The sequence below is a fragment of the Aeromicrobium sp. Leaf350 genome (assembly GCF_916858655.1).
Taxonomy (GTDB): Bacteria; Actinomycetota; Actinomycetes; order Propionibacteriales; family Nocardioidaceae; genus Aeromicrobium.
Genome location: NZ_CAKASL010000003.1, coordinates 1 through 230,686, shown reverse-complemented (window position 1 = coordinate 230,686; position 230,686 = coordinate 1). Strand labels below are relative to the sequence as shown.

Annotated in this window: 211 protein-coding genes, 2 pseudogenes and 7 riboswitches (1 of these 220 cut by a window edge); of the genes and pseudogenes, 80 read left to right on the top strand and 133 right to left on the bottom strand. The window is 72.2% G+C overall.

Annotated features, from left to right (window positions below; all coding sequences use genetic code 11):
- A protein-coding gene (locus LO931_RS14715; protein ID WP_229054595.1) for an HNH endonuclease signature motif containing protein crosses the window boundary here: on the bottom strand, positions 1-281 show its 5' portion. It extends 994 nt beyond the left edge of the window; only the first 281 of its 1,275 coding nucleotides appear in the window; the start codon lies at positions 279-281; the stop codon falls past the left edge of the window.
- A gap of 262 nt (positions 282-543) precedes the next feature.
- Between LO931_RS14715 and arfB the strand changes: the two genes are divergently transcribed.
- On the top strand, positions 544-957 hold the full coding sequence (gene arfB / locus LO931_RS14710; protein ID WP_229054594.1) for an alternative ribosome rescue aminoacyl-tRNA hydrolase ArfB: 414 nt from the start codon (positions 544-546) through the stop codon (positions 955-957).
- Between the two features lie 6 nt (positions 958-963).
- On the opposite strand, the gene LO931_RS14705 is transcribed toward arfB, so the two are convergent.
- Entirely contained in the window at positions 964-2,004 is a 1,041-nt protein-coding gene (locus LO931_RS14705) for an enoyl-CoA hydratase/isomerase family protein (protein ID WP_229054593.1), read from the bottom strand.
- A 73-nt stretch (positions 2,005-2,077) separates the two neighbouring features.
- Between LO931_RS14705 and LO931_RS14700 the strand changes: the two genes are divergently transcribed.
- The gene (locus LO931_RS14700; protein WP_229054592.1) at positions 2,078-3,178 is read left to right on the top strand and encodes a sorbosone dehydrogenase family protein; all 1,101 of its coding nucleotides are present in this window, start codon (positions 2,078-2,080) and stop codon (positions 3,176-3,178) included.
- Between the two features lie 193 nt (positions 3,179-3,371).
- Here LO931_RS14700 and LO931_RS14695 read toward each other — a convergent pair whose 3' ends face one another.
- From LO931_RS14695 to LO931_RS14680, 4 genes are all read right to left on the bottom strand, one after another.
- On the bottom strand, positions 3,372-4,169 hold the full coding sequence (locus tag LO931_RS14695) for an alpha/beta hydrolase (protein WP_229054591.1): 798 nt from the start codon (positions 4,167-4,169) through the stop codon (positions 3,372-3,374).
- Between the two features lie 19 nt (positions 4,170-4,188).
- A complete protein-coding gene (locus LO931_RS14690) occupies positions 4,189-5,073 on the bottom strand; it encodes an aldo/keto reductase (protein ID WP_229054590.1) in 885 nt (294 codons plus the stop codon).
- Positions 5,074-5,105: 32 nt separating this feature from the next.
- Positions 5,106-5,699 carry an NAD(P)H:quinone oxidoreductase gene (gene wrbA / locus LO931_RS14685; protein WP_229054589.1) on the bottom strand — a complete coding sequence of 198 codons (594 nt, stop codon included), beginning with the start codon at positions 5,697-5,699 and terminating at the stop codon, positions 5,106-5,108.
- Positions 5,700-5,793: 94 nt separating this feature from the next.
- The gene (locus LO931_RS14680) at positions 5,794-6,486 is read right to left on the bottom strand and encodes an alpha/beta fold hydrolase (RefSeq protein WP_229054588.1); all 693 of its coding nucleotides are present in this window, start codon (positions 6,484-6,486) and stop codon (positions 5,794-5,796) included.
- 64 nt (positions 6,487-6,550) lie between these two features.
- Here LO931_RS14680 and LO931_RS14675 point away from each other — a divergent pair, with 64 nt between their 5' ends.
- The 4 genes from LO931_RS14675 (at position 6,551) to treY (ending at position 13,715) form a co-directional block, all read left to right on the top strand.
- The gene (locus LO931_RS14675; protein WP_229054587.1) at positions 6,551-7,240 is read left to right on the top strand and encodes a YafY family protein; all 690 of its coding nucleotides are present in this window, start codon (positions 6,551-6,553) and stop codon (positions 7,238-7,240) included.
- A 70-nt stretch (positions 7,241-7,310) separates the two neighbouring features.
- Complete coding sequence (malQ, locus tag LO931_RS14670; protein WP_229054586.1) at positions 7,311-9,293, top strand: 4-alpha-glucanotransferase; 1,983 nt, start codon at positions 7,311-7,313, stop codon at positions 9,291-9,293.
- A gap of 13 nt (positions 9,294-9,306) precedes the next feature.
- Positions 9,307-11,433 (top strand): glycogen debranching protein GlgX, encoded by a 2,127-nt coding sequence (gene glgX, locus LO931_RS14665; RefSeq protein WP_229054585.1) that lies wholly within the window; start codon positions 9,307-9,309, stop codon positions 11,431-11,433.
- 14 nt (positions 11,434-11,447) lie between these two features.
- Entirely contained in the window at positions 11,448-13,715 is a 2,268-nt protein-coding gene (gene treY, locus LO931_RS14660) for a malto-oligosyltrehalose synthase (protein ID WP_229054584.1), read from the top strand.
- 19 nt (positions 13,716-13,734) lie between these two features.
- Here treY and LO931_RS14655 read toward each other — a convergent pair whose 3' ends face one another.
- Complete coding sequence (locus LO931_RS14655) at positions 13,735-14,628, bottom strand: sterol desaturase family protein (protein WP_229054583.1); 894 nt, start codon at positions 14,626-14,628, stop codon at positions 13,735-13,737.
- Between the two features lie 75 nt (positions 14,629-14,703).
- Between LO931_RS14655 and LO931_RS14650 the strand changes: the two genes are divergently transcribed.
- The 5 genes from LO931_RS14650 (at position 14,704) to LO931_RS14630 (ending at position 19,218) form a co-directional block, all read left to right on the top strand.
- On the top strand, positions 14,704-15,327 hold the full coding sequence (locus LO931_RS14650) for a TetR/AcrR family transcriptional regulator (RefSeq protein WP_229054582.1): 624 nt from the start codon (positions 14,704-14,706) through the stop codon (positions 15,325-15,327).
- Positions 15,324-16,124, top strand: a complete 801-nt coding sequence (locus LO931_RS14645) for an SDR family NAD(P)-dependent oxidoreductase (RefSeq protein ID WP_229054580.1) — start codon at positions 15,324-15,326, stop codon at positions 16,122-16,124. Before LO931_RS14650 ends, LO931_RS14645 begins: the two co-directional genes overlap by 4 nt.
- 26 nt (positions 16,125-16,150) lie before the next feature.
- Complete coding sequence (locus LO931_RS14640) at positions 16,151-17,515, top strand: adenylate/guanylate cyclase domain-containing protein (RefSeq protein ID WP_229054578.1); 1,365 nt, start codon at positions 16,151-16,153, stop codon at positions 17,513-17,515.
- Positions 17,512-18,030 carry a PGPGW domain-containing protein gene (locus LO931_RS14635; protein WP_229054576.1) on the top strand — a complete coding sequence of 173 codons (519 nt, stop codon included), beginning with the start codon at positions 17,512-17,514 and terminating at the stop codon, positions 18,028-18,030. Before LO931_RS14640 ends, LO931_RS14635 begins: the two co-directional genes overlap by 4 nt.
- 108 nt (positions 18,031-18,138) lie before the next feature.
- Entirely contained in the window at positions 18,139-19,218 is a 1,080-nt protein-coding gene (locus LO931_RS14630; RefSeq protein ID WP_229054575.1) for a Glu/Leu/Phe/Val dehydrogenase dimerization domain-containing protein, read from the top strand.
- 146 nt (positions 19,219-19,364) lie between these two features.
- Here the strand turns inward: LO931_RS14630 and LO931_RS14625 are convergent, their stop codons facing one another.
- Positions 19,365-19,847, bottom strand: a complete 483-nt coding sequence (locus tag LO931_RS14625; protein ID WP_229054572.1) for a MarR family winged helix-turn-helix transcriptional regulator — start codon at positions 19,845-19,847, stop codon at positions 19,365-19,367.
- 23 nt (positions 19,848-19,870) lie between these two features.
- On the opposite strand from LO931_RS14625, the gene LO931_RS14620 reads away from it, so the two are divergent.
- A complete protein-coding gene (locus LO931_RS14620) occupies positions 19,871-21,925 on the top strand; it encodes an MMPL family transporter (RefSeq protein ID WP_229054570.1) in 2,055 nt (684 codons plus the stop codon).
- A gap of 142 nt (positions 21,926-22,067) precedes the next feature.
- Here the strand turns inward: LO931_RS14620 and LO931_RS14615 are convergent, their stop codons facing one another.
- The 3 genes from LO931_RS14615 to purF form a co-directional block, all read right to left on the bottom strand.
- Positions 22,068-22,262: a DUF3073 family protein gene (locus LO931_RS14615; RefSeq protein ID WP_229054568.1), complete on the bottom strand. Its 195-nt coding sequence runs from the start codon at positions 22,260-22,262 to the stop codon at positions 22,068-22,070.
- 81 nt (positions 22,263-22,343) lie between these two features.
- Positions 22,344-23,339 (bottom strand): phosphoribosylformylglycinamidine cyclo-ligase, encoded by a 996-nt coding sequence (gene purM / locus LO931_RS14610; RefSeq protein ID WP_229055150.1) that lies wholly within the window; start codon positions 23,337-23,339, stop codon positions 22,344-22,346.
- Positions 23,340-23,395: 56 nt separating this feature from the next.
- On the bottom strand, positions 23,396-24,883 hold the full coding sequence (purF, locus tag LO931_RS14605; protein WP_229054567.1) for an amidophosphoribosyltransferase: 1,488 nt from the start codon (positions 24,881-24,883) through the stop codon (positions 23,396-23,398).
- Between the two features lie 78 nt (positions 24,884-24,961).
- Here purF and LO931_RS14600 point away from each other — a divergent pair, with 78 nt between their 5' ends.
- From LO931_RS14600 to LO931_RS14585, 4 genes are all read left to right on the top strand, one after another.
- Positions 24,962-25,645 (top strand): ZIP family metal transporter, encoded by a 684-nt coding sequence (locus tag LO931_RS14600; RefSeq protein ID WP_229054565.1) that lies wholly within the window; start codon positions 24,962-24,964, stop codon positions 25,643-25,645.
- Between the two features lie 49 nt (positions 25,646-25,694).
- Positions 25,695-26,144 (top strand): SRPBCC family protein, encoded by a 450-nt coding sequence (locus LO931_RS14595; protein ID WP_229054563.1) that lies wholly within the window; start codon positions 25,695-25,697, stop codon positions 26,142-26,144.
- Between the two features lie 19 nt (positions 26,145-26,163).
- A complete protein-coding gene (locus LO931_RS14590; RefSeq protein ID WP_229054562.1) occupies positions 26,164-26,619 on the top strand; it encodes a DUF1772 domain-containing protein in 456 nt (151 codons plus the stop codon).
- Positions 26,620-26,731: 112 nt separating this feature from the next.
- A complete protein-coding gene (locus LO931_RS14585; RefSeq protein ID WP_229054560.1) occupies positions 26,732-28,291 on the top strand; it encodes a long-chain-fatty-acid--CoA ligase in 1,560 nt (519 codons plus the stop codon).
- Positions 28,292-28,298: 7 nt separating this feature from the next.
- Here the strand turns inward: LO931_RS14585 and LO931_RS14580 are convergent, their stop codons facing one another.
- Positions 28,299-28,658 (bottom strand): sterol carrier family protein, encoded by a 360-nt coding sequence (locus LO931_RS14580; protein WP_229054558.1) that lies wholly within the window; start codon positions 28,656-28,658, stop codon positions 28,299-28,301.
- Between the two features lie 67 nt (positions 28,659-28,725).
- On the opposite strand from LO931_RS14580, the gene LO931_RS14575 reads away from it, so the two are divergent.
- Positions 28,726-29,568 (top strand): oxygenase MpaB family protein, encoded by an 843-nt coding sequence (locus LO931_RS14575; protein WP_229054556.1) that lies wholly within the window; start codon positions 28,726-28,728, stop codon positions 29,566-29,568.
- A 77-nt stretch (positions 29,569-29,645) separates the two neighbouring features.
- Here LO931_RS14575 and LO931_RS14570 read toward each other — a convergent pair.
- Positions 29,646-30,539 (bottom strand): annotated as a pseudogene (locus LO931_RS14570) (alpha/beta hydrolase); the annotation flags it as partial.
- A 22-nt stretch (positions 30,540-30,561) separates the two neighbouring features.
- Complete coding sequence (gene cobU / locus LO931_RS14565) at positions 30,562-31,092, bottom strand: bifunctional adenosylcobinamide kinase/adenosylcobinamide-phosphate guanylyltransferase (protein WP_229054553.1); 531 nt, start codon at positions 31,090-31,092, stop codon at positions 30,562-30,564.
- Positions 31,093-31,220: 128 nt separating this feature from the next.
- Between cobU and LO931_RS14560 the strand changes: the two genes are divergently transcribed.
- The 4 genes from LO931_RS14560 to LO931_RS14545 are packed head-to-tail and all read left to right on the top strand — an operon-like array spanning position 31,221 to position 34,410.
- Entirely contained in the window at positions 31,221-32,618 is a 1,398-nt protein-coding gene (locus tag LO931_RS14560) for an APC family permease (RefSeq protein WP_229054551.1), read from the top strand.
- A 30-nt stretch (positions 32,619-32,648) separates the two neighbouring features.
- Positions 32,649-33,101, top strand: coding sequence for a universal stress protein (locus LO931_RS14555; protein ID WP_229054549.1), 453 nt, complete (start codon positions 32,649-32,651; stop codon positions 33,099-33,101).
- Positions 33,102-33,146: 45 nt separating this feature from the next.
- Entirely contained in the window at positions 33,147-33,896 is a 750-nt protein-coding gene (locus LO931_RS14550) for an MBL fold metallo-hydrolase (RefSeq protein ID WP_229054547.1), read from the top strand.
- Positions 33,897-33,939: 43 nt separating this feature from the next.
- A complete protein-coding gene (locus tag LO931_RS14545) occupies positions 33,940-34,410 on the top strand; it encodes a hypothetical protein (protein WP_229054546.1) in 471 nt (156 codons plus the stop codon).
- A gap of 2 nt (positions 34,411-34,412) precedes the next feature.
- Here LO931_RS14545 and LO931_RS14540 read toward each other — a convergent pair whose 3' ends face one another.
- On the bottom strand, positions 34,413-35,129 hold the full coding sequence (locus LO931_RS14540; RefSeq protein WP_229054544.1) for a TetR/AcrR family transcriptional regulator: 717 nt from the start codon (positions 35,127-35,129) through the stop codon (positions 34,413-34,415).
- A gap of 109 nt (positions 35,130-35,238) precedes the next feature.
- Here LO931_RS14540 and LO931_RS14535 point away from each other — a divergent pair, with 109 nt between their 5' ends.
- Positions 35,239-36,702: an MFS transporter gene (locus LO931_RS14535; protein WP_229054542.1), complete on the top strand. Its 1,464-nt coding sequence runs from the start codon at positions 35,239-35,241 to the stop codon at positions 36,700-36,702.
- Between the two features lie 15 nt (positions 36,703-36,717).
- On the opposite strand, the gene rraA is transcribed toward LO931_RS14535, so the two are convergent.
- Positions 36,718-37,191, bottom strand: a complete 474-nt coding sequence (gene rraA, locus LO931_RS14530) for a ribonuclease E activity regulator RraA (protein ID WP_229054540.1) — start codon at positions 37,189-37,191, stop codon at positions 36,718-36,720.
- Positions 37,192-37,254: 63 nt separating this feature from the next.
- On the opposite strand from rraA, the gene LO931_RS14525 reads away from it, so the two are divergent.
- A complete protein-coding gene (locus LO931_RS14525; protein WP_229054539.1) occupies positions 37,255-38,085 on the top strand; it encodes a hypothetical protein in 831 nt (276 codons plus the stop codon).
- Positions 38,086-38,121: 36 nt separating this feature from the next.
- Here LO931_RS14525 and LO931_RS14520 read toward each other — a convergent pair whose 3' ends face one another.
- The 10 genes from LO931_RS14520 to LO931_RS14480 form a co-directional block, all read right to left on the bottom strand.
- Positions 38,122-38,805: a metal-dependent transcriptional regulator gene (locus tag LO931_RS14520; protein ID WP_229054537.1), complete on the bottom strand. Its 684-nt coding sequence runs from the start codon at positions 38,803-38,805 to the stop codon at positions 38,122-38,124.
- Positions 38,806-38,861: 56 nt separating this feature from the next.
- Positions 38,862-38,993: a hypothetical protein gene (locus tag LO931_RS17560; protein ID WP_255657949.1), complete on the bottom strand. Its 132-nt coding sequence runs from the start codon at positions 38,991-38,993 to the stop codon at positions 38,862-38,864.
- 84 nt (positions 38,994-39,077) lie between these two features.
- Positions 39,078-42,488, bottom strand: a complete 3,411-nt coding sequence (locus tag LO931_RS14515; RefSeq protein ID WP_229054535.1) for a putative Ig domain-containing protein — start codon at positions 42,486-42,488, stop codon at positions 39,078-39,080.
- Between the two features lie 109 nt (positions 42,489-42,597).
- A complete protein-coding gene (locus LO931_RS14510) occupies positions 42,598-45,942 on the bottom strand; it encodes a putative Ig domain-containing protein (RefSeq protein WP_229054533.1) in 3,345 nt (1,114 codons plus the stop codon).
- An 88-nt stretch (positions 45,943-46,030) separates the two neighbouring features.
- Positions 46,031-46,558 carry a GNAT family N-acetyltransferase gene (locus LO931_RS14505; RefSeq protein WP_229054531.1) on the bottom strand — a complete coding sequence of 176 codons (528 nt, stop codon included), beginning with the start codon at positions 46,556-46,558 and terminating at the stop codon, positions 46,031-46,033.
- Positions 46,555-48,600: a penicillin acylase family protein gene (locus tag LO931_RS14500; RefSeq protein WP_229054529.1), complete on the bottom strand. Its 2,046-nt coding sequence runs from the start codon at positions 48,598-48,600 to the stop codon at positions 46,555-46,557. Before LO931_RS14500 ends, LO931_RS14505 begins: the two co-directional genes overlap by 4 nt.
- Positions 48,597-50,399: an IucA/IucC family siderophore biosynthesis protein gene (locus LO931_RS14495; RefSeq protein WP_229054527.1), complete on the bottom strand. Its 1,803-nt coding sequence runs from the start codon at positions 50,397-50,399 to the stop codon at positions 48,597-48,599. Before LO931_RS14495 ends, LO931_RS14500 begins: the two co-directional genes overlap by 4 nt.
- Entirely contained in the window at positions 50,386-50,961 is a 576-nt protein-coding gene (locus tag LO931_RS14490; RefSeq protein WP_229054525.1) for a GNAT family N-acetyltransferase, read from the bottom strand. Before LO931_RS14490 ends, LO931_RS14495 begins: the two co-directional genes overlap by 14 nt.
- Complete coding sequence (locus LO931_RS14485; protein ID WP_229054523.1) at positions 50,958-52,256, bottom strand: lysine N(6)-hydroxylase/L-ornithine N(5)-oxygenase family protein; 1,299 nt, start codon at positions 52,254-52,256, stop codon at positions 50,958-50,960. Before LO931_RS14485 ends, LO931_RS14490 begins: the two co-directional genes overlap by 4 nt.
- The gene (locus tag LO931_RS14480; RefSeq protein WP_229054521.1) at positions 52,253-53,725 is read right to left on the bottom strand and encodes an aspartate aminotransferase family protein; all 1,473 of its coding nucleotides are present in this window, start codon (positions 53,723-53,725) and stop codon (positions 52,253-52,255) included. The genes LO931_RS14485 and LO931_RS14480 overlap by 4 nt, the downstream gene beginning before the upstream one ends.
- A gap of 104 nt (positions 53,726-53,829) precedes the next feature.
- Between LO931_RS14480 and LO931_RS14475 the strand changes: the two genes are divergently transcribed.
- The gene (locus tag LO931_RS14475; RefSeq protein WP_229054519.1) at positions 53,830-54,465 is read left to right on the top strand and encodes a DUF2461 domain-containing protein; all 636 of its coding nucleotides are present in this window, start codon (positions 53,830-53,832) and stop codon (positions 54,463-54,465) included.
- Positions 54,466-54,487: 22 nt separating this feature from the next.
- Here LO931_RS14475 and LO931_RS14470 read toward each other — a convergent pair whose 3' ends face one another.
- The 8 genes from LO931_RS14470 to LO931_RS14435 all read right to left on the bottom strand — a co-directional run bounded on the left by LO931_RS14470 (position 54,488) and on the right by LO931_RS14435 (position 64,803).
- Positions 54,488-55,474, bottom strand: coding sequence for an aldo/keto reductase (locus LO931_RS14470; RefSeq protein WP_229054517.1), 987 nt, complete (start codon positions 55,472-55,474; stop codon positions 54,488-54,490).
- A gap of 32 nt (positions 55,475-55,506) precedes the next feature.
- Positions 55,507-56,316: a precorrin 6A synthase gene (locus LO931_RS14465; RefSeq protein WP_229054514.1), complete on the bottom strand. Its 810-nt coding sequence runs from the start codon at positions 56,314-56,316 to the stop codon at positions 55,507-55,509.
- A 76-nt stretch (positions 56,317-56,392) separates the two neighbouring features.
- A complete protein-coding gene (gene cobN, locus LO931_RS14460) occupies positions 56,393-60,010 on the bottom strand; it encodes a cobaltochelatase subunit CobN (RefSeq protein WP_229054512.1) in 3,618 nt (1,205 codons plus the stop codon).
- A 28-nt stretch (positions 60,011-60,038) separates the two neighbouring features.
- Positions 60,039-60,192, bottom strand: a riboswitch (cobalamin riboswitch).
- A complete protein-coding gene (locus tag LO931_RS14455; protein ID WP_229054511.1) occupies positions 60,192-60,950 on the bottom strand; it encodes an ABC transporter ATP-binding protein in 759 nt (252 codons plus the stop codon). It overlaps the preceding riboswitch by 1 nt.
- Positions 60,947-61,993 (bottom strand): iron ABC transporter permease, encoded by a 1,047-nt coding sequence (locus tag LO931_RS14450; RefSeq protein WP_229054509.1) that lies wholly within the window; start codon positions 61,991-61,993, stop codon positions 60,947-60,949. The genes LO931_RS14455 and LO931_RS14450 overlap by 4 nt, the downstream gene beginning before the upstream one ends.
- Positions 61,980-62,771 (bottom strand): hypothetical protein, encoded by a 792-nt coding sequence (locus LO931_RS14445; protein WP_229054507.1) that lies wholly within the window; start codon positions 62,769-62,771, stop codon positions 61,980-61,982. The genes LO931_RS14450 and LO931_RS14445 overlap by 14 nt, the downstream gene beginning before the upstream one ends.
- Positions 62,768-63,859, bottom strand: coding sequence for an ABC transporter substrate-binding protein (locus LO931_RS14440; RefSeq protein WP_229054506.1), 1,092 nt, complete (start codon positions 63,857-63,859; stop codon positions 62,768-62,770). Before LO931_RS14440 ends, LO931_RS14445 begins: the two co-directional genes overlap by 4 nt.
- Positions 63,860-63,913: 54 nt before the next feature.
- A riboswitch (cobalamin riboswitch) is annotated at positions 63,914-64,114 on the bottom strand.
- A 5-nt stretch (positions 64,115-64,119) separates the two neighbouring features.
- Entirely contained in the window at positions 64,120-64,803 is a 684-nt protein-coding gene (locus LO931_RS14435; protein ID WP_229054505.1) for a (2Fe-2S)-binding protein, read from the bottom strand.
- Between the two features lie 15 nt (positions 64,804-64,818).
- Positions 64,819-64,944: riboswitch (cobalamin riboswitch) on the top strand.
- A gap of 54 nt (positions 64,945-64,998) precedes the next feature.
- On the opposite strand from LO931_RS14435, the gene LO931_RS14430 reads away from it, so the two are divergent.
- From LO931_RS14430 to cobJ, 6 genes are read left to right on the top strand one after another with little or no spacing between them, the layout of a single operon-like run.
- Positions 64,999-66,018, top strand: a complete 1,020-nt coding sequence (locus tag LO931_RS14430) for an ABC transporter substrate-binding protein (protein ID WP_229054503.1) — start codon at positions 64,999-65,001, stop codon at positions 66,016-66,018.
- Positions 66,019-66,020: 2 nt separating this feature from the next.
- Positions 66,021-67,049 carry an iron ABC transporter permease gene (locus LO931_RS14425; RefSeq protein ID WP_229054501.1) on the top strand — a complete coding sequence of 343 codons (1,029 nt, stop codon included), beginning with the start codon at positions 66,021-66,023 and terminating at the stop codon, positions 67,047-67,049.
- 13 nt (positions 67,050-67,062) lie between these two features.
- Positions 67,063-67,863, top strand: a complete 801-nt coding sequence (locus LO931_RS14420; protein ID WP_229054500.1) for an ABC transporter ATP-binding protein — start codon at positions 67,063-67,065, stop codon at positions 67,861-67,863.
- Positions 67,860-68,744 carry a nitrite reductase gene (locus LO931_RS14415; RefSeq protein WP_229054498.1) on the top strand — a complete coding sequence of 295 codons (885 nt, stop codon included), beginning with the start codon at positions 67,860-67,862 and terminating at the stop codon, positions 68,742-68,744. Before LO931_RS14420 ends, LO931_RS14415 begins: the two co-directional genes overlap by 4 nt.
- Positions 68,741-69,415 (top strand): precorrin-8X methylmutase, encoded by a 675-nt coding sequence (locus tag LO931_RS14410; protein ID WP_229054496.1) that lies wholly within the window; start codon positions 68,741-68,743, stop codon positions 69,413-69,415. The genes LO931_RS14415 and LO931_RS14410 overlap by 4 nt, the downstream gene beginning before the upstream one ends.
- A complete protein-coding gene (gene cobJ, locus LO931_RS14405) occupies positions 69,412-70,917 on the top strand; it encodes a precorrin-3B C(17)-methyltransferase (protein ID WP_229054494.1) in 1,506 nt (501 codons plus the stop codon). Before LO931_RS14410 ends, cobJ begins: the two co-directional genes overlap by 4 nt.
- 159 nt (positions 70,918-71,076) lie before the next feature.
- Here the strand turns inward: cobJ and cobM are convergent, their stop codons facing one another.
- Positions 71,077-71,835 (bottom strand): precorrin-4 C(11)-methyltransferase, encoded by a 759-nt coding sequence (gene cobM, locus LO931_RS14400; RefSeq protein ID WP_229054490.1) that lies wholly within the window; start codon positions 71,833-71,835, stop codon positions 71,077-71,079.
- Positions 71,832-73,043, bottom strand: coding sequence for a precorrin-6Y C5,15-methyltransferase (decarboxylating) subunit CbiT (cbiT, locus tag LO931_RS14395; RefSeq protein WP_229054489.1), 1,212 nt, complete (start codon positions 73,041-73,043; stop codon positions 71,832-71,834). The genes cobM and cbiT overlap by 4 nt, the downstream gene beginning before the upstream one ends.
- Positions 73,044-73,086: 43 nt before the next feature.
- Positions 73,087-73,222, top strand: a riboswitch (cobalamin riboswitch).
- Positions 73,223-73,253: 31 nt separating this feature from the next.
- Between cbiT and LO931_RS14390 the strand changes: the two genes are divergently transcribed.
- The 10 genes from LO931_RS14390 to LO931_RS14345 all read left to right on the top strand — a co-directional run bounded on the left by LO931_RS14390 (position 73,254) and on the right by LO931_RS14345 (position 83,859).
- Positions 73,254-75,278, top strand: a complete 2,025-nt coding sequence (locus LO931_RS14390) for a magnesium chelatase subunit D family protein (protein WP_229054488.1) — start codon at positions 73,254-73,256, stop codon at positions 75,276-75,278.
- Positions 75,278-75,892: a cob(I)yrinic acid a,c-diamide adenosyltransferase gene (cobO, locus tag LO931_RS14385; RefSeq protein WP_229054487.1), complete on the top strand. Its 615-nt coding sequence runs from the start codon at positions 75,278-75,280 to the stop codon at positions 75,890-75,892. The genes LO931_RS14390 and cobO overlap by 1 nt, the downstream gene beginning before the upstream one ends.
- A complete protein-coding gene (locus LO931_RS14380) occupies positions 75,886-78,333 on the top strand; it encodes a cobyrinate a,c-diamide synthase (protein ID WP_229054486.1) in 2,448 nt (815 codons plus the stop codon). Before cobO ends, LO931_RS14380 begins: the two co-directional genes overlap by 7 nt.
- A complete protein-coding gene (gene cobA, locus LO931_RS14375; protein ID WP_229054485.1) occupies positions 78,330-79,340 on the top strand; it encodes a uroporphyrinogen-III C-methyltransferase in 1,011 nt (336 codons plus the stop codon). Before LO931_RS14380 ends, cobA begins: the two co-directional genes overlap by 4 nt.
- On the top strand, positions 79,337-79,762 hold the full coding sequence (locus LO931_RS14370; RefSeq protein ID WP_229054483.1) for a histidine phosphatase family protein: 426 nt from the start codon (positions 79,337-79,339) through the stop codon (positions 79,760-79,762). The genes cobA and LO931_RS14370 overlap by 4 nt, the downstream gene beginning before the upstream one ends.
- 66 nt (positions 79,763-79,828) lie before the next feature.
- Positions 79,829-79,894, top strand: a riboswitch (cobalamin riboswitch).
- A gap of 54 nt (positions 79,895-79,948) precedes the next feature.
- Entirely contained in the window at positions 79,949-80,164 is a 216-nt protein-coding gene (locus LO931_RS14365; RefSeq protein WP_229054482.1) for a CbtB-domain containing protein, read from the top strand.
- Between the two features lie 116 nt (positions 80,165-80,280).
- Positions 80,281-81,087: a CbtA family protein gene (locus tag LO931_RS14360; protein ID WP_229054480.1), complete on the top strand. Its 807-nt coding sequence runs from the start codon at positions 80,281-80,283 to the stop codon at positions 81,085-81,087.
- On the top strand, positions 81,084-82,157 hold the full coding sequence (gene cobT / locus LO931_RS14355) for a nicotinate-nucleotide--dimethylbenzimidazole phosphoribosyltransferase (protein WP_229054478.1): 1,074 nt from the start codon (positions 81,084-81,086) through the stop codon (positions 82,155-82,157). Before LO931_RS14360 ends, cobT begins: the two co-directional genes overlap by 4 nt.
- The gene (locus LO931_RS14350) at positions 82,157-82,930 is read left to right on the top strand and encodes an adenosylcobinamide-GDP ribazoletransferase (RefSeq protein WP_229054476.1); all 774 of its coding nucleotides are present in this window, start codon (positions 82,157-82,159) and stop codon (positions 82,928-82,930) included. The genes cobT and LO931_RS14350 overlap by 1 nt, the downstream gene beginning before the upstream one ends.
- Positions 82,927-83,859: a cobalamin biosynthesis protein gene (locus LO931_RS14345; protein WP_229054474.1), complete on the top strand. Its 933-nt coding sequence runs from the start codon at positions 82,927-82,929 to the stop codon at positions 83,857-83,859. Before LO931_RS14350 ends, LO931_RS14345 begins: the two co-directional genes overlap by 4 nt.
- 72 nt (positions 83,860-83,931) lie before the next feature.
- Here the strand turns inward: LO931_RS14345 and LO931_RS14340 are convergent, their stop codons facing one another.
- The 9 genes from LO931_RS14340 to LO931_RS14300 form a co-directional block, all read right to left on the bottom strand.
- Entirely contained in the window at positions 83,932-84,675 is a 744-nt protein-coding gene (locus tag LO931_RS14340; RefSeq protein WP_229054473.1) for a cobalt-precorrin-6A reductase, read from the bottom strand.
- 66 nt (positions 84,676-84,741) lie between these two features.
- A complete protein-coding gene (locus LO931_RS14335; protein ID WP_229054471.1) occupies positions 84,742-86,259 on the bottom strand; it encodes a cobyric acid synthase in 1,518 nt (505 codons plus the stop codon).
- Entirely contained in the window at positions 86,256-86,822 is a 567-nt protein-coding gene (locus LO931_RS14330; RefSeq protein WP_229054469.1) for an antibiotic biosynthesis monooxygenase, read from the bottom strand. The genes LO931_RS14335 and LO931_RS14330 overlap by 4 nt, the downstream gene beginning before the upstream one ends.
- Positions 86,823-86,856: 34 nt before the next feature.
- Positions 86,857-87,534: a hypothetical protein gene (locus LO931_RS14325; RefSeq protein ID WP_229054468.1), complete on the bottom strand. Its 678-nt coding sequence runs from the start codon at positions 87,532-87,534 to the stop codon at positions 86,857-86,859.
- A gap of 93 nt (positions 87,535-87,627) precedes the next feature.
- The gene (locus tag LO931_RS14320) at positions 87,628-88,479 is read right to left on the bottom strand and encodes an ECF transporter S component (RefSeq protein ID WP_229054466.1); all 852 of its coding nucleotides are present in this window, start codon (positions 88,477-88,479) and stop codon (positions 87,628-87,630) included.
- Positions 88,476-90,059 (bottom strand): ABC transporter ATP-binding protein, encoded by a 1,584-nt coding sequence (locus tag LO931_RS14315; RefSeq protein ID WP_229054465.1) that lies wholly within the window; start codon positions 90,057-90,059, stop codon positions 88,476-88,478. The genes LO931_RS14320 and LO931_RS14315 overlap by 4 nt, the downstream gene beginning before the upstream one ends.
- Entirely contained in the window at positions 90,052-91,158 is a 1,107-nt protein-coding gene (locus LO931_RS14310) for an energy-coupling factor transporter transmembrane component T (RefSeq protein ID WP_229054463.1), read from the bottom strand. Before LO931_RS14310 ends, LO931_RS14315 begins: the two co-directional genes overlap by 8 nt.
- Before the next feature lie 47 nt (positions 91,159-91,205).
- Entirely contained in the window at positions 91,206-92,045 is an 840-nt protein-coding gene (locus LO931_RS14305) for a hypothetical protein (protein WP_229054462.1), read from the bottom strand.
- Positions 92,042-93,628: a prenyltransferase/squalene oxidase repeat-containing protein gene (locus LO931_RS14300; RefSeq protein WP_229054460.1), complete on the bottom strand. Its 1,587-nt coding sequence runs from the start codon at positions 93,626-93,628 to the stop codon at positions 92,042-92,044. The genes LO931_RS14305 and LO931_RS14300 overlap by 4 nt, the downstream gene beginning before the upstream one ends.
- Positions 93,629-93,698: 70 nt before the next feature.
- Positions 93,699-93,834: riboswitch (cobalamin riboswitch) on the bottom strand.
- 50 nt (positions 93,835-93,884) lie between these two features.
- Between LO931_RS14300 and LO931_RS14295 the strand changes: the two genes are divergently transcribed.
- A complete protein-coding gene (locus tag LO931_RS14295; protein WP_229054459.1) occupies positions 93,885-95,801 on the top strand; it encodes an acyl-CoA dehydrogenase in 1,917 nt (638 codons plus the stop codon).
- Positions 95,794-96,258 (top strand): GNAT family N-acetyltransferase, encoded by a 465-nt coding sequence (locus tag LO931_RS14290; RefSeq protein ID WP_229054458.1) that lies wholly within the window; start codon positions 95,794-95,796, stop codon positions 96,256-96,258. Before LO931_RS14295 ends, LO931_RS14290 begins: the two co-directional genes overlap by 8 nt.
- A gap of 67 nt (positions 96,259-96,325) precedes the next feature.
- On the opposite strand, the gene LO931_RS14285 is transcribed toward LO931_RS14290, so the two are convergent.
- Complete coding sequence (locus tag LO931_RS14285; RefSeq protein WP_229054456.1) at positions 96,326-96,817, bottom strand: MarR family winged helix-turn-helix transcriptional regulator; 492 nt, start codon at positions 96,815-96,817, stop codon at positions 96,326-96,328.
- A 68-nt stretch (positions 96,818-96,885) separates the two neighbouring features.
- Here LO931_RS14285 and icmF point away from each other — a divergent pair, with 68 nt between their 5' ends.
- From icmF to rnhA, 6 genes are all read left to right on the top strand, one after another.
- Positions 96,886-100,104: a fused isobutyryl-CoA mutase/GTPase IcmF gene (icmF, locus tag LO931_RS14280; protein WP_229054455.1), complete on the top strand. Its 3,219-nt coding sequence runs from the start codon at positions 96,886-96,888 to the stop codon at positions 100,102-100,104.
- A 211-nt stretch (positions 100,105-100,315) separates the two neighbouring features.
- Complete coding sequence (locus LO931_RS14275) at positions 100,316-102,493, top strand: carbon starvation CstA family protein (RefSeq protein WP_229054453.1); 2,178 nt, start codon at positions 100,316-100,318, stop codon at positions 102,491-102,493.
- Complete coding sequence (locus LO931_RS14270) at positions 102,490-102,666, top strand: CstA-like transporter-associated (seleno)protein (RefSeq protein WP_229054451.1); 177 nt, start codon at positions 102,490-102,492, stop codon at positions 102,664-102,666. The genes LO931_RS14275 and LO931_RS14270 overlap by 4 nt, the downstream gene beginning before the upstream one ends.
- Before the next feature lie 122 nt (positions 102,667-102,788).
- On the top strand, positions 102,789-103,304 hold the full coding sequence (locus LO931_RS14265; protein ID WP_229055166.1) for a hypothetical protein: 516 nt from the start codon (positions 102,789-102,791) through the stop codon (positions 103,302-103,304).
- 43 nt (positions 103,305-103,347) lie between these two features.
- Positions 103,348-103,845, top strand: a complete 498-nt coding sequence (locus tag LO931_RS14260; protein WP_229054449.1) for a thioesterase family protein — start codon at positions 103,348-103,350, stop codon at positions 103,843-103,845.
- Positions 103,842-104,291 carry a ribonuclease HI gene (gene rnhA / locus LO931_RS14255; RefSeq protein ID WP_229054447.1) on the top strand — a complete coding sequence of 150 codons (450 nt, stop codon included), beginning with the start codon at positions 103,842-103,844 and terminating at the stop codon, positions 104,289-104,291. Before LO931_RS14260 ends, rnhA begins: the two co-directional genes overlap by 4 nt.
- A gap of 107 nt (positions 104,292-104,398) precedes the next feature.
- Here rnhA and LO931_RS14250 read toward each other — a convergent pair whose 3' ends face one another.
- Together LO931_RS14250 and LO931_RS14245 are read right to left on the bottom strand one after the other, a co-directional pair.
- The gene (locus LO931_RS14250; protein WP_229054445.1) at positions 104,399-105,121 is read right to left on the bottom strand and encodes a helix-turn-helix domain-containing protein; all 723 of its coding nucleotides are present in this window, start codon (positions 105,119-105,121) and stop codon (positions 104,399-104,401) included.
- 6 nt (positions 105,122-105,127) lie between these two features.
- Positions 105,128-105,565 (bottom strand): VOC family protein, encoded by a 438-nt coding sequence (locus LO931_RS14245; RefSeq protein WP_229054444.1) that lies wholly within the window; start codon positions 105,563-105,565, stop codon positions 105,128-105,130.
- 112 nt (positions 105,566-105,677) lie between these two features.
- Here LO931_RS14245 and LO931_RS14240 point away from each other — a divergent pair, with 112 nt between their 5' ends.
- Entirely contained in the window at positions 105,678-106,436 is a 759-nt protein-coding gene (locus LO931_RS14240) for a helical backbone metal receptor (RefSeq protein WP_229054443.1), read from the top strand.
- On the opposite strand, the gene LO931_RS14235 is transcribed toward LO931_RS14240, so the two are convergent.
- The 10 genes from LO931_RS14235 to LO931_RS14190 all read right to left on the bottom strand — a co-directional run bounded on the left by LO931_RS14235 (position 106,426) and on the right by LO931_RS14190 (position 119,265).
- Positions 106,426-107,190 (bottom strand): enoyl-CoA hydratase-related protein, encoded by a 765-nt coding sequence (locus LO931_RS14235; RefSeq protein ID WP_229054441.1) that lies wholly within the window; start codon positions 107,188-107,190, stop codon positions 106,426-106,428. The genes LO931_RS14240 and LO931_RS14235 overlap by 11 nt on opposite strands.
- A gap of 118 nt (positions 107,191-107,308) precedes the next feature.
- Positions 107,309-108,052, bottom strand: coding sequence for an ethanolamine ammonia-lyase subunit EutC (gene eutC, locus LO931_RS14230; protein WP_229054439.1), 744 nt, complete (start codon positions 108,050-108,052; stop codon positions 107,309-107,311).
- Positions 108,049-109,458 carry an ethanolamine ammonia-lyase subunit EutB gene (locus LO931_RS14225; protein WP_229054437.1) on the bottom strand — a complete coding sequence of 470 codons (1,410 nt, stop codon included), beginning with the start codon at positions 109,456-109,458 and terminating at the stop codon, positions 108,049-108,051. Before LO931_RS14225 ends, eutC begins: the two co-directional genes overlap by 4 nt.
- Positions 109,455-110,897: an ethanolamine permease gene (gene eat / locus LO931_RS14220; RefSeq protein ID WP_229054435.1), complete on the bottom strand. Its 1,443-nt coding sequence runs from the start codon at positions 110,895-110,897 to the stop codon at positions 109,455-109,457. The genes LO931_RS14225 and eat overlap by 4 nt, the downstream gene beginning before the upstream one ends.
- 89 nt (positions 110,898-110,986) lie before the next feature.
- Entirely contained in the window at positions 110,987-112,351 is a 1,365-nt protein-coding gene (locus tag LO931_RS14215) for an NAD(P)/FAD-dependent oxidoreductase (RefSeq protein WP_229054433.1), read from the bottom strand.
- Between the two features lie 61 nt (positions 112,352-112,412).
- Complete coding sequence (locus LO931_RS14210) at positions 112,413-113,576, bottom strand: hypothetical protein (protein ID WP_229054432.1); 1,164 nt, start codon at positions 113,574-113,576, stop codon at positions 112,413-112,415.
- Between the two features lie 49 nt (positions 113,577-113,625).
- Entirely contained in the window at positions 113,626-116,217 is a 2,592-nt protein-coding gene (clpB, locus tag LO931_RS14205; protein WP_229054431.1) for an ATP-dependent chaperone ClpB, read from the bottom strand.
- Between the two features lie 190 nt (positions 116,218-116,407).
- On the bottom strand, positions 116,408-116,851 hold the full coding sequence (locus LO931_RS14200; RefSeq protein ID WP_229054429.1) for a YdeI/OmpD-associated family protein: 444 nt from the start codon (positions 116,849-116,851) through the stop codon (positions 116,408-116,410).
- 53 nt (positions 116,852-116,904) lie between these two features.
- A complete protein-coding gene (locus LO931_RS14195) occupies positions 116,905-118,434 on the bottom strand; it encodes a PTS ascorbate transporter subunit IIC (RefSeq protein ID WP_370636134.1) in 1,530 nt (509 codons plus the stop codon).
- Positions 118,435-118,476: 42 nt separating this feature from the next.
- Positions 118,477-119,265, bottom strand: coding sequence for a PTS sugar transporter subunit IIA (locus tag LO931_RS14190; protein ID WP_229054427.1), 789 nt, complete (start codon positions 119,263-119,265; stop codon positions 118,477-118,479).
- Between the two features lie 75 nt (positions 119,266-119,340).
- On the opposite strand from LO931_RS14190, the gene LO931_RS14185 reads away from it, so the two are divergent.
- From LO931_RS14185 to LO931_RS14175, 3 genes are all read left to right on the top strand, one after another.
- On the top strand, positions 119,341-120,126 hold the full coding sequence (locus tag LO931_RS14185; protein WP_229054425.1) for a TetR/AcrR family transcriptional regulator C-terminal domain-containing protein: 786 nt from the start codon (positions 119,341-119,343) through the stop codon (positions 120,124-120,126).
- A gap of 70 nt (positions 120,127-120,196) precedes the next feature.
- A complete protein-coding gene (locus LO931_RS14180) occupies positions 120,197-120,433 on the top strand; it encodes a CsbD family protein (protein ID WP_370636132.1) in 237 nt (78 codons plus the stop codon).
- A gap of 65 nt (positions 120,434-120,498) precedes the next feature.
- Positions 120,499-120,921, top strand: coding sequence for a lipopolysaccharide assembly protein LapA domain-containing protein (locus LO931_RS14175; protein WP_229054423.1), 423 nt, complete (start codon positions 120,499-120,501; stop codon positions 120,919-120,921).
- A gap of 145 nt (positions 120,922-121,066) precedes the next feature.
- Here the strand turns inward: LO931_RS14175 and LO931_RS14170 are convergent, their stop codons facing one another.
- From LO931_RS14170 to LO931_RS14135, 8 genes are all read right to left on the bottom strand, one after another.
- Positions 121,067-121,705, bottom strand: coding sequence for a class I SAM-dependent methyltransferase (locus tag LO931_RS14170; protein WP_229054421.1), 639 nt, complete (start codon positions 121,703-121,705; stop codon positions 121,067-121,069).
- Entirely contained in the window at positions 121,705-122,670 is a 966-nt protein-coding gene (locus tag LO931_RS14165) for a prenyltransferase (protein ID WP_229054419.1), read from the bottom strand. The genes LO931_RS14170 and LO931_RS14165 overlap by 1 nt, the downstream gene beginning before the upstream one ends.
- Positions 122,667-123,380 carry a bifunctional 2-polyprenyl-6-hydroxyphenol methylase/3-demethylubiquinol 3-O-methyltransferase UbiG gene (locus LO931_RS14160; protein ID WP_229054417.1) on the bottom strand — a complete coding sequence of 238 codons (714 nt, stop codon included), beginning with the start codon at positions 123,378-123,380 and terminating at the stop codon, positions 122,667-122,669. The genes LO931_RS14165 and LO931_RS14160 overlap by 4 nt, the downstream gene beginning before the upstream one ends.
- Positions 123,367-124,605, bottom strand: coding sequence for a glycosyltransferase family 4 protein (locus LO931_RS14155; protein WP_229054416.1), 1,239 nt, complete (start codon positions 124,603-124,605; stop codon positions 123,367-123,369). Before LO931_RS14155 ends, LO931_RS14160 begins: the two co-directional genes overlap by 14 nt.
- A 107-nt stretch (positions 124,606-124,712) precedes the next feature.
- A complete protein-coding gene (locus LO931_RS14150) occupies positions 124,713-126,257 on the bottom strand; it encodes an FAD-dependent oxidoreductase (RefSeq protein ID WP_229054415.1) in 1,545 nt (514 codons plus the stop codon).
- Complete coding sequence (locus LO931_RS14145; protein WP_229054413.1) at positions 126,254-127,144, bottom strand: FAD:protein FMN transferase; 891 nt, start codon at positions 127,142-127,144, stop codon at positions 126,254-126,256. Before LO931_RS14145 ends, LO931_RS14150 begins: the two co-directional genes overlap by 4 nt.
- A complete protein-coding gene (locus LO931_RS14140; protein ID WP_229054411.1) occupies positions 127,095-127,526 on the bottom strand; it encodes an FMN-binding protein in 432 nt (143 codons plus the stop codon). The genes LO931_RS14145 and LO931_RS14140 overlap by 50 nt, the downstream gene beginning before the upstream one ends.
- Before the next feature lie 116 nt (positions 127,527-127,642).
- Positions 127,643-129,043, bottom strand: coding sequence for an NAD(P)/FAD-dependent oxidoreductase (locus LO931_RS14135; protein ID WP_229054409.1), 1,401 nt, complete (start codon positions 129,041-129,043; stop codon positions 127,643-127,645).
- A 45-nt stretch (positions 129,044-129,088) separates the two neighbouring features.
- Here LO931_RS14135 and LO931_RS14130 point away from each other — a divergent pair, with 45 nt between their 5' ends.
- Complete coding sequence (locus LO931_RS14130; protein ID WP_229054408.1) at positions 129,089-129,919, top strand: alpha/beta fold hydrolase; 831 nt, start codon at positions 129,089-129,091, stop codon at positions 129,917-129,919.
- Between the two features lie 92 nt (positions 129,920-130,011).
- Here the strand turns inward: LO931_RS14130 and LO931_RS14125 are convergent, their stop codons facing one another.
- Positions 130,012-131,094, bottom strand: a complete 1,083-nt coding sequence (locus tag LO931_RS14125; RefSeq protein WP_229054406.1) for an FAD-dependent monooxygenase — start codon at positions 131,092-131,094, stop codon at positions 130,012-130,014.
- Between the two features lie 51 nt (positions 131,095-131,145).
- On the opposite strand from LO931_RS14125, the gene LO931_RS14120 reads away from it, so the two are divergent.
- Positions 131,146-131,667 carry a metallophosphoesterase gene (locus LO931_RS14120; RefSeq protein ID WP_229054404.1) on the top strand — a complete coding sequence of 174 codons (522 nt, stop codon included), beginning with the start codon at positions 131,146-131,148 and terminating at the stop codon, positions 131,665-131,667.
- On the opposite strand, the gene LO931_RS14115 is transcribed toward LO931_RS14120, so the two are convergent.
- From LO931_RS14115 to LO931_RS14040, 16 genes and pseudogenes are all read right to left on the bottom strand, one after another.
- A complete protein-coding gene (locus tag LO931_RS14115) occupies positions 131,668-132,087 on the bottom strand; it encodes a hypothetical protein (RefSeq protein ID WP_229054403.1) in 420 nt (139 codons plus the stop codon).
- A gap of 189 nt (positions 132,088-132,276) precedes the next feature.
- The gene (locus LO931_RS14110; RefSeq protein ID WP_229054402.1) at positions 132,277-132,795 is read right to left on the bottom strand and encodes a hypothetical protein; all 519 of its coding nucleotides are present in this window, start codon (positions 132,793-132,795) and stop codon (positions 132,277-132,279) included.
- Entirely contained in the window at positions 132,792-133,481 is a 690-nt protein-coding gene (locus LO931_RS14105; protein WP_229054400.1) for a hypothetical protein, read from the bottom strand. The genes LO931_RS14110 and LO931_RS14105 overlap by 4 nt, the downstream gene beginning before the upstream one ends.
- Positions 133,478-134,671: an MlaD family protein gene (locus LO931_RS14100; RefSeq protein ID WP_229054395.1), complete on the bottom strand. Its 1,194-nt coding sequence runs from the start codon at positions 134,669-134,671 to the stop codon at positions 133,478-133,480. Before LO931_RS14100 ends, LO931_RS14105 begins: the two co-directional genes overlap by 4 nt.
- On the bottom strand, positions 134,668-135,984 hold the full coding sequence (locus tag LO931_RS14095; RefSeq protein ID WP_229054393.1) for an MCE family protein: 1,317 nt from the start codon (positions 135,982-135,984) through the stop codon (positions 134,668-134,670). The genes LO931_RS14100 and LO931_RS14095 overlap by 4 nt, the downstream gene beginning before the upstream one ends.
- Positions 135,981-137,015, bottom strand: a complete 1,035-nt coding sequence (locus LO931_RS14090; protein ID WP_229054391.1) for an MCE family protein — start codon at positions 137,013-137,015, stop codon at positions 135,981-135,983. The genes LO931_RS14095 and LO931_RS14090 overlap by 4 nt, the downstream gene beginning before the upstream one ends.
- Positions 137,012-138,031 (bottom strand): MCE family protein, encoded by a 1,020-nt coding sequence (locus tag LO931_RS14085; RefSeq protein ID WP_229054389.1) that lies wholly within the window; start codon positions 138,029-138,031, stop codon positions 137,012-137,014. The genes LO931_RS14090 and LO931_RS14085 overlap by 4 nt, the downstream gene beginning before the upstream one ends.
- Before the next feature lie 88 nt (positions 138,032-138,119).
- Positions 138,120-139,127: an MCE family protein gene (locus LO931_RS14080; RefSeq protein ID WP_229054387.1), complete on the bottom strand. Its 1,008-nt coding sequence runs from the start codon at positions 139,125-139,127 to the stop codon at positions 138,120-138,122.
- Positions 139,124-140,434: an MCE family protein gene (locus tag LO931_RS14075; RefSeq protein ID WP_229054385.1), complete on the bottom strand. Its 1,311-nt coding sequence runs from the start codon at positions 140,432-140,434 to the stop codon at positions 139,124-139,126. Before LO931_RS14075 ends, LO931_RS14080 begins: the two co-directional genes overlap by 4 nt.
- Entirely contained in the window at positions 140,431-141,315 is an 885-nt protein-coding gene (locus LO931_RS14070; protein WP_229054383.1) for an ABC transporter permease, read from the bottom strand. Before LO931_RS14070 ends, LO931_RS14075 begins: the two co-directional genes overlap by 4 nt.
- 1 nt (position 141,316) lies before the next feature.
- A complete protein-coding gene (locus LO931_RS14065) occupies positions 141,317-142,048 on the bottom strand; it encodes an ABC transporter permease (RefSeq protein ID WP_229055148.1) in 732 nt (243 codons plus the stop codon).
- 486 nt (positions 142,049-142,534) lie between these two features.
- Positions 142,535-143,083: pseudogene (locus tag LO931_RS14060) on the bottom strand (ABC transporter ATP-binding protein); the annotation flags it as partial.
- Positions 143,084-143,248: 165 nt separating this feature from the next.
- Positions 143,249-144,403: a hypothetical protein gene (locus LO931_RS14055; protein ID WP_229054381.1), complete on the bottom strand. Its 1,155-nt coding sequence runs from the start codon at positions 144,401-144,403 to the stop codon at positions 143,249-143,251.
- 1 nt (position 144,404) lies between these two features.
- Positions 144,405-145,040 (bottom strand): hypothetical protein, encoded by a 636-nt coding sequence (locus LO931_RS14050; protein WP_229054379.1) that lies wholly within the window; start codon positions 145,038-145,040, stop codon positions 144,405-144,407.
- Between the two features lie 106 nt (positions 145,041-145,146).
- Entirely contained in the window at positions 145,147-145,791 is a 645-nt protein-coding gene (locus LO931_RS14045) for a hypothetical protein (protein ID WP_229054377.1), read from the bottom strand.
- 93 nt (positions 145,792-145,884) lie between these two features.
- Positions 145,885-146,598: a hypothetical protein gene (locus tag LO931_RS14040; protein ID WP_229054376.1), complete on the bottom strand. Its 714-nt coding sequence runs from the start codon at positions 146,596-146,598 to the stop codon at positions 145,885-145,887.
- A 426-nt stretch (positions 146,599-147,024) separates the two neighbouring features.
- Here LO931_RS14040 and LO931_RS14035 point away from each other — a divergent pair, with 426 nt between their 5' ends.
- The 6 genes from LO931_RS14035 to LO931_RS14010 all read left to right on the top strand — a co-directional run bounded on the left by LO931_RS14035 (position 147,025) and on the right by LO931_RS14010 (position 153,850).
- A complete protein-coding gene (locus tag LO931_RS14035) occupies positions 147,025-147,330 on the top strand; it encodes a hypothetical protein (RefSeq protein WP_229054375.1) in 306 nt (101 codons plus the stop codon).
- A 49-nt stretch (positions 147,331-147,379) separates the two neighbouring features.
- Positions 147,380-147,592, top strand: coding sequence for a helix-turn-helix domain-containing protein (locus LO931_RS14030; protein ID WP_229054374.1), 213 nt, complete (start codon positions 147,380-147,382; stop codon positions 147,590-147,592).
- 473 nt (positions 147,593-148,065) lie between these two features.
- A complete protein-coding gene (locus LO931_RS14025; RefSeq protein ID WP_229054373.1) occupies positions 148,066-149,028 on the top strand; it encodes a helix-turn-helix domain-containing protein in 963 nt (320 codons plus the stop codon).
- Between the two features lie 148 nt (positions 149,029-149,176).
- Positions 149,177-150,385: a CdaR family transcriptional regulator gene (locus LO931_RS14020; RefSeq protein WP_229054372.1), complete on the top strand. Its 1,209-nt coding sequence runs from the start codon at positions 149,177-149,179 to the stop codon at positions 150,383-150,385.
- Positions 150,382-151,392, top strand: a complete 1,011-nt coding sequence (locus tag LO931_RS14015; RefSeq protein WP_229054371.1) for a hypothetical protein — start codon at positions 150,382-150,384, stop codon at positions 151,390-151,392. The genes LO931_RS14020 and LO931_RS14015 overlap by 4 nt, the downstream gene beginning before the upstream one ends.
- Positions 151,393-151,531: 139 nt before the next feature.
- Positions 151,532-153,850, top strand: a complete 2,319-nt coding sequence (locus LO931_RS14010; RefSeq protein ID WP_229054370.1) for an AAA family ATPase — start codon at positions 151,532-151,534, stop codon at positions 153,848-153,850.
- Positions 153,851-153,864: 14 nt separating this feature from the next.
- Here LO931_RS14010 and LO931_RS14005 read toward each other — a convergent pair whose 3' ends face one another.
- The 3 genes from LO931_RS14005 to LO931_RS13990 all read right to left on the bottom strand — a co-directional run bounded on the left by LO931_RS14005 (position 153,865) and on the right by LO931_RS13990 (position 156,872).
- Positions 153,865-154,128, bottom strand: coding sequence for a hypothetical protein (locus tag LO931_RS14005; RefSeq protein WP_229054369.1), 264 nt, complete (start codon positions 154,126-154,128; stop codon positions 153,865-153,867).
- 82 nt (positions 154,129-154,210) lie between these two features.
- Positions 154,211-156,595: an AAA family ATPase gene (locus LO931_RS17595; protein ID WP_304523517.1), complete on the bottom strand. Its 2,385-nt coding sequence runs from the start codon at positions 156,593-156,595 to the stop codon at positions 154,211-154,213.
- Positions 156,596-156,620: 25 nt separating this feature from the next.
- Positions 156,621-156,872 carry a hypothetical protein gene (locus tag LO931_RS13990; RefSeq protein ID WP_229054368.1) on the bottom strand — a complete coding sequence of 84 codons (252 nt, stop codon included), beginning with the start codon at positions 156,870-156,872 and terminating at the stop codon, positions 156,621-156,623.
- Positions 156,873-157,019: 147 nt separating this feature from the next.
- Here LO931_RS13990 and LO931_RS13985 point away from each other — a divergent pair, with 147 nt between their 5' ends.
- From LO931_RS13985 to LO931_RS13975, 3 genes are all read left to right on the top strand, one after another.
- Positions 157,020-157,964: a hypothetical protein gene (locus tag LO931_RS13985; protein ID WP_229054367.1), complete on the top strand. Its 945-nt coding sequence runs from the start codon at positions 157,020-157,022 to the stop codon at positions 157,962-157,964.
- A 162-nt stretch (positions 157,965-158,126) separates the two neighbouring features.
- Positions 158,127-160,880 (top strand): phosphoenolpyruvate carboxylase, encoded by a 2,754-nt coding sequence (gene ppc / locus LO931_RS13980; protein ID WP_229054366.1) that lies wholly within the window; start codon positions 158,127-158,129, stop codon positions 160,878-160,880.
- Between the two features lie 102 nt (positions 160,881-160,982).
- Positions 160,983-161,825: an adenylate/guanylate cyclase domain-containing protein gene (locus tag LO931_RS13975; protein WP_229054365.1), complete on the top strand. Its 843-nt coding sequence runs from the start codon at positions 160,983-160,985 to the stop codon at positions 161,823-161,825.
- Positions 161,826-161,904: 79 nt separating this feature from the next.
- Here the strand turns inward: LO931_RS13975 and LO931_RS13970 are convergent, their stop codons facing one another.
- Positions 161,905-163,449, bottom strand: a complete 1,545-nt coding sequence (locus LO931_RS13970) for an AMP-binding protein (RefSeq protein ID WP_229054364.1) — start codon at positions 163,447-163,449, stop codon at positions 161,905-161,907.
- 142 nt (positions 163,450-163,591) lie between these two features.
- Between LO931_RS13970 and LO931_RS13965 the strand changes: the two genes are divergently transcribed.
- Positions 163,592-164,215 carry a PaaI family thioesterase gene (locus LO931_RS13965; RefSeq protein WP_229054363.1) on the top strand — a complete coding sequence of 208 codons (624 nt, stop codon included), beginning with the start codon at positions 163,592-163,594 and terminating at the stop codon, positions 164,213-164,215.
- Positions 164,216-164,352: 137 nt separating this feature from the next.
- Here the strand turns inward: LO931_RS13965 and LO931_RS13960 are convergent, their stop codons facing one another.
- Positions 164,353-164,880, bottom strand: a complete 528-nt coding sequence (locus LO931_RS13960) for a flavin reductase family protein (RefSeq protein WP_229054362.1) — start codon at positions 164,878-164,880, stop codon at positions 164,353-164,355.
- Positions 164,877-165,509 (bottom strand): superoxide dismutase, encoded by a 633-nt coding sequence (locus tag LO931_RS13955; RefSeq protein ID WP_229054361.1) that lies wholly within the window; start codon positions 165,507-165,509, stop codon positions 164,877-164,879. The genes LO931_RS13960 and LO931_RS13955 overlap by 4 nt, the downstream gene beginning before the upstream one ends.
- 95 nt (positions 165,510-165,604) lie before the next feature.
- On the opposite strand from LO931_RS13955, the gene LO931_RS13950 reads away from it, so the two are divergent.
- The gene (locus LO931_RS13950; protein ID WP_229054360.1) at positions 165,605-166,201 is read left to right on the top strand and encodes a copper resistance CopC family protein; all 597 of its coding nucleotides are present in this window, start codon (positions 165,605-165,607) and stop codon (positions 166,199-166,201) included.
- A gap of 170 nt (positions 166,202-166,371) precedes the next feature.
- Here the strand turns inward: LO931_RS13950 and LO931_RS13945 are convergent, their stop codons facing one another.
- From LO931_RS13945 to LO931_RS13880, 14 genes are all read right to left on the bottom strand, one after another.
- Positions 166,372-166,854 (bottom strand): hypothetical protein, encoded by a 483-nt coding sequence (locus LO931_RS13945; RefSeq protein ID WP_229054359.1) that lies wholly within the window; start codon positions 166,852-166,854, stop codon positions 166,372-166,374.
- Positions 166,847-167,620, bottom strand: a complete 774-nt coding sequence (locus LO931_RS13940; protein WP_229054358.1) for a lytic transglycosylase domain-containing protein — start codon at positions 167,618-167,620, stop codon at positions 166,847-166,849. The genes LO931_RS13945 and LO931_RS13940 overlap by 8 nt, the downstream gene beginning before the upstream one ends.
- Positions 167,604-169,184 (bottom strand): protein kinase, encoded by a 1,581-nt coding sequence (locus LO931_RS13935; protein ID WP_229054357.1) that lies wholly within the window; start codon positions 169,182-169,184, stop codon positions 167,604-167,606. Before LO931_RS13935 ends, LO931_RS13940 begins: the two co-directional genes overlap by 17 nt.
- A gap of 3 nt (positions 169,185-169,187) precedes the next feature.
- A complete protein-coding gene (gene pstB, locus LO931_RS13930; protein WP_229055147.1) occupies positions 169,188-169,961 on the bottom strand; it encodes a phosphate ABC transporter ATP-binding protein PstB in 774 nt (257 codons plus the stop codon).
- A gap of 257 nt (positions 169,962-170,218) precedes the next feature.
- A complete protein-coding gene (locus LO931_RS13925) occupies positions 170,219-171,211 on the bottom strand; it encodes a sortase domain-bontaining protein (RefSeq protein ID WP_229054356.1) in 993 nt (330 codons plus the stop codon).
- A complete protein-coding gene (locus LO931_RS13920) occupies positions 171,208-171,945 on the bottom strand; it encodes a hypothetical protein (RefSeq protein WP_229054355.1) in 738 nt (245 codons plus the stop codon). Before LO931_RS13920 ends, LO931_RS13925 begins: the two co-directional genes overlap by 4 nt.
- A complete protein-coding gene (locus LO931_RS13915) occupies positions 171,942-173,072 on the bottom strand; it encodes a WxL protein peptidoglycan domain-containing protein (protein ID WP_229054354.1) in 1,131 nt (376 codons plus the stop codon). The genes LO931_RS13920 and LO931_RS13915 overlap by 4 nt, the downstream gene beginning before the upstream one ends.
- A gap of 103 nt (positions 173,073-173,175) precedes the next feature.
- Positions 173,176-174,543 (bottom strand): hypothetical protein, encoded by a 1,368-nt coding sequence (locus LO931_RS13910; RefSeq protein WP_229054353.1) that lies wholly within the window; start codon positions 174,541-174,543, stop codon positions 173,176-173,178.
- Positions 174,544-174,580: 37 nt separating this feature from the next.
- Positions 174,581-175,642 (bottom strand): substrate-binding domain-containing protein, encoded by a 1,062-nt coding sequence (locus tag LO931_RS13905; protein WP_229054352.1) that lies wholly within the window; start codon positions 175,640-175,642, stop codon positions 174,581-174,583.
- Between the two features lie 184 nt (positions 175,643-175,826).
- The gene (locus LO931_RS13900) at positions 175,827-178,499 is read right to left on the bottom strand and encodes a hypothetical protein (protein WP_229054351.1); all 2,673 of its coding nucleotides are present in this window, start codon (positions 178,497-178,499) and stop codon (positions 175,827-175,829) included.
- Complete coding sequence (gene pstS / locus LO931_RS13895; protein WP_229054350.1) at positions 178,493-180,100, bottom strand: phosphate ABC transporter substrate-binding protein PstS; 1,608 nt, start codon at positions 180,098-180,100, stop codon at positions 178,493-178,495. Before pstS ends, LO931_RS13900 begins: the two co-directional genes overlap by 7 nt.
- Positions 180,097-181,353: a phosphate ABC transporter permease PstA gene (pstA, locus tag LO931_RS13890; protein WP_229054349.1), complete on the bottom strand. Its 1,257-nt coding sequence runs from the start codon at positions 181,351-181,353 to the stop codon at positions 180,097-180,099. Before pstA ends, pstS begins: the two co-directional genes overlap by 4 nt.
- Entirely contained in the window at positions 181,353-182,366 is a 1,014-nt protein-coding gene (gene pstC / locus LO931_RS13885) for a phosphate ABC transporter permease subunit PstC (RefSeq protein WP_229054348.1), read from the bottom strand. The genes pstA and pstC overlap by 1 nt, the downstream gene beginning before the upstream one ends.
- Positions 182,367-182,932: 566 nt before the next feature.
- Positions 182,933-183,790 (bottom strand): 3-hydroxybutyryl-CoA dehydrogenase, encoded by an 858-nt coding sequence (locus tag LO931_RS13880; protein WP_304523524.1) that lies wholly within the window; start codon positions 183,788-183,790, stop codon positions 182,933-182,935.
- 99 nt (positions 183,791-183,889) lie between these two features.
- Here LO931_RS13880 and LO931_RS13875 point away from each other — a divergent pair, with 99 nt between their 5' ends.
- On the top strand, positions 183,890-184,300 hold the full coding sequence (locus tag LO931_RS13875; protein ID WP_229054346.1) for a hypothetical protein: 411 nt from the start codon (positions 183,890-183,892) through the stop codon (positions 184,298-184,300).
- A 101-nt stretch (positions 184,301-184,401) separates the two neighbouring features.
- On the opposite strand, the gene LO931_RS13870 is transcribed toward LO931_RS13875, so the two are convergent.
- Positions 184,402-184,860 carry a MarR family winged helix-turn-helix transcriptional regulator gene (locus LO931_RS13870; protein ID WP_229054345.1) on the bottom strand — a complete coding sequence of 153 codons (459 nt, stop codon included), beginning with the start codon at positions 184,858-184,860 and terminating at the stop codon, positions 184,402-184,404.
- A 62-nt stretch (positions 184,861-184,922) separates the two neighbouring features.
- Between LO931_RS13870 and LO931_RS13865 the strand changes: the two genes are divergently transcribed.
- Positions 184,923-185,291 carry a VOC family protein gene (locus LO931_RS13865; RefSeq protein ID WP_229054344.1) on the top strand — a complete coding sequence of 123 codons (369 nt, stop codon included), beginning with the start codon at positions 184,923-184,925 and terminating at the stop codon, positions 185,289-185,291.
- Positions 185,292-185,303: 12 nt separating this feature from the next.
- On the opposite strand, the gene LO931_RS13860 is transcribed toward LO931_RS13865, so the two are convergent.
- The 12 genes from LO931_RS13860 to dnaK form a co-directional block, all read right to left on the bottom strand.
- On the bottom strand, positions 185,304-186,749 hold the full coding sequence (locus LO931_RS13860; RefSeq protein WP_229054343.1) for a hypothetical protein: 1,446 nt from the start codon (positions 186,747-186,749) through the stop codon (positions 185,304-185,306).
- Positions 186,746-187,510 carry a hypothetical protein gene (locus LO931_RS13855; RefSeq protein ID WP_229054342.1) on the bottom strand — a complete coding sequence of 255 codons (765 nt, stop codon included), beginning with the start codon at positions 187,508-187,510 and terminating at the stop codon, positions 186,746-186,748. The genes LO931_RS13860 and LO931_RS13855 overlap by 4 nt, the downstream gene beginning before the upstream one ends.
- A complete protein-coding gene (locus tag LO931_RS13850) occupies positions 187,507-187,914 on the bottom strand; it encodes a hypothetical protein (protein ID WP_229054341.1) in 408 nt (135 codons plus the stop codon). The genes LO931_RS13855 and LO931_RS13850 overlap by 4 nt, the downstream gene beginning before the upstream one ends.
- An 83-nt stretch (positions 187,915-187,997) precedes the next feature.
- A complete protein-coding gene (locus LO931_RS13845; RefSeq protein ID WP_229054340.1) occupies positions 187,998-189,371 on the bottom strand; it encodes an FAD-dependent oxidoreductase in 1,374 nt (457 codons plus the stop codon).
- Positions 189,372-189,478: 107 nt separating this feature from the next.
- A complete protein-coding gene (locus tag LO931_RS13840) occupies positions 189,479-190,000 on the bottom strand; it encodes a 2'-5' RNA ligase family protein (RefSeq protein ID WP_229054339.1) in 522 nt (173 codons plus the stop codon).
- Positions 190,001-190,022: 22 nt separating this feature from the next.
- Positions 190,023-192,110 carry a VWA domain-containing protein gene (locus LO931_RS13835; protein WP_229054338.1) on the bottom strand — a complete coding sequence of 696 codons (2,088 nt, stop codon included), beginning with the start codon at positions 192,108-192,110 and terminating at the stop codon, positions 190,023-190,025.
- 16 nt (positions 192,111-192,126) lie between these two features.
- The gene (locus LO931_RS13830; protein WP_229054337.1) at positions 192,127-193,512 is read right to left on the bottom strand and encodes a sigma 54-interacting transcriptional regulator; all 1,386 of its coding nucleotides are present in this window, start codon (positions 193,510-193,512) and stop codon (positions 192,127-192,129) included.
- A gap of 159 nt (positions 193,513-193,671) precedes the next feature.
- Positions 193,672-198,135, bottom strand: coding sequence for a lamin tail domain-containing protein (locus tag LO931_RS13825; RefSeq protein WP_229054336.1), 4,464 nt, complete (start codon positions 198,133-198,135; stop codon positions 193,672-193,674).
- A 159-nt stretch (positions 198,136-198,294) separates the two neighbouring features.
- Entirely contained in the window at positions 198,295-198,684 is a 390-nt protein-coding gene (locus tag LO931_RS13820; RefSeq protein WP_229054335.1) for a heat shock protein transcriptional repressor HspR, read from the bottom strand.
- Positions 198,684-199,799, bottom strand: coding sequence for a molecular chaperone DnaJ (gene dnaJ / locus LO931_RS13815; RefSeq protein WP_229054334.1), 1,116 nt, complete (start codon positions 199,797-199,799; stop codon positions 198,684-198,686). Before dnaJ ends, LO931_RS13820 begins: the two co-directional genes overlap by 1 nt.
- Before the next feature lie 53 nt (positions 199,800-199,852).
- On the bottom strand, positions 199,853-200,467 hold the full coding sequence (grpE, locus tag LO931_RS13810) for a nucleotide exchange factor GrpE (protein WP_229054333.1): 615 nt from the start codon (positions 200,465-200,467) through the stop codon (positions 199,853-199,855).
- Positions 200,464-202,305: a molecular chaperone DnaK gene (dnaK, locus tag LO931_RS13805; RefSeq protein ID WP_229054332.1), complete on the bottom strand. Its 1,842-nt coding sequence runs from the start codon at positions 202,303-202,305 to the stop codon at positions 200,464-200,466. Before dnaK ends, grpE begins: the two co-directional genes overlap by 4 nt.
- A 237-nt stretch (positions 202,306-202,542) precedes the next feature.
- Between dnaK and LO931_RS13800 the strand changes: the two genes are divergently transcribed.
- Positions 202,543-203,616, top strand: coding sequence for a porin PorA family protein (locus LO931_RS13800; protein WP_229054331.1), 1,074 nt, complete (start codon positions 202,543-202,545; stop codon positions 203,614-203,616).
- A gap of 112 nt (positions 203,617-203,728) precedes the next feature.
- Here the strand turns inward: LO931_RS13800 and LO931_RS13795 are convergent, their stop codons facing one another.
- The 5 genes from LO931_RS13795 to LO931_RS13775 all read right to left on the bottom strand — a co-directional run bounded on the left by LO931_RS13795 (position 203,729) and on the right by LO931_RS13775 (position 209,058).
- Positions 203,729-204,127, bottom strand: a complete 399-nt coding sequence (locus tag LO931_RS13795) for a DUF6157 family protein (RefSeq protein WP_229054330.1) — start codon at positions 204,125-204,127, stop codon at positions 203,729-203,731.
- Positions 204,128-204,172: 45 nt separating this feature from the next.
- Positions 204,173-205,750 carry a hypothetical protein gene (locus LO931_RS13790; RefSeq protein WP_229054329.1) on the bottom strand — a complete coding sequence of 526 codons (1,578 nt, stop codon included), beginning with the start codon at positions 205,748-205,750 and terminating at the stop codon, positions 204,173-204,175.
- Entirely contained in the window at positions 205,747-206,652 is a 906-nt protein-coding gene (locus LO931_RS13785) for an ABC transporter ATP-binding protein (RefSeq protein WP_229054328.1), read from the bottom strand. Before LO931_RS13785 ends, LO931_RS13790 begins: the two co-directional genes overlap by 4 nt.
- Positions 206,653-206,690: 38 nt before the next feature.
- Positions 206,691-207,809 carry a glycosyltransferase family 4 protein gene (locus LO931_RS13780; protein WP_229054327.1) on the bottom strand — a complete coding sequence of 373 codons (1,119 nt, stop codon included), beginning with the start codon at positions 207,807-207,809 and terminating at the stop codon, positions 206,691-206,693.
- Positions 207,810-207,873: 64 nt separating this feature from the next.
- Positions 207,874-209,058 carry an MFS transporter gene (locus LO931_RS13775; protein WP_229054326.1) on the bottom strand — a complete coding sequence of 395 codons (1,185 nt, stop codon included), beginning with the start codon at positions 209,056-209,058 and terminating at the stop codon, positions 207,874-207,876.
- A gap of 169 nt (positions 209,059-209,227) precedes the next feature.
- Here LO931_RS13775 and LO931_RS13770 point away from each other — a divergent pair, with 169 nt between their 5' ends.
- Positions 209,228-209,824 (top strand): hypothetical protein, encoded by a 597-nt coding sequence (locus LO931_RS13770; RefSeq protein ID WP_229054325.1) that lies wholly within the window; start codon positions 209,228-209,230, stop codon positions 209,822-209,824.
- Between the two features lie 35 nt (positions 209,825-209,859).
- Positions 209,860-211,263, top strand: a complete 1,404-nt coding sequence (locus LO931_RS13765) for an amidase (protein WP_229054324.1) — start codon at positions 209,860-209,862, stop codon at positions 211,261-211,263.
- On the opposite strand, the gene map is transcribed toward LO931_RS13765, so the two are convergent.
- Positions 211,260-212,030: a type I methionyl aminopeptidase gene (gene map, locus LO931_RS13760; protein ID WP_229054323.1), complete on the bottom strand. Its 771-nt coding sequence runs from the start codon at positions 212,028-212,030 to the stop codon at positions 211,260-211,262. The two genes, LO931_RS13765 and map, sit on opposite strands and share 4 nt — an antisense overlap.
- A gap of 64 nt (positions 212,031-212,094) precedes the next feature.
- Between map and LO931_RS13755 the strand changes: the two genes are divergently transcribed.
- Complete coding sequence (locus LO931_RS13755; RefSeq protein WP_229054322.1) at positions 212,095-212,760, top strand: SGNH/GDSL hydrolase family protein; 666 nt, start codon at positions 212,095-212,097, stop codon at positions 212,758-212,760.
- Between the two features lie 39 nt (positions 212,761-212,799).
- Here the strand turns inward: LO931_RS13755 and LO931_RS13750 are convergent, their stop codons facing one another.
- Positions 212,800-213,177: a hypothetical protein gene (locus LO931_RS13750; RefSeq protein ID WP_229054321.1), complete on the bottom strand. Its 378-nt coding sequence runs from the start codon at positions 213,175-213,177 to the stop codon at positions 212,800-212,802.
- Between the two features lie 76 nt (positions 213,178-213,253).
- Between LO931_RS13750 and LO931_RS13745 the strand changes: the two genes are divergently transcribed.
- Positions 213,254-213,958, top strand: a complete 705-nt coding sequence (locus tag LO931_RS13745; RefSeq protein WP_229054320.1) for a hypothetical protein — start codon at positions 213,254-213,256, stop codon at positions 213,956-213,958.
- Positions 213,959-214,053: 95 nt separating this feature from the next.
- On the opposite strand, the gene LO931_RS13740 is transcribed toward LO931_RS13745, so the two are convergent.
- From LO931_RS13740 to LO931_RS13695, 10 genes are all read right to left on the bottom strand, one after another.
- Entirely contained in the window at positions 214,054-214,269 is a 216-nt protein-coding gene (locus LO931_RS13740) for a hypothetical protein (RefSeq protein ID WP_229054319.1), read from the bottom strand.
- A 15-nt stretch (positions 214,270-214,284) separates the two neighbouring features.
- The gene (locus tag LO931_RS13735) at positions 214,285-214,716 is read right to left on the bottom strand and encodes a hypothetical protein (protein WP_229054318.1); all 432 of its coding nucleotides are present in this window, start codon (positions 214,714-214,716) and stop codon (positions 214,285-214,287) included.
- A 71-nt stretch (positions 214,717-214,787) separates the two neighbouring features.
- Entirely contained in the window at positions 214,788-215,153 is a 366-nt protein-coding gene (locus LO931_RS13730; RefSeq protein WP_229054317.1) for a hypothetical protein, read from the bottom strand.
- Between the two features lie 219 nt (positions 215,154-215,372).
- A complete protein-coding gene (locus LO931_RS13725) occupies positions 215,373-216,209 on the bottom strand; it encodes an SDR family oxidoreductase (RefSeq protein ID WP_229054316.1) in 837 nt (278 codons plus the stop codon).
- A gap of 1 nt (position 216,210) precedes the next feature.
- Positions 216,211-217,434: an acyl-CoA dehydrogenase family protein gene (locus LO931_RS13720; protein ID WP_229054315.1), complete on the bottom strand. Its 1,224-nt coding sequence runs from the start codon at positions 217,432-217,434 to the stop codon at positions 216,211-216,213.
- A 1-nt stretch (position 217,435) separates the two neighbouring features.
- The gene (locus LO931_RS13715; protein WP_229054314.1) at positions 217,436-217,894 is read right to left on the bottom strand and encodes a MaoC family dehydratase; all 459 of its coding nucleotides are present in this window, start codon (positions 217,892-217,894) and stop codon (positions 217,436-217,438) included.
- 115 nt (positions 217,895-218,009) lie between these two features.
- Positions 218,010-218,702 (bottom strand): energy-coupling factor transporter transmembrane component T, encoded by a 693-nt coding sequence (locus LO931_RS13710; protein ID WP_229054313.1) that lies wholly within the window; start codon positions 218,700-218,702, stop codon positions 218,010-218,012.
- Entirely contained in the window at positions 218,699-220,120 is a 1,422-nt protein-coding gene (locus LO931_RS13705; RefSeq protein ID WP_229054312.1) for an ABC transporter ATP-binding protein, read from the bottom strand. The genes LO931_RS13710 and LO931_RS13705 overlap by 4 nt, the downstream gene beginning before the upstream one ends.
- A gap of 10 nt (positions 220,121-220,130) precedes the next feature.
- Positions 220,131-220,769, bottom strand: coding sequence for an ECF transporter S component (locus LO931_RS13700; RefSeq protein ID WP_229054311.1), 639 nt, complete (start codon positions 220,767-220,769; stop codon positions 220,131-220,133).
- Positions 220,760-220,890: riboswitch (TPP riboswitch) on the bottom strand. Its footprint overlaps the gene before it by 10 nt.
- 26 nt (positions 220,891-220,916) lie before the next feature.
- Complete coding sequence (locus LO931_RS13695; protein WP_229054310.1) at positions 220,917-221,351, bottom strand: hypothetical protein; 435 nt, start codon at positions 221,349-221,351, stop codon at positions 220,917-220,919.
- Between the two features lie 117 nt (positions 221,352-221,468).
- Between LO931_RS13695 and LO931_RS13690 the strand changes: the two genes are divergently transcribed.
- From LO931_RS13690 to LO931_RS13655, 8 genes are all read left to right on the top strand, one after another.
- A complete protein-coding gene (locus tag LO931_RS13690) occupies positions 221,469-222,134 on the top strand; it encodes a GPP34 family phosphoprotein (protein WP_229054309.1) in 666 nt (221 codons plus the stop codon).
- Positions 222,135-222,177: 43 nt separating this feature from the next.
- Positions 222,178-222,720: an NUDIX hydrolase family protein gene (locus LO931_RS13685; RefSeq protein ID WP_229054308.1), complete on the top strand. Its 543-nt coding sequence runs from the start codon at positions 222,178-222,180 to the stop codon at positions 222,718-222,720.
- A gap of 4 nt (positions 222,721-222,724) precedes the next feature.
- Positions 222,725-223,189: a GNAT family N-acetyltransferase gene (locus tag LO931_RS13680; protein WP_229054307.1), complete on the top strand. Its 465-nt coding sequence runs from the start codon at positions 222,725-222,727 to the stop codon at positions 223,187-223,189.
- A 44-nt stretch (positions 223,190-223,233) separates the two neighbouring features.
- Entirely contained in the window at positions 223,234-224,448 is a 1,215-nt protein-coding gene (locus LO931_RS13675) for an MFS transporter (protein ID WP_229054306.1), read from the top strand.
- 111 nt (positions 224,449-224,559) lie between these two features.
- On the top strand, positions 224,560-226,182 hold the full coding sequence (locus LO931_RS13670; RefSeq protein WP_229054305.1) for a sigma-70 family RNA polymerase sigma factor: 1,623 nt from the start codon (positions 224,560-224,562) through the stop codon (positions 226,180-226,182).
- Positions 226,183-226,260: 78 nt separating this feature from the next.
- The gene (locus LO931_RS13665; RefSeq protein WP_229054304.1) at positions 226,261-226,878 is read left to right on the top strand and encodes a sortase domain-bontaining protein; all 618 of its coding nucleotides are present in this window, start codon (positions 226,261-226,263) and stop codon (positions 226,876-226,878) included.
- Positions 226,879-227,004: 126 nt separating this feature from the next.
- On the top strand, positions 227,005-227,592 hold the full coding sequence (locus LO931_RS13660) for a hypothetical protein (protein ID WP_229054303.1): 588 nt from the start codon (positions 227,005-227,007) through the stop codon (positions 227,590-227,592).
- 185 nt (positions 227,593-227,777) lie between these two features.
- Positions 227,778-230,686 (top strand): heterodisulfide reductase-related iron-sulfur binding cluster (locus tag LO931_RS13655; RefSeq protein WP_229054302.1); only part of this gene is annotated, 2,909 nt, incomplete at its 3' end.

The following is a 230,686-nucleotide window of genomic DNA, read 5'->3' as shown; positions in this document are numbered from 1 at the left end:
TCGGCCACCAGCGGCAAGTCACGCATCGTGGCATCGGCAGCGATCAAGGACTTGGTCTGCTTCGCATCAAGGCGGAGGTGAAGTCGCGACCAAGCGGTGATCGTGGAGGATCCGTCGAGCTCGAACTCAGCGGTGCGGTCCATCTCGGCCAGGTGGTGCGCCTTCGCCGTATCCAACGCGTCCTGCGCGACCTGGATGGCTCGCAGTGCGGTGCGGTGGTCACCAGAGTTCAGGGCGTGCGCGGCTTCACGAAGCGCCTGCACCGTGACCGCTGAACTCATGATCTGATTCTACTCGAACAGGCGTTCGAAGACAAGAGTCGGATCGCGATAATTCGCTGCGGTTCCAGTCCGAACGGACGGTACAGGTTGACCCTTCGAGGCTCGCTCGTTCCTCGCTCGCAACTCAGGGCCCGGGATGGCCGGGTGGTCCGTGCCGCTTGTCCCGCAGGACCTCCCGAGCCGAACCTCCGAACCGCCCGGCCTCCCCGTCCGGGGTGGGAGAATGGGCACTGCCCCATCACCCACCCAGTCAGGCCCACCCATGTCGCGTGAGACTCGCGTCCGGATCCCGGACGCCGAGCTGTCGTGGCGCTTCAGCCGGTCCTCCGGCCCCGGCGGACAGCACGTCAACACGAGCGACACCCGGGTCGAGCTGATCTGGTCGCTCGCGACGACCCGGGCGCTCACGCCCGAGCAACGCGATCGCGCCATGGAGGCGCTGCGGAGCCGCCTCACCGACGGCAGCATCACGGTGGTCTCCTCGCAGTACCGCTCGCAGCTGCGCAACCGTGACGCCGCCCGCGTGCGCCTGGAGGAGCTGGTGGCACGGGCCATCGTGCCGCCGAGGACGAGGCGGGCGACGAAGCCGTCGCGGGCCTCACAGGCTCGGCGCCTCGACGAGAAGAAGCGGCGCAGCGAGGTCAAACGACGCCGCAGCGGCGCCGGGTGGGACTGAGGGGTCTCAGGTCCAGCGGATCTCGCCGTCGGCGGTCAGACCGCGGTACTGCGAACGGCCCCACGTCGGCGAGCGGTCCTTGTCGACCAGCACGGCACGCACGCCCTCGATGAAGTCGGGGCTCTGCACGACCTGCTCCGTCGCCCGCAGCTCGAGGTCCAGGCACTCCCGCAGCGACAGACCCGCACCACGCCGCAGCAGGTCGAGCGTGATCTCGAGGCTCTGGCGCGACACGCCCTCGAGCACACCGAGCGTCTCGCGGCCCCATGAGGACCGGTCGGACCGGAGCGCCTCGAGCAGCACGTCGACCGACGGGGCGGAGAACAGACGGTCGATCTCGTCGCGGTGGGTCGCGAGCTCGGACGGCCCCGGGTCGACGGCTGCCTCGGCGATCACCTCTGCGACCGGTCGCCCGTCGGCGACGATCCGGTCGGCGAGGGCACCGAGACCGTCGGAGGGCACGTGGTGCGTGGCCAGGCCGACCGCCACGGCGTCCGCGGCCGCGAGACGCGCGCCCGTCAGCCCCAGGTAGGTGCCGACCTCGCCCTCGAGGCGCGGGAGCACGTGCGTCGCGCCGACGTCGGGGAAGAAGCCGATCGTGGTCTCGGGCATCGCCATCGCGAGCCGGCTCCCCACGACGCAGAAGTCGCCGTGCACCGAGAGCCCCATCCCGCCACCCATGCACGCGCCGTCGACGAGAGCGACGACGGGGACCCGCGAGGTCCCGAGCAGGTGGTTCACCCGGTACTCCGTCGCGAAGAAGTGCCGGCTCGCGTCCAGGTCACCGGCCAGGGTGTTCTCCCGCACCTGGCGGATGTCGCCGCCCGCGGAGAACGCGCGATCGCTGCTGCTCTCGATCACGATGGCGCGCAGCGGCTCCTCGGCCCAGGTCGTCAGCACCTCCTCGAGGCGCTCGACCATCGCCGTGGTCAACGCGTTGAGCGCCTTCGGGCGGTCCAGGAGGATGCGGCCGACGTCGCCGTCGACGCGAGCCTCGACCCCGATCGAGGTCGTGGTCGGGGCGGGCGTGCTCGCGGGCTCGGTCACCTCCGCATCCTGTCAGCCGCACCATTGACGCCTGCGACCTGCACGTCTTGGCGCTTCGGCCTAGCGTCGAGTCATGACGCGCACCTCGCACGCCGCCATCGCTCTGGCGACGACGGCCGCCCTGCTCCTGTCGGCCTGCGGCGGCGACGGGGAGCCCAACGCGACGTCCAGCCCGCCGGCCACCGCGGCCGACGGCGGCGCCGAGGTGGTGCCCGCCGGCACCCCCGCCGCCGTCACGACCGACCTCGAGGCCCCGTGGTCGATCGCGTTCGTCGGCGAGACGGCGCTCATCAGCTCGCGCGACGACGGCGACGTGCTCGAGCTGACCGACGACGGCGAGACGCGGCTCGCCGGCACGGTCGAGGGCGTGGTGCACGAGAGCGAGTCCGGCCTGCTCGGCCTCGCGGTCGACTCCCAGAACCGCCTCTACGCGTACTCCACGGGGGCCGACGGCAACCGTGTGCAGCGCTTCACGCTGACCGGCGAGCCCGGCTCGTACGAGCTCGGTCCGGTCGAGACGATCCTCGACGGCATCCCCGCGGCGCCCACGCACGACGGCGGCCGCATCGCGTTCGGCCCGGACGACATGCTCTACGTGACCGTCGGCGACGCGAACGACCGACCGGCGGCGCAGGACCCCGAGAGCCTGTCGGGCAAGATCCTGCGGATGACGCCGGACGGTGGCGTGCCGGAGGACAACCCGATCCCCGGCTCGCTCACCTACAGCTACGGGCACCGCAACCCGCAGGGCATCGCCTGGGCGGAGGACGGCACGATGTTCGCCTCGGAGTTCGGCCAGGACACGTGGGACGAGCTCAACGTGATCACCCCGGGCGGCAACTACGGCTGGCCCGAGGCCGAGGGCATCGCGGGTGACAGCCAGTACATCGACCCGGTGCAGCAGTGGGACCCGGACAGGGCGAGTCCGAGCGGCATCGCGATCTCGGACGGCACCGTGTTCATCGCGAACCTGCGCGGCCGGACCCTGCGGGCCGTGCCGGTCGCCGACCCGACGAGCTCGACCGACTACTTCACCGGCGAGCACGGCCGCCTGCGCGACGTCGTCGTGGCGCCCGACGGGGACCTGTGGTTCCTCACCAACAACACCGACGGCCGCGGTCAGCCTGACGGCAACGACGACCAGGTCCTGCGCATCGCCCTCGACTCCGCCTGACCGCATGATAGGCAAGCAGTAACTTGCCTGTAGTCGGATCCATGGCCGACGTGTTCCGCGCGCTCGACCACGCGGCGCGCTGGTCGTCGACGAAAGTGCTGAAGCCGAGGACGTCGGTGCGAGCCCGAGATTCGCTCCCGAATCCACCGTTCGACCGATCCCGAACGGTGGATTCGGGAGCACATCTGGGGCGTCAGCGGGTGGCGGTGCGGCGGATCACGGCGGCGGTCTCGGCCGGGCGCTCCCACCAGAACAGGTGACCCACGCCGGGCCAGATCTCGCGCTCGGCGCCGGGCACCAGCTCGACCAGCCGCTCGCCCTCGGACACCAGGATCATCTGGTCCTCCTCGCCGTGGATCACCGCGGCCGGGATGCTCAGCTCGCCGAGCCGGGCGGCCGCGTCGTGGTGCAGTGCGGCGATCGACTGGGCGCGGACGACGGCCACGGGCACCCGGCGCGACAGCGAGGTCTCGCGGAAGCGCTCGAGCTCACCGGGCCGGCTCGCGAACTCGGCGGAGACGTTGACCTCGAAGCCGACGCGGGTGGCGACCTCCGGGTCGCGGGTCGAGATCGCCTCGACCATCCGGGTCGGACCGGGCGCGTCGAACGCCCCGGGTCCGCCGGCCGTCGTGCAGCCGAGGACCACCGAGCGCACGCGCTCGGGATGCCGCAGCGCGAGCTCCTGCGCCACCATGCCGCCCATCGAGATGCCCATGACGTGCACCGAGTCCCGGCCGAGAGCCGTGAGTAGTGCCGCCGCGTCGTCGGCCAGGTCGGCGATCGTGAACGGGTCGTCCGCGCGAGCGCTCTGCCCGATGCCGCGGTGGTCGTAGACCACCACGTCGAAGTCGCGGGCGAGGTCGTCGACGAGCTCGCTTCCCCACATCCCGCCGTGGCCGGACATGCCCTGCACCAGCAGCAGGGTCTCGCCTGCCCCGGTCACCTCGACCGCGAGCGACGTCCCGGCGCTGATCTCCACGATGTCCGACATGGTCGTCAGTGTGGCGCGCTCAGACCACGGCGTCGAGGCGGGCGACCTCGTCGTCGGTGAGGTCGAGCTCGGCAGCGGCCACCGAGTCGAGGATGCTCTCGGGTCGCGAGGACCCGGGGATCGGGAGCACGGTCGGCGAGAGCGACAGCTCCCACGCCAGCGCCACCTGCTGCGGGCTGACGCCCCGCTCCTCCGCGATCTCGGCGAACGCCGCGAAGCTGTCGCCGAGGCCGCCGGCCTTGCCGATGCCGCCCAGCGGGCTCCACGGCAGGAACGCGATGCCGAGCTCGGCGCACAGGTCGAGCTCGCGCCGGCTGGACGTGAAGGCGGGCGAGAACTGGTTCTGCACCGACGCCAGGCGACCGCCCAGGAGGTCGTTTGCGACGCGGATCTGGTCGGGGTCGGCGTTCGAGATGCCCGCCTGCCGGATCACGCCCTCGTCGAGCAGCTCGCGCAGCCCGCCGATCGTCTCCTCGTACGGGACGGTCGGGTCGGGCCGGTGGTGCTGGTAGAGGCCGATCGCCTCGACGCCGAGCCGGCGCGCCGACTCCTTCGCGGCCTGCTTGAGGTACTCAGGACGGCCGTCGAGGTCCCACGCTCCGTCGGGCGAGCGCGTGTGGCCGCCCTTCGTCGCCACGAGCACCGCATCGGCGTCACCGCTCCACGACTCGAGGGCCTTGGCGATCAGCAGCTCGTTGTGGCCGCTCTCGTCGTGACCGACGTCGGCTGTGCCGCGGTGGTACGCGTCAGCCGTGTCGATGAGGGTCACGCCCGCGTCGAGCGCGGCGTGGATCGTGCGGATCGACCGCTCCTCGTCAGGGCGGCCGTCGACCGACATCGGCATGCCGCCGAGGCCGATCGCGGAGACGGCGACGTCGCCGATGCTGCGCTGGGGAAGGGTCATGCAGGTACCGCCTTCGGAGTCAGGGTGGGGCGTCAGGCCGTGAGCTTCTCGGACACGCCGATGGCGCGCGTCACCAGGTGGTCGAGCGCGTCACGGTCGGTGTCGTCCAGCTCGGAGGTCTCACCGGTGACCTTGCTGGCGCCGTACGGGTTGCCGTCGGCGAACTTGACCGGATCGGTGTAGCCCGGGGCCACGACGATGCCGCCGAGGTGCGCGAACAGCGTGATGAGCGCGACCAGGGTCGTCTCCTGGCCGCCGTGCTTCGTCTGGGTCGACGTGAAGGCGGTGTAGACCTTGTCGGCCAGCTTGCCCTCGGACCAGTACGGGCCGAGCGTGTCGATGAACGACTGCAGCTGGCTCGTGACCTGGCCGAAGCGGGTCGGCGAACCCATCACCACGACGTCCGCCCAGGCGATGTCGTCCGGGCTGGCCACGGGGCGCTCGGAGATCTCGTCGACGTGCGCCTTCCAGGCCTCCTGACCCTCGTAGACCTCGGCGGGCGCGGTCTCGCGGACGTGTCGCAGGCGCACGTCGGCGCCCGCCTTCTCGGCCGTGGCGGCGAGGCGCTCGGCCATCGCGTGGGTCGCGCCGTAGGAGGAGTAGTAGATGATCGCAACGTTCGTCATGGGGTCGACCTCTCGGCTCGGGACAGGGCTTTTCCAGCGTTGCACGGGGCTGTGCACGCTGCAGTCCGAGCCGTCGCCGCGCGGCGGTGCGGAGTCAGGCCACCGCGACGAAGTCCTCGATCGCGGCCGCCAGCTCGGCCGGGGCCTCGAGCATGGGGAGGTGGCCCGTCGTCAGCTCGCGGCTCCAGCTCGCGCCGACCCGGTCGGCGAAGCGGGCCTGCAGGGCCGGCGACAGCTCGCGGTCCTGCGACGTCGTGACGTAGCCGGTGCGCGGCCGCTCGACCGCACCACCGGTCTGGTCGAGGAAGTAGGCCACCGACTCCGGGACGAGGTCGCGGACGAGACGGTCCTGAAGATCTTCGGCGAGCCCGGCCCCGATCCCGCGGCGCACCGCCGACTCGGGCGGACGGGTGCCGGCGAGGCGCAGGACGAGCGGCAGCAGGAACCGCTGCGGCGCCGGCATCGCTGACACGAACGACCCGCCGGCCTTCGGCACCACCCCGCTCACCACGAGCACGGACCGCACGCGCTTCGGTGCGAGCCGGACGACCTCGTGGGCCACCACCGCGCCCGCGGAGTGGGCCACGAGCACGAGGTCACCCGTGGCCGAGCCCAGCGCCGCACGGGCGTGCAGCTCCGGCGATGCCTCCCGCGCATCCGGCCGAGGCGCGACGACGGTGGCGTGGTGGGGTGCGAGCCGGGCTCGGGTCAGCTCCCAGATCCAGTCCGGCAGGCCGGCGCCGGAGATCATCAGGACGGTCGGGGCGGGGTTCGCGTCGTGGTTCATGACCTCAGCATGCTCGACGCGGATGTCACCCCTGTGTCACCCTTTCCGACATGAATCGGACGGCATGAATCGCACGGAGCGCCTCTACGCGATGCGGGAGGAGCTGCGGCGGGCCGACACGGCCGGGCGGACCGCCGACCAGCTCGCGCGGACCTTCGAGGTCAGCAGTCGCACCGTCAAGCGCGACATCTCCGCACTGCAGCTGGGCGGGTTCCCGGTCTATGCGGTGACCGGCCGCCACGGGCGGTACGTCGTCGACCGCTCCGCGACGCTGCCGCCCGTCAACTTCACCCACACCGAGGCCTCGGCCCTCGCGGCCGCCATCACGGCGCACGGCGGCCAGCCGTTCGACGCCCAGGCGCGGGCCGCCCTCACCAAGGTGCTCGAGGCGATGGAGCCCGGATCGCGGGCCCGCACCCGTGGGCTGACCGACCGCATCTGGATCGACCTCGCCGCGGACGCCGCTCCGACCGCGTCGCGGCGTGTGGTCGAGCAGGCACTGGTGCAGCAGCTCGTGGTGACCGTGCACGTGCGCCGCGTCGACGAGGTGGTCGAGCGATCGGTCGACCCCGTGATCCTGGCCCACACCCGTGGCCGCTGGTTCCTGGTCGCTCGCTGCCGCGACCGCGACCTGATCCGCTGGTACGGCCTCGACGACGTCGTCGAGGCGCACCTGACCACGCAGCCGGCGTCCGGGGTGGACGTCGCCCGCATCGGCACACCGCCGCCGACGGCTCGCCCGGTGGGCGGCTGAGAACCCGCGCGCGACGCTTCTCACGGCCTGCGGGAGTGCGGTGGGTTGGTCCGACCCCGATGCTGGAGGCATGCCCTCACCCGCCGGACCGACGCCTCTCGCCCGGCTCGCGGCGACGCATGGCGTGGCCACCGGCTACGAGGGCAACGACCGCACCTGGGTCGACGTCGACGAGTCGATCGTCGTCGCGGTGCTCGGACAGCTCGGGGTCGACGCGAGCAGCGACGCCGCCGTCACTCGCGAGCTCGAGCGGGTCGACGCCGCGCAGGACCTCACTGCGCTCCCCGCGACCGTCGCCGTGACTCACGGAACCCCGCGCCACCTGGGCGACGAGGTCCGCGGCACCCTCCACCTCGAGGACGGCACGACCCTCGACGTCGAGAGCGAGCTGCCGAGCGACCTCCCGCTGGGCTGGCACCGCCTGTCGACCGCCGAGCGCGACGTCACCGTCGTCGTGGCGCCGGCCCGCCTTCCCGAGGTCCCCCGCACCTGGGGCTGGATGCTGCAGCTCTACGCCCTGCACTCCGACGCCTCCTGGGGCATGGGCGACTACGGCGACCTCGCCGAGGTGGCCCGTCGGGCCGGGTCCGAGCAGGGCGCCGGGGTGCTTCTGGTGAACCCGGTGCAGGCCTTCGTGCCCTCCCGCCCTCTGCAGCGCTCGCCGTACTCCCCCGCGAGCCGGCGCTTCGCGAACCCGCTCTACCTGCGCGTGACCGACACCGAGGCGTTCCGCGCCGCCGACGACGACACCCGCGCCGCGGTGCTGGCGCTCGCTCCGACCGACCGACCCGAGCTGATCGACCACGACGAGGTCTGGGACGCGAAGCTCGCCGCGCTCGAGCTCCTCTGGGAGCAGCGGCCCGCCACGGCGAGGTCCGAGCCGGAGCCCGACGACGCCCTGCGCGCCCACGCGACGTGGGCCGCCCTGACCGAGGTCCACGGCGCCGACTGGCGGGCGTGGCCGGCCGACCTGCGCGACCCCGCCTCGGACGCCGTCGCCACCGCAGCACAGGAGCTCACCGACCGCGTCGCGTTCCACGCGTGGCTCCAGCACCTCTGCCGCGAGCAGCTCGACGCAGCCCGCGCGGCGGCCCACGAGGCGGGCATGCCCGTCGGCATCGTGCACGACCTGCCGGTCGGGGTCGACCCCGGCGGGTCCGACGCGTGGGCGCTCCAGGACGTGTTCGCCTCGGACGTGCGCGTGGGCTGCCCCGCCGACGCGTTCAACCCGCTGGGCCAGGACTGGGGGTTGCCGCCGTGGCGCCCCGACGCCCTCGCCGAGACCGGCTACGCGCCGTTCCGCGACGTCGTCCGGAGCGTGCTGCGCCACGGCGACGGCATCCGCGTCGACCACGTCGCGGGCCTGTGGCGCCTGTGGTGGATCCCGCCGGGAGAGCCCGCGCACCGCGGCACCTACGTGCACTACGACGCCGACGTCATGCTCGCCGTCCTGACCCTGGAGGCCACCCGCGCCGGAGCCGTGGTCGTGGGCGAGGACCTCGGCGTGGTCGAGGACGTCGTCACCGAGACGCTGCACGAGCGCGGCATGCTCAGCTCGGCCGTGCTCTGGTTCGAGCGTGACTGGGACGCGCCGGGCCAGCCGCACGTGCCGCCGCAGGAGTGGGTGCCCGAGACGATGGCCAGCATCAGCACGCACGACCTTCCCACCGTCGCGGGCTGGCTCGCGGACGAGCGCGTGCGCGTGCAGGACCGGCTCGGCCTCCTCGGCGAGCCGCTCGAGGAGGCACTGGCCACCACGGCGAAGGACCGGGCCGCGATGCTCGAGCTGCTCGCCACCCAGGGCGTGCCGGACGACGACCTCGTCGTGGCCCTGCACGCCGTCATCGCACCGGCCGCCTCCCGCCTCGTGCTGAGCTCGCCGGCCGACGCGGTCGGACAGCTCGAGCAGCCCAACCTGCCCGGCACCGTCGACGAGTACCCGAACTGGCGCATCCCGCTGCCCCTCGACCTCGACACCTTCTTCACCGACCCCCGGGTCGCCGACGCGGTCGCCGCCCTGCGCGACGCGCGCCCCATGCACGACCACTCCTGAGGAGACCCACCCCATGCAGACACCCCGCCTGCAGCCCTGGCCCGGATCGCCCTACCCGCTCGGCGCCACGTACGACGGCACCGGCACGAACTTCGCCCTGTTCTCGGAGGTCGCCGAGAAGGTCGAGCTCTGCCTGTTCGACGAGAGCGGCGCCGAGACCCGGGTGCGACTCGAGGAGGTCGACGGGTTCGTGCACCACGGGTTCCTCGACGGCGTCGGGCCCGGCCAGCGCTACGGCTACCGCGTGCACGGCCCGTGGGAGCCGGAGCAGGGCCTGCGCTGCAACCCGACCAAGCTGCTGATCGACCCGTACGCCAAGGCCCTCAGCGGCCAGGTCGACTGGGACCCCTCGCTGTTCGCGTACGACATGGAGGACCCGGAGCAGCGCAACGACGACGACTCCGCGGGCCACGTGCCGTTCTCGCTCGTGGTCGACCCCTACTTCGACTGGGGCAACGACCGCCTGCCGCGTCTGCCGTACCACCAGACGGTGCTCTACGAGGCGCACGTCAAGGGCCTCACGATGACCCACCCCGACGTGCCGGAGCGCCTGCGTGGCACCTACGCCGCCATCGCGCACCCCGCGATCGTCGAGCACCTGCGTGAGCTCGGGGTGACGGCGATCGAGCTGCTCCCCGTGCACCAGTTCCTCTCCGACCACTACCTCGTCGAGAAGGACCTGACGAACTACTGGGGCTACAACACGATCGGCTTCTTCGCCCCGCACGACGCCTACGCCTCGCGGCCCGGCCGCCAGGTGCAGGAGTTCAAGGGCATGGTGCGTGCGCTGCACGCCGCGGGCATCGAGGTCATCCTCGACGTCGTCTACAACCACACCGCCGAGGGCAATCACCTCGGCCCGACGCTCTCGATGCGCGGCATCGACAACGACGCGTACTACCGGCTGGTCGAGGACGACCTGCAGCACTACATGGACTACACGGGCACGGGCAACTCGCTCAACGTGCGCCACCCGCACACGCTGCAACTGATCATGGACTCGCTGCGGTACTGGGTCACCGAGATGCACGTCGACGGCTTCCGGTTCGACCTCGCCGCCACGCTGGCCCGCGAGTTCTACGACGTCGACAAGCTCGCGACGTTCTTCGAGCTCGTGCAGCAGGACCCGGTGGTCAGCCAGGTCAAGCTCATCGCGGAGCCGTGGGACGTCGGTCCGGGCGGCTACCAGGTCGGCAACTTCCCGCCGCTGTGGACCGAGTGGAACGGCCTGTACCGCGACACCGTGCGCGACTTCTGGCGCGGCGAACCGGCCACTCTCGGCGAGTTCGCCTCGCGCATCACCGGCTCGTCCGACCTGTACCAGGACGACGGCCGCCGCCCGTACGCGTCGATCAATTTCGTGACGGCGCACGACGGGTTCACCCTCAACGACCTCGTGTCGTACGACGAGAAGCACAACGAGGCCAACGGCGAGGAGGGTCGCGACGGCGCCGACGACAACCGCTCGTGGAACCACGGCGTCGAGGGCGAGACGGACGACCCCGCGATCCTCGCGCTCCGCGAGCGTCAACGGCGCAACTTCCTGGCGACGATGCTGCTCTCCCAGGGCGTCCCGATGCTGCTGCACGGCGACGAGCTCGGGCGCACGCAGGGCGGCAACAACAACGTGTACTGCCAGGACAACGAGGTGGCCTGGATCGACTGGAGCCTCGCCGGCGACGAGGCGGACCTGATCCGGTTCACCGGCGCGCTGACCCGTCTGCGGCGTCGGCACCCCGTGTTCCGCCGCCGCCGGTTCTTCTCCGGCCGCCCCGTGCAGCGCTCGGAGAAGCTCCCCGACATCGCGTGGTTCACGCCGTCCGGCGAGGAGATGACCGACCAGAGCTGGGGCGACGACTTCGGCCGCTCGGTCGCGGTGTTCCTCAACGGCGAGGCGATCGCCGACCGCGACCCCCGAGGCGAGCGCATCACCGACGACTCGTTCCTGCTGGCGTTCAACGCGCACCACGAGCCGATCCAGTTCACCCTGCCCGACGGGGACTACGGCGCGCAGTGGCGCGTCGTCGTCGAGACGGCCGAGGGCGTCGTCGACCCGACCGGCGGCCAGCAGCTGGACGCGGGAGCGACGCTCGACGTCGAGGGACGCTCGCTCGTCGTGCTGCAGCGGGTGGCCCGGTGACGGCTCCTGCGGGCGTGCCTTCGTCGACGTACCGGCTGCAGCTGCGGCCCGACTTCGGCTTCGCCGAGGCACGCGCGCTCGTGCCGTACCTGCGCGACCTCGGGGTGGGTGCGCTGTACCTCTCCCCCGTGCTCGACGCGACGCCCGGCTCGACGCACGGCTACGACGTCACCGATCCGTCGCTGGCGCGCCCCGCGCTCGGCGGCGAGCTCGAGCGGGCAGCGCTGGTGGACGCAGCGCGCGAGGCGGGGTTGGGCGTCGTGGTCGACATCGTGCCGAACCACATGTCGGTCGAGGTGCCCCGCGCGAACCCGTGGTGGTGGTCGGTCCTGGCCGAGGGCGAGGCCTCCGCCTACGCCCACCACTTCGACGTCGACTGGTCGCGCGAGCGCCTGCTGCTGCCGGTGCTCGGCGACGACGCCGACGTGGCGGCCCTGACGATCGACGGCGACCAGCTGGCGTACTTCGACCACCGCTTCCCGATCGCGGACGGCACCGCAGGGGGAACCGCGCAGGAGGTGCACGACCGCCAGCACTACGAGCTGGTCGGCTGGCGTCGCGGCAACGCCAAGCTGGGGTATCGCCGATTCTTCGACATCACCTCGCTCGCCGCGATCCGCGTGGAGGACCCCGCTGTGTTCGACGACGCCCACCGCGAGGTGCTGCGCTGGGTCGAGGCCGGCGAGGTGACCGGGCTCCGGGTCGACCACCCCGACGGGCTGGCCGACCCGGGAGGCTACGCGCGACGGCTGCGCGAGGCCGCGCCCGACGCCTGGATCGTCGTCGAGAAGATCCTGCACCCGGGCGAGGACCTGCCGGCGAGCTGGCCGGTCGAGGGCACCACGGGATACGACGCCCTCCGCGAGGTCGCCGGAGTGCTCCTCGACCCCGCCGGCGAGGCCCCGCTGACCGCTCTCGCCGAGCGACTCGGCGCACCGACCGACTACGCCGCCGTCGAGGAGGACGCGCGACGCATGGTCACCGACCGCATCCTCGTCGCCGAGGTGCGCCGCATCGCTGCACAGCTGAAGGGCATCGACGCCGACCAGGCGCGCGGCGCGGTGGCCGAGACGATGATCGCGTTCGGCGTGTACCGCTCCTACCTGCCCGAGGGCGAGGCCGACTGGGCTCGGGCGATCGAGCGCGCCGCGACCCGTCGACCCGACCTGGCCGACGCGCTCCGGGCGCTCGACGAGCAGGTGCGCGCCGATCCGCGGGGCGAGCTCGCGACCCGGCTGCAGCAGACCTCCGGCATGGTCGTGGCCAAGGGCACCGAGGACACGACGTTCTACCGGTTCACACGGTTCGCGGCGCTGACCGAGGTCGGCGGCTCCCCGGACGTGTGGGGCGTCGACGTCGCCGAGTTCCACCGCCTGGCCGCGGCGCGCGACCAGGACCACCCGCACACCATGACGGCCCTCACGACGCACGACACCAAGCGGTCCGAGGACACGCGGGCCCGCTCGCTGGTCCTCGCCGAGGTCGCCGACGAGGTCGCCGAGTCCGTCGAGCGCTGGTCGGCCGAGTGCGGCATCGACGAGCCGTCGCTCGACCTGCTGGCGTGGCAGACGCTGCTCGCCGCCTGGCCGATCACCGACTCTCGCCTCGCCGACTACCTCCTGAAGGCCGCGCGCGAGGCGAAGATCCGCACGACGTGGACCGAGACCGACGCCGAGTTCGAGGCGTCGGTGCGGGAGTGGCCGCTCCGGGCGCGCGCCGCGGTCGGCCAGCAGGTAGCCGCGCTGGTCGACCGGATCGAGGGACCGGGCTGGACCACGGCGCTCTCCCAGAAGCTGCTGCAGCTCGCCGGCCCCGGAGTGCCCGACGTCTACCAGGGCACGGAGCTCTGGGACCTGTCGCTCGTCGACCCCGACAACCGACGCGCGGTCGGGTACACGGCGCGGCGCGAGCTGCTGGCGCGCATCGCGGACGGCTGGACTCCCCCGCTCGACTCCTCGGGCGCGGCGAAGCTGCTGCTGACGCAGCGGGTCCTCACCCTGCGGCGAGACCGGCCCGAGCTCTTCCAGGGCTACCGTCCGCTGGCGGCGGACGGCCCGGCCGCAGGTCACGCCGTCGCCTTCGCGCGGCACGAGGACCTCGTGGCGCTCGCGACCCGACTGCCCGTGGGCCTCGACCGTCGGGGTGGCTGGGAGGGCACGGTGCTCGAGCTCGGCGACGGCACCTGGACCGACGTGCTCACCGGCGCGAGCCACGGCGGAGGTTCACGCGAGGTCGACGACCTTCTCTCGACCTACCCGGTCGCGCTCCTCGTGCGCTCCTGACGCGGCACGGGGCGCGAGGTCAGCGGCGCGGGAGGACCAGGTCGTCGGCGTCGGTGACCTCGCCCTTCGGCGTCCACCCGGGCGGGCCGAAGAGGTAGCCCATCTTGTCGCGCCAGCGCCGTGCGCCACGCACGTCGCGGGCGATGTCGACGTAGTCGCCGTACTGGAGCTTGAGGATGTTGTAGGTCTCGACCTTCTTGGTCAGCCCGTACGTCGGACGCTGGACCTCCTTCGTGAAGGTGCCGAACATCCGGTCCCAGATGATGAGGATGCCGCCGTAGTTCTTGTCGAGGTACTCCGGGTCGGAGCCGTGGTGCACGCGGTGGTGCGACGGGGTGTTGAACACGTACTCGACGGGTCGCGGCAGGCGGTCGACCATCTCGGTGTGCACGTAGAACTGGAAGATCAGGTTGAAGCCGAAGGCCACGTAGAGGGTCCACGGCGCGAAGCCCAGCAGCGGGAGCGGGAGCCAGAAGAAGAACTCGAACCAGGGGTTCCACTTCTGCCGCAGCGCGGTGCCGAAGTTCATGAACTCGCTGGAGTGGTGGGCCTGGTGGCCGGCCCAGGCGATGCGCACGCGGTGGCTGAAGCGGTGGTGGAAGTAGTAGCCCAGGTCGACGCCCAGGATCACGAGGACCCAGTACCACCACGTGTCGGTCGGCAGCTCCCACAGCGCGAGGTAGGCGAAGACCGCCGTGAAGCCGAAGAACGTGACGACCTTGAACAGCGTCAGGAACACCAGCGAGAGCACGCCCATCGAGATCGACGCCTGCGCGTCCTTCATGGCGTAGCCCGTGGTGTTGTCGTCGTGGTCGAGCCACTTGAGCGCGGCGAGCTCGATGACGATCGTCAGCAGGAAGAACGGGGCCGCGTAGGTGACGGGGTTCTTCAGCGGATCGAGCACGTCGTTCATCGGATCTCCTCCACGCGGCCTATATGACTCTCGGGTAAGTTACCACAGGGTCAGGGCCTCGACTAGAGTCTTCCCATGGCCCGAACCAACGCCGGCACCAAGGGCGTCCCGCGCGCCGAGCGCGAGCAGCAGATCCTGGCCGTCGCGTCCCTGGCCTTTGGCACCGACGGCTTCGCCGCCACGAACCTCGCCGACGTCGCCGCCGAGGCCGGCATCTCCAAGCCGCTGATCTACAACTACTTCGGGTCGAAGGAAGGCCTGTTCGCGGCCTGCCTGGACGAGGCCGGCGACCTCATGGCCGGCGAGATCGAGCGCATCGCCCGCGGCGACGCGGTCGGCATCGAGCGCGGCATCCGCACCCTCGACGGCATGTTCGCCGTGCTCGACGAGCAGCGGCACCTGTGGCGGCTCCTCCACGACCGCACGGCGCCCTCGACCGGGGCCATCGCCGACGTCGTGAGCCACCACACCGAGCGCATCGACAAGCTCGCGCACGAGGGCGTCACCGAGCTGCTGGCGCTGGCCGGCGACACCGACGAGCGCGACATCTCGGTCATGACTGCGGCCTGGCTCGGCATCGTCGACTCGCTGATGGACTGGTGGGTCGCGCATCCCGACGAGACCGCGACCCAGATGAACGAGCGCGTCACCCGGCTGTTCACCGCCCTGCTCGTCGACATCGTGCGGGGCGACGCATGAGCGAGCGCAAGGTCGTCGTCATCACGGGCTCGTCCAGCGGCATCGGCGCCGAGGCGGCGGTGCAGCTCGGAGCGAAGGGCTGGACGGTCTGCCTGCTGGCGCGTCGGGCCGGCGAGCTCGAGGAGGTGGCCGAGCGCGTGCGCGAGGCCGGCGGCGAGGCGAGCACCTACCCGGTCGACCTGACCGACGACGCCTCGACCACTGCGGCGGTCCAGTCCGTCCTGACCGACCACGGTCACGTCGACGTGCTGGTCAACAACGCCGGACGATCCATCCGCCGCTCGATCCGCGACTCGTTGGAGCGGCTGCACGACCACGAGCGCGTCATGGCGGTCAACTACTTCGGCGCGATCCGCCTGACCCAGGCCCTGCTGCCGTCGATGATCGACCGCGGACACGGTCACGTCGTCTTCAGCTCGACGCTGTCGACCCAGGTCCCGGTCCCGCTCTTCTCGGCCTACCTCGCGAGCAAGAGCGCGTTGGAGTCCTACGCCCGCTCGCTCCTGGCCGAGGAGGGACACCGCGGCATCACCACGACGATCGTCTACTTCCCGATGGTGCGCACCGAGATGTCCGGCGCCACCTCGATCTACGCCGCGATGCCGATGATGACCCCGGCCAAGGCCGGGGCCTGGCTGGTCAGGGGCGTCGTCGACCAGCCGTCACGCGTCACGAGCCTCGGCGGGGCGATCAGCCAGGCCGGCATGTCGGTGCTGCCGGGCGTGCTGACCAAGGTCGTCACCCCGCAGATCCGCCGCATGGACAAGCGCCTGGCTCGCCGGACACGCGACCGCTGACGACGGCGCGCCGCTAGTCTTCGGCCATGAGCACGGTGCAGCACCCTCGCTGGATCCTCACCTTGGAGGACGTGCTGACCCGCCCGCGCATGGAGCGCGCCGTGCTCGTCATGACGCTGTTCAGCGTCGCGCAGGTCGGCGCCTCCGTCCTGTGCCTCTGGCTCGTCGACCGCTCCGACCAGGTCCGCATGAGCTACTTCGCACCGGTCGTCCTCGCCGGGGTGATCGGCGTGATCGTGAGCGCGGTCGTGCTGGCGCTCCTCGCACCGCGCGACCCCGAGGGCCGGACCCTCGTGGCGCGACTGGCGCTCGCCGTGCCCGCGCTCGGGTACAGCCTCTTCGGCGTCGCCATCGCCTACATCTTCGGCTTCTGGGCCTCGCCGTTCCTGCTGTTCCCCGCCGTCACCGGGCTGTTGATCGGCATCCTCTTCGGGCGCACGTTCGGCATCATCTCGATCGTCGGGGCCGTCGTCGTCACCGCCGTGCTCGAGGCCCTCCGGTTCGGCGGGGCCATCGACTACGCGCCGGCCCTGGTCGACGACTCCGTGCAGGGCTCCGGCTCCGTCGAGCGCCTCCTCGGCACGGGCGGGCCGCTGCTGGTGTTCGTCGTCGCCGCGATGGTGCTGGCCTTCGGCATGCTGGCCGTCGTCGACCACCAGCGCGAGGACCTCGCTCGCAGCCACCAGCTCATCCGCACCTACGTGCCGGCGCAGGTCGCCGACGCGGTGCTCGAGCACGGCGAGACGTCGACCCGGCTCGAGCGGCGCAAGATCACGGTGTTCTTCTCCGACATCGTCGGCTTCACCGAGACGACCGAGCGGATGGAGCCGGAGGACCTGGCGCTCGTGCTCGGCGAGTACTTCTCCGAGATGGCGCGGATCGCCGCGCTCCACGACGGCACGATCGACGAGCTCGTCGGCGACGCCGTGCTGATCTTCTTCGGCGCCCCGACCGCCACGAACGACCGCGACCACGCCCTGCGGGCGATGCGGATGGCCATCGAGATGCAGGCGGCGGTCGAGGGCCTCAACGCCCGTTGGGAGCAGGCCGGGCTCGACGTCGTGTTCCGCATCCGCATGGGGGTCAACACCGGCGTCGTCGCCGTCGGCAACGTCGGCTCAGGGGCCCGCCAGAAGTACGCCGCCATCGGTCGCGCCGTGAACCTCGCCTCGCGCATCCAGACCGAGTGCCCCCCGGGCAGCGTCCTCATGACCCGCGCGACCTGGCTGCTCGTGCGCGACGAGTTCGAGGCCACGCAGCACGGCGAGGTCGAGCTCAAGGGCGTCGGGCGCACGACTCCGCTGTACGCGATCACCCCACCGGGTACCGGGACGCAGCCCGAGGCCGACGGGCCGCTGGCGAGCGAGATCGAGCCGCCGCAGCGAGGATGAGGCATGACCTCACCCCGGCCGGCACGACGATGAGCGACGGACCCCGCCGCTCCACCCACCTGGCTCGCGGCGTCGCGATCACGGTCCTCGGCTGGATCCTCGTGCTCGCCGGTGTCGCTGCGATCTTCCTGCCCGGCCCCGGCCTGCTCCTGCTCGTGGCCGGGCTGGCCGTGCTGGCCAACCGCTACGAGTGGGCCGAGCGACGACTCGAGCCGGTCAAGGTCATGGCCTTCAAGGCGGCCGCGGACGGCGTGCAGACCTGGCCCCGCATCCTGGGCAGCGTTCTCGGGGCGCTGCTGCTCGGCGCGGTCGGGGTGGTGTGGGGCCTGCGCCCTGACGCCCCCGACTGGTGGCCGATCGCGGACCGGTGGTGGCTGATCGGCGGCTGGGGCACGGGCGCCACGCTCATCGTCTCGGCCCTCATCGCCCTCGGATTCATGGTCTACAGCTTCCGGCGGTTCCGCGGAGTCCCCGACTACGAGACCGCCGCCGAGCGCGAGGCCCGCGAGGACTGATCGGCTCCCGCAAGGGCGGTGCGGCGGTACAGTCGAGTCGGAGCCGCACCACCCCGCGGCTCTCACCGACAGGCGCACACCCCCGCGCCCGTGACGACAGGAGAACCCATGTCCTTCGACGCCCGCGTCTTCGCCCACCCGCACGAGCAGGTCGTGTTCTGCCACGACCCGGCCAGCGGTCTCCGCGCCATCATCGGGCTGCACTCCACGGCCCTCGGGCCGGGCCTCGGCGGCACCCGGTTCCACCCGTACGCGAGCGAGGCGGACGCGCTCGCCGACGTGCTGGCCCTGAGCCAGGGCATGGCGTACAAGAACGCGCTCGCCGGCCTCGACCTCGGCGGCGGCAAGGCCGTCATCATCGGCGACCCGGCGACCGACAAGACCGAGGCGCTGCTGCGGGCCTACGGCCGCTTCGTCGAGACGCTCGGCGGCCGGTACTTCACCGCCTGCGACGTCGGCACGTTCAGCCCCGACATGGACGTCATCGCCCGCGAGACCTCGTACGTCACGGGCCGCACGGTCGAGCACGGCGGCGCCGGCGACTCCTCCGTCCTCACCGCCTTCGGCGTCTACCAGGGCATGCGGGCCAGCGCCCAGCACGTCTGGGGCGACACCTCGCTGGCCGGTCGCACGGTCGGCATCTCGGGCGTGGGCAAGGTCGGACGCCACCTCGTGCAGCACCTCGTCGACGAGGACGCCCACGTCGTGGTGACCGACGTGAGCCGAGCCGCGCTGGACGCCATCACCGCCGCGCACCCCGGCGTGAAGGTCGTCGGCTCCACCGAGGAGCTCGTCGCCGAGCCCCTCGACGTCTACGCACCGTGCGCGCTCGGACGCGCTCTGACCGACGACGTCGTGCGCACGCTGTCGGCGCGCGTCGTGTGCGGCGGCGCCAACAACCAGCTCGCCCACGAGGGCACGGCGAAGCTGCTCACGGAGAAGGGCATCACGTACGCGCCCGACTACTGCGTGAACTCCGGCGGCGTCATCCAGGTCGCCGACGAGCTGGACCCCAGCGGATTCAGCTTCGACCGGGCCAAGGCGCGCGCCACCGGCATCTTCGACACGACGCTCGCGGTGCTCGAGCGCGCGGCGGGTGAGGGCATCACCTCCGCCGAGGCCGCGGATCGCCAGGCCGAGCAGCGCATGCGCGACGTCGGCCGCCTCAAGAACATCCACCTCGCCTGACCCCGTCGCCCGGGCGGTGAGCCAAGGGCGTGTCGTCGGCCCGGACGGTGAGTTAGGGGCGTGTCGCGAGCCTCGACACGCCCCTAACTCACCGCCCACCCCGCGGACACGTACCTATCTCACCGCCCGGCGGCACGCGGGGTTCCTCAGCCCGGGTTCGCCTCGGTGACGACGGCGGTCGCGGTCTCGAGGAACGCGAGGATCGTGGCCACCTGGTCGTCGTCGAAGTCGGACAGGGCCTCGACCATCGCCATGGCCATGGGGCCGAACATGGCACGCGCCTCGGTGCCGGCGTGCTTGGTCATCGTGAGACCCACGCGACGACGGTCGTGCTGGTCGTGGTCGCGACGCACGTGGCCCGCGCGCTCGAGCCGGTCGATCAGGGTCGTGGTCGCGGACGGGCTCAGGGTCAGGGCCTGCGACAGCTCGCCCGGCGTCACCGCGTCGGCCCCCGACTCGCGAGCCGCGACCAGGGCCTGCAGCGCCTGCAGGTCGGAGCGATGCAGACCGCGCGACGCGGCAGCGCGATCAGTGAAGTGCAGGGTGGCCGTGGTCAGCGACTGAAGGCGTCGGACGACCTCGAGTCGCGCATCGGGAGCGCCGGGAGGACCCCCGGGGTGCGTCGTCATGACGCTGACCCTATCGTGTGACCGTGACATCTTTCGATCATCGAACCTTTTTTCTGGCTCGCCCCGTCGGCCGCGGCCGTTCCGTCGCCGTCCTGCTCGTCGGCCTGCTCCTCGGCGCGGCCGTGCTGGCGTTCGCGCCCGGACCGACCGAGGGCAGCGACGCCGGATCCAACCTCCCGGACGACGCCGAGTCGGCCCTCGCCCAGGAGCGTCTCGCCGCGCTGCCCGACGGGGACGAGGCTCCCGCGATCGTGGTCTTCTCGCGGGACGGTGGCCTCGAGGCTGCCGACCTGACGGCGGCCGGCGAGCGCGTCCAGGCCCTCAGCGACGACCTGGACCTCGAGGCCGTCGGCCCGATCCCCTCCGACGACGGCACGGTCGCCCTCGTCACCGTCCCGGTGCCCGGAGACCTGTCCAACGACGAGAACAGCGAGCTGGTCGCCGAGATCCGCGACGTCGCCGGCGACGCGCTCCCGGACGGACTGGTCACCGAGGTCACCGGCGGGCCGGCCGTGCAGGCCGACCTGGGCGAGGTGTTCTCCGGCGCCGACACCCGGCTGCTGCTCGTGACCGCCTCGGTCGTCGCACTTCTGCTGATCATCACCTACCGCAGCCCGTGGCTGTGGATCGTGCCGCTCGCCGTGATCGGCCTGGGCGACCGCGTCGCCGCGAAGGTCGTCGACGCCATCTCGGCGTGGTCGGGTCTCGCGGTCGACGGATCCATCACCGGCATCACCTCGGTGCTCGTCTTCGGCGCCGGCACCAACTACGCGCTGCTGCTGATCGCCCGGTACCGCGAGGAGCTGCGTCGGCACGAGAGCCGGCACGAGGCGATGCGCCAGGCGGTGGGCGCCGCCGCACCGGCGATCCTGTCGAGCTCGGGCACGGTCATCCTCGGCCTGCTCACGCTCCTGCTCGCCGACTCCCCCTTTGTCAGCCGCATCGGGCTCGCGGGGGCCGCCGGCCTCGCGGTCGCGGTGTTCTTCGCGCTCGTCGTGCTGCCCGCGGCGATGTCGCTGCCCGGTCGGTGGCTGTTCTGGCCGTTCGTGCCGCGCGTCGGCGACGACGACTCCGCCCACCGCGGCCTCTGGAGCCGCGTCGGGCCCGCCGTCACCCGGCGCCCCGCTCTGGTGACGATCGCCGGGCTGGTCGTGCTCGTGACGATGGCGCTCGGGGCGCTCGGACTTCGCACCGGGCTCGCCCAGGATGAGCAGTTCCTCGACACCCCCGAGTCGATCGCCGCCCAGTCGACCCTGTCGTCGGCCTTCCCCGGCGGCACGGCCTCCCCCACCACCGTGGTCGCGAGCCCGGCCGAGGCCGAGGCCGTCGCGGCCGCGGCGAGCGAGGTCGACGGCGTCCAGTCGGCGACGGTCTCACCGGGCGGGGACGACTCGACGGCCGAGGTGCGCGTCGTGCTCGAGTCGGACCCGGGCAGCGCGGACGCGCTGGCGACGATCGAAGACCTCCGCACGGCCGTGCACGACGTCGACCCCGACTCGCTCGTCGGCGGACCCGACGCGGAGGCGGTCGACGAGGCCGCCACGGCGGCGTCCGACCGGACGACCGTGATCCCGCTCGTGCTCGCGGTCGTGCTCGTGATGCTGCTGGCCCTGCTCCGCTCGGTCGTCGCCGCCGTGCTGCTGGGCGCCACGACGGTGCTGTCGTACCTGTCGGCGCTCGGCGTCGGCTGGCTGGTCTTCGACCACGTGCTGGGCTGGCCGGCGATGGACGTGAGCACCCCGCTGCTGGCCTTCATCTTCCTGGTGGCGCTCGGCGTCGACTACAACATCTTCCTGACGGCACGCGCGCGCGAGGAGATGGCCGCAACCGGGGACGCGACGGGCTCGATCGTCACGGCGCTGGCCGTCACGGGTGGCGTGATCACGAGCGCCGGCATCCTGCTCGCGGCGGTCTTCACGGTGCTCGGCGTGCTCCCGCTGGTGCTGCTGGCCCAGCTCGGCGTGCTCGTGGGCTTCGGCGTGCTGCTCGACACCGTGGTGGTACGCGGCGTCGTCACCCCGGCGATGGTCGCCTGGACCGGACGCCGCTTCTGGTGGCCCAGCCGCCTCGGGCGGTGAGCTACCGACCGCCACGCAGGTGTGGGCATGACGAAGTGCTGGACGTCACCACAGCCGAGCGCAGCGAGGCTCGAGCGCACGGGCGTAGCCCGTCAGCGGTGAGGCACGAACCGCTGGAGCGGCGACGAAGGAGCCGCGCGCATCAGCTGGCGTCGCGGTCCTTGAACTGATCGGCGAGGTCAGGCCTCTCGGCGAGCTCGGCGTACTGATCAGGGATCGGTTCACCGTCCTCACCGTGGAGCTCTCGTTGCAGATCGCTGAAGTCCGGATCGAAGGTCCGGTACTTGAGATCGCGTGCAACCTTGGTCTGCTTGGCTTTCGCACGGCCGCGCCCCATGGGTCGACCCCCTCGCACAGTGATGTCGGTATGTCGTGCTGACCAGCCTACCGAATCACCCGCGAGAATGTCTCACGGGGGCTATGCGTGTTCGCCCACAACCGTCACGGAGCCTCCGGGACCGTGGACCCCTGCCTCGGCGACCTCGCCGGCGACCCAGGCGTCGATGCCGTGCTCCTGCAGCAGCCGCACCGCCGCGTCGGCCGCGTCGGGCTCGACGAGGGCGACCATGCCGACCCCGACGTTGAGGGCCTGCTCGAGCGCGGGACGCTCGACCTCGCCCAGCTGGGCGACCAGGTCGAAGATCGGGTCGGGCGACCACGTGGCGCGGTCGACGCGCACCGAGACCGACTCGGGCACGACGCGCTCGAGGTTCGCCGCGAGACCGCCGCCCGTGATGTGCGACATCGCGTGGACGCCTCCGGCGCGGGCCAGCGCGAGCGACGGCAGCGTGTAGAGCCGCGTCGGCGTGAGCAGTGCCTCGCCGAGCGTCGAGCCGAGCTCGTCGACCTGCCGGTCGAGCGACCAGCCCGCGAGCCCGAAGAACACGTGGCGCACGAGCGAGTAGCCGTTGGAGTGCAGCCCCGAGGAGGCCATCGCGACGACCGCGTCGCCGGGGCGCACGAGGTCGCGACCCAGGAGCGCGTCGGCCTCGACGACACCCGTGGTGGAGCCCGCCATGTCGTACTCCTCGGGACCGAGGAGGCCGGGGTGCTCAGCGGTCTCGCCGCCGAGCAGCGCGGTGCCCGACTCGGCGCACGCCTCGGCGATGCCCTTGACGATCTGGGCGATGCGCTCGGGCACGACCTTGCCACAGGCGATGTAGTCGGTCATGAACAGCGGCTCGGCGCCGCAGACCACCAGGTCGTCGACGAGCATGCCGACGAGGTCGAAGCCGATCGTGTCGTGCTTGTCCATGCGCTGCGCGATCTGGACCTTGGTACCCACGCCGTCGGCGGAGGTGGCCAGCAGCGGACGGCGGTAGTCCTTCAGCGCCGTGGCGTCGAAGAGCCCGGCGAAGCCGCCGATGCCGCCGACGACCTCGGGACGGCGCGCCTTCTCGACCCAGGTCTTCATGAGCTCGACCGCGCGGTCGCCCTCGGCGACGGAGACGCCGGCTGCCGCGTAGTCGGTCACTGGATCACCTTCAGCGTCGTGGTGTCGGCGGGCAGCTCGAGCAGGTGCTTGCCGATCAGGTCGTCCTCGGGGAGCGCGACGGGGTAGATGCCGTCGAAGCAGGCCCGGCACAGGTTGTCCTTGGGCACGTTCGTGGCGTCGACCAGGTCGTCCAGGTCGACGTACGACAGGGAGTCGGCGCCGATCGACCGGCAGATCTCGTCGACGCTGATGCCGTTGGCGATGAGCTCGGCGCGCGAGGCGAAGTCGATGCCGTAGAAGCACGGCCACTTGACCGGCGGGCTCGAGATACGCACGTGCACCTCGGCGGCGCCGAACTCGCGCAGCATCCGCACCAAAGCACGCTGCGTGTTGCCGCGGACGATCGAGTCGTCGACGACCACGAGCCGCTTGCCGGCGACGACGTCGCGCAGCGGGTTCAGCTTGAGCCGGATGCCGAGCTGACGGATGGTCTGCGAGGGCTGGATGAACGTGCGGCCCACGTAGGAGTTCTTGACCAGGCCGTGGCCGAACGGGATGCCCGACTCCGCGGCGTAGCCGATCGCGGCGGGCGTGCCCGACTCCGGCACGGGGATGACCAGGTCGGCCTCGACCGGCGCGGTGCGAGCGAGCTTGCGGCCGATGCGCTCGCGGACGCTGAAGACCCGCTGGTCGTTGATCGTCGTGTCGGGGCGCGCCAGGTACACGTACTCGAAGATGCAGCCCTTCGGCGCCGGCTCGGCGAAACGCTCGGAGCGGAGACCGTTCTCGTCGATCGCGATGAACTCGCCCGGCTCGACCTCGCGGATGTAGGAGGCGCCGACGATGTCGAGGGCCGCGGTCTCGCTGGCGACGACCCAGCCACGTTCGAGGCGGCCGAGCACCAGCGGACGGATGCCCTGCGGATCGCGCGCCGCGTACAGCGTGTGCTCGTCCATGAACACCAGGGAGAACGCGCCGCGCACCTTCGGCAGCACCTCGAGGGCCGCCTCCTCGACCGAGCGGTCGCGGTAGGACGCGAGCAGGCTGGCCATCGCGGCCGTGTCGCTCGTGGCCGTCTCGTGCTGCCGGCTCTCACCGGCGGTGCGCTGGTCGAGCAGCTCGACGAGCTCGGCGGTGTTGGTCAGGTTGCCGTTGTGGCCGAGGGCCACCGAGCCGGAGGCCGTGGGGCGGAACGTCGGCTGCGCGTTCTGCCACACGCTCGAGCCGGTCGTGGAGTAGCGGGCGTGGCCGATCGCGATCTCGCCCTTGAGCGACTCCAGCGTCGACTCGTCGAAGACCTGGCTCACGAGGCCCATGTCCTTGTAGACGAGGATCTGGCGGCCGTTGCTGACGGCGATGCCGGCGGACTCCTGCCCGCGGTGCTGCAACGCGTACAGGCCGAAGTAGGTCAGCTTCGCGACCTCTTCACCCGGCGCCCAGACGCCGAAGACGCCACAGGCGTCCTGAGGACCGCGATCCGAGGGATCGATGTCGTGGGTCAGAAGACCGTCGCCGCGCGCCACGAGAACCAGTGTAGGGGCGTGGGCGAGCGCGATCGACCGCCACCGCGCGAGGCGGACAGGTGTGGTTAGCCTCGAGGCATGGCGATGGCCTTCTGGTTCGGGGTGGCGACGGCGGTGCCGCTGATCGTCGGAGCGGCGATCGGCCTGCGATGGCAGCTGCCGACGCCCGTCCTCGCGGTGCTCATGGCCTTCGGTGCCGGCACGCTGACGGCGGCCGCGTCGGAGGAGCTCTTCGGTCCGGCGTTCCGATCCGAGGGCGTGCTGCTGGCCGGTGTCGCACTGATGGCGGGAGCTGGGGTCTACGTCCTCGCGAGCCACCAGCTCGACTCGCGGATGGGTGCCGCGGCGGCCGGCTGGGCACTGCTCCTCGGGGCCGTGCTCGACGGCATCCCCGAGAACGTGGCGCTCGGCGTCGGACTCGTGGAGGGCGGCAGCATCGTGCTGCTCGTCGCGATCGTCGTCGGCAACGTGCCGGAAGCGGTCAGCAGCGGTGCGCTCCTCGGGCGCTCGAGCTTCGGCCCGGTCCGGGCGATCGGCCTGTGGGTCCTGACGGGCGTGGTGCTCGTCGCGTGCACGATGGGCGCCTACGCCGCGTCCGACGTGCTCGGCGGCACCTCGATCGCCCTCGTGCAGGCGTTCGCCGGTGGTGCGACGATCGCCGTGCTGGCCGACACGCTCTTCCCCGAGGCGTACCGCGAGGGCGGCTGGTGGGTCGGCGTGGCGACCGCGGCCGGCTTCCTCACGGCCTTCGCGCTGGGCTGACGTCAGAAGTTCATCCTGCGGAACGCCCCGCATCTGGTGGGATGGGTCCATGAACGGCAACACAGTCTCCGTCGAGCGCGTCATCCAGGCCCCCGCCTCGGCCATCTTCGCGATCGTCGCCGACGCCGGCCGGCACTCCGAGATCGACGGCTCGGGCAGCGTCCAGGGCCTCAAGGAGCCGGGCGAGCCACTGACGCTCGGCTCCGTCTTCGGCATGTCGATGAAGCAGGGAGTCCCGTACACGACCAGCAACCGCGTGGTCGAGTTCGAGCAGGACCGCCTGATCGCCTGGAAGACCGTCGGGCTCGGCGGGCTGATCGGCGGGCGCATCTGGCGCTACGAGCTCGAGCCCACCGGCGACGGCACCCGCGTGCGTGAGACGTGGGACGTCAGCGAGGACAAGCAGCGCTTCTTCCTCAAGCGCGGATCGATGCCGACCAACACCGGCAAGGCCATGTCGAAGACGCTCAAGCGCATCGCCGCCGTCGTCGAGGGCTGACCCGACCGCGGGCCGAGCGTTGACCACCGACCTCCTCCTCGGGGCGACCGCCCTGACCACCGGCCTCGTGGCCGGACTGTTCGCGGCCTTCGCGTACGCCGTCATGCCCGGGCTGCGACGGGTCGACGACGTCGCCTTCGTGCAGACGATGCGGGGCGTGAACGTCGCGATCATCAACCCCGTCTTCGGGCTGCTGTTCGGCGGCTCGCTGGTGCTCGGCATCGCCTCCACCGTGGTGGTGCGGGGTGAGGACGCGTTCGCCTGGGCCGTCGCCGGCCTCGTCGGCTACGTGCTGACGCTCGTCGTCACGATCGCTCGCAACGTGCCGCTCAACGAGGCGCTCGAGAACGGCACGGACGCCTCACCGCGGTTGCGAGAGGCATTCGAGAGGCCGTGGACCCGGTGGAACCTGGTGCGCACGGCGACCAACGTGGCCTCGACCGCGTGCTGGCTCGTCGCGCTCGCCCTCGCCTGATCGGCCCTCCCGAGCAGCCCTGTCCTGCGGGGCCCTGGCGCTTGGTCCGCGGGCACACCTAGGCTGCTGTGACCCACGTCACGGACACGAGTCCAGCCCAGCGAGGAGCGTCATGACCACCCTTCCCCCCGCCACCTTCCTTCCGGACTTCCTCGAGCACCAGGCGCGGGTACAGCCCGACGCGACCTGCTGGATCTACGGCGAGCGCACGTGGACCTTCGCCGAGGCGTGGGAGTCGGTCCGTCGCACTGCGGGCGCGCTGCAGGCGGCCGGCATCGGACGGGGCGACCGCGTCGCGGTGCTCGAGAAGAACAACCCCGCGATCCTGCAGCTCATCCTCGGCGGCAGCCTCGTCGGCGCCGCCACCACCGTCGTCAACTGGCGTCTCGCGGGCGACGAGCTCGACTACGTGGTCAACGACTGCGGGGCGCGGCTCGCCGTCGTCGGCGCCGACCTGCAGGAGGCCTACGACCTGGTGGCCGACCGGCTCGAGCACGTCGAGCGGTCGGTGACGCTGGGCGGCGAGCACGACCAGTTCGAGGCGTTCGTGGCGGCCGAGCCGATCGACCGCCAGCCCGACGTCACGCCCGACGACGTGTGCGTGGTCATGTACTCCTCGGGCACGACCGGCCGACCCAAGGGCGTGCAGCTGACCCAGCACGCCATGGTGCGGCACTGCTACGTCGGCGGCGGCGACGCGGAGTACGGCGAGGGCTCGATGATGATGGTCGCGATGCCGATGTTTCACGTCGGCGGCACCTCGTACGCCCTGCTCGGCCTGACGCACGGCATCCCCGCGTTCATCGTGAAGGAGGTCGACCCCGGCCTGATGGCCGCCGCGATGATGGCGGGCTGCACCCACGCCTTCCTGGTGCCGCCGGTCATCGCGGCCCTGCTCCAGGCGGGCGAGCAGGCGATGGGCCTGTTCGGACGCCTGCGCCAGGTGGGCTACGGCGCGGCGCCCATGCCGCCGCCGGTCGTCCGCGCGGTCATCGCCGCATGGCCGGAGACGACCTTCATGCAGGTGTACGGCATGACCGAGTTCGGCGGCGTCATCTCGGTGCTCGACGACGCGGCCCACCGCGACCTGGAGCGGCCCGAGCGGCTGCTCTCGGTCGGGCAGCCGGTCGAGGGCGCCGAGCTGCGGGTCGTCGATCCCGGCACGCTCGAGGACGTGCCCGTCGGCACGTCGGGCGAGCTGTGGTTCCGCACGGAGCAGGCCACGATCGGCTACCTCGGGCGCGCGGAGGCCACCGCCGAGCTCATCACCGACGACGGCTGGGTGCGCACCGGTGACGTCGGCCGGGTCGACGACGGCGGCTTCATCTTCATCGAGGACCGCATCAAGGACATGATCATCACGGGCGGCGAGAACGTGTACTCCCCCGAGGTCGAGCGCGTGCTGGCCGAGCACCCGGCGGTGCTGGAGGCGGCCGTGATCGGCGTCCCCGACGACCGCTGGGGCGAGACGGTCAAGGCGGTAGTGGCGCTGCGGCCGGGCACGTCGGCCGACGCGGACGAGCTCATCGCCTTCGCCCGCGAGAAGCTGGCCCACTACAAGGCCCCCACCACGATCGACGTGATCGAGGCGCTCCCGCGCAACCCGTCGGGCAAGATCCTCAAGCGCGACCTCCGCAAGCCCTACTGGGCCGACCAGGAGCGCCAGGTCTGACCGGGCCTCAGGTGAGCGGGAGGTGCGGGGTGAGGTCGGAGCGCTCGCCGCTGGCCGTCACCCGTCGCTGCGCCCGGGCCTCGCTCCACGCGAGGTCCCCGCGGGCGAGGGCGATCCACGTCTGCGCGTCGGTCTCGACGACGGCCGGCGGGGTGCCGCGGGTGTGTCGCGCTCCCTCGATGACCTGCACCGCGGCGAAGGGCGGCACGCGCACCTCCACGCTGTGACCGGGTGACCGCGCCTCGAGCACGGCCATGAAGTGCCGGGTGGCGGCCGCGAGGTCGGCCCGCTCGGCGCCACCGGCGTCGAGCCGGGCGAGCACCTCGGCGAGCTCGGCCGCAGGCAGCGGGGTCAGTCGTCGGGCCACCGCCCCAGGCTAGTCCGCCCGAGGCGGTGGGAGGGCGGGGTGGGGAGCCGCGGGGCAGACTGACGGCATGGACCCCCGCGCTCGGCTCGGCGAGCTGATCTTCGCCCGCGTGGCCGGCGACGACGGCCCGGCGCACCGCGACCGCATCCACGGCGCCGAGGGCCCCCGACGGTTCGGACCCGACTCGGCGATCACCCAGGTGCACGGCGACGCGTCGATGTTCGTCGGTGGCATCCGAGCCCTGCTCCTGCAGTCGCTGCACCCCCTGGCGATGGCCGCGGTCGACCAGCACTCCGGCTTCCGCGGCGACCCGTGGGGACGCCTGCAGCGCACGAGCCACTTCCTGGCCGTCACGACCTTCGGCACCGAGGCCGATGCCGATCGCATGGTGCGGGCCGTGCGGGCGGTGCACGAGAAGGTCACCGGCACGGCTCCCGACGGGCGCCCCTACGCCGCCTCCGACCCGCACCTGCTGCGGTGGGTGCACGTCGCCGAGGTCGACAGCTTCCTGCGCGCGCACGACCGCTACGGCGCCAAGCCCCTCGACGCGGACGGACGCGACCGTTACCTCGCGGAGGCCGCTGTCGTGGCGCGACAGCTCGGCGCCGTCGACGTTCCCGAGTCCGTCGCCGAGCTGGCCCAGGTGCTCGCCGACTACCGCCCCGAGCTGCAGAGCACCCCCGCCGCGCGACGCACGGCACGGTTCCTGCTGGTCAACCCGCCGGTGCCGCTGCCGCTGCGCGCGCCGTACGGACTGCTCGCGGCCTCGGCCGTCGGGCTGCTGCCGCTCTGGGCCCGCCTGCCGCTGCGACTGCCCTGGCTGCCGGTCGCCGAGTCGACCGCGGTGCGGCTGGGCGGCGAGACCGCCGTCCGCACGATCCGCTGGGCCATGACGCCACCGACCGGCTGAGGGCCACCGGCGGCTGAGGTACCCCCTTCGAGGCTCCTTCGTCGCACCTCAGGGACCGGGACGGACCCGGGGTGCGGTCAGCGGATCGGGGCGACGCGGTCGAGGAAGGCGAGGTAGTCGCTGACCGCGTCCTCGAACGGCTCTCCGAGGTAGATGTCGAAGTGCCCGACGTCGTGGTGCCGCACCTCGATCGCCGACGACCGCGCGAGCTGGCGGGTCGCCGTGCGCGCCGGCGCCACCGTGTCGCGGTCGCAGACCGCCGCCAGCACGGGGATCGTGATGTCCGAGGCCTTGCGACCGGGGCCGTAGAGCATGACCTCGACGGCGGCCCGTCCCGCCATCCGGTTCTCGAAGTCGGGGGCGTCGGCGGTGAGCACCCGCATCGCCGGCTGGGCGTCGGGAGCTGTCATCAGCGCGGTCTCGCCCGGCACGCCCGACCCCGCGACGTACACCGGGCCGCGGCCGAACAGCCGGGCCAGGAGGTCGCGCACCGCGGTCCAGGTGACCTTCAGCGACGTCACCGTGGGAACCACCCGCAGCGACGCGATGCCGTCGGTGAACGGGCACTGGGCGATCGCGGCGACCAGGTCGTCCCGCGTGGCCGCGAGCGTGAGCGCGTGCCCACCGCCGAAGCTCGTCCCCCACACCACGACGCGCGTCGGGTCGACGCCCGGGAGGGTGCGGGCGTGGGCGATGGCCGCGTCCCAGTCCTCCAGCTGTCGCTTCACGGACAGCACCTGCCGCGGTGCGCCGCCGCTGCCGCCGAAGGACCGGTAGTCGAAGGCGAGCGCCGCGTACCCCGCCTCGGCGAAGCGCTGCGCGAAGGCGTCGAGGCCCGCCGACTTCACGTAGCCGAGTCCGTGACCGAGGACCACGACCGGCACCGGATCCGGACCGGCGGGCGGATAGAACCAGCCCTCGACCGTGGTGCCGTCGACCTCGAAGGTGACCGTCGTCCTCATCGTGCTCCTTGTCGGCTGCCGAGCCCTCGCCCTACAGCGTCAGCACCCGGCCGGCGATGACGAGCAGGACCTGGTCGCACTCCGCGGCGACCGCCTGGTTGGCGCGTCCGAGCATGTCACGGAACAGGCGTCCGGACCGGTGTTCCGGCACGACGCCCATGCCGACCTCGTTGGTGACGACGACGACCGGGCGCTCGGTCTCGGCCACGGCCCGGGCCACGGCGGCGATGCGCTCGCGCAGCACGGGCTCCCACTCCTCGAGCACCGCGTCCCAGGCGTCGAGCTCGTCGAGCTGCGCCGTGATCCACGTGCCGAGGCAGTCGACCAGCACGGCACCCTCGGCCGCCGCCAGCGCCTCGGGCAGGTCGATCGACTCGACCGTGTGCCAGTGCTGGGGCCGCCGCGAGCGGTGCGTCGCGACGCGCGCGGCCCAGTCGGGGTCGTCCTCGACCTCCGGGGACGGGCCCGGCGCGATGTACGTGACGACCGGTTCACCGACCACGAGCGACTCGGCGTGGAAGGACTTCCCGGAGCGCACGCCTCCGGTCACGAGCACCTTCATCGGCCCATCTCCGTCCACCTCGGCTCCAGGGCCCTCACAGTAGCCATCCCAGCGCCCGAGTTGCAGTCCGCCAACCGGGTGCCAGAGTTACCGGATCGGCCGCACCACGTTCGACGAGGAGCACGCCCATGACTGACGCCTCCCAGGCATCCCAGGATTCACCGAAGCAGACCGAGGAGCTCGAGCGCGCCATCGGCGGCCCGCTCCTGTTCTTCTACGTGCTCGGCGACGTGCTCGGATCGGGCATCTACGCCCTGATCGGCGTCATGGCGTTCACGGTGGGCGGTGCGTTCTGGCTGTCGTTCGTCATCGGCGTCTCCGTCGCGCTGCTGACCGGGTTCGCCTACGCCGAGCTCATCACGAAGTACCCGCAGGCCGCGGGCGCGGCGCTCTACACGCACAAGGCGTTCAAGAGCCCGCCCGTCACCTTCCTCGTGACGTTCTGCCTGCTCGCTGCCACGATCGCCGCGGCCGGCACGCTCGCGCGGGTCTTCGGCGGCACGTACTTCGAGTCCATCACCGAGGGTACGATCCTCGAGGGCATGTCGACCACCGCGGTCGCGATCATCTTCATCGTCACCCTGTCGCTGCTGAACTTCCGCGGCATCAGCGAGTCGGTCTGGGCCAACGCGATCATGACGGCGGTCGAGACGATCGGTCTGGCGATCGTGCTGCTCGTCGGCGTGCTCGTCGTGGTCAACGGCGACGCCAACTTCAGCCAGCCGTTCGACCTCAACGACGGCAACCCCGCCGTCGTGGTGCTGAGCGGCGTGGCGCTCGCGTTCTTCGCGATGACCGGCTTCGAGAACGCCGCCAACATCGCCGAGGAGGTCCGCGAGCCGAGCAAGGTGTTCCCGAAGGCGCTGCTCGGCGGCATGGCGACGGCCGGCGTCCTCTACATGGTCATCGCGTTCATCGCCTCGATGGTGGCGCCGATCGAGGACCTCTCGAAGGACGGCGGCGAGGGCGGCAGCCTCCTGACCGTGGTGCAGGCCGGGCCGCTCGCGATCCCCGACGAGATCTTCGCCGTCATCGCGCTGATCGCCGTCACCAACACGGCGCTCGTCTCGCTGGTCGCGCAGTCGCGCATCATGTACGGCATGGCGAAGCAGGGCATCGTGCCCCGCATCTTCGCTCGCACCCACGCCACCCGGCGCACGCCGTGGGTCGCCATCATCTTCACCGCGAGCCTGGTCTGCCTGCTGCTGGCCACCGCCGACGTCGACCGGCTCGCGACCGTGACGGTGCTGTTCCTGATCGTCGTCTACGGCGTCGTCTGCCTCGCGGCGCTCGTGCTGCGTCGCGGGTCCGGCGTCGACCACGAGCACTACAAGGCTCCGACGTTCCTGCTGTACCTCGGCGTGGCCGCGAACGCCGCCATCCTCGTCTACACCGCGATCGACGACCCTGGCTCTCTGGTGTGGTGTGGGGGCATCCTGGCCATTGGTGTGGTCATGTACTTCATCAACAGGATCGTCATGAAGGGCGATCCGCAGTCGATCGATCCGGCCGAGCTCACCGGATGACCTGAGCTCACTCACCTTCTAGGGGTTGCCATGCACGTGCTCGTCGCCACCGACGGATCACGCCAGTCTCACGACGCGGCGAAGTTCCTGCGCAAGACCGTCGACCCGAAGTCCGTCACGAAGATCTCGGTCGTCGCCGTCGTGAGTCCGCTCGCTGCCGTGCCTTTCGCGACCGACGACGACTCCAGCATCGACGAGATGTCGTTCCGCGCCTCGGCCGAGAAGGCCGTGCTGGGCGTGGCCGCCGACTTCGCCGACTGGGGTCCGCCCGTCTCGACGCACGTGTACGGCGGCTCGCCGGCGGGCGAGATCCTCAAGGCTGCGACCCGATTCGGCTCGGGGCTGATCGTGCTCGCGAGCAGCAGCACCCGCACCCAGGCCGTGCTGATGGGCTCGGTCGCCAACAAGGTGCTCAACCAGGCCAGCGCGCCCGTGCTCGTGCACCGGCCCGCTGCCCGCAAGAAGGCCGCGAAGAAGAAGTAGGTCGATTCCGACCTGCCACGACGCCGTCGGGCCTAGTCTCGCGGCATGCGCGTCCACCATCTCGTCGCGGGGCGCATGTCGCCGCCGCTGGGTCCTGCAGTCATCTGTCACGTCCTCCTCGTGGAGCACCCGGAGGGGCTGACGCTCGTCGACAGCGGCCTGGGTCGCGCCGACCTGGCCGACCCGAAGCGGCTCGGCCCGGCCCGGCACCTGCTGCGGCCCCAGCAGGGCGTCACGGCGATCGACGCCGTCGAGGCGGCCGGGTTCGACGCGGCCGACGTGGCCCACGTCGTGCTGACGCACCTCGACTTCGACCACGTCGGCGGGGCGCTCGACTTCCCACAGGCCACGTGGCACACGACCGCTGCCGAGTGGTCGGCCGCGACGACTGACATCAAGGGCATCGAGAAGTCGCGCTATCGCCAGGCGCACCTGGGCGGTTCACCGGTCGTGCAAGCCCACCCCGGCGAGGGCGACCCGTGGCGGCACGGGCTGTCGGCGATCGAGGTGCTCGACGGCATCAGCCTGGTCCCGATGATCGGCCACACCCGGGGCCACGCGGCCGTGACGGTCGAGGGAGAGTCAGGCCTGGTCGTGCACGCGGGCGACGCCGTGTTCGACGCGAGCCACTACGACCCGACGCTGGCGAAGATCGGGATCCTGCGCGCGTTCGAGAAGACCGTGGTCCGCATCCCGAAGCGGCTCAAGGGCAATCACGCGGCCCTCGCCACCCTGCACGCCGACCCGGACGTCACGGTCGTCAACGCCCACGACGAGCGAGCGTACCCGGGCTGACGCCGCCGCTCGAGCGTCCACCTGGCCGTGAAAAAGTGGTCCCATGAGCGACGGACCGTCCCTGAGCGACCGGGCGACCGGGTGGGCGTTCCTCGTCTGCGGCGCGCTGCTGCCGATCGCGGTCGCCGGACGCTGGGCCACCACGGGCGAACCGCTGTGGGCCGAGTCGAGCCGGCTGGTCGTCAACCTGGCGGCGCCCACCCTGATGGTCGTCATGACCGCCCTGCTCCTCACGTTCGGCGCGGTGGTGCTCGAGTGGACCAGCTCGCTCAGAGCCGTGTCGGCCACCCTGGTGCTGACCCTGGTGTTCATCGCCCTCCTCGGCGCCATGTGTCTCGTGGCGCCGTCCGAGATGGTCGGCCAGGGCCGAGGCGCGCCGAGGACGGAGACGGCGGCCGTCGTCACCGGCGTCGTCCTGCTGACCGCGGTCGGAGCGATCTGTGCACTCTCGGCGGCGTTCGCCCTCAGACGTCGATCACGGGACCGCCAGGAACCCGTAGACCCCGAGGCCTGACGTCAGAGACCTGCTTGGAGGCGCAGGCCGGCGAGCAGCAGGTCGAGCCCGGCGCGGAACTGGACGGCGTCGTCGTGGCCGGAGAACTCCTCGACGATGTGCGTGACGAAGGGGTACTCGGCCGGATCGAGCGCGCGCCACTGGTCGGCGTAGCGCTCGAGGTACTCGTCGCGTCCGACCTTCCCCTCGACGACCTCGCGTGGCGGCTCCTGGCCCAGGTCGGCCGCGGTGCCCACGACGAAGCCGATCACCGCCGAGACGGCGTGGAACTGCTGGAGCGGCGTGAGGACGCCCAGCCGCAGCACCTCCTGTCCGAGCCGGTCGTACATCTTCAACGACCAGGGCTGGAGCCCCGTGCTGCGCATGAAGTACGTGCCGAGCCACGGGCGGTCGACGATCGCGTCGAACAGCGTGAGCGCGACGGCCCGGAGGTCGGCGATCGGGTCGTCGGTGCGGGCGAGCCGCTCGATGTCGGCCAGCACGCCCTCGAGCACGTGGTCGGTGGCCCGGTCGAGCAGCTCGTCCTTGCTCGCGACGTACCAGTAGATGCTGGCGACACCTCCCCCGAGCCGCTCGGCCAGGGCGCGGAAGGTGAGGGCCGGCTCGCCCGCCTCGTCGAGCAGGGCGACGGCCTCGGTCAGCACCGCGTCCATCGAGTGCGAGGCGCGCGGACGGCCACCTCGGCGGCGGGTCGCGGGGCGTCTTTCGGGCGGTGCCATGGCTCACATCCCATCACACCTTGCACATCATCGAACAACGTTCTATGTTATCGAACGGCGTTCGAGAGTCGAACGCCGTTCGATACAGTCCCGAGAGGAGGCGGTCGCGATGACCACCCCCCACGCCACCACGACGCCCACCCCCACCCGCACCTACCCGTCACTGCGCGCGGCGTGGATCCCGCTCGCCGCCCTCTGCCTGGCCTTCTTCGTCGAGATGGTCGACAACACGCTGCTGACGATCGCGCTGCCGACGATCGGCCGCGACCTCGGCTGCGAGACCACGACGCTGCAGTGGATCACCGGCGCCTACTCCCTGACGTTCGGCGGCCTGCTGCTCACCGCCGGCGCGACCGCCGACCGGCTGGGACGCCGGCGGGTCCTGCTGGTCGGCCTCGCCGCGTTCGGCGTGCTGAGCCTGCTCGTCGTGCTCGTCTCGACCGCCGGAGAGCTCATCGCCCTGCGCGCCGGACTGGGCATCTGCGCCGCGGCGATGGCCCCCATCACGAACTCGCTGGTCTTCCGGCTCTTCGAGGACCAGGCGCTGCGCATGCGCGCCATGACGCTGATGATCACCGTCGGCCTGTCGGGCTTCGTGCTCGGCCCACTGCTCGGCGGCACCGCCCTCGCGCACGTCAGCTGGGAGTGGCTGCTCGTGGTCAACGCGCCGATCGCGCTGATCGCCGGCATCGGCGTGTGGAAGGGCGTCGCCCCCGACCGCCGCGAGGACCTCACCGACGACCGGCTCGACCTGCCCGGCGCGCTCCTCAGCATCGCCGCGATCGGCCTGGCCTGCTACACCCTCACCAACGCCGTCGAGCACGGCTGGTTCGCCACCACGACGCTGCTGACCGTCGTCGGCGCGGGTGCCGCGCTGGTCGCGTTCGTGTGGCACGAGCGCCGCACGCCGTCGCCGATGCTCGACCTCACCCTGTTCCGCAGCGGCACCGTCCGCGGTGCCTCGATCGCCCAGATCGGCACGTCGATCGCCATGGCCGGCGTGATGTTCGGCCTGATCCTGCACTTCCAGTACGCCTACGGGTGGAGCCCCGTCCGCGCCGGCCTGGCCAACCTGCCGCTCATCGCGACGATGATCCTGGCGTCACCGCTCTCGGAGTCGCTGGCCAAGCGGTACGGCCACCGCATCGCCTGCCTGATCGGCGCCGGCCTCCTGTCGGCCTCCCTCGTGGGGATGGCGTGGGGCGTCGAGCACGGCTACCTCGCCATCGCCGCCTCGATGGTCGTGATGACGATCGGCCTGCGCACCGTCATGACGATCTGCGCCGTCGCGCTGGTCGACGCGATGCCCGCCAACCGGACGTCGATGGGCACCGCCCTCAACGACACCGCGCAGGAGGTCGGCACCAGCGTCGGCACGGCCGTCGTCGGCACCCTCATCGCGGTGCTGGTCACGACCCACCTGCCCGCCGGGGCGTGGAGCAGCGACCTGGTCGCGTCGTTCTTCCACGGCGAGCGCGTGCTCTTCGGCGCCCTGGCGGTGGTGGTGGGGGTCGTGGTCGGCTGGGGTGCCCTGACCCTCACCGACTCCCGCTCGGTCGAGGAGCACCCCTGAGCTGGGCCCCAGGTGTCAGGGGGTCGTGACCAGGATGCCCGTCGCGTCGGCGTAGAGGTGGTCGCCGGGCTCGATGCGGATGCCACCGATCGTCACCGGCACGTCGACCTCGCCGCGACCCTGACGGTCCGAGCGACGTGGGATCGATCCGAGCGCCCGGACCCCGATGTCGAGGGTGCGCAGGATCTCCACGTCGCGCACCGCGCCCGCGATCACGACACCCGCCCAGCCCTGCTCGACGGCGCCCTCGGCGATCATGTCGCCCAGCAGGGCGACGGTCAGTGACCCGGCGCCGTCGACCACGAGCACGGCTCCCTCACCGGGCGTCGCGAGCAGCTCCTTGACCCGGGAGTTGTCCTCGAGGCACCGCACCGTGCGGACCCGACCGTCGAACACCTCCCGTCCGCCGAAGTCGAGGAAGCCGGAGGCGACGACGCGCGCGGCGTCGCCCAGCTCGTCGGACAGGTCAGGAGTCGTGAACGAGGTCATGGCGACAGCCTCACAGAAGGAGACAAGACGGCACCCGCACGGCCCACCCCGTAGGTTCGGACCATGACCACGCGCGAGTTCTGGCGGAGCATCGAGGCCATCCACGACGTCGTGTACTTCGCGCCGTACGCGAAGCAGCGGTACGAGGCGATCGGGCTCAAGGGGTTCTGGATGGGGTACGCCGCATCGCGGTCGGCAGCGCTCGGCACGCCCGGGCCGGAGGTCGTCACGGCGCTGTTCCACGGCTTCGCGCCGGCGATGATCGCCCGCGCCCTCCCCGACGCGTGGGCCATGGCCGATCGCGAGGAGGTGCTGCGGGTGCGGCTCGGGATCGCCCGCGACCGCGTGGTCGAGGCGATCGGCGACCAGGACGTCACCCGCACGGCCGATGCGACCCAGCGGCTCGTCGAGCAGCTCGACCTCGCCGGGCGCCCGCTCGCTGCAGCACACGCGTCGCTGCCGATTCCCGAGGACCCGGTCGAGCGGCTCTGGAACGCGGTGACGGTGCTGCGCGAGTACCGCGGCGACTGCCACGTGGCGGTGCTGACCGCGGCCGGGCTCGGCGGCGCCTCGGCGAACGCGCTGGCCGTGGCCACGGGCATCGTGCCCGCCAACCAGCGGGAGTTCCGCGGGTGGACCGAGGACGAGTGGTCGGCGGCCTTCGACCGTCTCCAGCAGTTCGGCTGGGCCACCGGCACCGAGGCCACCGACACGGGCCGCATCGCCCGCGCCCGGCTCGAGGACGCGACCGACCGCTCCTGCGGCGCCGGCCTCGACCAGGAGGCGACGGCTCGCGCCTACGCCCTCACCAACGACCTGCTGCCGATCGCCCGCGCGGTCGAGGAGTCCGGCGCCGTCGCCTACCCCAACCCCACCGGCGTCCCCCGCCCGTAGGTCCCTGGGCTGAGGTGTCCGCCACCACCGGAGCGGTCAGTCCAGCACGGTCACGAACACCGCGTCCGTCGCGGCGGGGCCGAGGTTGACCGCGGCACCGTCGCCGACCCGCACCTCGATCGCGCCCGAGTACGGCTCGCCCTCACCGATCGCCAGACGCGCACCGGGCAGGACACCGGCCGACTCCAGGTGCTGCAGCAGACCGGGGTCGCGGTCCGAGATGCGCTCGACGAGCACCGTCGAACCCGCTTCGACCCCCGTGAGCCGCACCGCGTCAGGCATCGTGATGACGCCGTCGGCGCTGGGAATCGGGTCACCGTGCGGGTCACGCGTGGGCCGGCCGAGCACCTCGTCGATGCGGTCGACCATGAAGTCCGAGACCGCGTGCTCGAGGCTTTCCGCCTCGTCGTCGACCTGGTCCCACGTGTAGTGCAGCACCTGCACGAGGAACGTCTCGATGAGCCGGTGACGGCGCACCATCGCGAGGGCGAGCGTGCGGCCGGACGGCGTCAGCTCGACGGCACCGTACGGGTCGTGCGCGATGAGACCCTGCTCGGTCATCTTCACGAGCGCGCCCGAGACCGTGGAGGTGCGCAGGTCGACCCGCTCGGCGATGCGACTCGCGGTGAGGGGCTCGGTCGTCCACTCCTGCAGGCTCCACATCGCCTTCAGGTAGTTCTGCACGCTGGGCGTGAGGTCCTCGACCGACGTGACCGTCATGCCCCGGAGTCTAGGACAGCAGCGCCGTGGCCCTCAGTCGATGAGGGCGGCGACGCTCAGTCGATGAGGGCGGCGACGCCCGGCACCGCGCAGAACAGCGCGATGAACACGGCCGTGCGGGCGAGACCGCGCTGCAGCTGCTGGCGAGGCGTCGTCGCCGCGTCGAGCCTCCAGGACAGGTCTACCATGAGATCGACGGTACACCGATCTTCAAGCCTCCGCCACACCAACCCCTGAGAGTTCGGTGCACCGAACTCTCCGGGGTGGGGCGGTCAGATCTGCTCGCGGCGACGCAGGTGCGCGGCCATCGCCAGCGCCAGGGCGCCCAGCAGGATCAGGCGTAGACCGGTCCACGTCGAGGGCAGCTCCGGGGCTCCCGTGGCCGGCAGCGTGCCGTCCGGGAGGGCCACCGATCCGCCGGCCGGGGTCGCCGCCCCGGGGACCGTCGGCGTGACCGGAACCGCGTCCGCCGTGACCGAGATCGCCGAGACCGCGTGACCCGTCGCGCCCGCCGGCGTGAAGCCGGAGGCCACCAGCGAGTGCGCGCCCGGCAGCACGGCCGCGTTGCTCGGGAAGGTCACGGGCAGCACTGCGGTGCCGGCGGCGTTCGCCTGGGCGACACCCAGGGGCTCCGGCACGGAGTACACGTGGATCTCGACCAGCGAGCCAGGGTAGAAGCCGGTCGCCGTGGCGGTGACCTGCTGCCCGGCCACGACGTTCGTGACCGGGTTGCCCGCGGCGTCGGTGAGGCCGACGCCCAGACCGGCCGTCGCGGCCGGGACCGTCGGCGGGGCCACGGTGCCCACGACCGTGACGGCCGCGGAGGTGGCTGCCGACGACGAGCCGGCCGGCGTCGTCGCGACCACCGAGAACGTGGTGGAACCCGGGGCGATGCCCGTGATCAGGCAGGTCGTCCCCGTCGTCGTGCACGTCGGGCCACCCGCGCCGGCGGTCACCGTGTAGGTGATCGGGCCCGAGCCACCGTCGTCGGTCGGCGCGGTCCAGCTCACGATCGCCTGGTTCGCACCCGGCGTGGCCGCGGCCGCGGCCGGAGCACCCGGAGCGACGGCAGCGACCGAGATCGAGATCGTCGCCGAGGCGGTGCCGGCCGTGGCGCCGGACCCGGTGACCGTGTAGGTCGTCGCTGCCTGGGCCGCACCCGTCGGCGTGCCGCTGACGACGCCCGTCGACGCATCGAGGCTCAGACCCGCGGGCAGCGGGGCGTCCACGACGTACGTCACGGCGCCAGTGAAGCCAGTGGCCGTCAGGGCCGTGGTCGGGGTGATCGCCGTGCCGTGCGTCCCCGTGACGGTCTGGGTCGCGGGGGTGAGACCGGCGACCTGGATCGTGACGGTGCCGGTCTCGCTGAAGTCACCGTCGGTGGCGGTCAGCGTGAAGTCCGTGGCCGCGAGGGCCACGGTGGGCGTCCCGCTGATGACGCCCGTGTCCTCGTCGAGGCTCAGACCGTCCGGCAGCGCCGGGCTGACCGAGTAGGTGACCGTGCCCGGGAACCCGTCGGTCGACGGCGCCGTGGTCGGCGTGATCGGCTCGCCGACCGTGCCCTGCACGCTCGTCGTCGCGCCCGACAGCACCGGGGCCACCGAGATCGACACCGAGACCTTCGCCGAGCCGGACGTGGCGCCGGTACCGGTGATCGTGTAGCTCGTGGCCGCCTGGGCGCCACCCGTCGGCGTTCCGCTGATGACACCCGTGTCGGGGTCCAGCGCGAGCCCGGCGGGCAGCGGGTCGGACGTGTAGGTGATCGCGCCGACGAAGCCCGAGCCGGTCAGGGTCGAGGTCGGCGTGATGGCCTCACCCTGCGTCGCCGTGACCGTCTGGGTCGCGGGCGTCAGCGCCGACACCGCGATCGTCACGGACGAGGTGGCCGTGAATCCGCCACCCGTCCCGGTGATCGTGTAGGTCTGCGCCAGCTGCGACGCGGTCGGTGTGCCGCTCACGACACCCGTCGTCGTGTTGAGGCTCAGGCCCGTCGGCAGCGCCGGCGAGATCGCGTAGGTCGGGGTGCTCGGGAAGCCCACCGGCGTCAGCGCGGTGGTCGGCGTGATCGCCGCACCCGCCTGGCCCGAGACCGACTGCGTCGCCGGGGTGATCGCCGCAGCGACCGAGACCGCCACGGTGGCCGTCGCGGTGCCGAAGGTCGAGCCCGTGGCCGTGATCGTGTGGGTCGTGGAGGCCTGCGCCGTGGTCGGCGTGCCGCTGACGACACCCGTCGCGGTGTTCAGGCTCAGGCCGGCCGGGAGCGCCGGCGAGACGGAGTAGGTCGGAGTACCGGCGACGGTCGCGGTCAGCGCCTGCGTCGGCGTGACGGCCTGGCCTGCCGTGCCGGCGATCGACTGCGAGGCGGGGGTGACGGTCGCGGCGACGGCGATCGAGATCGTGGCGGTCGCCGTGCCGGCGAGCGAGCCCGTGCCGGTGACGGTGTAGGTCGCGGCGGCCTGCGCCGTGGTCGGGGTGCCGCTGACCACGCCGGTGGCGCTGTTCAGCGTCAGACCGGTCGGCAGCGCCGGCGCCACGGCGTACGACGTCGTTCCGGCGAGACCGTCGGGGGTGTACGCGGTGGTGGGAGTGATGGCCGTGCCCGCCGTGCCCGTGACGGTCTGGGTCGCGGGCGCCAGGGAGTCGATCACGACCTTCGAGACGAGGCCGTCGCCGAAGTGGACGACGAAGAACGTCGAGCTCGAGGCCGAGGCGATGGCGCCCCACGGGCCCTCGCCCGTGGCGACCGTCGTCTGCACGGTGTTGTTCGCCGTCGTGACGATCGAGGCGGTGCCCTCACTGTTGGCCACGGCCAGGCGAGTCCCGTCGCGCGAGAGCGCCACGTGCCGCGGACCCGCACCGACCGGGATCGTCGCGAGGACGGCTCCTGTCGTCGGGTTCACGGCATAGACACGGCTGGCGACCGCAAGGCCGGTGTTGTTGAAGTCCGCCACGTACAGCGTGGCGCCGTCCGCGGTCGGGGCCACGCCCCACGGCCGGGTGCCGGTGGGCAGCGCCAGGGTGGAGGTGATGGTGTTGGTCGCGGTCGAGAGGACCCGCACCACGGCGCCGGTCAGGCTCGGCACGTAGAGCTTCGTGCCGTCGGACGAGAGGGCCAGCTGGTAGGCGCCGCCCGGTGTCGGCACCGTGGCGACGACCGTGTTGGTGGCGGTGTCGATCACGGAGACCGAGGCCGGCGTCCCCGCGACGTTCGAGACGTAGAGACGCGATCCGTCGGCGGAGAGCTTGAGGGCCGTGGGCTGGGCGCCCACCGGGATCGTCGAGGTCACCGCACCGGTGGCGGCGTTCATCACCAGCACCCGGCCACCCTCGCGGGCCGCCACGTAGAGCTTGGTGCCGTCGGGCGAGACGACGACGTCCGCCGCGCGGCTCCCCTCGCCGAGGGGGTAGCGGGCGGCGAGGGTCATGGTGGCCGTGTTCACGACCGCGATGTCCGCGTTGGTCCAGGTCGCGACGTAGAGCTTGGAGCCGTCAGGCGACAGCGAGCCCGTCGTCGCGAAGGCGGCCACGTCGATCGACGTCACCGTCGGTGCGGCCTGGGCCGGCGCGGAGAGCACCGAGAGCGAGACCGCCGCGAGCAGCGTGGCGAGCAGGAGGTGGAGCCGGTGGCCCCGTCCCGTCCGGACCGGACGGGCAGATGAGGGGGTGTTCCCGAGATACGTCACGCGTGATCTTCACACGCCGCGGGGTGCACCGCTCGCTCGAGCGGTGCACCCCGACGACAAACCATCCTTCGTGACTACGCGCTCTGCCGAAGGTCCCGCGGCGAGGCGGTCAGAACTGCTCGCGGCGACGCAGGTGCGCGGCCATCGCCAGCGCCAGGGCGCCCAGCAGGATCAGGCGCAGGCCCGTCCACGTCGAGGGCAGCTCGGGAGCACCCGTGGCCGGCAGCGTGCCGTCCGGCAGCGCGACCGATCCGCCGGCCGGCGTCGTGACGCCCGGCGTGGGCGGCACGGCGTCGGCGACGACCGTCAGGTTCGACGTGGCGTGACCCGTGACCCCGGCCGGCGTGAAGCCGGAGGCGACCAGCGTGTGCACGCCAGGCACGACGGCCGCGTTGGACGGGAAGGAGACCGGCAGGACCGCCGTGCCCGTCGCGTCGGCCTGGGCGACGCCCAGCGGCTCCGGCACCGAGTACACGTGGATCTCGACCAGCGAGCCGGGGTAGAAGCCCGTCGCCGTCGCGGTGACCTGCTGGCCCGCCTTCACGGTCGTGACCGGGTCACCGGCCGCGTTCGTGAGCTCGACGTCCAGGCCGGCCGTGTCCGACGGCACCGTCTCGGGTGCCACCGTGCCGACGATCGTCACCGGGGCCGAGACCGCCGGCACCGACGAGCCGGACGGCGTCGTCGCGACGACCGAGAAGGTCGTCTCGCCCGGCGCCAGACCCGTGATCAGGCAGGAGGTGCCGGTCGTGGTGCACGTCAGGCCGCCTGGGGCGGAGGTGACGGTGTAGGTGATCGGGCCGTCGCCGCCGTCGTCGGTCGGGGCGTCCCAGCCGATGATCGCCTGGTTGGCACCCGGCGTCGCGACGACCGAGGTGGCGGCACCGGGCGCGACCGCGGCGACCGAGATCTCGACCGTGGCCGATGCCGTTCCGGCAGTCTCACCGGATCCGGTCACCGTGTAGGTCGTGGCGGCCTGCGCCGCACCGGTCGGGGTTCCGCTGATGACGCCCGTGGCCGCATCGAGCGTGAGCCCGTCCGGCAGCGGGGCGTCGACGACGTAGGACACGGCGCCGGTGAACCCGACCGCCGTGAAGGCGTCGGTCGCGGTGATCGCCGTGCCGTGCGTCGCCGTGACGGTCTGGGTCGCGGGGGTGAGCCCGGCGACCTGGATCGTGACGGTCGCGGTCTCGCTGAAGTCACCGTCGGTGGCGGTCAGCGTGAAGTCCGTCGAGGCGAGCGCCGCGGTCGGCGTGCCGCTGATGACACCCGTGTCGGGATCCAGGGACAGGCCGTCCGGCAGCGCCGGGTCGATCGAGTACGTGACCGTACCGGGGAAGCCGTCGGTCGACGGCGCCGTGGTCGGCGTGATCTCCTCACCGACGGTGCCCTGCACGCTCGTCGTCGCGCCGGACAGCACCGGGGCGACCGAGATCGTCACGGTCGCCCTCGCGGAGCCGGAGGTCGCACCCGTGGCGGTGACCACGTAGTCCGTCGCCGTCTGCGCGCCGCCGGTCGGCGTGCCGCTGATGACGCCCGTGTCGGAGTCCAGCGACAGGCCGGCCGGCAGCGGGTCGGACGTGTACGTGACCGCGCCGACGAAGTCGGACGCCGTGTACGCCTCGGTCGGGGTGATTGCCTCACCCTGCGTACCCGTGACGGTCTGCGTCGCGGGCGAGAGCGCCGAGACGGCGACGACGAGCTCGGTCGTGGCCGTGAAGCCGCCGCCCGTGCCGGTGATCGTGTAGGTCTGGGCGAGCTGCGAGGCCTCCGGGGTGCCGCTGACGACGCCCGTGTCGGGGTCGAGCGAGAGGCCAGCCGGCAGCGCCGGCGAGACGGTGTAGGTCGGGGCGGTCGGGAAGCCCACCGGCGTCAGGGCGGTGGTCGGCGTGATCGCCTCACCAGCCTGGCCCGAGACCGACTGCGTCGTGGGGGTGATCGCCGCGGCGACCTCGACAGCGACCGTGGCCGTGACCGATCCGGACGTGGAGCCGGCGGCGGTGATCGTGTAGGTCGCCGAGTCCTGCGCCGTCGTCGGGGCGCCGCTGACGACACCCGTCGTGGTGTCGAGGCTCAGACCCGCAGGGAGGGCCGGGGAGACCGCGTAGGAGACCGTGCCGACCAGGCCGGTCGGCGTCAGGGCGCTGGTGGCGGCGATGGGCTGGCCGGCCGTGCCGGAGACCGACTGGCTCGCCGGCGTCACGGTGGCGGCGACCGAGATCGAGACGCTGGCTGTGGCCGTGCCCGACGTGGAGCCGGTACCGGTGACCGCGTAGGTGGTCGCCGCCTGGGCGACGGTCGGCGTGCCGCTGATGACACCGGTGGTCGAGCTGAGGCTCAGACCGGACGGCAGCGCGGGCGAGACCGTGTACGACACAGTTCCGACCAGACCGGTCGGCGTGTAGGCGGTGGTCGGAGTGATGGCCTGACCCACCGTGGCGGTGACGGTCTGGGTGGCGGGAGCCAGCGCGGCGAGGTCGATGATCACCGCGGCGTCGCCGTCGTAGGCCGTCGCGTAGAGCTGGGAGCCCGACGGTGCCGCCTCGACGGTCCATGCGCCCGACACGCCGGTGATGGTCGACACCAACGACGACGTCGTCGTCGAGACCTCGGTGATCGAGCTGGACGACCCATTGGCGGTGTAGAGGCGGGAGCCGTCGGGCGACAGCGCGGCCACCCGAGGCCCTGCCCCGACCCCGACGGTCGCGGTGACGACTCCGGTTGCCGTCGCCACGACGTAGACGGAGCTCGACGCGTAACCGGTCACGTAGAGGCGTGTGCCGTCCGCCGACGGCACGACGTCCCACGGGCCCGACGACACCGGCAGGGAAATGGTCGACGTCACGGTGTTCGTGGTGGTCGAGATCCTCGCCACTCGGTCCACGTCGCTCACCGACGCGTACACGGTCGCTCCGTCGGGTGAGAAGGCGACCTCGCGGGGCCCGGAGCCCACGGTGACGTTCGAGACCACGGTGCTCGTCGCGGTGTCGATCACCGACACGGAGCCACTGCTGTAGTTCGCGACGTAGACCCGCGATCCGTCCGCCGAGACGTCGATGCCCAGCGGGTTGAACTGGACCGGGATCGTCACGAGCGCGTTGCCCGTCGCGGTGTCGATGACCCGGACCGAGTTCCCCTTGTAGTTGCTGACGTACAGACGGCTGCCGTCGGGCGACACGACGGCGGCGGCCGGCCCGCTACCCGTTGCGAAGGTGGCGCTCACGGTCTTCGTCGTCGTGTTGACCGCGGAGACAGTATTGCTGTCGTAGTTCGTCGTGTAGAACGTCGAACCGTCCGGCGAGAGCGCTCCGCCGTTGGGGCTGGCACCCACCTGGACCGACGTGAGCGTCGGAGCCGCCTGGGCCGGTGCCGCGAGCACCGACAGCGAGACGGCGGCGAGCAGCGTCGCGAGGAACAGGTGGAACGGGGACCGGGTCGACCCGAGAATACGCACGCGTGATCGTCGCACGCGACCGGGTGAACAGCGCGCCGAGCAGACGTGCGCGAGACGGAAACCATCCGTCGTGACTACGCCGGGGTGGTCACCGCAGGAGGTCGGCGTCGAGCGTCAGGACCTGTGCGGTCTTGTGGCCGAGGTCGACCACGGGGCCGCGCACCGCACCGACGCGCTCGGCGATCGCGATCGCGGGCGCGTTGCCGACGTCCGGGTCGAGCACGAGGCGCCGGACCGACCGGTCCGCGAGGACGGCCAGCGCACCGGCCGCGACGAGCTGCATCGTCCAACCGGGCCGGCGCTCGTCGCCGCCGGCGACGAAGAAGTGAATGCCCAGGTCGCCCGGCCGGTGGTCGAACAGCGCCGAGATCGGCTCGACCTCGGCGTCGACCCGATAGGTCTGCACGATCGCGGCCGGCTCGCCGTCGGCGCAGACGAACGACGCCGTGTGGGTGGGCTGCCGGTCGAGCCACGTGTAGACGTCGACGACCTCGTCGAGCGTGTACTCGCTCATCATCCAGAAGCTCCCGCGGTCCTCCGTGACCCAGGAGTGGATGAGCGGTGCGTCCGCGAGCGGCTCGATCGGCCGGACGCTCAGGGTGGGTGCTGGGGTCATCGGTCGGGCCCTTCGTCGGTCACGGGGAGGTCGATCAGGCGGCCCTGCGCCCAGGCGTCGAGCTGGTCGAGCGCGTGCTCGCTGTCGCTGCGGCCGCTGGCGCCGAGCGGGACGACCCACCCGCCGGCGGACCGGTCGGCGAGGTCCCAGACGTAGCGGGCCACGGGTCCGCGGAAGCAGAGGTCGCCGAGCGTCGGCGCCGCCGTGGTCGACAGGACGCAGTCGAAGTCGCCGGACAGCCCGACCGTTCGGGGCGGTGGATCGTCGGTCGCGGTGAGGGGCCAGAGCGTGTGCCGGCTCCCCCACGTCGGCGGCTCGGACTCCCCGACCACCTCGAGCGACGCCCGCGCGAGCTCGGCGAGGTCGACCCCGAGCGCACGCCCCTCGTCGGCGACGATCGCGTCGAGGCTCGTCATGACCCGCGTCGCGACGAGGAACCACGGCTCGAACAGCGGGCCGACGTGCGGCGTTCCGGAGAGCCCGCTCAGCACCTCCGCCTCGGCGATGCGGTGCACGAGCTCGGCCCGCCAGGCCGCGAACGCGCCGGCACCGGTGCTGTCGGCGTCCATGTGGCCGTCCCAGGCGGTGATGACGTCGCGCCACCGACCCGCGCCGGGGCTGAGCGAGGAGAGGTCGGCCACGAGCTTCTGCAGGCGACAGGCCGTCGGCAGGAAGGTGTCGGTCTGGATGCGGGCGCACGTGGCGGCGTCGATCGTCCCGGCCTCGTCGAGCAGCTCGGCGATGCGTCGGGCACGGTGCGGCGGGGCGAACTCGACCCCGAGCCAGGGGCCGGGACCGCGGCGCTCGTTGGCGGTCACGACGGTGGCCTCGGGTGCCACGTCGTGGCGCGGCATCGTCGCGACCCAGCCCGTCCACTCGTGACCTGCCTCCCACGCCGGGACGGGCCGCTGGCGGTTCGCCTCCGCCCGCACGGGCACGCGACCGATGGTGAGGTGGCGCACGGCACCGGTGGTGTCGGCGACCAGCACGTCGTTGACCGGCTCGACCCAGCCGGCGAACGCCGCCTCGACGTCGTCGACGGTGCGAGCCTGCAGCAGCGGGACCAGGGCCGAGAACCCGAGGTCGCGCAGGGCGAACGACGGGGTGCGCAACGAGTACGACCGCTCCCCCGGCCCGCCGTGCACGATCGGCCCGCTGCGCGTCACGACGATCTCGACGTCGACGGGCGCGCCGTCACGCACGAGCACCCGCGTGGTGGAGGTGTCGGCGTCGTACCAGCCGTCGGGGCCCTCGGCCATGACGCCCTCCCCCATGACACCGGCCTCGTCGCGACGCAGCCGCTCGACGTACAGGTCCTGGTAGTCGGCCATCGCGTTGGTGATGCCCCAGGCCACGTGTCCCGTGTGCGCGAAGTGCTGCACGCCGGGCACACCCGGGAACGTCAGTCCGACGACGTCGAAGCCGGGGCCCACGAGCCGCACCTGCTGGTAGACGCCCGGCGCCTCGATCAGACGATGGGGGTCACCGGCCACGAGCGGGAGGCCCGAGGCGGTACGAGCACCCCCGACGGCCCACGCGTTCGATCCGGACCAGACCGGACCCTCGAGGTCGAGCACGGCGACGGCCTCCTCGCCGGCCCGCGCTGCCAGGCTCTCGCGCCACCACTTCGTCGGGAAGGTCGCGAAGAGCACGTGCTGCACGAGGAAGACCGCCAGGGGCGTCCACGGCTGCCACTCCCCCGGGCGGGCGCCGAGGCGCTGCAGCTCCTCGGGCACGGGCGCGGTCGTGAGGCCGCCGTTGACTCCTGCGACGAACGCGTCGACGAAGGCTCGGCTCGGGGCGTCCAGCCCGCGGTAGGCGTGCTTCGCGACCTCCTCGAGCATCGACCTGCGCGCGAAGACGTCCCACGCGACGCCGGCCTCGCCGAGCAGCTCGGCCGTACGGCCCTCGCCGCGCAGGCGCTCGAGCTCGATCTGCCAGCCACGGTCACGCGCCACTGACCGGCCCTGCTCCCGCGCCACCTCCAGGAGCGAGGCGCCGCGGATGATCGGGACGCCATGAGCGTCGCGGTCGATCGTCACGTCCGACCCGGCGGCGCCAGCGGGTTCGCGAGCTCGCCGGCCATGATGAGCGAGGACGCCTGGTCGGCCAGGTCGACCATCTGCAGGGTGTTGCGCAGCTGCAGCCGGTTGAGGCAGGAGTGGGCGAACCGGGGCCGTTGCACGTCGAGGTCGGCCAGTCGCTCGGCGAGCTCCGGGTGGTCGGCCGCGTGGTCCTCGAGCACGGCGCGCGCCAGTCCCCAGAACTCGTCGTCGGACACCAGGCCGTCGTCCGCGCAGATCGCGGCGAGGAAGCGCAGGACGCCGTCGACGGCGTCGGTCAGGATCGAGAGCACCTGCAGGTCGGGCTCGACGTCGACCTGGATGCGGGCGATGTCCTCCGGCACGTCCACGCCGTCGAAGACGGCGACCTCCTCGCCGACGTCCTTCATCAGCACGCGCACGGGCACGTGGTCGCGGAGCACGAGGATGAGGTTCTCGCCGTGCGGCATGAACGCCAGCCGGTGCCGCGCAAGGCAGTGCACGAGCGGACGCAGGTAGGCCCGGAGGTACTGGGCGAGCCAGGCACGCGCCCCGATGCCCGACGCCTCGACCAGCGCGGCGACCATGCTGCGGCCGGCGGTGTCGCGGTGCAGGAGCGAGGCCATCGTGGCGGCCCGCTCCCCCTCGGCCAGGCGCGACGTCGCGCTCTCGCGCCAGAGCGCGGCGAACATCTTCTGGTGGGCGGAGGGCTGCGGCAGCCGCTGGTAGGCGCCGCCCGTGTAGCCGATGGCGGCGACCTCGCGGAGCACGTCGAACCCGCAGGCCTGCAGCTCCGGGTCGGTCCGCACGCGGTCGGCCACCCAGTCGTTGATGGCCGGCGTCGGACGCATGTACCGCGGCGAGAGCCCCCGCAGGAACCCCATGTTCTGGATCGAGAGCGCCGTCTTGACGTAGTGGCGGCCCGGGTCGGAGGCGTTGAGGAACGTGCGGATCGACTGCTGCGCGCGGTGGTCGTCGCGGCCCGGGCCGAGCGGCACGATGTCGCGGCGGGCGACGTCCGGGGCGAACGTGATGGCGAGCTTGTGCTGCCACTGCCACGGGTGCGCCGGCGCGAACAGGTAGTCGTCGGGGTCCTCGCCGAGGCCGCGGAGGAGCTCGCGCCACTCGGCCACCAGGTCGTCGTCGAGCTCGTGCGACCAGAGAAGCTCCTCGGTCCAACCCTCGCCGACCGAGAGGTGCGCGAGGCTGCGGCGCACCGCCGTCCACTGCAGGCGCACGGGAGCTCCCGCCTCCGGCGCGTAGGCGGCGAAGTCGTCCAGCGAGAAGCCGATGCGGCCGTTGTTGGCGATGAAGGCCGGGTGGCCCTCGGTCATCGCCGCCTCGATGGTCGGGAGGTCGGCGTGGACGAGGTCGTCGGCCGAGAGCCGGTGGTGGGCCCGCTTCCACGCCGCCGACTGCAGGGTCGAGGCGACCTCCTCGAGGTAGACGGGCAGCAGCGCGTCGGGGATGCCGAGGGCGTCGGCGAGGTCGACGACGGCCTCGAGGGCGTCGACCTCGGCCGGCTCGCCGTCGACCGTCCGGCGGATGCTGGCGGGGTCGACACTCCAGTGCTCGAGCTGGTGCACGCGGGCGACGAACGTGTAGCGGGCGCCTCCCTCGGCCTCCACGCTCCAGGTGTCGACGCGGTCGGGCACGGCGCTCGGGACGAGCACCCGCTCGTGCGTGAGCTCGGCCAGGATCTTCGCGACGAGGTGACGGTGGGCCGCCTCCATGTGCTCCGGCGTCAGGTGAGCCGCGGCCGGGTCGATCGTGGGCGCGAGGGTCTCAGACGGAGACATGGGCACCTCCCCGGACGGCACCGAGGCGGCTGTGGGCGAACGCCTCCCGGCTGCAGGTGCTGAGCATCGCGGTCTTGGTGGGCAGGTCGATCTCGCCCAGCTCGACGAAGCCCGCCGCCACGTTCTTGGCCCGGATCGCCTCGTTGCGGGCGTCGGGCTCGACCACGACGCGGGTCACGGGGGGATCGTCGAACAGCCGGTGCATCACGGCCGCGAACACGGCGTCGGTGAACCCCGGAACCGGTTCGGCGTCGTCCTCCCGGGGTGCGACGAGCACGTGCATGCCCACGTAGCCGTCGCTGTGCACCAGGTGGCCCGCGAGCTCGGAGTGGGCGGGGTCGTAGTGCTCCATCAGGAACGCCGGCCGGCCGTCGACCGTGCCCAGCAGCGCGTGGTGGTGGGGATCGGCGGCGATCCTCGCGTACTCCGCCCGCACGTCGTCCGGCGTCGCGTCCTGCATCTCCCAGTAGACCGAGCGCGGGTGCGTGACCCACGCGTGCAGCAGCTCGAGGTGCCGGTCGAGGTCGAGCGGCTCGAAGCCGATGTCGCCGACGCGGCTCATCGGGCGCTCTCCCTCAGACGCGCCCAGGACGGGGTCCCGAACTCCTGGACCGCGATGCGGGACTCGACCGGGTAGACCTCGCGGCCCAGCATCGAGGCGAGGATGACCGAGCTGCGGAAGGCGCCCATGCCGAGGTCGGGCGCGACGAAGCCGTGCGTGTGCTCCTCACCGTTCTGGACCCAGATCTCGCCCGGCTCGACGCCCACCTGGTAGTCGGCGGTGGCGTCGTAGCGGCCCCGCTCGTCCCAGCGGATGCGGTCGCGGACGCCGTCGAGGAACGCCGGCACGACGGAGCGGTAGCCCGTCGACAGCACGACCGCGCCGGCACCGGAGCCGAAGGCCTCGCCCGTCTCGGTGTGGCGCAGCCGCAGCGAGAACGCGTCGCTGTCCCAGGTGAGGTCGGTGAGCTCGGTGGCGGTCAGCAGCCGGGTGTCGGCCCGACCCTGGGCGCGCAGGCGGTAGAGCGTGTCGTAGATCGTGTCGACGAGGTCGCCGCTGATGCCCTTGTAGAGGCCGCGCTGCTCACGCAGCAGGGTCTCGCGGGTGACCTCCGGCAGGCCCTGGAAGTACGCCGTGTACTCCGGCGAGGTCATCTCGAGCGTGAGCTTGGTGTACTCCATCGGGAAGAAGCGGGGCGAGCGCGTGATCCAGGTGACCCGGGGGCCGCCGGACGTCAGCAGGTCGAGGTAGATCTCCGCGGCGCTCTGGCCGCTGCCGATGATCGTGACGTCCTCGTGCTCCAGCAGCGCAGCCTTGTGCTCGAGGTAGGCGGAGGAGTGCAGCGCCGGAGCCGCGCCGGCGACGTGCTCGGCGGCGACCTCGGGCACGTACGGAGTGGTGCCGGTGCCCAGCACGAGGCGGCGGGCGCGGTACGTCTGCGTCTCGCTGCCGACCCGGGCGCGCACGACGTACTCGTCGCCGTCGTGCGTGACCGACTCGACGTGACGACCGAAGTGCACCCCGTCGAGCTGGTCGGCGACCCACCGGCCGTACTCGACGAACTCCGAGCGCAGCGGGTAGAAGCTCTCGCGGATGTAGAAGGGGTAGAGGCGGCCGACCTGCTTGAGGAAGTTCAGGTACGAGAAGCGCGAGGTGGGGTCGGCCATCGTGACGAGGTCGGCCATGAACGGCACCTGCAGCGTGGCGTCCTCGAGCACCATTCCCGGGTGCCACTCGAACTGGTCGCGCGACTCCAGGAAGACCGCGTCGAGGTCGTCGAGCGGCTCGGCCAGCGCGGCGAGACCGAGGTTGAACGGCCCGACGCCGATGCCAAGGAGGTCGTGGGTGGCGTTCATCGGGCCACCTCGCTTCCGTCGAGGATGCGGTGTCCGGTCGTGCGCACCAGGTCCAGCAGGTCGCACAGGCCGCCGACCGTGGCGGTGGGGTTGAGGAGCGTGAGCTTGAGCCAGGTCTCGCCGTGGAACGTCGTGGAGGCGACGATGCCCTCGCCGCCCGCGAACAGCTCGCGCCGGATGCGGGTGTTCAGCGCGGAGGCCGCGTCGGGAGCCACCTCGACCGGCCGGAAGCGGAACACGACGGTCGAGAGGGTCGGCTGCATCGCGACCTCGAAGTCGGCCGCCCATTCCTCGTCGGTCAGCACCCAGAACAGCTCGCGGGCGAGGTCGATGGTCGTGTCGAACATGTCGCCGATCGCGTCGGCGCCGGTCATGCGCAACGTCATCCAGAGCTTCAGCGCGTCGAAGCGCCGCGTCGTCTGCATGCTCTTGTCGACCTGGTTCGGCAGCTGCGCCGCCTTCGGGTTGAGGTAGTCGGCGTGCCACGTGACGTGCCGCATCGTCTCGGCGTCGCGCACCAGGACGGCGCTGGAGCTGACCGGCTGGAACCAGGTCTTGTGGAAGTCGATCGTGACCGAGTCCGCGTGCTCGATGCCGGCCAGCAGGTGGCGCCGCCGGGTCGAGGCCAGGAGGCCGCCGCCGAATGCCGCGTCGACGTGCAGCCAGGTCTGGTGGGCCTTGCAGACATCGGCGATGCGGTCGACCGGGTCGATCGCCCCGAGGTCGGTCGTGCCGGCGGTCGCCACGACGGCCATCGGAATCAGCCCGTGGCCCTGCGCGTGCGCGATCGCCTCTGCCAGGGCGAACGGGTCCATGCGGTGCAGGTGGTCGGTCGGCACGAGGACCACGGCCTCCGCTCCGAGGCCCATGACGCTGGCCGCCTTCTGCACGCTGAAGTGGCTCTCGGCGGTCGCGAACACGCGCAGGCGCGCCAGGGTCTCCGAGAGCGGCGCAGTGGGGTCGTCCTCCTGGAGGCACGCCTGGCCCCGCGCGAGCAGCAGCGCCTGGAGGTTCGACTGCGTGCCGCCGCTGGTGAAGATGCCGTCGGACTCGGCGCCGAAGCCGATGCGACGGCAGGTCCAGTCGACCAGCTTGCGTTCGATCAGGGTGCCGCCGGCGCTCTGGTCCCAGGTGTCGAGCGAGGAGTTCACGCCGGAGACGAAGAGCTCGGCGAGCAGCGCGGGCACGGCGACGGGGCAGTTGAGGTGGGCCGCATACCGCGGGTCGTGGAAGTACACGGCGTCGTCGAGGTAGACCTCGCTGAGCTCGGCCAGCGCGGCGCCGGCGTCGAGCGTCGGGCCGTCGAGGTCGACCGGCCCGACCTTGGCGGCGGAGCCGGCCGGGGTGACGCCGGAGAAGGGGCGTTCGAGGCCCGCCAGGTGGCGCGCGAGGTGGTCGACACCGCGATGCAGGGTCGCGGCGTACTCGTCGATCGAGTCGATCGTGAGCAGGTGGTCCGAGGAGCGCACGCCTGGTCCTTTCGGGTCAGTTGGAAAGCCTTGCCTAACCTAGACCTTCCCCGCCTGCGTGCAAGGACGTGGGTCACACTGTGGACCGACGTAGGCTCGGGGCCGTGACGTTCGACGGATTCCCCGAGGCAGCGCTCGACTTCTACGACGACCTCGAGGGCGACAACACCAAGACGTTCTGGACCGAGAACCGTCACCGCTACGACGAGTTCGTCGCCGCGCCGGCCAAGGCGTTCATCGCGGCGATCGGCGACGAGTTCGGCCAGGCCAAGGCCTTCCGGCCGTACCGCGACGTGCGGTTCAGCAAGGACAAGACGCCGTACAAGACGCACCAGGGGATCTTCACCGCGATCGGTCCGGCGCTCGGGTACTACCTCCAGGTCAGCGCGCCCGGCATCGTGACCGGTGCCGGGTTCTACGACGCCTCCCCTGCGCGGGTCGCGAGCCTGCGCGACGCGATCGTGCACGACACGTTCGGCGCCGAGCTGGAGTCGATCGTGGAGGCGCTGGAGTCGGCCGGGTGGGAACGCGGCGGGCAGCGCCTCAAGACGTCGCCGCGCGGCTACGACGCCGAGCACCCCCGCATCGACCTGCTGCGCCACAAGACGCTCACGGTGCGCCGCGAGCGCGGCTTCGGCCCCGACGTCGTCGGCACCGCCGCGCTGCTCGACGTCGTGCGCGCCGACTGGCGCGAGACCCAGCCCCTCCTGGACTGGGTCGCCCTCCACGTCCGCGGCTGACCCCCGGGCGGTAGTGGGCGGGTCAGAGGTGGACGGAGCGGAGGCCGGCCTCGTCGTAGCGGCCGCCGGCAGCGACGCCGAGCGGGGCGGCGGCGTCGAGCGCCGCGAGGTCATCGGCGCTGAGCTCGACGTCAGCGGCGGCGACGTTCTCCTCCAGGTGCGTGCGCTTCTTCGACCCGGGGATCGTCACCACGCCGTCCTGGTGCAGCACCCACGCCAGCGCGAGCTGCGCCGGGGTGACGCCGAGCCGCTCACCGATCGAGCGCAGCTCGTCGACGACGGTCAGGTTCTGCGTCAGGTTCTCGGCGCTGAAGCGCGGGTTGTTGCGCCGGAAGTCGTCGGCGTCCAGCTCGTCGGCCGACGCGATCTTGCCGGTCAGGGCACCGCGCCCCAGCGGCGAGTACGCGACGAACGCGATGCCGAGCTCGCGGGTCGTGTCGAGCACGCCGTTGACCTCGGGGGCCCGCTCGAACAGCGAGTACTCGGTCTGCACCGCCGAGAGCGGATGCGTGGCGTGGGCTCGGCGGATCGTCTCGGGCGCCGCCTCGGAGATGCCGAGGTAGCGGATCTTGCCCGCGGCGACCTGCTCGGACAGCGCGCCGAACGTCTCCTCGATCGGGACGTTCGGGTCGACGCGGTGGACGTAGTACAGGTCGATCGTGTCGAGCCCGAGGTGCTGCAGCGAGCGGTCGAGCGCGGTGCGCATGTACTCCGGGCTGCCGTCGACCGGACCGCGCGTGCCGTCCTCGCGGATGCGCGACCCGAACTTGGTGGCGATCGCGAACTCGTCCTTGCGCGATCCGAGCGTGCGACCGATGAGCTGCTCGTTGATCCACGGCCCGTAGATCTCGGCCGTGTCGATCAGCGTGACGCCCAGGTCGAGCGCCCGGTGCAGCGTCGCCGCCGACTCCTCGTCGTCACGGCCGCCGTAGAACGCCGACATGCCCATCGCGCCGAGCCCCTCGACCGACGCCTCGAGCCCCTGACTTCCCCATGCTGTGGTCTTCATGCCTCCAGCATGCTCCGGGCGGCCCAACCGCGTCAGCGGCGCAGGAGGTAGAGGTCCATCACCCAGCCGGCGTCGGCCTTGGCGTCCGCGCGCGCGGACTCGATCGCCGGGAGCACGTCGGCCACGCGGCCCGACACGAGACGCTCGGAGGCGGCCCCGAGGTTGGCGCCCCACGAGATCGTCCAGTTCTCCAGCCCATCGAGCTCGAGGCGACCGGTCAGGAAGACGAGCACGTTGTCGGCGCCGGCGTCGACGGCCTCGCGCAGGCGCCGGGCGGTGGTGACCGTGATCGGCTGGCCGACCTCGTGCAGCACGATGCGGTGCCGGGCGGCCAGCAGCTGCAGCGCCGAGATGCCGGGGAGGACATCCCACTCGAAGGCAAGATTGCCCCGCGCCAGCACCCGCTCGACCACCCGGATCGTCGAGTCGTAGAACGCCGGGTCGCCCCACACCAGCAGCACCCCCGCACCCAGATTTGCTCCCAGTTGTGCGGAATCAACAGCGCGGAACTGCACATCTCGGCGCAAATCTGGGTCGGTCCAGGCGGTGGTGAGGGCGGACTCCCAGGCGGCGGCGCGGGCCTCGTGCCAGTCGGAGACGACGCCCTCGTAGGCCGTCGTGGACGAGGTCGACGAGGCCGACCGGTCGCGCTCGGGGTCGACGACCTCGATCACGCAGAGGTCGGGGGCGTAGCGGTCGAGGATCGCGCGGCGGGCCGCCGCCAACGGGTCGTCCTCACGCTTGACCGTCACGAGGGCGAACGACGCCGCCTGCAGCGCCTCGACGGCCTCGACCGTCAGGTGCGCGGGATCGCCCAGGCCGATGCCGACCAGCCTCAGCACATCGTGCCGCCCAGGGCCCGGCACCTGTGCTCGATCCTGCCGCCCAGGGCCCGGCGCTCCTGCCGGGCCGGCCGGGTCAGCCACGGTCCTCCAGGTCGCCCTCGATCTCGAGGTAGACCGCGTGCATCGCCGCGACGACCTCGGCATCGGGCTCGGCCCACAGCCCGCGGTCGGCCGCCTCGTCGAGCCGCTCCACGATGCCGCGCAGCGCCCACGGGTTCGACTTCCGCATGAACTCCTGCGTCTCGGCGTCGAGCACGTACTCCTTCGCGAGCGACTCGTACATCCAGTCGTGCACGACCCCGGCGGTGGCGTCGAAGCCGAACAGGTAGTCGACCGTGGCCGCCAGCTCGAACGCACCCTTGTAGCCGTGGCGCCGCATCGCGCCGATCCAGCGCGGGTTCACGACGCGCGAGCGGAAGACGCGGTTGGTCTCCTCCTGCAGCGTGCGCGTGCGCACCGCGTCGGGCGAGGTCGAGTCGCCGACGTACGCCTTCGGGTCCGAGCCCGTCAGCGCGCGCACGGTGGCCACCATGCCGCCGTGGTACTGGAAGTAGTCGTCGGAGTCGGCGATGTCGTGCTCACGGGTGTCGATGTTCTTGGCCGCGACCTTGATGCGCTTGTACGACGTGCGCATGTCGTCGGCGGCCGGCACTCCCGAGAGGTCGCGACCGTAGGCGAAGCCGCCCCACGCCGTGTAGACCTCGGCCAGGTCGGCGTCGTCGCGCCACGTGCCGGACTCGATCACCTGCAGCACGCCCGCGCCGTACGACCCGGGAGCCGAGCCGAAGATGCGGGTCCGCGCGCGACGCTCGTCGCCGTGCTCGGCCAGGTCGGCCTGCGTGTGGGCCCGCACGAAGTTCTGCTCGGCCGGCTCGTCCAGCCCCGCCACGAGCTCGACCGCGTCGTCGAGCATCGCGACGACGTGCGGGAACGCGTCGCGGAAGAAGCCCGAGATGCGCACCGTGACGTCGATGCGGGGGCGGCCGAGCTCCTCGAGCGAGACGACCTCGAGGTCGCCGACGCGGCGCGACGCCTCGTCCCAGATCGGTCGCACGCCGAGCAGCGCGAGCACCTCGGCGATGTCGTCGCCGCTCGTGCGCATCGCGGACGTGCCCCACACCGAGAGGCCGACCGACGCCGGGTACTCACCGGTCTCCTCGAGGTAGCGCTGCAGCAGCGAGTCGGCCATGGCCTGGCCCGTGCCCCACGCGAGCCGCGACGGCACGGCCCGCGGGTCGACCGTGTAGAAGTTGCGGCCCGTGGGCAGCACGTTGACGAGACCGCGCAGCGGCGAGCCGGACGGACCGGCCGGGATGAAGCCGCCGTCGAGCGCGTGCAGGATCGCGTCGAGCTCGTTCGCCGTGCCGTCGAGGCGCGGCACGACCTGGGTCGCGGCGAACGCGAGCACCTTCTGCACGCCCGGGTCGTCGTGCAGGCCGGCGACGGCGTCGGCTCGCCAGCCCGAGGCGGCCAGCGCCTCGACGAGCGAGCGCGCCTGGGCCTCGATCGAGTCGACGACGGTCGTGGCCTCCCCGTCCTTGAGCCCGAGCGCAGCGCGGAGCCCGGAGACGGCTCCCGACTCGCCGCCCCACACCTGGGCGGCACGCAGGATCGCCAGCACGAGGTCGACCTGCACCGAGCCCTCCGGCGCCTGGCCGAGCACGTGGAGGCCGTCGCGGATCTGCACGTCCTTGATCTCGCACAGCCAGCCGTCGACGTGCATGATGAAGTCGTCGAACGACTCGTCGTCCGGCTGCTCCTCGAGGCCGAGGTCGCGGTGCATCTCGGCCGAACGCATCAGCGTCCAGATCTCGCCGCGGATGGCCGGCAGCTTGGCCGGGTCCATCGCGGCGATGTTGCCGTACTCGTCGAGCAGCTGCTCGAGGCGCGCGATGTCGCCGTACGACTCGGCCCGCGCCATCGGCGGGATGAGGTGGTCGACGATGACCGCGTGCGCGCGGCGCTTGGCCTGCGCGCCCTCGCCCGGGTCGTTGACCAGGAACGGGTAGATCAGGGGCAGGTCCGCGATGGCCGCGTCGGTCGCGCACGAGGCGGACAGTGCGGCGTTCTTGCCGGGCAGCCACTCCATCGAGCCGTGCTTGCCCAGGTGCACGACGGCGTGCGCGCCGAAGCCGCCGCGGTCGGGCTGGGCGCGCAGCCAGCGGTACGCCGCGAGGTAGTGGTGCGAGGGCGCCATGTCGGGGTCGTGGTAGATCGCGACGGGGTTCTCGCCGAAGCCGCGGGGCGGCTGGATCAGCAGCACCACGTTGCCGGCCTGCAGCGTCGCGAGCACGACGTGGCCGTCGGCGTTGACGAACAGCGTGCCGGGCGCGGCGCCCCAGGCCTCGACGATCTCGTCCTTGAGGTCCTGCGGGAGGTCGGCGGTCCACTCCTCGTACTGCTCGGGCGTGATGCGCACGTGCGAGTCGGTGAGCTGCGCGCTGGTCAGCCACTCCTCGTCCTGGCCGCCCGCGTCGATCAGCGTGTGGATGAGCGCGTCACCGGCCTCGGTGTCGTCGTCCATCGCGATGATGCGCAGCACCTCGTTGTCCTCGCCGAGGTCGTAGCCCGCCTCGACCATGCGACGCAGCAGCCGGACGGTCGAGACCGGGGTGTCCAGGCCCACGGCGTTGCCGACGCGGCTGTGCTTCGTGGGGTAGGCCGAGAGCATCAGCGCGATGCGGCGCTCGCTCGCGGGCACGTGGCCGAGGCGCGCGTGGTGCACCGCGATGCGGGCCACGCGGTCGCAGCGCTCGGCGTCCGCGACGTAGCGCGGCAGGCCGTCCTCGTCGATCTCCTTGAACGAGAACGGGGCCGTGATGATGCGACCGTCGAACTCGGGGATCGCGATCTGGTTCGCCGAGTCGAGCGGGGTGACGCCGTCGTCGTTGGCGAGCCACTCCTCGCGGCTCGAGGTCAGGCACAGGCCCTGCAGGATCGGGATGTCGAGGGCGGCCATGCGCGCGACGTCCCACGCCTCGTCGTCGCCGCCGGCCGAGGCCGAGGCCGGCGTCGAGCCGCCCGCGGCGAGCACCGTGACCACGAGCGCATCGAGGGTGCCGAGCGCCGCGTAGAGGTCGTCGGACGCCGAGCGCAGCGAGCTGGAGAAGACCGGCAGGCCGACGGCCTCGCCCGTGGCGTCGATCGCGTCGGCGAGCGCGTGGGCGAAGTCCTCGTTGCCGGCGGTGTGGTGGGCGCGGTAGAACAGCACGCCGATGCGTGGGAGCCCCGCGGTGTCGGCGGACGCGGCGTCGGGCCGGTCGAGCCAGCCCCACGTCGGCACCTGCTGCGGCGGCTCGAAGCCCTCGCCGGTCAGCAGCACCGTGTCGGAGGCGAACGCGTGCAGCTGGGTGAGGTTCGAGGGCCCACCCTCGACGAGGTAGCGGTGCGCCTCGGCCGCGACGCCGACCGGGACCGTCGACATCTCCATGAGCTCGGCGTTGGGCGTGAGCTCGCCGCCCAGCACGATCATCGGCTTGCCCGTCGCCCGGATGCGGTCGAAGCCGGCGCACAGGTCCTGCGGCGAGCCGAGCACCCGGCAGATCACGAGGTCGGACGCCTCGATGGCCTCGGCCATCGACTGGTGGCCCTCGACCTGCCGGGACGGGTTGGCCCACAGGTAGTCGGCACCACTGGCGCGGGCCGAGAGCAGGTCGGTGTCGGACGTGGACAGCAGCGCGATGCGGGTCATGACGTGCTCCTCCGGGGTTCTCGCCCCATGGATGACGGAGTTCGGTGGTCAGTGTCTGGCTGCCCGGCCCCCTCGATCTGGCACCGGGTCACAGTGGCGGAACCGCCCCGGACTCTCACCGGGTTCCTGCACCACACGAACGGTGCGCCCAGGGTATCCGTGCCGCCGGCCGGCTCGACGTTCACGGGTCGACGAGCAGGTGGGGCTCGCCGGTCTCCGGGTGCAGGACGCGGACGACCCTCACCCCGAAGACCCGGTGCACGAGCTCGGCGGTCAGCACCTCGTCCGCGCTGCCGGCCGCGGCGATGCCGCCGCCGTGCACCACGACGACCCGGTCGAAGTAGCGGGCCGCGAGACCGAGGTCGTGGATCGCCGCGACGACCGTGAGCCCGAGGTCCTGCACCGTGCGGAGCAGCTCGTGCTGGTGACGGAGGTCGAGGTGGTTGGTCGGTTCGTCGAGCACCAGCAGCGGCGCCTCCTGGGCCAGCGCACGCGCCACGAGCACGCGTCGCAGCTCGCCACCGGAGAGCCGGTCGACGGCACGATCGGCGAAGTCGCGCAGGCCCAGCCGGTCGAGGGCCGCGAGCGCGTGATCGCCCGAGTCCGTCGACCACGGCGAGCGGTGCGGCACCCGGCCGAGCGACACGAGCTCGCGCACCAGCAGGTCCGCGGGCGGCACCTCCTGCTGCGAGACGACCGCGATCGCCCGGGCCCGTTCACGCGCCGGCATCGTCGACAGCGGACGCCCGTCCAGCAGCACCGACCCGGCGTGCGGGGCGTCGATCGCGGCCAGCACCCGCAGCAGCGTGGACTTGCCGGCCCCGTTGGGGCCCACGATCGCGACGCGCTCGCCCGTCGCGACGGCCAGGTCGACGTCCGCGAGGATCGTCGTCCGGCCACGACGGCACTCGACCGCCCTCGCCTCGAGGTGCGCGCTCACGACTCGCCTCCGAACCGGTAGCGGCGTCGGCCCAGCAGCACGAGGAACACGGGTGCCCCGACCACGCCCGTCACGACGCTCAGCGGGATGTCCTGGGGCGAGGCGAGCGTGCGTGCCGCGACGTCGACCCACACCAGGAAGATCGCGCCCGTCAGCGCCGCGACCGGCACCATGCGGCCGTGCAGCGGGCCCACCAGGAGGCGAGCCACGTGCGGCACGATCAGGCCGACGAATCCGATGCCGCCGGCCACCGCGACGAGCACGCCGACGAGCAGCGCCTGCAGCACGAACAGCACCACCCGGAGCCGGGCCACCGGCACGCCGAGCGCCGCGGCGACGTCCGGACCGGCCAGCAGCGCGTCGAGCCAGCCGCGCATGAGCAGCAGCACGACGGTCGTCACGGCCACCGCGACCACCGGCAGCGGGAGCTGCTCCCACGAGGCACGGGCCAGGCTGCCGAGCAGCCAGAACAGCACGCTCTGCGCGGCTTGCGGCTCCTCGCTGCGGAACACCAGGTAGCTCGCGACGGCCGAGAAGGCCGAGGCCAGCACGGTGCCCGTGAGCACGAGACGCAGCGGCGTCAGACCGCCCTGGCCCATCGCGATGCCGAAGACCGTGGCCGCCGCGACGACCGCACCGATCATGGCGCCGACCGACAGCGCCCAGGTGCCGGCCGAGGCGAAGACCCCCAGCGTGATGACGGCCGTGGCGCCGACGCTGGCACCCGACGACACGCCCAGCAGGTAGGGGTCGGCCAGGGGATTGCGCACGAGCGTCTGCACGACCGTGCCCGCCACCGCCAGACCGGCCCCGACGATCGCGGCCAGCAGCACGCGCGGCGCCCGGATGTTCCAGATGATCGTGTCGGACGTCGCCTCGCTCGGCACGCCCTGGAGCCGTGCCCGCCAGACCTCGACGACCTCCGACCACGGGATGCTCGTCGCACCCAGGGCCGTCGCGGCGGGCAGGCTCACGAGCAGTGCCACGACGCCGATCACGGTCAGGAGCGTGAGCGGGGCGCGTCGGGTGTCAGCCGCCGACATGAGCACCCACCGGGATCCGGGGCGCAGGGGCGCGTTCGGCCTCCGCCTCGCTCCACCGCCGGTCGTTCTCGGCCGGCTCCAGGTCGGGGCAGGCGGTGCAGGCCCGGTGCTCCGGCGCCAACCGGATGAGGCAGCAGGTCGAGCGTCGGTAGCGGAGCGGGAGGTCGGGGCGGGCCTGCCAGTCGAGAGGCACCTCGGGCCATGGCCAGGCGGGCGCGTCCAGGCAGGCCCGAGCGGCCTCGAGCACGGCCTCGCCCTGCTGCGGGCCCGCGGCGTCGTGGGCCCGTCGCCAGGCACTCGCCACGGCGCTCCCGACGTTGCCCCAGGCCACGCGCGGCGTCAGTCGGGAGACCGTGCGGGACGCCTCCACCAGGGGAGAGAGGTGGCGGACAAGGTCGGCGGCGAGGTCCTCGGGGGTCGACGGACCGGCGTCCGCACCGAAGGCGCCGACGGCCAGTCCGACCGTGCGGCCGGAGCGCAGCCGTACCCGCAGCGGCACCTCGGCGAGCGGCACCCCGTGCCCGGCCGCGACCCAACGTCCGACGGAGAGGGTCGCGACACGCCAGGCGTAGCCCTGCAGCGCGCACGAGCCACCCACCACGACGCTGCGCGACCCGAGGTCGTCGGCGTACGCGCGGGCCACGGCCGGCCAGGCCTCCGGCGCGGCCAGGTCGCTGGCGAGCCGCCAGCCCGGCCCCCTGCCCGCCTCGCCGTGACGGACCAGGTACTGGTCCGGGTCCGTCGCGGCGAGGTCGAGCAGGACGACGTCGGTCGTCACGACAGGTCGAGCGTGCCCGCGATGTCGGTCTCGGGCAGCAGCCCGAGCTCCTCCAGGCCCGCCCGCAGCTGCTCGGCGGCCTCGATGTTGGGGTATCCGCTCGTGAACAGCACCAGCGGGAGCACGATGATGCGGTCCTCGCGGACGGCCTCGGTGTCCTTGAGAGCCGCCTGGTTGCGGATCGTGGCCAGCTTCTCCTCGACCTCGTTCGGGTTGTCGCTGCGGTAGTCCATCACCACGATGACGTCGGGCTCGCGCGTGGCGACCGACTCCCAGGAGGCGCGGAACCACGTCGTGTCCTCCTCGGCGAACACGTTCTCGGCACCGGCGGCCTCGATGATGCCCTGCGGTGGGCCGTTGCGGCCCGACGTGTAGACGTCGGTCGTGGCGCTGTCGAACAGCAGGACCTGCGGCGGGGTGTCGCCCTGCGGGGCGTCCTCGAGGGCCGCGAGCCGCTCGTCGAACTCCGCCAGGGCGGTCTCGGCCTCGTCGACGTTCCCGGTCAGCTCGCCGTAGTTGACGATGTCGGCGCGCACGGCGTCCCACGGGCTCATCGTGCCGAGCTTCGAGGCGGGATCGGCCGGGTCCTGACGGCAGCTGTCGGAGATCACGTACGTCGGCACGCCCTGGTCGGCGGCGGCCTCGCGGGTCACGCCGGACGAGCCCGAGAACAGGCCGCTGTACGAGCCGATCAGCAGGTCGGGGTCGGCGCCCACGACCGACTCGAGCGAGATGGGGCTCTTGAGGCGCGGCACGTCGGTGACGTCGACGTCGTAGAGCTCGTTGAGGATCGGGTCGTTGCCGACCGAGAGCGACATCGCGGCGATCTGGTCGAGCGCGCCGACGCGGAGCAGGGTGCCGATGTTGGCGGAGTTGCTGGTGGCCACGATGCGCTCGGCCGTGGCGTCGTACGACGTCTCCTCGCCGCAGTTCTCGACCGAGACCGGACCCGCGGTGTCGTCGGTCTCGGACTCGGCGGCACCGCCGCAGGCGGCGAGCAGGAGCAGCGCCCCGGTGGTCACGACGGCCGCGGCGCGGTGGAGGCGCAGGCGGGTCCGGGGCGTGCGGGCAGGGTTCGACAAGGCCATGAGGCAGTCCGTTCACTCGAGGCTCGTACGCGGAGCCTTGGGGGGTGGGTCCGGGGCGGATGCCCCGCTGCCAGCAGGTCTTCGGACTTGGGATCACCCGACCGGAACGCCTTCCCAGGACTCCCGAAGGAGGCCCAGTGGCTCCGCGTCTTGCGACGCGGTGTCCCGCTCGTCACCCTTACCGCTGCGCGTCAGTCCCGGACTCTCACCGGGTTCCCTTGCGCTGGCGATCGCACCGTAGCAGCACCAGCCGACGGGCCTCAGCCGCTGTGAGCGAGCACACAGTCGCCGCAGTACCCGCCGCCGGGGATGCGGTAGTAGAGGCAGCACGACCGCCGCACGAAGGGTGGTCCGACGTCGGCCGTGCCGGTCAGCAGCGGGTGCTCCAGCAGCTCCCGCAGCAGCCGTCCGGCCTCGCGCGAGAGGTCCGGATCCGCCTGCGCGGCCATCCTCGCGGCGCCGTGGACGGCCGAGACGGCGTTGCCCCAGCCGATCTTCGTGGACACGCCGTGCTCGTCGTCGAGACGCCGCACGAGCGGCGCGACCGCCTGGCCGAGCACGGCTCCGACGTCGGGCCGCACCCAGGCGTCAGCGGCCAGGCGGAGCGGCCCGCCGTCGACGGGCTGCCAGTGCAGACCGTCCACCCCCGGGGCGTCGACGCCGAGCAGCGCGGCCCCGATCACGGGCGAGAGGAGGCGCGCGAAGACCCCGAGCGAGGCGGTCGACGCCGCGACGCGCTCCTCCACCTCGACCCGGGCGGGGGTGCCGGGCTCCGAGCGGCGGACGACGCCGGCCCGCGACGACAGGGCCTCACCGGTCCAGGCGACGCGCTCGGCCAGCCCGTCGCCCTCGAGCAGGTCGGCCAACGGGCGCAGGGCCGGATCGGCGACCGACGTCTCCACCACGAAGAACGGCCCGAGGTCGCCCAGCGTCGTCGCACCCATGCCGCAGAACCTAACGCCCCACCCCGTCGGGTAGGTTGCGATCGCCAGCGTGGGGGAACCCGGTGAGAGTCCGGGACTGACGCGCAGCGGTGAGGGTCCAGCACCCGAGTCCGAGTACCTGCCTGGCTCGTCGCGGCGATCGTCGCGGCGCGTCCCCGGGTCTCGCGCTACGGACCCTCGATGTGAAGGAACGCCATGCGTCCCCGTCTGCCTGTCTGCCTCCTGTCCGCCGCCCTGGTGCTCTCGGCCTGCGCCTCGTCCGACGACGGCGAATCCGGCCCCGTCGCCGAGGGCTACCCCGTCACCGTCGAGACCTGTCACGGCGACGTGACGCAGGCCGACCGCCCCGAGCGGATCGTCTCGCTCAACCAGGGCACCACCGAGATCCTGCTGTCGCTCGGCCTCGCGGACCGCGTGGTCGGCGCCGCCGGCTGGACCGACCCGATCCTGCCGACCCTCGAGGACGAGAACGCCGAGGTCGAACGGCTCGCGGACCAGGCGCCGTCGCTCGAGGTCGTGCTCGACACCGAGCCCGACCTCGTGACGTCGTCGTTCACGGGGACCCTCGGTGAGGGCGGCGTCGCGACGGCCGGTCAGCTCTGGGACGACTACGAGCTGCCCGCGTACCTGTCGGCCGCCGAGTGCGGCAAGCTCGAGGAGGGCAACACCGACGGGGCCCGCGAGGGCACGCTCGAGATGGACGACATCTACACCGAGATCCGGCAGCTCGCCGAGCTGACCGACACGGTCGACGAGGGCGAGCGGCTCGTCGCCGATCTCGAGGCGCGCATGGCGGCGGCCAGCGCCGCGAAGATCGGTGAGGGCGTCTCGGTCATGTACTGGTTCGCGAACAGCGAGTCGCCCTACATGGCCGGTTGCTGTGGCGGCCCCGGCATCGTCTCGCGCGCGCTCGGCCTCGAGAACACGTTCGTCGAGCAGGACGACGAGTGGCCGCAGATCAACTGGGAGGTCGTCGCCGCCGAGGACCCCGACGTGCTGGTGATCGGTGACCTGACCCGAAAGAGCCAGACCGCCGAGACCGCGGCGGCCAAGATCGCCTTCCTGGAGTCCAACCCGGTCACCAGCCAGATGACCGCGGTCAAGGAGAAGCGCTACATCTACCTGGCGGGCGCCGAGCTCAACCCGTCGATCCGCACGGTCGACGCGGTCGAGAAGGTCGCGCAGGGGCTGCGCGACCTCGGGCTCGCGAGCTGAGGATGACCCGGCTGGGCACGCTCGGCACCGCCGCGCTGCTGCCGGTCGCCCTCGTGGTGCTGGCCGTGTCGATCGCGGTCGGCACCACGATCGGGCCGTCGGACCTCGGTCCGAGCGACGCCTTCGCGGTGTTCCTGGAGCGGATCGGCGGGCCAGACTCGGGCCTGTCCGGCGTGCGCGAGGGGATCATCTGGGACCTCCGGCTCCCGCGCGCCGTGCTCGCCGCGGTGTGCGGCGCAGGCCTGGCCCTGTGCGGGGTCGTGCTGCAGTCGCTGCTCCGCAACCCGCTGGCCGACCCGTTCGTGCTGGGCGTCTCCTCCGGCGCCTCGACGGGTGCCGTGCTGGTGGTCGTCACCGGGCTGGGCGCGGGCGCGATCGGCCTGGCGACCGGCGCGTTCCTCGGGTCGATGCTGGCGTTCGGGCTGGTGCTGCTGCTGGGCTTCGTCACGGGTGGCACGACCGACCGGATGATCCTCGCGGGCGTCGCCGCCACCCAGCTGTTCTCGGCCCTGACGTCGTTCATCGTCTACACCGCCGCCGATGCCGAGCAGACGCGCGGTGTGCTGTTCTGGCTGCTCGGGTCGCTGAGCACGGCCTCGTGGTCCGACGTCGTGGTGTGCGGCTCGGTCGTGCTCCTGGGCGTCGCGGTCTGCTGGGCCACGGCCGGCACGCTCGACGCCTTCACCTTCGGCCAGGACGCGGCGGCCTCGCTGGGCGTCTCGGTCGCGAAGGTCCGCTTGATGCTGCTGATCATGACGGCGCTGATGACCGCCGTGATCGTCTCGACGTCCGGGGCGATCGGGTTCGTCGGCCTCGTGCTGCCCCACGCCGCCCGCGCGATCGTGGGCGTCCGGCACCGCCTGCTCGTGCCGACGGCCACGGTGCTCGGTGCGATCTTCCTCGTGTGGGTCGAGATCGGCTCGCGCGTCGTCATCGCCCCGCAGGAGCTGCCCGTCGGCGTCGCCACCGCACTCGTGGGCGTGCCGGCGTTCGTGCTGATCCTGCTCCGCCAGCGGCGGAGGCAGTCGTGAGAGGGGACGCGGCATGAGCATCGACTCCCGCGAGGCGTCGTGGTCGACGCGAGGGACCGTCATCGTGGACGGCGTGACGCTGGACGTCGTCCCGGGCAGCACCGTCGGACTGCTGGGACCGAACGGTTCCGGGAAGTCGTCGCTGCTGCGCCTGCTCGCGGGGCTGCGGCCGACGTCGTCGGGCGTGGTCCGGCTGGGCGGCGACCCGATCAGCAGCCTGAGTCGCCGCGACATCGCCCGCCGCCTGGCGTTCGTGGAGCAGGAGTCGACGACCGACGCCGACCCCACGGTGCGTGACGTGATCGGGCTCGGGCGGCTGCCCCATCGCGCTCCGTGGTCGCCCGAGAGCGCGAACGACCGGGCGATGATCGCCAGCGCGGCCACGACGATGCGGACCGGTCACCTGCTCGACCGCAGCTACATGACGCTCTCGGGCGGCGAGCGGCAGCGCGTGCAGATCGCGCGGGCGCTCGCGCAGGAGCCCACCGAGCTGCTGCTGGACGAGCCGACCAACCACCTCGACGTGCGCCACCAGCTCGAGCTGCTGGAACTCGTGCGGGCGACGCCGACGACGACCCTCATGGCCCTGCACGACCTCAACCACGCCGCGACGTACTGCGACCGGCTCGTCGTGCTCGCCGCGGGCCGCGTGCACGCCGCCGGCGTGCCGGCCGAGGTGCTGACGCCGTCGCTGATCGCCGAGGTCTACGGGGTCGAGGCCGTCGTGGAGGACACCGCCGGCGGCCTGCACGTGCGGTACCTGCGGGCGCTGCCCTCGTCCGCGGCGGAGCCGGCGGGGAGAATGACCCCGTGACCTCGCACGACTCCGGCCGCGACCGCGCCGACCGCTGCCCCGGGGTGCTGCGGCCGTGGATCGCCGACGACGGCGCGCTGGTGCGTCTGCGGCTGATCGGCGGTCGCCTGCCGATCGAGGCCCTCGAGCGGCTCGTCGAGGTATCGGCCGCGCACGCCGACGGCGACCTGCACCTGACCAAGCGTGCCAACGTGCAGCTGCGATCGATCGCCCACGCCGACGGCTGCGTCGAGGACGCCTTCGTCGACGCCGTCGCCGCGACCGGGCTGCTGCCGAGCCGGTCGCACGAGCTCGTGCGCAACGTGATGGTCTCGCCCCTGTCGGGTCGCGCCGGCGGTCGGGCCGACCTCCGCCCTGCTGCGGAGCAGTACGACCGGCTGGTGTGCGACGACCCCGAGCTCGCGGCCCTCTCCGCGCGGTTCCTCGTCGTGCTCGACGACGGTCGCGGCGACCTCGTGGACCGCACGCTCGACCTCGGCGCGATGGCGGTCTCGGCCGACGAGGCACAGCTGCGCGTCGGCAGCGACGGGTGGGGCGAGGTCGTGCCGCTGGCGGACCTGCCCGAGGCGCTCGTCCGGCTCGCCCACCGCTTCCTCGCGGCGAACCGGGGCGGGTCCGCCTGGCACGTCGACGAGCTGGCCGACCGTGGAGCCGCCGTGCTGGGCACCGCCCACGCGCGTGACCTGCGGACGCACGTCACGGCCCTCCCCCTGCGGCATGGCATCCTCGCGCAGGACGACGGCCGGGCCGCCGAGCACGTCGCCGTGCCCGACGGCCGCCTGACCCCCGACCTCGCCGCGCAGGTGCTCGCCCGCGCGCACCGTGAGGTCGTCGTGACCCCCTGGCGAAGCCTGCTGCTGCCCGACCTGGAGAACCGATGACACCCGACGCGTCCCTGGCGCCCCCGACCCGCCGCTACGCCTACGAGGGCAGCGGCCCGGCGATCTACGTCGACTCGTTCGCGACGATCCGCGACGAGGCCGACCTCTCGGGCATCCCGCTGGACGCCGAGAAGGTCGCGGTGCGGATGATCCACGGCACGGGCCAGACCGACCTGACCCAGGACCTCGTGATCCACCCGGGCCTGGTCGCCGCCGCGCGGGGTGCGCTGGAGGCCGGGGCGCCGATCCTGACCGACGCGCACATGGTGGCGTCGGGCGTCACGCGCGCCCGGCTGCCCGCGCATAACGACGTCGTGTGCCTGCTGCGCGACCCGGCCGTCCCCGATCTCGCGCGGGCGTGGGGCACGACGCGCTCCGCCGCGGCCGTCTCGCTGTGGGGCGACCGCATGGGGGGCGCGGTCGTGGCGATCGGCAACGCGCCCACGGCCCTGTTCCACCTGCTCGAGCTGCTGGCCGACGGGGCACCGCGTCCGGCCGCCATCGTCGGCGTGCCCGTGGGCTTCATCGGTGCCGCCGAGTCGAAGGAGGCGCTCGCGGGCTTCGCCGCGGAGACCGGGATCGACGTGCCGTTCGTGACCGTGCACGGGCGCCGAGGCGGGTCGGCCATGGCCGCCTCGGCCGTCAACGCCCTCGCCCAGGAGCGCGAGTGAGCACCTTCCGGATCGTCGGGGTCGGCCCCGGCGACCCGGAGCTCGTGACCCTCAAGGCCGCGCGCCTGATCGGCGCCGCCGACGTCGTGGCGTACCACCGGGGCGTCGGCAAGTCCTCGAACGCGCGCCGGATCGTGGCCGAGCTGGTGCCGGCGGGCGCGGTCGAGGAGGTGCTGCAGTACCCCGTGACCACCGGGGTCACCGACCACCCCGGCGGCTACGACGGCGCGATGACCGACTTCTACGACGACTGCGAGCACCGCGTCGAGGCGCACCTGACGGCGGGGCGCCACGTCGTGCTGCTGGCCGAGGGCGACCCGTTGTTCTACGGCTCGGCGATGTACCTGCACGACCGGCTCGCCGAGCGGTTCGACACCGCCGTCGTGCCCGGCGTGCCCGCGTTCGCGGCGGCCACGGCTGCGGCCGGCGCTCCGCTCGTGCGTCACACCGACGTCCTGACGGTGCTGCCCGGCACGCTGCCGGTGCCCGAGCTCGCGCGACGCCTGGCCGACACCGACGGCGCGATCATCATGAAGCTCGGCCGTCGCTTCCCCGGCGTGCGCGACGCGCTCGAGCAGGCCGGACGCCTCGAGGGCGCGCTGTACGTCGAGCGCGCGTCGATGGCCGAGCAGCGCACCCTGCCGGTGGCCGACGTCGATCCGGCGACGGTGCCGTACTTCTCGCTGATCGTCGTCCCCGGCGACACCAAGCCCGCTTCTCGCGCCCTGAGGCGCGACGACGAAGGAGGAGCCTCGAAGGGTGCACCCCAGCCCCAAGACCTCCTCGTCGTCGGGCTCGGCCCCGGTCCCGACGGCTGGCTGACCCCCGAGGCCACCGAGGCGCTCGCCGGGGTCGATCACGTGATCGGCTACGCCCCGTACGTCGACCGGGTGCCGCAGCGCGCGGGCCTCCAGCGGCACTCCTCCGGCAACACCGTGGAGGTCGACCGGGCCCGGCACGCGCTCGACCTCGCGCTCGCGGGCGAGAAGGTCGCGGTCGTCTCCGGCGGCGACGCGGGCGTGTTCGGGATGGCGTCCGCGGTCTTCGAGGCGGCCGAGGCGTCCGAGTACGCCGGGGTGCCCGTCCGGGTGCTGCCCGGGGTCTCCGCCGTGCAGGCGGTCGCGGCGCGCGCCGGGGCGCCGGTCGGCGCCGACTTCGCGGTCGTGAGCCTGTCGGACCGCCTCAAGCCGTGGGAGGTCGTCGAGAAGCGCCTCCGGGCGATCGCCGAGGCCGACCTGGTGCTGGCGGTCTACAACCCGCGGTCCCGCAGCCGCACGACGCAGGTCGCCGACCTGCGTCGGATCCTGCTGGAGCACCGCTCCCCCGAGACCGTCGTCGTGGTCGGTCGTGACGTCGGACGGGCCGAGGAGTCGCTGGCCGTCACGACGCTCGCCGAGCTCGACCCGGAGTCGATCGACATGAAGTGCCTGCTGATCGTCGGCGCCTCGTCCACCCGCGTCACCCCCACCGGCCGCGTCTGGACCCCGCGCTTCGTCCTCTGAATGACCGCTCGCGAGAGACCTTGTTACCCCCGACGAGAGACCTTGTTGGTGGTCACGAGCGACGTTGTTGGTGCACAGGAGTGACGAACCCTCTCCTGTGCACAGACAAGCTCACTCGCGAGGGGTAACAAAGTCTCTCGCGAGGGGCAATGGGGCGGGTCAGGGGCGTTTGAGGGAGCGGTCGCGGGTCGGGGCGTAGAGGTAGGACTCGCCCGCGCGGACGTCCTCGGCGAGGGCGCGGCCGACGAGGATCACGGCGGCCTGGCGGAGACCGGCGGCCTCGACCTGGTCGGCGATGTCGGCCAGGGTGCCGCGCAGCACGAGCTGGTCGGGGCGGGAGGCGTTCGCCACGACCACGACCGGGCAGTCGGCGCCGTGGTGCTCCGCGAGCTCCGCCGCGAGCACGCGGGTGCGGGTGATGGCCAGGTGCAGGCACAGCGTCGCGCCGGTGGCCGCGAACGCCGCGAGTGACTCGCCCTCCGGCATCGCGGTGGACCTGGCCTGCGTGCGTGTGAGCACGACCGACTGCACGAGCTCCGGCACGGTCAGCTCGGCCGCCACGGTCGCCGCCGCCGCGGCGTAGGCGGGCACGCCCGGCGTGACGTCCCACGGCACGCCGTGCGCGTCGAGGCGGCGCCCCTGCTCGTGCACCGCGGAGTACAACGACGGGTCGCCCGAGCACAGCCGCACGACGTCCAGCCCGGCCTCGTGCGCGCCCACGAGCTCGGCCGTGATGCGGTCGAGGTCGAGGTCCTGGGCGTCGACGAGGCGAACGTCGTCGCGACAGTGCGAGAGCACCTCGTCGTCGAGGTACGTGCCGGCGTAGACCACGACGTCGGCCGCGGCCAGCATCGCCGCGGCACGCAGCGTGATCAGGTCGGCGGCACCGGGCCCGGCTCCCACGAAGTGCACGGTCACGACAGCTCCCCCTTCGTCACGGCCCACTGCACGACGGCCCGAGCGGGCTCCCAGCCCGTGAACGTGCCGATCGGGCGGGCCGTCTCGACCGAGATCCGCGTGAGCTCGCCGCCCACGCGTCCGGCCCAGTCGAGCAGCACGCGCTCGGTCTCGAGCGTCACGGCGTGCACCACGAGCCGGCCCCTGGGCCGCAGCCGCTCCCAGACGGTCTCGAGGACGCCCTCACGCGTCGCTCCTCCGCCGACGAACACCGCGTCGGGAGCGGGAAGGTCGGCGAGCGCGCCGGGCGCGCGTCCCTCGACGACCCGCAGTGCGGGCACGCCGAACATCGTGGAGTTGTCGACGATCCGCACGACCCGCTCCGGGTCCGCCTCCACCGCGATCGTCCGGCACCGCGGGTGGGCCCGCATCCACTCGATCCCGACCGCACCCGATCCCGCGCCGACGTCCCAGAGCAGCTCCCCAGGGGCCGGCGCCAGCCTGGCCAGCGCCGAGGCGCGCACGTCGCGCTTGCTGATCTGTCCGTCGTGCGCGAACTCGTCCTCGTCGACGCCGGCGGTCCAGCCGTGCCCGCGCTCGCCGCGCACCTCGATGGCCAGCACGTGGAGCTCCGGCAGCGGCTCGCGCCACTCCCCGGCCGTGGCCGAGATCCGCCGCTCGTCCGGTCCCCCGAGCTCGATCAACGCCGTCACGAGGCTCTCCACGGGCAGCAGGTCCCGCGCCACGAGCGGCGCCGAGTCGTCCATGCTCAGCAGGAGGATGCGGTTCCCGGGCGTGACGTGGCGCGGCAGCTCGCCCGCGTGACGCAGCACCGTGACGGTCTCGGCCGCCCACCCCATCCGAGCGCGCGCGAGCGCCACCGACGAGACCGCCGGGTGCACCACGAGCCGTTCCGCAGGAAGGAAGTCCTGCAGGGTCGTGCCGATGCCCGCGACGTACGGATCGCCCGACGCGAGCACGACGACCCGACGACCCACCCACGCGTCGACGAGGCCCGGCAGCGCCGCTCGCAGGGGCGACGGCCAGGCGAGACGCTCGGCCCCCACGTCCCCCGGCAGCATCGCGAGGTGCCGCTCGCCGCCGACGACGACCTCCGCCGCCGAGACCAGCGCGCGCAGCCGCTCGGGCAGCCCGGCCCAGCCGTCGGCACCGACGCCGACGACGTGCACCGCGTCGTGCACTCCACCGCCCACCGGGGTCTCAGCCATGGGCGCGAGGCTAACGGTGCCGACACCACGCGCTAGCCTGAGGCCGAACAGAACGGCCCGAGGTGCCCCGCGTGCGGGGAGAATCGGGAAGCCGGTGAAAGTCCGGCACAGGGCCCGCTACGGTGACCCGGACCTGGATCCGGGAAGTCCGGAGACCGGCCTCGGGCCGCCACGGTGAACCACCCACGGCGCGCGGAGCGGGAGCCCTTAATGCCACGTCAGTACCCCTTCACGGCCGTCGTCGGTTCCGACGACATGGCCCTCGCCCTCGTCCTCGCGACGATCTCGCCGTCGATCGGCGGGGTGCTCGTGCGCGGCGAGAAGGGCACCGCGAAGTCGACCATGGTGCGGGCGCTGGCCGCCGTCCTGCCGCCCATCGACGTCGTCGCCGGCGACCGCTTCTCGTCCGACCCGCGCGACGCGAACCCGCTCTCGCCCGACGGCCCCTTCGGCCCCGAGCCCGAGGTCGAGACCCGGCCCGTGCGGCTGGTCGAGCTCCCCGTCGGCGCCTCCGAGGACCGCGTGCTCGGATCGCTGCACCTGCAGAAGGCGCTCAGCGAGGGCGTCACCGAGTACGAGCCCGGCCTGCTGGCCAAGGCCCACCGCGGCATCCTCTACGTCGACGAGGTCAACCTGCTGCACGACCACCTCGTCGACCTGCTGCTCGACGCCGCAGCCATGGGTCGCAGCACGGTGGAGCGCGACGGCGTCTCGGTCGAGCACGCGGCGCGCTTCGTGCTCATCGGCACGATGAACCCTGAGGAAGGCGAGCTCCGGCCCCAGCTGCTGGACCGATTCGGTCTGACGGTCGACGTCGCGGCACCGCGCGATCCGCAGCTGCGCGCCGAGGTGACCCGGCGACGGCTCGCCTTCGACTCCGCGCCCGAGACCTTCGCCCAGCGCTTCGCCGCCGAGGAGACCGCGCTGACCGAGCGCCTCTCGGCCGCCCAGGACCTGCTCGAGCAGGTGCTGCTGACCGATGACGACCTCGTGCGCATCGCCGAGATCTGCGCGGCCTTCGACGTCGACGGCATGCGGGCCGACATCGTCACGGCTCGCGCCGCCGTGGCGCACGCCGCCTGGCAGGGCCGCACCCACGTCACCACCGAGGACATCCGCGTCGCCGCCCGGCTGGCGCTGCCGCACCGCCGGCGGCGCAACCCGTTCGACGCCCCGGGCATCGACCAGCAGCAGCTCGACGACCTGCTCGGCGACGACGAGCCGCCGACCGACGGACCGGACGACGAGGGTCCCCACGACGACGGACCCGGCGGCGGCACGCCCCCCTCCGGCCCTGACGGCTCGGACGACGGCGGCCACGGCGACGCAGCCGACGACGGCGGCCCGAGCGAGCCCGGTCCGACTCCTCCCGCCGGCGACTCCGGCGAGCAGCAGGGCCAGGGCAGCGGCACCACCACGACGGCACAGGCGGGCGAGCCGTCGCGCGCCCGCCTCTTCACCGTCGACGGCCTCGGCACGGGCGAGGCCGGACGTCGGTCGCGCGCGCTGACCTCCAACGGTCGCCGGGTCGGCGCCCGGCGCCCCGAGGGCTCCGGCGGTCGCCTCGACCTCCCGCAGACCCTCTGGGCCGCCGCACCGCACCAAGCACTCCGCCGCCCACAGCCCGGCACCCCCGCCGGACGGGTGCTGCTCGAGCCGACCGACCTCCGGGTCGCGATCACGGAAGGACGCGAGTCCAACCTCGTGCTGTTCTGCGTCGACGCGTCCGGCTCGATGGCCGCCCGCAAGCGCATGGAGCAGGTCAAGACCGCGATCCTCTCGCTCCTGCTCGACGCCTACCAGCGCCGCGACAAGGTCGGCCTCGTGACGTTCCGCGGCGACTCCGCCGAGCTCGCGCTGCCCCCGACCGGCTCGATCGACATCGCCGCGCGCCGCCTCGACGACCTGCCGGCCGGCGGCCGCACCCCCCTCGCGGAGGGACTCCTGCAGGTCGTGGAGACCCTGCGCATCGAGCGCGTCCGCGACCCACGGCGACGCCCCCTGCTCGTGCTCGTCACCGACGGCCGCGCGACCCACGGCTCCGACGCCGTCGCCCGCTCGCAGCGCGCCGCCGCCCTGCTCGGCCACGTCGAGACCGTCGTCGTCGACTGCGAGACCGGCCGCATGAGCCTGGGTCTCGCGCGCCGCCTTGCCGAGGTCATGGACGCGACCTACCTGCCCCTCGGTGACGTCACGGCCGACGCGCTCACGACCGTCGTGCGGGAGGTGGCCTGATGCCGCAGGGCGAGCCGCTCACCGTCCCCGACGACGGGCTCACGACCAAGCAGCGCCGCAACCAGCCGCTGCTGATGGTCAACACCGGCGACGGCAAGGGCAAGTCCACGTCCGCCTTCGGCCTGGCGCTCCGCGGCTGGAACCAGGGCTGGGACATCGGCGTCTTCCAGTTCGTGAAGTCGGCCAAGTGGCGCATCGGCGAGCAGACGGTGCTCGAGCGCCTCGGTGAGCTGCACACGCAGACCGGTGAGGGCGGCCCCGTCGAGTGGCACAAGATGGGCTCCGGCTGGTCGTGGTCGCGCAAGCAGGGCACCGAGACCGACCACGAGCTGGAGGCCGCCGAGGGCTGGGCCGAGGTCAAGCGCCGCATCGCCGAGGAGCGCCACCAGCTGTACGTGCTCGACGAGTTCACGTACGTGATGGAGCGCGGCTGGGTCGAGGTCGACGACGTGATCCGGACCCTCCGCGACCGGCCCGGCCGCCAGCACGTCATGATCACCGGCCGCCGCGCGCACCCCGCCCTCCGCGAGATCGCCGACCTGGTCACCGAGATGCAGCACGAGAAGCATCCCTTCGACCGCGGCCAAAAGGGCCAGCGAGGCATCGAATGGTAGGCGCGAGCCTCCCCCGATTTGTCGTGGCGGCTCCTGCGTCGGGACACGGGAAGACGACGGTCGCGACGGGGCTGATGGCCGCCCTCGCGGCCTCGGGGCACGTCGTCAGCGGCCACAAGGTCGGACCCGACTACATCGACCCCGGCTACCACTCGCTCGCGACCGGACGTCCCGGCCGCAACCTCGACCCGCACCTCGTGGGCGAGCACCGACTCGCGCCCCTGCTGCTCCACGGTGCGCGCGGAGCGAACCTCGCCGTGATCGAGGGCGTCATGGGCTTGTACGACGGACAGATCGGCGGCGAGGGCTTCGCGTCGACCGCCCACGTCGCGGCCGCGACCCGCTCGCCCGTCGTTCTCGTCGTCGACATCTCGTCCGCCTCGCGCACGATCGGCGCGATGGTGCACGGCCTGGCGAGCTTCGACCCGGCGGTGCGCATCGCGGGCGTGATCCTCAACAAGGCCGGCTCGCAGCGGCACGCCGACGAGGTGCGTCGCTCGATCGAGCCGCTCGGACTGCCCGTGCTCGGCGTGCTGTCACGTGACGACGGCATCGTCGCCCCGTCCCGCCACCTCGGCCTCGTGCCGGCGCAGGAGCGTGACGAGGCAGCGCAGGCGCTGGACCGTCTCGCCACCCAGGTCGCCGAGCGCATCGACCTCGAGGCCGTCGTCGAGATCGCCCGCTCGGCTCCGGCGCTCGAGGCCGAGTCGGGCGCGGGGCCATGGGACCCGGCCGACCACGTGACACCGGTCGAGGGCGCACCGGTGGTCGCCGTCGCGGGCGGACGCGCGTTCACGTTCACGTACGCCGAGACGACCGAGCTGCTCCAGGCCGCGGGCTGCCGCGTCGAGGTCTTCGACCCCCTGACCGACACCGAGCTCCCGGCGGGAACGCGCGCGCTCTACCTCGGCGGTGGGTTCCCCGAGGTCCACGCGGCGGGCCTGACCGGCAACACCGCGCTGCGCGAGCAGCTGCGACAGGCGGTGGCCGACGGCATCCCCACCGTCGCCGAGTGCGCCGGCCTGCTCTACCTCTGCCAGAGCGTCGACGACGTGCCGATGATCGGCGCGCTCGACGCCCACGCCGCCATGACGCCGCGCCTGACGCTCGCGTACCGCACCGGGATCGCGGGCGAGGACACGCTCCTGACCCGCGCGGGCGAGCGCGTGACGGCCCACGAGTTCCACCGCACGCACGTGACGCCGGTGCACGGCACGGTCCCGGCATGGATCGACCGCGGCGAGTCGATCGGCTTCGCCGGACCCGCGCTGCACGCGTCGTACCTCCACACCCACTGGGCGGGTGCGCCCGTCCTCGCCCAGCGCCTCGCCGAGGCCGCCGCCTCCAGCGCGCCGCTCACCACACCCGTCCCGCACGCGCCGACCGGCACCACCGCACCGCAGGCACCGGTCGCGGCACGGACCGACCGGAAGCCCGACCTCGGCTGGCACGGCGACGCCGAGCTCGACGAGGGCCTCGTGGACCTGGCGGTCAACGTCACCGACGAGCCGCTCCCCGCGTTCCTGTCCGCCGCCCTCGCGGAGTCGATGGCCCACATCGGCGCCTACCCCGACCCCACGGTCGCGGAGAAGGCCGTCGCCCGCCGGCACGGTCGCGCGCCTGCCGAGGTGCTGGCCACCTCCGGTGCCGCCGAGGCGTTCACCCTCGTCGCGCGCGCCCGCGCCTGGCGCCACCCGGTCGTGGTGCACCCCCAGTTCACCGAGCCCGACGTCGCCCTCGCCGCCGCGGGTCACGCGGTGCACCGGGTGCTGACGCGCGCCGAGGACGGATTCCGCCTCGACCCCGACGCCGTGCCCGAGGCCGCCGACCTCGTGGTCGTGGGCAACCCGACGAACCCCACCTCGGTCCTGCACCCGGCCTCCGACCTGCGACGCCTGCTGCGCCCCGGCCGCGTCGTCGTGGTCGACGAGGCGTTCATGGACGCCGTGCCCGGCGAGCGTGCGAGCCTGACGTCGGTCCCGATGCCGGGCCTGGTGGTGCTCCGCAGCCTCACGAAGCTGTGGGGCCTGCCCGGCGTGCGTGCCGGCTACGTCGTGGGCGACTCCGAGATCGTGGCCGACCTGCGACGACAGCAGCCGCCGTGGTCCGTCTCCACCGCGGCGCTCGCCGTCATCGCGGCGACTGCCGGCGACGAGGCGGTCGCGGAGGCCGAGCGGCGAGCGCGCCTCGTGACGACGCAGCGGGCGATCCTGGTCGACGGGCTGCGCGAGCTCGGCGTCCCCGTCGTCAGCCCGCCCGCGGCGTCGTTCGTGCTCGCCCGCCCCGGCGCCGGCACCCACGCGCGGCTGCGGGCCGCCGGCTTCGCCCTCCGCCGGGCCGACACGTTCCCCGGCCTCGACGACACCTGGGTCCGCATCGCCGTGCGCCGGCCCTCGACGACCCGCACGCTGCTCTCGGCCTGGCGCGGGATCCTGCGGTGACCGGGTTCGCCGTGCCGCCAGGGACCCGGGTGCTCGTGACCTCCGGCGACGCCCGCACCGCGGCGCGCGTCGAGGTGCTGCTCACCGCCCGGGCGACGGTCACGGTCGTCACCCCGACGGTGTGCGCCACGATCCAGGACTGGCACGAGCGCGGACTGATCACGTGGGAGCCGCGCGAGGCCACCCTCGCGGACGTCCGTGCAGCCGAGGTCGTCGTCAACGAGCTGCGGGACGCGGCCGAGCGGCCGGCGTCGCCCGCGGGTGGACGCGTCACCCTCGTCGGCGGCGGGCCGGCCGACCCCGGCCTCCTGACCGTCGCGGGCCACGCCGCGATCCTCGCGGCCGACGTCGTCGTGACCGACCGCCTCGCTCCGCTGGCCGTCCTCGACTCGCTGCCGCCGCACGTCGAGGTCGTCGACGTCGCCAAGATCCCGCACGGTCGCACCACGCCGCAGGAGGAGATCAACCGCCTCCTCGTCGAGCACGCGCAGGCGGGCCGCAACGTCGTCCGGCTCAAGGGTGGCGACGGGTTCGTCTTCGGTCGCGGCAGCGAGGAGGTCGACGCCTGTCGGGCGGCCGGCGTCCCCGTCACCGTGGTCCCGGGCGTGACGTCGGCGATCGCCGCGCCCGAGCTCGCGGGGATCCCCGTGACGCACCGCGGCACGAGCCAGGGCTTCACGGTCGTGACCGGGCACCTGCCTCCGGGCCATCCCGACTCCACGGTCGACTGGGAGGCGCTGGCCCGCTCCGGCACGACGATCGTGGTGCTGATGGGGGTGCGCACGCTGCCCGCGATCGCCGACGCCCTCGTCGAGGGTGGCCTCGATCCCTCGACGCCGGCGGCGGTCGTCGCCGACGCCGCGCGGCCGAGCCAGCACGTCGTGCGCGGCACCGTCGTCACGATCGACGGGCTCGCCCGCGACGCCGGCATCGGCGCCCCGGCCGTCGTCGTGATCGGCCAGGTCGCCGCGATCGGGGCACCGTCCGACGACGTGGTGCTCGCGTGATCGCCTGGCTGCGACACGGCCAGTCGACCTGGAACGCCGCCGGCCGCTTCCAGGGCCACACCCCCTACCCGCCCCTGACCCGGCTCGGGGTCGAGCAGGCGCAGGCGGCCGCGCTGCACGCCCAGGAGCTCGGCATCGAGCACGTCGTCTCGTCCCCCGCGGTGCGCGCCCGTCAGACCGCGATGATCGTCGCCCGCGCCCTCGACCTGCCGGCCCACCTCGATCCGCGGCTCCTCGAGCAGGGCTACCTCGAGCCCCTCGACCTCGTGGCCGGGCGCATCTCCGGCGCCCTCGCGGACCTCGACGGCGAGGCGCGGAACCTCGTCGTGAGCCACGGCGACGTCATCGCGCTCGCCGTCGCCCGGGCCACCGGCGCGAACCCGCGGCTGCCCGACAACGGCGAGATCCAGGTCGTTCCCTGAGACGTTCGACCCACCCGTGACCCGAGGCCCCCGTCATGCCCTACGATGCGAATCGATCGAGACCTCGGAAGCCGGTGGAAGTCCGGCACAGTCGCGCTACTGTGACACCCGCTCCGGCGGGTGGAGTCAGACCCGGGCCTCGGCATTCCACCCACCACGGGACGCACGCATCCCGAAGGAGACCAGATGAGCCAGCTGAACCCGACCGCGCCCGCCACCGTCGCGCCGGTCTCGATCCCCGTCCGTGAGCTCGCCCCCTGGGCGCTGTTCGCCGCACTGCTCGCCGTCGTCGTCACGTACTTCGTGGGCGCGGAGCAGGGTGCCTTCTCGCTGATCTCCGGCAGCGACGTGCACGAGTGGGTCCACGACGGACGCCACTTGCTCGGCTTCCCCTGCCACTGACGCAGCGACACCGGCGGTCCTCTGAGCGACCGCTGCCCACCCCACTGCCGGCAGGACCGGCACCCGTGGCGTGACGCCATGCCGTCATGCCCACTCCCGGACGGAGCAGCACCCCCATGAACGCACGCAGCTTTCTGATCAACGGCCTGATCGCCGGCCTCCTCGGCGGCCTGATCGCCTTCGTCGTCGCCATCGGCGTCGGTGAGCCCGCCATCGACGACGCCATCGCGCTCGAGGAGAGCGCCGCAGCGCCCGCCGAGACCGAGGCCCACTCGCACGCCGAGGGCGAGGAGGAGGGCCACACCCACTCCCACGGCGACGAAGAGGAGGGCGGCATCACGCGCGGCCAGCAGGCCGGCCCCGGTCTCGCCACGGCGACCGGCCTCATCGGCGTGATCCTCGGCGGCCTCGTCGGCATCGCCGCCGCCTTCGCCGCCGGCCGCTTCGGCCGCCTCTCCCCGGTCGCGACGACCGCACTGGTGGCCGGAGCCGGCTTCGTGGCCGTCGTGCTGGTGCCGTGGCTCAAGTACCCGCCGAACCCGCCGGCCGTCGGCAGTGGCGACACCATCGGCGAGCGCACCGCGCTGTACTTCGGCTTCCTCGCGATCTCGGTCCTCGCCGTCCTGGCGGCCGTCATCATCGCCCGCCAGGTGCTCGCCTCCCGATCCGCGTGGACCGCGACCGCCGTCGCCGGGGCGGTCTACCTCGCCGTGGTCGGCATCGCCACGCTCGTCATGGCGCCCATCGACGAGGTGCCCGACTCGTTCCCGGCCAACACCCTGTTCGAGTTCCGGGTCGGCTCGCTGCTGACGCAGGCCTCGCTGTGGCTCGTGCTCGGTGTCGTCCTGACCGGTCTGGTGCACCGCGCCTGGACCCGTGAGGCCGCCGACGTCGCTCGTCGCGAGGCGGCCGCGGCCCTGTGAGCCCTCAGGGTCCGACCCTCGCGCCGACGCTGCCCCCGGCCGGCACCCCCGTCGCCGCCCCGGACCCCGCGCTGGTCGCGGCGGCCCGGGAGCGGCTCGGCGGGCTCGCGACCCCTGCAGGCGCGCTCGGTCGGCTCGGGGACCTCGCGGTCTGGGTCGCGGCGACCCAGGGCGCGGTGCCTCCGGCGCCGATCGAGCGCGTGCGCGCCGTCGTGCTCGCGGGCGACCACGGCGTGGCCGACCACGGCGTCTCGGCCTACCCCAAGGCCATCACCGGCGCGATGGTCCGCACGTTCCTCGCCGGCAGCGCCGGCGTCTCGGTGCTGGCCCGCCAGCACGGGGTGAACGTCCGGGTGCTCGACCTCGGCGTCGAGGAGGACCTCGCCGACGTCGACCCGGCCGTGAAGCAGCACAAGGTCCGCAACGGCTCCGCGCCGATCCACCTCCAGGACGCCCTCACCGTGGGTGAGGCGCGTCGTGCGCTCGCCGTCGGCGCGATGATCGCGGACGAGGAGATCGCCGCCGGCACGCAGCTGCTCGTGTCGGGCGACATGGGCATCGGCAACACCACGCCGGCCGCGGCGCTGATCGCCGCCTCGCTCGGGCTGCCCGCCGACGCCGTCACGGGTCGCGGCACCGGCGTCGACGATGCCGGCCTCGCCCACAAGACCGCGGTCGTGCAGCAGGCCCTGGACCGCGTCGGCGACCGCGCCGACGACCCCGTCGTGGCGCTGCAGGCCCTCGGGAGCGCCGACCTCACCGCCTCGGCCACGTACCTCGCCCGCGCTGCCCACGCCGGGGTCCCGGTCGTGCTGGACGGGGTCATCAGCCTCGCGGCCGCCGTGATGGCCGAGCGGCTTGCTCCCGGTGCGGCCGCCTGGTTCGTGGCGGGCCACCGCTCGACCGAACCCGGTCAGTCGCTCGCGCTCGAGCACCTCGGGCTCGAGCCGGTGCTCGACCTCGGGATGCGGCTCGGCGAGGGCAGCGGCGCGGTGGCGGCGGTCCCGCTGATCCGCTCGGCCGGCCTCCTGCTCTCCGACATGGCGCTGCTCGCCGACCTCCTGCCCTGATGCCCTCCCCGGTCCGCGACGGGTGGCTGCTGTCGGCCGGCACGCTCACGGTGGTGCGGTGGCCGGCTCCGGCCCGCGTCGACCGCCGCGTGGCCGGGCTCGCGATGCTGATGGCGCCGCTCGCGGTCGTGCCGATCGGACTCGCGGTCGCGCTCGTCGTGTGGCTGGGCGACCTGATTGACGCTCCGGCCCTCGTGGTCGGACTGCTCGCGGTCGGTGTGCTCGGGCTCGGCAGCCGGGGGCTGCACCTCGACGGGCTGTCCGACGTCGCGGACAGCCTCACGGCGTCGCACGACCGGGAGCGGTCGCTCGAGGTCATGAAGGGCGGCACCGCCGGCCCGGCGGGCGCGGCGACGATGGTCGTCGTGCTCGGGCTGCAGGCCGCGTCGATCGCGGCCCTCGTGGGCACCGACACCGGGCCGCTCGTCGCCGGAGCGCTCGTGTGCCTGTCGCGGTGCGCGCTGACGCTCGACTGCGTGGCCGGAGTACCCCCGGCCCGCGACTCCGGACTCGCGATCAGCTTCGCGCAGACGGTGTCACGCCTCGCGGCCGCCGCCACCTGGCTCCTGGTGGTCGTTACGTGTCTTGGTCTGGCGCTCTCGTCCGACCTGCCCTGGTGGCGCGGGCTCGTGCTCGCCGGGGCCCTCGCACTGGGAGCGGTGGCGGTCCTCGAGCGGTGCGTGCGCCGACACGGCGGCGTGACGGGCGACTGCTTCGGGGCCTCGATCGAGGTCGCCCTGGCCGCCGGCCTGGTCGTGGCGAGCATCCCGTGAGCCTCTCGCGCGCGGTCGGGCTGGTGCTCGGCGTCGCCGCGGACCGCCTGCTGGGCGATCCGGCGCGGTGGCACCCGGTCGCGGGGTTCGGTCGGGCAGCCGGTGCACTCGAGGGGCGTCTCTACGCGGACGACCGGCGTCGCGGGGTCGCCTTCACGTCCGCGGCCGTGGGGGCGGTCGCGGTGGCGGGTGCGGTGGCCGAGCGACGCACCGCAGGGCGTCCGGTGCAGCACGCGCTGACGATCGCCGTCGCCACGTGGGCCGTCGTGGGCGGGCGGTCGCTCGGCCGCGAGGCCTCGGCCGTCGGGGAGCACGTGCTCGCGGGTGACCTCCCGGCCGCACGCCTGCGGGTGCGCAGCCTCGTGGGCCGCGACCCGAGCGAGCTCGACGCCGACCAGCTCGCGCGCGCCGTCGTCGAGTCGGTCGCCGAGAACACCTCCGACGCGGTCGTGGCCCCGCTCTGGTGGGGCGCGGTGGCCGGGGTGCCCGGTCTGGTCGGGTATCGCGCGGTCAACACGCTCGACGCGATGGTGGGCCACCGCTCCGCGCGCTACCTCCGCTTCGGCTGGGCCTCCGCGCGCCTCGACGACCTCGCGAACCTGGTGCCGGCCCGGCTCGCGGCGCTGCTGGCTGCGGCGTGCGCCCCCGTGGTCGACGGTCGTCCCCGCGAGGCCCTGCGCGCCTGGCGGGACGACGCACCCGGCCACCCGAGCCCGAACGCGGGCGCCGTGGAGGCCTCGTTCGCGGGAGCGCTCGGCGTGCAGCTGGGCGGGGTCAACCACTACGAGGGCGTCGTCGACGACCGCGTCCGCATGGGCTCGGGACCTCCGCCGGCCGCGAGGGACATCCCGAGGTCCGTCACCCTCGCCCGAGCCGTCGGCCGGGGCGCTCTCGCGGTCGCCGCCGTGGTCGCCACCCGCCGCCCCTGACCCAGATTTGCGCCGAGATGCGCGTGACGGACTCGCCGGTTCTGCACAACTGAGCGCAAATCTCGGTAGGGGTCAGGGGGTGAGCCACTCCAGGACGGCGGAGGGATCGGTGACGGTGGGGACGCCCGGGGCGGGGTCGGAGCGGCGGACGACCACGACGGGGATGTCGCGGGCGGCGGCGGCCTCGATCTTGGGCCACGTGTGCGTACCGCCGGAGTCCTTGGTGACGACGACGTCGAGGCGGTGCTCGTCGATCAGGGCCAGCTCGCCCTCGAGGAAGTACGGCCCGCGGCTCAGCAGCAGGGTCCAGGGGTCGGGCAGCGCGATCTCGGGCGGGTCGACGACCCGCGCCAGCGCGGCGTGCGAGGCGAGCGGCCCGACGAAGCGGTCGAGGGCCTGACGTCCGACCGTCAGGAACGGACGCTCCCCCAGCTCGGCCGTCGCGGCGGCCGCGGCCGCGTGGTCGTCGACCCAGTGCCAGGTGTCGGCGCCCGGCGCGTCGGACCATCCGGGCCGCGCGAGCCGCAGCAGCGGGACCCCGTCGGCCGCACAGGCCGCGACCGCGTGCCGCGTCATCCCCTCGGCGAACGGGTGCGTCGCGTCGACCACGGCCGTGACGCCCCGCTGACGCAGGTGCTCCCGCAGCCCGTCGATCCCCCCGAAGCCACCGATGCGCACCTGGCCCACGGGCAGCTGCGGTCGCGCGACCCGGCCCGCGAGCGACGACTCGAACGCGATGCCCGCGCGAAGGAGCAGCTGGGCGAGCTCTCGCGCCTCGGCCGTGCCCCCCAGCAGGAGGACGTGCGGCCCCCGCATCATCCGGCGTCCGGGTGGGTGAGGGACGTCAGGAGGTCAGGCACCTCTCAACCCTCCCACGCACCGTCACGCGGGCGCCCCGGGCGCGAGTCGCCGCAGTCCCGCCGGCGCTCCGGTCAGGGCGAGGGCGAGCAGGCGGTCGACGTCCAGGTGCTCCTCCGCGAGGTCGCCCAGGAGGTCGAGCCGGGCCTCGCGCCTCGCCGCGAATGAGACGTCCGAGACCGGCGCGGAGCGACCCACCGCCGTGGCGACCTCGGCGAGCAGCGCTCGCCGCAGCCCGTCGGACTCCAGGCTCCCGTGCCACATCGTGCCGAACACGGCGCCGGAGCGAGCACCCCCGAGGAAGTCCTCCACCCCGTCACCCCGGGTGATGCGCCCGTGGTGGATCTCGTAGCCGGAGGCCGACTGCCCCAGCGCCTCGCCCGTCGGCAGGCGTAGCACCTTCTCGGCGCCGAAGTCGGTGCGGACGTCGAGCAGTCCGAGGCCCTCGACCTCTGCGCCGGCCGGACCCTCGACGCCGTCCGGGTCGGCGACGACGCGACCGAGCATTTGGAAGCCACCGCAGATCCCGAGCACCGCGCCCCCGGCCGCCGCGTGGCGCAGCACCGCGGCGGCCAGACCCCGCTCCCGCAGCCAGGCGAGGTCGCCGATCGTCGCGCGCGTGCCCGGCAGGACCACCAGGTCGGCGCCGTCGAGGTGGTGCGGCTGCGAGGCGAAGACCAGGTCGATCCCCGGCTCGATGCCGAGCGCGTCGACGTCGGTGAAGTTGCTGATGCGCGGGAGTCGCACGACCGCGACCCGCAGCGCGTCGTCGCGGTCGCCCGAGCGGCGGCCCTCGAGGTCGAGGGCGTCCTCGGAGTCGAGCCACACGTCCGGGTGCCACGGGAGCACGCCGAGCGTCGGGCGCCCCGACAGCTCCGCGAGCCGGTCGATGCCCGGCGCGAGCAGGGAGACGTCGCCCCGGAACTTGTTCATGACGAAGCCGGCCACCAGGTCCTGGTCGGCCGCCTCGAGCAGCGCCACCGTGCCGAACAGCGCCGCGAAGACCCCACCCCGGTCGATGTCGCCGACCACCACGGTCGGCAGGCCCGCGTGCCGGGCGAGCCCCATGTTGACGTAGTCGTTCCCGCGCAGGTTGATCTCGGTCGGCGAGCCGGCCCCCTCCGCCACGATCACGTCGTAGCGGGACGCGAGGTCGTCGAGCGCCGCGAAGGCCGCCTCCGCCAGGTGCGCGCGTCCGCCGTCGACGAAGCTCCGCGCGCCGAGCGTGCCGGCCGGCTTCCCCATCACGACGACGTGGCTCGTGTGGTCGGACCCCGGCTTGAGCAGCACGGGGTTCATCGCCGCCTCCGGCACCGCGCCCGCGGCGACCGCCTGGATCCACTGCGCGCGCCCGATCTCGCCGTGGGTGGTGGCCGAACCCCCTTCGACCTCAGCCCGGACCACCATCGAGTTGTTCGACATGTTCTGGCTCTTGAACGGCGCGACCTTCACCCCGCGCCGCGCGAAGGCACGGCAGATCGCGGTGGTCACGACCGTCTTGCCCGCGTCGGACGTGGTGCCCGCGACCAGCAGTCCCCTCACGCGGCCGGCTGCTTGTTGAGCCACGGCGCGAGCAGGCGCGTGATGAACGGCAGGGCCACGTAGGTCATGACCGGCGTCATCACGAGCACGCTCACCAGCACCCGCAGCGGCAGGACGAGGTCGGGGAACAGGTGGCTGGAGCCCCAGTTGGCCGCGACGCTGAGCGGGAAGAACACCAGGAAGATCGCGCACATCTGCTTCCATCGCGGCGGCGGCACCGGGGCCGGGCGCAGGTCGCGGACGTCGACGCTGCTGGGCTCGTCGAACCAGCCCTCGATGCCGGTGCGCTGCTCGTGCCGCGCCTCCTCCACGAACCCCTGGGCCGACTCGAGCCACCAGCGACGCTGCTCGGAGTCGTTCCACGTCTCGAGGTGGTCCGGCGAGTCGAAGCGGTACAGCATGTGCCACTCGGTCGATCCCGCCGCAGGCCGCACCCAGCCCGACCCCAGGAAGCCGTCGAAGCGCTCCGAGAGCTGCGTGCCCGCCCGCAACCAGGCGAGCATCTGCTGCTCGTGGTCGGGGTCGACGTGCCGCGTGATGGAGACGGTGACGGGTCCGGTCATGCCCCCAGGCTAGGCCGCGCCCGCTCCGCCCCGGTCAGGCGTTCCGCGCGCGGCGACGCAGCACCACGACCGTACCGCCGACGAGCACCAGCACGCCCACCATCAGGCCGAGGATCAGCCATGCTGTGGGGGCCTCGTCCTCGTCCGGCGTGCTGCCCGTCGCCGTGTCGTCCTCGTCGCTCGCGGGCACGACGTCGTTGGCGACCTCGGACGGGACGAACGCAGCCGAGGCGAACAGCTCGGCGCTCGTGACCTGGTCGGGCGCGGTGGGAGTCACCGCGCTCGGCGCGTACACCGCGGTCAGGAACTGCCCTGCAGCGGCCGTGATCCCGGCCGGGTCCTGCTGGGCGTAGGCCCAGCTGCCGCCCACCTCGGCCGCGAAGAGCGTCCAGCGTCCGTCGCCGGAGGGGCTCGCGCCACAGGGATCCTGGTCCGGCGCGGGGAAGCCGTCGAGGCGGCACAGCGCACCGTCAGACGCCGTCTCGACCGGGATGCCGGTCGCCGCCAGCACGTCGAGCACCGGTCGGCCGTCGGCGTCGCTGACGCACAGCGAGCTGTACTCCCCACCGAGCGCCGACGCGTCGATCGTCACGACGACGTCGGTGGCCGGGTCACAGGACTCCTGCGCCGTCGAGGCCGAGGCTGGGGCGGCGCCGAGCCCCACGAGGCCGAGCAGGAGCAGCAGGATCGCGCTTCGGGTCCGCGTGGTCATCAGGGATCACTCCTCCGAGTCGGTGCGCCGACCCGTCGATCCGGTCGACCCCACCAGCGTAGGTGCGCAGCCTGAGAGCGCGACCCCGGCCGTTCAGTCGGTCGGCGCCGGCGCGATCGAGGCGACGTGGTGCACGCGCCGCAGTGCACGCCGCAACGTCGTCAGCAGCGCGGGGCCGAGCACGACGAGGCAGAGCGCGGTGGTGATGGCACGCCCCGTGTCCCAGCCCCAGGTGGAGGTGAGGAGTGTGTAGACGACGAAGCGGTGCAGGTTCTCGAGCACGGGGTCGCCCGGGACCATCTGGGCGGTGTCGCCCGCGCCCGGTGCCGCGATGCCGAGGGTGAACGGCCACGACGACAGGTTCATCAGGAAGCCGTAGAGGTAGGCGACCACGACGCCGTAGACCACCAGCACCGCCACCTCGGCACGTCCGCGCAGCCGCGACGGGAGCAGGCCCGCGCCCATCCCGATCCAGGCGGCGCACATCATCTGGAACGGCACCCACGGTCCGACGCCCGAGCTCAGGAGCGCCGACGCGAACAGGCTCGTGCAGCCGAGCACGAAGCCGAATCCCGCCCCGAACACGCGGCCCGCCACGATCAGCAGGAAGAAGATCGTCTCGATGCCCGCGGTGCCGGCGCCGAGCAGCCGGATCGCGCCGTTGACGGCGGTGAGCACCGCCAGGACCGCGAGGATCTTGGAGTCCATGCCCCCCTCGGTCAGCTCGGCCACGACGACGAGCACCACGATCGGCAGCAGCACCATGAAGATGAACGGCTGGTCGACGCGCTCGACGCCGGGGGCCGGCTGCAGGAACAGCGGCCACAGGAACATGGCCAGCCCGGCGAGGCTCGCGACCGAGAGGACCGCGACCGAGCGCAGCCCCAGCCCGAAGGCCGCGTCACGGCGCGGCCCGGTCGCTCTGGTCGGCGTGGTCTGACTCATGCCATCGCCTCCCGCACCTGGTGGACCGTGAGCCACGGGGCGCCGAGCACCTTGCTGACCTGGGGCGCGAACGACGGCGACTCGGCCAGCACCTCGGCCGCCGGGCCCCGCGACACGATCTCGCCCTCGGCCATCACGACGACGGTGTCGGCCACTTCGGCGACGAACTCGACGTCGTGGCTCGCGACGACGATGCCGTGACCCTGGTCGGCGAGGTCGCGCAGGATCGCGGCGAGCTCGGCCTTGCCCGCGTAGTCGAGCCCGCGCGTGGGCTCGTCGAGCACGACGACCGAGGGGCACGACGTGAGCACCACGGCCAGCACGAGCGCGAGTCGCTGACCCTCGGAGAGGTCGCGCGGGTGCCGTGCCTCGTCGATACCCGGTGCCAGCCGGTCGAGCAGCCCGCGACACGTGCCGGGTGCGACCTCCGCCTGCTCGTCGGCGGTCGCGCACTCGTCGGCCACCGTCTCCAGGTACAGCAGGTCGGCCGCGGTCTGGGGCACGAGTCCGATCCGGGCCCGCGCCTCGGCGGACGACAGACCGGCCGGGTCGCCACCTCCCACGTCGACGGAGCCCCCGGCCCGCTTGAGGGCACCCCGGAGCGCCCACAGCAACGAGGACTTGCCGGAGCCGTTGCGGCCCATCAGGCCGACGACCTCGCCGGCGCGGACGAGGAGGTCGACCTCGCGCACCGCGACGTGCGACGTGTAGGTCACCGAGACGCCTCGGGCCGTCAGCACCGGCTCACCGGCGGGAGCGGGCGCCGTGCCCGGCTCGGCCAGGCGCGCCTGGAGGTCGGTGCGGCGGCGGCGTGCCTCGCGCACCGAGAGGGGCAGCGGGTCCCAGCCGGCGAGGCGTCCGAGCTCGACGAGCGGCGGCGCGACCGGGGAGTCGACCAGCAACGCGGCCGGGGCGCCGACGGTGACCGTTCCCCCGTCGACCACGACGAGCCGGTCGGCGAACGGCACGACCCGTTCCATGCGGTGCTCGGCGACGACGACCGTGAGTCCCAGGTCGTCCACGAGACGGGCCACGGTCGCCAGCACGTCCTCGGCCGCCGTGGGGTCGAGGGCGGACGTGGGCTCGTCGAGCACCAGCACGCGCGGGTGCATCGTGAGGACCGCCCCGATCGCCACTCGCTGCTGCTGGCCGCCCGAGAGCGCGCGGATGGGCCGGCGCCGCAGGTCGGCGATGCCCAGCAGGTCCAGCGTCTCCTCGACGCGGCGGCGCATCGTCTGGGGCGGGAGTCCGAGCTGCTCCATCCCGTAGGCGAGCTCGTCCTCCACGACGTCGCTGACGAAGCCCGAGAGCGGGTCCTGCGGCACGTAGCCGACCAGGTGGGCGAGCTCGCGCGGCGGGACGCCGACGACCGAGCGGCCGTCGACGAGCACGTCACCGGCCAGGGTGCCGCCCGTGAAGTGCGGCACGAGCCCGTTGAACAGCCCGAGGAGCGTCGACTTCCCGGAGCCGGTCCGGCCGCAGGCCAGCACCAGCTCGCCCTCCTCCAGCCGGAGGTCGACGTGCTGCCAGGTCCAGTCACCGTCGGGGTACGCGAACGAGACGTCGCGGAGCTCAAGCATCGACGACCTCCCGCTCGTGGTGGTCCGCGCCGCGTGGCACGGCGGGCGGCGGCGTCAGGAACGCCGGCAGCGCCCCCACCAGGATGATGGCGAGCACCCAGGGCGAGACCTCGGGCCAGCCGTCGAGGCCGGGGACCACGGCGTAGGGGTCGAGCGCGTAGGCCCGGTCCACCCCCACGGCGACGGCCAGGCCCGAGGCCACGGTGAGCAGCTCGGCGCCCCGCCAGCGATCGGGACGGTAGCGCGTGCGCTCGACGCGGCGACCGGCCGACCAGAGACCGGCGGCGGCCAGCACCACGCCCACGCCGAGTCCACCCACGGCGAGCACCCGCGGTGCGGTCGCGTCGAGGTAGGCGTAGATGCCGATGCAGAGCGCGAACAGCGCCAGGAGCATGAGCAGACCGGTCACGACGCGCTCGCGGGCGGTCGCGCGCCCGCTGCGGCCGTAGCCGCGGGCGTCCATGCCCATCGCGAGGGTCATCGACCTCTCGAGCGCGTCCTCGAGCACCGGGACCACGACGCGGCGCAGCACCCCCACGCCCCGCCCCGGCGAGCCCCGGAGCTTGCGGGCCCGGTTGACCCGCTGCACGCTCTCGGCCAGCTGCGGGAAGATCGTCAGCGCCACGACCACCGCGGTGCCCACCTCGTAGAGGGCCGGCGGCACGGACTTGAGGAGCCGCTTCGGGTTCGCGAGCGCGTTGGCGGCGCCGACGCACAGGATGATCGCGCCGAGCCTGAGCCCGTCGTACAGCCCGCTCAGCAGGGCCACCAGCGTGACGTCGCCGAGCAGCTGGATGCCCCGGGCGGCCTCGGGCAGCGGGATCTCCGGCAGGTGCAGCACGATCAGGTCAGCCTCCGTGGCGGCCGTGCCGAAGATGATGCGGAAGACCACGCGCAGCACCACGACGAAGACCGCCAGGTAGACGTACAGCCGGAACGACAGGGCCCAGGGGGCCTCCGAGCGGCGCGCCATGACGACCAGGGCCGCGATCGCCCAGATCAGCAGCAGCGCCACCGGGTTCAGGGTGAAGGTCGCGGCCGCGGCGAGACCGATCGCCCAGAGCCACCAGGCTCCGGGGTGCAGGTCACGCGCGAGCATCAGTCATCCCTCTGTCCTGCCAGCCGGGTCCCGGCCGACGATACGGCTCAGACGCCCGACTGGCGGCGACGGTTGACGACGAACGCAGCCCCGCCGACCCCCGCGATCACGAGCACCGCGGCGAGGAGGCCCCAGGGGCCACCGTTCCCGCCGTCGTCGGTCGTGGCGCTGGTGGCCCTCGTCTCGTCGTCGCGCTCGTCCGCGCTCGTCGCGGTCGACGACGGATCGGCCGACGGGTCCGCAGCCGGGTCGGCCGACGGATCGGCACCAGGTGTCGCGCCCGGGGTCGAGCCCGGCGCCATGGTCGGGCTGCCGTCCGGGGCGGTCGTCGCGCCGCCGCCACCCGAGCCGGAGCCGCCGCCGGAGCCGCCACCGTTGGGGGCCGGAGCCGCCGGCGCGGGCTGCGCCGGAGCCGGGGGCTGCGGCCCGGACGGGGTCGTCGAGGGCGCACCGCCGGAGCCGAAGCGGAAGCCGACCCAGTCTCCCGCGCCGAGCGTCAAGGAGGTGACGCCTGAGCTGGAGAACGTCCAGCTGCCGTTGCCGCTCGAGGAGAAGAGCGCCCAGTAGGCCGACGCGGGCGGCATGTTCACGCAGTCCTGGTTGCCCGGGTAGCCGTTCACCCGGCACAGGACCGAGCTGCCGAACCGCGCGGTGCCCTCCGTCGCGTAGCCCGCGCGCTGCAACGCGTCGAGCGCCGACATCCCTGATCCGGGGACGCAGGTCGTCGCGTTGATGCCACCGCCCTGCACCACGACGGTCACGCCCGTCCCGGCCTGGCAGGCAGCCGCCTCCGCAGGTGCGGACAGGCCGAGCACGGGGAGCATCGCCGCGACGAACGCGACGAGGATCCCCGCGATCCAGCGGGAGGGGCGGACGACCGTGGTCACGCGGTGCGCGAGCGTCGCAGGAGCAGGCCGGAACCGACGACGACCGCCGCAGCGGCGAGGGCCGCCGTCACGAGGCCGACGCCCGAGCCGGTGTCGGCCAGGTTGCGGTCGGCCGCCGCGCGCGAGCCGGGGGTGGCGTCGCTCGGGACCACGGTCCCGGGGTTCACGGCGCTGGGCGTGCCTCCGCCGGGAGCAGCGGCGACGACGTTCACCGACACCGAACCGGTGCGGCCGGTGCCGAGGCCCCGGACGGCGATGGTCTGGGGGCCGACGGCGGCGGGGATCGTGACGGTCACCGTCGCGACGCCGTTGCGTCCCGCCGTGACGGTGGTGGGCAGCGCGACGGCGGCGAAGCCGGCCGAGCGTCCTGCCACCGAGCCGGAGTCGAAGGAGACCTCGACGTCCTCGCTCGGCGCGAGGCCGGCGAACGAGAGCTGCACGTCCGTGCCGGCGGTGACGTCGGCGGGCGCCGCCACGGGCGTCACCGATCCGGCCTCCGGGTTGAGGGAGAGGGCGAACGCGCCCTGGGCCGTCGCCCGGATCCACTCGTGGCGCTGGGCCGGCACGATGCCGGCGGACGTCGCCGCGGTGAAGGCCGCCGAGTTCTTCGCGAGCGCTCCGGCCTCCGGTGCGAGCGGGCCGACCGCGAGTGCCGGCGTCACGAGGACTCCACGCACCCAGTCGGCGGCCTTGAGCGCGGCCGCGTCCTCGCCCTGGCCGGCGAGCGTGGCGGCGGCGAGGCCGGTCGAGTTCGTGCTCGGTCCGCCGACGCCCTGGAAGGAGCCGTCGGCCGACTGCGACGCCAGCAGGTTCTGCACGGCGTCGTCGATCTCGTCGTCGAGCCCGGCGACGCCCGCGTCGGAGGCGGCCGCGAGGGCGTCGATCGCGAAGACCGTCGCATCCACCTCGGACGAGCAGGTGACGGACGGATCGACATAGCCGAGGTTCTCGAAGGTCTCCGGGTCCGAGGCGTCGTAGCTCGTGCGGAAGCCGCCGTCGGCGCACTGCTGGCGGGCCAGGAAGCCGGCCGTCGCGGTCGCGGCCGCCAGGTCCTCGTCGTTCACGAAGGCGCGGATCACCCAGGACTGGCCGATCGTGTTGCTGTAGTCGCCATAGGCGCTGACGTCCTTGGCACGCCCGGCCTCCGGGCCGTCGGCGACGACGAGACCGCTCAGGTTCCCCAGCAGGTCGAGGCCACCGAAGTCGGACGCGTCCGCTCCCGACGTCTGCGCGGCGACGGCGAGCTTGCCGGTCGCCCCGGCGTACGTGCTGCCGGCGTCACCGAACGCCTCACCGGTCACGTAGGCCTCGGGATCGGCCTCGAGGGCGGTGACGATCGAGTCCTGCGCCGCGGTCTCGACCTCGAGGGCCTGCAGCGCGAAGAGGACGTCGATCGACTGGCCCTGGTCGACGCCGAACTGTCCGGGCGTCAGCCCGTTCACGAGCTCGCCGGCGAGCCACGCGCCGGTGTCGGACTGCTCACCGGTGGGCGCTGCGAGCGCGCTTCCGGCGGCTCCGACGAGGAGGAGGGGGGCGACGAGCGCGCCGGTGGCGACGGTCGCGAGCCGAGGACGGATCTTCATGGGGGTCCTTCCCGCTGCATGCGCGGGACGGACCGCCGAGGCGGAGAGACCCGCTGCGTTCCACGACAGCGTTGGAGGTCGGTCCTGCGGCAGGTGTTCCGGCTTGCCACACGAGGTGGCCCACGGCTGCGGGTCAGCGCCGGACTTCGACCGGCTTCCCCTGGATGCAGAACATTGGATGAGTGCCCGAAGGCAGGAGAAAAATACCACGATGACGGGCGGGCACGATCAGGTCGACCGCACTACCTTGGAGGGCATGACGCTGGCTGACGAACTTCGCATCGCTCTGGACGGCAAGTGGCGGCACGTGCGGGAGGAGTCACGCACGCGCCTCGCGCAGCTCGACCTCGCGGTCGACCCCGACCTCGACCTGGAGGGCGCTCGCGACCACACGTTCGCCCAGCTGAAGGACCTCGTCACGACCGGCATCCCGGCGGCCGGCTTCCGCGAGGCCCACGGCGGTCTCGGCGACCCGGGCATGGCAGTCACGGGCATCGAGATGCTGGCCCAGTTCGACCTGTCGCTCATGGTCAAGGCCGGGGTGCAGTGGGGCCTGTTCGGCGGTGCGGTCGAGAACCTCGGCACCGACCGTCACCACGCGCTGATCCCGCGCATCATCGACCTCGACCTCGTGGGCTGCTTCGCGATGACCGAGATCGGTCACGGCAGCGACGTGCAGAGCCTCGAGACCACCGCGACGTACGACCCGCAGACGCAGGAGTTCGTCGTCCACTCCCCCACGCACAGCGCCACCAAGGACTACATCGGCAACGCGGCGCGCCACGCGTCGATCGCTGCCGTGTTCGCGCAGCTCGTCACTCGCGGCGAGACCCACGGCGTGCACTGCTTCCTCGTGCCCATCCGTGACGAGCACGGCGAGGACATGCCGGGCGTCACCACGGCCGACGACCACCACAAGGGCGGTCTGCGCGGCGTCGACAACGGTCGCATCAGCTTCGACCAAGTGCGCATCCCGCGCGAGAACTTGCTCAACCGCTACGGCAACGTCGACGAGAACGGCGCGTACAGCTCGCCGATCGACGAGACCGGCAAGCGGTTCTTCACGATGCTCGGCACCCTCATCCGTGGCCGCATCAGCGTCGGCGGCTCGGCGCTCGCCGCCTCGGAGGTCGCGCTCAGCATCGCGGGCCGCTACGCCCTCAAGCGTCGCCAGTTCGGTCCCGCGGAGGGCGAGGAGACGCTGCTCGCCGACTACCGGATGCACCAGCGCCGACTGCTGCCGCTGATCGCCCGCGGGTACGCCTACCGCTTCGCCCAGAACCAGCAGGTCGCCCGCATGGACAAGCTCCAGCGCTCCGACGAGCCCGACGCGCAGCAGCAGCGCGAGCTCGAGGGGCGCGCGGCCGGCCTCAAGGCGATCCTCACGTGGCACGCCTCCCGCTCGGTGCAGGAGTCACGCGAGCTGTGCGGCGGCGCCGGCTACCTCGCCGAGAACCGCATCTCGACCCTGCGCGGCGACATCGACGTCTTCACGACGTTCGAGGGCGACAACCACGTCATGCTCCAGCTCGTCGCGAAGGAGCTGCTCACGGCGTACGCGCACGAGGTCGGTGGCCTCGACCCGCTGGGCATGGTCAAGTTCGTCGCCAGCACGGTGACCGACGTCGTGCGCGAGCGCACCGCGGCATCGCAGCTCATCCAGCGGCTCATCGACGCCCGCCCCGGCGGCAGCGACGACGACCACGACCTGCTCGACCGCGGCACCCAGCTCGAGCTCTTCGAGGACCGCGAGGAGCACGTCATCGAGACGGCGGCGCGGCGCCTGCAGCGGGCCGCCGGAGCCGACAGCGCCGAGGCGTTCCGCATCTTCAACAACGCCCAGGACCACGTCATCCGCTGTGCCCGCGTGCACGTCGACCGCATCGTGCTCGAGGCGTTCACGGCCGGCATCGCGCGCTGCGAGGACGAGGAGGCGGCCGACCTGCTCCGCGAGGTCTGCACGCTCTACGCGCTCAGCGTGATTGAGGACGACCTCGCGTGGTTCATGGGCCACAACCGGCTCTCGGACGCCCGCGCCAAGACCGTCACGTCGCTGCTCAACGACCAGCTCGACAAGCTGCGTCCGCACCTGCTGACTCTCGTCGAGGGCTTCGGCATCCCGGAGGAGACGCTGGGCGCCGCGTTCCTGCTCGACGTCGAGGACGATGCCTGACGTACGCCCGGCCCCGGTCGACGACGCGGCCGTGGTCGCGTCGATGCTGTGGGACTTCAACACCGAGTTCGAGACGCCCGTCCCGCCGCTCGACGAGCTGACCACGCGCGTGCGGGGCAAGCTCGCCGACGGGTCGGTGCGCGTGCTGCTGGTCGGTGACGGCCCTGACGGGTTCTCGCTGACCGTCGAGCGGCCGAGCGTGTGGTTCGACGGCCCCGTCGTGCTGCTGGAGGAGCTCTACGTGCGTCCCCACCTGCGCGACCAGGGCCTCGGCGGCCTGCTCGTCACGCGCCTGCTGGCCGACGCCGAGGCCGCCGGGGCCGGCATGGTCGAGATCAACGTCGACGAGGGCGACGTCGACACGATGCGCTTCTACGTGCGCCACGGCTTCACGCAGACCGAGCCCGACAGCGACGAACGCGCCTTCTACATCTGGAAAGAGCTCGGGACCCCGTAGCCCACCACCGGTGGTCGAGGTACCCCCTTCGAGGCTCGTGCCTCGCACCTCAGGGGGCGGGGTGGTCTCAGCTCTCGAAGTCGGGGGTGCGGAGGACGCGGAGGATCTCGTAGGCCGCGCGCTGCTGGTCGGCGGGCAGCGTGCGCAGGCCGAAGTCGATCGAGGTCAGCGCCTCCGTGGCGGCGCCGAGCACGCGACGGCCGTCGGCGGTCAGCGAGGCCAGGACGCGCCGGCGGTCGGCGGTGTCGACCGTGCGGTCGACGAGTCCGTCGGCCGCGAGACGGTCGATCACGTTGGTGACGGAGGTCGGGTGCACCATCAGCCGCTGCCCGATCTTCGACAGCGGCAGTGATCCACGGGAGCTGAAGGACAGCAGCCGCAGCACCTCGAACCGTGCGAAGGTGATGCCGAAGGGCTTGACGGCGGCGTCGAGCTCGGCGAGGAGGAGCTGGTGCACCCGCATGAGCGACGTGGCGAGCCGCATCGAGTCGGCCGGACCGACGTGCTTCTCCCACAGCTCGCCCGCGCGTTCGATGGGGTCGAAGTCCAGGTCGGCCATGGGGTGGAGCGTAGCGTCAGAATTTAGTAGGATGTCAAAGTATCGGACTTCCAAGGAGTGTTCTCGCGATGAGTGATCGACCCCCCGTGCGTCTCGTGACCGCGTCGGCCCTGTTCGACGGGCACGACGCGAGCATCAACATCATGCGTCGCATCATGCAGTCGCAGGGGGCGGAGATCATCCACCTCGGACACAACCGCTCCGTCGCCGAGGTCGTCGACGCGGCGATCGAGGAGGACGTCCAGGGCGTCGCGGTCTCGAGCTACCAGGGCGGCCACGTCGAGTACTTCGAGTACCTCGTCGAGTCGCTGCGCGCCCAGGGCGCCGGCCACGTCAAGGTCGTCGGCGGCGGTGGCGGCGTCATCGTCGACGAGGAGATCAAGCGCCTCCGCGCCTCCGGCGTCACGATCTTCAGCCCCGAGGACGGCCAGCGCCTCGGCCTGCCCGGCATGATCGCCGAGGTCATCGAGGCCTGCGCCTTCGACCTCTCCGAGCTCGGCCCGCTCGACGTCGACGCCGTGCTCGCGGGCGACCGGGCCGCGATCGCCCGCGCCGTGACCCTCGCCGAGGCCGGCAAGCTCACCGGTGACGCGCACGCGCGCATCCTCGAGGCCGCGACGGCGCACGCCACGCCGGTCCTCGGCATCACCGGCACGGGCGGCTCAGGCAAGAGCTCGCTGACCGACGAGCTGGTGCGCCGCCTCCGTGTCGACCAGCAGGACAAGCTCCGCGTCGCCGTGATCGCGGTCGACCCGACCCGCCGCCGCGGTGGCGGTGCACTGCTCGGCGACCGCATCCGCATGAACTCGCTCGACGGCGACCGCGTCTTCTTCCGCTCGCTCGCCACCCGCGGCGCGCACGAGCTGCCCGACTCGCTCAACGACGTCATCGCCGTCGCGAAGGCGTCCGGCTTCGACCTGGTGGTCGTCGAGACCCCGGGCATCGGCCAGGGCGACGCCGCGATCGTGCCGTTCGTCGACCACTCCCTCTACGTCATGACGCCGGAGTTCGGCGCCGCCTCGCAGCTCGAGAAGATCGACATGCTCGACTTCGCCGACGTCGTCGCGATCAACAAGTTCGAGCGTCGCGGCGCCAAGGACGCGCTGCGCGACGTCGGACGTCAGCTCGTCCGCAACCGCGAGGCCTTCGGCAAGCGCCCCGAGGACATGCCGGTCTTCGGCACCTCGGCCGCCACGTTCAACGACGACGGCGTCACGGCGCTCTACCAGCACCTGCGCGGCGTCCTCGGCGAGGGCGGCCTGCAGCTCGACGAGGGCGTGCTGCCCGCGGTCGACGTCCGCTTCTCCAGCGGCATCCGTCAGGTCGTGCCGCCGGAGCGCGTGCGCTACCTCGCCGAGGTCACCGAGACCGTCCGCTCGTTCCACGAGGAGACCGAGCGTCTCGCCGACGCCGCCGACCGCGTGCAGCGGCTCGAGACCACGGCCGACGAGCTGGCGAGGGCCGAGCTCGACGCCGCCTCCGTCGAGGGCCTGCTCGAGGCCGCCCGCAAGGAGGTCCCGCACGCGATCTCCGACCAGATCGCCGGCTGGCCCGCCGTCGTGGAGTCGTACTCCGGCGACGAGCAGGTCGTGAAGGTGCGCGACAAGGAGATCCACACCCAGCTCACCCGCGAGTCGCTCTCGGGCAACAAGATCCCGCGCGTCTCCCTGCCGAAGTTCCACCACCACAGCGAGCTCGTGCGCTTCTGGCGTCGCGAGAACCTGCCGGGCTACTTCCCGTACACGGCCGGCGTCTTCGCGTTCAAGCGCGACGGCGAGGACCCCGCCCGCATGTTCGCCGGCGAGGGCGACCCGTTCCGGACCAACCGCCGGTTCAAGCTGCTGAGCGAGGACGGCGACGCCACGCGTCTCTCGACCGCGTTCGACTCGGTCACGCTGTACGGCCGCGACCCCGACGAGCGCCCCGACATCTACGGCAAGATCGGCACCTCCGGCGTCTCCGTCGCGACGCTCGACGACATGAAGGCGCTGTACGACGGCTTCGACCTCGCCTCGCCGTCCACCTCGGTCTCGATGACGATCAACGGCCCCGCCCCGACGGTGCTGGCGTTCTTCCTCAACACCGTGATCGACCAGCAGATCGACCGCTTCCGCGAGGAGGAGGGCCGCGAGCCCGACGAGGCCGAGCACGCCGAGCTGCGCTCGTACGCGCTCAAGAACGTGCGCGGCACGGTGCAGGCCGACATCCTCAAGGAGGACCAGGGCCAGAACACCTGCCTGTTCTCCACGGAGTTCAGCCTGCGGATGATGGCCGACATCCAGGAGTGGTTCATCGCCGAGGGCGTGCGCAACTTCTACTCGGTCTCGATCTCCGGCTATCACATCGCCGAGGCCGGGGCGAACCCCATCAGCCAGCTCGCGTTCACGCTGGCCAACGGCTTCACCTACGTCGAGGCGTACCTCGCCCGCGGCATGGACATCGACGACTTCGCGCCGAACCTGTCGTTCTTCTTCTCCAACGGCATGGACCCGGAGTACTCCGTGCTCGGCCGCGTGGCGCGCCGCATCTGGGCCGTCGCGATGAAGGAGAAGTACGGCGCGAACGACCGCAGCCAGAAGATGAAGTACCACGTACAGACGTCGGGCCGGTCGCTCCACGCGCAGGAGATGGACTTCAACGACATCCGCACGACGCTGCAGGCGCTCATCGCGATCTACGACAACGCCAGCAGCCTGCACACCAACGCCTACGACGAGGCCGTCACGACCCCCAGCGCCGAGTCGGTGCGCCGGGCGCTCGCGATCCAGCTCATCATCAACCGCGAGTGGGGCCTCGCGATGAACGAGAACCCGCTGCAGGGCTCGTTCATCATCGACGAGCTCACCGACCTGGTCGAGAAGGCCGTGCTCGAGGAGTTCGACGCGATCAACGAGCGCGGTGGCGTGCTCGGCGCGATGGAGACGGGCTACCAGCGCGGCCGGATCCAGGACGAGTCGATGCTCTACGAGCACCGCAAGCACGACGGCTCGCTGCCGATCATCGGCGTGAACACGTTCCGCAAGCCGCACGTGGAGGACGAGGAGCCGCAGGTCATCGAGCTCGCCCGTGCGACCGAGGGCGAGAAGCAGGGGCAGCTCGGCCGCGTCCGGGAGTTCCAGACCACGCACTCGAGCGAGGCGGCCGAGGCGATCTCGCGCCTCAAGGAGGCCGCCGTCACCGGCGACAACGTCTTCGCGGTGCTCGTCGACGCGGCACGCGTCTGCTCGCTGCAGCAGGTCACCGAGGCCTTCTTCGAGGTCGGCGGCCAGTACCGCCGCAACGTGTAGGGCACCCCGCTGGCTGAGGAACCCCCTTCGAGGCTCGTAGGGGGCACCGCCCCGCGTGCCCCGGCGGTTGCGCGCGGCAACTCTCCACCCGACCGTTCATCGCTCCCTGACGACCGCTCGTCGCGCGGACTGGTGTGCCGTGGGTCACGTGTGGTGGTGTGGTGCCCGGTCCACGACCTGGGCCGATCCGCTCGACCTCGGGGAGACCACCATGAGCACCCTCACCGCCCCTCCGCCCGGACGCCTCCGCACGATCCTCGTGTGGGGCACGGTCGCCCTCGTCGGCGCCGTCTGCTGGAGCGTCCTCGCCCTCGCCCGCGGTGAGGAGGTCTCCGCCCTCTGGATCCTGTTCGCCGCGCTGTCGTCGTACGCGATCGCCTACCGCTTCTACTCGCGGTTCATCGCGCGACGCGTCCTGAAGCTCGACAACACGCGGGCGACGCCGGCCGAGCGCCTCGACAACGGCGTCGACTACGAGGTCACCGACCGCCGCGTCCTGTTCGGCCACCACTTCGCCGCGATCGCCGGCGCCGGCCCGCTCGTCGGCCCCGTGCTCGCCGCTCAGATGGGCTACCTCCCGGGCACGATCTGGATCATCGTCGGCGTCATCGCCGCCGGCGCGGTCCAGGACATGGTCGTGATGTTCTTCTCGATGCGCCGTGACGGCAAGAGCCTCGGCCAGATGGTGCGCGAGGAGATCGGCGTCGTCGGCGGCACGGCCGCCCTGATCGCCGTCTTCGCGATCATGATCATCATCCTGGCGGTGCTGTCGCTCGTGGTGGTCAACGCGCTCGCCGAGTCGCCGTGGGGCGTCTTCTCGATCACCCTGACGATCCCGATCGCCCTGTTCATGGGGTTCTACCTCCGCTACATCCGGCCGGGCCGGGTCATGGAGGCCACGGCCATCGGCGTCGTGCTCCTGCTGCTCGCGATCGTGGGCGGTGGCTACGTCGAGCAGCTCGGCCTCGAGAGCGCCCTGACCATCTCGAAGGAGCACCTCGTCATCGGGCTCGTGGTCTACGGCTTCGTGGCCTCGATCCTGCCGGTGTGGATGCTGCTGACCCCGCGCGACTACCTCTCGACCTTCATGAAGATCGGCGTCATCCTGCTGCTCGCGGTGGGTCTGGTCGTCGCGGCGCCCGTGCTGCAGGCCGATGCCGTCACGAGCTTCGCGACCGACGGTGACGGACCCGTCTTCTCCGGCAAGCTCTTCCCCTTCGTCTTCATCACGATCGCCTGCGGTGCCCTGTCCGGATTCCACGCGCTCATCTCGTCGGGCACGACGCCGAAGATGATCGCCAAGGAGGGCCAGGTCCGCATGATCGGCTACGGCGGCATGCTGATGGAGTCGTTCGTCGCGATCAGCGCGCTCATCGCCGCGGTCGTCATCGACCAGGGCCTCTACTACGCGATGAACGCCCCCGCCGGCGCCACCGGCGGCACCGTCCAGGGCGCCGCCCAGTTCGTCAGCAGCCTCGGCTTCACGATCTCGCCCGAGACGCTGCAGGCAGCCGCGGACTCGATCGAGGAGGAGACCCTGGTCTCCCGCACCGGCGGCGCACCGACCCTGGCCTTCGGCCTCTCGCAGGTGTTCTCCGAGGCGTTCGGTGGAGGTCTGCAGGCGTTCTGGTACCACTTCGCGATCATGTTCGAGGCGCTGTTCATCCTCACCGCCGTCGACGCCGGCACCCGGGTCGGCCGCTTCATGCTGCAGGACACGGTGGGCAACTTCTGGCCGAAGTTCGGCGACGTCTCGTGGCGCCCCGCGGCCTGGACCGCCAGCGCCGTGACGGTCGGCCTGTGGGGCTACATGCTCTACGTCGGCGTCACCGACCCGCTCGGCGGCATCAACCAGCTGTTCCCGCTGTTCGGCATCGCCAACCAGCTGCTGGCCGCCATCGCGCTGACCCTCTGCGTGACCCTGTTCCTCAAGCACGGCTGGCTGAAGTGGGTCTGGGTGCCCGGCATCCCGCTCGCCTGGGACCTCGTCGTGACGATGACCGCGAGCTACCAGAAGATCTTCAGCGACAACCCCGCGATCGGGTACTTCGCCCAGGCGTCGCGCTTCCGCGACGCCCGCGAGGCCGGCGAGGTGCTGGCGCCGGCGTCGAACGACGCCGACATGGGCACGATCATCACCAACTCGACGACCAACGGCGTCCTGCAGACGATCTTCGCGCTGCTGGTCATCATCATCGTCGCGAACGCGGTGCTGATCTGGGTCCGCGCGATCCGAGCCGGCTCGCTGCCCACCACCGAGGTGCCCCACACCGAGTCGACGATCGTGGCGCCCGCCGACTTCATCCCCACCGCTGAGGAGAAGAAGGCCGTTGCCGCGTGGGAGGCCGAGCGCGACGCCGAGCGCGAGCGGGCCGGGAGCACCCGATGACGGCGCGGAGGACCGGACTGCGCCGTCTGCTGCGCGAGTTCACCGGCGAGGCCCGGTGGGACGACTACCTCGAGCGCTGCGCCCGCGACGGCGTCGAGCCCGCCACCCGGCGCGAGTTCGAGCGGCACCGCGCCGAGCAGGTCGCCCACGCCCCCATGGCGCGCTGCTGCTGAGCTGTGCTCGATCTCGCCGCCGCTCGCCGCGCGGAGTGCGCGCTGCTGAGGTAGCAAGGGAGGGCGGTGCCCCGAGACGCACGCGCCTCCCGGCGCGCTCGACGGCACCGGGAGGAGTCGACGTGGACACCTGGATCTGGATCGTCATCGGCGTGGTCGCCGTCGTGCTGCTGCTCGCCGTGGTGGTCGCCGCCACCCGCAGCTCGCGCGCCGGACGCCGCCGCAAGCACGACGCCCGCCGCCGCCACGAGGCTGCTCAGCTGCGCGACGAGGCTCGCGAGGCCACCGTGGCCGCCCGGCAGACCGAGGCCGGCGCGGCCGCTGCGCGGGCCGACGCGGAGCAGGCACGCCTCGAGGCCGAGCGCTTGGAGTCCCACGCCGTCGAGCTCGAGAACGAGGCCGCCGAGGTGGCCGGCGCCGCCGAGGACCGGCTCGCCGAGGCCGATCGCCTCGATCCTGACCTCGGACCCGACGGCACCTCCCCCACCGACAGCGCGACCACTCCGCCCCCGCCGGTGGACGCACCGCCGCCGGCCCCCGCGGCCCCTCCCGCAGCCTCCGCACCGCCGACCACGCCGCCTCCTGCCGCGCCGCCGGCGGGCGCGCCGGGCGTCGCGGACGAGGGTCGACGACCCTGACCTGACGCATGGGTCGGGTCGGGGCCGCCGGTACGGTGCAGGCGTGAGTGACTTCGCGACCTACGAGCAGCTGGCGGCGATCGACCCGACCACCACGGAGGTGGTGGGCACCGAGCACCTCGACCTCAACAAGCACATGAACATCAGCCACTACTACGCGTTCGGGTTCGGGGCGATGTGGTCGCTGAACCAGACCGGCCTCGGCATGCCCGACGGCTACATCGCCACGCGGGGCATGACGACGTTCACCGCCGAGCAGCACCTCACGTTCCTCGCCGAGTCGTCCGAGGGCGACCACCTCGCGATGATCGCGCGGCCCGTCGACCGCGGCAGCCGCGCGCTCCACCTGGCCACGGTCATCCTGAACACGACGCGCGAGCAGATCGCCTGCGTCACCGAGTCGATGCTGGTGCACGTGGACTTCTCGACCCGCCGTCCCGTCCCGTTCCCCGACGACGTCGCGGCCGTGCTCGACGCGAGCCTGGCCGAGGCGTCCGACCTCCGGCTGCCCCTCAGCGGTGCTCTCGGGATCCGCCGGTGACGACCGAGGAACGGCCGCACGTCGAGATCTCGACCGACGGCGCGTGCCTGGGCAACCCGGGTCCGGGCGGCTGGGGAGCGATCCTGCGCGCCGGCCAGCACGAGAAGGAGCTGTCGGGCGCGGAGCCCGACACGACCAACAACCGCATGGAGCTGACGGCGGCGATCCGCGCGCTCCAGGCGCTCAAGCAGCCGTCGCGCGTCGACCTGCGCACCGACTCGACCTACGTGCGCAACGGCATCATGAGCTGGGTCGCGAACTGGGAGCGGAACGGCTGGCGAACCTCGGCGAAGCAGCCGGTCAAGAATGCCGACCTGTGGCGCGAGCTCGTCGCGGCCTGCGAGCGTCACGACGTCACGTGGCACTGGGTCAAGGGTCACGCGGGCGACCGCGACAACGAGATCGCCGACCGCCTCGCCACCACCGCCGCCCGCACCCTCCTCTGACCCCCGGGCGGTGAGTATGGGACGTGTCCCAATGCGGGCGGTGAGATAGGGACGAGTCCGGGGCCCGGACTCGTCCCTATCTCACCGCCCGGGGTGGGCACCGGTCCCTAAGTCACCGCCCCGGGGCGGGCGGGGGCCGGGACGGTCTCGAGGTGGAAGGTCTGGGCGAAGCGGGCGAGCAGGGCCGGGTCGCCGGCCTGCACCGAGACGAGCTCGGCCTCGATCGCCTCGGTCGCCGTGACGTTGCCGGCGATGAGCTCGCGGATGCCGGGCCCGCACACCAGCACCAGGTCGGCGTCGGCCTCGGCGGCCAGGTCGCCGTCGGCGACGCGCACGAGCGGGCCGCCCTCGACGGGCCGGACCCGCAACGCGCCGCCCTCGACCGCGAGGTTCAGGGCGACCGGGCCGACGTGGACCTCGTACCGCGTCGCGGGCAGGCCCGCGGCGACGTCGGCGCGGAACGCGGTGCGGAAGGCCATCGTCATCGAGTCGAGCGTGACGATGTCGTCGGGGTCGGGGTCACCCATCGCCCCGAAGCCCCACTCACCGAGCGCCAGCATCAGCGGCTCGAGCGCCCGCCCCCGCTCGGTCAGCTCGTAGACGAGGCCACGGTGCGCGAGGGGGACCCGCCGCACCACCCCGTCGTCCTGCAGCTCCTTGAGCCGCTTGCTGAGAATGTTGGTGGGGATGCGCGGCAGGCCGTTCTTGAGGTCGCCGTACCGACGCGGCCCCACGAGCAGGTCGCGCACGATGAGCAGGGACCATCGCTCGCCGACCTGCTCGAGGGCCGTCACGACCCCGCAGTACTGGCCGTAGCTGCGCGCTGCCACCCGGCGTCAGGCCCCCTGCTCGGCCATGTACGCCTCGGGGCCGACCTCGGCCGCACGCGGGTCCATCCAGCCGAACTCGATGATGTTGCCGCTCGGGTCCTCGACACTGCGCTGGTACATGAAGCCGTAGTCCTCGGGGTCGCGCGGCGCGGCACCGCCGTTGGCGACGGCGAGGTCGGCCTTGGCGTCGACCTCGTCGCGGGAGTCGAGCATGAGCGCGACCGCCACCTGGGCGCTCTCGCGAGGGTCGGCGATCGGCTTGGTGGTGAAGGTGGCCATGAACTCCGGCTTGAGCACCATGAAGTAGATGTCGTCGTTCCAGACCACGCAGGCGGCGTTGTCGTCGGTGAAGTCAGGATTGATGGTCGCGCCGAGCGCGGTGTAGAAGGCCTTCGTGGCCTCCAGGTCGTGAGCGGGGATGTTGACGAAGATCTTGAGGCCCATGGCACTGCTCCTGTGTGACGGCGGCCGTGGTGCCGCTGACGTGGATACTTGCAAAAAACAAGTAGCGCCGTCAAGGGCCCGCGTGAATCTCCTCGTGCGGGAGACTGGACGCATGCGCGACGACCTGGGCACCGAGATCTCCCTGCCCCGCCCCACGACCCGCGTCGTGAGCCTCGTGCCGTCGCTCACCGAGGCGATCGCGGCCACCCGACGCGAGGCCCTGGTGGGCGTGACGGACTGGTGCACGCACCCCACCGACCTCGACGTCGCCCGCGTGCGAGGCACCAAGAACCCCGACCGCAAGGCCATCGAGTCCATCGCGCCCGACCTGGTCGTGGCGAACCAGGAGGAGAACCGCGAGCTCGACGTCCGCCGGCTGCGGGAGGCCGGCGTCCCGGTGTGGGTCACCCGCATCGAGACCGTCGACGAGGCGATCGCCTCGATGAAGCGGCTCTTCGACGAGGCCCTCGGGTGGGGCGTGCCGTCGTGGCTCACGGAGGCCGAGGAGGCGTGGGCCGCACCCCCGTCCCCCGACGGACCCACCGTGGCCGTGCCGATCTGGCGCGACCCGTGGATGGTCGTCGGCCCACGGACCTACACCGACGACCTCCTGCAGCGCCTCGGTTATCGCAACGCCTTCGGCGCCGATCCCGATCCGCAGGGCGACGTCGACCGGTACCCGCACGTCGAGCTCTCCGCTCTGGACTCCCCCGACGTCGACCTCGTGCTGCTGCCCGACGAGCCCTACGTGTTCACCCCCGACGACGGACCCGAGGCGTTCGCGCAGGCACCGACCCGGCTCGTGTCCGGTCGCCTGCTCACCTGGTACGGCCCTGCGATGCTCGAGGCCCGCGCGACCCTCAGCCCCTAGTGCCGGTCGGCCACTGGGGAGCGCGCTTCTCGAAGAACGCCGCGACGCCCTCGACGCGGTCCTTCGAGACGCTGACCTCGTCGACGGCCCGCTCGGTCAGCGGCCACAGGTCGTCCTCCGCGGCGGTGCGGGCGTCGATGATCGCCCCCACGGTCGTGCGCACGGCGGCTGGGCTGTTGGCGGCGATCTCGCCCGCCAGCTCGAGAGCGACGGCGAGCGCGTGACCTGGCGGGGCGAGCCGGTTGACCAGCCCGAGGGCGTGGGCCCGCTCGGCGAGGATCGGCTCGCCCGTCAGCAGCATCTCGGTCGCGACGGCCGGCGGGAGCCGGTCGGGCGCCCGGAAGAGCGCGCCACAGACGGCGACGACGCCGCGCTTGACCTCCGGCAGCCCCAGCCGGGTGCCCTCGGCGGCGACCACGAGGTCGCACGCCAGCACCATCTCGAGCCCGCCGCCGAGGGCGAAGCCCTCGACCGCGGCGACGAGCGGGACGGTGCGCGAGCGGCGCACGAATCCGTACGGGCCACCGTCGGGCGTCGATGGACTGGACTCCTGGCTCAGGTCGGTGCCGGCGGAGAAGAACTCGGTGCCGCCGGTGAGCACGACGACCCGCACACCCAGGTCGGCCTCGGCCGCGGCGAAGGCGGCGTCGAGCGCATCGGCCAGCACCCGGTCGACCGCGTTGCGACGGTCGGGGCGGTTCATCGTCAGCACCAGCACGTCGTCGACGCGCTCGGTGATCAGGACCTCGGCCATCGTCATCCTCTCGTCGGCGTGATCGCGTCGACCCAGACCAGGGCCAGGGCGTCGGTCATGCGGGAACGCTATCGGTCGGGACGGACGAGAGCGGGAAGCGGCGACGAACCCCTCCCCGTCAGCCCTCGAGCTCGAGCCCGCCCTGGTCCTTGAGCCGCACCCCGGACGCACCGAGCTCGCGCGCGCCGGCCACGAGCGCCGCCGCCGTGCGCGCCGCCGTGGCGTAGCCCAGGCCCTCGGGCGGGTGCACGTTGGAGATGCAGTTGCGGTCGGCGTCGCTGCGACCCGGCCGCGGCGCGTGGGTCAGGTACAGGCCCAGGCTGTCGGCCACCGAGAGCCCCGGCCGCTCGCCGATGACCACGATGACGGTCGTCACGCCGAGCGCCTCCCCCACGTGGTCGCCCAGCGCGACGCGCGCCTGGGTCGCCACGACCGGCGGCGCGATCCGGTACCGCTCGCCGAACGCCTGCACCAGGGCGGCCAGCATGCCCACGCCGTGGTCGACGAGCGCCCGTGGCGACAGGCCGTCGGCCAGCACGATCGCGAGGTCGTGGTCACCCGGAGCGAGCCCCGTGAGGTCGTCCGGCTGCCGCCCCAGGTCGGGACGCCGCAGGTACTCGCTGCGCGAGCCGGCGCGACTGCGGACGTGCACCGGTGCCCCGAGACCGACACCGCCCACCTCCGTCAGGAACGCGTCGGCGTCGAGCGGCTCGTGCACCGCGTCGCGAGCGGCCGCGTGCGCCGCGGCGAACTCCAGGACCCGCGTCGTCGGCAGGGCGTTGCCGGCCCGTCCCAGGCCGATGCGTGCCTGGGTCGTCGTGCGCAGGGACGACCACGGGTCGTCGACGACCTCGCCGCTCATGCCGGACCGGTCAGCGCCAGCAGCGGCGAGCCGGCGAGCTCGGCCGGGGCCACACGGCCACGATCGTCGACCATGCCCATCCGCGCCAACCACTGCTCGAACTCCGGGGCCGGGCGCAGGCCGAGGACCTGCCGCACGTAGAGCGCGTCGTGGAACGACAGGGACTGGTAGCCCAGCATGACGTCGTCGGCACCCGGCACCGCGATGACGAACGCGGCACCCGCGACGCCGAGCAACGTCAGCAGCGTGTCCATGTCGTCGGAGTCGGCCTCCGCATGGTTGGTGTAGCAGACGTCGACGCCCATCGGCAGGCCCAGCAGCTTGCCGCAGAAGTGGTCCTCCAGCCCGGCCCGCACGATCTGCTTGCCGTCGTAGAGGTACTCGGGTCCGATGAAGCCGACCACGGTGTTGATGAGCAGCGGGTCGAGTGCCCGGGCCAGGCCGTACGAGCGCGTCTCCAGCGTCTGCTGGTCGACCGGCCGACCGCCGACACCGAGGTGGGCACCGGCCGACAGCGCCGAGCCCTGCCCGGTCTCGAGGTACATGACGTTGTCGCCGACGGTGCCACGTCCCAGCGAGCGCCCCGCCTCGTTGGCCTCCAGCAGCATCGGCACCGTGACGCCGAAGCTCGCGTTGGCGCCCTCCGTGCCGGCGATCGACTGGAACACCAGGTCCACCGGCACGCCCTGCTCGATCAGGTCGACCGTCGTCGTCACGTGCGAGAGCACGCAGGACTGCATCGGGATGTCGAAGCGCTGGCGCACGTCGTCGAGGAGGTGCAGGAGTCGTGCCGTCGCCTGCGGGGAGTCCGAGGCCGGGTTGATGCCGATGACGGCGTCACCGCAGCCCATCAGCAGCCCGTCGAGCGTCGCGGCGGCGATGCCGGCGGGGTCGTCGGTGGGGTGGTTCGGCTGCAGCCGGGTCGCGATGCGTCCCGGGGCGCCGATCGTCGTGCGGAAGCCCGCGGTCACCTCGGTCGCGGCGGCCACCGCGATGAGGTCCTGGTTGCGCATGAGCTTGGAGACCGCGGCGACCATCTCGGGCGTCAGGCCGGGAGACACCGCCGCCAGGGTCGCCGCCGCGCCTGCGCCAGCACTCGTCTCGAGCAGCCAGTCACGCAGACCTCCCACGGTCAGGTGCGCGACGGGCGCGAAGGCCGCCGCGTCGTGCGAGTCGATGATGAGACGCGTGACCTCGTCGGTCTCGTACGGTACGACCACCTCCTCCAGGAAGGTCGCCAGCGGCTCGTCGGCGAGCGCCCAGGCCGCGGCCACCCGCTCGGCGTCCGACTCCGCCGCGCACCCGGCGAGCTGGTCGCCGGATCGCGTCGGGGTCGCCTTCGCGAGCAGCTCGACGAGGCCGTCGAACGTGTAGGTCGTGCCGCCGAGCGTGTGCCGACGGATCACTCGAGCTCCTTCTCGGCCTCCGCGAGCGCCGCGAACTCCTCGTCGGGCGAGGCCGCGACGAGGTGGTGCCGGCTGTAGAGACCGAAGTACGCCATGAAGGCGGCGAAGACCACGAGGCACCAGACGGCCGCCGTGCTGTCGACGAGGAACGTCGCGATGACCGAGAGCACGGCGACGACGAGGGCGAAGCCGGTCGTCGCGATCCCGCCCGGCGTGCGGTACGGGCGCGGCATGTCGGGCTGCTTCACCCGCAGCACGATGTGGCTGACCATGATGAGCACGTAGCTGAGCGCTGCGCCGAACACGGCCATGTTGAGCAGCAGGGCGCCCTCGCCCGTGAACGTCAGGGCGAAGCCGATCGCGCCCGGCACGATCAGCGCGAGCACCGGCGCCTTGCGGCCGTTCGTGACCGAGAGCGAGGTCGGCAGGTAGCCGGCCCGGGAGAGCGCGAAGAGCTGGCGCGAGTACGCGTAGATGATCGAGAAGAAGCTCGCGACGAGACCGGCGAGGCCGATGTAGTTGACGACCTTGGCGGCGGTGTCGTTGCTGAGCGCCTCGACCAACGGGTTCCCGGAGGCCGACATCGCCTCGGCGCCCCCGGCCCCGGTGGCCAGCACCAGCGCGAGCACGCACGTCACGAGCAGCACCCCCATCGCGGCGATGATGCCCTTCGGCACGTTCTTCTCCGGCTCCGCGGTCTCCTCCGCCGCCAGGGGCACGCCCTCGATCGCGAGGAAGAACCAGATGGCGAACGGCAGTGCGGCCCAGATGCCCATGACGCCGAACGGCAGCAGGTCAGAGGCCCCAGCCGCGTCGGTCGGCGCGATGTCGGTCAGGTTCGAGACGTCGAAGTCACCGATGGCCGCTATCGCGAAGACGACGAGGCCGAGCAGCGCGATCGAGGTGATGACGAACATGACCTTGAGGGCCTCGCCGACGCCCGCGAGGTGCACGCCGATGAACAGGGCGTACACCGCCAGATAGACCCACCAGCCGTCCGTGATGCCGAACAGCCCGAGCGACTCGACGTAGGCGCCGATGAACGTCGCGATCGCCGCAGGGGCGATCGCGTACTCGATGAGGATGGCGGTGCCGGTCGCGAACCCGCCCCACGGTCCGAGCGCACGGCGGGCGAACGTGTACCCGCCGCCCGCGGCCGGCAGGGCCGACGACAGCTCGGCCATGCCGAGCACCACGGCCAGGTACATGCCGGCCACCACGACGGACGCGATCGCGAGCCCGCCGAATCCGCCCTCGGCGAGACCGAAGTTCCAGCCCGAGTAGTCGCCGGAGACGACGTAGCTGACCCCCAGCCCGGCCAGCAGCACCCAGCCGGCGCTGCCCTTCCGGAGCTGACGCTTCTCGAGGTAGGCGTCGGCTCCGCCCTCGGTGGAGGCGGCCGGGGTGTGGGCGGATCGCTCCGCGTCGCTCAGGGTCATGACCCGACGCTAGGAGCCTGCCGTTTCGGCCGGATGTCGCTGCCGATCAGTTCTCGTTTCGCACCCTGTGAGCGGCGTGCGGCGACGACCTACTTCTCGTGCGAGGCGGCCTGCTTGCGGGCCTCGACCCGGCGGACCTGGGCCTTCTTGACCGCCGGGGTGATGTGCATCTCGTGCTTGGCCACGATGTACGGCGTCTCGCCCACGATCGCGTTGTGGCTGCCGCTGAACAGGTACTTGCTGCTCAGGTTGATCATCGTGGCGGCCCGGTTGCGGCCGCCGAGCAGCGTCGCGACGTGCAGGCCGACCCAGATGATCCAGGCCGGGAACCCGGTCAGACGCGGCAGGTGGGTGATCTCCGCGACGGCCGAGGACTTGCCGATCGTGGCCATGGTGCCCTTGTCGGAGTACTTGAAGGCCTTCACGCGGTCGCGCTTGCCCTTCAGGTCGGCCTTGATGATCTTGCCCACGTGCTTGCCGCCCTGGATGGCGGGCTGTGCGAGCTGCGGCAGCGCGCTCGGGCCGATGGAGATGTCGCCGATCGCGAAGGTGTTCTCGAGACCGTTGACGGCCTGGTGCTCGTCGACCTCGATGCGTCCGCCGCGACCCTGCGGCACGTTCCAGTCGAGCACCGTGGGGTGCGCCGTGACGCCGGTGGCCCACACGACGATGCCGGCCTCGAGGAACTCCTCCTGGCCGTCCTTCTCGACGAGCACGCCGTCGGCGCGCACCTCCTTGACCGCGGTGTTCAGGCGCAGGTCGACGTCACGCTTGTCGAGCGACCGCTTGGCGTAGTCGCGGAGCTTCTCGTGGAAGGGGCCCAGCACGCTCGGCGCCATCTCGAGCAGGGTCACGTGGATCCGCGCCCGGTCGAGCTCGGGGTAGGTCGTGGGCATGTCGTTGTTGCGGAACTCCGCGAACGCGCCGGCCGTCTCGACGCCGGTGGCGCCGCCGCCGACGACCACGAGCCGCAGGTCGCGGTCCTGGCCGTTGATCGCGAACTCCTCGAGGTTCTCGAAGAGGCGGTCACGCACCTGCAGGGCGTCGGAGCGCTTGTAGAGCGGGATCGCGAACTCCTCGGCGCCCGGGGTACCGAAGTAGTTGGTGGTGACGCCGTTGGCGAGCACGAGGTAGTCGTAGGAGACCGAGACGTCACCGTGCAGGCTCAGGCGCTTCTGCTGGTGGTCGATGCCCGTGACGATACCCTTGAGGAACCGCACGTTGCGCTGCTTGGCGCGCACGGCCCGCAGGAACCAGGTGATGTCACCGGGGTTCAGGCTCGCGGTCGCGACCTGGTAGAGCAGCGGCTGGAACGTGTTGTAGGTGTGCCGGTCGATCAGCGTGATCGAGACGTCGGCGCGCTTGAGCTTGCGCACCAGCGCGAGTCCTCCGAACCCACCTCCGACCACGACGACGTGGGGACGCTTCGGCGCAGCTGACTCGACTTCGCTCATGCCTTGAGTCTACGAGCCTTGGCGGGTCCGGCACACGCAGGAGCACCTCACGTGACGGGGCTCACCGGGCCGTGTCGTCGCGCGCCCAGAGACGGGTCGCGGGGTGGCGCAGGAGCACGTACGTCGCGAGCGACGCCATCGTGATGACGAGGGCCGACACGAGGCCGACGCCGACCGCCGCGCTCACCACCGCACTGAGGACGGTCAGGCCCGTCGCGACGCCGAGAAGTCGTCGGCGTCCGAACAGCAGGGCGATCGCGACGGCGGCCCCGGCGAACGCGACCAGGGTCAGGGCGCTGAAGCCTGCTGCGAGCAGCGCGTCGGAGGTGGCGGACGCGCTGAGCCCGAACGAGCCGTCCAGGAGCGTCGAGGACTCCCCCACCTCCTCGGCGAAGAGCGTGGGGTCCGCCGCGCGGACGAGGTAGGCAAGCGCGAGGACTCCCGTGAACAGGGCCGTGGTCAGGCTGCCGACGATCATCGTGATCGCTCCGGCCATCAGGGTGCCCGGCAGGGACTCACGGCGCGGCAGCACCTGGATCGGCGGGCCCCAGCCCGGCGGGGTGCCGTACGGCTGCGGCTGGCCGGCGGGCGGGTAGGGGTGGGCCTGCGGCGGGGGCGGCACCGCGCCGGAGACCCGCGGCGGCTGGCCCTGGGGCGGCCAGGTGGGCTGCTGCGGCGGCAGGGGCGCGCGGCCCGTCAGCGCGTCGACCTGGGCCGACTGGCCGCGCTGGGGACCGAGGCCCTGCCGGGCACGGGCCCGGGCCACGAGCTGCGGCGACGGCGTGCGGTCGTTCTTGAGGTCGAACCAGACCCGCGCCTCCGGGGTCCAGAGCACGATCGCGACGGCGATCAGCACGATCGCCGGGAAGATGCCCCAGAGGCCGCCGACCAGCGTCAGCGTGAACCCGGAGAAGCCGCTCAGCACCGTCAGGGCGACCCGGGACGTCCGGTCGCCGCGCACGGCGTAGACGGCGAACACCATCGTGGCGATCGCCAGCACCGTGACGACGTAGAAGCCGACGCGCAGCCAGGCCAGCACCGTGTCGAGCGAGATGCTCGCTGCGACCCCGGCCTCCTCGAGTGCCGTGGTGACGACCTCCTGCAGCTCCAGCGAGCCCCAGTCGGACAGCAGCGAGACGACGTTCGTGAGGATCAGGAACGCGGCGAAGGCCGCACCGATGCACGCGACCGTGACGGCCGGCGGACGGCGCAGCTCCTCGCTCATGGCCACCATCCCATCACGCCGGGCCCAACCGGGGCACGCGAGTGCGGGCTCAGGCGGTCTCGACGGTGAGGCGGTCCTGCTCCTCGTCGCGGTCGACCCGCACCGTCGATCCGTCCAGGACGTCGCCGGCCAAGAGGGACCTGGCGAGCCGGTCGCCGATCGCCTGCTGCACGAGCCGCCGGAGCGGGCGGGCCCCGTAGGCCGGGTCCCAGCCGGTCACGGCCAGCCACTCCTTCGCGGCCTCGGTGACGTCGAGCGTGATCCGCCGGGTCGCCAGGCGCTGCTGCAGCGAGTCCAGCTGCAGGTCGACGATGTGGGTCAGCTCGGCGGTGCCGAGCGGGTCGAACATCACGATCTCGTCCAGGCGGTTGAGGAACTCGGGCTTGAAGGCGTTCCTGACGACCTCCATCACGGCCTCCCGCTTCGCGTCGTCGGCGAGCGTCGGGTCGGTCAGGAACAGCGAGCCCAGGTTGCTCGTCAGGATCACGATGCTCTGCCGGAAGTCGACCGTGCGGCCCTGGCCGTCGGTCAGGCGTCCGTCGTCGAGCACCTGCAGGAGGACGTCGAAGACCTCGGGATGCGCCTTCTCGACCTCGTCGAGCAGGATCACCGAGTACGGGCGGCGACGCACCGCCTCGGTCAGCTGGCCGCCGTCCTCGTGGCCGACGTAGCCCGGAGGCGCGCCGACGAGCCGCGCGACGCTGTGCTTCTCGGAGTACTCGCTCATGTCGAGGCGCACGATCGCGCGCTCGTCGTCGAACAGGAACTCGGCCAGGCTCTTGGCCAGCTCGGTCTTGCCGACGCCAGTGGGCCCGAGGAACAGGAACGAGCCGGTCGGGCGGTCGGGGTCGGAGATCCCGGCGCGGCTGCGGCGCACGGCGTCGGAGACCGCGGTGACGGCGGCCTTCTGGCCGATGAGCCGGCGGCCCAGGCCCTCCTCCATGCGCAGGAGCTTGCCGGACTCGCCCTCGAGCAGGCGTCCGGTGGGGATGCCCGTCCAGGCGGCGACGACCTCGGCGATCTCGTCGGCGCCGACCTCCTCGCGCACCATGCGGTCCTGGGTGGCGGCGCTCGCCTCGGCCTCCTGGGCCGCCTCGAGCTGCTTCTCCATCGCGGGGATCTCGCCGTAGAAGAGCTTGCTGGCGGTCTCGTAGTCGCCCTCGCGCTGGGCCCGCTCGGCGGCGATGCGCACCTCGTCGATGCGCTCCTTGATCTCGCCGACCGCGTTGAGGCTCTGCTTCTCGGCCTCCCAGCGCTGCTCGAGCGCGCGGAGGGTCTCGGCCTTGTCGGCCTTCTCCGAGCGCAGCTTCTCGAGCCGGTCGATGCTGGCGGCGTCGGTCTCGTGCTCGAGGTGCATCTCCTCCATCGTGAGACGGTCGAGCCCGCGCCGGAGCTCGTCGATCTCGACGGGGCTGGAGTCGATCTCCATGCGCAGGCGGCTGCTGGCCTCGTCGACCAGGTCGATGGCCTTGTCGGGCAGCTGGCGGCCCGTGATGTAGCGGTCCGAGAGCGCAGCGGCGGCGACCAGCGCGGCGTCGGTGATCTCGACCTTGTGGTGCGCCTCGTACTTCTCCTTGATCCCGCGCAGGATCGCGACCGTGTCCTCCACGCTGGGCTCGCCGACCAGCACCTGCTGGAAGCGACGCTCGAGCGCCGGGTCCTTCTCGAGGTGCTCGCGGTACTCGTCGAGCGTCGTGGCGCCGATCATGCGCAGCTCGCCGCGGGCCAGCATGGGCTTGAGCATGTTGCCGGCGTCCATCGCGCCGTCGCCGCCGGCACCGGCGCCCACGACGGTGTGGAGCTCGTCGATGAAGGTGATGACCTGGCCCTCGGACTCCTTGATCTCCGAGAGCACGGCCTTGAGGCGCTCCTCGAACTCGCCGCGGTACTTCGCTCCGGCGACCATGGCACCGAGGTCGAGGCTGATGAGGCGGCGGCCCTTGAGGCTGTCCGGCACGTCACCGGCGACGATGCGCTGGGCGAGGCCTTCGACGACGGCGGTCTTGCCGACGCCGGGCTCGCCGATCAGGACGGGGTTGTTCTTGGTGCGCCGGCTCAGCACCTGCACGAGGCGGCGGATCTCGGAGTCGCGGCCGATGACGGGGTCGAGCTTGCCCTCGCGGGCGACGGCGGTCAGGTCGACGCCGTACTTCTCGAGCGACTGGTAGGAGTCCTCCGCGTCCGAGCTCGTGGCGCGGGCCGATCCGCGGACCGCCTCGAAGGCGGCCTGCAGCGTCTCGGGGGTCGCTCCGGCGCGGGTCAGCAGCTCGCGCGTGGGTGAGGCGACCGTCGCGAGGGCGACGACGAGGTGCTCGGTCGAGGTGTACTCGTCGCCGAGGCTGCCGGCGAGCTCCTGCGCCTGCTGCAGCACGGCGTGGCTCGACCGGCTCAGGCCGGGACTGGCGACGGTCGTGCCGCTCGCGCTCGGCAGGGCCTCGAGCTCCGCGGCCAGCGCGGTCGCGATGCTGCGGGGGTCGACGCCGGCGGCCTGCAGCAGCGGCGCGGCGGTGCCGCCCTCCTGCTGCAGGAGCACGGTCAGCAGGTGAGCGGGCTCGACGGCCGGGTGTCCGGCCGCGGCGGCCTGGCTGATCGCCCCGGCGAGCGCCTGCTGGCTGCGCGTCGTGAAGGTGTCGAGATTCATGGGCATGCTCCTGGTACGAACGTAGGTCCTGCCTTCATCAACCGCACCAAAGTTGAGTCTATTCCACTCAACCCCCACTACCCTCCGCGGGCGGTGACTTATGGCCCGTCTCCCGTCGGTAGCGGTGAGTTATGGCCCGCTCCAGGACTGGGAACGGGCCATAGCTCACCGCTCCCGGTCGCGGGGCGAGTCAGGTGAGGGCCGGGCCCAGGTCGGTGACGATCTTGGCGACGCGGCGGGCTCGGGTGTCGGCGGCCTTGGCGCCCTCGACGTTGGTCACGTGCGCCTTCTGCTTGCTCGGTGCGAGCGAGTCGAACGCCTCGCGCAGGCCCGTGCCGGCGAGCGCGGCGGCGAGGTCCTCGGGCACCTCGACGGTGCGCGGCGCGGCGTCGACCGTGAGGGTCACCGTGATCGCGTCGCCGCCGCCCAGGCCGGTGGCCGCGCGCTTGTCGGAGCTGAACGGGATGAGGTACTTCCCGCCCATGACCGCGATCGTGCTGCGGTACTCGAAGCCGTTGACGTCGACCACGACCGGTGCACGCTTGCCCGCGGCCAGCGCCTCGACGATCGGCTCGGGCACCTCGATGCCGGTGTTGTTGCCCTGCTGGAACAGCGTCGTCTCGAAGGTCGCCATGCTCAGATCGTCGCACCGGACCTCGCCCGGCGCGACCCCTCACCGCCCCGGGGTCAGGCGGGGGGCGCCGGCGGGGCGGGGGCGCCGCGCGGCGGGGCGATCTTGGCGAACGCCGTGCCGTCGGCCGGCGCCACCTCGACCGGCGCGGCGGCCGGCTTGGCCCGCCCCGGGGCCGGGTCCCAGCCGGGCTCGACGACCTTCTTCTGCACGAGCCACGCCGCACCCAGCACGACCAGCCCGAGCAGCGCGACGACCACGAGGCCGCCGGCCGAGCCGATGTCGGCGCTGTAGCCGACGAGGATGCCGAACCAGCCGAAGTCGGTGTCGCCGAACGTCGTGTTCGCCGATCCGAAGTCGCCGAGCACCTCGAGCAGCAGCGCCGGCAGGAAGGTGATCAGCAGGCCGTTCACGAAGCCACCCGCGACCGCACCGCGGCGACCGCCGGTCGCGTTGCCGTAGACGCCTGCCGCGCCACCGGTGAAGAAGTGCGGCACCAGGCCGGGAAGGATCAGCGCGAGCCCCAGCGCCGGGTTGAGCCACAGCGAGAGCACCGCCAGCCCGATGAGGCCACCCGTGAAGCTCGACACGAAGCCCACCAGCACCGCGTTCTGCGCGTAGGGGAACACGATCGGAGCGTCGAGGGCGGGGATCGCGCCGGGCACGACCTTCGCCGCGATGCCCTGGAACGCCGGGACGAGCTCGCCGAGGATCGTGCGCACGCCGAACAGGATCACGGCGACCGCGACGCCGAACTGCAGGCCCTGCGTCACCGCGAGCATCAGGAAGTTGCCGACGTTCTCGGCGCCGCCGAAGGCCTCGAACGACTCCTCCTGGCCGACGCGGCCGAGGGCGATGAGCGCGACGACGACGTACATCACCATCATCGACAGCGCCGTGGCCACCATCGCGTCACGCAGGAACCGCAACGACTCCGGCAGCTTCATGTCCTCGGTGGACTTGCTGGAGCGACCCACCAGGCGCCCGACCGCACCGGCAGCGACGTAGCCGGCCGTGCCGAAGTGCCCGATCGCGACGCTGTCGTCGCCCGTGACCCGTCGGGTCCACGGGTGGGCGAAGGCGGGCAGCGAGACCATGAGGATGCCGAGCAGCGCGCCGCCCAGGGCCACCGTGACGCCGCTGCTGTACCCGGCGGACGCGAGCACGATCGTCAGCAGGGTCGCCATGAAGAGGGTGTGGTGACCGGTCAGGAACACGTAGCGCAACGGGGTGAACCGGGCGAGCACGAGGCTCACCGCGAAGCCACAGATCATGAGCCACGCGACCTGCGCGCCGTACGACTCCTGGGCGATGCCGACGATGGCCTCGTTGGTGGGGATGACGCCCTGGGCGCCCGTCGCCGACTGGATCAGCGCGCCGAGCGGATCGAGGGAGGCGACCACGAGCGTGGCGCCCGCGCCGATCAGCAGGAAGCCGAGCGTGGCCTTCATCGCCCCGCCGACCACCTGGCCGGTCGAGCGACGCAGGGCGATCAGGCCGACCGCGGTGATGATGCCGATGAGGAACGCGGGAACGCTGAGGATCTCGTTGACGAGGAACTCGGCGACGGCGACGAGCCAGTCCATGGGTCCTGCTTTCGTGAAGGGCGGAGCGGGGAGTGGTCGTGCTCAGACGTCGTAGAGCTCGCGCAGCGCGGCGTCGAGCTCGGACGTGCTGGTGAAGTTCGAGATGACCTTCACGGGGATGCCGACGTCGCCGAGGGTGCGGGCGATCTCGCCGGAGGTCAGGATCAGCTCGGCGTCCTTGGCCTTGCCGCGCGCCGAGATCGTGTCGGTCGCCTCGACCGTGACGAATGACGACCACTTCCAGCGGTCCAGGACCTGCTCGAGCGTGTTCTTGAGGAACAGGCTCGTGCCGAGGCCGTTGCCGCAGACCGTGAGCACCAGGTGGCGGTCGGACCCGCCGGCGACAGCGGGCTCCTCCGCCGCGGGCTCGGCGGTGGGCGCCTCCTCGCCGCGCAGGATCGCGAGCACGGCCTCAGCCGTCTCGGCCGCGTCGAGCGCGGCCTTGCGCGTGGGGTCGCCGATGACCTTGGCGAGCTCGGCCATCGCGCTCGTGTGGGCACCGTCGTCCTTCGCCGCCAGCGCGACGACCAGGGTGACGGGATCGTTCGTCGGATGACCGAACGGCACCGGGTCGGCGAGGCGCACCCACGACAGGCCGGTGCGGTGCACGGCCTCCGAGGGGCGCGCGTGTGCGAAGGCGAAGCCCGGCGCGATGACGATGTAGGGACCGTTCTCGGCGACGTTGTCGACCATGGCCTGGGTGTAGGCGGGCTCGGCGACGCCGGTCTGCTCCAGCAGGAGGCCGGCCAGTCGGATCGCGGCCTCGGAGTCGGGGGCCTGGACGTCGAGCGCGATCGCGTCGCCCTCCAGCAGGGTCGCAAGAGTGGACATGCCACTGAGCCTATTCCGGTGACGGCGGTCACGCCGGACCGCCTGTCCCCCCGCTCGCGTGGAAGGATGACGACCATGCCCGCCCGCGAAGACCGCAATCGCGCGAAGGGCCTCAACCGGGACCTGGTGGCGCGCACGGCGCTCGACCTGATCGACGCCGAGGGCGTCGGAGCCGCCACGATGCGGGCCATCGCCGGGCGGCTCGGGGTCGAGGCCATGTCGCTCTACAAGCACGTCAGGACCCGCGACGAGCTCCTCGACGACGTGGTCGAGCTCATCGTCGCCGAGCTCGACGACGACCCGGAGGTCCGTCGCGACGCCTCCGAGGGCTGGCGCGACTACCTGACCCGGCTGGCTCGCGGCGTGCGCCGGTACGCCCTGGCCCATCCGCACGCCTTCCCGCTCGTCACGACCCGCCCGGCCGAGGCCCCGTGGATCAACCCGCCGCTGCGTTCGCTCGCCTGGATCGAGTCGATGCTGGCGACGCTCGCCGCCGAGGGCTTCTCCGACGAGCAGGTGCTCTTCACGTACCGCTCCTTCAACAGCTTCCTGCTCGGCTACCTGCTGATGGAGTCCGGCGCTCGCACGCTGCGCGACCCGCAGGACGGCGACGGATCGATGGGCTCGAGCGACGAGCCGGTGCCCGGCGGTCTGACGCCGACCCGCACCGACGAGGAGCAGGACGCGGTGGCCGAGGCGACCACGACCGCGGAGCAGATCGACCCCCAGGGTGACATCGAGGTCGCGGAGTTCCCGACCGTGCACCGGCTCGCCGATCGTCTGGCCGAGGACCGCTTCGACGAGGAGTTCCAGCGGGGACTCGAGCGCCTCCTCGACGCGGTCGCCGCCCAGCTCGACTGACTTCGCGGCACGAGACCGGGCTCACGTCACCTCGAGTTGCAGGCCCTCCGAACCGGCGTATTCTCGAAGTATGGCTTACACCGTAAGCCGCACCGGTTCACCGCCGGTGCTTCCCACCCGGAGGAGCTACATCATGGGCATCGTCGACAAGGCCAAGAACACCGCCGAGAAGCTGGCCGGCCAGGCCAAGGAGGCCGTGGGGGACGCGACGAACAACGACGACCTCAAGGCCGAGGGCAAGAAGGACCAGGCCAAGGGCAGCATCAAGAACGCCGGCGAGGACGTCAAGGACGCCTTCAAGAAGTAAGCGTTCGACGGACAGGGGCCCGCGAGACCGCGGGCCCCTCACTCCTCTCTCCAGGAAGGTGCGCCATGAGCGGCCAGAACCCCCTCGATCCGCCCGTCGACCAGCCGGGCGCGCCGATCGAGCAGACCGGACCCGACGGACCGATCACGACGCCTGCCTCGAGCAGCGCGGTCGATCCCGCCGTCCCGCAGACATCCGAGCCCGCTCCGCGCCGACGCTCCGGCCTGGACGACAAGGGCCGCGTCAAGCGCACCCGCGCCGCCACGGCGTGGGCCTCGGCCGTCGCGCTCGCGGTCGTCACGGTCCTGTTCGTGATCTTCATCGTGCAGAACTCGCAGAGCGTGACGATCGACTTCCTGTGGATGTCCGGCCAGATCTCGGCCGCCGCCGCACTGCTGATCGCCGCCGTCGCGGGAGCCCTGCTCGTCGCGATCCCGGCCGGCGTCCGCATCGGCCAGCTCCGCCACTCCCTGCGCCGCAACGCCTGACCCACCCGCCCCACCCCCGGGCGGTGAGCTAGAGACCAGTGGCGCGCCCGAGCGGTGAGCTAGAGACCAGTCCGGCCCCGCCACACGTACCTCACTCACCGCCCAGCGCGGGAACACGTCCCTAAGTCACCGCCCGCCGGGTGGGTCAGCGGCGGAGGGCGCGCAGGGAGCCGACGTGGAGGATCTCCGTAAAGCCTTCGGCGAGGGCCCGTTCGTAGACGTGGAACGGGGCCTGACCACCGTCGGCGGGGTCCGGGAAGACGTCGTGAATCACCAGCACGCCGCCCTCACGGACGTGGGGCGCCCAGCCGTCGTAGTCGGTCTGCGCGGCCTCCTCGGTGTGGCCGCCATCGACGAACACCGCGTCGAGCGGGGTCGCCCAGAACGCCGAGATCGTTCGCGACCGACCCACCACCGGCACCACGACCTCCTCGAGCCCCGCCGCGAACAGCGCCTGCCGCGCGAACGGCAGCGTGTCCATCGCCCCGACGCGCGGGTCGACGAGCTCGGGGTCGTGGTACTCCCACCCCACCTGCTGCTCCTCGGAGCCGCGGTGGTGGTCGATCGTCACGAGCGTCGCGCCGGCCTCGCGCACGACGTGTCCGAGGTGGATCGCCGACTTGCCGCAGTACGTGCCGATCTCGACCGTCACACCACCCGGCAGCACGTGCGCGGCCACGACCGCGCGCAGCGCGTCGGCCTCGTCGTCGGGCAGGAACCCCTTGGTCTCGGCGGCGATCCGGGCCAGCTCGGGCGGCAGCGGCACCGCGGCGAAGTCGGTCATCAGAGTCCCTCTCCTCGGAACAGCCCGCTGCCGCCGGTGACCCCGTGCAGCGCGTCGTGCGCCAGCAGCACCGTCGCCGCGGTCCACGTCGTGCGCTCGTCGGGCCAGCGCTGCCGGCTCTCGTACTCGTACCCGGTCCAGTACGAGCCGTCGTCCTCGCGCAGGTGCTGCATGTCGTCGAAGACCTGCAGCGCCTCGTCGCGTCGACCGCTCGCGTCGAGCGCCAGCACGAGCTCGCACGACTCGGCGCCCGTGACCCACGTGTTCGGCGTGACGCACTTGATGCCGAGACCGGGGACGACGTAGGTGTCCCAGCCGTCCTTGATCCGACGCTCCACCTCGTCGGAGGTCCACGGGGCACCGAGCAGCGGGTAGTACCAGTCCATCGAGTGCGGCTTGGCCGCGAACAGGTCGGGCTGACGGACGGCGGTGGCCACGGCGGTGGACGCCTCCGCCCACACCGGCCGCTCGGCGCCGACGACCCGCGCGAGGCCCAGAGCGCACCGCAGCGAGAACGCGATGCTGGCATTGCCGGTCACGAGGGCCTCGGGCTCGCCCGGCGTCCAGACGAAGGCACCGTCCGGCCGCTGCAACGGCAGCACTGCCGCCACCGCGGCGTCGACCACGGGCCACAGCTCGCGGGCGAAGGCGTCGTCACCCGTGACGAGGTGGTGGTGCCAGACACCGACGGCGAGGTAGGTCGTGAAGTTGGCGTCCACGTAGTGCTCGACCGCCTCGCCGTCGACGTACTTCGCCGCCCACGTGCCGTCGAGGCGCTGCGACCGCGCCGACCACCGGTACGCACGATCGGCTGCCTCCCGGCGCCCTGAGGCCAGCAGACCCATCGCCGCCTGGACGTGGTCCCACGGGTCGAGGTGCCCGCCCGCGAACCACGGCACGGCTCCCGACTCCTCCTGCTGCTCCGCGACCCAGGCAGCGGTGAGCTCCAGGTCGGCGGGCGTCACCACGGCTTGGTGAAGTACAGCGCGACGCTCTTGCCGATGAGCGGGTCGAGCGCCTTCTCCGCGAGCCGAGTCGTGCGGGGCGCCTTCATCATGTCCCAGACGAGCAGCTGGTGGTACGCGCGCACCAGCGGGTGCTGGTCGCGCTGCACGCCGACGGCGCACTTGATCCACCAGTACGGCGCGTGCAGCGCGTGCGCGTGGTGCTGGTGGAGGAACGTGAGGCCGGTCAGCTCGATCTTGTCGCGCAGCTCGTCGGCCGTGTAGATGCGGATGTGGCCGCCCTCGTTGGCGTGGTACTCGTCGCTGAGCGCCCAGCAGATCTTCTCGGGCAGCCAGCGGGGCACCGTGACGGCGAGCATGCCGCCGGGCGCGAGGATGCGCGTCAGCTCGCGGATCGCGGCGACGTCCTCCGGCACGTGCTCGAGGATCTCCGACGCCAGCACGACGTCGAACGTCCCGTCCTCGTACGGCATGTCGAGCACGGTGCCGACCTCGACGCGGCCCGTGCCGCCCGGCGGCACCTCGCCCTCGAGCTGCATCGCGCCGAACATGTCGTCGACGCCCTTGAGCTCGACCTCGTCCATGTCGAACGCGGTGACGTCGGCTCCCCGGCGCAGCGCCTCGTAGGAGTGGCGGCCGGCGCCGGCGCCCACGTCGATGAAGCGGGTGCCCCGGCCCACGCGGAGCCGGTCGAAGTCAACGGTCAGCACGGATGGTCCTCTTCGTGGTCGTGGCGATGGCGGTCTCGTAGGCGGTGACCGTGGCGCGGGCCACGGACGTCCAGCTGAAGCGTTCCTCGACCCGAGCGAGCCCGGCGCGGCTCATCCGCTCGCGCTCGGCGGGGTCGTCCAGCAGCTCGGCGAGCGCGTCGGTCAGCTCTCCGACGTCGCCGGGCGTGACGAGGCGGGCAGCGTCACCGACCACCTCGGGAAGGGCTCCGGCGCGGCTCGCCACGACGGGCGTGCCGCAGGCCAGGCCCTCGACGGTGGGCAGGCTGAAGCCCTCGTAGAGCGACGGCACGGCCATGACCTCGGCCGAGGCGAGCAGCGCCGCGAGGTCGTCGTCGGACACGCCGCTGTAGAGCGTGACGGCGTCGGACAGACCCAGCTCGTCGATGCGCCGGGCGGTGGCGCTCTTCGGGTCGAGGCGCGAGACGAGGTGCAGCTCGACGTCGCGCTCGACGCGGAGCTTCGCGACCGACTCGAGCAGGTGGGCCACGCCCTTGAGCGGCGAGTCGGCGCTGGCGACGGCGACGATCCGGCCCGGCACGCGATCACCCCGCGGGCGGAACACCTCGGTGTCGACGCCCAGCGGCACGACCGTCATGCGGTCGGGGTCGATGCCGAAGTCGGCGATCGTGTCGTTGGCCGACGCGGTCGAGACGGTCAGCAGCGCGGGGAGGCGGCGGGCCACCTGCGCCTGCATCCGCACGAAGCCGTACCAGCGACGCACGCTGAGCTGCTTGCGCAGGGGGGCTGCGGCGATGTCGAGCCGCCGGTCGCGGCTGATCGGGTGGTGGATCGTGGCGACGAGCGGGATGCCGCGCCGCAGCAGCCAGAGCAGGCCGTAGCCGAGCGACTGGTTGTCGTGCACGACGTCGACCTCGGCCAGCCGAGGATCGCGCGCCATCCGCAGCGTGAACGTCAGCGGCTCGGGGAACCCGGCGGTCAGCATCGTGAGGTACTCGAGCACGTCGATCGGGCCGCGGAACTCACGCAGACGCGGCGTGCGGAACGGGTCGGGATCGCGGTACAGGTCGAGGCTCGGCACCTTCTCGAGCGCGACCCGAGGGTCGAGGTTCTCTGGGTACGGCTGCCCGGAGTAGACCGTGACCTCGTGACCCAGCTCGGCCAGCCCGCGGCTCAGGTGCCTGACGTACACACCCTGACCACCACTGTGCTCCTTGCTGCGATACGACAGCAGTGCGATGCGCATTCCACCTCCGACCTCGACAGCAATCCTGTCACGGTCAGGTGCACCGCGCGCCCTCGGGGAGAACGAACCCGCAGGTCAGGCGCGTGACGGTCGGCTGAGGTGCGCCCTCAGTAGCCGGTGAAGTGGTCGGTCTTCACGCGGATGCGGTGCTTGCGCAGGTCGGTCGCCACCGGGGAGACCATCGCGGGCGGGCCGGACACGAAGGCGCGCCGGTCGCTCGCGTCGGGGACCGCCTCGCGCACGACCTCACCCGTCACGAACGACTCGCGCACGTGGGTCCATCCGTCAGGGAGGTCGACCGGCTCGTCGGGGGCCACGAGCACGACCTGCGTGCCGGCGGCGACCAGCTCGTCGCGGTACGGCACGTTCGCCGCCGAGGGCACGCCGTAGACCAGCACCGCGTCGCGGCTCGGCTCGTGGCGCACCTGGCTGAGGAACGGCGTCACGCCGATGCCGCCGGCGACGAGCAGCACCGGGCCGGCGCCTCGCGGCCACAGGAAGTCGCCGCTCACGCCGGTCGCGTGCACCTCGTCGCCCGGCTGCAGGGCGGCGAGCTCGCGCTTGAAGCTCGAGCAGTCCTCCGGGACCCGCACCGCGATGTCGACCGTGTCGGCGTCGGGCACCGAGGCGATCGTGAAGGCCCGGCGCTCGCCGCGGACGTCGGCCGCGTGCGACAGCTGGAGCTCGAGGTACTGCCCGGCCCGCAGGCGCACCCGGCGGCGCGGCTCGAACCGGAACTCGTGCAGGTCACCACCGAGCTCGCGCGACTCGAGCAGCCGCAGCCGCACCCCGCCACGCTGTCCGAGCAGGAAGGCGACGAGGTTGACCCCCACGAGCGCCAGCTCGTAGGTGCCCTCGAACGGTCCGAGCACGATCGGCGCGTCGAAGATCTTCGTGGTCCACAGCGGCCACGTGAACACGACCGCCGCGGCCACCGCGAGCACGAGCTGTTGCGCCCGCCGAGGGGCGAGCGTGAGCGGCTCGGTCAGCATGAACGCCGCGAAGAACACGATCGGCGTGGAGTAGGCCACGTACTCCAGCGACTGGCCGAGCTCGGGATAGAACGAGGAGACGTTCCAGTACGTCAGCAGCGCGGCGGGGACCGCGAACGTGATCGCGAGCGCGAAGCGCCCCGTGCGGTAGAGCACCACCAGTGCGCCGAGCAGAACGAACCAGGCCATCGACTCACTGGCGACCCACCAGGTGGTCGACGGCGGCGGGTTGTCGACCCGGTCGCCGAGCAGCTCGCCGAGCAGGATCATCAGCACGGCACCCGCGGCCGCGGGGTTGAACACGTGCCGCGCGCGCCACACCAGCACGTACTTGGAGGCCTGCGCCGCGACGGCCGTCAGTCCGAGCCAGGCGAGCGTGCCCACGTCGAGCGTGGGCCAGTAGATGAACCACAGCAGCAGCGCCGTGATGACGGCCGACTCGGTGTGCGGGCGGCGCCGGACGACGAGCCCCAGCAGGTGGTCGGCGACGACCGAGGTCACGACGAGCACGGCCAGGGTCGCGAGGAGGCCACGCAGCGTGAAGATCGACGGGTCGAGGCGGGACGTCGCGGTGAGCACGAACGCGACGACCGCGAGCGCGAGCAGCACGATCGTGACGATCCGGTACATCGTCACGCGGCCGAGCAGCGCGCGGATCATGAGAACACCTCGCCTGGGAAGTCGGGGGTCGTGTGGAGGCCTTCATCATCGATCCAGGCGGCCTCCACGTCGAGCGCCGCCAGACGCGCGGGCGGCACGAAGAAGAGCGCGGTCGCGGCGCCGTCGGCCACGGCGGCCGTCCGGGCGACCACCCAGCTCGCGACGACGCCCCGCGTGGGGCGGCCGGTGCGGGCGTCGAGCACGTGGTGCAGGCCCTCGCCCCAGGCCCGGCGGTTGACGGCGGAGCCGCACAGCGCGAGGCCCGGTTGCAGGTCGACCACGCCGACCGCGAGGGTCGGGTCGCCGGGGTGCTCCATGGCGACGCGGATCGGTGCCGTCCCGTGATGGGCGATGTCGCCGCCGGCGTCGACGGTGGGCGCGTGCCCGGCCTCGACGAGCTGTGTGGCGACCCGGTCGACGAGCCAGCCCTTGCCCGCGGCACCGACGTCGAGCACCGCGCCGACCGGCACCTGCAGCGTCGTGCCGACGCGGCGCGCGGTCGACCAGGCGGGGGCAGCGACCGGGTCGCCGTGGCGGGTCAGCGTGTAGGCGGCGTCGTAGCCGAGCACCTCGAGCCCTCCGCCGACGAGCGGGTTCACCGCACCGTCGGTGGCGTCGTGCAGCTCGTCGTACAGGTCGAGCAGCTCCGCGGCACCAGGGCCGAGGTCGACGGTCTCACCGGCACGCAGGCGCGCGACGCCTCCGTCCTCGCGGAAGCGCGACCACGTGCGGTCGATCTCGCGGACGAGGTCGGCGACGCCCGCACGCTGCTCTGCCGAGACGTCCTCGCTCGTGTCGACGGTCCAGGCGGTGCCGATCGCCTCGAACCGCCAGGGCTCAGGCAGCGGCCTCGGCCTTGATCTCGTCGACGGCCGCGTTGAAGCCACCGCTCGTGAGCGACGAGCCGGAGACCTTCGAGACGTCCAGGTCGTCGATCTTCGTGCCGACGACCTCGTCGGCGATGCCGCCGGCGAACTTCGTCTGGAACTGCTCGGAGTTGCCCCCGTCCGCCTGGGGTGTCACGGTCACGGCCGTGATCGTGCCGTCGGCCTCGAGGCTCAGCTCGACCTCGACGCTCTGCGTGCCGCCCGGCGTCTGGTAGCTGCCCTCGGCGCTGTAGTCACCGACCGTGTAGGTCGTGGCGGTCTCGGTGGACGAGGCGTCCTCCGTGGTCTCGTCGGAGCTGCTCGAGTCGGTCGACTCCGACTCCGTGTCCGATCCGCCGCCGCACGCCGCGGTGAGCATCAGGACGGCGGCCGCGCCACTCATGGCCAGCTTCTTGCTACGGGAGAGGTGGGTCACCGGTCTCGGCTCCTGGGTCGGGGTTGGTGGAAACGTCAATCAGTCAACGGACGTGCGCTCGGGTCGGTTCCCGATTGGGAAGCTCACAGCCGGGACACAGCCCGCGTCGCTGCCTGGAACCCTGCCATGCCGTGCACGCCACCGCCGGGCGGAGTTGCCGACGAGCACAGGTACAGACCGGGCACGCCGAGCCGGTACGGGTCGAGCGAGAGCCGCGGGCGCGCCACGGTCTGCCACAGCGTCATCTCGCCGCCCGTGACGTCGCCGCCGAGGTAGTTGGCGTTGTGCGCCTGCAGGTCGGCCGTCGACGTGACGGCCATGCCGACGACACGGTCGCGGGTGCCGGGCGCGAACCGCTCGAGCTGGTCGAGGATTGCCTGGGTCGCGTCGCCGGTGTAGCCGTGCGGCACGTGGGCGTACGCCAGCACCGGGTGCACCGACCCGTTCGACCGCGCCGGGTCGGCCAGGTACTGCTGGCACACCATGACGAACGGCCGCTGCGGCATGCGCCCCGCGTTCACCGCCGAGTCCGCGGCGTGGATCTCCTCGAGCGTGCCGCCCACGTGCACGGTGCCGGCGAGGGCCGTGTCGGGGTGCTGCCACGGGATGCCACCGTCGACGGCGAGGTCGATCTTGAACAGGCCCGGGCCCGGACGCCATCGCTCCAGCGCGCGGCGGACCCGGCGCGGCAGCCGATCTCCGAGCATCGCGAGCGGCTGGTCGACCGCGGTGTCGAACATGACGACATCGGCGTCGGGCAGCGACGTGACCCGCTCCCCCTTCACGACCCGTCCGCCGGACTCGGTCAGCACCGACGTGAGCGCTCGCGCGATCGCGGCCGAACCACCCTCGGCGACGGGCCACCCCTTCGCCTGACCCATCAGGCCGAACATCAGGCCGATCGCGCCCGTGGCCCAGCGGGTGTGCGGGGCCACCGCGTGCGCCGTGAGGCCGGCGAACAGGGCGCGTGCCTCCTCGGTCTCGAAGCGGCGCGCGACGAACGTGGAGGGCGGCAGGCCCAGCGCGCCGAACCGTGCCATCACCAGGGGGTGCGGCGGCACCGCGACGAGCGGGGCCAGGGTGCTGCGCGTGATCGCGTCGGCACGCTCCACGAGCGGAGCGAACAGCCGGCGCCACGCGTCGGCGTCCGCACCGAGGCTCGCGGCCGTCGCGTCGACGTCGCGTCGGAGGGCGGCACCGCGGCCGCCGTCGAGCGGGTGGGCGGCCTCGACCTCGGCCCACCGCCAGGTCAGGCCGTGCCGCTCGAGGTCGAGCGAGGAGAAGAAGGGTGACGCGACCCCGGTCGGGTGCGCCGCGGAGCAGACGTCGTGCAGCACCCCGGGCACCGTCAGCTCGGCTGAGCGCATCCCGCCGCCGATCTCGTCCTCGGCCTCGACGACCGTGACGTCGAGGCCGGCGCGGGCCAGCACGATGCCGGCGGCGAGCCCGTTGGGGCCCGAGCCGATCACGACGGCGGTGGTCATGCCGTCACGCTAGCGAGGACCTCGCCGGTCACCTAGCGTGACGACGTGACCTCCCCCGCGCCGGAGCCCGACGAGCTGCCGATCCCGACCCGGCTGGGCACGCTGCACGTGCGCCGGCGGGGCGACGGGCCGCTGGTCGTGCTGTGGCCGAGCCTGCTGATGGACGGCTCGCTGTGGGACGGGGTCACCGAGCAGCTCTCGCGACGTTGGACGACGCTCGCGCTCGACCCTCCCGGGCACGGGCGCAGCGAGCCCCTGCGGCGCAGCTTCTCGCTCGACGAGTGCGCCGGCGTGCTGCTCGACGTGCTCGACCACGCGGAGGTCGAGACGGCCCACGTGGTCGGCAACTCCTGGGGCGGCATGGTCGGGGCGACGTTCGCCGCCCGCCACGGCGACCGGCTCGGTGCGGCCGTGCTGATGAACGCGACCGGCTCGGCGGCGGGGCGTCTGCAGCGGCTCGAGTTCGGCGCGATGCTCCGGCTCGGGCGGATGCTCGGCGGCATCCGCCCGCCGCTGACGCGGTCGGTGCTGAAGGCGTTCCTGGGTCCGACGTCGTTGCGCGAGCGACCCGCCGTCGTGCAGCACGTGCGCGAGTCGGCGCGGCAGGTCGACCTCGACTCGGTGGCATGGGCCGTGCGCAGCGTCGTGCCCGACCGGCCCGACCAGCGGTCGCTCCTCGCGCAGATCGAGCGGCCGGTGCTGGTGGTGGCCGGGCGCGAGGACGCGACGTTCCCGGTCGCCGAGACGCAGGCGATGGCCGATGCGATCCCCGGCTCCGAGATGTGGGTCGTCGAGAACGGCGCCCACCTCGTGGCTCTCGAGCTCCCCGAGGTAGTCACCCCCCGCATCGCCGACTTCCTCGCCCGCCACGACTGACCCCGCCCCACCCGGCGGGCGTGAGCTGGTGGCGTGTCACGCCCCTGGGCGGTGAGCTAGAGGCGCCATATCGGCCCCGAGGCGCCTCTAGCTCACCGACCGGGGGTGGCGCGGGCGAGGGCGCGGAGGCCGGAGTCGCGGCTGGCGAAGCGCGCGGCGGCGCGCATCGCGATCGGCTCGGGCGTGCGCCGGGCGACGGTGGCGGCGATGCGGCCGCGGGGTCCGTGCAGCACGCGGCCCGCGGTGCGCGAGGTCCGCAGGGCCGCCGTCGTGCGGGGTCGACGGATGCGCTCGAAGGCCGCGAACGTCGCTGATCCCCCACCGCGCTCGGCCCACATCGCGGCCAGCACCACGGCGTCCTCGATCGCCAGGCAACCTCCCTGCCCCAGCCCGGGCTGCATCGCGTGCGCCGCGTCGCCGATCACGACGGTCCGCGCGTCGAACCAGCGCCGCGGCGGGTCACGGTCGAGCATCTCGTGCTGCAGCACCGCCGAGGCCGGGGTCGCCGCGATGAGCTCCGGCAGCGGGTCCGGCCAGAGGTCCGCGTCCGGCCGCCACACGTCGGCGGCGCCCGCGCGGGTCGCGAACCAGTAGGTGCGGTCGCCCGTCATCGGCGCCACGCCCGCCTCGGCCGCATCGCCCCAGACCACCCCTGCCATCGCCGGATCGACGCGGAGGGGCGCGACTCCGCGCCACGCGACGTAGCCGGCCGGGCGCTCGCGCATGAGCGGGTCGAGGTGTCGCGCCACGGCCGACCGGAAGCCGTCGGCACCCACGACGAAGTCGGCGTCGATCCGCGACGGATCGGTGACGCCGGCGTCCAGCGTGACCGGTCCGGCGTGTTCGGCCAGCAGCGCCTGCAGCTCGCCACGGTCGACCACCCGCGCGGGCTCGCCGAGCGCCCGCACCGTGGCGACGGGGTCGAGTCGCCGGACGAGCGAACCGTCCGCGCGCCGGATCACGGCGGTCGCGGCCGGCTCCCCCAGCTCGCGCACGGCGTCGCCCAGGTCGATCGCGTCGAGTGCCGCCAGCGCGTTCGGCCAGATCGTCAGCCCGGCGCCACCCCCGAGGGCGGGACGCTCGTCGCGCACCTCCACCTCGAGCCCGGCACGGCGCATGGCAGCGGCGAACGTGAGTCCGGCCAGCCCGGCACCGACCACGACGACGCGCTCCACCCCGCCACGCTAGCGCCTGCGGACCCGTCCGCCGTCCGGTTGACTGGGCGCGTGGCCACGCGACTTCTCCTCATCGCCGACACCCACCTGCCGAAGCGCGCAAAGGTGCTGCCGCAGCAGGTGTGGGACGAGGTCGACGCGGCCGACGTCGTGCTGCACGCCGGCGACTGGGTGGACGTTGCCTTGCTCGACGAGCTCGAGGCGCGAGCGCGACGCCTCGTCGGCGTCTACGGCAACAACGACCACGGCGTGCTCCGCGAACGCCTGCCCGAGGTGGCCCGCGCGGAGATCGATGGCATCCGGTTCGCGGTCGTCCACGAGACCGGGAGCTCGCGCGGCCGCGAGCAGCGGTGCGCCGAGGCCTATCCGGACGCCGACGTGCTGGTGTTCGGCCACAGCCACATCCCGTGGGACACGGTCGCCGAGCTCCCGGACGGCGCGCCGCTGCGGCTGCTCAACCCCGGCTCCCCCACCGACCGGCGTCGCCAGCCGTACTGCACCTACATGACCGCGGTCGCGGACGACGGCGAGCTCCGCGACCTCCAGCTGCACCGCCTGCCGCTGCGCCGGTAGTCAGGCGGTCGGGAAGTCCGGCCCGGTCCACGGGACGGTGCGGCCGTCGTCGAGCAGCGCGTGCGACTCCATCGGCGTGTGCGGGGCCGGCACCGACCCGGCGAGCACGGACTCGGCCGCGTCGAGCAGCTTGGTGGCCGCCTTGCTGTGCTTCCAGCCGTCCATCAGCGCCTTCGGCGCGTCGTCGCGGCCGCCGACCGTGACGGCGATCTTGGCACCTGCGGCGTCGGGCGTGACCTCGACGAGGTGGATCGTGCCCCACGACAGCGCGGTCTTGCCACGCAGGAACAGCAGGCGGTGCAGCTCGTTGTTCACGCCCCGCAGCTCGTAGGGCTTGGCCTGCGCGAGACCCAGGACGGCGTCGAAGGCGGACTGCGGCGTGGCCTGGACCGTGCGGTCCTGGTACTTCGGTGCGTGCACGATGCTCCCCGTGGCTCGTGGATGATGTCGCGGCGAGTCTAGGCAGCGCGAGGCTGGCGAGCGATGGGCAGCGCTCCCCGCCTCGCCCGGCGCGGATTCCCACGAGACCGTCGGAATCCCGCATCAACAACACGAAACTTCGTGCGCGTGACGCGGGAAACGAGCGGTCTCGTGGGAAACCGGCGCGGGTCAGAGGACGGAGAGCTCCGTGATGGTCCAGGTGGAACCGGACTTCTTCGCGGTGACCGAGAGCTGGGCCGCGGAAATGCTCCCCTGGTCGTCGACCGCCCGCTGGCTGGTCTGGTCGAGGAAGACGATCACCACCGCCGAGCTCTCGGTCAGCTCCTTGACCGCGACCGACTGCACCGAGGCGGTCAGCACGAGCTGCTGGCCCGGTGCCTTCTCCTGGAGGTCGGCGAACAGCGTGTCGTACTCCTCGCGCGCGTCGCCTGCGAGCACCTGGTCGGCGGCCGCCGTGGTGACGTCAGGATCGGCGAAGTTGTAGGTCAGCACCTGGCTGAGCCCCTGCGTCACGAACGACTGCACCTCGGCGGTCAGCGACGCGTCGACCACGGCGAGGTTCTCCGCGGCCGGGGTCGAGCGGAGGTCGTGGGCCTGCCACAGCCCGTAGGCACCGATGACGGCCAGCATCGCGGCCAGGACGTAGGGCGTGGGACGGGCGCCGAGCAGGGCGCGGACGCGGCTCATGAGAGGCTCACCGCCACCTGCTGGAGGTTCTCGATCTTCCACTGCCCGTCGACCAGCTTCAGGTCGGCGGAGAACCGGTTGCGCTTCAGCGTCGGCTCGCTCTCCGGCGCTGCGTCGTCGGTGACCGTGATCTCCACGGCCGCGACGACGGTGGCCTGCGGACCGTCGAGCCGCAGCACGGCGGCGTCGACGACCTCACCCTCCGAGACCTTCAACGCATCAGCGAGCTGCTGGCGCTGGACCTCGTCGGTCGCCGCGATCTGGTCGTGCATGACGCCGGTCGTGACGTCCTCCCAGGCCTTCAGGTCGCCGATGACGTCACGGTGGTCGAGCGAGTTGAGGGTCTCGATCGCGGCCGTGGCCTCGATCAGCACGCGGTCGCGCGACTCGGCGGCGGCCAGCTGGTCGTCGTTCGACGCCTGCCACCACAGCCACGTTCCGACGAAGGCGAGCCCGACGCCGAGGATCAGCGCGATCAACGGCCCGGCCGGCCGCCGCCTCGACGAGCCATGCTCGTCATCGCCGTCGCCACCGGTCCCCGCCCCCGACGGGAGGGAGGTGTCGGAGGCGGGGTCGGCGTCGGACGCGTCGGGTGACGCGTCGCGCGAGTCGGACGCCAGCTGTGCGTCCTCCTCGGTCTCGGAGGCGGCGATCTGCGCCGCGGTACGGATCTCGGACGGGGTCATGACGTCCCTCCCAGGAGGTCGGACAGGTCGTCGACGTCGTTGAGCACGACGCCGGTCGGTGCGGGCATCGAGGCAGCACCCGTGGTGAGCGCCTGGGCCGGCACCGAGGCCGGTCCCCGCACGTCGACCCCGGTCGACGGGGCGACGGCGCACCCGGCAGCCGTGTTGAACGGCTCGCCCTCGGCGGTGTCGGTGCCGGGCCGCACGGTCGTGCCGCCGTACCCGGTCGTGCACGGGACCGGCCGCGTGAAGGAGGTCGACAGGCCCAGGTTCAGCGAGCCGCTGCCCGCGACGAGCCAGCCGATGCTGACCGCGTCGGGCACGCGGATCAGCGCGTCCTCGACCCCCAGCGCGTTGACCCCGAAGACCTGCGCGGTCGAGACGAGGTTGCCCATCAGCATGCCGAGCGGCTGACCGACGTCGCGGAACAACGTGTGCAGCTCGACCATCGCGGCGGGCGACTGCGAGATGAGCGTGCGCAGCTCGGAGTCGTGCGTGCGCAGCGTCTCGGTGATGAGGGCGAGGTCGGCGCTGAAGCTCGTGATGTCGTCGCTCGAGGCGATCTGGGTGTCGAGCACCGTGGCCGAGCTCTCGATGAGGCGCGTCGTGACGAGGAGGTTCGCCTGGGAGGTCTTCGCCCACTCCAGCGACGTGTCGAGCAGCACGCCGAAGTCGTCCCCCAGCCCGCGCGTGGCGCTGTAGGTCTCGTCGATCACGGTGCGCAGCGACCCCTCCGGGACCGAGGCGAGGAAGTCGCGGCCCGAGCGCAGGACGTCGTCGAACGCCGGCGGCAGCGCGTCCTCGTCGCCCGTCAGCCGGTCGCCGTCGGCCAGGAACGGCCCGCCGCCGGCATCGCTGCTGAGGTCGAGGTACTGCTCGCCGATCGCCGAGCGGTTGGCGACCGTAGCCTCCGCGTCCTCGGGGATGTCCGGCGCCCCCGACTCGATCTCGAGCGTCGCCACCATGCCGTCGTCGGTCACGGTCAGCTTCTCGACGCTGCCGATCTGGACCCCGCGGTAGGTCACCTCGCTGTTGACGAACAGGCCGCCGGCGTCGGGGAGCTCGACCTCGAGCTGGTAGCCGCGGGCGAAGGGGTCGAGGCCCACGTACTTCGCCGCCAGGTAGCTCGTGGCCACCAGGGCGATCACGATGAACGCGACCAGCTTGGCGCGGATGGTGCTGGTGATCACGGCGAGTCCTCCTCGTCATCGGGGTCGGGCGAGGACGGTGGCGTCGTCGACGGGGGTGGCGTCGTGGCCGGCGGGGTCGACGGACCCGGGTCCGTCGGCGTCGGCCCCGGGGTGGTGGGGCTCGGCGTCGGCATCGTCGGCGTGGCCACGCCCGGCAGCGGGGAGCTGGTCGGCGGGATCAGCATCGGCACGGGCGCCGGTGCCGGGGCGCCGCCGCCACCGGTGCAGATGGGGCACGGCTGCACGGGCTGCGCCCACTCGCACCCGATCGCGGTGCAGTCGGTCGGCAGCGTGCGGAAGTTCGTCGTGACGAAGACGTTGAGGTAGTCGCCCTTGATGGTCTGCAGCACCGAGTCCGGGAACGGATAGGTCAGCAGGATCTGGAGCGCGTTCGGGAGATCCTGCCCGGACGCGGCGAGCTGCGTGAGGATCGGCTCGAGCAGCTGCAGGTCGGCGATGATGTCGGCCTGCGCGGCGTCGAGCGTCTCGACCGCGACGGACGAGAGGCCGTCGAGCGCCTCCAGCATCGCGACGAACTGGGGTCGCTGCTCCTCCATGACGGTCAGCCCCGGGGCGAGCCCGTCGAGCGCCGAGACGATCTTGTCGCTGTCGCCGTCCAGCGTGGTCGACAGCGCGGCAAGGCTGTCGAGCGTGGCGGCGATGTCGGTGCTGCGCGCGTCGACCGTCGTCACGAAGCCCTCGAGCTGGGTCAGGAACGTGCGGATCTTCTCCGGCTCACCGTCCGAGATCGCCTGCAGCTCACGCGAGATGGTCTGGAACTCGGCGATGTCGCCGCCGTTGAGCACCATCGACAGCGCGCCGAGCACCTGCTCGACCTGCGCCGCCCGGTCGGTCTCGTCGAGATCGAGGCGAGCGCCCGACTCGAGCTGTCGGTTGCCGGCCGGGCTGTCGTCCGGTCGCACGAGGGCGACGTACTTCTCGCCGAGGAGCGAGGTCTGCTCGACCCGCGCCGTGGTGCCCTCGGGGAGGTCGGTGTCGCCGTTGACGAGAAGCTCGACGACCGCGGAGCGACCGTCAGGAGCCAGGTCGATCTTCGCGACCCGTCCCACCGGCACGTTGTCGGCGCGGACCGAGGACTGCGGGACGAGGTCGAGCACGTCCTCGAACTCGGCCGTCAGCGTGACCGGCTCGGAGCCGACGTCGGCGCCGCCGGGCAGAGGCGTGTCGTAGACCCCACGGTCGGTCAGGCCGCAGCCGCCCAGCAGCAGCGCCGCGACGACGGCGGCACCGGCGGCCCGCAGGTGCCAGTCGATGCGCGCGCGGGGCGTCGACGTGTTCCGGACGGTGCTCACGGCGCCACCTCCACGCCGGGGATGAGCACCGGGGGCGCCGAGGGCGACGTCTGGCCGCTCAGCCCCGTGCCGCTCCAGATCGTGGCCTCGAGCAGGTTGCCGCGTCCGTCGATCGTGTTGTACGCCGGGTTGTAGGCGTTCACGAAGTTCTGCAGCACCAGCGGGATCAGCCGCACGGTCTCGTCGAGCGACGCCTGCTGGTTGACGAGCGTCTGCGTCGGGCCGATCAGGTTCTGCACGCTGGTCTGCAGGTTGCCGCGGTTGTCGCGGATGAAGTCGTCGAGCACCGCCATCGCGTCGCCCAGGTTGGTGATCGCGGCGGCCAGGTCGGTGCGGTCCGCCGCGAGGTAGTCGGCGACCTCCGCGAACTGGGAGTTCGCCGAGGAGACGGCGGCGTCGTTGGCGGCGAGCATGTCCGAGAGGTCGGCCAGGTGGCCGATCGTGGCGAACAGGTCGTCGTCGACGCCCGAGAGGGTCGAGGACGCCTCGCTGAAGCTGCTGATCGTGCGGTTGATGTCGAGCCCCGTGCCGTCGAGGTTCGCGGCGGCGACGTCCAGCAGGTCCGAGAGGGCCCCCTCGGCGTTCGCGCCGTCGGGCCCGAGCTGGGTGCTGATGTCCTCCAGGCTCTGGTAGAGCTCGTCGACCTCGACCGGCACCGCGGTGTCGTCCATGCCGATCGTCGCGCCGTCCGCGAGGGCCTTGCCCTCGGTGTACGGCTCGGTCAGCTGCACGAAGCGGTCCGAGACGAGGGTCGGTGCCACCAGCACGGCCCGCGTGTCGGCCGCGACCTCCTGCCCCTGGTCGAGCCGGATGCCGACGCGCACGACGGGTCCGTCGGGCTCGACGGACGTGACCTCACCGACGGAGACGCCCAGCACCTGCACGTCGGAGCCCGGATAGAGGCCGACGGCGTCGCTGAACTCGGCGGTGAGCTCGACCCGGTTGCGGTCGGTCCACCACTGGTGTCCAGCGACGACCAGCGCCGCGACCAGCAGGGCCGCGAGCGTGCTCGTGATCTTCCTGAGGCTCATGCCCCACCTCCACTCACGGGCGCACAGTCCCGGGTCACGTCGTTGGTCAGCTGGGGCTTGTTCTCGGGGCCGAACAGCCCGCACATGTAGGCGTCGATCCAGCGGCCGTTGCCGGAGGCCGAGGCCAGGACCCGGTAGTACGGGCCGAGCTTGGCCAGGGCCGAGTCGAGGTTGGCCTGGTTGTTGGTGAGGATCGCGGCGACCTGGTCGAGCTCGGCCAGGGCGGGCTGCAGCTGCGCCTCGTTGTCGGAGACCAGCCCCTGCAGCTGCGTGCCGAGCGACGCGGTGGACTCGAGCAGCGCCGTGACGGTCGCCCGGCGCTCGGCCAGCTCGGTCAGCAGCAGGTTGCCGTCGGAGATCAGGGCGGCGAGCTCGTCGTTGCGGTTCGCGAAGGTCTGCGTGACCTGGCTCGTCGACTCCAGCAGCGTCGCGAGCTCCTCGTCGCGCGTCGAGATCGTGCGCGAGAGGTCGGTCAGCCCCGCGACGGTGGTGCGCACCGACTCCGGGGTGTCGCGGAAGGCGTCGGCCAGGGCGGTGAAGCTCTCCTCGAGCTGGGCCGTGTCGATCTCGGTGATGTTCTCCGAGAGGTCCGAGAAGGCGGCGGTCACGTCGTAGGGCGTCGTGGTGCGCTCGAGCGGGATCGCCTGGTCGAGGTCGCCGCGTCCGCCGGGGTCGACCGCGAGGTACTTCTGCCCCAGGAGCGTCTTGACCTTCACGGCGGCCGTGGTCTGCGAGCCGAGCGAGACGTCCTTGGCCGTGAAGGACACGACGACGACGTCACCGTCGAGCTCGACGCCCGTGACGCTGCCGACCTTCACGCCGGACACGCGCACCTCGGTGCCCTCCTTGAGCCCGCCGGCCTCGGCGAAGTGCGCGGTGTACTCGCGCCCCTCCCCGATCAGCGGCAGTCGCGCGGAGCTGAACGTCGCGAAGAACAGCAGCCCGAGCACGACGAGACCCACCGCAGCGATCACCACCCGGTCGCGCTCCGCGAACGACTTCCCGAACCTGCTCATGCGTGTACCTCCTGTGCTGTCGTGGACCGACCGAGGTTTCGAGGCTCAGGCGCCAGAGCGCCTTCGCACCTCGACCAGCGGTGGGTGCTCATGCTCCGCACCTCGCTGCGTTGGCCTGGACGCCGAGGTCGCCGTAGTAGCCCTCGGGATCGGGGATGACCCCGTCGATCTGGCAGACGTAGAAGTTGAGCCAGGATCCGTAGCTGCCGACCGTGCCGAGCGCGTCGAGCTTGGTCGGGAGGGTCTGGAAGAACGTGTTGAGCGTGCCCTCGGCGTCGGACAGGTTGCCGGCGAGGGTCTGCAGCGCCGTGATGTCGTTCTTCAGCGGCGTGCGCCCCTGCTCGAGGAGCTCGGCCACGCTGACCGAGAGGCCGCTGAGCCCGTCGAGCGTGCTGCCGATCGTGTCGCGGTCCGAGGCCAGCCCGGAGACGAGGTCCTGCAGCGTGACGATCACGGTGTCGACCTGGTCGGTGCGGCTGTTGACCGTCGTGAGCACCGAGTTGAGGCTCGTGATGAGCTCACCGATGACGGAGTCCTTCTCGGCCAGCGTCGAGGTCAGGCTGCCGGTGCTGGCCAGCAGCGTGTCGACCGAGGCGCCGTCGCCCTGGAACACCGCGATGATCTCGGCGCTGAGGGTGTTGACGTCCTCGGGGTCGAGCACCTTCAGCAGCGGCTGGAACCCGTTGAACAGCAGCGTCAGGTCGAGCGCGGGCTCGGTCTCGTCGAGCCCGAACGTGTACCCGGGCTCGAGCTCGGCGCCGCGGTCGCTCGGCGGCTCCAGCGAGATGTACCGCTGTCCCACGAGGTTGCGGAACTTGAGCTGCGCGACCGTGCCCTTCTCGACCCGAGCGGAGCCGGAGACGGTGAACTCGACCACGGCGTTGGCGTCGTCGTCGAGGTCGATGCTGCTGACCGTGCCGACCTTGACGCCGGCCATGCGCACGTCGTCGCCCTTGTTGAGGCTCGTCGCGTCGGTGTAGACCGCCGTGAAGGTCTCGCCGGGACCGCTGGAGTTCCGGATCGTGGCCGCGAGGGCCATCGTCGCCAGCACGGTCACGAGGGTGAACACGACGCTCTTGATGAGGATGCGGGTCACTGGACCGTCACCACCGTTCCGCGCAGGGCGGGTCCGAGCAGGAGACTGGACCACGCCGGATAGTCATCGGGGGCGAGGCCCCGGCCGCCGGCGAGGAGCTCGGCGATGAGCTGGTTCTCGGCCGGCGAGTTGACCTCGCCGAGGCCCATCGCGTCGGCGACCTGGGCGGCGACGAGGGGGCTGGGTGGCGGCGCGACGACCGGCGGGGTGTCGGCGGCGGGCGCTGGGGCCGGGCTCCCGGCGGCGCTGCTCTGGTACGGGCACCGAGCCTGACCACCGCGGGAGAACTGCGGGTTGTCGGGCCCGTACGCATAGGCGCCGCGGGTCGGCACGACGTTGAGCGTGACGTGGATGCCGGGCTCGGCGGAGTCCTTGCCGAGCACCGTGTCCATCGTCGGGACGAAGTCGGCGACGGCCTTGAACAGGCACGGGAACTGCGTCGCGTACGGCGCGGCAGCAGCCAGCGCCGAGCGGCTCTCGGCCGAGAGCGTGATGATCGTGCCCTGATTCACCTGCAGCCAGTCACGGGTCGTGTTCGACGCCGTGACGACGTTCGCGAAGAGGGTCGTCAACGTCTCCTGCTCCTCCACCATCGTGTTCGCGGTGACCGTGAGGTCGTCCAGCGCCTCGAGCAGGTCGGGCGCGGCGACCTCGTAGGTGCGCGCCACCTGGCCGAGCTTGACCAGGTCGTCGGCGAGCTGCGGCACGTACGGCTGCAGCTGGGTCAGATAGGTGCCCCACAGCTCCATCGACTCGCCGATGTCGGCACCGCGACCGGAGAGCAGCAGGCTCAGCTCGCCCAGCGCGGCGGAGAGCTTCTGCGGCTGCAGCGCCTCGAGCACGGGCAGCAGCTCGTCGAGCACCTGCTCCAGCTCGATGGCCTCGTCGGAGGCGTCCTGGCGGATCGTGTCGCCCGCCGCGAGTCCGTCGCCGCTCGTGGCGCCGTCGGCCAGCAGCTGCACGTAGCGCTCGCCGAACAGGGTCTTGGGCAGGAGCCGCGCGACGGTGTCGCTCGGCAGCTTCTCGGCGACCGACGGCTTGAGCGAGAGGGTCAGCACCGCGCCGTCGGCAGTGGACTCGATGTCCTCGACCACGCCGACCGGCACGCCGTTGAGCTTCACGTCGGAGCCCTTCTGCATCGCGTTGCCGACGCTGCCGGTCGTCAGCCTGACCTCGGTGCTCGAGACGAACGCGCGGTCGTAGACCAGCGCGGCGACGAGCAGGCCCAGCACGATCAGGCCGATGAACGCGACGCCGAAGACCGTGTCGGCGGTGCGGGTGCTCTTGACGACCACGGGCCCGCTCATCCGGCGATCCTCACGGTCGAGGTGGTGCCCCACAGCGCCATCGAGAGCACCAGGTCGAGGACGGCGACAGTCACGATGCTGCGCCGCACGGCCGTGCCGACCGCGATGCCGACGCCCGCCGGTCCGCCGTGGGCCGTGAAGCCGAGGCGGCAGTGGATCAGGATGATGATGACCGCGAACACCATGACCTTGAGGAACGACAGCAGGATGTCGATGGGCGGCAGGAACAGCTCGAAGTAGTGGTCGTAGGTGCCGGCGGACTGGCCGTGGAAGTACACCGTGACGATGCGGGAGCCGGCGTACGACATCAGCAGGCCGATAACGTAGAGCGGGATGATCGCGGCGAAGCCGGCGATGACCCGCGTGGTGACGAGGTAGCGGCGGCTCGAGACGGCCATGACGTCGAGCGCGTCGACCTCCTCGTTGATGCGCATCGCGCCGAGCTGGGCGGTGAAGCCCGAGCCGACGGTGGCCGAGAGGGCGAGGGCGGCGACGAGCGGCGCGATCTCGCGGGTGTTGAAGTACGCCGAGATGAAGCCGTTGAGCGTCGCGGTGCCGATCTGGTCGAGGGCCGCGTAGCCCTGCATGCCGACGACGGTGCCGACGAACAGCGTCATGCCGAGCATCACGCCGATCGTGCCGCCGATGACGGCCAGCGCGCCGGTGCCGAAGCTGACCTCCGACAGCAGCCGCAGGATCTCCTTCGGGTGGTGGCGCAGCGCCTGCGGGATGTCGGCGAGCACGCTCAGGTGGAAGCGCAGACCGACGCCCAGCTGGGCCAGCCGGTCGACCGGGGCCGTGGCTGCGCGGCGCGCGAGCGACGGACGCGCCGGGCTCGACCGGCGTGCGCCGGCTCTCTGCGGGACTGGTGCGACGGCCATGTCAGGCTCCCTTGCCCGGCACCAGCTGGAGGTACAGCGTGGTGATCACGAAGTTGACGAAGAAGAGCATCAGGAAGGTCACGACGACCGACTGGTTGACGGCGTCGCCCACCCCCTTGGGCCCAGGTGCGGTGTTGAGACCGCGGTAGCAAGCCACGACCCCGGCGACGAAGCCGAAGACCACGGCCTTGATCTCGCCGACCCACAGGTCCGAGATCTGCGCGAGGGCGGTGAACGAGGCGAGGTACGCGCCAGGCGTGCCGCCCTGCACGACGACGTTGAAGAAGTAGCCGCCGATCACGCCGACCACCGAGACGAGGCCGTTCAGCAGCACCGCGGCGAGCACGCAGGCGATCACGCGCGGGACGACGAGGCGGCGCACGGGGTCGATGCCCATGACCCGCATCGCGTCGATCTCGTCCTTGATGCGGCGCGAGCCGAGGTCGGCGCAGATGGCTGCGCCTCCGGCCCCAGCGATCACGAGCGTCGTGACGATGGGGGCGGCCTGCTGCACGACCGCCAGCACGCTGGCCGCGCCGGTGAACGACTGCGCCCCGACCTGCACGGTGAGGGTGCCGAGCTGCAGCGCGATGACCGCGCCGAACGGGATCGCGACGAGCATCGCCGGGATCCACGAGACGCTGACGACGAACCAGAACTGCTCGACCAGCTCGCGCACGGCGAACGGTCGGCGGAAGGTGGAGCGGAGGGTGTCGAGGGCGAGGGCGAACAGGTCGCCGACCGCGGTGAGGGCCCGGGTGACGACGTTCCTGTGCGGGAGGGACCGCGCTCGGTCGGACTCGTCGTCGGGCGCGACGTACAGCTGGGCCGCTCCGCTCGAGACGCGCTCGCGGTGGCGGTCGGCCGCCGGGCGTGGCCGGCCCGACTTCGGCGTCAGCTGGCGCGGCAGCACCTCGACGGGTCGCGCACCCGAGTGCCGGGTGAGCACCGAGGTGCCGCCGGGGTAGGTGGGCCCGAGGTCGACGGGCTCGTCACGCCGGTGGTCGACCTCCTCGCTCATGCCGATCGGGCCCTCGGGGTCGCCGCTCATGAACTGGCTGACGACGGGGTGGTCGGTCAGCAGGAACTCCTCGCGCGGGCCGAACATCACGAGCTCGCGGCGGTAGAGCATGCCGAGGTTGTCGGGCATCGTGCGCGCGAGCTCGATGTTGTGGGTGACGACGAGCATCGTGGCGTCGGTCGCGGCGTTGACCTCCACCAGCAGCTGGGCGAGGTTCGACGTGCGCACCGGGTCGAGGCCGGAGTCGGGCTCGTCGATCAGGATGATCTCGGGATCGGTCACGAGCGAGCGGGCCAGGCCCGCGCGCTTCTTCATGCCGCCGGAGATCTCGCCGGGCACCTTGTGCTCCTGGCCGACCAGGCCCACCATGTCGAGCTTCTCCATCACGATGGAGCGGATGTCGGACTCGCTCTTCCTCGTGTGCTCGCGCAGCGGGAAGGCGACGTTGTCGTAGACGTTCATCGAGCCGAACAGCGCGCCGTCCTGGAACAGCACGCCGAAGCGCTTGCGCATCTCGAGCCGCATCGCCTCGGTGGCGCGCACCATGTCCGTCCCGTCGATGAGGATCGAGCCGGCCTCCGGCTGCACGAGCCCCATGACCGACTTCAGGAACACCGACTTGCCCGTGCCCGACGGCCCCAGCAAGGCGGTGATCTCGCCCGCCGGCAGCGTCAGCGTCACGTCGTGCCAGATGTTCTGGCTGCCGTACGTCTTGCTGAGGCCCTCGACCTCGACCGTTCCGCCCATGCGATCTCTCCCCGATCCTCGTGTTCCGGCTGTCGCCGTCTGCGGTGCATCCGGCGCGATGCTAGGTGTGGGTTCCGTCACTTCGCTACGGATAAGTAGCACTCCCGCCCAGACGGACGAGAACTTGTCACCCGACTGACAAGTTCTGCTCGGGACGCCCGAGCCCTACGGCCCCTCACCGTCCGGCAGCGGCGGCATGGGCGGAGTCGCCGGAGCCGGGAGGGGGCAGAGAATATGGGTCTCGTCGGGGTCGTCCGTGCATCCGGCCAGATTGGCCAGTGCCACGTCGATCGACGCACGGATGACCAGATGCCCCTGCCGGACACGGACAGGATTGTTCGGGCCCGAGGCCAACGACGTCACGATCTGGCTCAGGTCGTCCCCGCCGCCTCGACACCCCGTGAACGCGGGAATGTCGATCCCCGTTGATGACGGGATCTCCCTCCCGTTGTCCTTGAAGTAGAACGGCGAGTTGAGCGGAAAGAGCGTCCCGTTGCGCAGACCATCCCTCGCCGAAAGGGAGCCGCCTTGGGTCGGGCTGTAGTCGTCCTCGTTGAACATTTGCAGCTGAACGGGCTCGACCGTCGAACAGGATTCACCGACGTCTACCGGCACTCCGTCGATGACCAGGTCGCTGATGCTGAGCTCGACGGGACCTTCCACCATCGCCGTGGATGGCGCACGGTACGTGGTATCGCACCCACCAAACCTGCCGGCGTTGATGGCGTTCCACTGATGGGTGATGAGCGGCACGACCTCGCCGTTCTCGCGGGCCATCGTCATGGTGACCGTGGCCGACGCCGGGATGGACCCGAAGGCGACCAGATTGACGGACATCTCGGCCAGAACGCCCACTGCACCGCCGCCCCCCGCGATGGGCCGCATCGGGTAGATCGCACCCCGGAAGTAGTTGGCCTGCTTGCGAGTGGCTTCGTTGACGGCACAGGGCGGCTGGAAGAACGGATAGGGCACCCGTACGACCGTGCCACCTGTCGTGGGGTTCTCCACTGGGTGCGAGAACAGCGGGAAGAAGATCATGGTCCAGAGCGGCGACTCCGGGCCGATCGTGAGCGACATCTTCGCGGTCCTCGCGACCGCGTTCTGGGTCGCCGTCGCGATGCCGTAGCGGGTCGAGATCGGCTGCTCGGGAAGATCCTCGCGACCTGGTGTGCCTGCTGCGGCGAGCTCCTGCGCGCCGGGCTCAACGACTCCCGGTGCGGGTGCATCTGGCTCGACCGGCGCTGCGTTCCCCGGCAGGGCTACCGCCCCGACCAGGATCAGAACTGCGAGGAGGACCGGCCGCTCGAGACGTCCGCGCATCTCAGTGACTCAGCTCGAGCGGAGCGGCGGCAACATTGGTCCACGTGCCTTCGATCGTCACCCGGTTGCCGTCAGCAATGCCGATGATGAAGCACGATCCCCTCACGCCTTGCACCTGAAGATCGGCGCCAGTCGATGTGAACTGTTGCGTGGCCGTGTTGAAGTGACCCGAGATCGTGCCGCCGGGTCCAGGTCCCACGAGCTTGTAGTTGCAGCCGACCCAGGCCACCGATGCACTCACCCCGCGCACCTCGACCGGCCAGACCGGTCCCACCGGGTCGCCGGTCACGACCAGGTCCCACGCACCACCGAAGTCGATGGCGGTGAGACCGAAGTAGTCATGGGAGCAGAGATCGCCGCTGAAGTCGTCGAGCGTTCCTGCATGCTCTGAGTGAGGACGCGGGACGCCGGCGTCCTCCAGCGCCCCCGCGATGGGCAGCGCCGTACACTCCGACGTCGCTTCGGCGTCCAGGTCCGTGACGACGACCTCCCCCTCGGCGACGAGATCGATCTCCGGGCCGCCGCTCGGCGTGTAGGGGTCAGCCGCCTGGGCCGCCTGGGTGGTCCCAAGCAGCGTTGCGGCGGCCAGGGCAACCGCCAACATGGCCCGGATGGGGCGAGTTGCGAACGGGTTCATGGTGCTCCTCTGGAGGGTCGAGGGGATCGAGGTTGGAGTCGCGGGACCGACCGCGTCTGTCCCGGTGTCGCCGGCGACACCGGGACAGACGCGGAGCAATGTCCGATCAGTGCGTCAGGCTGAACGGCGAGTTGCCTGCCGGCGGCACGTTGGTCCACGTGCCCGCGACCTCCACGTCGTTGCCGTTGCCGACACCGATGATCCAGCAGCTTCCGACCGCGCTGTTGACCTCGAGGTTGTCGCCAGTCACGGCGAACTTCTGCGTCACCGGGTTGAAGGTGCCCGAGATCGTGCCGCTGGTACCGCCGGGTCCCTTCGCCGTGAACGAGCACCCGACGGCGGCCACGTTGGCCGAGACGTCGCGCAGCTCGACGGGCCACAGGCCACCAGTCGGGTCGCCCGTCACGAAGAAGTCCCAGGTGCCGGTGAGGTTGATGCTGGTCGCGCCGAAGTAGTCGTTGTTGCAGTTGACCGCCTCGATGTCGTCGAGCTCACCGGCCACTGCCGAGTGCGCCCGCGACGAGCCCGGGTTGACGATGGAGCCGCCGAGGTTGACCTGCTCGCACTCGAGCGTGGCTCCCGCGTCGACGTCGGTGAACGTCAGGTTGGTGGCACGGAAGTCCGCAGCCGGGCCTCCGCCCGGCGTGTAGGGGTTGGTGGCCTGGGCCGGCCCGGACATGGCCAGCACGGTGGCCGTGGTGGCTGCGGCGGCGACGAGACCGCCGAGCACTCGTCTGTTCATGATCTTCATGACGGAAGTTCCTTCACTGTGGGTTGGGGTGGAACCACCGGGCACGTGGCCGAGCCCGGCGTCGTGCGTGCGCCCCCGAACGGCGCACCTCCCTCACGCACTGGGGCGTGGGTTGGAGATCTGGAGCTCGAGCGTGTTGTTGCTGCCCGGCACGATCGAGTTGATCGGCACCGACCCGAAGGTTGGGAAGAAGAACGGGATGCTGAGGAAGTTCAGCGGCGCGCAGCCCGTGAAGCTGCCGATCGTGTAGCTGCCGGCCACCTTCCCGCCTCGCAGGGTGCGGAAGTACTCCCCGGCGGGCGACTTCACGGTGACGTCGACCGGTTTGACCGTGTGGCAGTTGCTGCCGACCGCCAGCGGCCACCAGATGCCGAACACGCGGGCCTGCAGGTTGCTGATCTTGATGTCGTAGTCGACGTTCGCGGTCAGGACGAGGTCACCACGCTTCGCGGTCTCCTCCAGCGTTCCGGTGACCTCGCCGACCTGGGTCATCGTCACGGTCGCGCGCGTCGGGATGCCGAAGATGCTGAAGTCCAGCACCTGGCTGGGGATCGCGAGGTCTCCACCCGCAATGCGCTGGTCGGCGAGGTCGAGAGTCGCCGTCAGGGTGGTGGGCCCGACGGGCATCGAGGCGTTGACCTTGGCGCCGATCGTGGTGCTGCCGGAGGCGTCGTAGGTGAGCGAGAACGTCGGGTTCGGCTCCTCGGCGTGGACCGGCGAGGTCGGCGCCAGGAGGGCCATGGTCAGTGCCGCGACCGCTGCGGCGACGAGCCGCGAGCCGCGTCGGGTGGAGGTGCGTGTCTTCACGGGAAGCTCCTGGGTGGGTGACGGAAGGACGTCGGTCGGCTGTGAGTCAGACCACAGGACGTGCCGACGCCGTCATTGAGCCGCCGCCACTCACCACGTCGCAAGGACCCGAGGCTCGAAGCGCCCGAATGGGTCGAAAAGTTGTCAGTCGGGTGACAAGTTCCTGGCGTTCCGGGCTTCACCCACGCCGAGTCGATCGCATTGTGCTACTTATCAGTATCGTCGCTCGACCGTCATGACGGAGCGGTTCGTCGGCAGTGGCCGGTGGGGGCGCGAGCGCCACCCCGGCCGGACCGGCCCGTCGGACGCCCGAACCGGCGGGCCGGCGCCGCGCCGTTGCTCCGTCCACAGGCACTGACGCGCTCGACGAGGGCTGTCCGGGGGCGGACCTACCGTCACTCAGAACACCGCACGACCCGAGGACCCATGAACGCTGACGACTCGCCCCGCCCCTCCTGGCTGCGGGAACCGTGCCCGACGTGGTGTCGAGTCACGCACCACGAGACCGACCTGCCCGACGACCGGGTGCACGAGAGCGCCGCCACGGCGGTCTCCGTCACGACGCCTGCCGACCCGGGCGCCGAGCTGTACGTCACGATCACGCGTGCCGTCGGCGCGACCGAGGCGTGGGTGTTCATCGGCGGGGCCTCGCGCGACGGCCAGCACCTCCACCTGAGCCCCGAGAGCGCGCGCCGCGTCGCTCGGGCCCTGCTCGAGGTCGACGAGTCGTGATACTCATCAGTCTGTAGACCTATGCGTAGCGGAAGTCCAGAGTGCTGGCGTGACGTCCCAGCTGCAGATCACCCTCGGCCGCAAGGTGCGCGAGCACCGGCTCAAGCTCGGCCTCAGCCAGGAGGCGTTGGCCGCAGAGCTCGGATTCCACCGCACGTACCTGGGCTCGATCGAGCGCGGCGAGCGTAACCTCTCGTTGGCCTCCGTCGAGCAGCTCGCGCGCCTGCTCGGCGTCCCTCCGCTCAGCCTCCTCCAGGACTGACACGCGACCGAGTCACCTGGCAGCTCGCGAAAAGTTGTCATGCGGGTCACAAGTTCTGACCCAATTTCGGCCCGATGTGGCGTCGGGTATCGACCTCGACGACCGCGCGACCGTTGACTGACCCCGAGGGATGGGCCGGCCGGACACGACCGACCCAGCACGATCCGGGGGAGGTTCGACATGACCGTGCTGTTCGACGCAGAGGACCGGACACGAGGGCAGCGCCGATGGCCGGGGCGCACAGCGGGCCGCGACCCGTCGCGCGCCCTGGTGGCTTCGCTCGCCGACCTCCCCCGTCTCGACGAGGCCGCCGTGGCGGTGGCGCGCCGCAGGGCGCCGCAGCTCGGTGATCGCATCGCGACGCGAGTACGGGCCGAGGTCGTCGCCTTCTCCGGCCCCTCCCAGCACGAGGCGGTGTCCCTCGCCATCTCCCGAGCCGTCGAGCTGTTCGCCGACGCGCTCGCCGGCGCCCCGTGCGCGGGCACGACGCGGCCGCCCTCTTCCGCGACCTCGGCCTCCTCGAGGCGCGGGCCGGGCACGACCTCGACGCCATGCGGGCCGCACACCAGATCGCGACCCAGGAGGCGTGGACGGAGTTCCGCGACGCCGCCACAGAGCTCGACCTGGGCCAGGACGTCGTCGGTCAGCTGGCCCAGACGCTCCTCGCCTTCCAGGAGCAGCTGCTGCAGCAGGCCAGCCTGGGGTTCTCCGCCGGCGACCGACCGAGGCACCCCGATCCACGCCCGGCCCTGCTCACGGCCGTCGTCGGTGGGGAGTCGCCGAGGCGGCTGGCCCTTCTGTCCCGCGCCGCGGCATGGCCGATTCCCGAGCAGCTGGTGGTGGCGGTCTCCCTGCCGACGGAGCGGGCGCGGGCGATCGCCCAGGCCCACCCGATGGCGTTGTCGGGGACCGACGGACGCCACCTCCTCGTCGCCGCGGAACCCGAGGTGGCGGCGCACGTCGCTGCGGCACTCGGCAGCGGCGGCGCCGTCGTCGCCGTCAGTGGCCGCGTCACCACCGCCGACGCCCACCACGCGTCGCGCTGGGCCCTGCGGCTCCTGCGGCTCGCCCTCGACGAGAAGATCCCCGTGCCCGCCGACGGTGTTGTGCACGTCGACCAGCACCAGCTCGACCTGAGCCTGCACGCCGACCCCGTGCTCCGCGAACGCATCGACCACGAGATGCTCGCGCCCCTGACGCTGGAGACGGCCAAGCGACGCGCGATCCTCGGCGAGACGATGATGGTGTGGCTGCAGACCGGCGACAGCGCAGCCGCGCTGGCCGACCGGCTCGGCGTGCACCACCAGACGGCCTACGGACGGCTGCGGAAGCTGCGCTTCATGTTCCGCGACCGCCTCGACGACCCCAAGCAGGCGGCCGCCCTGCTGACGGCGCTCGAGTCGGCCATGCCCCGCTGGCGCCGCGAGCTCGACTGAGCACGGCAGAACGACGCCTCCCACGACCCTCGAGGCGCGCTCGGGTCGTTGCGGAGTGCCCGCTCCTCGGGCAGATGATGTGAGCCGCGGCGCGCCGTCCGGATGGGGGTCAGGGCATGGTCAGTGGCACGAGCTGGCGCGGGCGGCGATGACGTCGACTCCGCCGCCCGGGGAGCCGCCCGACCGCGCCGCCGAGCGTGCTCGCGCCGTCCGGAGGCAGGTCCCGGAGGTCGCGGTGACGATCACGCGCGAGGTGCGCGCCCAGATCCCCCGGTACGCCCTCACGACGATCCGGCGCGTGCTCGACGAGGCGGTGAGCACCGCTCTCCACCGCTTCCTCGACGCGCTCGATGCCTCTCCGCACCCCGATCGTGGCGTCGAGGAGCTGTTCCACGCCCTCGGTCGATCAGAGGCGCGCGCCGGACACTCGATGTCGGACCTGCGGGCCGCCGTGCAGATCGCGGTCTCGTGCTCGTGGCGGTTCCTGCACCGTCTCCAGCCCGACGGCCAGCCGGCGCGACCCGTGCGCCAGGACCTCGCCGACACGGTCATCGCCTTCGCCGACCACCTCGTGGCCGAGGCCGACGCCGGCCACGCCGAGGGAGTGCAGCAGCGCGACCACGACGGGACGCGGGCCCGGGCGCGACTGGCCGAAGCCCTGCTGACCGGGGTGTCGCCGACCGCGGCAGACCGCGAGGCCTGGCTCGTGCCGCAGTCCGTCCTCGTCGCGGTCGTGGAGCTGCCCGACGACGAACGCCCCGACCTGACGGCGCTCGGGCGCGACACCTTGGTCGTGCGCGACGGTGACCGCTTGGTGGTCCTGGCCGACGCCCGCCTGCGGAGCGAGGTCGTCGACGCCGTCCGCGCTGCGGGCACCGGACGCATCGGCCTGGCCACGGCAGCCACACCCGCCGGCATCCCCGCTGCCGCACGCTGGAGCCGTCGCGTGCTGCAGCTCGTGCAGCGCGGCATCGTCGCGGACTCCCGCGTGGTCGACACGGCGGAGCACCTCACCCAGATCTGGCTGCACGCCGAGCCCTCCCTGCGGCAGACCCTCGTGCAGGAGCAGCTGCGCCCCCTGCTCGCCGAGTCGCCCAACTCCCGCGAGATCCTCTCCGAGACCCTGCTCGTGTGGCTCGAGACCCGCGACAGCGCGCCCGCGATCGCCGCCCACCTCGGGGTGCACCCGCAGACGGTGCGGTACCGCTGGAAGCGCATCAACGAGCTGTTCGGCGACGCGCTGCGCGAGCCCGAGTTCACCGTCCAGATCACGATGGTGCTCAAGGCGAGCGTGCCGCTGTGGAAGGCCGGCGACCAGAGCGACTTCGAGCGGTTCCAGACGTCGGAGCAGGCATGACGGGCCTCCTGAGCCTGACCAGCGTGCTGGCCGCGGCAGCGATCGTCGTCGCGGCGGCGATCGCGTGGTGGTCGGCCCGGCCGATCCTGCACGCGTCCATCCACCGCCGCTCGGGCGACTCCCGGACGCGGCTCGTGGGCCGCGGCGCTCTCGATGCGTTCGCTCGCAGCGACACCCTCGTGGTCGACCCGGTCGGCTCGATCACGGTCGGCGAGCTCCGCGTCGTCGGGGTCGAACCGATCGACCCCGAGCACGACCGCAGCCTCCGCTGGTTCGCCGGCGCGCTGCAGCACGGCGCCGACGACCCCGTGGCCCGGGCGATCTCACGGTTGTCCGCCCGTGGCGGAGCCACGGAGGTGAAGCACGTTCCCGGTCTCGGCACGGCAGGGAGGGTCGACCGCCACCCGGTACGTGTCGGAGCCTCGGAGTGGATCGGGCTCGACCGACCGCCGGACGACGGCTGGCACCAGGTCGTCGCCGTCGAGGTCGACGGCCGCGCGCTCGGCAGCCTCACGGTTGCCGACCCCGTGCGCGACCAGGCGCCGGGAGCCGTGGCGTCGCTCGTGGCCGACGGCTGGCGGGTCGTGCTCGTCGCACCGAGCGACGCTGCCGTACGACATCTGTCTGCGGCCGTGCCCTGCGCGACGGTCGTGCGCGACGGCCCGACGCTCGAGGACGGCACCGACCCCGTCGTCGTGGCGAGGTCGTCCACGGCTCTCGACCTTCGCAGCGCCGCCGGTGCCGCCGTGAGCGACCGCCTCCCCACCCGATCGGCCGGTGTCGCGATGGAGGACGTGGCGATCCACCACGTCGCAGCGGTCCTGCGGCTCCTCCGCGGCGCCCGACCTCGGCTCCGCGCGATGCGCCTCGGCGTGCTGGTGGTCGCGGCGGCGGGAACAGGCTCCCTCCTGCTCGCCCCGCCCGGCTCGCCCGAGGTGTTCGCCGCGGTTGCCAGCGTCCTCGCGCTCCCCGCGGCCCTGATGCTCCCCCTGGCCCGCTGGACCTGACGCAGCGAAAACTTGTCACGCGCATGACAAGTTTTCGGCTGAGTTCGGGCCTTCGGCCGTCGAGGTCTTGATCGGCCCGTGACGGATTGACAGCCTGCGGCGGTGGCGGCGATCAGCGCGGCCGGAAAGCGAGCCACCCGTGCTGAAGAAGTTCGTCTCGATCCAGAACGTCGGACTGTTCGCCGACGCCCGGTGGAGTCGGCATCCCCTGGGCCGCACCGCCCTGCTGTACGCCGACAACGGCCGCGGCAAGTCGACCCTGTGCACCATCCTGCGATCGGTCGCGTCCGGCGACCCCGACCCGGTGCAGCGCCGCACGACGATCGACGCGAACGGCTCGCAGGTCATCGAGCTCGAGCTCGACCAGAGCAACCACGTCACCTTCGAGGACGGCGCGTGGTCGGAGACCCGTCCCGAGATCCTTGTGTTCGACACGGCTTTCGTGCGGAGCACGGTGCACTCCGGCGGGCTCGTGACCGCCGATCACCGCCGCAACCTCCTGCAGTTCGCGCTCGGCGCCGCCGCCGTCGCCGCGCAGGGCCGGCTCGACTCCGCCAACACCGACGAGAGCACGGCGAAGGCAGCGCGAGACACGGCCACAACAGCACTGAAGCAGCACGCGGGCACGATGAGCGTGCCTGACCTCGTGGCCCTGGACCACGATGCCGACATCGATGCCAAGATCGCCAAGGCCGAGGAACGCCTCACGCATGCTCGGCGCAAGGCCGAGATCCTGCGCCGCCCGGTCGGTGAGGCAATCCCCGAACCCACGCTCGACCTCGACCGTCTCTTCGGCGTGCTCGATCGCGACCTCGCGATGCTCCACGACCACGCCGCCTCTGCCGTCATGGTCGACGCGCACCTGCGCCGCCTCGACGACGAGGGCGCCGAGGCGTGGGTCCGGCGAGGGCTCGCACTCCAGCACGACGAGACGTGTCCGTTCTGCGCTCAGCCCACGGTCGACCTGCCCCTGCTGCAGGCCTATCGGGAGTACTTCGACGACGCCTACGCGGCGCTGGCCGACGAGCTGTCCACCGTGGCGGGCGAGCTCGAGGCCGCGCTCTCCGCCGCCGCAGTCGCCGCGGTCGTGACGCACGTCGAGACCCAGCGCGCCACCTTCACGTCGTGGAACGAGCACGTCCACCTCCCGGAGCTGGAGCTCGACGAGGCCGCCCTCGCCCAACACGTCGACGAGGCGCGCGAGCAGGTGCGGGCCCTGGTGGCCGCCAAGCGGTCTGCACTCGGGTCCTCGATCGACGAGCCGGAACGGCGCGCTGCAGCGACCCGGGCGAGGACCTCGATCCTCCAGATGGTCCGCTCGGTCAATGCGCACATCGACGCGAACGTGGCCGAGATCCGTCGGTACCAGGAGGAGCTGGGCGACGTCACGACGGAGTCGTGCCAGTTGTTGCTCGACCGACTCAGGCTGACCAGGGCCAGGCATCGGGAACCCGTCCGCGAGATCGTCCGGCAGCTCGAGACGGCGACCACAGCGCTGGCCGAGGCCGGAGACCAGAAGAAGGAGGCACGCCAGGAGCTCGCGGCGGCCATGTCGAGCACGTTGGCGGCGTACCGGGACGCGACCAACGTCCTGCTCGCCCAGCTCGGCGCGCGGTTCCGCATCCCCGACATGCCGACGACCTGGGTCGGCGGGCGCCTCGGTCAGACCGAGTACGTGCTCGAGCTGCGCGGCCGCCGCATCAAGCCCAACGACAAGGACGAGGGCCTGTCGTTCGACATCGCCCTGAGCGACGGGGACAAGCGCACGCTGGCGCTGGCGTTCTTCCTCGCGTCGATCCAGGCCGATCCAGCAGCGGCGAGCAAGGTCGTCGTCTTCGACGACCCGGTGTGCAGCCTCGACCGCGGCCGCCGTGAGACGACGATCATGGCGATCGACGAGCTCTCGGCCTCGGTCGGGCAGCTGATCGTGATGTCACACGATGCGCACCTGCTCCGGGACCTGCGGACCTCCCTCACCAAGCGGGACCGCGACCACCCGCCGACCGTCGCGGCACTCGGGATCAGCGGCGACGACTACACGACCTTCGTGGCCACCGACCTCGACCGCGTGTGCGAGTCGACCTACATGCAGAACTTCCGGACCGTCGATCGATTCTGCAGCCACCCGTCCGAGAGCGAGCGCCTCGCAGCGGGACAGGCCATCCGGCCCCTGCTCGAGGGCTACCTGCATCGACGCTTCCCCGGCATGATCACGTCTGACGTCATGCTCGGAAAGGCCATCACCCAGATCGAGGACGCCGAGCACTCGTCACGCCTGAGTCATGCGACCGGCCTGGTCGCCGAGCTGCGCCGCATCGCGACGTTTGCCAACCTGTTCCACCACGACACCAAGCCCGACTTCAGCGCCGCGACGATGCCACCGGCCGCGACCATCCGACAGTTCGCCTCGGACGCACTCGACATCGTGACGGGCGCACCCTCCACCTCCAGCCCCTGAGGCCTGCGGGACGGTCAGTCGTGCTCGGGGAACACGCGGCGCGCGATGGCCTGGACGTCGCGGTCGAGGTGCTGGAGCTTGACGTCGACCCGCTCGAACTGGGCGTCGACCCGCTCGAATTGAGCGTCAACCCGCTCGAACTTCGCGTTCATCTCGGCACGCAGGCCTCCGACCTCGGCGCGGAGCACGCGGACGAACCAGCCGGACATCGTCGCGAACATCGCGAAGAAGGCCGACGCGAGCACGCCGATCAGCGTCCACACCTGCGGTTCGGTCATCTCGCCCACCCCTCCATCGTGTCACCGATCCGGTCACTCTGGCAGGGTCAGCGCGCGCTCGCCGGAGCTCGTCCACAGCCGCTCAGGCGACTCCAGCCCAGGCGAAGAACTCCTCCGCGGTCACGACGGGCTTGCCGTAGTCGCGGGCCTTGCGGGCCTTGCCCGACTGAGTACCGATCTCGGCGACGACCAGCAGGTCGCACCGGGTCTTGGTGACGTTGGCGACCGGGGTGAGCCCGAGGGACGTCGCCAGGGCGTTCATCTCGTCGCGGCCGTGGACGCGTCCGGACGGCGACATCGCGGTGCCGGTGAAGCAGACCCGCGCACCGGGGACGAACAGCTCGTCCACCCCGAGGACGTCGGCGTTGAGCGCACGCAGGACGTCGTCGACGAACGCGGTGCCGAGATGCTGCTCGACGAGCTGCAGGCGCTCGACCAGCGTGGGCGAGAGACGCGCCGCCTTCGTGGCGACGTTCACGAGCCGGCTGGACACCGCGGCCGCCACGACCGGCGAGGGTGCGGTGCCGCCCGGCGTCGTCGTCGCCGTCGCCACGTCGCCCAGGAGGAGCCGACTCATCGTCGAGCTCGCGTCGACGATCGCGGCCAGCGTGGGGTGGCGGTCGGCCACGGGACCGGCGGCGTCCGGGTCGCGGGTGAGCAGGTAGGTGGGCTCGTCCTCTCCCTCCGGCACGGGGAAGGGCGTGCCGGGCGCGAGCTCGTCACGCAGTCGCTCGAAGGCCGCGAGGGCCGCGCGTGCCCGCTGCAGGGCGGTCGGCGCGGCATGGCCCGCCCGCTCGGCCGGGGTGAGCCGGTGGAACCCGATCTCCACGCCGAGCGGCACCGCGGCCACGTGGCGCAGGCGCTTGAGCTCGAAGTCGACCTTGCCCAGGACGTCGTCGACGCCGACCCCGACCGGCACCACGCCGGCCAGCAGGGGCGCGAGCACCGCCCAGGCCTCCGGCAGCGTCGGCGCCAGCAGGACGTCGTCGGCGGTGATGCCCAGCGCCACGCGAGCCTCGCCGAGGTCGCGCTCCGGGTTCACGAGCGTGCTGACGGCCGTGCCGTCGTCGAAGGCGACGGCGATCTCGACCGGACGCGGTCGGGAGAACGTGCCCTCGTCACCCACGAAGGTGACCCCGAGCGCGCCGTGCCGCTGCGCCTCCGTGCGCGCCGAGGACTCCTGGAGGAAGCGCAGGATGCGACGGTCGGTGCGCAGATGGCGCGGCTCGACGGCCCGCTTCAGCACCAGACCCGCCATCGAGGTGGCGCGGCTCAGCGCGACGTAGACCTGGCCCGTGGCGAACACGCCGCCCGTGAGGTCGACGACGAGGCGGTCGAGGGTCTGCCCCTGGCTCTTGTGGATCGTGATGGCCCAGGCCAGCTTGAACGGCAGCTGCGTGTACGTGCCGACGACCTCGCGGCGCAGCGACCCACCGTCGACGACCGGCTGCGTGACCTCCCATCGGTGGGGCCCGAAGGCCACCCGCGAACCGTCCGCGAGCTCGACCTCCACCTCGATCTCGTCGCCGTCGGCATCGGGGACGGTGACGTCGACGATGCGGGCGAGCGTGCCGTTGACCCACCGGTCGGCGACGTCGTTCGTGAGCATCATGATCTGCGCGCCGACCTTGAACCGGAGCACGGCGTCGGTCGGCGGATCGAAGGCCGAGACGTCACCGGACGTCGTCGCCACCAGCTCGTGCTGCGGGCTCGGGAGTCGCTCGAGGCGCTGCCGGTTGCGGGCGCTGACGATCGTGTTGGAGGGCGCCAGCGTCAGCCACAGCTCGTCCTCCGGCGGTTCGAAGTCGGGATCGACGCGGGCGTTCAGCTCGGCCTGCGCCGCCTCGAGCAGCACCCCGTCGCGCACGGCATTGAGCAGCGACGTCAGCCGGTCGTCGCCCAGCTGGCGGAAGACCGTCGTGAGCGCGACGGTCGGGAAGCGTTCGCGGTCGAAGGAGTGCGCCGAGAAGAAGTAGGGCGTCTCGTAGTGCGACTCGAAGTAGGCCGCCGAGCCCTCGTCGACGACCGGCGGCAGCTGCAGCAGGTCGCCCACGAGCACGACCTGCACGCCGCCGAACGGCTCGCCCGGTCGGGGACCGAAGCGCTCGAGCGCGGCCGCGACCATGTCGAGCACGTCGGCGCGCACCATCGACGCCTCGTCGATCACGAGCGTCTGCAGCGACCGGAGCGTCTTGGTGAACCGGCCGGGACGGTAGCTGCCCGAGCGAACGTCCGCCAGGTGGGTCGTGGTCTGGAAGCCGAACAGGCGGTGGATCGTGAAGCCGTCGACGTTGAGCGCGGCGATGCCCGTCGGTGCCGCGACGACCACTCGCCGCTCGGTCGTGTCGAGGAAGTGGCGCACCAGGGTCGACTTGCCCGTGCCGGCCTTGCCGGTGAGGAAGAGGTGGCTGCCGGACTCGATGAGCGAGAGCGCGGTGCGGATCTCGTCGGTGATCGTCAACGGCATGCGGGCAACCTACCGAGGGGCCCGACTACTCCGGTCGGCCGAACACGTGGCGCGTGAGCGCCTGGACGTCGCGGTCGAGGTGGTCGAGACGTTCGTCGAGGCGCTTGAACCCGCTACGCATCTCGGTGCGGACCGCACCGACCTCGGTGCGGACCGAGCCGATCTCGGCACGGAGGATGCGGTTGAAGTTGAACGTCACGATGCTCATCATCGAGATGATCGCGGTCAGCATGCCCACGATCGCCGTCCATGTCTGGGCCTCGGTCAACGTGATCACCCTTTCAGTGTCGGTGGTGAGCGACAGGCTGCCAAGGACCCATGACACCTCGCCACGACCCGATCGCGGCCTGTGGACGGCCGACGTGCCGTCGACGTTTGCTCGCGCGTCATCTGACGGACATCGGTCCGGCCTAGCGTCGGGACGATGTTCACCTCTCTCGCCGTGGTCGACGCCGGCCCCCTGACGCGACGCGTCGCCGGTGCCGCCCACGAGCTCGGCGTCGTGACCACCTTCGTGTCGGCGGTGGACCCGATCGGCGAGGCCGTCGACGCCGGGGCGGATGCCCTGCACCTGCTCGACGCCGACGCCGCGACCCAGCTGACCATCGCGCGCGGCTGCGCCCCGGCCGGGCTCCAGCTCGTCGGCGCCTCGGTCACTGCGCTCGCGACCGTCGTCGACCCCGAGCGCTGGGGTGGCATCGCGCGCGCTGCGGGGCTCCCGGTGGCGGAGGCCACGGACGGACGGCGCATCGACGTGCAGCTGCTCGCCGACCACACCGGCGAGGTCGTCCACCTGCGCGAGCGAGAGCTCACCGGTGGCGACGACTCCGTGATCATGGCCCCGGCACCGCGCCTCGCGACCGCCGTCCGCAACGGCCTGTGCCGCGACGCCGTGCGGCTCGTCGAGCTGGTCGGACTCACCGGCGCGGTCACCGTGCGGTTCGAGGTGGTCGACGAGACCTACGCGATCACCGCCGTGCTCCCGGGACTGCAGCTGGGTCACACCGCGACCGAGGAGGTCACGAACCTCGACCTCGTGCAGGCCCAGCTCCACCTCGCCCACGGGGCGCGGCTCGTGCACCTGGGGCTCACGCAGGAGTCGATCATCGTGCGCGGCTACGCGATCCAGTGCCGGGTGACGGCGGACAGCGCCGAGTCGGGCACCCGCTGGCGGGTTCCGGCCGGGCCCGGCGTCCGCGTCGACGGCGAGCCGGGCGGGCACGCCTCGCGCCTCGTCGCCGCTCTGACGTTCCGTGGACGCGACCTCGTGCACACGATGCGTCGCACGCGCCGCGGGCTGACCGAGCTCGAGGTCGACGGCACCTCGAACCTCCCCGCCCTGCACGACGCCCTCACCCGCCACCCCTGACGCCCCGCCCCGTCCGCCGGGACCGGCCCCGCCCCTTGAGGTGCGAGGAACGAGCCTCGAAAGAGGAACCTCGACCACGGGACGGGGTGCGGGCGGGCCGCGGGGTCATAGGGTGGGGGCACGGCAACGGCGCCGGTTCCCGATCATGCTCCGGAGGCCCCGTTGAACGACTCGACCGAGGACCAGCTGCACCACGACGTGCGCCGGGTCGCCGACCTGCTGGGCGAGACGCTCGTCCGCCAGGAGGGGCCCGAGCTGCTCGAGCTCGTGGAGCGCGTGCGCGAGCTGGCCGGCACCAGCACCGAGTCCGGCGAGGCGGGCGACCGCGCCGCAGCGCGCGCGGAGGTCAGCACGCTGCTGGACGAGCAGCCGGCCCACACCGTCGCCGCGCTCGTGCGGGCGTTCAGCGTCTACTTCAACCTCGCCAACATGGCCGAGCAGGTCGCGCGCATGAGAGAGGTCGACGCTCGCCCCTACGGGGAGGGCTGGCTCGACACGGCCATCGCCGACATCGTCGACCAGCAGGGGCCGGAGGCGCTCGCCGAGGCCGTTGCGGCGCTCAACGTGCGCACGGTCTTCACGGCGCACCCCACCGAGGTCAGCCGCCGCTCGACCCTGACCAAGCTGCGCCGCATCGCCGACATCCTCGCCGAGCCGACCGTCGACGAGGGTCCCCTGCGACGCCGCCAGGACGCGAACCTCTCGCAGCTCATCGACCTGGTCTGGCAGACCGACCCGGTGCGCCGCAGCAAGCCGACACCGCTCGACGAGGCCCGTCACGCCGTCTACTACCTCGGCGACATCCTCACCGAGACGATGCCGTCGCTCTCGGCGGACCTCGCCGACAGCCTCGGCGACCACGGCGTGCGTCCGTCGGCGACGTCGCGGCCGCTCACGTTCGGCTCGTGGATCGGCGGCGACCGTGACGGCAACCCGAACGTCACGCCCGAGGTGACGCGCGAGGTGCTGCGCCTGCAGAACCGCGTCGCCACCCGCCTGGTGCTCGCGAGCCTCGACGTCGTGATCCGTGAGCTGTCGACCTCGGCCGACCTCGTGGGCGTGAGTGACGAGCTCGCCGCGTCGCTGGAGGCCGATCGTGAGGCGCTGCCGGACCTCGACCCGCGTGTCCTGACGGTCAACGCCGCCGAGCCGTACCGCCTCAAGCTGTCGTGCATGCGGCTGAAGGTCGAGCACACCGCGCAGCGGATCGTCTCCGGGCAGGCGCACGTCCCGGGCCACGACTACGCTGGACGCGAGGAGCTGCTGGCCGACCTCGCCCTGATCGACGCGTCGCTGCGCGCGCACGGTGGCGAGATCGTCGCCGACCGGATGCTGGCTGACACGATCCGCACCGCCTCGCTCGTCGGCATCCACCTGGCGAGCCTCGACATCCGTGAGCACGCCGACGCCCACCACCACGCCGTCGGCCAGCTCGTCGACCGCGTGGGCGAGCAGCCCGGGCCGTACGCGGACCTCGACCGCGCGGCCCGGCGGTCCCTGCTCTCGACCGAGCTGGCCTCGCGCCGCCCGCTCAGCCCGCAGCCGCCCGTGCTCGACGAGGACGGTGCCCGGACCTACGGCGTGCTGGAGGTCGTGCGCGAGCTGCACGCGACCTATGGCCCTGAGGTCGTGGAGACCTACATCGTCTCGATGACGACCGGCTCCGACGACCTGCTCGCCCTCGTCGTGCTGGCGCGCGAGGCCGGCCTGGTCGAGCTGCACGGCGCCGAGCCGTTCTCCCGGCTCGACTTCGCTCCCCTGCTGGAGACGATCGAGGAGATCCGCCGCGCCGGCACCGTGCTCGACGAGCTGCTGAGCGACCCGAGCTACCGGCAGATCGTCGCGCTGCGCGGCGACGTGCAGGAGGTCATGCTCGGCTACTCCGACTCCAACAAGGCCGGCGGCATCACGACGAGCCAGTGGGAGCTGCACCAGGCCCAGCGAGCGCTGCGCGACGTCGCGGCGCGCCACGGCGTGCGGCTTCGACTGTTCCACGGCCGCGGTGGCACCGTGGGCCGCGGGGGCGGACCGACGTACGACGCGATCCTCGCGCAGCCGTTCGGCGTGCTCACCGGTGACATCAAGTTCACCGAGCAGGGCGAGGTCATCAGCGACAAGTACGCGCTGCCGGTGCTCGCCCGGGAGAACCTCGAGCTGTCGATGGCAGCTGTGCTGACGGCCTCGACGCTGCACACCGAGGCGCGGCAGGGCCCGGAACAGCTCGCCGAGTGGGACGAGACGATGGAGCTCGTCAGCGACTCCGCGTACGCGGCCTACCGCAGGCTCGTCGAGGACCCGAGCCTGTTCGACTACTTCGTGCACTCCACGCCGGTCGAGCAGCTGGGCGACCTCAACATCGGCTCGCGGCCCTCGAAGCGGCCCGGGCAGGGTGGCGACATCACGGCCCTGCGCGCGATCCCGTGGGTGTTCGGGTGGACGCAGTCGCGGCAGGTCGTGCCCGGCTGGTTCGGGGTCGGCAGCGGCCTGCGCGCCGCCCGACAGGCCGGCCACGGCGACCGACTCAGGGAGATGCTTGCCGACTGGCACTTCTTCGCGACGTTCATGTCCAACGTCGAGATGACGCTCGCCAAGACCGACCTCGACATCGCCGGCCACTACGTCTCTGAGCTGGTCCCCGTCGAGCTGCAGCCGCTGTTCGACGTGATCCGCGCGGAGCACGCCGTGACGGTCGAGGAGGTGCTGCGGGTCACCGGCTCGAAGCGGCTGCTCGACCACCAGCCGGCCCTGCGCCGCACGCTCGAGGTGCGCGACGCGTACCTGCAGCCGCTGTCGTTCGCCCAGGTCGACCTGCTCGCCCGCTCGCGCAAGGACCCGGACTCGCTCGACGACGGTCTGCGCCGGGCCCTGCTCATGACGGTCAACGGCATCGCCGCCGGCCTGCGCAACACCGGCTGACCCCGTACCCAGATTTGCGCCGAGTTGTGCGGCTTTGCATCACGGTTGACGCACAACTCGGCGCAAATCTGGGGGAGGGGGACGGGGGGCTACGATGCGCGGGTGACCGTGCTCGCCGTGCTGCTCGCGATCTTCGTGGCCGGCACGATCGGCTTTGGGGTCACCTCGATCGTGCTCCGGGTGAAGCTTCGGCGCGCCCGGCTCGAGGTCGCCCGGCTGGAGGAGGAGCGGCTCATCGTCGCCGCACCCTCGCGGCGCCGACCTCCGCGGGCGATCCGCCGCGCCACCCACGCGGTCAAGGCCGTCGCCGAGACCGCCGACCTGCTGCGCACCCACGGCATGCAGGCCCTCGTCGCGAGCTCGATCGACGACCTCACCCAATGGCTCCGCGAGGACCGTGCCGTGGTCGAGCGGGCCACGGCCCCTGACGGCACCGTCACGATGTTCTTCTCCGACATCGAGCGATCCACCGAGCTCAACGTCTCCCTCGGCGACCGCGCCTTCATGAAGGTGCTGGCCCGCCACGACGAGGTCATGCGCGCCGCGATCGAGCAGCACCACGGCGAGGTCGTCAAGACGCAGGGCGACGGCTTCATGGTCGTGTTCCGCTGGCCCACCGACGCGCTGCGGGCCGCGCTCGAGGTGCAGACCCGGCTCGGGGCCGACCGCGGACGGCTCCGCACCCACGCGGTGCGCGTGCGCATCGGCGTGCACCGCGGCGCCGTGGTGGCGCGCGACGGCGACTACTTCGGACGCAACGTGGCCCTCGCCGCCCGGGTGGCCGCCGAGGCGGAGGGCGGCGAGGTGCTCGTCAGCAACGACCTGCGCGAGGCCCTGATCGACTCCACCGAGTTCGTCTTCGACGACGTGCGCGAGGTCGAGCTCAAGGGGTTCTCGGTCGCCGAGCGTCTCTGGCGCGTCGCCCCCTCCCCCGACGACCGCTGAGGCATCCCGAGTCGCAGGCCGACCGAGGTTTCGAGGCTCGTCGCGAGAGCTCCTCGCACCTCAACCACCGGTGCCGCTGTCAGTTGATCTGGCGGTCGTGGTCCTTCCAGAACTCCTGGCGCAGCTTGAACTTCTGCAGCTTGCCGGTCGCGGTGCGCACGAGCTCGTCGCGGAACTCGATGCGCTTGGGGCACTTGTACCCGGCGAGGTGCTGGCGGCAGTGGGTGATGAGGTCCTCGGCCGAGGGGGCGTCGGCATCGGGGTCGAGGACGACGAGCGCCGTGACGAGCTCGCCCCACTTCTCGTCCGGGATGCCGATGACGGCGACCTCCCTGACCGCGTCGTGCGACATCAGCGCGTCCTCGACCTCGATCGAGGAGACGTTCTCGCCGCCCGTGATGATGACGTCCTTCTTGCGGTCGGCGATCGTGACGTAGCCGTCCTCGAACGTGCCGCCGTCGCCCGTGTGGAACCAGTTGCCGGCGAGCGCCTCCGCGGTGGCCTCCGGGTTCTCCCAGTACGACGCGAGGTTGTGGTTCGACTGCGCCAGCACCTCGCCGGAGTCGTCGACCATGACCCGCACACCGACCGCGGGGGCTCCCGCGCGGCCCAGCAGTCGGGCCTGCTCGGGCGCCGGGAGGTCGTCCCACTCCTCGCGCATCCGCGACATCGTCAGCAGCGGGGCGGTCTCGGTGAGCCCGTAGATCTGGATGAACTCCCAGCCGAGCTCCTCGCGGACCCGCTCGATGGTGCGGGTGGGCGGCGGCGCGCCGGCCACGATGATGCGCACGCGGTCGCGGCCGGGGACAGTCCCCTCCCAGTCCTTCGCTGCGTCGAGCGCGGCGGCGACGACTGCCGGGGCCGCGCAGAGATAGGTGACCCCGTGCCGCTCGATGCGGCGCAGGATCTCGGCGCCGTCGATCTGCCGGATCACGACGTGCGTGGCACCCATGCCGGTCGCCGCGAACGGATGGCCCCAGCCGTTGGCGTGGAACATCGGCAGGGTGTGGAGGTAGACGTCGCGGTCCGAGACCGAGGCCTGCCAGCCGAAGACCGTCGCGTTGAGCCAGTTGTTGCGGTGCGTCAGCTGCACGCCCTTGGGCCGCGCGGTCGTGCCGGACGTGTAGTTGATCGTGGCGGTCGCGTTCTCCTTCTCGGGCCCGTCGGCCTCCCACGCGCGTGGCTCGGCGGTCGAGCCCCAGATCTTGTCGTCGTCCTCGCCCAGCACGAAGACGTGCTCGACGTCCAGCTGGTCCTTGAGGTGGCGCAGGTCGGGGTCGACCATCACGACCTGGGCGCCGGAGTGCTCGACGATGTACTGGATCTCGGCCACGGCGAGCCGGAAGTTGACCGGGACGAGCACGCGGCCCCAGCCGGAGACGCCGTAGAACGAGCAGAGCATCCGCGCGGAGTTGTGCGAGACGATCGCGACGCGTCCGCCGACCGGCACGCCCAGCTCGTCGAGCGTCGCCGCCTGCGACCGCGCTCGACGCCCGAGCTCGGCGTACGTGATCTCGCCCCACGACTCGGCGGGCTGGGTCGGCTCGTCGACCACGGCGACGCGGTCGGGGTACACGGTGACGGCACGGTCGAGGAAGTCACTCACGGTGAGCGGGAAGAACACGGTTGCCTCCGATGCGTGGTGCGGGTCACACCAGTCCTATCGTGCCTCGCGCTGCCAGGACGTTGCACGACGAGGGTGCCGCGATGAACGGCTGCCGCCGTGCGGCGGACGGCTGCCCCGTGCGGGTCGGTACGGTGCGGGAATGTCCTGGGAGACGATCTTCGCCAGCAACCTCGGTCCCGACGACGCCGCAGCCTGGGGTCGTCTCGTGCGGAGCCTGCGCGAGGTGCAGGACGGGGTGGCGTCGATGAGCTTCGACCGCGGCACGGTCGACGCGCTCGCGGACGACCTCGGTGCCTGGGCCGACAAGCTCGAGCCGCTCTCCGCCTCGGAGTCCGAGCAGGTCAACGGCCGCGTACCGACGCTGCCCGTGCGTGGCCACGCGATGCTGCCGGAGCTGCGCGTGACGTCGGCGGGTGGCGGTCGGGTCGACGGCACCGTGTCGTTTGGTCGCTGGTTCATGGGTGGCGGTATGGCGGCGCACGGCGGGGCCATCACGCTGCTGTTCGACGAGGCACTCGGCATCCTGGCCTCGGTCACCGGCAAGGCGATCACCCGCACGGCCTACCTGCGTACCGACTTCCGGGCGCTGACGCCGCTCGACACCGAGCTGCAGGTCTCGGCCTGGGTCGAGCGGATCGAGGACCGGAAGATCTTCCTGCGCGGCGAGATCCGCCACGGGTCGACCGTCTGCGCGGAGGCCGACGGCCTGTTCCTCCGGCTGCGCCCCGAGCAGGGCCTCGGCCACCGCACCGACGGATCCTGACCCCTCTCCACGCCTGGGCGGTGAGATAACGCCCATCTACCGCCCCGAGCGGTGAGCTAGCGCCCGCTTGCTCGGGCGGAACGGACGTTAAGTCACCGCCCGGCGGACGGAACGGACGTTACGTCACCGCCCTGGGGTCAAGAGGCGTGGGCGACGGGCGTCGCGGGCGGGCCGACGCTGCGGAACCCGCGGTCCAGGTGCAGCAGCGGAGCGCTCGGAGGGCCGATCAAGGTCGACGTCACGTCGACCAGCACGAGCACGGAGTCGGCCACCGGCACCCGGTCACGGACGGGGCCGACCAGGCTCACGACGGCGTCCGGGAGCCGCGGCGGGGCGCCGGCCGGCATCAGCCACCCCTGCTCGGGCGTGAACCGCGGCGCACCGCTCCGCGCGAAGTCGGCCGCGAGCTCGGCCCGGCGGGCCGGGAGGACGTGGACGGCCACCTCCGAGGCCTCGAGCAGCGCCGCGGCCGAGCGCGTCGCCGACGACAGGGAGAACGAGAGCACGGGCGGCTCGGCCGAGACCGACGCGAGGCTCGAGACCGTCAGCCCCACAGGACCCTCCGGGGTCGCCGCCGTCACGATCGCGACCCCGGACGGGTAGAGACGGAAGGCCTGGCGGAGCCACGCGGCGCCGTCGGCCCGCGCGCCGCCGGCGCCGATCATGCGCTCGACGGGACGATGAGTCCCGCGGTCTGCGTGCGCGCGCGGTCGAACCGGGCGGCAACGTCCTGCCAGCTCGCCAGCTTCCAGAACGCGGCGACGTAGTCGGCCTTCACGTTCAGGTAGTCGAGGTAGAACGCGTGCTCCCACATGTCGAGCATCAGCAGGGGCACGACACCCACGGGCACGTTCGCCTGCTGGTCGAAGAGCTGGAAGATCGTGAGCCGCTCGCCGATCGAGTCCCAGCCGAGCACCGCCCAGCCCGACCCCTGGATGCCGGTCGCCGTGGCGGCAAAGTGCTTCTGGAACGCGGCGAACGAGCCCATCTGCTCGGTGATCGCCGCCGCAAGCTCACCCTCCGGCTCGCCTCCGCCCTCGGGCGAGAGGTTATGCCAGAAGACGGTGTGGTTCGTGTGGCCGCCGAGGTGGAAGGCGAGGTTCTTCTCGAACAGGTTGACGTCCGCCAGGTCGTCACGGGCGCGGGCGTCGGCCAGCGCCTCGAGCGCAGCGTTGGCTCCGGTCACGTACGCGGCGTGGTGCTTGCTGTGGTGCAGCTCCATGATGCGGCCGCTGATGTGCGGGTCGAGCGCGCTGTAGTCGTACGGCAGCTCGGGCAGGGTGTAGACGGTCACGACCGTCTCCTCTCGTCGATGTGACTCGACCGTAAAACCTCAACTGCGATTGAGGTCAAGCCGCCGAGGTGTGACCTCCCCGTAGGCTGGTCGCCGTGAAGAACCTGCTCCGACTCATGGCGGTCTCGCTCCTCGCGCTGCTCACCGTCCTCAGCCCGATGCCCGCCTCGGCGCACGACACGCTGGTCGAGGCGTCACCTGCGGAGGGCTCCGTCCTGGGCGCCGGCGACCCTCAGGTGGCGTCGTTCCGCTTCAACAACACGATCTTCGAGACCGCGGCCTTCGTCGCCGTGCTCGACCCGGCCGGGGCCGACGTGTCGACCGGTGAGGCGATCGTCGTCGACGACACCGTGACGCGGGAGTTCGCCGCCACGACCCCCGGCACGTACACCGCGTCCTACCGGGTCACGTCGTCCGACGGCCACCCGATCGAGGGCACCGTCAGCTTCACGTGGGACGGTCCGGCCACAGCGAGCCCCACCCCGGGCGATGTCCCCACGGACGACACCGCCGACGAGCGCGCCGAGGCCGCTCCGGGCTCCGCCACGGAGGAGGGCCGCAGCACGGGCACCGTCGCGCTCATCACCGCGGCGATCGCGGTGCTCGTGGTGGGCACGGCCGTGGCCATCAGCGCCGCACGCCGCCGGCGGCGCACCGCCGGGCCGACCGACCCGGGTGACGACGTCGACTGACGCGACCCCTCAGCGACAGCTGCTGTGAGGACGGTGGAGCTCCCCGCTGCCCACCGCCCTCACCCTCGTCGACCACGGCGCGGCGCGATGCCGGTCCCCTGACACGGTCCGGGTCACGTGGCCCGGACCGAATTCGGCCCCACCGGGACGACGAAGTCTGGTGCGCGGCGTCATCCACCGCCGCCGAGGGGGTCCGCCGGGAGCCGGGAGAACGCCCGAAGCGCGAGCCGGCCGTCGCGCTGCACCTCCAGCAGACGACGCGGACGGAACACCCGTCCGGCGACGAGCACCACGCGGCTGTCGAGCGCGATCCACCACGCTCGGCCGTCCTCGTCGGCCACGTCGACGACGCGGAGCTCGTCGCGGCGCCGCACGATCTCGCGAAGGTCGTCGCGGATCGCCCGACGGCCGGAGAAGTTGCGGGCCCGGATCGCCCGCGCCACGCCGTTCGGCTCGACGACCGCCCAGGTCGCCGCCCCCGGTCGCGAGCGCAGGGCCGGTGCCAGGGCCACGGCTGGCGCCCCCAGGTCCTCCGGCGTCATCGAGAGCACCCGCTGCCGCAGCCGGCCGCGCGCCGCACCACGCAGGTCCTCGACCGTGTCGAGGAGCTCGACACGGCACTGCGAGGGCGCGACGTGCCGCACGTCAGCCACCGACGGCTCCCGCGTACGTGTTCGCCCGCGCGGCGACCTGGTCGACGTAGGCGTCGGAGTGGTTGTAGCTGAACACGGCCCGTCGCCACTCGGCCGGCGTCGTCGTCGACCCGCCGTGGCACAGGTACCGCACGGCCGCGAGAGCGGCGTCGTCGATCTGGTGCGGGTCGGCGACGCCGTCGCCGTTGCCGTCGGCGCCCCACCGCGCCCAGGTCGAGGGGATGAACTGCAACGGCCCGACGGCGCGGTCCCACGTGGTGTCGCCGTCGAGCAGGCCGCCGTCCGTGTCCCTGATGGCGGCGAAGCCCTGGCCGTCGAGACGGGGTCCGAGAATCGCGGGACGGGCCCAGCCGTCGGGGTCGATCGCACTGTCGCCGTGGGTGCCGTGCCCGGTCTCGATCGCCCCGATCGCGGCCACGGTGTTCCAGCCGAGGCCACACTGCGGCGACTCGTCGGCCGCGACGAGCGAGGCCGACGCGTAGGCGGCGAGCGCCCGGGGCGGGATGCCGGTCGCCGCGGCCGTGCTCGCGAGCCACGCGGGATCGATGCCGCGCACCGGGCCCGAGGCCGTCGACGCCCCCGTGGTGGTGACGACGTCGGCGGACGACACGACCGGGACGTCTCCCGTCGCCACCGCCTCGACCCGGAGCAGCTGGACCGCCACCACGACCGTCACCGCGAGCAGCGCGAGGGCGGCGAGCCCACTGACCACGGAAGCCACGGACGCGAGCCGGCTGACGGGCCGGACCTCAAGCGGCGGGTGCATCCGGCACCTCCTGCGCCGGAGGCCCGACGACCTCGACCGTGACACTGACCCCGAGCCTCAGCACGGTGCCACTCCCCGGCTGCGTGCCGACGACGGACGTCCCCGTGACGCTGGCGCTCGTCGACTCGACCACGACAGGGACGAAGCCTGCCGCCTCGAGCAGCGCGCGCGCCTCGCCGACCGACGTCCCGGCCACGCTCGGGACCACGTTCGACCCGGACGCGACGTCGAGGTCGACCGCCGAGCCCGGCGGGACCCTGGTGCCGGAGGCGGACGACCCGCCCAGCACGGTCCCCGACACCTCCGGCGACGACACGCGACGGACGGCGCCGACCGTCAGCCCGGCAGCTCGCAGCCGGGACTCGATCTCGGGGAGCGAGCCGACCAGCACCGGCACCGCGACCGAGTCGTCGACCGGTTCGTCGACCGCCGCGACGGGGGTCGTCACCACGGGCTCCGGGGTCGGGGTGGCGGACGGCGTGGGCGTGCTGGTGGCGAGCGCCGTCGTGGAGTCTCCCCCCGCCAGGCCCCACACCATGGCCACGATCAGCACGAGCGCCGCTCCGAGGAGCCAGCCGATGCCGCCGAACCGGCTCTCGCGGAAGTCCTCGTCGTACGTCGGGCCCGCCGCCGTCGCGTTCGCCGCCGGGGTCCACGCGGCGACGGTCGTCGTGCGCCCCGCCGCCGCGACCGCCTGCGTGGCCGCAGCGTCCGCGGGAACGTCGTCGGCACCGAGGAGGCGGGCGACGGCGTCACGCATCGCGACGGCCGAGGCGAAGCGGCGTTCGGGCGACTTGGCCAGCGCCGTCGCCACGACCGTGTCCAGGGGCCGGTTGCGCGGGTCGCGGGCCGACGGGACCGGAACGGGTGCCTCCACGTGAGCCCGCAGCACGTCCTCGACCCGGTCGCGCACGAAGGGCGGCTCCCCCGTCAGCAGGAAGTGCAGCAGTGCCCCCGCCTGGTACAGGTCGCCGGCCGGACCGGCCGGCTGACCACGGGCCTGCTCGGGCGACATGTAGTGCACGTGCCCGACGACCTTGCCCGAGCCCGCGTGGATCCCGGCGGCACCGAAGGCGGACGCCAGGCCGAAGTCCACGAGGCGCAGGCGACCCTCGGCGTCGAGCAGCACGTTGTCGGGTGCGACGTCGCGGTGCACGAGCCCGATCGCGTGCGCCGCTCCGAGGGCGTCGAGCACCTGCGCGATCGCGGTCGCCGCCGCGCGCGGCGACAGCGCTCCGTGCTCCGCGACCCACGCGGCCAGGCTGGGCCCCGGCACCAGGTCCATCGCGAGCCACGGCTGGACCAGGCCCGCGCTGTCGTGCCATCCGTGCGCGTGCACACGGGCGACGTTCGGGTGGTCGAGACGCTCGGCGACCTCGGCCTCCCGGGCGACGTCCGAGCGCAGCTCCGCCCCCACGTGGGCGTGGCCGATCTTGACCGCGACCCGCTCGCCCGTGAGGCGGTCGAGCGCGACGAACACGGCCGCCGAGCCGCCCACCCCCAGCAGCTCGCCAACCTCGAAGCGCTCTCCGAGCAGGGGCCCGGACCAGCCGTCGGTGGACATGACTCAGCCGAACCGCCCGTTCACGTAGTCGTGCGTGCGCTGGTCGCGCGGCTCGCCGAACATCGCGTCGGTGTCGCCGTGCTCGACGATCACGCCGGGCGTGCCCTGGCTCGCCAGGAAGAACGCGCAGCGCTGCGAGACGCGCGCAGCCTGCTGCATGTTGTGGGTGACGATGACGATCGTGACCTCCTGGCGGAGCTCCTTGATGGTCTCCTCGATCACGCGGGTCGACGTCGGGTCGAGCGCGGAGCACGGCTCGTCCATCAGCAGGACGCGCGGACGGACCGCCAGCGAGCGCGCGATGCAGAGACGCTGCTGCTGGCCGCCCGACAGGCCCCCGCCGGGCGAGCGCAGGCGGTCCTTCACCTCGTTCCACAGGCCTGCGCTCGTCAGGCAGCGCTGGACGAGCTCGTCCTTCGACTCCTTGCTGGCCTTCACGCCGGTGAGCTTGAGCCCCGCGACGACGTTGTCGTAGATGCTCATCGCCGGGAACGGGTTCGGCTTCTGGAAGACCATGCCGATGTCCTTGCGGGCGTCGACCAGCTTGCGGCTGCGCTCGTAGATGTCGTCGCCGTCGAGCCGGACCTCGCCGGCCAGCCCGGCCGACGGGACGAGCTCGTGCATGCGGTTGAGGATGCGCAGGAAGGTCGACTTGCCGCAGCCTGAGGGACCGATCAGGGCGGTGACCTCACCGGCCGCCATCTCGAGCGAGACCCGGTCGAGCACCTGGTGGGTGCCGAACCAGGCGGAGATGTCCTGGGCGACGAGGCTCGACAGCGGCGCCTGCGGCTGCGGGACGCCGGCCGCCGGCGGCGGGACGAACGGGTCGACCGCGGTGGTCCCGACGGCGTCGGCCGCGGCGAATGAACCCGCGGTCGGCGGACCCGAGGCCACCGCGGCGGCCGGCGGCGGAGCGTGGACGCCCGAGGCGTGCTGGCCCTGCGCCGGAGCGGGGAAGAGGGAGTCCAGGGGCTGGGGGGCCGGGACGGAGTTCGGGACGGACATGGGTACCTCGGTCGGTCGGAGGGAGGACATCACAGGAGATTCGGCAGGGCGTTCATGACGGAGTCGGCCGTCACGGCGGCGAGGGCGACCACGACCGGGACGCCGATGATCCAGGCCGGACCACGCCGCCACCGCAGCCACAGCGCGGCCATGCCGGCGATCGCCGCCAGCAGGAACGTGCCGGCGAAGAAGGCCGTGAACCAGGCAGAGCCGTCGTGACCCATCGCGCGCTCCTCGGGCGGGAGCGCCTCGACCGACATCACGCGGGTCGGGGTGTCGACCGTCGGGGAGGTCAGCTCGGCGTCGACGTGCAGGGCGCCGCTGGGGAACAGGGGCAGGCCGTCGGCCGTGACGAGCTCGAGCCGCCCCTCGCCGTCGCCGGGGATCGGCAGCTTGTCGTCGCCGTCTCGCCGGAGGCCGGAGACCGTGAAGGTGTGCGTGCCCTGGCCCGTGACCACGGTGATCGTGTCGCCCGGGACGAGCCGCTCGAGGTCGGCGAAGGGGGCGCCGTAGGTCGTCTGTCGACCCAGGATGACCGCCGTGCCGTTCTGGCCCGGCATGACGCTGGAGCGCTGGTGGCCGGGACCGGACCGCAGCAGGTCGGAGGTCGTCCCCTCGCCCACGACCTCCTCGATGCCGAGCCGCGGGATCTGCAGCAGCGCCACGGGGGTCCCGGCCCCGACGAGCTTCTTGTCGAGGTCGAGCTGGCCCACCGGCGTCTCGGCCTTGGCCAGGCTCGAGCGGAGCTCCTGGTACTGCAGCGACTGGGCTCGGTCGTGCTGGATCGAGCTGAAGACCGTGACGTGGGTGATGAAGCCCAGCAGCAGGAGCGACAGCGACAGCAGCGCGGCGCCGCCCCACCAGCGACCGGCCCGTGGGGCGCGGGTCACCGGCGGGCGACCGGGACGTCGTCCGCGCAGGCGCGGCGGGATCGGCGGCATGACCGGCGGCACCGTTCCGGGCGCCGCCGGCGGGACGGCCTGCGTGGGCGCGTCGGACCGCGGGTCGTCGATCAGCGTCACGGGTGCGCTCCCGTCGGCAGGGCGTTGCGGCGGACCGAGATCGCGGCACGGATGCCGATCCCGGCGAGACCGAGGATCAGCAGCGCGGCGACGATCCACCAGATCCAGAGCGGGAACCCGCCCCCGGCCTCGTCCTCGTCGGACGCCGGATCACCGACGACGAGGACGCCGACGAAGATCTTGCTGCTCGACCAGCCGGTGAGCTGCAGGGTGTGGCGCCCGGGCTCGGTGTCCTCCGGGATCACGATCTCGGCCCGGTAGGAGCCCTCGGCGTCGACCGCCTCGTTGCTGAGCAGCACGGGGTCGGAGAAGAGGACCATCTGCGCCATCTCGCCCGCGGTCAGGCCGGTCGCCCGCGCGACGACGGTCTCGCCGGGCATCACGAAGTCGCGGTCGAGGACGAGCGTGTCGCCCCGACCGGGCTTGCTGCCGATCGCGGGCTCGCCCGAGGCGGGCTCGGGGGCCACGGGAGCGTCCGGCACGGCGGCCGAGCCGCTGCCGGAGCCCGAGCCGCCGCTGAAGCCGCCACCGGTGTCAGACCCGCCCGGCGGCGTCGGCACGACGGGCGCGGCGGGCAGTGGCGGCGTGGTCGGCGACGACGTCGGCGCCGGCGGGATCGTGACGGAGACGTCGGTGTCGCCGTTCTGCGCCAGTGCGGGCGAGACCGTGAGGCCCGCCGCGACGGCGACCGCGAGGAGGACGGCGACCACCCCGCTGCTGCGACGCGCGGTCATCGCTGCTCCCCGGTCTGACCGGCGAGCGCGGCGGCGCGGACCTGGTCGGCGTACGCCGTCAGCTCGGCCGCCATCAGCTCGTCGTCGCGACGACGACGGATGCGGCGCCACACGACGAAGCCCCCTCCTGCGAGCAGCACCAGGACGACGGGCCACGGCACGGCCCAGGCGATCGCGCTGGCCGAGGTCGCCTCGGGGAGCGGGTCGCTCTCGAGGCCGTCCGCGGCCACGGGAGTGACCTCGATGCTCGCGAACTGCAGGAACGTGGGCCAGGTGTCGGGCACGTCGACGACGACGTGGGCCGTCTCGCCCGGCAGCAGGTTGGAGACCGGGTCGGGGTTCAAGGTCCCGAGCTTCAGCCCGAAGGGTCCGGAGACCGTGACGGTCGACTCGACCGAGACCCGGGTGTTGCCGGTGTTCTCCACGTCGAAGCCGACCTCGGTGGAGCCCGCGACGGTCGGGTTGACGCGCCCGTCGTAGCTCGCGACGTCGCCCTTCACCGTGACGCCGGGGTTCAGCTCGCCGTCGACGCGCACGTAGATGCGGCTGCCGACGCGCTGGGCGAGGTTGACCTGCGAGGTCTGCTCGTCGCTGCTCGACTCGAGCGACGCGACGATGCCCGCGCCGTGGTCGCCCGGCGTCGCGTCAGCCGGGATCGTGATCGTGAAGGGCAGGTCCGCGCGCTGCCCGGCCGGGATCGTCACCATGACGCCGAGCGTCAGGGCGCAGTCGCGCTCGGCCTGGTCGTCGGTGTCGGCGCACAGGGCGGCACCGGAGTCGACGCTCGTCCAGGCACCCAGGTCCGTCGAGGCCTGGTCGGCGTCGATCAGGGTGAAGTTGCCGGTGTCGTACTCGGTCATCGCGTCGGCGGCGTGGACCCGGAAGGTCAGCTCCTGGTCGGAGTAGTTGCTGATCGAGACCCAGTCGCTGATGGTCGTGCCCGGGGCGACGGCGTACTCGTAGCGCGGCCGTCCGTCGGGGCCGGCGGAGGTCGACGGCTGGATGCTCCACTCCGCGACCGGGGCCTCGCCCTCACGGGAGACGGGCGCAGCGGTGGCGACGGTCGCCGAGACGATCAGGGCGAGGCCGAGCGCCGCGATCAGGCGGAACGGGCGGAGGTGCGACATCGGGGTCTCCTGGACAGGGGGGGTGGAACGGGGGCGGGCGCCGGGCCCGGCACGAGCTGCGTGCCGGACCCGGCCCCCAGTGGTGGTGCGGTGGAGCGGTCGATCAGATGAGCGTCAGCGTCAGGGTCGCCTTGTACGCACCGGCGGCCGTCGAGGACGACGGAGCCTTCAGCGTCAGGCCGGCCTTGACCTTGGTCTCGGTCCCCGCGACACCGGGAGCCGCCGAGGCCAGCGTGCTGCCGGCGTCGGTCAGGCCGGTGCCGGCCAGGACCGGGTTGCCGGCGGTGCCCGCGTTGGTGCCGGTGGCACCGACGAGCTGCGGCGCCCAGCCGAGGTTCGACTTGGCGATCGTCTTGCTGGAGTCCTCGGTCTGGACGAAGTTCGTCACCTTGCCGTTGAGGTTCCAGCCCACACGGTTCGACCGGTAGTCGGCGACCGTGACCTGGCCCAGGTCGCCCGTGGCGACCCAGTCGGTGCCCTCGAGCAGCGGGGTGCTCAGCGCGACCGTGCCGGGCGTCGTCGTCAGCGTCAGGCCACCCGGCGAGGCCGGGATCGTGACGGTGATGTCGGTCTCGCCCGTCTGCGGCGTGACCGGCTGGGCGACGGTCGTGACCGTCGTCGAGGCGTTCGCGGTCGAGTCGTTGTACAGCGGGTCGCTGCCCCCGACGAAGCCGGCCGTGAACGTGTACTGCTTGCCCGCGGACAGGACGCCCGTGGTCCAGGTCGCCACGCCGTTAGTGGGCGTGACGTTCTGGCTCACGGTCGGGACACCGGCGGCGGTGCCCTGGAACGCGACCTGGCCGGTCGCGTCGGTGGCCGTGGAGCCGTCAGCCTTCTTGACGGTCGCCGTGAGGGTCACGCTGCCGTCGGCGTTGGCCGTGCTGCCGCTGAACGCGACGGTCGGCGTGGTCTTGGCCGGGGCGACGGGGCCGACGTTGGCGATCTTGGCCCACGAGCGGTCCGCGTTGATCTGGATCCAGACCGAGTAGTACTTGTCGGTCGCGGGCGCGTAGGTGTCCGTGGCCTGGCACGTGTGCTTGATCTCCCAGACACCGGCCGGGAGCTGCGTGGCGTCGGCGACGGTGAACTGCCAGCCCGGCGACCAGGCGTACTCGGCCGTGCGGTGGATCTTGGTGTCGGTGGCGCTGAGACCCAGCGTGGCACCGGCGGCCAGCGTGTCGGTCGCACGGGCACGCGCGCCGACCTGCTGGACGACACCCGCCGTGTTCGTGGCGGTCAGGCCCGAGCGCTGGCGGAAGCCGGCGGGGCAGATGGCCCCGGCGGCGGTGTCGACGGTGGTCCACTGCTGCGACTCGACCGTGAGGGACGTGCCGCTGGTCTTGTCGAGGATCAGGTCGCCGAGGCGGTTGGGGTCGGACGTGTCGGCCTGGGCCGGGGTTCCGACGGCGAGGACGCTGCCGAGGAGCGCGATGCTCAGGGCGGCGACGATGCGAGGAAGTCGCTTGGACATGTTCTGGGTTCCTTCGGTGGAGTGTGGACGTCGGGCCTCAGGGCGCGACGTAACCGCTCTTGTAGGTGGTGGTGTTGCCGCAGAGGTTGCCGATCGCGCCGAAGCCGTAGAGCGAGAGGACGGCGGGCACGGCGCAGATCTCGGAGTCGGTGCCGACGAAGAAGTCACGCAGGAGCGTGTCCTTCGGACCGTTCGCGGTCAGGCGAGCGGTCTCGACGACGTTGAAGACCAGACGGGTCATCGTGAAGCTCGGGTTCAGCTTGAACTGCGGCGTGAGCGGCGAGATGCCACCGACCGAGCCGAGCGTGACCGAGTGCGCGTCGATCGTGTTGGGGACGACGGCGTTGTCCTGGGCGATCCAGGCCGCGACCGAGAACGGCACGATCTCGCCGACGGCGTCGATCTGGCTGCCGTCGTTCTCCTGCAGCGTCGGCAGGCCCGGGATCAGCTGGGCCTCGGTGACACCGATGGAGGACAGGAAGAAGGTGCGCGTGCCCGATCCCGCCTGGGGCAGGATCGGCTTGTAGGGGTGCGTCGCGCCCGAGGCGGCGGTGAACGACGTGACCTCGCCCTTGTAGATCGCGGCGATCTGCGCCGTGGTCAGGTTGGACGGGATCGACTGGTTGCCGAGGTCGGCGTAGGCGAAGGAGACGGCGTCCCGTGCGAACGGGATGTAGGTCAGCTGGGTGCCGGGGGCGCTGGACGACGGGGCGCTCGACGAGCGCGCGAAGTCGAGCTGGCCGGCGATGTTGACGCCGCCCCAGAGGTAGGTGTTGGTGGGGTTGATCGAGGCCGTCAGCGCCTTGACGCCGTTGGTCGAGCCGTTGGGACGGTTGAACGTCGGACCCGAGGCGGAGGCCTTGATCGTGGCCGAGCCGGTCGCGTCGTACGACGCGATGACCCGGTTCAGGGAACCGTCACGCAGGGTGTTCCCGTAGCTGTTCAGGACGCCCTGGGTCGTGTCGCTGCCGGTACCGACGAGCTGCCGGTAGTCGGTCGGCGTGCTCGGGTCGGCCGAGGCCGGACCCGCGGCGAGCGCGAGGGTGGCGCAGAGGGCTCCGATGGTGCCGAGCAGCACCGCCGGACGAAGGAGCTTCATGGTGTGGTGACCTCACTCGTTACACTGATGACTTCACGAACTCGCCCGGCGGGCGAGCGGTTGACGCCCGTGCTCGGCCACTGATTCATTCCACTGATCAGCCGAGCACGGGTGTCGTCGTTGTCGGGCCCGAGACCGACGACGAGATCGGGGGTTCCCGCGAGGGAAGGGCGACGTCGACCGCTCACAGCACGGCCCTCCGTCGCATGAGGACGGGCGACCCGAGGGAGCCCGTCAGACCGAGCAGGAGCGTGAACCCGAGGGCCAGCGCGACCGGGTTGCCGACGTTCTCGGTCTTCCCGCCGGCCTCGACGTCCGTCAGCGCCATGACCGTCTCCGGCGCCGTTCCCGGATCGGCGAGGACGGGGACGTCCGCGACGTCCCCGAAGGACTCGTCGAAGCTGCCGTCGTCGACGAAGCTCTCCAGGTCGTCCTCGCCGGCGACCGGCGGAGGCACGTACGTGCGCACGGTCTGGGCGATGGCCTTGGTGCGCTCGATCGCCGCGGCGTCGAGCGGCAGGTAGCCGGGCGGGAGCTCGCCGACGCCCGTCCCGGACACCTGGCCGCTCGTGGCCACGTACTCCAGGAAGTTGGCGTACGAGGCGCGGAGCTCGGGCGTGCTGGCCTTCAGGTTGACCGCCGAGTACGTGATCAGGGTCAGCGGGTAGGCGCCCGCACCGACCTTGGCCGGGTCGACGACCGAGACGCCCGGCGTGCCGGTCGCGACGGCGGCGGCGACGGCCTGGGTCATGCCGCTCGCGTCGGGACTCGCGAAGACGCCCCGCTTGTTCGGCAGCTGCAGCTGGGCCTGGTTGAGCTGGTAGTGCAGGGCGGTCGGCGAGTCGATGAGGCCATTCAGGTAGGTGTCCCACGGGAAGCTGAGGCCGTTCGCCCGGTAGCGGCCCGGGGTCACGTTGGGCCCGTTGAAGTAGGACCCGTCCCACTCGGTCTTGGACCCGGTATCGGCGCGGAAGACCAGCGACGCGGCCTGGTGGTAGTTCTCGGCGTACGGCCAGGCCTGCAACGAGTCGTAGCGCAGCGTCTGGTTGAGCTGCAGCTGGATGACGCGCGGCATCTTGGTGTCGTCGGACTTGCCGATCGTGTCGAGGGGCGTGTCGCACAGGCACATCGGCGTCCCGTCGGGCTTGACGAGGCCGACCTTCGTGAACGCGCCCGGCACGGGGTCGAGGCTCGTGGAGAGCCGGTCCGGGCTCGTGTTCTCCCGCATCGTCGGGACCTGGGCGTTGGCCGATCCCTGGGGCAGGAAGTACGGGTTGATCCGCATGCCGGAGTTGCCCTCGTCGCCGGGCAGCACGTTGTCGGGCTCCCCGGCCAGGAAGGCCCGCGCGGCGTCGTCGGCCTGCAGGTACGCCCAGACCTGGCTGATCGCGTCCGATCCGGACGGACCCGTGACGATGAGCTGGCCCTGGTCCATGTTGGCCGGGACGTTCGGGTTGAGGGCCGTGAACTCCGGGTCACGGCTCAGGTACAGCGGGTTGGTGTTCCAGCCCGGCACGGGGTCGATGTTGCGGTAGAAGGCCCCGCCACCGAGGGCACCGTAGGACTGCGTCAGCATCTTGGCGATCAGGCGGGGGCTCAGCCTGATGTCGGTCACGACCTGCCGTTCCTTCGACGCGATGAAGGCGATCGAGACGGCCGAGACCGTTGTCGGCGCGTAGACGAGCGCGGCGTCGCGCAGCTGCTGGGCGCCCTCCTCGTCGAGTCCTTCGGCGGTGACCGGACGGTTCGTCATGACGAAGGTCGACTGACCCGCGACGAGCTGGTCGCGAGCCGTGGCGTCGGCGACCGTGTTGAGGGTGAAGGCCGTGCCGGCCGTCGAGCAGAGCTGGCGCTGCCACGACGACATCGCGGATGCCGCGAGCTCGGTGCCGACCAGGCGGACCTCCTGGCTGCCGGCCGCGCACGCGCTCCGCACGGGCTGGAAGTCCAGCGGCACGACGATCCGGTTGGCCCAGTAGTCGCAGGCCGGGTTGACCGGCGAGCCGAGCTGGGCGACCTGCTCCTCCGGGATCCCGAGGCCGGGCAGCTGGCAGTTCGGCCGCTCGACGCTGGCGTGCTCGCCGCGGGGCACGATCACGAGGTAGCAGGCCCTCGTGGGGTCGGGCGCGCCGCCGCAGCCGAGGTGCGGAGCGGTGGCCGCCGACTGCGTCTCGAAGCCGAAGCTCGTCGTGCCGTCGTTGCCGACGAGACCGAGCTGCTCGTTCGAGGTCGTCGGGGCGAAGAGCTGGTCGACGCGGGTCACGCCGGCCGGCGCCTGCCCCAGGCCGATCGGCAGGGAGGAGTACGCGGTGCCGTCGGCGGAGCGGAACGGGACGTCGACCTCGGTGCCGCCGCGGGTCACGGGCGACCCGGCCGGCCCGAGCTGCGTGAAGGTCGAGGCCTGCTGCGGGGAGGCGGCGTAGCCCGCGGCCCCGAACTGGCAGTTCTCGTAGAACTCGGCGGACGCCGGGTCACCCCAGCACTGCATCGCCTGGACGAAGTTGGCGCCGACCGTGACCGGGCCGGTGCCGAGGTTGAGCTGGCGCGTCGGCCCCGGCATGCCCGTGACCGTGACGCCGACGACCTCGTCGGTCAGGTTCTCGGTCTTGGAGACCGTGACCTTGACGTCGTCGAAGTCGCTGAAGTGGATGCTCGCGGGATCACGCTGCGGCTGGAGGGCCGCGGCGTCACTCGTGTCGCCGTTCCAGCTGATCGTGATGGCGCTGCCGCTCTCGCCCGCGGCGTCCGCCCCCGGCGCAGCGGCGATCATCATCGCCACGAGGCCGAGGGCCGACAGCGCGGCCACGACGGTGCCGAGGCGGCCCGTCCAGCCCAGCTCACGATCGGTGATCACCACGGCGGAGGCACCCCCGAGCGGCGGGCCCGCCGACGGGTTCCCGCTAGCGGCGGCACCATCGCGAAGACCAGCAGGGCCAGGCCGATCGTGACCATCAGGACCGTCAGCGGGATGCCGAGGCCTTTCGCGGGCAGCGACTGCGGCTCGGCATAGGCGAGCTGCACCTCGCCGTCGGCACCGATGGTCGAGCCGTCACCGGCGGCGGCCTCGCCGCCCGGTCCGGCAGCACCGCCCGGACCACCCGCCGCGGCGTCGTCGCCGCCGGCGGCACCGTTCGACGTCGCCGTCTCGGTGTCCTGCGCACCCCCCGTGCCCTTGGTGCACTGGACCGGACCGACCTTGTCGCAGTCGGCCGGCATCGGTGCGGTGTTCGCCAGGCGGTTGGAGCCGTCCGGGCTGAACGTCGGGTTGTTGCACTGGTTGATGCCCTTGACCTGCGGGTCACCGCCCGGGATCTTCAGCATCTGCGCCTGCCCGGCCTGCACCAGGTTGATCGGCAGCGGGGAGTAGCCCAGCGTCTCGGCCTGCTGCTGGCCCTCGCACAGGAAGTACGACGCGAAGTCGGCCAGGGTGCGTCCCTTGCCGGCCGAGAAGCCGTAGTCGGCCGTGGTCGGCACGATCATGTACGAGTACGACGACAGCGGGTAGGTGCGCGGATCGGCCGAGTTGTACACGCCCGTGAGGTTCTGGGTCAGGTAGTCGCGCGAGCTCGGGTCCTCGTTGATGCGCGAGCCCAGGAGCGCCACGGCGACGTTCGAGGCGGTCGGCTCGGTGTAGTACCCGCCGGCGTTCAGCACCTTCGCGACCGGGTAGCGGGCGTTGAGGGCGTAGGAGTACTCGACGTAGGTGATCGAGCCGACGCGCTGGGGGTTGGCGACGTAGCCCGCCACCGAGTTCGAGCCGCTCTGGCCGATCGCGCGCGAGCCGGCGACGATCGGGAAGTTCGAGGTGATGCCGCAGCTCGAGCCGCGCCCGGCGTCCTGGCAGAACTTGTTCCACACGTTCGGGTGCTGCTGGCGCATCCAGGTCGTGAACTGGGCGGTCGTGCCCGATCCGTCGGAGCGGACGACCGGCACGATCGGGATCGCGGGCAGCTTGAGCCCCGGGTTGTCGGCCGCGATCGCCGGGTCGTTCCAGACCGTGATCTGGTTCGCGAAGATCTTCGCCACGACCTCGCCCGAGAGCCGCAGGTTCGTGACCCGACGACCGCCGATCTGCAGGTTGTACATGAAGGCCGTGCCGCCGGCGACGATCGGCATGTAGGCCAGCGGACGCGAGGGTCGTGGGTCGGCCGCGTCGCTGCCGGCCAGGTCGTAGGGGATCTCCGAGACGGCGAAGTCCTTGGTCCCGTTGGCGAACTCCTGGCGTCCGGCGGAGGACCCGTTGGCGCCGAAGCTGATCTTCCACTGGTAGTTCGAGAAGACGTTGCGGATCCACTGGTCGAGCGCGTTCGACGACCACGTGGAGCCGGCGCCCGAGATCGGGGCGTGTGCCGCGGCGGCCTCGGCCGGACGGACCGTCGCCCCCTGGATCACGCCGACGAGCACCAGGACGATGCCCAGTGCCGCCGCGACCTGACGGGTGGTCGAGTGGCGGGTCATCGTCGTCTCCTGGTCGAGCGGTGGGCCCGCGGGTCGAGGAGCACGTGGCCCTCGCGCGCCGCGAAGCGGATGACGTCGCTGCGCGACTGGCGCTGACGGCGAGCGGCCTGGCGGGGCGAGAGCTGGCCCGGGCCGCGGCCGCCGATGACGCGGGCGACGACGAACAGGAACAGCACCAGCAGCATCAGCACCGCGGCGGCGCCGAACCCGCGCGCGACCTGGTTGGGCTCGGGGCTCCGAACCAGGTTGAAGGTCGCCAGCGGCAGCGAGACCATCGGTCCCTCGAACGGGTTGTGGTTCATGTAGGTCGTGTAGCCGGCGGTCAGCAGCACCGGGCTGGTCTCGCCGATGCCACGGGCGGTGCCGAGGATGATCGCGGTCGTCAGGCCGGACCGCGTCGTCGGCAGCACGACGTGCCAGACCGTGCGCCACTGGCTCGCCCCCATCGCGAGGGCGGCCTCCTTGAGGTTGCCGGGCACGAGGCGCAGCACGACGTCGGCCGCGCGGATGATGATCGGCAGCATCATGATCGTCATCGCCAGGCTGGCCGCGAAGCCCGACTGGCCCATGCCGAACGCCACGATCCAGGTCGCGTAGATGAACAGGCCGGCCACGATCGACGGCAGCGCGGTCATGGCCTCGACCACGGTCCGCACGAGACGGGCGAACGGACCGGGCACCTCGCTGAGGAACACCGCCGTGAGGACGCCCAGCGGGATCGAGATCGCCAGGGCGATCGTGATCATGATGAGCGTGCCGACCATCGCGTGCAGGATGCCGCCCTTGTCGAGCGGGTCGATGGGGCCCGCGGCCGACAGGTCGGTCGTCCAGAAGTTCAGGTTCACCAGGGCGTCGAAGGCGCGGGCGAAGGTGAAGATGATGACGCACGCCAGCGCGGCGAACAGCAGCATCGCGATCGCATGGGCGAAGACGCTCGCGACCTTGTCCTTCATCGCCGGGCCGCCGTCGTCCATCGCGACCAGCACGACGTAGTAGAGCAGGAACAGGACGAACGAGATCGCGACGAAGCCGACCGCGCCGCGCAGCGGCATGACCTGCGTGAACAGCCAGGCAGCGGTGCAGATGCCGGCGGCCAGCGCACCGAGCAGGCGGATGACGTCGTCGCGGTGCAGCGTGGAGAGGTTGCGCCGCGTCTGCGGGGGCTTGGTCGCACCCGGCGCCTCGCCGTCGCGGCCGGGCAGGTGCGTGCTGAACAGCGTCGGCTCGTCCGGACGCTCCAGGAGCTCGGTCATCATCCCTCGCTCTCGGCGCCGGAGCGCGACCGGGCGATCACCATCGACGCGCCGAAGTTGATGACCAGGGTCATCAGGAACAGCGCCAGGCCGGCGGCCATCAGCGCGGAGAGCTCGAACTCGCTCGCCTCGTTGAAGCGGAGTGCGACGAGCGACGAGATCGAGTTGGTGCCCGTCTGCAGGATGTTCGGCTGGATCACGAAGACCGGCGAGATCACCAGGTACACCGCGATCGTCTCGCCGAGGGCCCGGCCCAGGCCCAGCATCGTGCCGCCGATGATGCCGCCGCGACCGAACGGCAGCACGACCGACGTGACCATGCCCCAGCGCGTCGCGCCGAGCGCCAGCGCACCCTCGCGCTCACCGACCGGCGCCTGGCTGAACGCCTCCCGCATGATCGAGGAGGCGATCGGCGTGACCATCAGGCCGACGACGATGCCGGCGATGAAGGCCGAGGCGGTGAAGACCGTCGTGGTCGACAGCGGGTCGCCCGGCTCGAAGCCGTCGACGTCGAAGATCGGGATCCAGCCGAAGTGGGTCGAGATCCACTCCGCGATCGGCAGGATCGCGTCGGTCAGCCACAGGAAGCCCCAGAGGCCGTAGACCACGCTGGGCACGGCCGCCATCAGGTCGACGATCGTGATGAGCGAGCGCTTGAGGCCGCGGGGCGCGAACTCCGAGATGTAGAGCGCCGTGCCGATCGACAGCGGGACGGCGAGGACGATCGCGATCGTCGCGATCGTGACGGTGCCGAACAGGACCGCGGCGATGCCGAAGTTGCCCTCGTTGGGCGACCAGGCCTCGGTCGTGATGAAGGCGGTGCCGGCGTCGGTGATCGCGTCGAAGCCGCGCACGAACAGGAAGACGCCGACCAGCGTCATGATCAGGAGCACCGTCGTGCCGCCGCTGCGCGCCGCTGCGCGGAACAGCACGTCCTGCCGGCCACGGACGGTGGAGAGCTTGCGCGGAGTCGCCGAGGCAGCCTCGCGGTGCTCGATCACTTCAGTGGGCATGGTGCTCTTCGATCAGGGGCGGACGGTGTCGGGGAGGGCACGAGGACCTGCAGACGCGCTTGCGCCCGCCGCCTCCGTGTCGTGACCCGCGCTCACAGTAGGAACGCCCCTGGGACGGAACAACCGACGAGCAGGCGTCGCGTGGCGTCTGCCGAGCGCCTGGTCGGTGAACGCTCGGTGAAGCAATCCGTGGAGCGGTTCCCGGGGCGGGGGCCGGGCTCTAGGCTCCTTGGCCAGCCCGATCCACGGGGAGCGCCGAGTCGGCCAGGCCACCGCTCGACCTGCTGGAATCACGGGGAGGACCGGCGTTCGTCGACTCGACGACCAGGCTTCCGCCAGGTGAACCACCGTTCATCCTCGGCGCGAGAAATTTCCGGGCATCGCAGGCAGAAATGGTTCTTTCGGATGGTCCCTCATGGCCCGGTCGCGGGTCGTCGGGTGAGGCATCGGTAGCACCTCGGCACCGTCGGTTCGGACCGGTGGCCCGAGGCCGAAGGTCCGTGCCGGAGACGACGACGGCGTCCGACGGCGTGGGCCGTCGGACGCCGTCGGACGCCGGGGTGGGTTCAGCCGTACGGGTAGAACCCGTGGCCGGACTTCTTGCCGAGCAGGCCGGCGTCGACCATGCGGTCGAGCAGCGGCGGCGGCGAGTAGAGCGGCTCCTTGAACTCCTGGTACATCGACTGGCCGATCGCGCGGATCGTGTCGAGGCCGATCAGGTCCGACAGGGCCAGCGGACCCATCGGGTGGCCGCAGCCCAGGACCATGCCCTGGTCGATGTCGGCCGCGGAGGCGTAGCCCGCCTCGTACATGCGGATCGCCGAGAGCAGGTACGGCACGAGCAGGCTGTTGACGACGAAGCCGGCGCGGTCGGTGGCCTCGATCGGGTCCTTGCCCAGGCCGTCGGTGACGTAGCCGCGCATGCGGTCGAGCGTCTCGGGGCTGGAGGTCAGCGACGGGATGAGCTCGACGAGCTTCATGACCGGCGCCGGGTTGAAGAAGTGCACGCCCATCACGCGGTCGGCGCGGCCCGAGACGGCGCCGAGCTTCACGATCGGGATGGAGGACGTGTTGGAGGCGAGGATCGCGGACTCGTCGGTCACGATCTGGCCGAGGCGGCGGAACAGGTCGAGCTTGATGTCCTCGCGCTCGCTGGCCGCCTCGATCACGAGGTGGCGGTCGGCCAGGCGCTCGAGGTCGTCGGTGAAGGTGATGCGCTCGACCGTCGCGTCGAAGTCCTCCTGCGAGATCTTGCCTCGACCCAGCGCGCGCTCCAGCGACGAGGTTACGCGCTCCTGCGCCGCCTTCGAGGCCTCGGCCGAGACCTCGACCAGCACGACGTCGATCCCCGCGCGAGCGTTGACCTCCACGATCCCCGAGCCCATCAGCCCGCCACCGATCACACCCACGCGCTCGATCGTCATGCTCACTCCCTGATTCTGAGGTTTACCTCATGTTCTCACGGGCGGGCGACACCCCGCGGCACACCCCGGATCGCGCGTGCGCCGTGATGGGATGGACCCATGCGTCGACCCGTGCTCTCCGTGCCGGCCCTGACGGTGGTGCTGGCGGGCGTGCTGGCCCTGGGCGCGTGCTCCGGGTCGTCGGGCTCGGGTGGTTCCGACGCGTCGAGCACCCCGAGTGCGGCGGCCACCGCGGCGCCCGCGCCCGAGGCGCTCTCGGGGTTCAGCTGCGTGGCCGGGGCCGACGGTCTGTGGACCGCGACCGGGACGATCTCGAACGACACCGACGCTCCCGCGTCGTACACCGTGGACGTCTACGTCGGTCCTGCCGACGGGCAGGAGCGCCCGGCGAACCGGGCGGCGGTCGAGAACGTGCAGGCCGGCGAGTCGACGCCGGTGCAGATCGCGGGCGTCACGGCCCAGGGTGATCCGAACGAGTGCCACGTGCGCGTCCTGCGCGCCCTCCCCTGACCCCGGTTTCCCACGAGACCGCTCGATTCCCGCGTCGAGCGCACGAAGTTTCGTGCGCTCGATGCGGGATTCCGACGGTCTCGTGGGAAACCGCGCCGGGGCTAGGGGGTGGCGGGGTCGTCGCGGAGGGAGCGCACCATGCTCTGGAGCGCGCGGAAGGCGGCCGCCTGCTCGGCGTCGCTCATGCCGGCGAGCATCCTCACCTCGACCGATCGCACCGCCGCGCTGGCCTTCGCCAGGGCACGCCGGCCCCGGGGCGTCAGGCGCGCCGGGAGCACCTTGCCGACCGGCGCCTCGCTGGGGCGGGCGACCTGCCCCTCGCGCTCGAGGTGCTGCAGCAGCACGTGCATCGACTGCCGGGTCACGAACGCCCCGCGGGCGAGCTCCGAGCTGGAGAGTCCGGGGCGCTGTGCCAGGAGCTCGAGGCACGAGTAGTGCGTGATCGTCATCCCGAGCGGGCGCAGGACGTCCTCCATCGCGGTCCGGAGCGCGCTCGAGGCCTCCTTCAGCAGGTACCCCAACGACGTCTCCAGGTGGATGCCGGACTCACCTTGACTCATGTCAGTAGTCTGACATACATTCGTATGTGTCAGTAAACTGACACAGACTCAAGGAGCACTTCATGCCCGTCACCGGCCCCGACTTCATCTCCCTCCAGGCGCGCGACCTCGACGCCTCGCAGGCGTTCTACGAGCAGTACCTGGGACTCGTCCGCTTACCCGCGGGCCCGCCGCACGCCGTCGTGTTCGAGACGACGCCGATCGCCTTCGCCCTGCGCGACGTCGTCCCGGGCACCGACCTCGACGCCGCACCCCACCCCGGCACCGGCGCGGCGATCTGGCTCCACGCGACCGACGTCCAGGACATCCACGACGCGCTCGCAGCCGACGGCCACACGATCGTCGCCGAGCCGATCGACGGACCCTTCGGCCGCACCTTCACCTTCGCCGACCCGGACGGCTACCGGATCACGCTCCACGACCGCGCCTGACCGGCCGCAGCCTCAGCCGGCCTGCGCGGCGATCTGGTACTGCTGCGCTTGCCCCGAGCCGAAGAACTGCTGGTTGTCCTCGCGCCACCGCTCGATCGAGGAGTCGTCGGAGCCGTCGACGAGCGCGCCCGTCGAGGCGTAGTTCGGGACCGAGTGGGCACCGGCCGGGCCGCGCTGGCCGTCGACCGAGCCCTCGGCGTCGCTCAGCTCGCGCCGCACCGTGGTCCACTCCGGCCGGTCCGGGTTGTCGGCGCCGTCCAGCATCGGCACGACGTCCTGCGTGTGCTCCAGCGACAGCACCGTGACGCCGTCGGGCACGTCGATCCGGCCGACCGGCGAACCGCCGGTCACGACGCTCGTGACGTTGAACTCGGCTCGCAGGTCCGGGTCGGCCGCCATCGTCATCGCCGTGATCCCGCCCTGGCTGTGCCCGGTCAGCATGACCGGGGCGCCCGGCGGGATGCCGGCCTCGCGCATCGCGTCGGCCACCAGGTCCGCCATGACCGTGTCGTCGCCCGCCATCAGGGCGACGTTGGTCGTGAGGTCGACCGGGTTGTCGCCGCGCTGCGTCGACCAGTCCTGCGTGCCCGGTACCTGCACGACGTAGGACGGCCCGTCGGGGCCGTCGACCGTGATGATCTGCACGCGACCGTCCTGGGTGCCGAGGGCACCCTGCTGCTCGAAGATCGTCTGCACCGCGTGGTCGGCGTCGAGCGAGACCGCCTGCGGCGGGTCGTCGGCCGGGCTGACCGAGAAGCTGCCGGTGTCCTGGAGGTGCCCGGCCTGGCGCAGCAGCGCGGCGAGTCCGGCGACCGAGGTCGTGTAGTCGCCCGCGGGCCAGCGACCCCCGGTGAGGCCCGACAGGATCAGCGGCCCGGCCGGGAGCAGCGCGGCCAGCGTGAACGACGTCCCCTGCACGGCGCCCGGCGCCATGCGGGTCAGCGCCTCCAGCAGCCACGGGTCGTCGTAGATCAGGTTCTGCACCTCGTTCAGCGCGTCGTCCTTGTCGGCGAGCAGCAGCATCGCCAGCAGGCCGGGGCTCGTGACGAGCACTCCCGCAGCACCGACCGCGGCGACCGGCAGCACGGCGCCGAACGTCCAGCCGCCCGCGGTCCAGAACGCCTCCTCCGCACCCGCCAGCGTCGCGTCGGCGAGCTGGTAGACGTCGACCGCGACCCGGAGGTAGCGAGCGGTCACCTCGACCTCGCCGCCGGCCCAGAGCGCACCGTCGGGGCCGCTCGAGGCCGACACGATCGACACCTGCACCGCCGCGACCTCGCCCGGGCAGAGCAGGGAGGCCTGCCAGAGGTCGCCCTCCCCGATCATCCCCGCGAGATTCGTGCCGACCTGACGCAGGTCGTCGCCGGCCAGGTCGAGCACGTCGGCCTGGGAGAGCATGTCCTCGTAGCTCGCCGCGACCCCGCCGGCGCCGCCCCCGACCTGCAGCTCGCCGCTCACGAGACCCGCCCTCTCGCCGCGAGGGCCGAGTCCCACGCCCCCGCCATCAGCGCCGTCAGCTCCGCCGCGAGCTCGTCACGGCTGCGCGGCGCGTGGACCACGCGACGGCCCAGCATCGTCAGGCTGACCCAGCCCGCGTCGGTCAGCAGCCACTGCCGCACGGCGTGGAGGCGCGCGGCGCTGGTCGAGATCGTCAGCGTGACGCTCGCCGTCGTCCCGCGGGCGATCGCACGGATCACCTCCGGGACCTCGTCGAGCCCCGCCCGGCGCGCGGCCGCGGCGGCCACGGGCTCGTCGGCGACGGCGGTGCGCGCCATGACCAGCGCGTCCTCCCGCTCGAGCCCCACTGACCCGTCCGGCAGGTCGCGGACCTCCCCGCCCGGCGGCACGAGTCGCATGACCTCCTCGACCATCCCGCCCGCGCGGCCGGCTCCCAGCTCGACTCCCGGCACCGCCACGGGGCCCTCGGCGCCACCGACGCCGGAGAGCACCGCGCGCAGCGCGACCCCGAGCACCGTCGTGTCGGCCCCGAGCTGCGCCATCACGCCACTGCGGTTCGTGCCGGCCAGCAGCGAGATGCCGACGTCGGCCCGGCCGAGCGCCAGCGCGGCGGCCTCGACGAGCGTCGACTCCGGTGCAGTGGCCGGTGCAGCGGTGGGTGCAGCGTGCTCCCCGAGCGGGCGGAGCGGCGACGACGCGACGTCCAACCCGGTCTCCGCGACGACGGCCGCCCAGGTCGACTCGTCGAGCCCGCTCCTCACAGGCCCGCCCAGTCCAGGACGTCACGACCGGTCTCGGCCAGGTCGTTCGCCCACCCCTGCGCCACGTCGACGACGTCGCCGACACCGTCGCTCACGGCACCGGCCAGCTCCTCGAACGTGCGCCCTGCGGCGGCGAGCAGACCCGCCAGCACCTGCTGGCGCTCCTCCAGCGCCGCAGCGAGCGCGTCGAGCCGGTCGGCCGCCTCGCGATAGCGCTCGGCGATCGCCTGGACCTCGACCTGACGCGCCGCGAGCTCGTCACGGAAGCGCGACGCCGCGTCGCTCACCCAGGCGACGGAGTCCGCCTGCAGCACCTCGCCCGCGACGCCGTCGACCTGGTCGGCCCAGGCACGCACGCGGCGCGCGTGCTCACGCACCTCGGTCGGATCGCCCCCGATCACCATGATTCTCACGGTAGGACCGGGGACGACCGACGTCATCACCTCGAGCGGAAATGGGGAGAGGTCCCCATGTCACGCCCCAGCGATCAGGAGCGGGAGATGCCCACCATCTCGTCGCGCGCGACGACCTTCTTGCGCTCGCGCACGTGCGTGTCGTTCGCGCCGAGCTCGACCTCGTGAGCGTCGAGCTTCTCCCAGCCCTCCCACGTCGTGTACTCGATGCCGCGGCCGTCGAGGTACTTGTCGAAGGCGGCGGGCTCGGGCTGCTCGGCCTGCGCGAGCGACGGGGCGTCGGCCACCAGCATGCCGATCGTCTCGGCCGCGTCGGACTTGGTGTGGCCGATCAGGCCGACCGGGCCGCGCTTGATCCAGCCGGTCGCGTAGACGCCGGGGATGGGCGTGCCGTCGATGTCGATGACGTGGCCGCCGTCGTTCGGCACGACTCCCGCGTTGGCGTCGAAGGGCAGGCCGGGCAGGTTGTCGGAGTAGTACCCGATCGCCCGGTAGACGGCCTGGACGGGCCAGTCCTTGAACTCGCCGGTGCCGCGGACGTTGCCCGTGCCGTCGAGCTCGGTGATCTCGGTGCGCAGACCCACGACCTGACCGTCCTCGCCCAGGATCTCGACCGGGTTCTGGCAGAAGTGGATGTGGATGCGGTGCGGGGCGCCCGAGGGCTCCTTCGCGAGGTAGTTCTGCAGCACGTCGACGACGAGCTTCTGGCTCTTGGCCGCGCGGATCGCGTCCATCGAGCCCTCGTCGAACTCGAAGCCCTCGGGGTGCACGATGACGTCGATCGTGGGCGAGTGCGACAGCTCGCGCAGCTCCATCGGCGTGAACTTGACCTGCGCCGGGCCGCGACGCGCGAACACGTGGACGTCCTTGGCGACGTTCTTCTTCAGGCCCTCGTACACGTTGTCGGGGATCTCGGTCACGAGCAGCTCGTCGGCCGTCTTGGCCAGCACGCGCGCGACGTCGAGGCCCACGTTGCCGACACCGAGGACGGCGATCGACTCCGCGTGCGGCTGGAAGTCCCACTCGCGCGGGGCGTCGGGGTGGCCGTCGTACCAGTAGACGAAGTCGGCAGCGCCGAACGAGCCCTCGAGGTCGATGCCCGGCATCTGGAGGTCGCGGTCACGGCGGGCGCCGGTCGCGAAGACGACCGCGTCGTAGAACTGCTGAAGCTCCTCGAGCTTCACGTCGGCGCCGAAGTTCACGTTGCCGAAGAAGCGGATGTCGGGGTTGCTCATGACGCGCTTGAGCGCCTTGATGATCTCCTTGATCCGCGGGTGGTCCGGCGCGACGCCGTAGCGGATCAGGCCGAACGGCGTGGGGTCACGGTCGAGGATGTCGACGGCGACGCCGTCGAAGCCTTCCGGCGAATCCGACTTCGTGAGGATGTCAGCAGCGTAGACACCGGCGGGGCCGGCACCGACGATGCCGACGCGCAGCTTCCTGGTCATGAGAGCACTCCTGGGATGACGACGACGAAGGCAAGCCTAAAGCGGCCTGGCAACTCGCGGGAAATCCGGTCCGCCATGTGACCGCCTGCGACGTGGCGCAGGTCACATCAGCGGGTGCGGAGGACGTGGACGGCCTTGGCGTCCGAGTCCCAGTGACGCAGCTCGACCGGGGCGCCGACCAGCTCGCGCGGGACATCGGCGAGGAGGTCGAGCGCCTGCGAGAGACCGGCGTCGTCGAGGCGCCGGGCGAGCGTGACGTGCGGGGTCCAGCGGCCCGGCAGCGTGAGGTCGGGCCGTCCCGGCGCGCCGGCCATCGCCTCGTCGACCGCGGCGTGGGTGGCGAGCAATGCGGCGCTCGGGATCACCGCGCGCGACACCACCGACGACCGCCTCCCGCGGAACACCAGGAGCCCGCCGAGTCGGATCTGGTCGGGGAGGGTCACGGCGGCGATGCGGCCGGTCGCCCCCGCATCGAGTGCCGACGCGACGCCGAGCGTGACGTGCGGTGCGTTCGTGATGCCCAGGTGCAGCGCCTGGCTCGGCAGGCCGGCGGAGGCGAGCACGTCCCACTCCGCACGGACGGCGGAGTCGAGCTCGTCGTCGAGAGTCAGCTCGATGGTCTGCGGCACGGCCTCGACCGTAGCGGCCAGGTCAGCCGGCCCAGAAGCCACGGCCGGGCCAACCGCCCCAGCCGCCCCCGTCGGATCCCCCGCCGGACCCCCCAGAACCGCCGCCGCGTCGCGACCCGAGATAGGACTCCACGACCGCGACGCCGAGGTCGTCGAGCTCGGGCGAGACGACCGATCCGCCCACGCGGCGAGCCATCTGGTCGATGAAGCGCGCCAGCCCCGGGTCCTCCCCGAGGCGGAAGAAGGTGGTCTGCGCGCCCAGACGCATCGAGGCCTCCAGCTCACGCACCGACACCGCGATCGTGACCGGGTGCGGCGGATAGCTGAACCAGACGTCGCCGCTCCCCTCCAGGTGCGAGGTGGGTTCGCCGTCGGTCACGATCAGCAGCACCGGCTGGGCGTTCGGGTGCCGGCGGAAGTGCCGGTTCGCGAGCAACAGGGCGTGATGCAGGTTGGTGCCCTTGGCGTACTCGGGCTCCAGAGCGGTCAGCCGCTCGATCTCCATCGTCTCGGCGTGGCGCCCGAACGCGACGAGCTGCAGCGCGTCGCCGCGGAACCGCGTGCTGATGAGCGTGTGCAGCGCGAGCGCCGTGCGCTTCATCGGCACCCACCGCCCGTCCATCGCCATCGAGAACGAGGTGTCGACGAGCAGCGCCACGCAGGCCTGCGTGCGGTCCTCGGTCTCCTGCACCTCGACGTCGCCGATCTGCAGCCGCACACCGTCGCGGGCCATCGACGCGGGCGTGCCACCCTCGCCCACGGTGCGCTGGATCGCGTTGGTCACGGTGCGGGTGACGTCCCACGGCTCGGTGTCGCCGAACGCCCACTCGCGGGTGGCGCCGGAGCGTTCGCCGGCGGCGCCGGCACGCCTCGTCTCGCGCTGACCCCGGCGCCCCGACATCGCCTGAGCCACGTCGCGGAGCAGCGCCTTGCCCAGCTGGCGCATCGCCTTCGGCGTGAGTCGGAGCTGCCCGTCGGTGCCGCGCTGCACGGCCCCCGACTCGCGCAGGGCACGTTCGAGATCCTTCAGGGTCGACAGATCGACGACGCCCTCGTCGCCCAGCTGTCGCGACAGTGCCTCGAGATCGACGTCGTCGAGGTTGGCGCCGCGATACGACTGCGCGAGCTGCTCGGCCAGCGCGTCGAGATCGGCCAGGTCCTGGAACACGCCGGTGCCGTCGCCGAGACCGACACCCTGGTCACCGTCCATCGAGGTGGAGCCACCCCAGTCCTCGCCGGGACGCAACGACTGCAGGCTCGCGTCCAGCCGCCCGAGCGCGTCGTTCAGCTGGGGCGAGCCGAACGCCTGCGCCGAGAGCTGCGCCAGCTCCTGACGCTGCTCGGGCGTCATCGAGTTCATCATGCGCTGGGCCGCAGCCGACCGTCGCGCCATCTCGTCGAGCAGCTCGTCGAGGTCCTGCGGCATCGAGCCGTCCTCGGACCGGAAGTAGTCGCCGTGCTCGTTCATGAAGGCGTCGAAGTCGGCCTGCGTGTCGGTGCCCTCGCGGCGCTTGTCGAGCAGGTCGTTGAGGTCGTCGAGCATCTGGTTGACGGCCGCACGGTCGGCATCCGTGGCGTTCTCGAGCGCGTCCTTCATGCCGGCGAAGCGCTGGTCGAGCAGCTCGCGCCCCAGCAGGTCCTTGATGCGTTCGTAGTCCTCGCGCGCCTGCGTGCTCTTCCACTGGTAGGTCGAGAGCTCGCGGACCGCGGCGGCCGGCGAGCCGGGCAGCGCATCGAGCTGCAGCTCGGCGAGGGCGCGCTCGCCGTCGTCGAGGTCGACGTCGCGAGCGAGCTGGCCGCGCTCGGCCAGCACGGCCCGGTCGAGCAGCTCCTTGACCTCCGCCAGGGTGCCGTCGAGCTTGTGCTGCTGCATCAGGTCACGGCGCTTCTCGGCGACACGGCGCGCCAGCTCGTCCAGCCCTCTCTGGTCGGAGCCGCCGCGACGGAGGAACTCGCGCAGGGCGCGCTCGGGCGAGTACCCCGCCATGACGTCCTCACCGATCGCGTCGAGCGCCTCGCTGAGGTCGACCGGCGGCGCGAGCGGATCGGGTCCGCCGGCGTACCGGCCGTAGCGCGACCCGCGGGTCAGGCGTCGGTTCTGACGGCTCATCGATCGACTCCCACCCTCAGCCGTACACCGTCTCGCCGCCGGCTGAGTCCTTGGCGATGCGGCGAGCCAGGAACAGGCCCTCGAGCGCCAGCTCGATCACGCTGGCCCGCTCTCCGTCGTCGCCGGCCCCGACGCGATCGGCGACCTGGTCGTAGAGATCGGACTCGCCCAGCACGGGGAGCCCGGCGAGGAAGTCCCGGGCGCTGACCTGCTCGCCGGTGCTGACCAGGTCGCCCCCCTCGAGCGCCTCGACCACCAGCCCGAAGTCGATCCCCGCGAAGAGCCCCTGCACCGTCTCGGCCGTGGCGGTGCGCAGCAGGTGGTCGAGCACGAGGTCCTCGCGACCCTCCTCGCCCGACTCGAACTCGATCTTGCCGCCGAGCACGTCGACCGCCGTCTCCAGGTCGACGGGGCGCGCCACCGCCCGCTCCTCGCCCCGGCGCGTCGCACGGTGCAGTGCTGCCGCCGCGATGGTCTCGGCTCCGGCGATCGCGAACCGGGCGCTGACGCCGCTGCGCTGGTCGACGGCCGACGACTCGCGCAGGGCGCGGGTGAACCGTGCCAGCACCTCGATGAGCTGGTCGGGCACCTCGGCGACCAGCTGGGCCTCCTGGCGGACGACCGCGATCTCGTCGACGAGCGCGAGCGGGTAGTGCGTGCGGATCTCGGCCCCGAACCTGTCCTTCAGCGGCGTGATGATGCGCCCGCGGTTGGTGTAGTCCTCGGGGTTGGCGCTGGCGACGACGAGGACGTCGAGCGGCAGTCGGAGCACGTAGCCGCGGATCTGGATGTCGCGCTCCTCCATCACGTTGAGCATCGCGACCTGGATGCGCTCGGCGAGGTCGGGCAGCTCGTTGATGGCCACGATGCCGCCGTGGCTGCGCGGGATCAGTCCGAAGTGGATCGTCTCCGGGTCGCCCAGGCTGCGACCCTCGGCGACCTTCATCGGGTCGACGTCGCCGATCAGGTCGGCGACGCTCGTGTCGGGCGTGGCCAGCTTCTCGGCGTAGCGCGAGTCGCGGTGGCGCCACACGACCGGCAGGTCGTCACCGAGCTCCTCGGCGCGACGGATGCTGGCCACGGTGATGGGCGCGTACGGGTGCTCGCCGAGCTCGGAACCCTCGATGACGGGCGTCCACTCGTCGAGCAGGCCCACGAGCGTGCGCAACAGGCGCGTCTTGCCCTGGCCACGCTCGCCCAGCAGCACGATGTCGTGCCCGGCGATGAGCGCACGCTCGAGCTGCGGGACGACGGTGTGCTCGAAGCCGTGCAGGCCCGGCCAGGGGTCGCGGCCCTCGGCGAGGGCGGCCAGCAGGTTGTCGCGGATCTCGACGCGCAGCGGCTTGTGCACATGGCCCGAGGCGCGCAGCTGGCCGACGGTCGTGGGGGACGGGGCAGTCACGACACCGACGCTACTCCCGCCGTCCACGGCATGCCCGGCGCACGCAGCGAGAGCCCGGGCGGTGAGCTAGGGACGTGTCACCGCACTGGGCGGTGAGATAGGGACGTGTCGCGACCTCGGACTCGTCCCTAGCTCACCGCCCGGTGGTCGGACTCGTCCCTAGCTCACCGCCCGGCGGTGGCGGAGGAGCCACCCGCCGAGGCCGACCAGGCCAGCGGCCAGCAGGAGCAGGAGCGGATCGACCGGCAGGCCGGTGCCGGGCAGGTCACGGTCGACCCCGGCGGGACGGGTCGTCCCGGTCGCGTCCGTGCCCGTGCCACCCGCGCCCCCCGAGCCTCCGGGGTCGGTGCCGGTGCCCGGGTTCGTGCCTCCGCCGCCCGGTCCGGGCGCTGCTGCCACCAGGGTGAAGGTGTAGACCGGGGTCGCGTGCGTGGCCCCGAACGGGTCCGCCGTGTGCACGTACCAGCCGTGGGCGCCGAGCGCCGTGAGCGGCCACGTGATCGCCGCGACGGTGCCGCTCGGCACGTCCTGCAGCGCGCCGACCTCGTCCGTCGTCAGGATCTCGGCGGTGAAGCCGGACGTCGTCAGCGTCTTGTCGCTCGGCGTGATGAGCAGCGCGTCGTAGCCGATCTCGAAGTCCTGGTACCGGTACGGGTCCGGCCCGGGCTCCAGCAGCGACGGGTCGTCGGAGTTGTACGTCGCGAGCGACGGCGAGTACGTGCGCACCCGCATCGACTGGCCCTCGTTGTCGAACTGCAGCAGGCGCAAGAAGCCTTGGCCGCCCTCCGGAAGACCCTGGTAGTCGAACAGCATCGAGTAGACGTCACGGTCGACCGCACCGTCGCCGTCGTCGTCGAACTGGTCGATCCGCGTGAAGGCGTCGTGGTAGTGCCCCGAGAGCACCATCCGCACGTTCGGGTTGGTCGCGACGACCTCGTCGAGGATCTGCTGCGGCACCGGGCCGAGGCCCCCGGTCGTGAGCATGAACTCGTGCAGGTTGATGACGGCGACCCGCTCGGGGTACTGCGCCAGGACCTCGTTCATCCACGCGATCGAGTCGACCTGCGGGTCCCAGCCCATGTAGAGCATCACGAAGTCGATGCCGCCGGCGGAGATCAGGTCGTAGTGGCCGCGGTTGTCCTGGTACGAACCGCCGTACCAGGGGTTGTCGGCGTACCGGGCCTCGCCGAAGAACTTCCAGAACTCCGAGTAGTTCGACAGCTGGCTGCCGACGTCGTGGTTGCCGGCGAGCACGCCGTACGGGAGTCCGGCCGCGTCGAGGCGCGCGTACTCACCGTCGGCGTTGGCCCACTGGTACGGCTGGTCCCAGTCGTCGATGATGTCGCCGGTGTGGATCAGGTACTGGATGTTCTGGTTCTCGCGCTGCCCCAGCACGTAGTCGTGGATCGCCGTCTGGTGCTGCAGGAACTCCTCGTTGTAGTACTGCGTGTCCGACTCCCACGCGATCGTGAAGTCGTACTCCGAGCGGGGCGTGTCCAGCGGGTGGGCCGGGGTCACGGCGGAGTCGCGCGAGCTGAGGTCCGCGCCCGCGAAGCCCTCGGAGTGCTGCACCAGCACCGTGATCGAGCCATCGCGCACGGTGTCGCCGACGACCGCGGAGCCCTGCAGAGTGAAGGCCTCGCCGTCGGCGGTGGTGCGGTGTCGGGCCAGCTCGATCCAGCGCGATCCGTCCGCCGCCAGCGCGTAGAGGATGACCTGCGAGTCACGGTCGGCCGTGCCGTCCCAGGTCAGGCGCGCCGTCGCGTCGGCGCCGGAGTCGGCCGGCACCGCGACGTCGAACGTGTAGTACGGAAGCGCGTCGGTCGCCGTGACCGGCGCGAGACCCGCCTGCGTCACGAGCTGCTGCGCCGCGAGCTGGCGCGCCGGGGACGGCGACTCCGGCGCGGCGGGGGTGCCCTCGCGCTCCAGCGACCGCGCGTCGTGGGTCGTGCCGCTGCTCGCAGCGACCTCCTCGTCGCCCAGGACGAAGCGCTCGCCGCGGCGGAAGGAGACGTCGAGCGGGTCGTCGGTCGGGTCCTGCACGAGGGCCTGGAGGATCACGTCGCCCGCCTCGACCTCCGCACCCTCGGCGGGCGCGACGCCGTCGGCGCCCGGCTGCTCCTCGGGCACCGTGAAGGTCACGGACGACTCGGTCGTGTTGCCCACCGCGTCGGTCGCGGTGATCGCGAGCACGTGGTCGCCCGCGGCGAGCACCACCGACGAGGTCGCGAACGGCAGCACGACGGGCTCGCCGTCGAGGGTCGCCACGGTGTCCGTGACGCCCGAGCCGCTGCCGTCCTCGATGACGGCGTCCAGCAGGATCTCGCCCTGGTAGACGCGGCCGTCCTCCACGCTCGGCGTGACGGTCGGCGCGGTGTTGTCGACGAGCACCTCGGCCGACGCGCTGTCGGCGCCCTCGGTCGCGAGCACCTGGTGCGGGCCGTCGGCGACGACCGTGGTGTCCCAGTCGTGGGCCGCCGCCGTGAACGCGTCGTCACCGAGGTCGAACACCGACGCGTAGAAGTCGTTCTTCCCGGCGCTGTCGCCCATCTGCACGAGGCGGGTCGGGTCGTCATAGCCGGCCGGTCGGAGGGTGCGACCGTCAGGGAGGATCAGGCGCATCCCGGAGATCACGAAGTCGTCGTTGTTCTCGGCCTCGTCGATCCACGGCCCGGCCTTCGTGCCGGCCCAGACGTCGACCGAGAGCGGCTCGCCCTGCGTCACGTACGACAGCGGCACGGGCACGGCGATCGTCTCGGTCCGCTCGTAGGTGCCCTCGTCGAAGATGTGCAGGACGTCCTCGCCGATGCGCACGCCGTTGCGGAAGTAGAAGTCGGTCTGCGACGTCTCGAACACGAAGTACGGCGTCGACTCCAGGGAGGCGCGGGTCTCGACCGGGGAGCCGTCGATGCTCAGCTCGAGGCTCGGCGGGTAGCTCTCGCCCGCGGCCGAGATCGTCGTGGTGCCGCCGACGAAGTCGCCGTCCTTCACGTTGAGGCGCACCGGGTCGGAGCTGGCGCCGTCGACCGCGACGCGACGGGTCTCGGTGCGCGTGACGTTCGAGCCGTCGGAGGCGGTCACGGTGTACTCGAACCACTGCTTGCCGACGACGTCGGCGGCGTTGACGACCGTTCCGTAGGCCAACGGGTCCGCGGTGGAGCGGACGAGGTTGACGGTGCGCGGGTCGGTGTCGACGTCGTTGCTGACCTCGACGGTGACGGTGCGCACCTGCACGTCGTCGCTGACCTGCAGGTCGAGGAGGAACCCGGCGGTCGGGTCGATCGTGTCGGCGGTGCGGTCGGCGACGACCGGGGCGCTCGTGTCGTCAGGCACCACGACGAGGCCCGCGGCCACCTGGTCGACCTGGACGCGACCCGGGGAGGCGTCGCGGCGGGCGACGATGGTCTGCAGCCCGATGTCGTCGGTGCGTCCGTAGGCGATCGCGACGTCGGCGTCGACGTCATCGGCGCCGGCCATGTTGTAGTACGCCCGGTTGACCGGGAAGCCCGTGTTCGTGCGGATCGCGATGCCGCGCGGCGAGCCGTTGGCCAGGCCGGCCGACGAGATCTCGACCAGGTCCTCGCCGAGCGTCAGGTCGCTGCCGTGGTGCGCGTTGAAGTCGGCGTCGGTCAGGTCGTCGTTGGCGCCGTTCTTGATCCAGAACGTCAGCGCCTCGCCCGAGCCGATCACGACGTCGGACGGCACCGCGGGCCAGGCGGCCTCGTTGGTGTTCGTCGTCGTGTCCTGCGGGTAGAGGTAGGTGAGCGCGTAGTCGGCGAAGTCGACGTCGCGGTCGGTGGCGTTGAAGACCTCGATGAACTCGTAGCCGTCCGAGGCACCGACGTTGGCGGTGTCCGGGACCATCTCGGTGATCTGCAGCGGAGCGGCCACGAGGGCCGGGTCGGGGTCGAGCGTGCCGATGTCGTCGGGCACCTCCGGCTCGGGGTCGACGGGCACGACCGGCACGAGTGCCTCGGGCCGGACGGTGCCCGGCGTCATGGGCGAGAGCGTCGCCAGCACGGGTGCGGCCTGGCCACGCGCGGAGGGGACCGAGAAGTCGGTGCCGAGATCGATCGCCTGGGAGCCGCTCGGGTAGTGCGACCACGTCACGATGCCCGTGGCGTCACTGATGCGGATGCCGCGGTCGCCGCCGTTGGCCATGCCCGGCTGGCCCGTGAGGCGCAGGACCTGCGTCGACGCGGGGGTGCCCGTCGCGGCGCGGAACTGGTCGACGGTGCGGGCGAAGGAGTCGAGCCCGGTGGCCGTGTAGCTCAGCCACAGCACGACCGACCCCTTCGGCGCGACCGTCGCCGTGCCGTCGACCGTGAGCCGGACGTCGCGCGTGGTGTCGGTGGAGTCGACGTAGGTGTAGGCGAACGTGAACCCGTCCAGCGCGACCGGCGCGGTGCCCGGGTTGGTCACCTCGACGTACTCGAACTCGTCGACGCCGGTGGGGTTCGCCAGGATCTCCGACACGAACAGCGGCGGCGGGGTGGCGGCCGCCGCGGGTGCCGCGAGGCCCGCCACCAGGGTCGCCGCGAGCATCGCGGTGCCGAGCAGCACGTGCAGCAGCGCGCGCGCAGGGCGGGTCGACGTGGGCAGGGGCGAGGCAGCCAGGGTCATGAGCGTCTTCCGTCGGGAGGGTGCACCCCCGATCGGGCCCCCTCGCGGCCCGGACGCTAACCAGCCCCGAAGAACGACAGCCCCTACACAGGCAAACGACAGGTGACCGCCAGCCGACGCCCCTCCCCCGGTCGGGCGGTGAGCTCAGCGCCCGCGGGGTCAGCGGCGGCGGTAGAGGGTGACGTGAGCGGCGCTCGCGCGGACCGGCAGGTTGGGCACGGTGCCGAGCGCCTGGTGCGCGGTGACGAGCTCGTTCTCCAGCTCCGAGACGCGCAGCGTCAGTGCCGCCACACGGTGCTCGAGGTCGATGACGCGCTTGACGCCCTCGAGGCCGAGGCCCTCAGCCGTCAGGTCGGCGATGCGCCGCAGCATCTCGATGTCGGCCAGCGAGTACCGCCGGCCACCACCACCCGTGCGGCCCGGCTCGACCAGACCCAGCCGGTCGTACGTGCGCAGGGTCTGCGGGTGCAGCCCCGAGAGCTCGGCGGCCACGCTGATGACGAAGACCTTCGCCTCGGGTCCCGGGGGGACGAACGGATTCTCGCTCATCACTTCTGCACCGCCTTGAAGAGGTCTTCTCGAGGATCGCTGGCGCCCCGGGCCTCGCGCAAGGCCTCGACGGCCGAACGTTCGGCGTCGGTCAGGGTGGCCGGGACGGACACCTCGACCGTGACGAGCAGGTCGCCCCGACGACCGGAGCGAGCCACGCCGCCCTTGCCGCGCACCCGGAGCGTGCGCCCGTGGGGCGTGCCCGCGGGGATGCGGAGCGTCACGGAGCTGCCCTCGATGGTCGGGACCGCGACGTCCGCGCCGAGCGCGGCCTCGTCGTACGCGACCGGGACGGAGATCGTCAGGTGCTCGCCCTTGCGTCCGAAGACGGGGTGCGAGTCGACGTGCACCAGCAGCATCAGGTCGCCGGCGGGACCGCCGCCCGCGCCCGGGGCGCCCTTGCCCTTGAGCCGGATGCGCTGCCCGTCCTGCACGCCGGCAGGGACCCGCACCTGCAGGGTGCGGCTCGACGGCGAGCGACCGGAGCCCGAGCAGGTCGCGCAGGGGTGCTCCACGACCATGCCGCGACCACGGCAGTTCTGGCACGGCTCGGTCATCGCGAAGACGCCGCCGTTGGCGCTCGTCTGCATGCCGCTGCCCTGGCACTTCGCGCAGACCGTGGGGGCCGTGCCGGGGCGGGCGCCCGTGCCGTGGCACGTGCCGCACGCCTCGTCGCTGGGCAGCCGCAGCCCGATCGTGACACCGTCGACGGCCTCGGCGAAGCCGATCGTGGCCTCCGACTCGAGGTCGTCGCCGCGGCGGGCCGTGGTCTGGCGACGGCGACGACCGCCACCACCGCCGAACATCCCGCCGAGGATGTCGCTGAGGTCGAAGTCGGACTGCGTGCCGCCGCCCGGGCCTCCCTGGCTGCGGAACTGCCCGAACATCGACTTCTGGTCGTCGTACTGCTTGCGCTTGGTGGCGTCCGAGAGCACCGCATACGCCTCGGAGACGGACTTGAACCGCTCCTCGGCCGCCTTGTTGTTGGGATTCGCGTCGGGATGGTTCTCCCGCGCGAGCTTGCGATAGGCCTTCTTGATGTCGTCGGCCGTCGCGTCCTTGGTGACGCCCAGGACCCCGTAGAAGTCCTTGCCGGACCAGTCAGTGGCGCTCACGTAGCCACCTCCCCTCGCTCATGTCGGTCGTGCTGGATGGGTGCGGTCGACGCTCAGGCGTCGGTGTCGGGCTGGTCGGCGGCCGGCTCGGCCTCGGGCGTCTCGGCCGTCGGAGCGGCCGGGTCGACCACACCGACGATCGCCGTGCGGAGCACGCGGTCGCCGACGCGGAAGCCCGTGCGCATGACGAGCGCGACGGAGGTGACGTCGACGTCCGGGGACTCCCCCGCGTGCGTGACGGCCTCGTGCAGCGCCGGGTCGAACGGGTCGCCGGTGGCGCCGAACGTCTCGAGACCGTGCTTGGTAACCGCGGTCTGCAGCGAGTCGGCGACGGCCTTGAAGCCGCCCTCGAGCTCGCCGTGCTGACCGGCCCGCGCGATGTCGTCCAGCACCGTCAGCAGCGACTCGAGGACCTTCGCCTCACCCTGCGACCGCACGAGCTCGCGGTCGCGGTCGACCCGCCGCTTGTAGTTGACGTACTCGGCCTGCAGGCGCTGGAGGTCGGCCGTGCGCTCGGCGAGCTGCTGCTCGGCCGTGGGCCCGGCCGGCTCCTCCGGGGCGGGTGCCGCGGGAGCATCCTCCTGCGGCACCTCGCCCTCGGTGGAGACGTCGTCGACCTCGGGCCCCGTGCCGGCGTCCGGCTGAGTGTTCTCGGGGCCCTGCGTCACTTGGTCTCCTCGGTGTCGTCGTCCTCGACGATCTCGGCGTCGACGACGTCGTCGTCATCCGTGCTGCCCGCGTCGCCCGTCGGGGCGTTCGCGGCCTCGGCGGCCGCCGCCTCGTAGAGCGCGGTGCCGAGCTTCTGGCTCGACTCGGCCAGCTTGGCCGTGGCCGTCTTGATGGCCTCGGTGTCCTCGCCGTTCAGGGTCTCCTTGACCGCGTCGACGTCGGCCTGGACCTCGGCCTTGAGGTCGTCACCGACCTTGTCGCCGTTCTCGGCCAGGAACTTCTCGGTCGTGTGCACGAGCGAGTCACCCTGGTTGCGGACGTCGACGGCCTCGCGGCGCTGACGGTCCTCCTCGGCGTACTGCTCGGCGTCCTTGACCATCTTGTCGATGTCGTCCTTGCTCAGCGCCGAGCCGCCGGTGATCGTCATCGACTGCTCCTTGCCCGTGCCGCGGTCCTTCGCGGAGACGTTGACGATGCCGTTGGCGTCGATGTCGAAGGTGACCTCGATCTGCGGCACGCCACGCGGGGCCGGCGGGAGACCCGTCAGCTCGAACGTGGCCAGCAGCTGGTTGCCCGCCGCCATCTCGCGCTCGCCCTGGTACACCTGGATCGCGACCGACGGCTGGTTGTCGTCGGCGGTCGTGAAGACCTCGGAGCGCTTGGTGGGGATCGTCGTGTTGCGCTCGATGAGCTTCGTCATGACGCCGCCCTTGGTCTCGATGCCGAGGCTCAGCGGGGTGACGTCGAGGAGCAGGACGTCCTTGACCTCGCCCTTGAGCACGCCGGCCTGCAGGCTGGCGCCGATGGCGACGACCTCGTCGGGGTTGACGCCCTTGTTGGGGTCCTGGCCACCGGTGAGGCTCTTGACGAGCTCGGAGACCGCGGGCATGCGGGTCGAGCCGCCGACCATCACGACGTGGTCGATGTCCGCTACCTTGACGCCGGCGTCCTTGATGACGTTCTGGAACGGCGCCTTGGTGCGCGCCAGCAGGTCGGCGGTGATCTTCTCGAACTCCGAACGGGTCAGCGTCTCCTCGAGGAAGACCGGGCTGCCGTCCTGGACCGTGATGTACGGCAGGTTGATCGAGGTGCTGGTCGAGCTCGAGAGCTCGATCTTGGCCAGCTCGGCGGCCTCGCGGATGCGGGGCATCGCCATCTTGTCCTTGGTCAGGTCGATGCCGGTCTTGGACTTGAAGCCCGAGACGATCCAGCTGACGACCGCGTCGTCCCAGTCGTCGCCGCCCAGGTGGTTGTCGCCGCTCGTCGCCTTGACCTCGATGACGCCGTCACCGATCTCCAGCAGCGAGACGTCGAACGTGCCGCCGCCGAGGTCGAAGACCAGGATCGTCTGGTCGTCGCCCTTGTCGAGGCCGTAGGCCAGCGCGGCCGCGGTGGGCTCGTTGATGATGCGGCTGACGTTGAGGCCCGCGATCTCGCCGGCCTCCTTGGTGGCCTGGCGCTGGTGGTCGTTGAAGTACGCAGGCACCGTGATGACCGCGTCGGTGACCGGCTCGCCCAGGTACGCCTCGGCGTCGCGCTTCAGCTTCTGCAGGATGAAGGCGCTGATCTGCTGCGGCGTGAAGTCCTTGCCGTCGATCGTCTGGGTCCAGTCGGTGCCCATGTGGCGCTTGACCGAGCGGATCGTGCGGTCGACGTTGGTGACGGCCTGGTTCTTGGCGACCTTGCCGGTCAGCACCTCACCGTCCTTGGCGAAGGCGACGACCGAGGGGGTCGTGCGCGCGCCCTCGGCGTTGGCGATGACGGTGGGCTCACCGCCCTCGAGAACGGCGACGACGGAGTTGGTGGTACCGAGATCGATTCCGACGGCACGTGCCATGGGTGGTCCTCCTGGGATCGGGGTTTCCGGGTGCGTTCAGCACCGGGTGTGGTGATTGAGGTTCGACAGTCAGATGACTTGAGTCTGATCGTATCAACTTCATCAAGGCGCCGAACATTCCCCTCGAACTTGGTTCTGACCCGGCCGAGGGGTACCGTGACCCAAGTCACTCGGGAGGGACGAGTGACTTCAATGCGTCAGCCCCCCGGGCGACGCATGTCACGAGGGAGTTCCACCATGGCCAAGAGCCACACCGAGCCGACCGCGAACCGCAAGGGTCGAGGCACCGGATTCACCATCAGCGGACTGGTGCTCGTCGCACTCGCCGCGCTCACCGTCTTCATCATCGCGCCGCGGCTCACGATGCTGCCGGGCGACTTCGAGAGCACGGTGACGTACGACGGCTCGAGCGCCCAGCTCGACCCCGCGACGCTCGAGCTCGGCGAGTCCGAGCCCATCGACGCCAACCGCGTCGTCGAGGTCGAGAGCACCGACGGGTCCACCGCGATCGTCCACAGCGTCTCGACCGCCGAGCTGCCGTCGGGCGACTCGGTCACCGACAAGACGTTCGCGATCGACCGCACCGACTACGGCCAGGTCGAGGGTGTCGATGACGTCGACAACCAGTCCGGCGGCGTCGTGCTGTCGCACGTGCGCCACCCCAGCAAGGACGCGTTCACGACCTACGACGGCACGACCGACTCGGCCCAGAAGGTCGAGTACGTGCGCACCGAGACGATCGAGGGCCGCACGGCGTACTACTTCGAGGGCACCACGATCGCGCCCGTGAAGGCCGCGGGCACGCTCGAGACGCTGCAGGCCACGGTCGGCCGGAGCATGAACACCGACGGCACGGTCCTGCCGAACGCGACCGTCGCCAGCTTCGTGGCCCAGATCGCCGGCAGCGAGGGCGACCAGCTCCGTGCCGACGTCGCCGCCGCGGGCCCGGAGGTCCCGGCCACGTTCATCTCGACCAACACCACGAAGATCTGGATCGACTCCGAGCTCGGCTCCCCGCTGAAGACGGGTCAGGACCAGACCATCACGCTGTACGCCGACTTCGGCGACCAGCCCTACCCGCTGCTGGACCTCAACAACGTCCAGCTCATGGCCGACGACGACTCGGTCGCCCGCCTCGCCGACACGGCGGCGTCGAACGCGTCGAAGATCAGCCTGGTGCAGACGTACCTGCCGATCGGTCTCGCGGTGCTCGGCATCATCCTGCTCGGCGTGGGTGCCGTCGTGGCCCGGCCCCGGCCGAAGTCCGGCGCCCCGGTCGACGACCGCGAGCTCGTCGGCTCCGGTCGCTGATCACCCAGCACTGACGAAGGGCCCGTCACGCTCCGGCGTGGCGGGCCCTTCGTCGTGGGTGCAGGTGCACCCTTCGAGGCTCACTCGTTCCTCGAAGGGGGGACCGTCACCATCAGGCTCTGGAGGACCGCATGCCCTGGAGCTGCTTGAGGTCGTCGCGGGCGGCGAGCTCGCGGTACTCGGCGGACTCGACCGCGTAGAGCGCCACGCGCCCCTCGGCGTCGGAGTGCACGCCCCAGCCGTAGGTCTTGACCAGCGGCGACGTGCGCAGGCACGGCTGGCCCTTGGCGAAGAACTCCTCGCGCGAGATGCCTCGGCGCGCCCCCTGGGAGGCGTGCACGACGTCGTCGGAGGTGTGCACGTACGGAGCGTCGACGAGCATCTCGAACTGGATCCGGGCCACGGTGGGCGTGTCCTTGGGCGGCGGCTCGCTGGCCGTGACGGCCCGGGTGTCGGGCGCGACGGCGATGAACGTGTCGAGGTAGTTGGTGGTGTGGGTGCCCGACGTCATGCTCCGCAGCATGCCACTGCGCGCGGACAGTTCGGGCCTCACAGGTCAGCGGGGCACGTCGCGACGGTGCACCACCAGCACCGAGGCGACCAGGAGCAGGGCAGCCACGGCCGACAGCACCAGCTCCGGCGCGAGCGTGAAGGGGTCGGCCGGCACGCCGGGGACGTGCGTGAACGGCGAGGCCTGCTGTGCCCACTCCGGGAGGCCCACGGCCGCACCGATCTGACCGACCGCCGTCGCCACGACGACGCCACCCCACGCCATCGCGGTCCACCGGCCACCCAACGCCTGCCCCAGCACCGCGATCGCGATGACGACCCAGACCGCCGGGGCCTGCACCACCGACGCCGCCAGGGCGTCCCCCAGGTCGCCGCCGCTCAGTCCGATCGCGAGGCCCGTCACCGCCAGGGCCGGCAGCACGCCGGCCACCGCCACGACGGCCGGCGCGAGCAGCACGGCGCGGCGCGAGACGGCCGCCGCGAGCAGCTGCTCGAGCCGCCCTCCGGCCTCGTCGGCGTGGTGGCGCGTCACGACCGCGACACCCCAGGACGTGACGACGAGCGCCCCGATCGACGCCATCGCCGAGACGAACACGTCGGTCAGCGCGCCGGCACCACCCAGCCGGCGCAGCGCCTCCGCCAGACCACCCTCGGCCGAGCCGAGCCGGACCACCGTCGGCACGAGACTCCCGACGAAGACGCCGAACGCGGCCAGCCCGACCAGCCAGACCACGCCGGCGCGCCGCTCGAGTCGCAGCGTCAGCGGGATCGGCGCCCCGAGGCGGGGACCGTCGGGCCGACCCGGACCAGGAGCGATCAGACCCGCGCCGACGTCGCGACGTCCCCGCAGCACCACGGCGAGCGCGACCAGCGAGGCCGTCGCGAGGGCCGCCACCCCGAGCGGGTACCACCGGTCCTCACCGAACGGGTCGACCTGCGCCGCCCATCCGAACGGCGTGAGCCACTGCACCGCGTCGCTGTGCCGCACGTCGGCCGCGCCGCGGACCGCGTACGCGGCCAGCAGCACGCCGGCCGTCATGCCGAGGGCCGACCGCGCGGCCTGGGCCAGCTGCGCCGCCACCGCGGCCAGGCCGGCCGTGGCAAGTCCCACCACGACGACCTGCGCCCCTGCCGCAGCGGCGTCGGTCGCACCCGAGCCCGCCCCCAGCACGAGGCCCCCGGCCACACCGAGGGCCGCAGCGACCGTGAGGGCGGCGGCCGTCACCAGGCCCGCGGCCAGCGGTGCGAGACGCCCCACGGCCGTCGCGCCGACGAGCTCGGCCTGACCCTGCTCCTCCGCGCGACGCGTCTGCCGCACCACGCACGCGGCTGCCAGCATCCCGGCGACCGCCAGCATGAACACGCCGACCCGCCAGAGCGTCGCGCCGCCGATCTCGGCCGTGTGCTCGAACGGGCCGAGGAGCACCCGGAATCCCGGCGTCTGCGCGATCGTGCCCTGCAGACCGACGCGGTCGCCCACCGTCGGCGCGATCTGGCGGATCTGCGCGGCGGTCGCGACGTACGTCCCGAGGAAGACCACGAACGTGCCGAGGATCCACCGTCGCTCGGTCGCGAACGCGAGCCGACAGAGCGCGCCGGTGCCGGCCCAGGCCGTCGACGTCATGCGCCCTGGTCGAGGACGTCCGAGCCGTACTGGCGCAGGAAGAGCTCCTCGAGCGACGGGGGCTCGACCGTGAGCGCCGTCGGCCTCAGACGGGCCACGGCGGCCACGACCTCGGCCGTCACCGCGTCGTCGATCGTGCAGGTGACCCGGTCGCCGTCGACCTCCAGGTCGTGCACGCCCTCGACCTCCCCCAGCCCCTCGGCACCGGACGCGATCGTGGCCACCAGGCGCGAGCGCGTCACGGACCGCAGCTCGTCGAGCCGGCCGGCCAGGACGGTGCGCCCGGCACGCACGATCGTGACGGTGTCACAGAGCTCCTGGACCTCGGCCAGGATGTGGCTCGAGAGCAGCACGGTCGTGCCGCGGTCGGCGGCCTCCTGCGTGCACCGCTGGAACTGAGCCTCCATCAGCGGGTCGAGCCCCGAGGTCGGCTCGTCGAGCACCAAGAGGTCGGTGTCGGCGGCGAACGCGGCGACGAGCGCGACCTTCTGGCGGTTGCCCTTGGAGTACGTCGAGGCTCGGCGCGTCGGATCCAGCTCGAAGCGCTGCAGCATCTCCTCGCGCCGCGGGGCCGACCGCACGCCGCGCATCCCGAGGAGCAGGTCCACGATCTCGCCTCCGGTCAGGCGTGGCCACAACGTGACGTCGCCCGGGACGTAGGCGAGGCGGCGGTGCAGGTCGACGGCATCGGCGAACGGGTCGCGGCCGAACAGCCGGGCACGGCCCGCGGTCGCCCGGTGCAGTCCCAGCAGCACGCGGATCGTCGTGGACTTGCCGGCACCGTTCGGCCCGAGGAAGCCGGCGATCGTGCCAGCCTCGACGCGGAGGTCGAGTCCGTCGAGCGCGTGCGTGGACCCGTAGTGCTTGACGAGCCCCTCGACGTCGATCACGAGGTCGGTCATGTCGCCAGTCTGCACCCGCCGATCACGCCGACGACGGATCAGCCCGCCGTGGTCAGGCGTGGGCGCGCCCACGCGCGGTGGACCGAGAGCATCTGGTCGACCGTGGTCGACCAGGGGTAGCGCTCAGCTCGCTGCCGCGCCGCCCGGCGGCGCGTGCGGACCGGCACCGCGACGACCCGCTGCACGGCGTCGGCCAGCGCGACCGGATCGGGGGCGGCCCAGGCGCCGCACGACTCGTGGACGAGCTCACGAGCGCCGCCGACGTCGGCCGTCACGACGGGCGTCCCGCAGGCCAGGGCCTCCAGCACCGCCAGCCCGAAGGTCTCGCTCGGGCACACCGACAGCGCGACGTCCGCCGCGGCCAGCCGCGCGGCGAGCTCGTCACGCCCGGCCACGTGCCCGTGGAACGTCACGGGTGCCGACCCGGCGAGCGCCTGCAGCTCGTCCAGATGGGGTCCGGTGCCGTAGACGTCGAGGCGCACGTCGACACCGCGGCGGTGCAGCTCGACGGCGGTCGCGACGGCCAGGTGCGGCGACTTCTCGCGCGACAGCCTGCCCGCCAGCACGAGTCGGACGGGACCACCCGGGCGACGGTGGCCGCGCGCACGGAAACGCTCCAGGTCGACACCGAGCGGCACGGTGACCACGGGGCATCCCGCAGCACCTGCGGCGGGCGCGAGCTCCTCCCGCGCGAAGTCGGAGGTCACGACGACCTGGTCGAAGGAGCGCACGAGCACGCGGTTGAGCAGGGCGATCGAGACCTTCGCGCTCGCGTCGCGGCGCGTCCGCATCGCCATCATGTCGCTCATCCGCTCGTGCGAGAACAGCACGGCACCGACCTGCCGGCGTCGCGCCCAGCGGGCCACGGGGAGCAGGGTCGTCTTGTCGTGGACCTCGACCGAGGTCGGCCCGAACGACTCGAGCACGTCGAGCACGCGCCACGGCTCGACGATGAGCCGGTAGTGGTCGCCGACGCGAGGGGCTCGGACCTGCACCACGTCCCCGTGCTCGGTCGACCACCGGTCGTCGCGAGCACCCGGCACGACCAGCAGCCGCTCGACGCCGTGTCGGACGTAGCCGGCGCCGATCGCCTCGACCGCCGTCTTCATGCCGCCCGAGGTCGGACCGACGAAGTTCGCGAGCTGCACGATGCGCACGTCGCACCACGCTGCCGCTCCGTGATGAACCCGCGACGACGGGCCCGTGGCCCGGCTCCGACGCTCAGGCGTCGGGCTGCACGCCGCGCACCCGCGCGCCGAGGGCCCCGGCGGCCAGGCAGGCCGCGGCGACACAGGCCATGAACGGCGCGAAGACCGCGTCGACGCCCCACCGGGTGGCGGCGGCGCCGGCGATGATCGTCGGCACCGCCATCGCCCCGTAGGCGAGCAGGTAGAACGCCGACATGACCTCGCCGCGGTGGGACGGCGGCACGACCTGGCCGAGGTGCCGCAACGAGCTGCCGAACGCGAGCCCGAAGAAGAACCCGAGCACCACCGAGGCGGCCGCGAGGAGCCAGCCGTTGCCGATGTGGACCGTGAGCACGCACGCGCCGAGGCTGACGGCCGTGCCGACGTCGCCGATCACGGCGGCCGTGCGCGCGTCCCATCCGCTCGCGACCTGCTGGCTGGCGGCCGCGGCCAGGGCGGAACCTCCGACCACCAGACCGCCGAACACGAGGTTGTCGGTGCCGACCGCCACGGTCGCGATGGTCGGGAACAGCGAGAGGAAGACGCCCAGGACCGACCACGACGCCATGACCCCGAGCGCCGCGAAGGTGAAGTCGCCGGAGATCTCGGCGGGCACGCGCGGTCGGGCGATGTTCAGGGCCACCGCTCGGTCGACGGTGTGGGTCTCGCGCATCAGCAGCACGGCCACGAATCCCGCGGCGGCCAACGCCGCCAGCACGGCGTAGGGCACGACGAGCGGCGCCGGTCCGTACTGCGCGTCTGCGGCCGTGCCCAGGATGGCGATGAAGATGCCGAGGTTGAAGGCGATGCCGGTGCGGCGCCCGGTCGAGGCGCCCTCGTCCGGGCGGAGGTCGAGCAGCGCCGCGGTCGCGACGACGACGATGGCGCCGACCGACAGTCCGTGCAGCACCCGCGCGGCGATCAGCACGGGCACCGATCCGGCCACCATGAACAGCACGAGTCCGACGACGAGGCCGGCTGCCGCGACCAGCAGGATCGGGCGGCGTCCGTACCGGTCGGAGATCGACCCCGACACGAGCACGCTCACCAGCGCGGCGATCGCGTAGGCGGCGAACACGACCGTCGTGGTGATCGGCGCGAAGCCCCACTCCTCGGCGTAGATGCCGTACAGGGGCGACGGGGCGGCGGAGATGCCGAGCGAGACCATCAGCAGGCCGAGCAGCGCCGGGTAGGTCCAGCGCGGTGACGACGTGACCACCGTGCCTCCTTCAGCTCCTCGCGGCACCGGAGCGCCTGTCTCCAGCCGGTCCAGCGTAGAGCGCGGCGGCGGGCGCGCGGCACGCACCGCCTCCGGTGAGACGCCGGTGTGACCCCATCGGCCGGACGCTTCCTGAGGCGTCGTCATCGCTAGCGCCTAGAATCCCGTCATGACGTCGCGACGCCTCCTCGTCCTTCCCCTGCTGCTGATCGCCGCGCTCCTGGTGGGCTGCGGCTCCGACGACCCCGAGCCGTCCGACACCAGCAACTCCTCCGAGCGCGGCTCGGGGCGCGAGGCCGACGAGGACGAGGAGTCCACGGACGACGGTGAGCGCGCCGGCACCGACGACTTCACCTTCGCGATCCCCGAGGGCTGGACCGACAACAGCACTGCGCTGCCGAACGCTGAGATCGCGTACATCTCCTCCGAGGTCGTCGACAACTTCCGCACCAACATCAACATCATCCGGACCCCCGGCGACAAGATGTCGATCAGCAGGTTCGAGGAGCTGGCGATCTCGGAGCTCGAGGGCGAGGGCTTCACGGGCGTCGCCGCCGACGACCCCTACGAGGTCGACGGCGTGGAGTCGCCGGTCGTCCGGGCCGACGCGGTCGTGGAGGGCGTCAGCTACCAGACCCGTCAGTACTACGCGCAGTACGAGGGCGCCTACTACATCATCACGATCTCGTTCGCGCCGAGCGCGTCGGAGGCCGAGACCGTCGAGGTCAGCGAGCAGATCATCGACTCGTGGCGCTGGGAGTCCTGAGCCGCCTGAGGCAGGCACCGGCCTAGGCTCGAGGCATGGCCGAGCTGCACGAGCTGGACGCCCACGACCTCGCCGCACGACTCCGCGCACGGGAGGTGTCGGCGCTCGAGGTCGTCGACCACCTGGCCGCGCGGATCGAGCAGCACGACACCGACCTGCGCGCCTTCATGACCCGCACCTTCGAGGCGGCTCGGGCCGCTGCTGCAGAGGTCGACGCAGCCGGTACCGGTGGCGGCGGGGCCGGCTTCGTGGGCGTGCCGACGGCGATCAAGGACCTGACCTCCACCGCGGGGGTGCGCACGACGCTCGGCTCGGCGCTGATGGCCGACTCCGTGCCCGACGTCGACGCCCACGTCGTGAGCCTCGTGCGGGAGGCCGGCCTCGTGAGCCTCGGCAAGACCAACACCCCCGAGCTCGGCCTCTCCTCCTTCACCGACAACGACCTGCTCGGTGCCACGTCGACCCCGTGGCAGATCGGGCTCAACGCCGGTGGCTCCAGCGGCGGAGCGGCCGCGGCGGTCGCTGCGGGGTTCGTGCCCTGGGCTCTCGGCAGCGACGGCGGCGGCTCGATCCGCATCCCCGCGAGCTGCTGCGGCCTGGTCGGCGTCAAGCCGACGCGGGGCCGCGTCAGCCCCGGACCGCTCGGCAGCGACTGGAGCGGGCTCGCGAGCGACGGGCCGCTCGCGCGCAGCGTGCGCGACGCCGCCGCGCTGCTCGACGTCCTGGCCGTGCCCCAGGTCGGCGACTCACGCTTCGTCGGCGACGGCGCCGGCTTCGCCGAGGCCGCCGGACGGGACCCCGGGCGTCTCCGGATCGCCGCGTGGGTCGATCCGTACCTGCCGGACATCGAGACCGATCCCCGGGTGCGCGCCGTCTGGGAGGCGGGCGTGCGGCGGCTCGAGGCGCTGGGTCACGACGTCGAGGTCGTCGCGAACCCGTTCCCGCCGGAGCTCGAGCCGCAGTTCAACGTCGTGTGGAGCAGCGGCATGGCAGCCGCGCCCATCCCCGACGAGGCCCTCCCCGTGCTGCGGCCGACCACCCGCTACTGGCGCGAGCGGGGCTCACGGCACAGTGCCGCCGAGCTCGCCGCGGCCATGCAGTACCTCGAGGGCACGACGCGCCAGGTGCTGACCGGCCTCGCCGCGTACGACGTCTTCCTGACCCCCACCCTGGCGCGCCTGCCCCAGCCGCACCGATGGTTCACCGAGGTCGACCCGGTCGAGTCGCACCACCGCGAGCTCCTGTTCACGCCCTTCACGGCGCTCTACAACATGGCCGGCATCCCGGCCGTCAGCGTGCCGTTCGGCCAGGCCGACGGGCTGCCCGTCGGCCTGATGCTGGGCAGCCACCAGGGCCGCGACCGGACACTGCTCTCGCTCGCGAGTCAGCTCGAGGCCGCCGAGGCCTGGTCGAACCGTCCGATCGATCCGCGACGCTAGCTGCGGGCGGTCATGATGATCGGGTCGCCCTCGGTGATCGCGATCGTGTGCTCGACGTGGGCACCGCGGGAGCCGTCGGCACTGCGGATCGTCCAGCCGTCCGGGTCCATCACGATCTCGTCGGTCGTGTGCAGGAACCACGGCTCGATCGCGATGACCAGGCCCGGCTTGAGCGGGAACCCCCGACCGGGCCGTCCGTCGTTGGCGATGTGCAGCTCGCCGTGCATCGTGCGACCGACGCTGTGCCCGCCGAACTGCAGGTTGACCTTGAGGCCGTTCGCGCGCGCGACGTCGCCGATGGCGCGGCTGATGTCGCCCACCTTGTTGCCCGAGCGGGCGACGGCGATGGCGGCGTCGAGCGCCTGCTGCGTCACCTCGATGAGGCGCAGGTCCTCCTCGCGCGGCTCACCCACGACGACGCTGACCGCCGAGTCGCACACCCAGCCGTCGACGCTGACCGCGAAGTCGAAGCTCGCCAGGTCGCCGTCGCGCAGCACGTAGTCGTGCGGGAGGCCGTGCAGCACGGCGTCGTTGACCGACGTGCACAGCACCTTGCCGAAGGGCCCCCGGCCGAACGAGGGCGCGTAGTCGATGTAGCACGACTCGGCGCCGCGGTCCTTGATCATGCGGTGCGCGAGGGCGTCGAGGTCGAGCAGGTTGACGCCGACGTCCGCCGCCTCCTGGAGCGCGGTCAGCACCTCGCCGACGAAGCGGCCCGCCGGCCGCATCTCGTCGACCTGGGTCGGGGTCAGGAGCTCGATCGCCATAGTGCGACCAGCCTACGGCCGCGCACCCCGGGCCGGATCGGGTGGCGTCGGGTTGGATGGCCTGGTGACGTCGTTCGACTACTCCAACCTGAGCGGACGCCCGCCCGGGTTGTTCCTGCGCACCGCCGGCCTGGTGTCCCGCGGCGTGCGCGACGTGCAGGGCCAGGTCGCCCCGTACGCCGCCTGGTGGGAGCAGCAGAACCGCGCCGCCCTGGCAGCCGACGGCCCGCTCTGGGTCGTGCTGGGCGACTCGATGTCCCAGGGCATCGGGGCGTCCGCGCCGGATCGAGGCTGGGTGGGTGCCCTCCGCACCCGACTGCCGCACCGCGTCGTGAACCTGTCGGTCTCCGGCGGCCTGATCCGCGATGTCGTCGATCGCCAGCTGCCCGCCCTGCGATCGCTGGAGGTCGTCCCGGACCTGGTGACCGTGATGATCGGGAGCAACGACCTGTTCAACCGCCGGCAGAGCCGCCTCGTCGAGGCCCACGCCGCCGAGCTCGTCGACGTGCTGCCTGACGGCGCCGTCGTCGCGTCACTGCCGCAGCCGCGCCGTGCCGCGCGCGCCTTCAACGCCGCGGTCGTGGGCACCGGGCGGTTCCGGCTCGCCGAGTTCCGCGACCCGCGCCTGAGGTCGTGGTCCGGCCGCCTGGCGGCGGATCGGTTCCACCCCAACGACGCCGGCTACGCGGCGATGGCCGAGATCATGGCCGAGGCGGTCGACCGCCGCTGACGGCGCCGGCTCTGCTCCGCGGTCGGTCGAGGCCGCGGCCTAGCGACCGCGGGTCTCGCGAGCCTCCAGGTTGAACACGATGACGCCGAAGGCGATCGCCACGACCGCCACGGCACCGAGTGCACCCGATCCGAAGACCGTGCCGTCCTCGGCCGAGGTCACCGCCGAGGCCAGGCACGCACCGCCGATCAGGGAGGTGATCATCGCGACGAGCGGCCGCGGAGCTGCGGGCTCACCGCTGCTCCACCCGGCGTACGCGATGCCGGCCACCGCCACCGCCGCGACGAGCAGGACGATGCGGATCGGCCAGAGGGCTCCCTCCGGCCAGTCGATCTCGAGGACCTGGTCGAGGAGAAAGCCGACGGCCACGACGAGCAGCGCCACCACGAGGACACGACTGCGCGCACCGGTACCCATGCGCCGAACCCTAGCCGCGGGGCCACCGGGGAGAGGTCCCCCTCCCCGGGTCAGCAGAAGAACCTAGGCTCTAGCCATGCGCTTGCTGTGTGGACTCGTGGTCGCTGTCCTGCTCGTCACTGGCTGCTCGGGAGGTGACGAGGACGTTCCGCGGGAGTCCCGCAGCGCGGAGCCGGACCCTGACCGGACGCTCTCGGTGCAGGAGATCGAGGACGCCATGCTGAGGCCCGCGAACCTGTCGGAGGGATTCGAGGGCGCGTTCACGGAGGGGGTCGAGACCTCGCCGGCCGGCACGTTCATCGTGGCGGCCTCCGACGCGTGCGAGGACCTGTGGGGGGCGACGCAGGCCGAGCGGTACGCCGACCTCGACGACGTGGAAGCCCTGTTCTTCAAGACCGACCTCGGCCCGTTCCTCCACCAGCACGTGATCGCGGCGGACGAGGCCACGGTCACCGCCGAGCTCGACCGCATGGCGACCGCGACCGAGGCCTGCCCGTCGTACACGACCGAGGAGCCCGACGGGCACCGGACCGCGGTCGAGTTCCACCAGACCATCTTTCCCGAGGTGGGCGACCGGTCGGTCACGATCGAGCGCGGCATCACCCGTTCCGACGGCACGAACCACCTCTTCGGCGGCTCGACGACGGTGTTCATCGCGATCGGACCGCACCTGATGATCCTCACGGCGACCCACTACGTCGACCAGGAGCAGTTCGCGACCGACGAGCTCGAGGAGATCGTCGCGACCGCCATCGAGCGCCTCGAGGACGCCCGCACCTGACCCCCGTGCCCAGATTTGCTGGCGAATCCACCGAAAGCACGGGCCGGAACGGTGGATTCGGGAGCAAATCTGGGTCGGTCAGGACTCCAGGCTCGTCAGCGTTCGGGTCGCCGCCTCAGGAAGGTGTGACCCAGGAACCAGACGACACCGGACAGCACCGAGGCCCCAGCAACGATGACAAGCGTCACGGGAAGGCTGACGTCCCTGATGGCGCAGGCAGCGAGCGCCAGCACCATGGGAATGATGACGATGCCGGCCGGTGGGCCACTCTCGCCCGGCCCGAGTCCGAGCATCTCCCACGTCTTCTTCATGGCGCTCTCCTCAACTTAGAGGTTGTTGATGACACAGCCGGCAGCCGCAGCGCCCAGATATCCCCGCCAGCCTCCGACCTTGAGCTTGGCGAGGTTATTGCCGTACTTCTCGATCAGAACGTTGGTCGTGCCTGTGCCGACTCCGAGACCGATCGTGCCGACCAGCGCGCCCTGGCCGCACTTCTTGAGCGCGTTCCCGACGACCTTCTTCGACCGGCTGACCCACTTGCCCCACGGCCACGAGAAGGGGTTCCACCACGGGTCGGCGACAATGCCATACGCGAACTCGGCGCTGCGATGCTCGACCACCTGAGTCAGGCTCAGACCATTGATCTCGAAATGCGTCGGAACCGGACGTCCGGCGGCGTCTACCGCCCAAGGCGTTGCTGCGATGCTGATGAGATCGCCTTGACCGTTGTAGGCCTGAGCGCTGCCGTCCGGAGCCATCTCAAGTGACGCGACGTCGCCGGAGATCTGAAACTCATATCGCTCCGGCGCATCCGAGGAATCGATGTGGATCAGGGCACGAAGCCCATCTCCGTCGACTGGACGGCAATGGCCGAGCCATCCGCCGAGCCATTGAACAGACGTTGGGAATCGTCGGAGAAGGCTTCGCGACCCTCAGCAGGAAGGGTCACTGCGAGATCACCGGCGTTCGTGCGCAGCGTGGCGGGGGCGCTGGCCTCCTCGGGAAGCTCGACGTTGACGTTCGCCGCTGCCCGCTCGGCACCCACCATCTCGAGAGCATGGTCGATTGCAGCAACCTCGGCCGGCTGATCTTCGACGGCCTGGCCCGGAGTTGCACCAAGGACCAGGACACAAGACAGACCGAGACAGGTCGCGGTCGCGGCGATGCGTCCGCCACACCATGAGGTGTAATTCATGCTGAGTAGCTCCATCTTCTGGAGCCGGACCGCCGTGCGTGGGACCGGCGCAGGCGCTTCCTGCAACCAGTACTCACCACCGTGCGCCGGTTCTTGCACCGAGATTTTTCGGAGTCGCCGTAGAACCGAGACGCTGACCGCCGCCCGTACCCAGATTTGCTGGCGAATCCACCGAAAGCGCGGGCCGGAACGGTGGATTCGGGAGCAAATCTGGGTCGGTCAGGACTCCAGGCTCGTGCGGAAGCGCTGCATCCCGGTGATCCAGCGGTCGCGGTCGGCGGCCTTCTGCTGCTGCATGCGGTCGACCTCCGGGTGGGGCAGCGCAAGGAACCGGCCGGAGGCCAGCGCTGCGAGCGCGACCTCGGCGACCTCGCGCGCGTCGATCGGCTCCCCGGCGGAGACGACCGACCGCATCCCGAGGCGGGCGTCGGGCTGCTCGCTCGTCTCGCCCTCCTCGAGCATCGCCGTGCGCACCCCCATGGGGCACACCGCCGTGACCTGCACGCCCTGGTCGCCGTATGTCGCGGCGAGCCACTCCGCGAAGCCCAGCGCTGCGTGCTTGGTGGCCGAGTAGGTCGGCGACCCGAGCTGGGTCAGCAGACCGGCGGCCGACGCGACGCTGACGAAGGCACCGCCCGCGCCGCCGGCGGCGGCCGAGGCCAGCCAGCCGGGCACGAGGGCGCGCGCCGCGGCGACGTGCGCGAGCACGTTGACCTCCCACGACAGCGCCCAGTCCTGGTCGGTCGCCTCGAGGCCGAAGCCGCGGAAGACGCCCGCGTTGGCGACGAACAGGTCGACCGGCCCGGGGGCGACGGCGAGCAGCTCCGTCACGCCGAGATCGGTGCTCGAGTCGCCGACCCGCTGGCGCACGCGGTCGCCGAACTCGCCCCGCAGGCCGTCAGCGGTCGCGGTGAGCCGCTCCTCGTCGAGGTCGCCCAGCACGACGTGGGCGCCTCGCTCGAGCAGCACCCGGGCGAAGGCCGCACCGATGCCACCCGCGGCGCCGGTGACGACCGCGTTGGCGCCCTCCAGCTCCACCGGACCGGCGTCGACCACGTCAGTGCTTCCCGAGCTCGGCCTTGGCGAGGGAGTTCTTGTGCACCTCGTCCGGACCGTCGGCCAGACGCAGCGTGCGGATGCCCGCCCACATCTCGGCGAGCGGCGTGTCCTGGCTGACGCCCGCACCGCCGTGCGCCTGGATGGCCTTGTCGATGATCCAGTTGACCGTCTCGGGGGTCGCGATCTTGATGGCCTGGATCTCGGTGTGGGCGCCGCGGTTGCCCACGGTGTCCATCAGCCACGCGGTCTTGAGCACGAGCAGGCGCAGCTGCTCGATGCGCACGCGCGACTCCGCGATCCAGTCGCGGATGACGCCCTGGTTGGCGAGCGGGCGACCGAACGCGGTGCGCTCCTTGACCCGAACGCACATGAGCTCCAGTGCTCGCTCCGCGACGCCGATCGAGCGCATGCAGTGGTGGATGCGTCCGGGCCCGAGGCGCGCCTGGGCCACGGCGAAGCCCTGACCCTCCTCGCCGATCAGGTTCGAGGCCGGCACGCGCACGTCGTGGAACCGCACCTCGGCGTGGCCGCCGTGGTCGCGGTCGTGGTAGCCGAACACGTGCATGCCGCGCACGACCTCGACGCCCGGGGTGTCGCGGTCGACGAGGATCATCGACTGCTGGCGGTGCCGGTCAGCCTCCGGATCGGTCTTGCCCATCACGATGAAGACCTGACAGTTCGGGTTCATCGCGCCGGTGATGTAGAACTTGCGGCCGTTGATCACGTAGTCGCTGCCGTCGCTCACGATCGAGGTCTCGACGTTCGTGGCGTCGGACGACGCGACGTCGGGCTCGGTCATCGCGAAGGCGGAGCGGATCTCGCCCTCGAGCAGCGGGCCGAGGTAGCGCTCCTTCTGCTCGGGCGTGCCGAACATGTGGAGGACCTCCATGTTGCCCGTGTCGGGCGCGGCGCAGTTGAACGCCTGCGGGGCCAGCTGGATGCTGCGGCCCGTCAGCTCGGCGATCGGCGCGTACTGCAGGTTGGTCAGGCCGGCGCCGTTGTACTCGGCGTGCTCGCCGGGCAGGAAGAAGTTCCAGAGACCGGCGGCCTTGCCCTTCTCCCGCACCTCGGCGATGGCCTCGGGGATCGACCAGTCGTCCTCGCGCTCGCGTCGCTCGAGCTGCTCCTTGAGCGCGGCCTCCGCGGGGTAGACGTGCTCGTCCATGAAACCCGAGACCTGCTCCAGCAGGCCAGTGGTCTTCTCGTCGAATCCGAAGTGCATGTCAGGCTCCCGCGAAGACGTAGACGACCTCGGCGACGACCGCCGGCTTCTCGGCGCCCTCGCGCTCGACCACGAACGAGATCGTGGCCTGGGTGCCGATCGGGATGTCCGCGACCTCCTTGAGGGTGGCCGTGGCGCGCAGGCGCGAGTCCACCGGCACGGGGTTCGGGAAGCGGACCTTGTTGGCGCCGTAGTTGACGCCGAACGCGAGGTTGTGGACCTCGTAGATCTCCGCGGCGAAGACCGGCAGCAGGCTCAGCGTGAGGTAGCCGTGCGCGATCGTCGTGCCGAACGGACCCTTGGCGGCCGCCTCCGGGTCGACGTGGATCCACTGGTGGTCGCCGGTCGCGTCGGCGAAGGTGTTGATCTGCTCCTGGGTGACGGTGACCCAGTCACTCGTGCCGAGCTCGGTGCCGACGGCTGCCTTGAACTCGTCGAGGTTGGAGTAGACGCGGGGCATGGGTTCCTCCCGGGAAGCGGTGGTTTCGAGGTCAGCGCCCACGAGGTAAGCGCTTGCTTAGTTCGCACCATAGTGGCCCACGCCACTCCTGGCCACCCCCGCAGGTCAGAGCGGGTCAGGTCAGCAGGAGCGTGACGGGGGCGACCGCCCCGAGGGCGACGGCGAGCGCCAGGCCCACGGTGTCGGCCCGCGCCCAGAGCGCCGGCTCGGCCCACGTCCGGTGCGTCGTGGTGGCGAAGCCCCGAGCGTCCATCGCGACCGACATCCGGCTCGCGCCCCGCAGCGCGTCCGCCAGCATCGCGAACGTCATCGACCCCACGTACCGCGCCGCCACGACGGGGTTGCGGGTCGGGCCCTCGCCACGCACGCGGCGCGCCCGGGCGAGCTGCTGCCACGCCGTCGCCAGTCCTGACACCCGCTGCAACGACGCGACGAACGCCGCGACGGGCCGGCCGGGGGCGTGCAGGCGCTGGGCGACGTGGTCGCCGAGACGGGACGGGTCGACGAAGCCCACGACGACGGCGCCGGGCCAGGCGAGCACCAGGATCCGCAGCGCCGCGACCGGTGCGTGGTCGCCGTTGCCGAGCCTCCAGGCCGAGAACCCGATCAGTCCCGCGGAGATCCCGCACAGCGCGAGGCACGCCAGCGGGTACCGCCACGTCGGCAGGAACAGCACGCCCGCCACGGCGTAGGCGCCGGCGGCCACGACGGCCGTGGTCAGGTCGCGCACGAAGAACGATCCCGCGAGCGAGGCGAACCCGAAGGAGAGGAGCACGAGCGGGTTGAGGCGCAGCACCAGGGTCCTCACGCGACCGCCCGCCGCTCGAGGGCCACCGAGTGGTCGGCGCACGCGACGAGCAGCGGGTCGTGGGTCGCGGTCACGGCCACGACCCCCGCCGCTGCGGCGGCACGGGCGATGCCCGCGACGGCCGCCCACGTGCGTCGGTCCTGGCCCACGGTCGGCTCGTCGAGCAGCAGCAGACCCGGCCGGTGTGCCACGGCCGTGAGGACCGACAGACGACGCTGCTCCCCCCCGGAGAGGCGGTAGGGGTGGGCGCCCGCGAGGTGCTCGAGTCCCACGAGCGCCAGCCACGCGTCGGCGTCCGTCGGACGCCCGAGGCGCATGGCTGTCAGCCGCACCTCGTCGGCCACGGTGGCCGCGAGGAACCCGTGCTCGGGCACCTGCGGCGACCACCCCACGACTCCGGCGAGGTCCCGCGACCGCCGACGCGCCAGCGGAGGCTCCACGCCCCGCACGGTGCCGCCGTCCGGGGCCACCAGGCCACCGAGGGCGGCCAGCAGCGTCGACTTCCCCGCCCCGCTCGGACCCGTCAGCGCCGTCAGGTGGCCGGGCTGCACCGTGGCGTCGACACCCGCCAGTGCCGTCGTCTCCGTGGACCCCCGGAGCGAGCGCGAGCGCAGCCGGACCGTCAGGTCGACCGCCGACAGGGGCGGCAGCGGGTGCGCCGGGCGCAGCAGCGCGGGATCGACCGCCACCGGCTCGGGCGCCGGGAGACCCGGCATCCACACGCCCAGCTCACCGAGCCGTTCGCGGTGCTCGCGCGCGAACGCGTCCGGGGTCGTGTCGGCCACGACCGCGCCGTCGGGACCGAGCACGACCACCCGGTCGACCAGGTCGAGCCAGGGCTCGAGGTGGTGCTCCACCACCACGAGCGTCGACCGACCTCGCCCCACGGTCCGACCGACCGCCTCCCGCACGGCCCGCGCGTGCTCCGGGCCGAGCATCGACGTCGGTTCGTCGAGCAGGACGACGTCGGGCTCGAGCGCGAGCACTCCCGCCAGCGCCAGTCGTTGCTGCTCGCCGCCCGACAGCGCCGACGTGAGGTGGTCGCGCCCGTACGGCAGCCCCACCGCGGCGAGTGCCGCGTCGACCCGCCGCCAGGTCTCCTCCCGTCCGAGCCGCGCGTTCTCCGGCCCGAACGCGACGTCGCGGCCGATGCGCTCGGCCACCACGGCGTCACCGGGCTGCTGGGGCACGAGTCCCACCCGGCCGTCGACCTCCACCGTGCCGCCCAGCTCACCAGCGAGCGTCGTGCCGAGGGCGCCGACGAGCGCGTGGAGCAGGGTTGACTTGCCGGCCCCGCTGGGCCCCGCGAGCAGGACCCGCTCCCCCGGCTGGAGGTGCAGGTCCAGGCCCACGACGACGGGAGCGCGCCGACCGAGGGGCCGCCAGGTGAGGCCCTCGACCCGGACCCCGCCGCTCATGCGAGCAGCCTCAGACCTCGTGCCGGGCGAGGTGCTCGCGACCCGGACCGAAGGCGTCGAGCACCCCCGCACGGGCCAGGGCGCGGGTGAGCAGCCACCCGCCCGCACCGGCGACCACGGCGCCCGACAGCGCGAAGAAGCCCAGGTGCGCGAGGCGGTCTCCGGTGTCGAAGACCCCCTCGTAGTAGGCGAACCACTCGTACACCGACTCGACCGCGCCGGCCACGGCGCCCATGAGGACGGCCACGGGAAGACCGAAGCGGCGGTACAGCAGCACCGCGACGACCAGCTCGGCGCCGAGCCCCTGCCAGAAGCCGGACACGAGCACGCTCATGCCCCACTCGGTGCCGCCCGGCACCAGGCCCGAGACCGCCGCGGCGGCGATCTCGGTGGCGAGCGCGGCGCCGGGACGGCGGATGATCAGGCCGCCGAGCACGCCCGCGAGCAGCCAGGGGCCACTCAGCAGTCCGACGCTCGGCAGGTACGAGAAGGCCGCGAGGGCGCTCAGGCCCGCGTAGGCCTTCCCCCACGCCCAGAACGTGACGCCGAGCGCGACCGCCAAGGTCGCGATCGTGACGAGGTCGATCGTGCGGTAGCGCACGAGGCCGGTGATGGAGGTGGAGTCCTCCCGGACGGTGGCAGAGCTCATCTCTGACTCCCTTCGCCGGTGCTAACCGGGGCAGGTTCGGAGGGTCTGCGGCTGCGCCAGGAATCTGGCCCGCACTCTCAGCGCCCCTGCCCTCGGGCCCGGCGCTCCCCTGTCTGGTCTGCCCAGACTAGCCGCTCCCGGGTGCCCCTAGGCGGCGGGTGCGCGCAGCACGTAGAACGTGCAGGAGCTGGCGCCGGCCGGCACCTCGGCCCGGACCTCGACCTCGACGGTCCGCCCGCTCCCGACGTCGTCGACCTCGGTCACGCCGCGCATCAGCACCTCGGCCTCGTCGTCGATCCAGCTGACGGCCACGAGATACCGCACCTCGTGACCCGTGGAGTTCTTGAGCTTCGCCTGCACCGACTGCGGGCCCGCGTCGGCCTCGCACTCGCCGAAGGTCGCGTCGGTGACGGCGCCCTCGGCGCCGGGCAGCTCGGGGATCGCCGGCAGGTGGTCACCGCCGCTCTGCGGCTGCACCACGACGTCGCCACCCTGCGTGTCCTGCTCCTCCTCGGGAGAGCAGCCGCTCTGGGCGACGGCGGACGCCAGCACGGCGACGGCCACGACGGTCTGACGGAGCACGCGACTGCCTTCCGCAAGCGAGGTGGGAGGAACCTCTTCACGGTAGCGACGCGTCCTAACGGCACCTGTCGGTTGCGTCCTGGTGCCGATCCGCTCGCTGCTGCCTACCGTGGATCCATGGGTACTGCCGAGAACCTCGTGCTCGTGGCGACCGACCCCGGCACGGGCAAGGTGCGCATCGGGTCCCTGCAGCGCGACGCACTGCTCGGAGGCGCGTTCCTGCTCGACCTCGCCATGGCCGGCCGCACCACCGTCGAGCCCCCCACGAAGAAGGGCAAGGTCGTCGTGGTCGACCCCACCCCGGTGGAGGACCCGATCCTGCAGCAGGCCTTCGCCCGCATCCGCTCCCACGGACGGCTCGCCCCGAGCACCGCCGTCGGGCGACTCGGGAAGAAGGGGCTCGACCTCGTGCTGGATCGGCTCGTCGACACCGGCCGCCTGCGCCGGCGCGAGCAGCGCCACCTGGCCGGGCTGGTGCGCCTGCACCGCTACGACGACACCGACCCGGCCCGGCGGGAGCAGCTGGTCGAGCGGGTCCGTGCTGTGCTCCTCGGCGGGCACCCGGCGAACGCGGAGACGGGTCCGCTCGTGGGTCTGCTCGCCGCGTCCGGCTCGTTGCCCATCGTCGTGCACCGCAGCGAGGTCAAGGCCGCGAAGGCCCGGGCCCGCGACGTGAGCTCCGCCGACTGGGCCAGCGAGGGCGTGCGACAGGCCATCGAGGCCACCCAGACGACGCTGCTCGTGACGGCCGTCATCGGCGGGGTCGTGGCGGGATCGTCCTGATCTGCTCACGACCGGCAGCCGCCCGTGGGCCAGAATGGCCGACATGACCGTGCGCACCCCCGACCCCAATCCCGGCTGGCTCTCGGAGATCGCCCTGGACGAGACGCGCTCGCGCGTGCCGATCCTCTACGTCGAGGCCGTGCCCGTGCGCGTCGACGCCCTGGGGGCGGTCGAGCACGTCGGCCTGCTGCTCGGCGGCTCCGTCACGACCGGCGTCATGACCCGCACGATCGTGTCGGGTCGCGTCATGCACGGCGAGTCGGTGCGGGACGCGCTGCTGCGCAACCTCGAGAAGGACCTCGGACCGACGGCGTTCCCGCAGCTGCCCACCAGCCTCGCCCCGTTCACCGTGGCCGAGTACTTCCCGCTGCCGGGCGTCACACCGCTGCACGACCCGCGCCAGCACGCCGTCGCGCTGGTCTACGTCGTGCCGGTCACGGGTGAGTGCAACCCGCGCCAGGACGCGCTCGAGCTGTCGTGGCTGACGCCCGAGGAGGTCCTGAGCCCCGCCGTGCTCGCCGACCTCGAAGGCGGCCGAGGGGCCCTCGTGAAGCAGGCGCTCGCGCACCTCGGCGCCCTCGGCTGACCGCGTGACCGGTCCCGCCGTCTCCTTCCGAGCAGCTGCGCCCGACGACGTCCCGGACGTCCTGCGCCTCATGCAGCAGGACGGGATCGGACCGACGACACCCGCCACGACCGAGCCGAGTGCTCGGCTGCTCGCCGCCTTCGACGAGATCTCCGCCGACCCGCGGGAGGACCTGCTGGTCGGCGAGCTGGGCGGCGTCGTCGTCGCGACCGCCCACGTGAGCTGGCTGCGGGTGCTCTCGGCCGATGGGGGGCTCTACTGCCAGGTCGAGAACGTGCGGACGGACAGCGCCGTGCGCGGCCGTGGCCTGGGCACGGCGCTCATGGCCCACGTCGAGAAGCTCGCCCGCTCCCGTGAGGCTGTGCGTATCCAGCTCACCAGCAACGCGACCCGCACCGACGCCCACCGGTTCTACGAGCGCCTGGGCTTCACCGCGAGCCACGTGGGGATGAAGAAGTACCTCACCTGACCCCAGGCCCGGGTGACGCCCGCCACAGGCGGACACTGAGGGGCGTGACCCGGGGTGCAGCGAGCGACACGACCCGGGCCCCGAGCCCGTGGTTCATGCTCGTCGTCGGCATGGTCGCGCAGATCGCCGGCACGATCGCCGCGAACGCGCCGCTGTTCCTGATCCCGTACCTGTACCTCGAGCAGGGGCTCACCCTGACGCAGGCCGGTCTGATCGCCGCGACCCCTGCGGTCGGCACCACGATCTCCCTCGTCCCGTGGGGCATCCTGGTCGACCGGCTGGGCGAGCGTCTCGCGATGACGCTGGGGCTCGCCGGGGTGACTGCGGGCGCCCTCGCCGCGGGCCTGGTCGACGGCTACGTCGCCCTCGGTGCGTGCTTCTTCGTGACCGGACTGTTCGCCGGGTCGACGAACTCCGCCAGCGGTCGGCTGGTGGTGGGCTGGTTCCCCGCGCACCGCCGCGGCACCGCGATGGGCATCCGTCAGACCGGCCTGCCGCTCGGGGTGGGGGCGACCGCCCTGCTCGTGCCGCCGCTCGCGAGCGCCGAGGGCATCGGCGTCACGATGCTGGTGGTGGCAGGGATCGCCGCCGTCGCCACGACCGGGTGCGCGCTCCTCGTGGTGGACCCGCCCCGACCTGACCGGGTCGAGGCCGCCTCGACCGGACAGCTCGACAACCCGTACCGACGCGACACACGGCTGGTGCGGATCCACCTGGCCTCGACGTTGCTCGTCGTTCCTCAGTTCACGGTCTGGGGCTTCATGCTCGTGTGGCTCATCGAGACGAAGGACCTGAGCGCGGGTGCAGCGGGCGGCCTGGTCGCGGCGTCCCAGCTCGTCGGCGGCGCGGCGCGCATCGGCGTGGGGTGGTGGTCCGACCACGTCGGAAGTCGTCTGCGCCCCATGCGTCAGGTCGCGGTGGCCGCGGCGCTCGTCATGCTGCTGCTCGGCGTGGTCGAGTCGACCTGGGTCGCGATCGTGGTCATCGTGGTGGCCACGGGCGTGACGGTGGCCGACAACGGACTCGCCTTCACCGCCGTGGCCGAGATCGGCGGGCCGTACTGGGCCGGCAAGGCCATGGGGTGGCAGAACACCGGCCAGTACCTGGTGAGCGCCGCCGTGCCGCCCGTCGTCGGCCTGCTGGTGACGGGGTACGGCTACGCCTGGACCTTCGCCGCCGTGGCCGTGCTCCCCCTGCTCGCGATCCCGTTGATCCCCCGGGACCCGGCGCCGACCGCGCTCGCCTCCGAGAGGACCTGAGCGAAAACCTGCAAGATCCGCGCGCCTCCCGGCTCCTACCTCCGACGACGGACGAGGAGCGGAGATGCGCGATGTGGACCACGGACGCCCGTGCGGCCCTAGGATCCGGCCATGACCGCGGTCGACGGACCCTCGGACCCCGAGCTCGTCGCCGGCATCCTGGCCGGCGACAAGGTCGCGTTCGCCGGTGTCTACGACCGCTACGGCGACCGCCTCTACGACTACGCGCACTCGATGCTGCGGCACCGCGAGGAGGCGGAGGACGCCGTCGCGGACTCGTTCGTCCTGGTCGCGGAACGGCTCGGCCAGCTGCGCGACCCCGAACGTCTCCGCCCCTGGCTGTACGCCGTCGTGCGCAGCGAGTGCCTGCGCCGCCTTCGCTCCCGGAAACGGGTCGCCTTCGGCGGCGACGAGCAGCTGGTCGAGATGGCTGACGGCGACCGGACACCCGAGCAGGCGGCCGAGCTGAGCTCGCTGCAGGAGCTCGTGTGGGCCGCCTCCGCCGGCCTGGCCGAGCGTGACCAGAGCATCTTGAACCTGCACCTGCGCCACGGCCTGGAGGGGGCCGAGCTCGGCGAGGCGATGGGAGTCAGCACGTCGCAGGCCTACGTCCTCCTGAGCCGTCTGCGCGACCAGGTCGAGCGGTCCCTCGGCGCCCTGCTGGTCGCGCGCCTCGGCCGCGACGACTGCGACGAGCTCGACACCCTGCTGGTCGAGTGGGACGGCCGCTTCTCGCCCCTGATCCGCAAGCGCGTCGCCCGCCACGTCGACCAGTGCGACGTCTGCGGCGAGCGCCGCCGCATCGTGGCCAGCCCGTGGGCTCTCCTCGCGGGTGTGCCGCTGCTCGCGGCGCCCGTCGCGCTGCGCGACCGCGTCACCGAGACCCACCTGGTCGCCGCTGACGTGCCGGTACAGACGCTGGGAGGGGCGAGCGAGGGGCTCGCCGTCCCGTCCCGGCCCGTCACCACGCCCCGGGTGCTGATCGGCGCGGGCCTGCTCGCGGCGGTCGCGATCGTCGTGGCCCTGGTGTGGCCCGGCGGTGCCGAGGAGGGCGGCGCCGACGACCCGGCCCCGACCGCAGCGCCGACCAGCGTCGCCCCGGCCCCGGACCCGACCGCGACGGCGCCGAGCGCGACGCCGACCGACGTCGTGGTCGCCGCTGGGGGGATCACGCTCTCGACCACCGGCGTCGACCTGGGACAGGGCGCCTCCACCGGGTCGTTCCGCTTGATCAACGACGGTGACGCCGCCGTCGACGTCACCCTCTCCGAGAACGCCCCGTGGCTGACGGTGACGCGGCCGGTCCGGGTCCCGGCAGGCTCGTCACGGGAGGTCTCGGTGCAGGTCGACCGCAGCGGGGTCGCCGAGGGCGTCTCCACCGCCGACGTCTCGGTGAGGTGGGCGGAGGGCTCGGCGTCGGTGCGTGTCACTCTCGAGCAGGACCGACCACCCGTCGTCGGCGCACCCACGGCGGTCTTCGGTGCCTGCAACGCACCCGTGCCGGTGAGCGTCGGTGTCGACGACACCGACACCGCCTCGGTGCGGCTGGACTGGAGCGGTCCCAGCGGATCCGGGTCGACGACCCTGTCGCGATCCGGCACCACCTGGTCCGGCTCGATGGGTCCGTTCCCGGTCGGCGGCACCGTGACCTTCCGCGCGACGGCCGTGGACGCGAGCGGCAGCACGACCACCGGCCCCGCGTCGAGCATCGACGTGCTCCCCTGCCCCGGCTGATCCGTCCCGCACGCAAACTGCAAGACCTGAGCGCCTCGGTGCTCCTACCGGTGATCACCCACCACCGGAGGTTCCACCATGTCCGTGTCCTCGACCCGCCCCTCACTGCGCCGTCACCTGCTCCTCACCCTGGCCCTCACCGCGCTGGCGTCTCTCGGGGTCGACGACCTCGGCGCCGACGTGCCGGCCACGCCGCCGATCGCGGCGCCGGCCCCGGTCGACATGCCCGAGCCGAAGCCGGGCCTCGCCGATCCGCTGCCCGGCGGCGATCCGCTGGCGGTCCGCATCGACGCGATCGGGGTGGACGTGCCGCTCGGCGCGGTCGGCCTGAAGCCCGACGGTGCGATGCAGACCCCCGCCACCGGTCACGCCGCGTGGTACTCGCCCGGCCCGCGTCCCGGCGAGCGCGGCGGTGCCGTGCTGGTGGCCCACGTCGCCGGCCGAGGCGGACCTGACGTCTTCTGGCGGCTCGGCGAGCTGCGACCGGGGGACGTCGTGTCGGTGCAGCACACCGCCGGCACCTCGACGTTCGTCGTCGACCACGTGACGCAGACCCCGAAGGAAGCGCTGCCGGTCGAGCGCATCTGGGGAGACACGCGGCGGCCTCTCCTGCGCCTCATCACCTGCGGGGGCACCCGTAGCCCGCAGACCGGCCGCTATCCCGACAACACCGTCGTCTACGCGCACCTGGTCTAGGGCCGAGAGCGGCGCCGAAAAAACCTCTCGCGAAAAGTGCAAGAGATCCTTCGGCCCCTGCTCCTACCTCCGACAGACACGCACGACCCACCCCGTTCAGCACCACCACCACGAAGGAGCACCACCATGAAGAACACCACCACCGCCGCCACCGCCATCCGGGGCCTGGTCCTCGCCGCCGCCCTCACCGTCGGCGGACTCGCCCTCGGCGCGGGAGCGGCCTCGGCCGACCCGATCCCCTTCGGCCCCACGACCCTCGGGCAGCCGCAGCCCGGCCCGGTCCAGCCCGGCCCCGGCGACATCGCCCAGCCGCAGCCCGGTCCGGTCGAGCCGAACGTCCCCCAGGGTCCCGGCGACATCGCCCAGCCCGAGCCCGGCCCGGTCGTGAACCCGGACGTGCCGCAGGGTCCCGGCGACATCACCAACCCCGCCCCGTGCCCGACCCACGGAGGCTGCGGTGGCACCGGCCCCCAGCAGGGCCCGTCGGACCTGAGCGCCGGCACGCCGACGACCGTCGACCCGGGCACGGTCGAGACGGTCGAGACCGAGACGGCGCAGGAGGTGCCGGAGGTCGCGACCCCCACGCGTGTCGATGCGGGCCTCGGTCCGGTCGACGACGGCAACGGTCTCGCCTGGCTGCTGCTGAGCGGCAGCGCGGTCGGCCTGTCGGGCGCCGCCTACGGCGCACGTCGGCTGATCGGCCGTCACGCCTGAGCGACGCCGAGAGCCCCCGCCACCGACCCGGTGGCGGGGGCTTCGCCGTGCTGTCGCCCCGCCGCCTGGGTCATGTCCGCGTGGCATCGATCACGTGCGCGGGGGGTATGGCTTGCCTTACTGCGCGGCGACCCTACTCACGAGTTAATGTCAGCCCAACTGTCAGCGTGGAGTTAGGGGCCGACATGCAGGTCATCGCCATCATCGTCTCGCTCGGCCTGACGGCCGTCGCCGTGCCGATGGTCACCCTCACGGTCGTGAAGATGCTGCGCGTCATTCGCGCAGGTCAGCCGGCCCACGGCCGCACGGACAAGCCGGTCAACCGCGCCCTCGTGGTGCTGAAGGAGACCGCGCTCCACACCCGCATGCTCCAGTGGACCTGGGTCGGCATCCTGCACTGGTTCGCGTTCGCCGCGTTCATGATCCTGTCGACCGCGGTCGCCCAGGCCTACTTCCAGCTCTTCGACCCCGAGTTCGTCTGGCCCCTCATCGGCGAGTGGTTCGTCTACGAGTGGATCGCGGAGAGCCTCGGCCTCCTCGGCGCGCTGGCCATCATCCCGCTGTTCGTCTACCGCCTGCGCAACCTGCCCTCGAAGAAGGGCCGCGACAGCCGCTTCTTCGGCTCCACGATGTGGCAGGCGTTCTTCGTCGAGGCGATGGTGCTCTTCGAGAGCGCCGCGATCCTGTTCATCCGCGGGGCCGAGTACAACCTCCTGCAGGCGCACGGCGGCGAGCACGCCGACCACGCCACGGGCCTGCACTTCCCGATCTCGCAGTTCTTCGGCAACCTCTGGCCGACGGGTCCGGACTCGATCGGCACGCTCGAGAACATCATCTTCATCATCGCGATGTTCAAGATCTCGACGGCGATGATCTGGCTGATCGTCATCGCGCGCAACATCACGATGGGCGTCGCCTGGCACCGCTTCACCGCGTGGTTCAACATCTTCTTCAAGCGTGAGTCCGACGGCGGCACGGCCCTCGGCGGCCTCGTGCCGCTCTACGTCAACGGAGAGCCGCTCGACCTGGAGAAGATGGAGGACCTCGACGAGGACGACTTCAACAAGCTGGGCGTCGGCAAGGTCGAGGACTTCAGCTGGAAGGGCCTGCTCGACTTCACGACCTGCACCGAGTGCGGTCGTTGCCAGAGCCAGTGCCCCGCCTGGAACACCGAGAAGCCCCTCTCGCCCAAGCTGCTGATGATGGGCCTGCGTGAGCACGCGTACGCCAAGATCCCGCTCCTCGACATCCCCGAGGACGAGCGCACCGAGGCGCAGGTGCTCGAGCTCGAGCGCCCGCTGATCGGCGACGCCGACGTCTACGGCGTCATCGACCCCGACGTCCTGTGGTCGTGCACCAACTGCGGCGCCTGCGTGCAGCAGTGCCCCGTCGACATCGAGCACGTCGACCACATCGACAACATGCGCCGCTACCAGGTGCTCGTGGAGTCGAACTTCCCGGCCGAGCTGAACAACATCTTCAAGGGCCTGGAGCGCAAGGGCAATCCCTGGAACATGAACCCGCGCGACCGCCTGAAGTGGACCGACGGGCTCGACTTCGAGGTCAAGCAGGTCGGCGTCGACGTCGAGGACCTCGACGAGGTCGAGTGGCTCTTCTGGGTCGGTTGCGCCGGCGCCTACGAGGACCGCGCGAAGAAGACCACGCAGGCCGTGGCCGAGCTGCTCGACATGGCGGGCGTGACGTTCGCGGTGCTGGGCGACGGCGAGACCTGCACGGGTGACTCCGCCCGCCGCTCGGGCAACGAGATCGTGTTCCAGCAGCTCGCGATGCAGAACGTCGAGACCTTCAAGGAGATGAAGGTCAAGAAGGTCGTCTCGACCTGCGCGCACTGCTTCAACACGCTCAAGAACGAGTACGCCGAGTTCGGCATCGAGCTCGAGGTCGTGCACCACACGCAGCTGCTCAACCGCCTCGTGCGCGAGAAGAAGCTGACCCCGGTGGCGGCGTCCGAGGGCAGCGTCGCGGGCACGAACATCACGTACCACGACCCCTGCTTCCTGGGCCGTCACAACCAGGTCTACGAGGCGCCGCGCGAGCTGCTCGAGATCATCCCCGGCGCCACGTTCACCGAGATGCCGCGCAACAAGGAGCAGTCCTTCTGCTGCGGCGCCGGCGGTGCCCGCATGTGGATGGAGGAGACCATCGGCTCGCGCATCAACGTGAACCGCACGGTCGAGGCCGTCGCGACCGGCGCCGACAAGATCGCCACCGGCTGCCCGTTCTGCCGCGTCATGCTCTCCGACGGCCTGACCCTCAAGCAGTCCGAGGGCGAGGCCCGCGAGGAGGTCGAGGTCATCGACGTCGCGCAGATGCTGCTCGCCGCCGTGAAGCGTGCCCCGGCCCCCGAGGAGGAGGCCGAGGTCGTCGCCGAGGCGGAGGCCGCCACGGCCGGCGCCGTCGCCGAGAAGGACGCTGACGCCGGCGAGGGCGACGAGGGCACGAAGTCCGCGGAGAAGGTCGTCGAGGACAAGAAGCTCGACGAGCCCGACCCGGCCAACGAGGAGACCTCCGACAAGGCTGCCGCCGCGCAGAACAACATCAAGACCGACGATGAGGGCGACGGGCACGCCGACGAGTCGCCGCTCCCGGAGGAGCCGCGCAACGCCGACGTCCGCGACAAGGCGGCCGACGACGAGGGCGGCGAGACGCTCGAGCAGCCCGAGGGCGAGCCCGGCGACCGTGCCGGCGACAGCGGCGTGGTCGAGGACGAGGCCGACGCGAAGGAGGCCGACGACGACACGTCCGACGCCGCCGGGTCGGAGACGGCCGAGAAGCAGGAGCCCGAGACGAAGGCCGAGGAGCCTGCCGAGTCCGAGGACTCCACGGAGACCGACGACCGCGACGCCTCCGAGAAGGAGGAGGGCGCCTGGGCCAACGTCGGAGCGGTCAACACCGACCTGCTCCCCGACGCCCCGGCCGCCGAGAGCTCCGAGGACTCCGGCCCCGCCTCCACCGAGGGCAAGCCCGCCGACGACGTCGAGGAGCCGGAGGTCGCCGCAGAGCCGGGCGACACCACCGACCCCGACGCCGAGTCCGCCCCGTCGGCCCAGCCCGACACGGACGAGCCGGCCAA

Coding starts and splice junctions, on each gene's coding strand:
- LO931_RS14575 (WP_229054556.1), top strand. CDS start 28,726: ATGGACCCCCGCGCTCGGCTCGGCGAGCTGATCTTCGCCCGCGTGGCC.
- LO931_RS14200 (WP_229054429.1), bottom strand. CDS start 116,851: ATGGCGACCTTCGAGACGACGCTGTTCCAGCAGGGCAACAACACCGGC.
- LO931_RS14360 (WP_229054480.1), top strand. CDS start 80,281: ATGAACGCACGCAGCTTTCTGATCAACGGCCTGATCGCCGGCCTCCTC.
- LO931_RS14425 (WP_229054501.1), top strand. CDS start 66,021: ATGACCCGGCTGGGCACGCTCGGCACCGCCGCGCTGCTGCCGGTCGCC.
- LO931_RS14295 (WP_229054459.1), top strand. CDS start 93,885: ATGACGCTGGCTGACGAACTTCGCATCGCTCTGGACGGCAAGTGGCGG.
- LO931_RS14640 (WP_229054578.1), top strand. CDS start 16,151: ATGAGCACGGTGCAGCACCCTCGCTGGATCCTCACCTTGGAGGACGTG.
- LO931_RS17560 (WP_255657949.1), bottom strand. CDS start 38,993: ATGGTAGACCTGTCCTGGAGGCTCGACGCGGCGACGACGCCTCGCCAG.
- LO931_RS13800 (WP_229054331.1), top strand. CDS start 202,543: ATGGCCAAGAGCCACACCGAGCCGACCGCGAACCGCAAGGGTCGAGGC.
- LO931_RS13665 (WP_229054304.1), top strand. CDS start 226,261: ATGTCCGTGTCCTCGACCCGCCCCTCACTGCGCCGTCACCTGCTCCTC.
- LO931_RS14655 (WP_229054583.1), bottom strand. CDS start 14,628: ATGAACGACGTGCTCGATCCGCTGAAGAACCCCGTCACCTACGCGGCC.
- LO931_RS13825 (WP_229054336.1), bottom strand. CDS start 198,135: ATGACCCTGGCTGCCTCGCCCCTGCCCACGTCGACCCGCCCTGCGCGC.
- LO931_RS13835 (WP_229054338.1), bottom strand. CDS start 192,110: ATGAGCCGTCAGAACCGACGCCTGACCCGCGGGTCGCGCTACGGCCGG.
- LO931_RS14155 (WP_229054416.1), bottom strand. CDS start 124,605: ATGCGCATCGCACTGCTGTCGTATCGCAGCAAGGAGCACAGTGGTGGT.
- LO931_RS13960 (WP_229054362.1), bottom strand. CDS start 164,880: ATGATCGGCGCCGGCGGCGCGCGGGCCGACGGCGCCGCGTGGCTCCGC.
- LO931_RS14585 (WP_229054560.1), top strand. CDS start 26,732: ATGACCACCCTTCCCCCCGCCACCTTCCTTCCGGACTTCCTCGAGCAC.
- LO931_RS14105 (WP_229054400.1), bottom strand. CDS start 133,481: ATGACCCCGTCCGAGATCCGTACCGCGGCGCAGATCGCCGCCTCCGAG.
- LO931_RS13735 (WP_229054318.1), bottom strand. CDS start 214,716: ATGGCTCCGGACGGCAGCGCTCAGGCCTACAACGGTCAAGGCGATCTC.
- LO931_RS13940 (WP_229054358.1), bottom strand. CDS start 167,620: ATGCACCCGCCGCTTGAGGTCCGGCCCGTCAGCCGGCTCGCGTCCGTG.
- LO931_RS13910 (WP_229054353.1), bottom strand. CDS start 174,543: ATGTCCAAGCGACTTCCTCGCATCGTCGCCGCCCTGAGCATCGCGCTC.
- LO931_RS14490 (WP_229054525.1), bottom strand. CDS start 50,961: ATGAGCCGCGTCGGCGACATCGGCTTCGAGCCGCTCGACCTCGACCGG.
- LO931_RS14150 (WP_229054415.1), bottom strand. CDS start 126,257: ATGATCCGCGCGCTGCTCGGCCGCGTGACGATGTACCGGATCGTCACG.
- LO931_RS13715 (WP_229054314.1), bottom strand. CDS start 217,894: ATGCCCCGCGTCTACTCCAACCTCGACGAGTTCAAGGCAGCCGTCGGC.
- LO931_RS14275 (WP_229054453.1), top strand. CDS start 100,316: ATGAGCACCCTCACCGCCCCTCCGCCCGGACGCCTCCGCACGATCCTC.
- LO931_RS14210 (WP_229054432.1), bottom strand. CDS start 113,576: ATGAGCGAGGAGCTGCGCCGTCCGCCGGCCGTCACGGTCGCGTGCATC.
- LO931_RS13690 (WP_229054309.1), top strand. CDS start 221,469: ATGGGTACTGCCGAGAACCTCGTGCTCGTGGCGACCGACCCCGGCACG.
- icmF (WP_229054455.1), top strand. CDS start 96,886: ATGAGTGATCGACCCCCCGTGCGTCTCGTGACCGCGTCGGCCCTGTTC.
- LO931_RS14485 (WP_229054523.1), bottom strand. CDS start 52,256: ATGAACGCCACCCACGACCTCCTTGGCATCGGCGTCGGGCCGTTCAAC.
- LO931_RS14240 (WP_229054443.1), top strand. CDS start 105,678: ATGCGCGACGACCTGGGCACCGAGATCTCCCTGCCCCGCCCCACGACC.
- LO931_RS14085 (WP_229054389.1), bottom strand. CDS start 138,031: ATGAGCAGGTTCGGGAAGTCGTTCGCGGAGCGCGACCGGGTGGTGATC.
- LO931_RS14540 (WP_229054544.1), bottom strand. CDS start 35,129: ATGGCACCGCCCGAAAGACGCCCCGCGACCCGCCGCCGAGGTGGCCGT.
- cobU (WP_229054553.1), bottom strand. CDS start 31,092: ATGAAGGTGCTCGTGACCGGAGGCGTGCGCTCCGGGAAGTCCTTCCAC.
- clpB (WP_229054431.1), bottom strand. CDS start 116,217: ATGAATCTCGACACCTTCACGACGCGCAGCCAGCAGGCGCTCGCCGGG.
- wrbA (WP_229054589.1), bottom strand. CDS start 5,699: ATGACGAACGTTGCGATCATCTACTACTCCTCCTACGGCGCGACCCAC.
- arfB (WP_229054594.1), top strand. CDS start 544: ATGTCGCGTGAGACTCGCGTCCGGATCCCGGACGCCGAGCTGTCGTGG.
- LO931_RS13740 (WP_229054319.1), bottom strand. CDS start 214,269: ATGAAGAAGACGTGGGAGATGCTCGGACTCGGGCCGGGCGAGAGTGGC.
- LO931_RS14290 (WP_229054458.1), top strand. CDS start 95,794: ATGCCTGACGTACGCCCGGCCCCGGTCGACGACGCGGCCGTGGTCGCG.
- LO931_RS13865 (WP_229054344.1), top strand. CDS start 184,923: ATGCCCGTCACCGGCCCCGACTTCATCTCCCTCCAGGCGCGCGACCTC.
- LO931_RS14435 (WP_229054505.1), bottom strand. CDS start 64,803: ATGGGTGCGACGACGCTGGGCGACCTCGGGCCGTTCTTCGTGGTGGAG.
- LO931_RS14635 (WP_229054576.1), top strand. CDS start 17,512: ATGAGGCATGACCTCACCCCGGCCGGCACGACGATGAGCGACGGACCC.
- LO931_RS13870 (WP_229054345.1), bottom strand. CDS start 184,860: ATGAGTCAAGGTGAGTCCGGCATCCACCTGGAGACGTCGTTGGGGTAC.
- LO931_RS13920 (WP_229054355.1), bottom strand. CDS start 171,945: ATGACCGCGCGTCGCAGCAGCGGGGTGGTCGCCGTCCTCCTCGCGGTC.
- LO931_RS13765 (WP_229054324.1), top strand. CDS start 209,860: ATGGCCGAGCTGCACGAGCTGGACGCCCACGACCTCGCCGCACGACTC.
- LO931_RS14595 (WP_229054563.1), top strand. CDS start 25,695: ATGAACGGCAACACAGTCTCCGTCGAGCGCGTCATCCAGGCCCCCGCC.
- LO931_RS14505 (WP_229054531.1), bottom strand. CDS start 46,558: ATGACCCCAGCACCCACCCTGAGCGTCCGGCCGATCGAGCCGCTCGCG.
- LO931_RS14680 (WP_229054588.1), bottom strand. CDS start 6,486: ATGAACCACGACGCGAACCCCGCCCCGACCGTCCTGATGATCTCCGGC.
- LO931_RS14075 (WP_229054385.1), bottom strand. CDS start 140,434: ATGAGCGGGCCCGTGGTCGTCAAGAGCACCCGCACCGCCGACACGGTC.
- LO931_RS14340 (WP_229054473.1), bottom strand. CDS start 84,675: ATGCGGGGGCCGCACGTCCTCCTGCTGGGGGGCACGGCCGAGGCGCGA.
- LO931_RS14070 (WP_229054383.1), bottom strand. CDS start 141,315: ATGGCCGTCGCACCAGTCCCGCAGAGAGCCGGCGCACGCCGGTCGAGC.
- LO931_RS13720 (WP_229054315.1), bottom strand. CDS start 217,434: ATGCACTTCGGATTCGACGAGAAGACCACTGGCCTGCTGGAGCAGGTC.
- LO931_RS14555 (WP_229054549.1), top strand. CDS start 32,649: ATGCACGTGCTCGTCGCCACCGACGGATCACGCCAGTCTCACGACGCG.
- LO931_RS14015 (WP_229054371.1), top strand. CDS start 150,382: ATGACGGGCCTCCTGAGCCTGACCAGCGTGCTGGCCGCGGCAGCGATC.
- eutC (WP_229054439.1), bottom strand. CDS start 108,052: ATGAGCGGCGAGGTCGTCGACGACCCGTGGTCGTCCCTGCGCACGACG.
- LO931_RS13905 (WP_229054352.1), bottom strand. CDS start 175,642: ATGAAGCTCCTTCGTCCGGCGGTGCTGCTCGGCACCATCGGAGCCCTC.
- glgX (WP_229054585.1), top strand. CDS start 9,307: ATGCAGACACCCCGCCTGCAGCCCTGGCCCGGATCGCCCTACCCGCTC.
- LO931_RS14535 (WP_229054542.1), top strand. CDS start 35,239: ATGACCACCCCCCACGCCACCACGACGCCCACCCCCACCCGCACCTAC.
- LO931_RS13785 (WP_229054328.1), bottom strand. CDS start 206,652: ATGACCGACCTCGTGATCGACGTCGAGGGGCTCGTCAAGCACTACGGG.
- LO931_RS14560 (WP_229054551.1), top strand. CDS start 31,221: ATGACTGACGCCTCCCAGGCATCCCAGGATTCACCGAAGCAGACCGAG.
- eat (WP_229054435.1), bottom strand. CDS start 110,897: ATGACCCTGAGCGACGCGGAGCGATCCGCCCACACCCCGGCCGCCTCC.
- LO931_RS14470 (WP_229054517.1), bottom strand. CDS start 55,474: ATGAAGACCACAGCATGGGGAAGTCAGGGGCTCGAGGCGTCGGTCGAG.
- LO931_RS14495 (WP_229054527.1), bottom strand. CDS start 50,399: ATGTCTCCGTCTGAGACCCTCGCGCCCACGATCGACCCGGCCGCGGCT.
- pstA (WP_229054349.1), bottom strand. CDS start 181,353: ATGACCGAGCTCCTGGAGCGTCCGGACGAGCCGACGCTGTTCAGCACG.
- rraA (WP_229054540.1), bottom strand. CDS start 37,191: ATGACCTCGTTCACGACTCCTGACCTGTCCGACGAGCTGGGCGACGCC.
- LO931_RS14215 (WP_229054433.1), bottom strand. CDS start 112,351: ATGAGCGAAGTCGAGTCAGCTGCGCCGAAGCGTCCCCACGTCGTCGTG.
- LO931_RS14110 (WP_229054402.1), bottom strand. CDS start 132,795: ATGAGCCGCGTCCGCGCCCTGCTCGGCGCCCGTCCCACGCCCTACGTC.
- malQ (WP_229054586.1), top strand. CDS start 7,311: ATGCCCTCACCCGCCGGACCGACGCCTCTCGCCCGGCTCGCGGCGACG.
- LO931_RS13965 (WP_229054363.1), top strand. CDS start 163,592: ATGTCCTGGGAGACGATCTTCGCCAGCAACCTCGGTCCCGACGACGCC.
- LO931_RS14520 (WP_229054537.1), bottom strand. CDS start 38,805: ATGACGGTCACGTCGGTCGAGGACCTCACGCCCAGCGTGCAGAACTAC.
- LO931_RS13705 (WP_229054312.1), bottom strand. CDS start 220,120: ATGAGCGGCGGGGTCCGGGTCGAGGGCCTCACCTGGCGGCCCCTCGGT.
- LO931_RS14410 (WP_229054496.1), top strand. CDS start 68,741: ATGACACCCGACGCGTCCCTGGCGCCCCCGACCCGCCGCTACGCCTAC.
- LO931_RS14325 (WP_229054468.1), bottom strand. CDS start 87,534: ATGACCACGCGGACCCGAAGCGCGATCCTGCTGCTCCTGCTCGGCCTC.
- LO931_RS14380 (WP_229054486.1), top strand. CDS start 75,886: ATGGTAGGCGCGAGCCTCCCCCGATTTGTCGTGGCGGCTCCTGCGTCG.
- LO931_RS14045 (WP_229054377.1), bottom strand. CDS start 145,791: ATGAAGATCATGAACAGACGAGTGCTCGGCGGTCTCGTCGCCGCCGCA.
- LO931_RS14430 (WP_229054503.1), top strand. CDS start 64,999: ATGCGTCCCCGTCTGCCTGTCTGCCTCCTGTCCGCCGCCCTGGTGCTC.
- LO931_RS13845 (WP_229054340.1), bottom strand. CDS start 189,371: ATGACCAGGAAGCTGCGCGTCGGCATCGTCGGTGCCGGCCCCGCCGGT.
- LO931_RS13730 (WP_229054317.1), bottom strand. CDS start 215,153: ATGAATTACACCTCATGGTGTGGCGGACGCATCGCCGCGACCGCGACC.
- LO931_RS13850 (WP_229054341.1), bottom strand. CDS start 187,914: ATGGTGATCGGGGGCGATCCGACCGAGGTGCGTGAGCACGCGCGCCGC.
- cobO (WP_229054487.1), top strand. CDS start 75,278: ATGCCGCAGGGCGAGCCGCTCACCGTCCCCGACGACGGGCTCACGACC.
- LO931_RS14700 (WP_229054592.1), top strand. CDS start 2,078: ATGACGCGCACCTCGCACGCCGCCATCGCTCTGGCGACGACGGCCGCC.
- pstS (WP_229054350.1), bottom strand. CDS start 180,100: ATGACCCGCCACTCGACCACCCGTCAGGTCGCGGCGGCACTGGGCATC.
- LO931_RS14005 (WP_229054369.1), bottom strand. CDS start 154,128: ATGACCGAACCGCAGGTGTGGACGCTGATCGGCGTGCTCGCGTCGGCC.
- LO931_RS14320 (WP_229054466.1), bottom strand. CDS start 88,479: ATGAGTCAGACCACGCCGACCAGAGCGACCGGGCCGCGCCGTGACGCG.
- LO931_RS14330 (WP_229054469.1), bottom strand. CDS start 86,822: ATGACCGGACCCGTCACCGTCTCCATCACGCGGCACGTCGACCCCGAC.
- LO931_RS14550 (WP_229054547.1), top strand. CDS start 33,147: ATGCGCGTCCACCATCTCGTCGCGGGGCGCATGTCGCCGCCGCTGGGT.
- LO931_RS13820 (WP_229054335.1), bottom strand. CDS start 198,684: ATGAGCGAGAATCCGTTCGTCCCCCCGGGACCCGAGGCGAAGGTCTTC.
- pstC (WP_229054348.1), bottom strand. CDS start 182,366: ATGCCCACTGAAGTGATCGAGCACCGCGAGGCTGCCTCGGCGACTCCG.
- LO931_RS14090 (WP_229054391.1), bottom strand. CDS start 137,015: ATGAGCCTCAGGAAGATCACGAGCACGCTCGCGGCCCTGCTGGTCGCG.
- LO931_RS14450 (WP_229054509.1), bottom strand. CDS start 61,993: ATGTCGGCGGCTGACACCCGACGCGCCCCGCTCACGCTCCTGACCGTG.
- LO931_RS13985 (WP_229054367.1), top strand. CDS start 157,020: ATGTTCACCTCTCTCGCCGTGGTCGACGCCGGCCCCCTGACGCGACGC.
- LO931_RS13670 (WP_229054305.1), top strand. CDS start 224,560: ATGACCGCGGTCGACGGACCCTCGGACCCCGAGCTCGTCGCCGGCATC.
- LO931_RS14245 (WP_229054444.1), bottom strand. CDS start 105,565: ATGGGCCTCAAGATCTTCGTCAACATCCCCGCTCACGACCTGGAGGCC.
- LO931_RS14180 (WP_370636132.1), top strand. CDS start 120,197: ATGGCTTACACCGTAAGCCGCACCGGTTCACCGCCGGTGCTTCCCACC.
- LO931_RS14140 (WP_229054411.1), bottom strand. CDS start 127,526: ATGAGTGGCGCGGCCGCCGTCCTGATGCTCACCGCGGCGTGCGGCGGC.
- LO931_RS14690 (WP_229054590.1), bottom strand. CDS start 5,073: ATGACCCTTCCCCAGCGCAGCATCGGCGACGTCGCCGTCTCCGCGATC.
- LO931_RS13685 (WP_229054308.1), top strand. CDS start 222,178: ATGACCGTGCGCACCCCCGACCCCAATCCCGGCTGGCTCTCGGAGATC.
- LO931_RS14310 (WP_229054463.1), bottom strand. CDS start 91,158: ATGCTCGCGCGTGACCTGCACCCCGGAGCCTGGTGGCTCTGGGCGATC.
- LO931_RS14300 (WP_229054460.1), bottom strand. CDS start 93,628: ATGAAGATCCGTCCTCGGCTCGCGACCGTCGCCACCGGCGCGCTCGTC.
- LO931_RS13790 (WP_229054329.1), bottom strand. CDS start 205,750: ATGACGTCGACGGCCTGGGCCGGCACCGGCGCGCTCTGTCGGCTCGCG.
- LO931_RS14175 (WP_229054423.1), top strand. CDS start 120,499: ATGAGCGGCCAGAACCCCCTCGATCCGCCCGTCGACCAGCCGGGCGCG.
- LO931_RS14170 (WP_229054421.1), bottom strand. CDS start 121,705: ATGACCGACTTCGCCGCGGTGCCGCTGCCGCCCGAGCTGGCCCGGATC.
- dnaK (WP_229054332.1), bottom strand. CDS start 202,305: ATGGCACGTGCCGTCGGAATCGATCTCGGTACCACCAACTCCGTCGTC.
- LO931_RS14600 (WP_229054565.1), top strand. CDS start 24,962: ATGGCGATGGCCTTCTGGTTCGGGGTGGCGACGGCGGTGCCGCTGATC.
- LO931_RS14035 (WP_229054375.1), top strand. CDS start 147,025: ATGAACGCTGACGACTCGCCCCGCCCCTCCTGGCTGCGGGAACCGTGC.
- LO931_RS13660 (WP_229054303.1), top strand. CDS start 227,005: ATGAAGAACACCACCACCGCCGCCACCGCCATCCGGGGCCTGGTCCTC.
- LO931_RS14650 (WP_229054582.1), top strand. CDS start 14,704: ATGGCCCGAACCAACGCCGGCACCAAGGGCGTCCCGCGCGCCGAGCGC.
- LO931_RS13915 (WP_229054354.1), bottom strand. CDS start 173,072: ATGTCGCACCTCCGCCCGTTCCGCCTGATCGCGGCGCTCGGCCTCGCC.
- LO931_RS14020 (WP_229054372.1), top strand. CDS start 149,177: ATGACGTCGACTCCGCCGCCCGGGGAGCCGCCCGACCGCGCCGCCGAG.
- LO931_RS14390 (WP_229054488.1), top strand. CDS start 73,254: ATGCCACGTCAGTACCCCTTCACGGCCGTCGTCGGTTCCGACGACATG.
- LO931_RS14525 (WP_229054539.1), top strand. CDS start 37,255: ATGACCACGCGCGAGTTCTGGCGGAGCATCGAGGCCATCCACGACGTC.
- LO931_RS14645 (WP_229054580.1), top strand. CDS start 15,324: ATGAGCGAGCGCAAGGTCGTCGTCATCACGGGCTCGTCCAGCGGCATC.
- LO931_RS14440 (WP_229054506.1), bottom strand. CDS start 63,859: ATGGCCTTGTCGAACCCTGCCCGCACGCCCCGGACCCGCCTGCGCCTC.
- LO931_RS14285 (WP_229054456.1), bottom strand. CDS start 96,817: ATGGCCGACCTGGACTTCGACCCCATCGAACGCGCGGGCGAGCTGTGG.
- LO931_RS14315 (WP_229054465.1), bottom strand. CDS start 90,059: ATGCTTGAGCTCCGCGACGTCTCGTTCGCGTACCCCGACGGTGACTGG.
- LO931_RS14545 (WP_229054546.1), top strand. CDS start 33,940: ATGAGCGACGGACCGTCCCTGAGCGACCGGGCGACCGGGTGGGCGTTC.
- LO931_RS13875 (WP_229054346.1), top strand. CDS start 183,890: ATGCGTCGACCCGTGCTCTCCGTGCCGGCCCTGACGGTGGTGCTGGCG.
- LO931_RS14420 (WP_229054500.1), top strand. CDS start 67,063: ATGAGCATCGACTCCCGCGAGGCGTCGTGGTCGACGCGAGGGACCGTC.
- cbiT (WP_229054489.1), bottom strand. CDS start 73,043: ATGGCTGAGACCCCGGTGGGCGGTGGAGTGCACGACGCGGTGCACGTC.
- LO931_RS13700 (WP_229054311.1), bottom strand. CDS start 220,769: ATGAGCTCTGCCACCGTCCGGGAGGACTCCACCTCCATCACCGGCCTC.
- LO931_RS13795 (WP_229054330.1), bottom strand. CDS start 204,127: ATGACGTCGGGCACCCACACCACCAACTACCTCGACACGTTCATCGCC.
- LO931_RS14695 (WP_229054591.1), bottom strand. CDS start 4,169: ATGTCGGACATCGTGGAGATCAGCGCCGGGACGTCGCTCGCGGTCGAG.
- map (WP_229054323.1), bottom strand. CDS start 212,030: ATGGCGATCGAGCTCCTGACCCCGACCCAGGTCGACGAGATGCGGCCG.
- LO931_RS14185 (WP_229054425.1), top strand. CDS start 119,341: ATGCCCGCCCGCGAAGACCGCAATCGCGCGAAGGGCCTCAACCGGGAC.
- LO931_RS14195 (WP_370636134.1), bottom strand. CDS start 118,434: ATGGACTGGCTCGTCGCCGTCGCCGAGTTCCTCGTCAACGAGATCCTC.
- LO931_RS14190 (WP_229054427.1), bottom strand. CDS start 119,265: ATGTCCACTCTTGCGACCCTGCTGGAGGGCGACGCGATCGCGCTCGAC.
- LO931_RS14625 (WP_229054572.1), bottom strand. CDS start 19,847: ATGACGACGCACCCCGGGGGTCCTCCCGGCGCTCCCGATGCGCGACTC.
- LO931_RS14350 (WP_229054476.1), top strand. CDS start 82,157: ATGCCCTCCCCGGTCCGCGACGGGTGGCTGCTGTCGGCCGGCACGCTC.
- LO931_RS14675 (WP_229054587.1), top strand. CDS start 6,551: ATGAATCGCACGGAGCGCCTCTACGCGATGCGGGAGGAGCTGCGGCGG.
- purM (WP_229055150.1), bottom strand. CDS start 23,339: ATGAAGACCTGGGTCGAGAAGGCGCGCCGTCCCGAGGTCGTCGGCGGC.
- LO931_RS13745 (WP_229054320.1), top strand. CDS start 213,254: ATGCGCTTGCTGTGTGGACTCGTGGTCGCTGTCCTGCTCGTCACTGGC.
- LO931_RS17595 (WP_304523517.1), bottom strand. CDS start 156,595: ATGCCGTTGACGATCACCGACGAGATCCGCACCGCGCTCTCGCTCATC.
- cobN (WP_229054512.1), bottom strand. CDS start 60,010: ATGACCCGCATCGCGCTGCTGTCCACGTCCGACACCGACCTGCTCTCG.
- LO931_RS14055 (WP_229054381.1), bottom strand. CDS start 144,403: ATGCGCGGACGTCTCGAGCGGCCGGTCCTCCTCGCAGTTCTGATCCTG.
- LO931_RS14135 (WP_229054409.1), bottom strand. CDS start 129,043: ATGACCACCGCCGTCGTGATCGGCTCGGGCCCCAACGGGCTCGCCGCC.
- LO931_RS14630 (WP_229054575.1), top strand. CDS start 18,139: ATGTCCTTCGACGCCCGCGTCTTCGCCCACCCGCACGAGCAGGTCGTG.
- LO931_RS14050 (WP_229054379.1), bottom strand. CDS start 145,040: ATGAACCCGTTCGCAACTCGCCCCATCCGGGCCATGTTGGCGGTTGCC.
- LO931_RS14615 (WP_229054568.1), bottom strand. CDS start 22,262: ATGGGGCGCGGCCGTGCGAAAGCCAAGCAGACCAAGGTTGCACGCGAT.
- LO931_RS13750 (WP_229054321.1), bottom strand. CDS start 213,177: ATGGGTACCGGTGCGCGCAGTCGTGTCCTCGTGGTGGCGCTGCTCGTC.
- LO931_RS14270 (WP_229054451.1), top strand. CDS start 102,490: ATGACGGCGCGGAGGACCGGACTGCGCCGTCTGCTGCGCGAGTTCACC.
- LO931_RS13770 (WP_229054325.1), top strand. CDS start 209,228: ATGACGTCGCGACGCCTCCTCGTCCTTCCCCTGCTGCTGATCGCCGCG.
- LO931_RS14235 (WP_229054441.1), bottom strand. CDS start 107,190: ATGGCCGAGGTCCTGATCACCGAGCGCGTCGACGACGTGCTGGTGCTG.
- LO931_RS14365 (WP_229054482.1), top strand. CDS start 79,949: ATGAGCCAGCTGAACCCGACCGCGCCCGCCACCGTCGCGCCGGTCTCG.
- LO931_RS13935 (WP_229054357.1), bottom strand. CDS start 169,184: ATGTCCACCGACGGCTGGTCCGGGCCCCTGCTCGGAGAGCGCTTCGAG.
- LO931_RS13880 (WP_304523524.1), bottom strand. CDS start 183,790: ATGACGATCGAGCGCGTGGGTGTGATCGGTGGCGGGCTGATGGGCTCG.